Origin of the sequence: Rhodococcus indonesiensis (assembly GCF_047782815.1) — a bacterium.
GTDB lineage: Bacteria > Actinomycetota > Actinomycetes > Mycobacteriales > Mycobacteriaceae > Rhodococcus > Rhodococcus indonesiensis.
Window position 1 is genome coordinate 1,078,779 of record NZ_CP180630.1, and the last position, 222,493, is coordinate 1,301,271.

The 222,493-nt window shown below is 70.7% G+C and carries 219 protein-coding genes, 1 tRNA gene, 1 pseudogene and 1 riboswitch (2 of these 222 only partly in view); of the genes and pseudogenes, 111 read left to right on the forward strand and 110 right to left on the reverse strand.

Annotated features, from left to right (window positions below; all coding sequences use genetic code 11):
• Positions 1 to 34, forward strand: partial view of a prenyltransferase gene (locus ACM26Y_RS05065; protein ID WP_289378113.1) — the 3' portion only. 1,067 nt of this gene lie to the left of the window's left edge; only the last 34 of its 1,101 coding nucleotides appear in the window; the start codon falls outside the window, past its left edge; it ends in the stop codon at positions 32 to 34.
• A gap of 4 nt (positions 35 to 38) precedes the next feature.
• Here ACM26Y_RS05065 and ACM26Y_RS05070 read toward each other — a convergent pair whose 3' ends face one another.
• The 7 genes from ACM26Y_RS05070 to ACM26Y_RS05100 form a co-directional block, all read right to left on the reverse strand.
• A complete protein-coding gene (locus ACM26Y_RS05070; RefSeq protein ID WP_289378115.1) occupies positions 39 to 698 on the reverse strand; it encodes a class I SAM-dependent methyltransferase in 660 nt (219 codons plus the stop codon).
• Positions 699 to 811: 113 nt separating this feature from the next.
• Entirely contained in the window at positions 812 to 1,582 is a 771-nt protein-coding gene (locus ACM26Y_RS05075; RefSeq protein ID WP_416062816.1) for an SDR family NAD(P)-dependent oxidoreductase, read from the reverse strand.
• Positions 1,583 to 1,614: 32 nt separating this feature from the next.
• Complete coding sequence (locus ACM26Y_RS05080) at positions 1,615 to 1,980, reverse strand: carboxymuconolactone decarboxylase family protein (RefSeq protein WP_003936491.1); 366 nt, start codon at positions 1,978 to 1,980, stop codon at positions 1,615 to 1,617.
• Positions 1,977 to 2,843 (reverse strand): NAD(P)-dependent oxidoreductase, encoded by an 867-nt coding sequence (locus ACM26Y_RS05085; protein ID WP_416062817.1) that lies wholly within the window; start codon positions 2,841 to 2,843, stop codon positions 1,977 to 1,979. Before ACM26Y_RS05085 ends, ACM26Y_RS05080 begins: the two co-directional genes overlap by 4 nt.
• The gene (locus ACM26Y_RS05090) at positions 2,840 to 3,601 is read right to left on the reverse strand and encodes an SDR family oxidoreductase (RefSeq protein ID WP_416062818.1); all 762 of its coding nucleotides are present in this window, start codon (positions 3,599 to 3,601) and stop codon (positions 2,840 to 2,842) included. The genes ACM26Y_RS05085 and ACM26Y_RS05090 overlap by 4 nt, the downstream gene beginning before the upstream one ends.
• A 13-nt stretch (positions 3,602 to 3,614) precedes the next feature.
• Positions 3,615 to 5,087, reverse strand: coding sequence for an aldehyde dehydrogenase (locus ACM26Y_RS05095; RefSeq protein WP_416062819.1), 1,473 nt, complete (start codon positions 5,085 to 5,087; stop codon positions 3,615 to 3,617).
• A 225-nt stretch (positions 5,088 to 5,312) separates the two neighbouring features.
• Positions 5,313 to 5,906 (reverse strand): TetR/AcrR family transcriptional regulator, encoded by a 594-nt coding sequence (locus ACM26Y_RS05100; protein ID WP_371382918.1) that lies wholly within the window; start codon positions 5,904 to 5,906, stop codon positions 5,313 to 5,315.
• 86 nt (positions 5,907 to 5,992) lie between these two features.
• On the opposite strand from ACM26Y_RS05100, the gene ACM26Y_RS05105 reads away from it, so the two are divergent.
• From ACM26Y_RS05105 to ACM26Y_RS05140, 8 genes are all read left to right on the forward strand, one after another.
• Positions 5,993 to 7,216, forward strand: a complete 1,224-nt coding sequence (locus ACM26Y_RS05105) for a cytochrome P450 (protein ID WP_416062820.1) — start codon at positions 5,993 to 5,995, stop codon at positions 7,214 to 7,216.
• A gap of 66 nt (positions 7,217 to 7,282) precedes the next feature.
• Positions 7,283 to 7,843 (forward strand): TetR/AcrR family transcriptional regulator, encoded by a 561-nt coding sequence (locus ACM26Y_RS05110; RefSeq protein WP_289378157.1) that lies wholly within the window; start codon positions 7,283 to 7,285, stop codon positions 7,841 to 7,843.
• Between the two features lie 3 nt (positions 7,844 to 7,846).
• Positions 7,847 to 9,058 (forward strand): cytochrome P450, encoded by a 1,212-nt coding sequence (locus ACM26Y_RS05115; protein ID WP_289378122.1) that lies wholly within the window; start codon positions 7,847 to 7,849, stop codon positions 9,056 to 9,058.
• Positions 9,051 to 9,851 carry an SDR family oxidoreductase gene (locus tag ACM26Y_RS05120; RefSeq protein ID WP_416062821.1) on the forward strand — a complete coding sequence of 267 codons (801 nt, stop codon included), beginning with the start codon at positions 9,051 to 9,053 and terminating at the stop codon, positions 9,849 to 9,851. The genes ACM26Y_RS05115 and ACM26Y_RS05120 overlap by 8 nt, the downstream gene beginning before the upstream one ends.
• Positions 9,848 to 11,200, forward strand: a complete 1,353-nt coding sequence (locus ACM26Y_RS05125) for a cytochrome P450 (protein ID WP_416062822.1) — start codon at positions 9,848 to 9,850, stop codon at positions 11,198 to 11,200. The genes ACM26Y_RS05120 and ACM26Y_RS05125 overlap by 4 nt, the downstream gene beginning before the upstream one ends.
• Before the next feature lie 11 nt (positions 11,201 to 11,211).
• Positions 11,212 to 11,460, forward strand: a complete 249-nt coding sequence (locus tag ACM26Y_RS05130) for a ferredoxin (protein WP_416062823.1) — start codon at positions 11,212 to 11,214, stop codon at positions 11,458 to 11,460.
• On the forward strand, positions 11,424 to 11,975 hold the full coding sequence (locus tag ACM26Y_RS05135) for a nuclear transport factor 2 family protein (RefSeq protein ID WP_416062824.1): 552 nt from the start codon (positions 11,424 to 11,426) through the stop codon (positions 11,973 to 11,975). The genes ACM26Y_RS05130 and ACM26Y_RS05135 overlap by 37 nt, the downstream gene beginning before the upstream one ends.
• Positions 11,969 to 13,228, forward strand: a complete 1,260-nt coding sequence (locus tag ACM26Y_RS05140; RefSeq protein WP_416062825.1) for a hypothetical protein — start codon at positions 11,969 to 11,971, stop codon at positions 13,226 to 13,228. Before ACM26Y_RS05135 ends, ACM26Y_RS05140 begins: the two co-directional genes overlap by 7 nt.
• Positions 13,229 to 13,362: 134 nt before the next feature.
• Here the strand turns inward: ACM26Y_RS05140 and ACM26Y_RS05145 are convergent, their stop codons facing one another.
• Both ACM26Y_RS05145 and ACM26Y_RS05150 read right to left on the reverse strand, forming a co-directional pair.
• Positions 13,363 to 14,829 (reverse strand): FAD-dependent oxidoreductase, encoded by a 1,467-nt coding sequence (locus ACM26Y_RS05145; protein ID WP_416062826.1) that lies wholly within the window; start codon positions 14,827 to 14,829, stop codon positions 13,363 to 13,365.
• Between the two features lie 28 nt (positions 14,830 to 14,857).
• Entirely contained in the window at positions 14,858 to 15,709 is an 852-nt protein-coding gene (locus ACM26Y_RS05150) for an LLM class F420-dependent oxidoreductase (protein WP_416062827.1), read from the reverse strand.
• 161 nt (positions 15,710 to 15,870) lie between these two features.
• Between ACM26Y_RS05150 and ACM26Y_RS05155 the strand changes: the two genes are divergently transcribed.
• Positions 15,871 to 16,518, forward strand: coding sequence for a TetR family transcriptional regulator (locus ACM26Y_RS05155; protein WP_003936476.1), 648 nt, complete (start codon positions 15,871 to 15,873; stop codon positions 16,516 to 16,518).
• Positions 16,519 to 16,567: 49 nt separating this feature from the next.
• Here ACM26Y_RS05155 and ACM26Y_RS05160 read toward each other — a convergent pair whose 3' ends face one another.
• From ACM26Y_RS05160 to ACM26Y_RS05185, 6 genes are all read right to left on the reverse strand, one after another.
• Positions 16,568 to 17,392 (reverse strand): hypothetical protein, encoded by an 825-nt coding sequence (locus ACM26Y_RS05160; protein WP_416062828.1) that lies wholly within the window; start codon positions 17,390 to 17,392, stop codon positions 16,568 to 16,570.
• A 212-nt stretch (positions 17,393 to 17,604) separates the two neighbouring features.
• Entirely contained in the window at positions 17,605 to 17,742 is a 138-nt protein-coding gene (locus ACM26Y_RS05165; protein WP_416062829.1) for a methionine/alanine import family NSS transporter small subunit, read from the reverse strand.
• Positions 17,739 to 19,280, reverse strand: a complete 1,542-nt coding sequence (locus ACM26Y_RS05170) for a sodium-dependent transporter (protein ID WP_416062830.1) — start codon at positions 19,278 to 19,280, stop codon at positions 17,739 to 17,741. The genes ACM26Y_RS05165 and ACM26Y_RS05170 overlap by 4 nt, the downstream gene beginning before the upstream one ends.
• A gap of 98 nt (positions 19,281 to 19,378) precedes the next feature.
• Positions 19,379 to 20,518 carry a lysylphosphatidylglycerol synthase transmembrane domain-containing protein gene (locus tag ACM26Y_RS05175; protein WP_416063617.1) on the reverse strand — a complete coding sequence of 380 codons (1,140 nt, stop codon included), beginning with the start codon at positions 20,516 to 20,518 and terminating at the stop codon, positions 19,379 to 19,381.
• Complete coding sequence (locus ACM26Y_RS05180) at positions 20,515 to 21,942, reverse strand: HAD-IB family hydrolase (protein ID WP_416062831.1); 1,428 nt, start codon at positions 21,940 to 21,942, stop codon at positions 20,515 to 20,517. The genes ACM26Y_RS05175 and ACM26Y_RS05180 overlap by 4 nt, the downstream gene beginning before the upstream one ends.
• Positions 21,939 to 24,290 (reverse strand): glycerol-3-phosphate 1-O-acyltransferase, encoded by a 2,352-nt coding sequence (locus ACM26Y_RS05185; protein WP_191902358.1) that lies wholly within the window; start codon positions 24,288 to 24,290, stop codon positions 21,939 to 21,941. Before ACM26Y_RS05185 ends, ACM26Y_RS05180 begins: the two co-directional genes overlap by 4 nt.
• 186 nt (positions 24,291 to 24,476) lie before the next feature.
• Here ACM26Y_RS05185 and ACM26Y_RS05190 point away from each other — a divergent pair, with 186 nt between their 5' ends.
• Together ACM26Y_RS05190 and ACM26Y_RS05195 are read left to right on the forward strand one after the other, a co-directional pair.
• Positions 24,477 to 25,958: a bifunctional aminoglycoside phosphotransferase/ATP-binding protein gene (locus ACM26Y_RS05190; protein ID WP_191902359.1), complete on the forward strand. Its 1,482-nt coding sequence runs from the start codon at positions 24,477 to 24,479 to the stop codon at positions 25,956 to 25,958.
• Between the two features lie 52 nt (positions 25,959 to 26,010).
• The gene (locus ACM26Y_RS05195; RefSeq protein WP_191902360.1) at positions 26,011 to 26,736 is read left to right on the forward strand and encodes a VIT family protein; all 726 of its coding nucleotides are present in this window, start codon (positions 26,011 to 26,013) and stop codon (positions 26,734 to 26,736) included.
• Between the two features lie 38 nt (positions 26,737 to 26,774).
• Here the strand turns inward: ACM26Y_RS05195 and ACM26Y_RS05200 are convergent, their stop codons facing one another.
• From ACM26Y_RS05200 to ACM26Y_RS05210, 3 genes are all read right to left on the reverse strand, one after another.
• Entirely contained in the window at positions 26,775 to 27,668 is an 894-nt protein-coding gene (locus tag ACM26Y_RS05200; RefSeq protein ID WP_289378136.1) for a universal stress protein, read from the reverse strand.
• A 51-nt stretch (positions 27,669 to 27,719) separates the two neighbouring features.
• Positions 27,720 to 28,712, reverse strand: coding sequence for a zinc-binding alcohol dehydrogenase family protein (locus ACM26Y_RS05205; RefSeq protein ID WP_054371205.1), 993 nt, complete (start codon positions 28,710 to 28,712; stop codon positions 27,720 to 27,722).
• A gap of 99 nt (positions 28,713 to 28,811) precedes the next feature.
• Entirely contained in the window at positions 28,812 to 30,338 is a 1,527-nt protein-coding gene (locus tag ACM26Y_RS05210) for a CHAD domain-containing protein (RefSeq protein ID WP_416062832.1), read from the reverse strand.
• A 226-nt stretch (positions 30,339 to 30,564) separates the two neighbouring features.
• Between ACM26Y_RS05210 and ACM26Y_RS05215 the strand changes: the two genes are divergently transcribed.
• A complete protein-coding gene (locus ACM26Y_RS05215; RefSeq protein ID WP_225222241.1) occupies positions 30,565 to 31,098 on the forward strand; it encodes a flavodoxin domain-containing protein in 534 nt (177 codons plus the stop codon).
• Positions 31,088 to 32,095 (forward strand): Acg family FMN-binding oxidoreductase, encoded by a 1,008-nt coding sequence (locus ACM26Y_RS05220; RefSeq protein ID WP_191902363.1) that lies wholly within the window; start codon positions 31,088 to 31,090, stop codon positions 32,093 to 32,095. Before ACM26Y_RS05215 ends, ACM26Y_RS05220 begins: the two co-directional genes overlap by 11 nt.
• Positions 32,096 to 32,114: 19 nt before the next feature.
• Here the strand turns inward: ACM26Y_RS05220 and ACM26Y_RS05225 are convergent, their stop codons facing one another.
• Positions 32,115 to 32,621 carry an SRPBCC domain-containing protein gene (locus ACM26Y_RS05225; protein ID WP_003936463.1) on the reverse strand — a complete coding sequence of 169 codons (507 nt, stop codon included), beginning with the start codon at positions 32,619 to 32,621 and terminating at the stop codon, positions 32,115 to 32,117.
• A 29-nt stretch (positions 32,622 to 32,650) separates the two neighbouring features.
• Positions 32,651 to 33,571: a pseudouridine synthase gene (locus ACM26Y_RS05230; protein ID WP_191902364.1), complete on the reverse strand. Its 921-nt coding sequence runs from the start codon at positions 33,569 to 33,571 to the stop codon at positions 32,651 to 32,653.
• A gap of 100 nt (positions 33,572 to 33,671) precedes the next feature.
• Between ACM26Y_RS05230 and ACM26Y_RS05235 the strand changes: the two genes are divergently transcribed.
• Positions 33,672 to 34,532: a universal stress protein gene (locus tag ACM26Y_RS05235; RefSeq protein ID WP_416062833.1), complete on the forward strand. Its 861-nt coding sequence runs from the start codon at positions 33,672 to 33,674 to the stop codon at positions 34,530 to 34,532.
• A gap of 3 nt (positions 34,533 to 34,535) precedes the next feature.
• Here ACM26Y_RS05235 and ACM26Y_RS05240 read toward each other — a convergent pair whose 3' ends face one another.
• Together ACM26Y_RS05240 and ACM26Y_RS05245 are read right to left on the reverse strand one after the other, a co-directional pair.
• Entirely contained in the window at positions 34,536 to 35,744 is a 1,209-nt protein-coding gene (locus tag ACM26Y_RS05240) for a site-2 protease family protein (RefSeq protein ID WP_238586191.1), read from the reverse strand.
• Positions 35,711 to 36,610 (reverse strand): universal stress protein, encoded by a 900-nt coding sequence (locus ACM26Y_RS05245; protein ID WP_416062834.1) that lies wholly within the window; start codon positions 36,608 to 36,610, stop codon positions 35,711 to 35,713. Before ACM26Y_RS05245 ends, ACM26Y_RS05240 begins: the two co-directional genes overlap by 34 nt.
• A 129-nt stretch (positions 36,611 to 36,739) precedes the next feature.
• On the opposite strand from ACM26Y_RS05245, the gene ACM26Y_RS05250 reads away from it, so the two are divergent.
• The 3 genes from ACM26Y_RS05250 (at position 36,740) to ACM26Y_RS05260 (ending at position 39,560) form a co-directional block, all read left to right on the forward strand.
• On the forward strand, positions 36,740 to 37,741 hold the full coding sequence (locus tag ACM26Y_RS05250) for an alpha/beta hydrolase (RefSeq protein ID WP_289378143.1): 1,002 nt from the start codon (positions 36,740 to 36,742) through the stop codon (positions 37,739 to 37,741).
• Entirely contained in the window at positions 37,734 to 38,612 is an 879-nt protein-coding gene (locus ACM26Y_RS05255) for an oxidoreductase (RefSeq protein ID WP_416062835.1), read from the forward strand. The genes ACM26Y_RS05250 and ACM26Y_RS05255 overlap by 8 nt, the downstream gene beginning before the upstream one ends.
• A 78-nt stretch (positions 38,613 to 38,690) precedes the next feature.
• The gene (locus ACM26Y_RS05260; protein ID WP_416062836.1) at positions 38,691 to 39,560 is read left to right on the forward strand and encodes an oxidoreductase; all 870 of its coding nucleotides are present in this window, start codon (positions 38,691 to 38,693) and stop codon (positions 39,558 to 39,560) included.
• Positions 39,561 to 39,570: 10 nt separating this feature from the next.
• Here ACM26Y_RS05260 and ACM26Y_RS05265 read toward each other — a convergent pair whose 3' ends face one another.
• The 4 genes from ACM26Y_RS05265 to gvpJ all read right to left on the reverse strand — a co-directional run bounded on the left by ACM26Y_RS05265 (position 39,571) and on the right by gvpJ (position 43,288).
• On the reverse strand, positions 39,571 to 40,641 hold the full coding sequence (locus tag ACM26Y_RS05265; protein ID WP_289378146.1) for a potassium channel family protein: 1,071 nt from the start codon (positions 40,639 to 40,641) through the stop codon (positions 39,571 to 39,573).
• Between the two features lie 96 nt (positions 40,642 to 40,737).
• Positions 40,738 to 41,403 carry a potassium channel family protein gene (locus ACM26Y_RS05270; RefSeq protein ID WP_416062837.1) on the reverse strand — a complete coding sequence of 222 codons (666 nt, stop codon included), beginning with the start codon at positions 41,401 to 41,403 and terminating at the stop codon, positions 40,738 to 40,740.
• Complete coding sequence (locus ACM26Y_RS05275) at positions 41,396 to 42,775, reverse strand: TrkH family potassium uptake protein (RefSeq protein WP_416062838.1); 1,380 nt, start codon at positions 42,773 to 42,775, stop codon at positions 41,396 to 41,398. Before ACM26Y_RS05275 ends, ACM26Y_RS05270 begins: the two co-directional genes overlap by 8 nt.
• 102 nt (positions 42,776 to 42,877) lie before the next feature.
• Positions 42,878 to 43,288: a gas vesicle protein GvpJ gene (gene gvpJ / locus ACM26Y_RS05280; RefSeq protein WP_416062839.1), complete on the reverse strand. Its 411-nt coding sequence runs from the start codon at positions 43,286 to 43,288 to the stop codon at positions 42,878 to 42,880.
• A 356-nt stretch (positions 43,289 to 43,644) separates the two neighbouring features.
• Between gvpJ and ACM26Y_RS05285 the strand changes: the two genes are divergently transcribed.
• The gene (locus ACM26Y_RS05285; RefSeq protein WP_416062840.1) at positions 43,645 to 45,030 is read left to right on the forward strand and encodes a wax ester/triacylglycerol synthase family O-acyltransferase; all 1,386 of its coding nucleotides are present in this window, start codon (positions 43,645 to 43,647) and stop codon (positions 45,028 to 45,030) included.
• Here the strand turns inward: ACM26Y_RS05285 and ACM26Y_RS05290 are convergent.
• Genes ACM26Y_RS05290 through ACM26Y_RS05300 form a run of 3 tightly spaced genes read right to left on the reverse strand, consistent with a single transcriptional unit; the run spans position 44,990 to position 48,255 of the window.
• Positions 44,990 to 47,305 (reverse strand): DEAD/DEAH box helicase, encoded by a 2,316-nt coding sequence (locus ACM26Y_RS05290; protein ID WP_416062841.1) that lies wholly within the window; start codon positions 47,303 to 47,305, stop codon positions 44,990 to 44,992. The genes ACM26Y_RS05285 and ACM26Y_RS05290 overlap by 41 nt on opposite strands.
• Before the next feature lie 42 nt (positions 47,306 to 47,347).
• The gene (locus ACM26Y_RS05295; protein WP_003936449.1) at positions 47,348 to 47,770 is read right to left on the reverse strand and encodes an organic hydroperoxide resistance protein; all 423 of its coding nucleotides are present in this window, start codon (positions 47,768 to 47,770) and stop codon (positions 47,348 to 47,350) included.
• Positions 47,771 to 47,796: 26 nt separating this feature from the next.
• Positions 47,797 to 48,255, reverse strand: a complete 459-nt coding sequence (locus tag ACM26Y_RS05300; RefSeq protein ID WP_416062842.1) for a MarR family winged helix-turn-helix transcriptional regulator — start codon at positions 48,253 to 48,255, stop codon at positions 47,797 to 47,799.
• A gap of 149 nt (positions 48,256 to 48,404) precedes the next feature.
• Between ACM26Y_RS05300 and ACM26Y_RS05305 the strand changes: the two genes are divergently transcribed.
• Positions 48,405 to 50,831 (forward strand): ATP-dependent Clp protease ATP-binding subunit, encoded by a 2,427-nt coding sequence (locus ACM26Y_RS05305; RefSeq protein WP_416062843.1) that lies wholly within the window; start codon positions 48,405 to 48,407, stop codon positions 50,829 to 50,831.
• 66 nt (positions 50,832 to 50,897) lie between these two features.
• Here the strand turns inward: ACM26Y_RS05305 and ACM26Y_RS05310 are convergent, their stop codons facing one another.
• Together ACM26Y_RS05310 and treS are read right to left on the reverse strand one after the other, a co-directional pair.
• The gene (locus ACM26Y_RS05310) at positions 50,898 to 52,295 is read right to left on the reverse strand and encodes a maltokinase N-terminal cap-like domain-containing protein (protein WP_003936446.1); all 1,398 of its coding nucleotides are present in this window, start codon (positions 52,293 to 52,295) and stop codon (positions 50,898 to 50,900) included.
• Positions 52,292 to 54,013 (reverse strand): maltose alpha-D-glucosyltransferase, encoded by a 1,722-nt coding sequence (gene treS, locus ACM26Y_RS05315; protein WP_003936445.1) that lies wholly within the window; start codon positions 54,011 to 54,013, stop codon positions 52,292 to 52,294. The genes ACM26Y_RS05310 and treS overlap by 4 nt, the downstream gene beginning before the upstream one ends.
• Positions 54,014 to 54,672: 659 nt before the next feature.
• Between treS and ACM26Y_RS05320 the strand changes: the two genes are divergently transcribed.
• A complete protein-coding gene (locus ACM26Y_RS05320) occupies positions 54,673 to 55,755 on the forward strand; it encodes a 3-deoxy-7-phosphoheptulonate synthase (RefSeq protein WP_371382891.1) in 1,083 nt (360 codons plus the stop codon).
• A gap of 150 nt (positions 55,756 to 55,905) precedes the next feature.
• Positions 55,906 to 56,787, forward strand: a complete 882-nt coding sequence (locus tag ACM26Y_RS05325) for a glycosyltransferase (RefSeq protein WP_416062844.1) — start codon at positions 55,906 to 55,908, stop codon at positions 56,785 to 56,787.
• A gap of 57 nt (positions 56,788 to 56,844) precedes the next feature.
• On the opposite strand, the gene thpD is transcribed toward ACM26Y_RS05325, so the two are convergent.
• A complete protein-coding gene (thpD, locus tag ACM26Y_RS05330) occupies positions 56,845 to 57,732 on the reverse strand; it encodes an ectoine hydroxylase (protein WP_416062845.1) in 888 nt (295 codons plus the stop codon).
• 169 nt (positions 57,733 to 57,901) lie between these two features.
• Between thpD and ACM26Y_RS05335 the strand changes: the two genes are divergently transcribed.
• Both ACM26Y_RS05335 and ACM26Y_RS05340 read left to right on the forward strand, forming a co-directional pair.
• Positions 57,902 to 58,945: a zinc-binding dehydrogenase gene (locus tag ACM26Y_RS05335; protein ID WP_416062846.1), complete on the forward strand. Its 1,044-nt coding sequence runs from the start codon at positions 57,902 to 57,904 to the stop codon at positions 58,943 to 58,945.
• Positions 58,946 to 58,975: 30 nt separating this feature from the next.
• Positions 58,976 to 59,401, forward strand: coding sequence for a VOC family protein (locus tag ACM26Y_RS05340; RefSeq protein WP_003936440.1), 426 nt, complete (start codon positions 58,976 to 58,978; stop codon positions 59,399 to 59,401).
• 9 nt (positions 59,402 to 59,410) lie between these two features.
• On the opposite strand, the gene ACM26Y_RS05345 is transcribed toward ACM26Y_RS05340, so the two are convergent.
• Entirely contained in the window at positions 59,411 to 60,406 is a 996-nt protein-coding gene (locus ACM26Y_RS05345) for an AraC family transcriptional regulator (protein WP_416062847.1), read from the reverse strand.
• Positions 60,407 to 60,408: 2 nt separating this feature from the next.
• The gene (locus ACM26Y_RS05350; RefSeq protein WP_289380873.1) at positions 60,409 to 61,602 is read right to left on the reverse strand and encodes a pyridoxal phosphate-dependent aminotransferase; all 1,194 of its coding nucleotides are present in this window, start codon (positions 61,600 to 61,602) and stop codon (positions 60,409 to 60,411) included.
• Positions 61,603 to 61,721: 119 nt separating this feature from the next.
• Between ACM26Y_RS05350 and ACM26Y_RS05355 the strand changes: the two genes are divergently transcribed.
• Positions 61,722 to 62,333 carry a carboxymuconolactone decarboxylase family protein gene (locus ACM26Y_RS05355; RefSeq protein ID WP_289380874.1) on the forward strand — a complete coding sequence of 204 codons (612 nt, stop codon included), beginning with the start codon at positions 61,722 to 61,724 and terminating at the stop codon, positions 62,331 to 62,333.
• Here ACM26Y_RS05355 and ACM26Y_RS05360 read toward each other — a convergent pair.
• Positions 62,315 to 62,728 (reverse strand): VOC family protein, encoded by a 414-nt coding sequence (locus tag ACM26Y_RS05360; protein WP_416062848.1) that lies wholly within the window; start codon positions 62,726 to 62,728, stop codon positions 62,315 to 62,317. The genes ACM26Y_RS05355 and ACM26Y_RS05360 overlap by 19 nt on opposite strands.
• 10 nt (positions 62,729 to 62,738) lie before the next feature.
• Positions 62,739 to 63,650 carry a sigma-70 family RNA polymerase sigma factor gene (locus tag ACM26Y_RS05365; protein ID WP_416062849.1) on the reverse strand — a complete coding sequence of 304 codons (912 nt, stop codon included), beginning with the start codon at positions 63,648 to 63,650 and terminating at the stop codon, positions 62,739 to 62,741.
• A gap of 347 nt (positions 63,651 to 63,997) precedes the next feature.
• Here ACM26Y_RS05365 and ACM26Y_RS05370 point away from each other — a divergent pair, with 347 nt between their 5' ends.
• The 5 genes from ACM26Y_RS05370 (at position 63,998) to ACM26Y_RS05390 (ending at position 69,270) form a co-directional block, all read left to right on the forward strand.
• Complete coding sequence (locus tag ACM26Y_RS05370) at positions 63,998 to 65,086, forward strand: ABC transporter substrate-binding protein (RefSeq protein ID WP_416062850.1); 1,089 nt, start codon at positions 63,998 to 64,000, stop codon at positions 65,084 to 65,086.
• On the forward strand, positions 65,083 to 65,901 hold the full coding sequence (locus ACM26Y_RS05375; protein ID WP_416062851.1) for an ABC transporter ATP-binding protein: 819 nt from the start codon (positions 65,083 to 65,085) through the stop codon (positions 65,899 to 65,901). Before ACM26Y_RS05370 ends, ACM26Y_RS05375 begins: the two co-directional genes overlap by 4 nt.
• Positions 65,894 to 66,766, forward strand: coding sequence for an ABC transporter permease (locus ACM26Y_RS05380; protein WP_416062852.1), 873 nt, complete (start codon positions 65,894 to 65,896; stop codon positions 66,764 to 66,766). The genes ACM26Y_RS05375 and ACM26Y_RS05380 overlap by 8 nt, the downstream gene beginning before the upstream one ends.
• Before the next feature lie 33 nt (positions 66,767 to 66,799).
• The gene (locus ACM26Y_RS05385) at positions 66,800 to 68,149 is read left to right on the forward strand and encodes an LLM class flavin-dependent oxidoreductase (protein ID WP_416062853.1); all 1,350 of its coding nucleotides are present in this window, start codon (positions 66,800 to 66,802) and stop codon (positions 68,147 to 68,149) included.
• A 134-nt stretch (positions 68,150 to 68,283) separates the two neighbouring features.
• Positions 68,284 to 69,270 (forward strand): LLM class F420-dependent oxidoreductase, encoded by a 987-nt coding sequence (locus ACM26Y_RS05390; protein WP_416062854.1) that lies wholly within the window; start codon positions 68,284 to 68,286, stop codon positions 69,268 to 69,270.
• A 13-nt stretch (positions 69,271 to 69,283) separates the two neighbouring features.
• On the opposite strand, the gene ACM26Y_RS05395 is transcribed toward ACM26Y_RS05390, so the two are convergent.
• From ACM26Y_RS05395 to ACM26Y_RS05405, 3 genes are all read right to left on the reverse strand, one after another.
• Positions 69,284 to 69,847 carry a GNAT family N-acetyltransferase gene (locus ACM26Y_RS05395; RefSeq protein WP_416062855.1) on the reverse strand — a complete coding sequence of 188 codons (564 nt, stop codon included), beginning with the start codon at positions 69,845 to 69,847 and terminating at the stop codon, positions 69,284 to 69,286.
• 2 nt (positions 69,848 to 69,849) lie between these two features.
• The gene (locus ACM26Y_RS05400; protein WP_416062856.1) at positions 69,850 to 70,518 is read right to left on the reverse strand and encodes a DUF3239 domain-containing protein; all 669 of its coding nucleotides are present in this window, start codon (positions 70,516 to 70,518) and stop codon (positions 69,850 to 69,852) included.
• A 105-nt stretch (positions 70,519 to 70,623) separates the two neighbouring features.
• Positions 70,624 to 70,932, reverse strand: a complete 309-nt coding sequence (locus tag ACM26Y_RS05405) for a hypothetical protein (protein ID WP_416062857.1) — start codon at positions 70,930 to 70,932, stop codon at positions 70,624 to 70,626.
• A 334-nt stretch (positions 70,933 to 71,266) separates the two neighbouring features.
• Here ACM26Y_RS05405 and ACM26Y_RS05410 point away from each other — a divergent pair, with 334 nt between their 5' ends.
• The 4 genes from ACM26Y_RS05410 to ACM26Y_RS05425 all read left to right on the forward strand — a co-directional run bounded on the left by ACM26Y_RS05410 (position 71,267) and on the right by ACM26Y_RS05425 (position 75,573).
• Positions 71,267 to 71,677, forward strand: coding sequence for a hypothetical protein (locus ACM26Y_RS05410; RefSeq protein ID WP_416062858.1), 411 nt, complete (start codon positions 71,267 to 71,269; stop codon positions 71,675 to 71,677).
• Between the two features lie 97 nt (positions 71,678 to 71,774).
• Positions 71,775 to 73,181, forward strand: a complete 1,407-nt coding sequence (locus ACM26Y_RS05415) for a CitMHS family transporter (RefSeq protein ID WP_003936426.1) — start codon at positions 71,775 to 71,777, stop codon at positions 73,179 to 73,181.
• A 68-nt stretch (positions 73,182 to 73,249) separates the two neighbouring features.
• On the forward strand, positions 73,250 to 74,923 hold the full coding sequence (locus ACM26Y_RS05420; RefSeq protein ID WP_416062859.1) for an ATP-binding protein: 1,674 nt from the start codon (positions 73,250 to 73,252) through the stop codon (positions 74,921 to 74,923).
• Complete coding sequence (locus ACM26Y_RS05425; protein ID WP_003936424.1) at positions 74,905 to 75,573, forward strand: response regulator; 669 nt, start codon at positions 74,905 to 74,907, stop codon at positions 75,571 to 75,573. The genes ACM26Y_RS05420 and ACM26Y_RS05425 overlap by 19 nt, the downstream gene beginning before the upstream one ends.
• Before the next feature lie 5 nt (positions 75,574 to 75,578).
• On the opposite strand, the gene ACM26Y_RS05430 is transcribed toward ACM26Y_RS05425, so the two are convergent.
• Positions 75,579 to 77,237, reverse strand: a complete 1,659-nt coding sequence (locus tag ACM26Y_RS05430; RefSeq protein ID WP_003936423.1) for a DNA repair helicase XPB — start codon at positions 77,235 to 77,237, stop codon at positions 75,579 to 75,581.
• A 76-nt stretch (positions 77,238 to 77,313) separates the two neighbouring features.
• Positions 77,314 to 79,596 (reverse strand): helicase-associated domain-containing protein, encoded by a 2,283-nt coding sequence (locus ACM26Y_RS05435; RefSeq protein WP_416062860.1) that lies wholly within the window; start codon positions 79,594 to 79,596, stop codon positions 77,314 to 77,316.
• A gap of 60 nt (positions 79,597 to 79,656) precedes the next feature.
• On the opposite strand from ACM26Y_RS05435, the gene ACM26Y_RS05440 reads away from it, so the two are divergent.
• Complete coding sequence (locus ACM26Y_RS05440; protein WP_003936421.1) at positions 79,657 to 79,845, forward strand: hypothetical protein; 189 nt, start codon at positions 79,657 to 79,659, stop codon at positions 79,843 to 79,845.
• Between the two features lie 64 nt (positions 79,846 to 79,909).
• Here ACM26Y_RS05440 and ACM26Y_RS05445 read toward each other — a convergent pair whose 3' ends face one another.
• The 3 genes from ACM26Y_RS05445 to ACM26Y_RS05455 all read right to left on the reverse strand — a co-directional run bounded on the left by ACM26Y_RS05445 (position 79,910) and on the right by ACM26Y_RS05455 (position 81,572).
• Positions 79,910 to 80,494 (reverse strand): resuscitation-promoting factor Rpf1 domain-containing protein, encoded by a 585-nt coding sequence (locus ACM26Y_RS05445; RefSeq protein ID WP_003936420.1) that lies wholly within the window; start codon positions 80,492 to 80,494, stop codon positions 79,910 to 79,912.
• 9 nt (positions 80,495 to 80,503) lie between these two features.
• A riboswitch (cyclic di-AMP (ydaO/yuaA leader) is annotated at positions 80,504 to 80,729 on the reverse strand.
• A 211-nt stretch (positions 80,730 to 80,940) separates the two neighbouring features.
• Positions 80,941 to 81,333: a YccF domain-containing protein gene (locus ACM26Y_RS05450; protein ID WP_003936419.1), complete on the reverse strand. Its 393-nt coding sequence runs from the start codon at positions 81,331 to 81,333 to the stop codon at positions 80,941 to 80,943.
• Positions 81,330 to 81,572 carry a hypothetical protein gene (locus tag ACM26Y_RS05455; RefSeq protein ID WP_010593973.1) on the reverse strand — a complete coding sequence of 81 codons (243 nt, stop codon included), beginning with the start codon at positions 81,570 to 81,572 and terminating at the stop codon, positions 81,330 to 81,332. Before ACM26Y_RS05455 ends, ACM26Y_RS05450 begins: the two co-directional genes overlap by 4 nt.
• Before the next feature lie 167 nt (positions 81,573 to 81,739).
• Between ACM26Y_RS05455 and ACM26Y_RS05460 the strand changes: the two genes are divergently transcribed.
• Positions 81,740 to 82,150, forward strand: coding sequence for a cold-shock protein (locus ACM26Y_RS05460; protein ID WP_193788702.1), 411 nt, complete (start codon positions 81,740 to 81,742; stop codon positions 82,148 to 82,150).
• A gap of 108 nt (positions 82,151 to 82,258) precedes the next feature.
• Here the strand turns inward: ACM26Y_RS05460 and ACM26Y_RS05465 are convergent, their stop codons facing one another.
• The 3 genes from ACM26Y_RS05465 to ACM26Y_RS05475 all read right to left on the reverse strand — a co-directional run bounded on the left by ACM26Y_RS05465 (position 82,259) and on the right by ACM26Y_RS05475 (position 85,273).
• A complete protein-coding gene (locus tag ACM26Y_RS05465; protein WP_416062861.1) occupies positions 82,259 to 82,726 on the reverse strand; it encodes a DUF2771 family protein in 468 nt (155 codons plus the stop codon).
• Complete coding sequence (locus tag ACM26Y_RS05470) at positions 82,723 to 84,405, reverse strand: MFS transporter (RefSeq protein ID WP_054371190.1); 1,683 nt, start codon at positions 84,403 to 84,405, stop codon at positions 82,723 to 82,725. The genes ACM26Y_RS05465 and ACM26Y_RS05470 overlap by 4 nt, the downstream gene beginning before the upstream one ends.
• Before the next feature lie 61 nt (positions 84,406 to 84,466).
• Positions 84,467 to 85,273: a glutaminyl-peptide cyclotransferase gene (locus ACM26Y_RS05475; protein ID WP_416062862.1), complete on the reverse strand. Its 807-nt coding sequence runs from the start codon at positions 85,271 to 85,273 to the stop codon at positions 84,467 to 84,469.
• Positions 85,274 to 85,322: 49 nt separating this feature from the next.
• Between ACM26Y_RS05475 and ACM26Y_RS05480 the strand changes: the two genes are divergently transcribed.
• The 3 genes from ACM26Y_RS05480 to ACM26Y_RS05490 are packed head-to-tail and all read left to right on the forward strand — an operon-like array spanning position 85,323 to position 89,604.
• Positions 85,323 to 86,294, forward strand: coding sequence for a DUF3027 domain-containing protein (locus ACM26Y_RS05480; protein WP_416062863.1), 972 nt, complete (start codon positions 85,323 to 85,325; stop codon positions 86,292 to 86,294).
• 2 nt (positions 86,295 to 86,296) lie between these two features.
• The gene (locus ACM26Y_RS05485; protein WP_416062864.1) at positions 86,297 to 89,056 is read left to right on the forward strand and encodes a sacsin N-terminal ATP-binding-like domain-containing protein; all 2,760 of its coding nucleotides are present in this window, start codon (positions 86,297 to 86,299) and stop codon (positions 89,054 to 89,056) included.
• Positions 89,053 to 89,604, forward strand: coding sequence for a phosphatase PAP2 family protein (locus ACM26Y_RS05490; protein WP_040782219.1), 552 nt, complete (start codon positions 89,053 to 89,055; stop codon positions 89,602 to 89,604). Before ACM26Y_RS05485 ends, ACM26Y_RS05490 begins: the two co-directional genes overlap by 4 nt.
• 22 nt (positions 89,605 to 89,626) lie before the next feature.
• Here the strand turns inward: ACM26Y_RS05490 and ACM26Y_RS05495 are convergent, their stop codons facing one another.
• Positions 89,627 to 89,875 (reverse strand): DUF2530 domain-containing protein, encoded by a 249-nt coding sequence (locus tag ACM26Y_RS05495; protein ID WP_003936411.1) that lies wholly within the window; start codon positions 89,873 to 89,875, stop codon positions 89,627 to 89,629.
• A 74-nt stretch (positions 89,876 to 89,949) separates the two neighbouring features.
• Here ACM26Y_RS05495 and ACM26Y_RS05500 point away from each other — a divergent pair, with 74 nt between their 5' ends.
• From ACM26Y_RS05500 to ACM26Y_RS05515, 4 genes are all read left to right on the forward strand, one after another.
• Positions 89,950 to 91,434 (forward strand): NCS2 family permease, encoded by a 1,485-nt coding sequence (locus ACM26Y_RS05500; RefSeq protein ID WP_003936410.1) that lies wholly within the window; start codon positions 89,950 to 89,952, stop codon positions 91,432 to 91,434.
• Between the two features lie 43 nt (positions 91,435 to 91,477).
• Positions 91,478 to 91,909 (forward strand): MarR family winged helix-turn-helix transcriptional regulator, encoded by a 432-nt coding sequence (locus tag ACM26Y_RS05505; RefSeq protein ID WP_003936409.1) that lies wholly within the window; start codon positions 91,478 to 91,480, stop codon positions 91,907 to 91,909.
• An 81-nt stretch (positions 91,910 to 91,990) separates the two neighbouring features.
• Positions 91,991 to 92,797, forward strand: coding sequence for a TrmH family RNA methyltransferase (locus ACM26Y_RS05510; RefSeq protein ID WP_003936408.1), 807 nt, complete (start codon positions 91,991 to 91,993; stop codon positions 92,795 to 92,797).
• Positions 92,794 to 93,075, forward strand: a complete 282-nt coding sequence (locus tag ACM26Y_RS05515) for a DUF2537 domain-containing protein (protein ID WP_003936407.1) — start codon at positions 92,794 to 92,796, stop codon at positions 93,073 to 93,075. The genes ACM26Y_RS05510 and ACM26Y_RS05515 overlap by 4 nt, the downstream gene beginning before the upstream one ends.
• 40 nt (positions 93,076 to 93,115) lie before the next feature.
• Here ACM26Y_RS05515 and ACM26Y_RS05520 read toward each other — a convergent pair whose 3' ends face one another.
• From ACM26Y_RS05520 to ACM26Y_RS05535, 4 genes are all read right to left on the reverse strand, one after another.
• On the reverse strand, positions 93,116 to 93,865 hold the full coding sequence (locus ACM26Y_RS05520) for a DUF6928 family protein (protein ID WP_289377729.1): 750 nt from the start codon (positions 93,863 to 93,865) through the stop codon (positions 93,116 to 93,118).
• Positions 93,866 to 93,880: 15 nt separating this feature from the next.
• On the reverse strand, positions 93,881 to 94,768 hold the full coding sequence (gene sepH, locus ACM26Y_RS05525; protein ID WP_193788865.1) for a septation protein SepH: 888 nt from the start codon (positions 94,766 to 94,768) through the stop codon (positions 93,881 to 93,883).
• A 244-nt stretch (positions 94,769 to 95,012) separates the two neighbouring features.
• On the reverse strand, positions 95,013 to 96,134 hold the full coding sequence (serC, locus tag ACM26Y_RS05530) for a phosphoserine transaminase (protein ID WP_003936404.1): 1,122 nt from the start codon (positions 96,132 to 96,134) through the stop codon (positions 95,013 to 95,015).
• Positions 96,135 to 96,249: 115 nt separating this feature from the next.
• Positions 96,250 to 97,377 (reverse strand): citrate synthase 2, encoded by a 1,128-nt coding sequence (locus ACM26Y_RS05535; protein ID WP_003936403.1) that lies wholly within the window; start codon positions 97,375 to 97,377, stop codon positions 96,250 to 96,252.
• Between the two features lie 245 nt (positions 97,378 to 97,622).
• Here ACM26Y_RS05535 and pdxH point away from each other — a divergent pair, with 245 nt between their 5' ends.
• The 3 genes from pdxH to ACM26Y_RS05550 all read left to right on the forward strand — a co-directional run bounded on the left by pdxH (position 97,623) and on the right by ACM26Y_RS05550 (position 99,916).
• Positions 97,623 to 98,276 carry a pyridoxamine 5'-phosphate oxidase gene (gene pdxH, locus ACM26Y_RS05540; protein ID WP_416063618.1) on the forward strand — a complete coding sequence of 218 codons (654 nt, stop codon included), beginning with the start codon at positions 97,623 to 97,625 and terminating at the stop codon, positions 98,274 to 98,276.
• Positions 98,273 to 99,541, forward strand: a complete 1,269-nt coding sequence (locus ACM26Y_RS05545) for an MFS transporter (RefSeq protein WP_416062865.1) — start codon at positions 98,273 to 98,275, stop codon at positions 99,539 to 99,541. The genes pdxH and ACM26Y_RS05545 overlap by 4 nt, the downstream gene beginning before the upstream one ends.
• 87 nt (positions 99,542 to 99,628) lie before the next feature.
• Complete coding sequence (locus tag ACM26Y_RS05550) at positions 99,629 to 99,916, forward strand: hypothetical protein (protein WP_289377726.1); 288 nt, start codon at positions 99,629 to 99,631, stop codon at positions 99,914 to 99,916.
• 99 nt (positions 99,917 to 100,015) lie between these two features.
• On the opposite strand, the gene ACM26Y_RS05555 is transcribed toward ACM26Y_RS05550, so the two are convergent.
• Positions 100,016 to 100,933: an MBL fold metallo-hydrolase gene (locus ACM26Y_RS05555; protein ID WP_416062866.1), complete on the reverse strand. Its 918-nt coding sequence runs from the start codon at positions 100,931 to 100,933 to the stop codon at positions 100,016 to 100,018.
• A 130-nt stretch (positions 100,934 to 101,063) separates the two neighbouring features.
• Here ACM26Y_RS05555 and ACM26Y_RS05560 point away from each other — a divergent pair, with 130 nt between their 5' ends.
• From ACM26Y_RS05560 to ACM26Y_RS05575, 4 genes and pseudogenes are all read left to right on the forward strand, one after another.
• Positions 101,064 to 102,002 carry an aldose 1-epimerase family protein gene (locus ACM26Y_RS05560; protein ID WP_289377724.1) on the forward strand — a complete coding sequence of 313 codons (939 nt, stop codon included), beginning with the start codon at positions 101,064 to 101,066 and terminating at the stop codon, positions 102,000 to 102,002.
• A gap of 261 nt (positions 102,003 to 102,263) precedes the next feature.
• Positions 102,264 to 103,562 (forward strand): citrate synthase, encoded by a 1,299-nt coding sequence (locus tag ACM26Y_RS05565; RefSeq protein WP_289377723.1) that lies wholly within the window; start codon positions 102,264 to 102,266, stop codon positions 103,560 to 103,562.
• Positions 103,563 to 103,588: 26 nt separating this feature from the next.
• Positions 103,589 to 103,939 (forward strand): annotated as a pseudogene (locus tag ACM26Y_RS05570) (FKBP-type peptidyl-prolyl cis-trans isomerase); the annotation flags it as partial.
• A gap of 21 nt (positions 103,940 to 103,960) precedes the next feature.
• Positions 103,961 to 104,314 carry an FKBP-type peptidyl-prolyl cis-trans isomerase gene (locus ACM26Y_RS05575; protein ID WP_416063619.1) on the forward strand — a complete coding sequence of 118 codons (354 nt, stop codon included), beginning with the start codon at positions 103,961 to 103,963 and terminating at the stop codon, positions 104,312 to 104,314.
• 74 nt (positions 104,315 to 104,388) lie between these two features.
• On the opposite strand, the gene ACM26Y_RS05580 is transcribed toward ACM26Y_RS05575, so the two are convergent.
• The 4 genes from ACM26Y_RS05580 to ACM26Y_RS05595 form a co-directional block, all read right to left on the reverse strand.
• Positions 104,389 to 104,667, reverse strand: a complete 279-nt coding sequence (locus ACM26Y_RS05580; protein ID WP_416062867.1) for a hypothetical protein — start codon at positions 104,665 to 104,667, stop codon at positions 104,389 to 104,391.
• An 88-nt stretch (positions 104,668 to 104,755) separates the two neighbouring features.
• Positions 104,756 to 106,078 (reverse strand): sensor histidine kinase, encoded by a 1,323-nt coding sequence (locus tag ACM26Y_RS05585; protein WP_416062868.1) that lies wholly within the window; start codon positions 106,076 to 106,078, stop codon positions 104,756 to 104,758.
• A complete protein-coding gene (locus tag ACM26Y_RS05590) occupies positions 106,075 to 106,770 on the reverse strand; it encodes a response regulator transcription factor (RefSeq protein WP_416062869.1) in 696 nt (231 codons plus the stop codon). The genes ACM26Y_RS05585 and ACM26Y_RS05590 overlap by 4 nt, the downstream gene beginning before the upstream one ends.
• Positions 106,767 to 107,396 (reverse strand): TetR/AcrR family transcriptional regulator, encoded by a 630-nt coding sequence (locus ACM26Y_RS05595; RefSeq protein ID WP_416062870.1) that lies wholly within the window; start codon positions 107,394 to 107,396, stop codon positions 106,767 to 106,769. The genes ACM26Y_RS05590 and ACM26Y_RS05595 overlap by 4 nt, the downstream gene beginning before the upstream one ends.
• Positions 107,397 to 107,500: 104 nt before the next feature.
• Between ACM26Y_RS05595 and ACM26Y_RS05600 the strand changes: the two genes are divergently transcribed.
• The gene (locus tag ACM26Y_RS05600; RefSeq protein ID WP_416062871.1) at positions 107,501 to 109,300 is read left to right on the forward strand and encodes an acyl-CoA dehydrogenase; all 1,800 of its coding nucleotides are present in this window, start codon (positions 107,501 to 107,503) and stop codon (positions 109,298 to 109,300) included.
• Here the strand turns inward: ACM26Y_RS05600 and ACM26Y_RS05605 are convergent.
• Complete coding sequence (locus ACM26Y_RS05605) at positions 109,297 to 109,866, reverse strand: dihydrofolate reductase family protein (protein ID WP_003936390.1); 570 nt, start codon at positions 109,864 to 109,866, stop codon at positions 109,297 to 109,299. The genes ACM26Y_RS05600 and ACM26Y_RS05605 overlap by 4 nt on opposite strands.
• Positions 109,867 to 109,948: 82 nt before the next feature.
• Between ACM26Y_RS05605 and ACM26Y_RS05610 the strand changes: the two genes are divergently transcribed.
• The gene (locus ACM26Y_RS05610) at positions 109,949 to 110,563 is read left to right on the forward strand and encodes a TetR/AcrR family transcriptional regulator (protein WP_003936389.1); all 615 of its coding nucleotides are present in this window, start codon (positions 109,949 to 109,951) and stop codon (positions 110,561 to 110,563) included.
• Here the strand turns inward: ACM26Y_RS05610 and ACM26Y_RS05615 are convergent.
• On the reverse strand, positions 110,532 to 111,020 hold the full coding sequence (locus ACM26Y_RS05615) for a CinA family protein (RefSeq protein WP_003936388.1): 489 nt from the start codon (positions 111,018 to 111,020) through the stop codon (positions 110,532 to 110,534). The genes ACM26Y_RS05610 and ACM26Y_RS05615 overlap by 32 nt on opposite strands.
• A gap of 80 nt (positions 111,021 to 111,100) precedes the next feature.
• Between ACM26Y_RS05615 and ACM26Y_RS05620 the strand changes: the two genes are divergently transcribed.
• A complete protein-coding gene (locus ACM26Y_RS05620) occupies positions 111,101 to 112,153 on the forward strand; it encodes a carboxylate-amine ligase (protein WP_416062872.1) in 1,053 nt (350 codons plus the stop codon).
• On the opposite strand, the gene ACM26Y_RS05625 is transcribed toward ACM26Y_RS05620, so the two are convergent.
• Positions 112,128 to 112,880: a pyrimidine reductase family protein gene (locus ACM26Y_RS05625; RefSeq protein ID WP_416062873.1), complete on the reverse strand. Its 753-nt coding sequence runs from the start codon at positions 112,878 to 112,880 to the stop codon at positions 112,128 to 112,130. The two genes, ACM26Y_RS05620 and ACM26Y_RS05625, sit on opposite strands and share 26 nt — an antisense overlap.
• Before the next feature lie 116 nt (positions 112,881 to 112,996).
• On the opposite strand from ACM26Y_RS05625, the gene ACM26Y_RS05630 reads away from it, so the two are divergent.
• From ACM26Y_RS05630 to ACM26Y_RS05640, 3 genes are all read left to right on the forward strand, one after another.
• Positions 112,997 to 114,559, forward strand: coding sequence for a YhjD/YihY/BrkB family envelope integrity protein (locus ACM26Y_RS05630; RefSeq protein WP_416062874.1), 1,563 nt, complete (start codon positions 112,997 to 112,999; stop codon positions 114,557 to 114,559).
• Complete coding sequence (locus ACM26Y_RS05635; RefSeq protein WP_289377713.1) at positions 114,556 to 114,795, forward strand: DUF3618 domain-containing protein; 240 nt, start codon at positions 114,556 to 114,558, stop codon at positions 114,793 to 114,795. The genes ACM26Y_RS05630 and ACM26Y_RS05635 overlap by 4 nt, the downstream gene beginning before the upstream one ends.
• A gap of 157 nt (positions 114,796 to 114,952) precedes the next feature.
• Positions 114,953 to 115,864: a hypothetical protein gene (locus ACM26Y_RS05640; protein ID WP_416062875.1), complete on the forward strand. Its 912-nt coding sequence runs from the start codon at positions 114,953 to 114,955 to the stop codon at positions 115,862 to 115,864.
• 91 nt (positions 115,865 to 115,955) lie between these two features.
• On the opposite strand, the gene ACM26Y_RS05645 is transcribed toward ACM26Y_RS05640, so the two are convergent.
• From ACM26Y_RS05645 to ACM26Y_RS05680, 8 genes are all read right to left on the reverse strand, one after another.
• Complete coding sequence (locus tag ACM26Y_RS05645) at positions 115,956 to 117,848, reverse strand: propionyl-CoA synthetase (RefSeq protein ID WP_416062876.1); 1,893 nt, start codon at positions 117,846 to 117,848, stop codon at positions 115,956 to 115,958.
• Positions 117,849 to 117,968: 120 nt separating this feature from the next.
• On the reverse strand, positions 117,969 to 119,471 hold the full coding sequence (locus tag ACM26Y_RS05650; protein ID WP_416062877.1) for a carboxyl transferase domain-containing protein: 1,503 nt from the start codon (positions 119,469 to 119,471) through the stop codon (positions 117,969 to 117,971).
• A gap of 9 nt (positions 119,472 to 119,480) precedes the next feature.
• Complete coding sequence (locus ACM26Y_RS05655; RefSeq protein WP_416062878.1) at positions 119,481 to 120,677, reverse strand: ABC transporter permease; 1,197 nt, start codon at positions 120,675 to 120,677, stop codon at positions 119,481 to 119,483.
• The gene (locus tag ACM26Y_RS05660; RefSeq protein WP_003936380.1) at positions 120,674 to 121,564 is read right to left on the reverse strand and encodes an ABC transporter ATP-binding protein; all 891 of its coding nucleotides are present in this window, start codon (positions 121,562 to 121,564) and stop codon (positions 120,674 to 120,676) included. The genes ACM26Y_RS05655 and ACM26Y_RS05660 overlap by 4 nt, the downstream gene beginning before the upstream one ends.
• A 33-nt stretch (positions 121,565 to 121,597) precedes the next feature.
• Positions 121,598 to 122,143: a hypothetical protein gene (locus ACM26Y_RS05665; protein ID WP_003936379.1), complete on the reverse strand. Its 546-nt coding sequence runs from the start codon at positions 122,141 to 122,143 to the stop codon at positions 121,598 to 121,600.
• A complete protein-coding gene (locus ACM26Y_RS05670; RefSeq protein WP_003936378.1) occupies positions 122,140 to 122,430 on the reverse strand; it encodes a helix-turn-helix transcriptional regulator in 291 nt (96 codons plus the stop codon). Before ACM26Y_RS05670 ends, ACM26Y_RS05665 begins: the two co-directional genes overlap by 4 nt.
• A gap of 103 nt (positions 122,431 to 122,533) precedes the next feature.
• Complete coding sequence (locus ACM26Y_RS05675; protein ID WP_003936377.1) at positions 122,534 to 122,908, reverse strand: RNA-binding S4 domain-containing protein; 375 nt, start codon at positions 122,906 to 122,908, stop codon at positions 122,534 to 122,536.
• On the reverse strand, positions 122,905 to 124,542 hold the full coding sequence (locus ACM26Y_RS05680) for an ABC-F family ATP-binding cassette domain-containing protein (protein ID WP_416062879.1): 1,638 nt from the start codon (positions 124,540 to 124,542) through the stop codon (positions 122,905 to 122,907). The genes ACM26Y_RS05675 and ACM26Y_RS05680 overlap by 4 nt, the downstream gene beginning before the upstream one ends.
• Positions 124,543 to 124,628: 86 nt before the next feature.
• Between ACM26Y_RS05680 and ACM26Y_RS05685 the strand changes: the two genes are divergently transcribed.
• A complete protein-coding gene (locus tag ACM26Y_RS05685) occupies positions 124,629 to 125,453 on the forward strand; it encodes an aldo/keto reductase (RefSeq protein ID WP_416062880.1) in 825 nt (274 codons plus the stop codon).
• A 204-nt stretch (positions 125,454 to 125,657) separates the two neighbouring features.
• Positions 125,658 to 126,164 (forward strand): pyridoxamine 5'-phosphate oxidase family protein, encoded by a 507-nt coding sequence (locus ACM26Y_RS05690; protein ID WP_054372909.1) that lies wholly within the window; start codon positions 125,658 to 125,660, stop codon positions 126,162 to 126,164.
• 75 nt (positions 126,165 to 126,239) lie between these two features.
• On the opposite strand, the gene ACM26Y_RS05695 is transcribed toward ACM26Y_RS05690, so the two are convergent.
• A complete protein-coding gene (locus ACM26Y_RS05695; protein WP_416062881.1) occupies positions 126,240 to 127,304 on the reverse strand; it encodes a S1C family serine protease in 1,065 nt (354 codons plus the stop codon).
• A complete protein-coding gene (locus ACM26Y_RS05700) occupies positions 127,301 to 128,401 on the reverse strand; it encodes an NAD(P)-binding domain-containing protein (RefSeq protein WP_416062882.1) in 1,101 nt (366 codons plus the stop codon). The genes ACM26Y_RS05695 and ACM26Y_RS05700 overlap by 4 nt, the downstream gene beginning before the upstream one ends.
• Positions 128,402 to 128,551: 150 nt before the next feature.
• On the opposite strand from ACM26Y_RS05700, the gene ACM26Y_RS05705 reads away from it, so the two are divergent.
• The 5 genes from ACM26Y_RS05705 (at position 128,552) to ACM26Y_RS05725 (ending at position 132,507) form a co-directional block, all read left to right on the forward strand.
• Entirely contained in the window at positions 128,552 to 129,439 is an 888-nt protein-coding gene (locus ACM26Y_RS05705) for an SPFH domain-containing protein (RefSeq protein ID WP_416062883.1), read from the forward strand.
• Positions 129,440 to 129,454: 15 nt separating this feature from the next.
• Positions 129,455 to 129,655 carry a hypothetical protein gene (locus ACM26Y_RS05710; protein WP_003936370.1) on the forward strand — a complete coding sequence of 67 codons (201 nt, stop codon included), beginning with the start codon at positions 129,455 to 129,457 and terminating at the stop codon, positions 129,653 to 129,655.
• Between the two features lie 69 nt (positions 129,656 to 129,724).
• Complete coding sequence (locus tag ACM26Y_RS05715) at positions 129,725 to 130,456, forward strand: enoyl-CoA hydratase (protein ID WP_003936369.1); 732 nt, start codon at positions 129,725 to 129,727, stop codon at positions 130,454 to 130,456.
• 60 nt (positions 130,457 to 130,516) lie between these two features.
• Positions 130,517 to 131,632: an MBL fold metallo-hydrolase gene (locus tag ACM26Y_RS05720; RefSeq protein WP_416062884.1), complete on the forward strand. Its 1,116-nt coding sequence runs from the start codon at positions 130,517 to 130,519 to the stop codon at positions 131,630 to 131,632.
• A gap of 110 nt (positions 131,633 to 131,742) precedes the next feature.
• Entirely contained in the window at positions 131,743 to 132,507 is a 765-nt protein-coding gene (locus ACM26Y_RS05725) for a ZIP family metal transporter (protein WP_416062885.1), read from the forward strand.
• Positions 132,508 to 132,513: 6 nt separating this feature from the next.
• Here ACM26Y_RS05725 and ACM26Y_RS05730 read toward each other — a convergent pair whose 3' ends face one another.
• A complete protein-coding gene (locus tag ACM26Y_RS05730) occupies positions 132,514 to 132,858 on the reverse strand; it encodes a hypothetical protein (RefSeq protein WP_003936366.1) in 345 nt (114 codons plus the stop codon).
• A 51-nt stretch (positions 132,859 to 132,909) separates the two neighbouring features.
• Complete coding sequence (locus ACM26Y_RS05735) at positions 132,910 to 133,833, reverse strand: LysR family transcriptional regulator (RefSeq protein WP_416062886.1); 924 nt, start codon at positions 133,831 to 133,833, stop codon at positions 132,910 to 132,912.
• Positions 133,834 to 133,932: 99 nt separating this feature from the next.
• Here ACM26Y_RS05735 and ACM26Y_RS05740 point away from each other — a divergent pair, with 99 nt between their 5' ends.
• The 4 genes from ACM26Y_RS05740 (at position 133,933) to ACM26Y_RS05755 (ending at position 137,574) form a co-directional block, all read left to right on the forward strand.
• Entirely contained in the window at positions 133,933 to 134,298 is a 366-nt protein-coding gene (locus tag ACM26Y_RS05740; RefSeq protein WP_416062887.1) for a YybH family protein, read from the forward strand.
• Positions 134,299 to 134,362: 64 nt separating this feature from the next.
• On the forward strand, positions 134,363 to 136,840 hold the full coding sequence (locus tag ACM26Y_RS05745; RefSeq protein WP_416062888.1) for an HAD-IC family P-type ATPase: 2,478 nt from the start codon (positions 134,363 to 134,365) through the stop codon (positions 136,838 to 136,840).
• Between the two features lie 96 nt (positions 136,841 to 136,936).
• Positions 136,937 to 137,221 carry an antitoxin gene (locus ACM26Y_RS05750; RefSeq protein WP_054372901.1) on the forward strand — a complete coding sequence of 95 codons (285 nt, stop codon included), beginning with the start codon at positions 136,937 to 136,939 and terminating at the stop codon, positions 137,219 to 137,221.
• Positions 137,222 to 137,346: 125 nt separating this feature from the next.
• Positions 137,347 to 137,574: an antitoxin gene (locus tag ACM26Y_RS05755; protein WP_054372900.1), complete on the forward strand. Its 228-nt coding sequence runs from the start codon at positions 137,347 to 137,349 to the stop codon at positions 137,572 to 137,574.
• A 224-nt stretch (positions 137,575 to 137,798) separates the two neighbouring features.
• Here the strand turns inward: ACM26Y_RS05755 and ACM26Y_RS05760 are convergent, their stop codons facing one another.
• The 8 genes from ACM26Y_RS05760 to ACM26Y_RS05795 all read right to left on the reverse strand — a co-directional run bounded on the left by ACM26Y_RS05760 (position 137,799) and on the right by ACM26Y_RS05795 (position 145,633).
• The gene (locus ACM26Y_RS05760) at positions 137,799 to 138,461 is read right to left on the reverse strand and encodes a TetR/AcrR family transcriptional regulator (RefSeq protein ID WP_416062889.1); all 663 of its coding nucleotides are present in this window, start codon (positions 138,459 to 138,461) and stop codon (positions 137,799 to 137,801) included.
• Positions 138,462 to 138,571: 110 nt separating this feature from the next.
• Entirely contained in the window at positions 138,572 to 139,324 is a 753-nt protein-coding gene (locus tag ACM26Y_RS05765) for an enoyl-CoA hydratase/isomerase family protein (RefSeq protein WP_416062890.1), read from the reverse strand.
• Between the two features lie 2 nt (positions 139,325 to 139,326).
• A complete protein-coding gene (locus ACM26Y_RS05770; RefSeq protein WP_416062891.1) occupies positions 139,327 to 139,989 on the reverse strand; it encodes a TetR/AcrR family transcriptional regulator in 663 nt (220 codons plus the stop codon).
• Positions 139,990 to 140,020: 31 nt separating this feature from the next.
• Complete coding sequence (locus ACM26Y_RS05775; protein WP_003936356.1) at positions 140,021 to 141,169, reverse strand: acyl-CoA dehydrogenase family protein; 1,149 nt, start codon at positions 141,167 to 141,169, stop codon at positions 140,021 to 140,023.
• A gap of 13 nt (positions 141,170 to 141,182) precedes the next feature.
• A complete protein-coding gene (locus ACM26Y_RS05780; RefSeq protein ID WP_003936355.1) occupies positions 141,183 to 142,373 on the reverse strand; it encodes an acyl-CoA dehydrogenase family protein in 1,191 nt (396 codons plus the stop codon).
• Positions 142,370 to 144,040, reverse strand: a complete 1,671-nt coding sequence (locus ACM26Y_RS05785) for a class I adenylate-forming enzyme family protein (RefSeq protein ID WP_416062892.1) — start codon at positions 144,038 to 144,040, stop codon at positions 142,370 to 142,372. The genes ACM26Y_RS05780 and ACM26Y_RS05785 overlap by 4 nt, the downstream gene beginning before the upstream one ends.
• Positions 144,041 to 144,068: 28 nt before the next feature.
• Entirely contained in the window at positions 144,069 to 144,800 is a 732-nt protein-coding gene (locus tag ACM26Y_RS05790) for an SDR family NAD(P)-dependent oxidoreductase (protein WP_003936353.1), read from the reverse strand.
• Between the two features lie 38 nt (positions 144,801 to 144,838).
• On the reverse strand, positions 144,839 to 145,633 hold the full coding sequence (locus tag ACM26Y_RS05795; protein ID WP_407040660.1) for an enoyl-CoA hydratase-related protein: 795 nt from the start codon (positions 145,631 to 145,633) through the stop codon (positions 144,839 to 144,841).
• A gap of 313 nt (positions 145,634 to 145,946) precedes the next feature.
• Here ACM26Y_RS05795 and ACM26Y_RS05800 point away from each other — a divergent pair, with 313 nt between their 5' ends.
• Positions 145,947 to 146,399: a hypothetical protein gene (locus ACM26Y_RS05800; RefSeq protein WP_407040661.1), complete on the forward strand. Its 453-nt coding sequence runs from the start codon at positions 145,947 to 145,949 to the stop codon at positions 146,397 to 146,399.
• Positions 146,320 to 146,547: a hypothetical protein gene (locus ACM26Y_RS05805; RefSeq protein WP_407040662.1), complete on the forward strand. Its 228-nt coding sequence runs from the start codon at positions 146,320 to 146,322 to the stop codon at positions 146,545 to 146,547. Before ACM26Y_RS05800 ends, ACM26Y_RS05805 begins: the two co-directional genes overlap by 80 nt.
• Here ACM26Y_RS05805 and ACM26Y_RS05810 read toward each other — a convergent pair.
• Both ACM26Y_RS05810 and ACM26Y_RS05815 read right to left on the reverse strand, forming a co-directional pair.
• Positions 146,475 to 147,839: an MFS transporter gene (locus ACM26Y_RS05810; RefSeq protein WP_416062893.1), complete on the reverse strand. Its 1,365-nt coding sequence runs from the start codon at positions 147,837 to 147,839 to the stop codon at positions 146,475 to 146,477. The two genes, ACM26Y_RS05805 and ACM26Y_RS05810, sit on opposite strands and share 73 nt — an antisense overlap.
• Positions 147,840 to 148,197: 358 nt before the next feature.
• A complete protein-coding gene (locus tag ACM26Y_RS05815; RefSeq protein WP_416062894.1) occupies positions 148,198 to 149,349 on the reverse strand; it encodes an acyl-CoA dehydrogenase family protein in 1,152 nt (383 codons plus the stop codon).
• A 248-nt stretch (positions 149,350 to 149,597) separates the two neighbouring features.
• On the opposite strand from ACM26Y_RS05815, the gene ACM26Y_RS05820 reads away from it, so the two are divergent.
• Positions 149,598 to 151,235, forward strand: a complete 1,638-nt coding sequence (locus ACM26Y_RS05820; protein ID WP_416062895.1) for a Na+/H+ antiporter — start codon at positions 149,598 to 149,600, stop codon at positions 151,233 to 151,235.
• A gap of 26 nt (positions 151,236 to 151,261) precedes the next feature.
• Here the strand turns inward: ACM26Y_RS05820 and ACM26Y_RS05825 are convergent, their stop codons facing one another.
• Entirely contained in the window at positions 151,262 to 151,771 is a 510-nt protein-coding gene (locus ACM26Y_RS05825) for a DUF4385 domain-containing protein (protein WP_289377693.1), read from the reverse strand.
• 179 nt (positions 151,772 to 151,950) lie between these two features.
• On the opposite strand from ACM26Y_RS05825, the gene ACM26Y_RS05830 reads away from it, so the two are divergent.
• The 8 genes from ACM26Y_RS05830 (at position 151,951) to ACM26Y_RS05865 (ending at position 161,327) form a co-directional block, all read left to right on the forward strand.
• On the forward strand, positions 151,951 to 153,162 hold the full coding sequence (locus ACM26Y_RS05830) for a sensor histidine kinase (protein ID WP_054372889.1): 1,212 nt from the start codon (positions 151,951 to 151,953) through the stop codon (positions 153,160 to 153,162).
• 88 nt (positions 153,163 to 153,250) lie between these two features.
• Positions 153,251 to 154,036, forward strand: a complete 786-nt coding sequence (locus ACM26Y_RS05835; RefSeq protein ID WP_289377691.1) for a LytR/AlgR family response regulator transcription factor — start codon at positions 153,251 to 153,253, stop codon at positions 154,034 to 154,036.
• Between the two features lie 122 nt (positions 154,037 to 154,158).
• The gene (locus ACM26Y_RS05840) at positions 154,159 to 154,464 is read left to right on the forward strand and encodes a hypothetical protein (RefSeq protein WP_416063620.1); all 306 of its coding nucleotides are present in this window, start codon (positions 154,159 to 154,161) and stop codon (positions 154,462 to 154,464) included.
• A gap of 7 nt (positions 154,465 to 154,471) precedes the next feature.
• On the forward strand, positions 154,472 to 156,283 hold the full coding sequence (locus ACM26Y_RS05845; protein WP_003936341.1) for a cation acetate symporter: 1,812 nt from the start codon (positions 154,472 to 154,474) through the stop codon (positions 156,281 to 156,283).
• Between the two features lie 160 nt (positions 156,284 to 156,443).
• Entirely contained in the window at positions 156,444 to 156,806 is a 363-nt protein-coding gene (locus ACM26Y_RS05850) for a DUF485 domain-containing protein (protein ID WP_003936340.1), read from the forward strand.
• 20 nt (positions 156,807 to 156,826) lie between these two features.
• The gene (locus ACM26Y_RS05855) at positions 156,827 to 158,461 is read left to right on the forward strand and encodes a cation acetate symporter (protein WP_003936339.1); all 1,635 of its coding nucleotides are present in this window, start codon (positions 156,827 to 156,829) and stop codon (positions 158,459 to 158,461) included.
• A gap of 71 nt (positions 158,462 to 158,532) precedes the next feature.
• Positions 158,533 to 158,964, forward strand: a complete 432-nt coding sequence (locus tag ACM26Y_RS05860) for an SRPBCC family protein (protein WP_416062896.1) — start codon at positions 158,533 to 158,535, stop codon at positions 158,962 to 158,964.
• A 101-nt stretch (positions 158,965 to 159,065) separates the two neighbouring features.
• Positions 159,066 to 161,327: an ATP-dependent DNA ligase gene (locus ACM26Y_RS05865; RefSeq protein ID WP_416062897.1), complete on the forward strand. Its 2,262-nt coding sequence runs from the start codon at positions 159,066 to 159,068 to the stop codon at positions 161,325 to 161,327.
• Between the two features lie 31 nt (positions 161,328 to 161,358).
• Here ACM26Y_RS05865 and ACM26Y_RS05870 read toward each other — a convergent pair whose 3' ends face one another.
• A complete protein-coding gene (locus ACM26Y_RS05870) occupies positions 161,359 to 162,063 on the reverse strand; it encodes a MerR family transcriptional regulator (protein WP_040274313.1) in 705 nt (234 codons plus the stop codon).
• A gap of 113 nt (positions 162,064 to 162,176) precedes the next feature.
• Between ACM26Y_RS05870 and ACM26Y_RS05875 the strand changes: the two genes are divergently transcribed.
• The 3 genes from ACM26Y_RS05875 (at position 162,177) to ACM26Y_RS05885 (ending at position 164,863) form a co-directional block, all read left to right on the forward strand.
• Positions 162,177 to 163,394 carry an erythromycin esterase family protein gene (locus ACM26Y_RS05875; RefSeq protein WP_416062898.1) on the forward strand — a complete coding sequence of 406 codons (1,218 nt, stop codon included), beginning with the start codon at positions 162,177 to 162,179 and terminating at the stop codon, positions 163,392 to 163,394.
• Positions 163,395 to 163,696: 302 nt separating this feature from the next.
• Complete coding sequence (gene mddA, locus ACM26Y_RS05880) at positions 163,697 to 164,464, forward strand: methanethiol S-methyltransferase (RefSeq protein WP_289377686.1); 768 nt, start codon at positions 163,697 to 163,699, stop codon at positions 164,462 to 164,464.
• A 69-nt stretch (positions 164,465 to 164,533) separates the two neighbouring features.
• Entirely contained in the window at positions 164,534 to 164,863 is a 330-nt protein-coding gene (locus ACM26Y_RS05885; protein WP_040782206.1) for a YnfA family protein, read from the forward strand.
• 12 nt (positions 164,864 to 164,875) lie between these two features.
• Here ACM26Y_RS05885 and ACM26Y_RS05890 read toward each other — a convergent pair whose 3' ends face one another.
• The 3 genes from ACM26Y_RS05890 to ACM26Y_RS05900 all read right to left on the reverse strand — a co-directional run bounded on the left by ACM26Y_RS05890 (position 164,876) and on the right by ACM26Y_RS05900 (position 167,540).
• Entirely contained in the window at positions 164,876 to 165,334 is a 459-nt protein-coding gene (locus tag ACM26Y_RS05890) for a hypothetical protein (protein ID WP_003936332.1), read from the reverse strand.
• A gap of 149 nt (positions 165,335 to 165,483) precedes the next feature.
• The gene (locus tag ACM26Y_RS05895; RefSeq protein ID WP_003936331.1) at positions 165,484 to 166,248 is read right to left on the reverse strand and encodes an amidohydrolase family protein; all 765 of its coding nucleotides are present in this window, start codon (positions 166,246 to 166,248) and stop codon (positions 165,484 to 165,486) included.
• The gene (locus ACM26Y_RS05900) at positions 166,245 to 167,540 is read right to left on the reverse strand and encodes a lactate 2-monooxygenase (RefSeq protein WP_416062899.1); all 1,296 of its coding nucleotides are present in this window, start codon (positions 167,538 to 167,540) and stop codon (positions 166,245 to 166,247) included. The genes ACM26Y_RS05895 and ACM26Y_RS05900 overlap by 4 nt, the downstream gene beginning before the upstream one ends.
• Positions 167,541 to 167,741: 201 nt before the next feature.
• Between ACM26Y_RS05900 and ACM26Y_RS05905 the strand changes: the two genes are divergently transcribed.
• The 4 genes from ACM26Y_RS05905 to ACM26Y_RS05920 all read left to right on the forward strand — a co-directional run bounded on the left by ACM26Y_RS05905 (position 167,742) and on the right by ACM26Y_RS05920 (position 169,008).
• Entirely contained in the window at positions 167,742 to 168,056 is a 315-nt protein-coding gene (locus tag ACM26Y_RS05905; RefSeq protein ID WP_040782204.1) for a rhodanese-like domain-containing protein, read from the forward strand.
• Positions 168,053 to 168,184, forward strand: coding sequence for a hypothetical protein (locus ACM26Y_RS05910; protein ID WP_416062900.1), 132 nt, complete (start codon positions 168,053 to 168,055; stop codon positions 168,182 to 168,184). Before ACM26Y_RS05905 ends, ACM26Y_RS05910 begins: the two co-directional genes overlap by 4 nt.
• A 115-nt stretch (positions 168,185 to 168,299) precedes the next feature.
• Positions 168,300 to 168,584: a metal-sensitive transcriptional regulator gene (locus ACM26Y_RS05915; RefSeq protein ID WP_037201469.1), complete on the forward strand. Its 285-nt coding sequence runs from the start codon at positions 168,300 to 168,302 to the stop codon at positions 168,582 to 168,584.
• Positions 168,585 to 168,609: 25 nt separating this feature from the next.
• On the forward strand, positions 168,610 to 169,008 hold the full coding sequence (locus ACM26Y_RS05920) for a DUF302 domain-containing protein (RefSeq protein ID WP_003936326.1): 399 nt from the start codon (positions 168,610 to 168,612) through the stop codon (positions 169,006 to 169,008).
• A gap of 46 nt (positions 169,009 to 169,054) precedes the next feature.
• Here ACM26Y_RS05920 and rpe read toward each other — a convergent pair whose 3' ends face one another.
• Positions 169,055 to 169,780, reverse strand: coding sequence for a ribulose-phosphate 3-epimerase (gene rpe, locus ACM26Y_RS05925; protein WP_416062901.1), 726 nt, complete (start codon positions 169,778 to 169,780; stop codon positions 169,055 to 169,057).
• Positions 169,781 to 169,878: 98 nt separating this feature from the next.
• Here rpe and ACM26Y_RS05930 point away from each other — a divergent pair, with 98 nt between their 5' ends.
• Together ACM26Y_RS05930 and ACM26Y_RS05935 are read left to right on the forward strand one after the other, a co-directional pair.
• Positions 169,879 to 170,613, forward strand: coding sequence for a Clp protease N-terminal domain-containing protein (locus tag ACM26Y_RS05930; RefSeq protein ID WP_054373046.1), 735 nt, complete (start codon positions 169,879 to 169,881; stop codon positions 170,611 to 170,613).
• Between the two features lie 408 nt (positions 170,614 to 171,021).
• Complete coding sequence (locus tag ACM26Y_RS05935; RefSeq protein WP_416062902.1) at positions 171,022 to 171,528, forward strand: nitroreductase family deazaflavin-dependent oxidoreductase; 507 nt, start codon at positions 171,022 to 171,024, stop codon at positions 171,526 to 171,528.
• A gap of 38 nt (positions 171,529 to 171,566) precedes the next feature.
• Here ACM26Y_RS05935 and ACM26Y_RS05940 read toward each other — a convergent pair.
• Positions 171,567 to 171,639: transfer RNA gene (locus tag ACM26Y_RS05940), tRNA-Arg, on the reverse strand.
• A 361-nt stretch (positions 171,640 to 172,000) separates the two neighbouring features.
• On the opposite strand from ACM26Y_RS05940, the gene ACM26Y_RS05945 reads away from it, so the two are divergent.
• The 3 genes from ACM26Y_RS05945 to ACM26Y_RS05955 all read left to right on the forward strand — a co-directional run bounded on the left by ACM26Y_RS05945 (position 172,001) and on the right by ACM26Y_RS05955 (position 175,515).
• Positions 172,001 to 172,774 (forward strand): neutral zinc metallopeptidase, encoded by a 774-nt coding sequence (locus tag ACM26Y_RS05945; protein WP_416062903.1) that lies wholly within the window; start codon positions 172,001 to 172,003, stop codon positions 172,772 to 172,774.
• 316 nt (positions 172,775 to 173,090) lie between these two features.
• Positions 173,091 to 173,915, forward strand: a complete 825-nt coding sequence (locus tag ACM26Y_RS05950; RefSeq protein WP_003936320.1) for a M23 family metallopeptidase — start codon at positions 173,091 to 173,093, stop codon at positions 173,913 to 173,915.
• 76 nt (positions 173,916 to 173,991) lie between these two features.
• Positions 173,992 to 175,515 carry a glutamate-cysteine ligase family protein gene (locus ACM26Y_RS05955; RefSeq protein WP_416062904.1) on the forward strand — a complete coding sequence of 508 codons (1,524 nt, stop codon included), beginning with the start codon at positions 173,992 to 173,994 and terminating at the stop codon, positions 175,513 to 175,515.
• Here ACM26Y_RS05955 and ACM26Y_RS05960 read toward each other — a convergent pair whose 3' ends face one another.
• The 4 genes from ACM26Y_RS05960 to ACM26Y_RS05975 form a co-directional block, all read right to left on the reverse strand.
• Positions 175,516 to 177,801 carry a M28 family peptidase gene (locus tag ACM26Y_RS05960; RefSeq protein ID WP_416062905.1) on the reverse strand — a complete coding sequence of 762 codons (2,286 nt, stop codon included), beginning with the start codon at positions 177,799 to 177,801 and terminating at the stop codon, positions 175,516 to 175,518.
• A gap of 74 nt (positions 177,802 to 177,875) precedes the next feature.
• Complete coding sequence (locus ACM26Y_RS05965; protein WP_289377740.1) at positions 177,876 to 179,099, reverse strand: globin domain-containing protein; 1,224 nt, start codon at positions 179,097 to 179,099, stop codon at positions 177,876 to 177,878.
• 54 nt (positions 179,100 to 179,153) lie between these two features.
• On the reverse strand, positions 179,154 to 179,594 hold the full coding sequence (locus ACM26Y_RS05970; protein ID WP_054373054.1) for an RrF2 family transcriptional regulator: 441 nt from the start codon (positions 179,592 to 179,594) through the stop codon (positions 179,154 to 179,156).
• 66 nt (positions 179,595 to 179,660) lie between these two features.
• Entirely contained in the window at positions 179,661 to 180,113 is a 453-nt protein-coding gene (locus tag ACM26Y_RS05975) for an HPP family protein (RefSeq protein ID WP_003937727.1), read from the reverse strand.
• Between the two features lie 147 nt (positions 180,114 to 180,260).
• Here ACM26Y_RS05975 and ACM26Y_RS05980 point away from each other — a divergent pair, with 147 nt between their 5' ends.
• The 3 genes from ACM26Y_RS05980 to ACM26Y_RS05990 all read left to right on the forward strand — a co-directional run bounded on the left by ACM26Y_RS05980 (position 180,261) and on the right by ACM26Y_RS05990 (position 183,292).
• Positions 180,261 to 181,211, forward strand: a complete 951-nt coding sequence (locus tag ACM26Y_RS05980; protein WP_371382850.1) for a universal stress protein — start codon at positions 180,261 to 180,263, stop codon at positions 181,209 to 181,211.
• A 91-nt stretch (positions 181,212 to 181,302) separates the two neighbouring features.
• A complete protein-coding gene (locus tag ACM26Y_RS05985) occupies positions 181,303 to 182,343 on the forward strand; it encodes an LLM class F420-dependent oxidoreductase (RefSeq protein ID WP_054373078.1) in 1,041 nt (346 codons plus the stop codon).
• A 46-nt stretch (positions 182,344 to 182,389) separates the two neighbouring features.
• Positions 182,390 to 183,292 (forward strand): universal stress protein, encoded by a 903-nt coding sequence (locus tag ACM26Y_RS05990; RefSeq protein ID WP_054373055.1) that lies wholly within the window; start codon positions 182,390 to 182,392, stop codon positions 183,290 to 183,292.
• A gap of 173 nt (positions 183,293 to 183,465) precedes the next feature.
• On the opposite strand, the gene ACM26Y_RS05995 is transcribed toward ACM26Y_RS05990, so the two are convergent.
• The 3 genes from ACM26Y_RS05995 to ACM26Y_RS06005 form a co-directional block, all read right to left on the reverse strand.
• Positions 183,466 to 183,744 (reverse strand): hypothetical protein, encoded by a 279-nt coding sequence (locus ACM26Y_RS05995; protein ID WP_054373056.1) that lies wholly within the window; start codon positions 183,742 to 183,744, stop codon positions 183,466 to 183,468.
• Positions 183,741 to 184,694: an acyl-ACP desaturase gene (locus tag ACM26Y_RS06000; protein WP_416062906.1), complete on the reverse strand. Its 954-nt coding sequence runs from the start codon at positions 184,692 to 184,694 to the stop codon at positions 183,741 to 183,743. Before ACM26Y_RS06000 ends, ACM26Y_RS05995 begins: the two co-directional genes overlap by 4 nt.
• A gap of 61 nt (positions 184,695 to 184,755) precedes the next feature.
• A complete protein-coding gene (locus tag ACM26Y_RS06005) occupies positions 184,756 to 185,676 on the reverse strand; it encodes a hypothetical protein (protein ID WP_416062907.1) in 921 nt (306 codons plus the stop codon).
• 181 nt (positions 185,677 to 185,857) lie between these two features.
• Here ACM26Y_RS06005 and ACM26Y_RS06010 point away from each other — a divergent pair, with 181 nt between their 5' ends.
• Entirely contained in the window at positions 185,858 to 186,496 is a 639-nt protein-coding gene (locus ACM26Y_RS06010; RefSeq protein ID WP_003937734.1) for a response regulator, read from the forward strand.
• An 8-nt stretch (positions 186,497 to 186,504) separates the two neighbouring features.
• Here the strand turns inward: ACM26Y_RS06010 and ACM26Y_RS06015 are convergent, their stop codons facing one another.
• Positions 186,505 to 188,136 carry a GAF domain-containing protein gene (locus ACM26Y_RS06015; RefSeq protein WP_416063621.1) on the reverse strand — a complete coding sequence of 544 codons (1,632 nt, stop codon included), beginning with the start codon at positions 188,134 to 188,136 and terminating at the stop codon, positions 186,505 to 186,507.
• A 233-nt stretch (positions 188,137 to 188,369) separates the two neighbouring features.
• On the opposite strand from ACM26Y_RS06015, the gene ACM26Y_RS06020 reads away from it, so the two are divergent.
• Together ACM26Y_RS06020 and ACM26Y_RS06025 are read left to right on the forward strand one after the other, a co-directional pair.
• Positions 188,370 to 189,710 carry a nicotinate phosphoribosyltransferase gene (locus ACM26Y_RS06020; RefSeq protein ID WP_416062908.1) on the forward strand — a complete coding sequence of 447 codons (1,341 nt, stop codon included), beginning with the start codon at positions 188,370 to 188,372 and terminating at the stop codon, positions 189,708 to 189,710.
• Between the two features lie 172 nt (positions 189,711 to 189,882).
• Positions 189,883 to 190,647, forward strand: coding sequence for a 2OG-Fe dioxygenase family protein (locus ACM26Y_RS06025; protein ID WP_416062909.1), 765 nt, complete (start codon positions 189,883 to 189,885; stop codon positions 190,645 to 190,647).
• Here the strand turns inward: ACM26Y_RS06025 and ACM26Y_RS06030 are convergent.
• The 4 genes from ACM26Y_RS06030 to ACM26Y_RS06045 form a co-directional block, all read right to left on the reverse strand.
• Positions 190,610 to 192,136, reverse strand: a complete 1,527-nt coding sequence (locus tag ACM26Y_RS06030; protein WP_416063622.1) for an MFS transporter — start codon at positions 192,134 to 192,136, stop codon at positions 190,610 to 190,612. The genes ACM26Y_RS06025 and ACM26Y_RS06030 overlap by 38 nt on opposite strands.
• A gap of 202 nt (positions 192,137 to 192,338) precedes the next feature.
• Entirely contained in the window at positions 192,339 to 193,034 is a 696-nt protein-coding gene (locus ACM26Y_RS06035; RefSeq protein WP_416062910.1) for an alpha/beta family hydrolase, read from the reverse strand.
• Positions 192,989 to 194,044 (reverse strand): tellurite resistance/C4-dicarboxylate transporter family protein, encoded by a 1,056-nt coding sequence (locus ACM26Y_RS06040; protein WP_289380949.1) that lies wholly within the window; start codon positions 194,042 to 194,044, stop codon positions 192,989 to 192,991. The genes ACM26Y_RS06035 and ACM26Y_RS06040 overlap by 46 nt, the downstream gene beginning before the upstream one ends.
• Positions 194,045 to 194,102: 58 nt before the next feature.
• The gene (locus ACM26Y_RS06045) at positions 194,103 to 194,969 is read right to left on the reverse strand and encodes an Fpg/Nei family DNA glycosylase (RefSeq protein WP_371382847.1); all 867 of its coding nucleotides are present in this window, start codon (positions 194,967 to 194,969) and stop codon (positions 194,103 to 194,105) included.
• Between the two features lie 137 nt (positions 194,970 to 195,106).
• Here ACM26Y_RS06045 and ACM26Y_RS06050 point away from each other — a divergent pair, with 137 nt between their 5' ends.
• From ACM26Y_RS06050 to ACM26Y_RS06060, 3 genes are read left to right on the forward strand one after another with little or no spacing between them, the layout of a single operon-like run.
• Positions 195,107 to 195,901 carry a thymidylate synthase gene (locus tag ACM26Y_RS06050; RefSeq protein ID WP_040783202.1) on the forward strand — a complete coding sequence of 265 codons (795 nt, stop codon included), beginning with the start codon at positions 195,107 to 195,109 and terminating at the stop codon, positions 195,899 to 195,901.
• Positions 195,898 to 196,395 (forward strand): dihydrofolate reductase, encoded by a 498-nt coding sequence (locus ACM26Y_RS06055; protein WP_416062911.1) that lies wholly within the window; start codon positions 195,898 to 195,900, stop codon positions 196,393 to 196,395. Before ACM26Y_RS06050 ends, ACM26Y_RS06055 begins: the two co-directional genes overlap by 4 nt.
• Before the next feature lie 59 nt (positions 196,396 to 196,454).
• Positions 196,455 to 196,781 (forward strand): cupin domain-containing protein, encoded by a 327-nt coding sequence (locus tag ACM26Y_RS06060; protein WP_416062912.1) that lies wholly within the window; start codon positions 196,455 to 196,457, stop codon positions 196,779 to 196,781.
• 4 nt (positions 196,782 to 196,785) lie between these two features.
• On the opposite strand, the gene ACM26Y_RS06065 is transcribed toward ACM26Y_RS06060, so the two are convergent.
• Both ACM26Y_RS06065 and ACM26Y_RS06070 read right to left on the reverse strand, forming a co-directional pair.
• Positions 196,786 to 198,312: a carboxylesterase/lipase family protein gene (locus ACM26Y_RS06065; RefSeq protein ID WP_416062913.1), complete on the reverse strand. Its 1,527-nt coding sequence runs from the start codon at positions 198,310 to 198,312 to the stop codon at positions 196,786 to 196,788.
• A gap of 39 nt (positions 198,313 to 198,351) precedes the next feature.
• On the reverse strand, positions 198,352 to 199,587 hold the full coding sequence (locus ACM26Y_RS06070) for a hypothetical protein (protein WP_416062914.1): 1,236 nt from the start codon (positions 199,585 to 199,587) through the stop codon (positions 198,352 to 198,354).
• Between the two features lie 58 nt (positions 199,588 to 199,645).
• Between ACM26Y_RS06070 and ACM26Y_RS06075 the strand changes: the two genes are divergently transcribed.
• The 3 genes from ACM26Y_RS06075 (at position 199,646) to ACM26Y_RS06085 (ending at position 202,795) form a co-directional block, all read left to right on the forward strand.
• Positions 199,646 to 200,251 carry a TetR/AcrR family transcriptional regulator gene (locus tag ACM26Y_RS06075; protein WP_124259062.1) on the forward strand — a complete coding sequence of 202 codons (606 nt, stop codon included), beginning with the start codon at positions 199,646 to 199,648 and terminating at the stop codon, positions 200,249 to 200,251.
• Positions 200,248 to 201,882 (forward strand): acyl-CoA dehydrogenase family protein, encoded by a 1,635-nt coding sequence (locus ACM26Y_RS06080; protein ID WP_416062915.1) that lies wholly within the window; start codon positions 200,248 to 200,250, stop codon positions 201,880 to 201,882. Before ACM26Y_RS06075 ends, ACM26Y_RS06080 begins: the two co-directional genes overlap by 4 nt.
• Positions 201,883 to 201,976: 94 nt before the next feature.
• Positions 201,977 to 202,795 (forward strand): FAD:protein FMN transferase, encoded by an 819-nt coding sequence (locus ACM26Y_RS06085; RefSeq protein ID WP_416062916.1) that lies wholly within the window; start codon positions 201,977 to 201,979, stop codon positions 202,793 to 202,795.
• Positions 202,796 to 202,857: 62 nt separating this feature from the next.
• Here ACM26Y_RS06085 and pgi read toward each other — a convergent pair whose 3' ends face one another.
• On the reverse strand, positions 202,858 to 204,492 hold the full coding sequence (gene pgi / locus ACM26Y_RS06090) for a glucose-6-phosphate isomerase (protein WP_416062917.1): 1,635 nt from the start codon (positions 204,490 to 204,492) through the stop codon (positions 202,858 to 202,860).
• 79 nt (positions 204,493 to 204,571) lie between these two features.
• Here pgi and ACM26Y_RS06095 point away from each other — a divergent pair, with 79 nt between their 5' ends.
• Complete coding sequence (locus ACM26Y_RS06095; protein ID WP_416062918.1) at positions 204,572 to 206,023, forward strand: NAD-dependent succinate-semialdehyde dehydrogenase; 1,452 nt, start codon at positions 204,572 to 204,574, stop codon at positions 206,021 to 206,023.
• Between the two features lie 114 nt (positions 206,024 to 206,137).
• Here ACM26Y_RS06095 and ACM26Y_RS06100 read toward each other — a convergent pair whose 3' ends face one another.
• Positions 206,138 to 206,446 (reverse strand): chorismate mutase, encoded by a 309-nt coding sequence (locus tag ACM26Y_RS06100; RefSeq protein WP_003937752.1) that lies wholly within the window; start codon positions 206,444 to 206,446, stop codon positions 206,138 to 206,140.
• 289 nt (positions 206,447 to 206,735) lie between these two features.
• Here ACM26Y_RS06100 and pcrA point away from each other — a divergent pair, with 289 nt between their 5' ends.
• On the forward strand, positions 206,736 to 209,168 hold the full coding sequence (gene pcrA / locus ACM26Y_RS06105) for a DNA helicase PcrA (protein WP_416062919.1): 2,433 nt from the start codon (positions 206,736 to 206,738) through the stop codon (positions 209,166 to 209,168).
• A gap of 64 nt (positions 209,169 to 209,232) precedes the next feature.
• Here the strand turns inward: pcrA and ACM26Y_RS06110 are convergent, their stop codons facing one another.
• On the reverse strand, positions 209,233 to 210,276 hold the full coding sequence (locus tag ACM26Y_RS06110; protein WP_416062920.1) for a M23 family metallopeptidase: 1,044 nt from the start codon (positions 210,274 to 210,276) through the stop codon (positions 209,233 to 209,235).
• 226 nt (positions 210,277 to 210,502) lie between these two features.
• Here ACM26Y_RS06110 and ACM26Y_RS06115 point away from each other — a divergent pair, with 226 nt between their 5' ends.
• The 3 genes from ACM26Y_RS06115 to sucD all read left to right on the forward strand — a co-directional run bounded on the left by ACM26Y_RS06115 (position 210,503) and on the right by sucD (position 214,438).
• Positions 210,503 to 212,206 carry a hypothetical protein gene (locus ACM26Y_RS06115; protein WP_416062921.1) on the forward strand — a complete coding sequence of 568 codons (1,704 nt, stop codon included), beginning with the start codon at positions 210,503 to 210,505 and terminating at the stop codon, positions 212,204 to 212,206.
• A gap of 144 nt (positions 212,207 to 212,350) precedes the next feature.
• On the forward strand, positions 212,351 to 213,520 hold the full coding sequence (gene sucC / locus ACM26Y_RS06120; protein ID WP_003937756.1) for an ADP-forming succinate--CoA ligase subunit beta: 1,170 nt from the start codon (positions 212,351 to 212,353) through the stop codon (positions 213,518 to 213,520).
• Positions 213,521 to 213,535: 15 nt separating this feature from the next.
• Complete coding sequence (gene sucD, locus ACM26Y_RS06125) at positions 213,536 to 214,438, forward strand: succinate--CoA ligase subunit alpha (protein ID WP_003937757.1); 903 nt, start codon at positions 213,536 to 213,538, stop codon at positions 214,436 to 214,438.
• Between the two features lie 75 nt (positions 214,439 to 214,513).
• Here sucD and ACM26Y_RS06130 read toward each other — a convergent pair whose 3' ends face one another.
• Positions 214,514 to 215,137 (reverse strand): IMPACT family protein, encoded by a 624-nt coding sequence (locus ACM26Y_RS06130; RefSeq protein WP_416062922.1) that lies wholly within the window; start codon positions 215,135 to 215,137, stop codon positions 214,514 to 214,516.
• Positions 215,138 to 215,244: 107 nt separating this feature from the next.
• Between ACM26Y_RS06130 and ACM26Y_RS06135 the strand changes: the two genes are divergently transcribed.
• From ACM26Y_RS06135 to purH, 4 genes are all read left to right on the forward strand, one after another.
• Complete coding sequence (locus tag ACM26Y_RS06135; RefSeq protein WP_416062923.1) at positions 215,245 to 216,498, forward strand: DUF5336 domain-containing protein; 1,254 nt, start codon at positions 215,245 to 215,247, stop codon at positions 216,496 to 216,498.
• A gap of 66 nt (positions 216,499 to 216,564) precedes the next feature.
• A complete protein-coding gene (locus ACM26Y_RS06140) occupies positions 216,565 to 218,190 on the forward strand; it encodes a DUF6350 family protein (protein ID WP_416062924.1) in 1,626 nt (541 codons plus the stop codon).
• 87 nt (positions 218,191 to 218,277) lie between these two features.
• Positions 218,278 to 218,892 carry a phosphoribosylglycinamide formyltransferase gene (gene purN, locus ACM26Y_RS06145; protein WP_371382830.1) on the forward strand — a complete coding sequence of 205 codons (615 nt, stop codon included), beginning with the start codon at positions 218,278 to 218,280 and terminating at the stop codon, positions 218,890 to 218,892.
• Positions 218,879 to 220,444, forward strand: a complete 1,566-nt coding sequence (purH, locus tag ACM26Y_RS06150; protein WP_416062925.1) for a bifunctional phosphoribosylaminoimidazolecarboxamide formyltransferase/IMP cyclohydrolase — start codon at positions 218,879 to 218,881, stop codon at positions 220,442 to 220,444. Before purN ends, purH begins: the two co-directional genes overlap by 14 nt.
• Positions 220,445 to 220,501: 57 nt before the next feature.
• Here the strand turns inward: purH and ACM26Y_RS06155 are convergent, their stop codons facing one another.
• The 3 genes from ACM26Y_RS06155 to ACM26Y_RS06165 form a co-directional block, all read right to left on the reverse strand.
• Positions 220,502 to 220,738 carry a hypothetical protein gene (locus tag ACM26Y_RS06155; protein WP_003937763.1) on the reverse strand — a complete coding sequence of 79 codons (237 nt, stop codon included), beginning with the start codon at positions 220,736 to 220,738 and terminating at the stop codon, positions 220,502 to 220,504.
• 315 nt (positions 220,739 to 221,053) lie between these two features.
• Positions 221,054 to 222,013, reverse strand: a complete 960-nt coding sequence (locus ACM26Y_RS06160) for an alpha/beta hydrolase family protein (protein WP_003937764.1) — start codon at positions 222,011 to 222,013, stop codon at positions 221,054 to 221,056.
• 61 nt (positions 222,014 to 222,074) lie between these two features.
• Positions 222,075 to 222,493: the 3' portion of a DUF4126 domain-containing protein gene (locus ACM26Y_RS06165; RefSeq protein ID WP_289379360.1), read on the reverse strand. It continues 154 nt past the right edge of the window; the window shows 419 of its 573 coding nt (coding positions 155–573); the start codon falls outside the window, past its right edge; its stop codon occupies positions 222,075 to 222,077.

Below are 222,493 nucleotides of genomic sequence, written 5' to 3' on the forward strand. Positions count from 1 at the left end.
GAGCTGTCACGAGGACTGCCGGGTGACGGTCTGAGCCGTCAGCCCGGCAGCACTCCGGCGGTGCCGGACGTGCGTTCGAGCACGCGCAGCGAACCGGTCACCGACACCTCGGTGAACTCGCCGCTCCCGAGTGCGCGCAGGTAGACCTCGTACGGGGGGCGACCGCCGTCCTTCGGGTCGGGGAACACGTCGTGGATGATCAGGGCGCCACCGACACGCACCCACGGCGCCCAGCCCGCGTAGTCCGCCTGCGCCGCCTCGCTGCTGTGACCACCGTCGACGAACACGAACGACACGGGCGTCCGCCAGAACTCCGCGACCTGGCCGGATCGTCCCAGCACCGCCACGACGTGGGATTCGAGGTCCGCGTCGGCCAGGGTGTGGCGGAACCGTCCCACCGTGTCGAGACGCCCGGTGTGCGGGTCGACGAGGGCCGGATCGTGGTACTCCCACCCGGGCTGGTGCTCCTCGGACCCGTGATGATGGTCGATCGTGACGATGGTTCCCCCGGTGGCCTTCGCGGCGGCACCGAGATAGACGGTCGAGCGTCCGCAGTAGGTGCCGATCTCGACGCCGACCCCGTCACCGAGGTACCGCACTGCGGCGTCGTGCAGGGCCGTGCCCTCGTCGATCGGCATGAAACCCGGTGTCGCCTCGGCCAGCTCGATCGTCTCCCGGGGCAGGGTGGTGCGGGGCATGATGATCTGTCTCCGTTCGCTGCGGTCCACGGTGTGCTCGGAAGCGGTACGTATTGGAAACACAGTACCCACCACCGGTTCCGGCGCGACACCCGACGAGCCGCCGAGGCAGGTCAGGCGCCGTAACCGCCGTCGACGGCGAGCATCTGCCCGGACACGAAGTCCGCCCGGTCCGAGGCGAGGAAGGCGACGGCCTCGGCGACGTCGTGGGCGTCGCCGAAGCATCGCAGCGGAATGTTGTTCCGCGCGACCGACAGTGCGTGCTCGTCGAGGTCCCCGGACCCGATCAGCCGGGCGGCCGTGCCGTCGGTGAGCATGCCGGGTCCCACCGCGTTGACCCGCACCCCGAATCGGCCCTCCTCGACCGCCAGCGCCCGCACGAGGGCCTCGACCGCACCCTTCGGTCCGGCCGACAGGCCGTCCCGGACCGGGAACCTGCGGGTCGCCGCCGTCGTCACGGCGACGATGTTGCCCCGCGACTCCCGCAGCCGGGGCAGTGCCGCGTGGACGAGGTTGAAGAACGCGCCCGCGTCGCCCACGAGCTGGTCCCGGAACTGTGCGGGGGTCACCCGGCTCAGGTGCACCATCGGCACGTGCGGTCCCGCCGCGTGGACGAGAGTGTGCAGCGCACCGAAGGTTGCGACGGCCGCGTCCACGACCCCGGCGGCCGCGGCGCTGTCGCTCAACTTCACCTGCAGTGGCAGCACCGTCGCGCCGAGTGCACGCAGTTCCGTCTCCAGATCTGCAGCGGCCGCGTCGTTGCGGTGGAACGTGAAGGCGACGTCGCTGCCGCGCTCGGCCAGCATCCGGCACACCGCCCGGCCGATCCCGCCGGTGCCGCCTGCCACGAGGGCCGCGCCCGGCCGGTCCGCGAAGTCCTGCACTGCTCACTCCCTTGCGCCGCACCGGCGGCAGCTCATTTCGCCGCCTTGCGGCGCCGGGCGAGCACGCCGCCGATCATCGAGTCGAGCTTGGTGCCGAGTGGCCACCCGACGTAATGGCACAGGAAAAGGGCGATCTCCTGCAGTTGCCGTTCGTCGAGTTCCTCGTTGTGGAGTGCCGCCCCGACCTGGATCTCGGCCACGTCGATCAGCCCCTGCGCGGTGAGCGCGCCGAGCAGCAGCAGCCGCCGGTCGCGGATGCTGAGTCCGGGCCGGGACCAGATGTCGGCGAAGAGGTGGTCTGCGGTGACGGCGAAATGGTCGCCGGGTCCGTCCTGCATCTCCCAGCCGTACACCTGCGACATCATGTCCAGGCCACGGCGGCGGCGGTCGTCGGTCATGCGGGCTCCTTCCGTCCTGCGTCCTCGCCTCGACCCACCCCGAGACCCGGACCGAGGTCGCCCAGCGCGCGCGCCGCGAGGGGCAGGTCGACGCCGAGCCGGGCGCCGAGACCCAGGGCCAGCGACAGGTCCTTCTCACCGAGGGCGCGCACGTGGTCGAGAATCGGGAACCAGAAGTCGTCCGGCGGGATCGGTGCGGTGGTGTCCCGGAGCATGATCGCCCCGGCGCCCCCGCTGATCGCGTCGGTGTGGCGGACCACCTTCCCGAGCGCGGTGATGTCCAGTCCGGCCGCCTCGGCGAGGCGCTGTGCCTCCGCGGCCGCGGTGAACGACACGAAGTGCAGCAGGTTCCGGGCCAGCTTCATCCGGGTGCCCGCGCCGACCGGACCGGCGTGCACGACGAGGTCGGAGAACCACGAGAACGGCTCGCGCACCGTGTGGAACGCCGCGTCGGAGGCGCCGACCATCACCGCGAGCCGGCCCTGCTCGGCGCCCGGTGCCCCGCCGCTGACGGGAGCATCGACGAGTTCGATTCCGTGCTCGGCGCATTCGGCGGCGAGGTCCACGGCGGTGGTGTCGGCGACGGTCGAGTGGACCGCGACGACCGTGCCGGGCCGCGCGGCGCCGAGCAGCCCCGCCACGACTGTGCGGACCTGGGCGTCGTCGACGACGGTGATGCAGAAGATGTCGCATTCGCGCGCGAGGTCGGCGGGGTCGTCGGCGGCTCGCGCGCCGGCCGCGGTGAACGGCGCGACGGCCTCGGGTCGAGTGTCGAGAACGGTGAGCCCACCCGGCCGGTCCAGCAGTCGCTTCGCCATCGGCGCCCCCATGTTGCCGAGGCCGATGCAGCCGAGCCGGGTCACGAGCGGATCACCTGGCCGCCGTCGACATTGAAGATCTGTCCGGTGATCCAGTCCGCCTCGTCGGAGAGCAGGAACAGGCACATGCCCACCAGGTCCTCGGGCATGCCCATACGTTTCAGCGGCAGCCTGGAAACCATTTCCGTCACCATGCTTTTCGGAGTGACAGTGCGGGTGGCCTCGGTGTCGATCGGTCCCGGGGCGATCGCGTTGACACGGATGCTCGACCCGCCGAGTTCGGCGGCCAGTTGCTGGGTGAGGCCGTTGACGCCGACCTTGGCCAGGCCGTAGAAGCCCGAATACACCCAGGCGGCGGTCGACGACTGGTTGACGATCGAGCCGCCCCGCGCCGTCATGTGCGGCCACACCGCGCGGGTGACGTTCAGCGCGCCGTCCATGTTCACGCTCATGAACTTCTTGTAGTAGTCCCACGGAACCGTCAGCAGCAGATCGAGTTTCATGTCACCGTAGATGGCGGCATTGTTGACGACGTGGTCGATGCCGCCGAACGTCTCGACCGTGAACGCGGCGAGGTCGGCGGCCGAACCGGGATCGGACACGTCGACGCGCGAGAAGGCGGCGGTCCCGCCGTCGGCGACGATCTGCTCGGCCACGTGCTCTCCGCGCTCGGTGTCGATGTCCGCGACGACGACCGAAGCGCCTTCGGCGGCAAGGGCCTTGGCGTACGCCTCACCGATGCCCTGGGCCGATCCGGTGACGATCGCGGTACGGTCGACGAAACGTCCTGCGTTGCGGGTCATGTCGGTAGCCTCCCTACCGTGCCGCCGGTTCGGCGACGAGCTTGGTCTCCAGGTACTCCTCGAAGCCGGCCACACCCATCTCACGGCCGGTTCCGGACTGCTTGTAGCCGCCGAACGGGGCGTCGGCGGCGTACCAGATCCCGCCGTTTACGCTCAGGGTGCCGGTGCGGACCCGCTCGACGACTCTGCGGATCCGGTCCTTGTCGGTGCCCCAGACGGCTCCGGACAGGCCGTAGGGGGAGTCGTTCGCGATGCGGATCGCTTCGTCGTCGCCGTCGTAGGGGAGGATCACGAGGACCGGCCCGAAGATCTCCTCCCGGGCGACCCGTGCGTCGTTGCCCACCCCGGCGATCAGTGTCGGTTCGACGAAGAAGCCACGTTCGTGCTCGGCGGGGCGGCCGCCGCCGACGACGATCGTCCCGCCCTCCTCGACGGCGAGCCTCAGATAGCCCTCGACCCGTGCACGCTGACGCTCGGAGATCAGCGGACCGCACACCGTGCCGGGGTCGTCCGGGTCGCCGGGCCGGATGCCGCGCAGCGCGTCGGCGGTGACGCGGACCGCCTCCTCGTAGCGGTTCCGGGGAACGAGCAGGCGGGTCGTGATGGCACAGCCCTGTCCGGCATGGGTGCACACGGTGAAGGCGGCCATCGAGCATGCGGCGCCGAGATCGGCGTCGTCGAGCACGATGAACGCCGACTTGCCGCCGAGTTCGAGGAACACCCTCTTCACGGTGTCCGAGGCGGCGCGCATCACCGACCGGCCGGTGGCGGTGGATCCGGTGAACGACACGAGATCCACCCGCGGGTCGGTGGCGAGCAGGGCGCCGACGGCATGATCGCTCGAGGTCACGATGTTCACGACCCCCGGTGGAATGTCGGTGTCCTCGGCGAGGATCCGGCCCACCACCGCGGCGCACCACGGGGTGTCGGGCGCGGGTTTGAGCACCACGGTGTTGCCCGCGGCGAGCGCAGGCCCGAGCTTGGCGAAGTTGATCTGGTGCGGGAAGTTCCACGGGGTGATCGCCCCGACGACACCGGCCGCCTCACGGAGCATGTAGCGGTGGGTGGGGATTCCCATCGGCGCAGCGTTGCCGAGATCCTGGCGCCACGCGTAGTTCTCGGCCAGATCAGCGAAGTACCCGAGGTCGCCGACAGGTCCCTCGAGATGGGCCCCGGTGGTGAGGAACCGGGGGGCGCCGGCCTCGGCGATGGTGATCGCCCGCAGTTCCTCGAGGTGACCGCGCAGAGCATCGCGGAGCTGACGCAGGCAGCGGGCGCGGAAGGGGTGGTCGCGGGACCAGCCGGTGGTGTCGAAGGCGCGACGGGCTGCCTCGAGCGCGGCGTCCGTGTCGGCGGCGGTGCCGTCGGCGGCGGTGCCGAGCACCTCCTCCGTCGCCGGGTTCACGACGTCGAACGTGCCTCCCGAACCGGGAACGAGTTTGCCGTCGACGAGCAGGGCCGAGCTGCCGGTCGGAATCAGGGACATCGGTGCTTCCGTTCGTCGGGGCGGCGTGGCTGGGCGGTATCGGAACGGGTCCGGAGGAGCGCCGGGTGCCGGCGGCGGCACGATGTGATGCCCCTCATTTTCTGGACAGCTGTCTGGACTATAGTTCGGCCCGTGGGGTGGCGCAATGCCGCCGACCGGCGCGGCGGCGACGGCACGCGTGAACGGGCCCCGGGAAGGTCTGCGGATTCCCCGACGACGGCGGACTCAGGATCGCGCGGAGGCGGCGCGAGCGGCGGCCAGCGCGCCCGCGACCACGTTTTCGTAGATGCGGTCGAGGTCGAGTTCGTCGCCGAGGAAGCCGCTGCGCACGATCACGGCGAACCCGTGCATCGCGGTGAACAGGCTCACCGCGGCCTCGAGGGTGTCCTCTTCCGGCACCCCGCACGAGGCGAGCATCGAGCGGAGGGCCGAATTCGCGTCGAGAGCCGCCGCGAGCAGGGCGCTGCGGTTGCTCGGCTCCGCCGTCAGCGCCTGGTAACGGTGCGGATGCTCGGCGGCCCACGCCCGGTGCGCATCGATGAGGGCGCGCAGGCCCTCGGGTCCGCTGCGGCCCATTGCCACCTCGCGGAGCCGGGCACCGAGATCGGTCATCGTCCGCACCTGGATCTCACCGCGGACGTCGTCGAGTCCGCGGACGTGGTTGTAGAGCGAGGCGGTGACGATGCCGAGACGGCCGGCGAGCGTGCTCATAGTCAGCTGCTCCCAGCCGGACTCGTCCACCACCGCCAGAGCCGCGTCGATCACCTTTTCGCGGCTGAGATTTCGGCGGCGAACCGGCCTCTTCCCTTCGGTCCCCATGCGCACATCCTACGGGTCTTCCATTTCTGACGAATGTGTGTAGTTTCTGAACGACGGTCATTCGTAAACACGTGCGAGGTGGTCCCGTGACGGCATCACGTATCGACCTGAAGAACCCCGACCTCTACACCGAAGGCGTCCCGCACTCCTTCTTCGACGAGCTGCGGCGCAGCTGTCCGGTCTACCGGCAGGACGAGGAGGACGGACCCGGCTACTGGGCAGTGACGCGGCATGCGGACGTCATCGCGGTCTCGCGCGACAGTGCCACGTTCTCGTCGGCGCTCGGCACGACGCAGATCGACGAGTTCGACGAGGAGACCCGCCTCAAACAGGCGGCGATGCTCGTCAACCTCGATCCGCCCGAGCACACCCGATTGCGCCGGCTTGTCAGCCGCGGATTCACGCCCCGGATGGTCCGGACGCTCGAGGGGCACATCCGCGAGATCTGCAACCGCGTCGTCGACGATCTGATCGAGCGGGGCCGCGACGGTGCGGTCGTCGACTTCGTACCGGTGGCCGCCGCTCCGCTTCCGCTCGAGGTGATCGCCGCCCTGCTCGGTGCACCCCGGGAGGACGTCGGCAGGCTCTGCGACTGGTCCGACCGGATGATCGGGTTCGACGACCCGGAGTACGGCAACACCCGGGCCGACGGCGAACTCGCCGCGGCAGAGATCTTCCTGTACGCCGACGAGATCGCCGCGGCGCGCAGGATGGAGCCGCGCGACGACATCGTCACCAGGCTCGTCCAGCCGGACGAGAACGGCGACACGCTGTCCGCGATGGAGTTCGACATGTTCTTCGTGCTGCTGGTGGTGGCCGGGAACGAGACGACGCGCAACGCCACCGCCGGCGGCATGCAGGCGTTCGTCGACCATCCGGAGCAGTGGCGCCGCCTGCAGGCCGAACCGGAACTCGCCGCCGGCGCGGTCGAGGAGATTCTCCGCTGGGTCACTCCCGTGCTGGGATTCCGGCGCACCCCGACGTGCCCGGCGAGGATCGGTGACCAGCCCGTGGGAGCGGGGGACAAGGTGATCGTGTACTACCCGAGCGCGAACCGGGACGAGGACGTCTTCGACGACCCGCACGTCTTCGACATCGGGCGCAGCCACAATCCGCACGTGGCGTTCGGGGGCACCGGCGTGCACTTCTGCCTCGGTGCCCACCTGGCACGACTGGAGTTGCGCATCCTGTTCGAGACCCTGGCGCGCCGGATCGAGCGCGTCGAGCCCGCGGGGCCGGTCCGGCGGTTGCGCTCGAACTTCGTCAACGGCATCAAATCCATGCCCGTGCGGGTGTATCCGAGGGGTTGACCGGTATCCCGAGACCGTTGCCTCGGACAGGCGACCGTAGTAATGTCCAGACACGTGTCCAGAAATGTGAATCTCGAATCCACTCGCCGCCGTCTCACCGAGAAGCAGGCCGACACCGTGGATCGCCTGACGCGCGCTGCCGTCGAGGTCCTGCGGGAAGAGGGGTTCGCAGGACTGACCGTCCGCAACGTCGCCGCCCGGGCCGGTGTCGCACCCGCGACCGCATACACCTACTTCTCGTCCAAGGAACACCTTGTCGCAGAAGTGTTCTGGCGTCGGCTCGCCGCCTCGCCCGAACCCGAGGCGGCCACGACCGACCGTGTCGCCCGGGTGGTCGCGGTATTGCGCAACGTCGCGCTGATGATGGCCGACGAGCCCGAACTCGCCGGTGCGGTCACCAGCGCACTGCTCGGCCGCGATCCGGACGTCGAACACCTGCGCACCCGCATCGGCCTCGACATCCGGGCGCGGCTCGCGACGGCCCTCGGCCCCGACGCCGATCCCGACGAGATCGAGGCGCTGGAAATGCTCTACGCCGGCGCCCTCGTCCGCGCGGGAATGGGATACGAAACCTACGAGAAGATTGCCGATCGGCTGGAGACCTCCGCCGCACTGCTATTGGAGTAGCGCATGACTCAGGCTTCGCTCGAACCGCTCCTGTTCGATCCCTACGACTACGGCTTCCACGAGGACCCGTACCCGCTCTACCGGCGTCTGCGCGAGGAAGCGCCGCTCTACCGCAACGACGACCTCGGCTTCTGGGCCCTGTCCCGCCACTCCGACGTCGTCGCGGCCTTCCGCGACCACACCCGACTCTCCAGCGCCAACGGCGTCTCCCTCGATCCGTCGGCCTACGGACCTCACGCCCACAAGGTGATGTCGTTCCTCGCGATGGACGACCCGCGCCACATGCGAATGCGCCGGCTCGTCTCCGAGGGATTCACCCCCCGCCGGGTCGCCGAGCTGCGCGGCCGCATCCTCGAACTGACTCTCGGATACCTCGAAACATCGCTGGAGAAGGCCGAATTCGATTGGATCGCGGACCTCGCCGGCAAACTCCCGATGGATGTCGTCTCCGAACTGATGGGTGTGCCCGAGGCCGACCGCGCCGAACTGCGCCGGCTGGCGGACCTGGTGGTGCACCGGGAGCAGGGCGTGCTGGACGTGCCCGTCGCAGCGATGGAGGCCTCGCTCGAACTCGTCGGCTACTACGCGGATCTGCTGGCGCACCGCCGCACCCACCGAGCCGAGGATCTCACCTCGGCCCTCCTCGACGCCGAGATCGACGGAGACCGCCTCGCCGACGACGAGATCATCGGCTTCATGTTCCTGATGGTCGTCGCGGGCAACGAGACCACGACCAAACTCCTCGGCAACGCGCTGTACTGGGGAGCGAAGAACAAGAACGAGCTGGCCGGCGTCCTCGCCAATCCGGACACCGTCACCGGCTGGGTGGAGGAGACACTGCGCTACGACACCTCCAGCCAGATCGTCGCGCGAACCGCCACCACCGACATCGGACTCCACGGCGGCGCTATCCGTGCGGGCGACAAGGTGCTGCTGCTCATCGGTTCCGCCAATCGCGACGCCGAGGTGTTCGCCGATCCCGACACGTTCCGCATCGGCCGCGACAGCGCCTCCAAGATCGCCAGTTTCGGTCGCGGCGTGCACTTCTGCCTCGGTGCCCACCTCGCGCGTCTCGAGGCGAACATCGCGCTCGCACAGTTCGCCGCGCGCGTCGCCGACTACGACGTCGACTTCGACCGATGCGAGCGCGTCCACTCCACCAACGTCCGAGGCTTCGCGGCCCTTCCCGTAGAGGTGGCCCGACGACATGCCTAGATTCGAGCCCAATCCGCCGCGCCGGCCCTCGATCGTCAGCGGCGCCTCCTCCGGCATCGGCGCGGCCACCGCGTTCGCGCTGGCCGCCGTGGGTCACCCCGTCGCCCTCGGCGCCCGGCGCGTCGAACAGTGCGAGGCCCTCGCGGAGAAGATCCGCGGCGAAGGCGGCGAGGCCTTCGCACACGTCCTCGACGTGTCGTCCACCGACTCGGTCGACGAGTTCGTCATCGCCGCCGAGAACGCCCTGGGCCCCGCCGAGATCGTCCTGTCCGGCGCCGGCGACATGGACTTCCGGCTCGTGCACGAGATGAGTCCGGACCGGTTCGAGTTCCAGGTGAACGTCCATCTCGTGGGTACACAACGTCTCGTCCATCGCGTGCTGCCGGGAATGATCGAACGGCGCCGCGGCGACTTCGTGGTTATCGGGTCGGACTGCGCCGATGTCGCACGGCCCCGCATGGGCGCCTACGTCGCCGCCAAGACCGGTCTCGAGGCGCTCGTGCGCCAGATGCGGATGGAACTCGAGGGCACCGGGGTGCGCGCCTCGGTGGTGCGTCCGGGCCCGACGCAGACCGGGATGGGGCTCGACGCCCCCGCCGAGGTCATCGAACCGTTGCTCGCCGACTGGACCAGGTGGGGCTTCGCGCGGCACGCGTACTTCCTCCGCGCCTCCGAGATCGCGAACGCCGTCGTCGCCGTCGTCTCGGCCCCGCGCGGCACCCACCTGGTGCTCACCGAGGTGCAGCCGGAAGCGCCTCTGCGGGAGGACTCCCGGGGAAAGGACCCCGCATGACCACGATCATCACACCTACGCGCGTTTCGGGAGGCGAGCACGAACACGGCCACCTCGAGGAGCTGCGCACCGACCCCATCGGTCTGCTGAAGCGCGTCCGCGAGGAGTGCGGCGACGTCGGCGTCTTCCGGCTCGCTGATCGCAACGTCGTGCTGCTCTCCGGAGCGCGAGCCAACGAGTTCTTCTTCCGCTCCGCCGACGAGGACCTCGACCAGCAGGCCGCGTACCCGTTCATGAAGCCGGTCTTCGGCCAGGGTGTGGTCTTCGACGCCAGTCCCGAGCGCCGCAAGGAGATGCTGCACAACTCCGCACTGCGCGGCGAACAGATGAAGGGCCACGCGGCCACGATCGAGCGCGAGGTCCGGGACATCGTCGCGGGATGGGGCGACGAGGGGGAGATCGACCTGCTGGAGTTCTTCGCGGAGCTGACGATCTACACGTCCTCGGCCTGCCTGATCGGCAAGAAGTTCCGCGACCAGCTCGACAGCCGGTTCGCGCGCCTGTACCACGACCTGGAGAAGGGCACCGACGCGCTCGCCTTCGTCGACCCCTACGCGCCCATCGAGAGCTTCCGTCGCCGCGACGAGGCACGTCGCGGGCTGGTCGCCCTCGTCGAGGAGATCATGGTCGACCGCATCGCGAACCCGCCCAGGGGCAAGGAGGATCGCGACATGCTCGACGTCCTCGTCTCGATCGAGGACGAGGACGGTGTCAAGCGGTTCAGCGCGGACGAGATCACCGGCATCTTCATCTCGATGATGTTCGCCGGTCACCACACCACGTCGGGAACGGCGGCCTGGGCACTGATCGAGTTGCTGCGCAACCCGCAGTACCTGCGCGGGGTCACCGACGAACTCGACGTCCTCTATGCCGACGGTGAGGGCGTGAGTTTCCATGCCCTGCGGCAGATCCCGCTGCTCGAGGCGGTCCTGAAGGAGACGCTGCGGCTGCACCCGCCGCTGATCCTGCTGCTGCGCGTCGCGCGCGGCGACTTCGAGGTCGAGGGGTATCGGATCGGGGCGGGCGATCTCGTCGGCGCCACCCCGGCGATCTCCAACCGCATCCCGGAAGATTTTCCGGAGCCCGATTCGTTCGATCCGGGCCGCTACATCGATCCACGGCAGGAAGACATCGTCAACCGCTGGACCTGGATCCCGTTCGGGGCGGGCCGGCACCGATGCGTGGGAGCGGCGTTCGCCCTCATGCAGCTCAAGGCGATCTTCTCGGTCCTGCTGCGGGACTACGAATTCGAAATGTCCCAGCCGTCCGGAACCTACCGCAACGACCATTCCAAGATGGTGGTGCAGCTCGCGCAGCCGTGTGCGGTGCGCTACCGCCGCCGGATGTGAGGACACGCGCCGTGAAAGTGGAAGCAGACCTCGACCTGTGCCAGGGGCATGCGATGTGCTCGCTGGAAGCACCGGACGTCTTCGACGTTCCCAGGCACGGCACGGTCCGGATCCTGATGGACGGCATACCCGAAAACCGGCGCGGCGACGTCGAATCCGCCGTACGGTACTGCCCCACCCGAGCCCTCCGCATCGTCGAGGACCGATCCCGAGGAGACACGTCATGGCACCGTTCGACCGAGCAGAACTCGACGAGATGATCGAACGCTGGATCGGAGCCAACAAGAGGGCCGAGGCGGCCGGCGACTGGAAGCCCCTGGCCGAGATGTACACCGAGGACGCGACCTACGGTTGGAACTACGGTCCCGAGAACGACTTCATGGCCGTCGGGAGGGAGGAGATCCGCGAACTCGCCCTCGGCCAGGAGATGGCAGGCCTCGAGGGATGGCAGTACCCCTACCAGCGGTTCGTCGTGGACGAGCGGACCGGCGACGTCATCGGCTTCTGGAAGCAGGTCGCCGACGCTACCCGCGACGACGGGTCGCACTACGAGGTGTACGGCTTCGGCGGCAGCTGGTTCCGCTACGGCGGGGACTTCCGGTGGTCCTGGCAGCGGGATTTCTTCGACTTCGGCAACGTCTCCCACCTGTTCCTGGAGATGATCACCGCCGGCACCCTGTCGGACGGCATGAACGAGCGGATCGAACGGTCGACGTCGACGAAGCGCCTGCCCGGCTGGTATCCGGCCGGGCAGGCGCCGGTGCCGCTGTGGTGAGCCCGGTGAACGTCCGCGACTCGTTCGCCGCGCTCACCCGGTCGGACCTCGCCGTCCTCGTCCCCGAACTGCTGCTGTGCGGCCAGCTCGTCGACCGGTCCGGGATGGCGCATGTGATCTCGGCGTTCGGACGGCAGGGGATGGCCGAGGTGGCCGTCGAGGAGTGGCAGGCGTCGAGCCCGTGGTACACCCGGCGCATGCAGCGCGCCCTGCAGTACGAGGGCGACGGCGTCGAGACGATCTTCAAGGGGCTGCAACTCGACATCGGTGCGCCGCCGCAGTTCATGGACTTCCGGTTCCGCGTCGACGACCACGACCACGGCGAGTTCCGGCTCGACCACTGCGGCGCGCTCATGGACGTCGAACCCCTGGGCGAGGCGTACGTGACGGCCATGTGCCACGACATCGAGGACCCCACCTTCGACGCGACCGCTCTTGCCACCAATCCGCACGCGCAGGTGCGGCCGATCCACCGGCCCCCGCGCCGGCCGGCAGGCCGCCACCCGCACTGCGCGTGGACGGTGACAATCGACCCGTCGCACGTGCCGCCGGAGACCGCACCGCACACCGAGGCGATCGGCCGTACCGCAGCCGCTGCGGTGGAACTGAGCACGATCGACCCTGCGGACGAGGGACGCGGCGACTACTCCGGACCCCTGCTCTCCGACCTGCGGTTCGCGGACTTCTCGCACTCGGCGCTCGTGCGGATCGCGGAGGAGGTGTGCCTGCAGCAGCATCTGCTCACGCTGGGCTTCCTTCTCGGCGTGCGCAAACGCACCGACGAGGACACCGCGCTGTCCCTCGCCCGCAAACAGTTGACCGGCATCGCCGGACTGGCCGCCGAGCGGCTACGCGACGCCCTCGGCCTGCCGCGCGACTTCGAAGGACTGGCGACGGTGCTCTCGATCCATCCGGTGTTCGCGCCGAGGCAGTACGTCGAGCGCGACATCCGGTGGGAGCCCGGCAGGCTGCACCTGCGCCTCGCGCGGTCCGGGGGTGCCCGCGCGGACGGATCGTGGCCGACCCTGATCGACGGACACCACCTCGGGCCACTGCAGGCGCTGGTGCGTGGCGTCGACCCGCACTTCACCGCGCGCGTGGTGTCCGAGGACGCCCACGCGCTCATCGTCGAGGTGGTCCGCGACGCCGAACCCGCGAACGAGTGCGGCGAGGTCGCGATCACCCGTTTCAGCACCGGCGCGACCTTCGCGTTCGCCGACCGGGGAATCCCTCTGCCGCTCACCGTCGTCTGAACGTCTTGCCCGTCCCTTTCCGCCCCGCCCCGGCCCGCCCCGGCCCGCCCCGGCCCGCCCCGGCCGAATGTCACATCGGTTCGATCGAATCGAACCGATGTGACATTCGGCCACACAACCGGGTGTGGGGACGGTCAGTTCGCGGCGGCTGCGATGCCGGCGCGGCGGCCGAAGAAGCTGCTGTCCCCGAGCGACGTGCCGCTCGCGTAGCCCCCCGCGCAGACGCCGGAGGTGCAGCGGCCCGCGGCGTACAGGCCCGGGATCGGTTCGCCGGAGACGTGCAGGACCTCCGAGTTCACGGTGGTGTGCAGGCCGCCGAGGGTGAAGCCCGCGGTGCAGTTGCGCAGGTCCAGTGCTGCGACCGGGGTCCCGATCGGTCTGACCCACTCGGGCTTCTTCCCGAGGACGGGGTCGGTGCCGGCCGCGGCGTGCCGGTTGTACACCTCAACGGTGGCCTGCAGAGTGCCCTCCGGCAGGCCCATGTCGGATTCGAGTTCGGCGACCGTCTCCGCCGCCCATTTCGGCGGGAACCGGAAGTACGGGGTGGAACTCGTTGTGGCGCATCCTTCCTCGTAGGACGCCTCGTCGATGACGAGGTACGCCTGATTGTCGTTGCGCAGCAGGGTGAGCTGGCCGACGCGTCCCGGGTAGGTGTCCTCGGGGACGTACCGCTGGCCGTGGCCGTTGACGAGGATGCCGCGCGCCATCAGTTGCGGATCGGCGAAGAACGCCACCTCGGTTGCGCCCATGTGCGCGAGGTCGGCGCCGAGGGCCTGGGCCATGCGGATGGAGCAGCCGTCGTGCTCTTCGATCGCGGCGGCCGGCCGGCCGATGAGCTGCGGGGCGAACGAAGCGACCATGGCGTCGTTGTACGCGAAGCTGCCGGTGGTGAGTACGACGCCGCGACGGGCCCGCACGAAGACCTCGTCGCCGAACTTCTTCGCGGCGATCCCGACGACCCGATCCGCGTCGTCGACGATCAACCGCTGCACCCGGATGTCGAACACCGGTGTCACCCCGAGGGATTCGGCCACCTCCGCCAGCGGTTTCATCAGCATGTACCCGCCGCCCTGCTCACCGGTGCGCTTGTTGCTCATCTGCGGCACGTGGCCGCGCGGAGCGGGCGTGGCGATCTCGTTGAAGGGAGCGGAGTTCTCACCGCCCGAGTACATCAGGCCCTCGTCGCCGGGGATCTCCCAGCCGGGCTCGCCCCAGAACGCCGACTTGAACACCACTCCGTTGTCGGTGAGCCAGCGGTAGTGCTCGACGCTGCCGTCGCAGTAATCCGAGATCTTGGCCTCGTCGGCGCCGGGACCGAGGGCGGCGAGCATGAACGTCTTCATGTTCTCGGGGGTGTCCTCGAATCCGAGCTCGCGCTGGAGCGGTGTCCCGCCGCCCAGGTAGACGATGCCGCCGGACAGGGCCGCGGCACCGCCCCAGCCGCCGGTGCGTTCGAGGATCAGCACGTCGGCGCCGGCGCGGGCGGCCTCGATGGCGGCCGAGACCCCGGCGATGCCGTAGCCGGCAACGACGACGTCGGCCTCGTGGTCCCAGGCGGTGATCTCGGCGGCGCGCAGTGGGCGGAAGGCGGCAGTGGTCATGGAAGTGTTCCTTCTCTGTCGTGGACCGTCACCGGGTCGATTCCAGCGTGGCGGCGAGCTTGTCGAGGTAGGCGAGGATCTCGTCCTCGGAGCGGTCGGGCAGGCCGAACATCACTTCGGTCACGCCGAGGTCGCGCCACTGCTGGAGCCTGGCGGGGTCGGGCCGGCCGGCCAGCACGACGATCTCCGGGGCGCCGTCGCGGCCGGCTTCGGCCCAGGTGGTTCGCAACCGTTCGACGCTGTCGTCGATGTCGCGCTCGATCGGGGTCGTGATCCAGCCGTCGGCGGAGCGCGCGATCCACGCGAAGGTGCGGTCGGTGCCGCCCGCGCCGATCAGCACCGGTGGGCGGGGCTGCTGGATCGGCTTGGGCCAGGCCCAGCTCGGACCGAACGAGACGAACTGGCCGTCGTAGGCTGCTTCGTCCTCGTTCCACAGGGCCTGCATCGCCTCGAGGTACTCGCGCAGCGCGGTGCGCCGCTTCCCGGGCGGTACACCGTGGTCGGCGAGTTCCTCGGCGTTCCAGCCGAATCCGGCCCCGAGGACGACGCGTCCGCCGGACAGGTGATCGAGCGTCGCGACGGTCTTGGCCAGCGTGATGGGGTCGTGCTCGAGGGGCAGGGCGACCGAGGTGCCGAGCCGGATGGTCGAGGTGACGGCTGCGGCCAGCCCGAGCGCGACCCACGGGTCCAGGGTCCGGCGATACCGGTCGTCGGGCAGCGTCTCGTTGCCGGTGCCGGGATGCGCGGATTCGCGGCGCACGGGGATGTGGGTGTGCTCGGGGACGTAGAACGCGTCGAAGCCGCGTTCCTCGGCTGCTCGGGCGGCCCGCTCCGGCCGGATGCCGCGATCGCTCGTGAACAGGGTGATGCCGTGACGCACGGACGCTGCCTCCCTACTGGTCGAGTCCAGGCAACTGTAACGCGTTCTAGTGCATGGTGGAACTCGTTCCAGACAGCTGTCCAATCTTTCCGGACGGGTCCGGGCGCCACGTGAAGGGGAGCGCACTACGCTGGCGGACAGGCGTACGAAAGGTGAAGGCGATGGCGGAGGCGAGCGCAGGATCGCGGTCGAAGGTGCGGTCCGCGTCGTTTCTGGGCGCGGACCTGAAGCCGGCCCAGCGTGCCCGCTACCTGAGGATCATCGAGACGGCGAAGGAGCTGGCCTCGGAGGGCGGTTACGACGCGGTCCAGATGCGCGCTGTCGCAGAGCGGTCGGGCGTGGCCCTGGGCACTGTGTACCGCTACTTCCCGTCCAAGAACCACCTGCTGGTGGTGGCGATGGTGCTGCTGTTCGAGGACCTGAGCAACAGGTTCGGCGAGACCGAGATCCCCGGCGACTCGGCTCACGAGCGGATCATGTCCGTCCTGCACGGTTACATCGGCCGGCTCGAGAGCGACCACAACCTCTACGACGCGCTCGTGCGGGCGGCAATGTTCGCGGACGCGTCGTCCTCGGCCGAACTCGACCGGCTCGGAGCGATCATCACCGGGATGTACGCCCGCGCGGCGGGGGTCGAGGTGGTCAGCGAGCAGCTGCTCAACGCGGTGCACGTGATCGCCGACGTGTGGATGTCGAACCTGGTGAGCTGGGCGGCCGGGCGAGCCACCGCGGACCAGGTGATGGCACACATGGACAGCGTGGTCCGGCTCGTGTTCGACCGGCTGGAGAAGCTGCAGGCGATCGGCTGACGCGATCGCCCGCGTCCGGGGCGTGCACGCACGCCCCGGACGCGACGGATCAGGCCGGGACCTCCACGATGCCCACGGTCGGCAGGAAGAAGCACGACGTCTCGCCGTTCTGCACCGTGCCGAACACCGCGGCCAGGACGGTTCCGGAGCCGGTGGCGACCGGTGCCGCGCGGACCCCACCGAGCGGGATCGCGCCGGCGAAGAAGTTCTGCACCGCGGTGGCGACGAGGGGCTTGGCGAACTCGGGCACGCCGCCGGGGACGGCGAGCGCCGCGGCCTCCGCGATGGTGCCCATGGGCACGAACCCGCCCTGGAAGGTGTTGACGTTGAACCACGCGACCTGCATCCCGGTGGTGTTCTCGCCGTCCTTCTCCACGCCCATGGGCACGAAGGCGAACAGGGTCTCCCCGGGGTCGACGGCGTTGACAGGCCCGACCATCGGGATGTTCAGGTTCGGCCACGGGCCGGGAGCGGCCCCGGCGACGGCGGGGGCGATGCCGAGCGGCAGGCTGCCGCCCTCGGTGCAGAAGGGCGCGCCGGTGGGGTAGAGGAACGGTTCGATGCCCAGGCCGCGCAGGAACTCCACCGCGTCCTCGTAGGCGGAGAGCGGCGAGCCCTCGGCGACGTCGGTGGCGCCCCCGCGTGCGGAGCCGATGGCCTCGGCCGCGGCGACGGCGAGGGTATCGGCGCCCGGCTGGGCCCGGAGCGTCTCGAGGGCGCCGACGAGCGGATCGGGTGCCGGCGCAGCAGCGACGACGGGGTCCGCGGGGGGTTCGGCGGCCGCGACGGCGGGCAGCGCCAGGGCAGCGGCCACGGTGAGGGAGGCTGCGGCGGTGAGCCGGCGCAGCCCGCGCCGGGTGGTCCTGGTGGTCATGCTTCGCTCCTGTACGTGGTCGGAACCGGAACACCGTCCGCCCCGGAGTCGTGCGACGGCTCCGGGGCGGAGACCCGCGAGTCACGTGTTACGGGTGTGACTCATGGTGTTGGTGGGATCAAGCAGACCACAGGAAGAACAGACCGGCCAGTCCGGCGCGGCGTGGTGTTATGCAAACGAAACGAGTCGTGTCCGGTTCGAGACCGGACATTTCAGTCGTGTGGGCGTTCGGCCGCCGCCAGCCCCGAGGTCTCGTCCGGATTCCGGCGCAGATGCATCAGGCTGGCGGCGAGACCGCCCCACACCAACCCGAGTGCGACGACCATCATCGCGATCGCAGATCCACTCACAGTCTTTCTCCCGCTTCTGTCGATTCGGTGTGCGCCAGCTCGGCGTCCGTCAAGCCCCACGGGGCGAACGACAGCCCCACCGCGATCACGATCACGAGGATCTGCACACCCCACCCGAAGGTGGTGACGAGCGCGTCGGGCAGGTCGTTGTAGCCCTCGTCGATCCGGTCCACGATCTCGCTGATCAGCATGTACCCGAGCACGACCGGGGTGAGGACGCCGGCGAAGATCCGCCAGAGCAGGCCGACCTTGAACGACGACACCGAGTTCAGGTGATCCTGCAGCTCGGGCAGCCGGCGCAGGCCCCATGCGAGCACGACGAGCGTGGCGAGCGCGACGCCGACGATGCCGAACTGGTTGGCGAAGCGGTCGACGACGTCGAGGGTGTTCAGACCGGTGGTGGTCGGGAACAGCAGCAGCGACGTGATCGTCGCGACGCCACCGACGAGCAGGACCGCCGGCACGCGGGTGAGGCCGGTCTTGTCCTCGACCGCCGACACGCACACCTGGATGATGCTGATCAGCGACGTGAAGCCCGCGAAGACGAGCGAGCCGAAGAACAGCAGGCCGAACAACGAACCGCCGGGCATCTGCGAGACGATCGTGGGGAACGCGATGAAGGCCAGCCCGATCCCGCCGCTCACCACCTCGTCCACCGCCACACCCTGCGCCTGCGCCATGAAGCCCAGCGCCGAGAACACCCCGATGCCGGCGAGGATCTCGAAACTCGAGTTGGAGAAGCCGACGACGAGACCGGAGCCCGTGAGGTTGGTCCGGTGCTTGAGGTACGACGAGTAGGTGACCATGATGCCGAAGGCGACGGACAGCGAGAAGAAGATCTGCGCGTACGCGGCGATCCACACCCCGGTGTCCGTGAGCGCCGACCAGTCGGGCCGGAAGAATGCGTCGAGACCGGTGGCGGCGCCGTCGAGGGTCAGGGCCCGCACCACCATGCCGGCGAACAGCACCAGCAGCAGCGGTACGAAGAACCGGTTTGCCGCACCGATGCCGCGCTGCACCCCCAGCGCCAGGATGACGAGCACCACGAGCCAGATCCCGAGCAGCGGCCACGCCACGCCCGGGACGAAGTCGAGGCCGAACGTGGCGTCGGCGTCCATCTGCAGGAAGTCCTGCAGGAAGAAGGCCTCGGCGTCGTCACCCCACGCCCGGGTCGCCGAGAAGAACGTGTAGCGCAGCGCCCACGCGATGATCACCGCGTAGTAGACGCCGATGACGAAGCAGATGCCCACCTGCCACCAGCCCAGGCTCTCGGTCGCGCGCTTGAGGCGGTGGAACGCCAGCGGCGGCGACCCGCGGAACTTGTGCCCGATCGCGTAGTCGACGAACAGCAATGGAATACCTGCGGTCAGCAGGGCCACCAGATACGGCACGATGAATGCGCCGCCGCCGTTCTCGTACGCGATGTACGGAAAGCGCCAGATGTTGCCCAGTCCGACCGCCGAGCCGATGGCGGCGAGGATGAACACCGACCGGCCGGACCAGACCTCTCTCTTGCGCACCGCTGCGTCCTCAGTCACTGACGTACCTTTCCTCGGTTTCAGACTGTCGACGCTAGCGCCCGCGGGCCTGCTCCGTGGGTGATCCGGGCGGACGGCCGCGGCGTGTCGGAGCGGGCTCAGTCCTGCCACAGTTTGTCGAGTTCCGGGCCCGGTTCCTCGTCCGGCGGGGCGCCGCGGTAGCGCAGGGCGAAGATCACCCAGCCGATGGCGGCGATCATCAGGAAGCTCACGAGCCGGTACACGACGACCGCGGACAGGGCCTGCGCGCCGGTCATTCCGCTGGCCGTCAGCGCGGGCACGAGAACGGCGTCCATCACGCCGAGCCCGGCCGGCAGGAGTGGGATCGCGCGGCTCGCGGCGGTACCCGCGGCGTATGCGACGGCGATGCCGGCCAAGCTGGGCTTGCCGCCGATCGCGTATGCGGCGAAAGCGAGGCACGCGCCGTCGCACAGCCAGTTGAACAGCGACCAGCCGAACGCCCGGGCGGCGTGAGCGCGGTCGAGCTGCACCGCCCGCAACTGGGCCACGATTCGCTTCCACGCCCGGGTGCCGGCGTGGGCGGGTTTCTTGCGTAGGCGGTTCACCCCGCGCAGCGCGATGACGCCGATCGACTCGAACGCGTCGGGCCTGCTGGCCGCGTACTGCACGAGCACGACGAACGCCGCGAACCCCCCGAGGGAGAAGACGAGCGAGAACGGGTTGGTGGTGGCGCCCACGAGCAGCGCGCCCACGAGGCCGAGCAGTGCCAGGCCCGCCGCCTGCAACAGACCGGCCATCACGAGCTGCCAGGTGGAGACGACGGGGCTGGCGCCCCACTTGCGCACCTGCCGGTACGTGAAGGTGGTGGCCACCACCGGGCCGCCCGGCAGGGTCACGCTCATCGAGTTCGCGGCGTACGCCACCGACAGGGACTGGCGCTGCGTCACCGTCACCCCGGCCGCGGACAGCAGGGTGCGCTGCACCCGCGCGAAGCTCGACATCTCGGTCAGTGCCGCCAGGACGGCCGCACCGACCCACCACCAGTGCAGGTCCGAGAGGTTGCCGACGCTGGTCTTCAGCTCCGGCCAGACGAGGACGACCTCGACGGTGAGGACGACGACGAGCACGAATCCGAGCGGCCACTTGAGGTGCCGCCGCCGGGTCGGCGACATTCCGCCGTTGCCGTTGCCGTTGCCGTTGCCGTTGCCGTTGCCGTGGCCCGAGGTGCGGTCGTGCTCTCCCACGGACGCGTCCCCGTTCTCGCCCGCATCGGTCATACGGGCCAATTCGCCAGCGTCTTCCGGTACAGGTCCTCCACCTCCGCGACCCGCGCACCGAGCTCGTCGAGCGTCCAGTCGCTGACGTCGATGGGATCGAGAACCACCACGTCGACGGTTCCGGGCCGCAGCACCGTGGAGTGCTTCCACAGCACCTCCCCGGCGTTGCGGATCACCACCGGCACGATCGGTACGTCCGCCTGCATGGCGATGTGGAACGCGCCCTTCTTGAACCGGCCGATCTCCGGGGTCAGTGACCGGGTGCCCTCCGGCGCGATGATCACCGAGGTGCCCTCGCGCAGTGTGTCGACCACCGGACCGAGTGCCGCCTTCGCCTGCTCGGTGTTGGCCCGGTCCACGAACGCGGCCCCGACGAAGCGGAGCACCAGACCGAACAGCGGGTCGCTGGCCATCTCCTTCTTCGTGACGCCGGTGAAGCTGTGCCGCAGCACCCGCGCCATGATCACCGGATCGAGCTGGCTCTGGTGGTTGAAGATGAAGACCGCGGGACGCTGGGCCCAGGCGTTGGCCTCGTTCCGGATGTCCACGTCGATCCCGGCGAGGGCCAGCGGGACCTCACCGGCCAGGGTGGCGATCGAGTCCAGCGCCACCTTCTTGTTGCGGTTGAGCAGGCCGAGGCCGACACCGGTCCACACCGAGCCGAACAGTCCGCCGTACGCGGCGAGGGTGCGGACCACCTCCTTGGTACCCGGAGTTCCGCGCGGCTTGAATCGCAGGATCGGCCACCCCAGTTCGGTGGCGGTCCGCTCGAGATTCCGGTCCGGGTTGGTCGGCGTCGGATTGCCCATCGTGGCGAGGAAGTCGGCGTCCTCGCCCCCGTTGGAATACGTGTAGCTCTGCTCGCGATCGATGCTGTTCGCCTCCGCGAAGGCCAGGACGGCCTGCGCTTTGCCGCTGCGCCACAACGACTTCCCGTCCACGCGCCCTGTGAGTACCCCGTCGCGCACCTCGAGCGGACTGAACAGGACGTGCTCGACGCCGAGCGCATCCGCCGTCGCCTGGATCTGGTAGCGCGACGCCGAGGACGCGATCACCACGGTGTGCCCCGCCGCCTGGTGCGCCCGGATCAGCTGCCACGCCTCGGGGTAGATGTGGCCGGCGATCGTGGACGCGAACAACCGGCGCCCGATCTCGTACAGTTCCTCCTCGGTGTGCCCGCCCCACGCTTTGAATGCCACCGCGACGAACCGCTCGAAGTCCGCCTCGGTGTCGTGGCCGCGCAAACCGTTGAGCATGGTGGCGGCGAGTTCGGCGGCGCCGACCTTCCCGGCGAGCAACCGGTCGCGGAAGAAGTGCAGACCGGAGAAGCCGTGGACGATCGTGCCGTCGAAATCGAAGAATGCCGCGATCTCCGGGCCCTTCGGCCCGGTTCGCACCCGCTCGAGCGCTTCCTCGAGGATCACCGCTCCGCCTTTCTGTTGGATACGTCGAGAGACTCGGCGAGCCGGACCCGCTCACCGACCGCCAGCAGCTGCGCCGCGAACTCCTCCCGTCCCTGCCGGATCTCGTCGCCCCCACGTTCCAGCAGCCCGCGGTTTGCGGCAAGCTGCAGCGCCGTCGTGAACAGTTCGGACGAGACCGATTCGGGCCCGAACAGCCGGCCCTGCAGCAGCATCTGCCGGCCGACCGCGACGCACTCGTCCAGGAACGTCTTGCGGTCGACCTGCAGGGCCGGGTCGCGCCGGGCGAGCCGTTCGGCGACGACGAGCTGCGCGTCGAAGAAGGACCGCAGCGCGCGGTGCGCCATGAAGAACCCGGTTTCGAGCAGGGCGGCCAGCGCCAGCTCCACGTCCGGCAGGGCGTCGCGCCAGGAGGGCATCAGCAGGGCGAGCTCGTCGCGCATGTCGGCCTCGAACTTGTCCCGGTCGGGGAAGAAGAACTCGAACTTGAGCAGGTCGCGCACCGCCTTGGCCTCCTCCCACGCCGCCCGCACCGGGTCGAGGCCCGGATTGGCATGCGCGTGGAGGACGGCCAGCTCCATCAGGGCGCGGTTGACGAACCAGTGCACGCCGCTGTTGCGGTAGAACGCGGCGACCAGGTGTTGCCCGGGCTGGATCGAGTAGACCGGCTCGTCCCCACCGGCGTACGTGGTGACCACGCCGGCATCGCTCAGCGCGGACAGGACGCTCTCCAGGCCGCCCTCGATGTCGAGGACGCCGAGTTCGCCCTGCGGTATCCCGCGGGCGTCGATGTACCGGCGTACCGGCGCAATCACCGCGCGCACCTCGTCCAGGGTCAGCGCCCGGTCCCGGACGCCGAGCAGAGCGAGAGTGACCAGGCAGTTCACGGTGACCGGGGTGTGGCAGTTGATGCCCACGGCCACCTCGAACGCAACCTTCTGCAGCGCCTTGCGGCTGCGCTCGGTGTGTTCGGCCTCGTCTGCGGCGGGTTCCCCGGACAGGTCGGGGTCCCCGCTCGCGGTGAGCTGTGAGCGCATCGACAGGGGTTCCCCGAACCGCACGTACACGTTGCCCGCGCGGCGGCGCTGGTTGCGCGCGTACTTCGCCAGCCAGGTCAGGCCCTCGGGCTTCTTCTGGGCGCCGGTCTGTTCGGCGGCGACGGCCGCGACCTCGGCGAGCCCCTCGTAGGTGATGGACACCGGCACGAGCATCGCGTCCTCGACTCGGCCGCCCCGGATCGCGTTGGCGACGTAGTTGAGCAGGCCGTAGCGGGGCGAGCGGAGTTTGCCGGTGCGGGTGCGGCCCCCCTCGAAGTACCACTCCAGGTTGAACCGCTTCGTCAGCAGATACGCGAAGTACTCCTCCAGCGCCGCCTTGTAGACGGCGTCGTCACCGAAGCTGCGACGGATGAAGACGGTGCCGGTCCGCCGGGCGATCGGACCGATCGGCCAGAACGTCAGGTTGGCGCCACCCATCAGGTGGTTGCGCGGGAAGTCGTTCCGGGCCAGCACGTCGCCGAGCACGAAGGCGTCCGCGTAGGACCGGTGCGACGGCAGGAACACCAGCGGGTAGCGCCGGTTGAGTTCGCGCAGGCTGCGCAGCCCGGTCTCGTCGGCGCGCACCGTCCACGCGGCGGAGTGCAGGGGGCGCATCATTTCGGTGAACAGGTCCGTCACCAGCCGGGACTGGACCGCGACGAGTTCTCCGAGGGCGGAGGTCGCGCGGATACGGACCTCCTCGGGCGCGATGTTGTGCTCGGTGCTGATCGCGTCGAGCCGGCGCCGGAACGACGCCGAGTCCATGATCTGCTCGGCCACCAGCTTCGGCACCTTGTACCGGTCGCCGATGACGGCCCGCTCGGCGCGATCGAGACCGACCACCGCGCGGTGGGTCACGAACCGGGCGAACGACTCGGGTGCCGGATCGCCGTCCTCGGCGAGGTGCCGGGCCCGCAACTCGCTCAGCCGCGCCGGCTCGGCGAGGACGATCCGGAACCGATCGGGGGAACGCCCGACCAACCACTTCTGCAGGAACCGGTTCGGATTGCGCGGGTTGGTCAGCGCCACGATGTCGGAGAGCCGGACCCGTCGCTCGCCGTCGCGGGCCTCCGGCAACCACACCACTCCCACGGGCAGCACCAGGGGATCGTCGTCCCGGCCGACGAGATCCTGCGCGAGGCGACCCGGGTCGAGTTCCATCTCCTCGACCGGTCCGTCGGCTCGGTACTCCGCCGGCACCTCGGCCGACCGCAGCCAGTTCGAGATCAGCCTGCGCTCGATCGGCGTCGTCGTCTCGGCGACGACCACCGTCGATCGTCTCCCGGCTTCCGAGCCCCGCCCGTTCGTGCCCATGTCACCCCATCTCCGGATCGCCCGAGTGAAACGTACCGCGTATCCGCCGCGCGTTCCGGCGCAACCACAGGAGAGACCTCGGCACCGAGAGACCTTCGGCACTTCTGCCGGCGCGCGATCCGGTCCACCCTGAGGCAAGGTGGGCAACGTACCGAAGTTCGACAGGCTTCATCGGGGAGGAACTCCGTGACCGGCACCGACCGATCCGAACCGGCGTACGCGGCGATCCGGGAGACCCACACCTCCGTGGTGTTCTTCGTCGGGGGCCGCGTGCACAAGCTCAAGAAGCCGCTCGATCTCGGGTTCCTCGACAACCGGACCCGGCAGGCGCGGGAGCGGGCCTGCCACCGTGAGGTCGAACTCAACCGGCGTCTCGCCCCCGACGTCTACCTCGGCGTCGCCGACGTGCACGGGCCCGACGGACTGGTGTGCGAGCACCTCGTCGAGATGCGCCGGTTGCCCGACGACCGTCGCCTCGCCGCCCTGGTGCAGCGCGGCGAACCCGTCGCCGCGGTCGTCACCGCCGTCGCGCGGCAGGTCGCCGCCCTGCACGCCGCGTCGCCGCGCGATCCGGCGATCGACCGGTGTGCCACGGCGCAGTTCCTCGACGGACTGTGGCGGGAGAGCCTGGATCACCTCGACCTGCTGCCCGTCGGGGCGGAGGCCGAGGACCAGCTCACCGCGATCCGGGACATGGCCGGCCGCTATCTCGCCGGCCGCGAGCGGCTGCTCGACGAGCGGATCGCCGCCGGGCGCGCCGTCGACGGGCACGGGGATCTGCTCGCCGACGACATCTTCTGCCTCGACGACGGCCCCCGGATCATCGACTGTCTCGAGTTCGACGACCGGTTGCGCTACGGCGACGCTGCCCTCGACATCGCCTTCCTCGCGATGGATCTCGAACGGCTCGGCGGCGAGGCGGCGGCGCGGCAACTGCTGCCCGCCTACGCCGAGTTCTCCGCCGACGCGTTCCCGTCGTCGCTGATGCACCACTACATCGCGTACCGTGCCGTGGTCCGGGCGAAGGTCGCCGCGCTGCGGCACGAGCAGGGCGACGAGCACTCCCGCGGCAGCGCCCTCGCGCTGCTGGACCAGACCCGGCGCAACCTCGACCGGGGCCGCGTCCGGCTCGTCGTCGTCGGCGGTCTGTCCGCCACCGGCAAGACGACCGTGGCACACCTCGCGGGACAGCATCTGGGCGCGACCGTGCTGCGCAGCGATGTGATCCGCAAGGAACTGGCCGGCCTCGCCCCGACCGCCGACGCCACCGCCGCCGTCGGCGCCGGCCTCTACAGCGCCGCCCACACCGACGAGACCTACGACGAGCTGCTGCGCCGCGCCGCCGTCGCACTCGGTCACGGCGAGTCGGTCGTGCTGGACGCGACATGGCTCACCGAGGCCCGGCGGGAGGCGGCGCGGGCGGTCGCGGCCGCCACGACCGCCGACCTCGTCGAGATCGAGTGCCGAGCGGATCCCGCGGTGCTGGTCCGCCGCATCGTGGCCCGGCGGGAGCGGGGCGGCGACGCGTCGGATGCCACACCCGCGGTCCTGGACGACCAGCTCCACGTGCGCGACGAATGGCCCACGGCGCGCGTCGTGGACACGAGCGGGGACGTCCTCCCCGACCAGGCGTGGCTCGAACGGGAACTCGGCCCGGCGCCGTGGTGAGGACAGGCTCGCATTGCTACCGCGACGGGTGGAATCGCCCTAGCCTGAGGGCATGTCGACCGATCCCTCGCTCAGTCACGCCGACGTCGAACCGCATTCCGGCGGCATCTCGGCGAAACTGAACTGGTTGCGCGCCGGTGTGATGGGCGCGAACGACGGCATCGTCTCCACGGCCGGTCTCGTCGTCGGTGTGGCTGCCGCCACCACCGACGAATCGACCATTCTCACAGCGGGGTTGGCCGGGCTCGCGGCGGGTGCGGTGTCGATGGCCCTGGGGGAGTACGTGTCGGTCAGCGCGCAGCGGGACACCGAGCGGGCGCTGCTGCACAAGGAACGTCGCGAGCTCGAGGAGATGCCGGACGCCGAGCTCGAGGAGCTGACCGCACTGCTCGAAGGCAAGGGGATGTCGCGGCCGACGGCACGCACCGCGGCGAAGGAGATGACCGAGCGCGACGCGCTGTCCGCGCACGCCGAGGTCGAACTCGGCATCGACCCCGGGGCGCTGGCGAATCCGTGGGCCGCGGCGTTCTCGTCGGCGGTCGCGTTCACCGTCGGCGCACTCGTGCCGCTGCTCGTGATCGTGCTGCCGCCGGCGGATCTGCGGGTTCCGGTCACCTTCGTGTCGGTGCTCGTGGCGCTGGCCCTGACGGGTTCGGTCAGTGCGTGGCTCGGTGGGGCCCGGCGCGGGCGGGCGATGTCCCGCGTGGTGATCGGTGGTGCGCTCGCGATGATCGTGACGTACGCGGTGGGTCTGGCGTTCGGGACCGCGACGGCCTGACCCGGTGCCGCCCTGTGACGGGCGGCACCGGTCGGTCGTCACTTCTTGCGGCTGATCATGATCGGGCAGGGTGCGTTGTGCAGCAGATTCTGGCTCACCGACCCGAGCAGCGCCCCGGTGAACTGGCTGCGACCGTGGCTGCCCACCACGACGAGCTGCGCGTCCTCGAGCTGCCGCAGGATCACCTTGGCGACGGGACCCCGGTCCACGACGCGGCGGACCTCCACGTCGGGGAACTTCTCGTGCCAGCCGGCGAGAGTCTCGGCGAGGACCGCGGATTCGGACTCGCCCACCGCCTCCCAGTCCACCAGCGTCGCGACCGTACCGACGCCGAGTGCCGCGTCGCCGATCCACGAGTGCACCGCGACCAGCGGTACACCGAACAGGGCGGCGTACTCGAAGGCGTGCCCGACCGCCGCCGTCGACAGCTCACTGCCGTCGACGCCGACGACGATGGGGCGGGAGTCCGGCAGCGGACGTTCGTTGTCGCCGCGCCACACCACCACCGGGCACGGGGCGTGGTTGGCCACGCGCAGCACGGTCGAGCCGAGCAGGAAGTTCTCCACGGCGTTGGCGCCGGTGGCGCCCATCACCACGAGCCGGGCGTCCTCGGCGGCCTCGAGCAGGGAGTTGGCGGCGGGGCCCGGCCCCATGAAGCCCTTCACCTCGAGATCCGGATGGTCGGAGCGGATCACGTCGGTGACGTTCGACAGGATCGCCTCGCCGTCCTCGCGGAGCTGGTCGACCATCTGCGACTGGATGAGCACCGCGGCCTCGCTGTAGAAGATCCCTTCACTGGGCAGTGAGTGCACCAGGTGCAGGGGCGCTCGCAGACGCGCGGCGAGGGCGGCCGCCCACCGGGCCGCACTCGTGGCGACGGCGGAACCGTCCACACCCGCTACGACGGCATTCCGGTTGGCAATTGTGCTCATTCGTTCTCCTTCTCGGTGCGTTCTCCGCGCTCGGGGCGCGTGTCGAGTGTTTCACGGAACCAGGACCGCCGCGCCGCCGAAACGGCCCGCGGACAGGTCCTCGAGCGCGTGATCGGCCCGGTCGAGCCCGTACGCGGTGGTGGTGACGTGCAGGTGGTGTTCGTTCGCGAAGCCGAGGAACTCGTGAGCGTCGGAGCGGGTGTTGGCCGTGACGCTGCGCACCTGCCGTTCGCGGAACAGATGCTGCTGATAGTTCAGCGGCGGCACGTCGCTGAGGTGGATGCCGGCGACGGCGAGCGTGCCGCCGGCGTCCAGCGCGGCGAGCGCGGTGGGCACCAGTTCCCCGGCGGGGGCGAACAGGATCGCCGAATTCAGCGGCTCGGGCGGCGCGTCGTACGCGCCCTGTGCCGAGGCCGCGCCGAGGTCCAGAGCGAGCCGACGGGCGGTCTCGCCGCGGGTCATGACGTGCACGCGGGCGCCCCGGGCGAGGGCGACCTGCGCGGCGAGGTGGGCGCTGCCGCCGAAGCCGTACAGACCGAGCACGCCGCCGTCCGGGACCTCGGCACGCAGTAGTGCCCGATAACCGATGATGCCGGCGCACAGCAGCGGGGCGAGTTCCGCGTCCGAATAGCCGGACGGCAGGGGAAGTGCGAAAGCTGCAGGGACGGTGGCATATTCGGCATATCCGCCGTCCTCGTCCCAGCCCGTGTAGGTGGAGTGCGGGCACAGGTTCTCGTCCCCGCGCAGGCAGTACCGGCACCGGCCGCACGTACTGCGCAGCCACGGAATGCCCACCCGGTCACCGATCCGATGCGTGCCGACATCGCCGCCGACGACCTCGCCGACGACCTCGTGGCCGGGGACGACGTGCGGCCGGTGCACCGGCAGATCTCCCTCGCTCACGTGCAGATCGGTCCGGCACACCCCGCAGGCGAGGACACGCACCAGCAGTTCCCCGGACGCCGGTTCGGGTATCGGTTCCCGGACCGGCCGCAGCGGATGTTCCGCCGCGGGCCGCGGCCGGTCGACACGCCACGCTCGCATCTGTCCGGGGGTCACGGGTGTCTCCTTCCGTCGTCCGGGCTCAGCATGCCTCTTCCCGATGGTGGTCGGCCAGGGGAGAAGGACCCGGACGGGAGGGGGTCACTTCCACAGCGGCTTCGCTGCTCGGCGCGCCCGCTTCCACGCGCGTTCGAGCTGCGCGACCTGCTCTTCCCCGGATTCGAGCTCGCGCTGGTAGACGATCCCGAGGCCGAAGCTGGACTCGGCGGTGTGGTCCTGCTCGGACACCATGTCGAGCAGGTGCTCGCGCGCGACCACCGAGTCCTGGAACTCGCCGAGCAGGTCCTGGAAGTCGTCGAAGTGATCGAGGGCGCGTTCGGCGCGCTTGCGGTGCAGCGGCCGCAGCACCTCGATGGCGTAGCGCATCCGCTTGGCGCCCTTGCGGGCCCGGTGGACGAGTTCGTCCCGTTCGGCGTGCGTGGCTGCCTCCCCGGCATGGCGCACCCGGCGCGAGACCTTCTTCGCGAGCCGCGCCAGCGCACGGTCGAGGTCCTTAGGGCGGACCTGCCGTCGCTCTCGGCCGGGGCCGGACCCGACCGTCCCCGCCGCGAGGCCGTCGATCAGCGCGTCGAGCGCCTCCAGCAGGGCCGCGTAGCGGTCCGAGTCCAGGGCGGCGACGGCCTCGAGCCGGGCCGCGTCCGACCGGGCGGAGAAGTACTCGTCGACTCGGGCGCGGATGGCCTCACGCTGCGCCACCACCGGCACCTCCTCGATCCGGCCCACGATGCGTTCCCACTGCACCTCCAGGTCCCGTGAAGGACTGAGTTTCCTTCCCGTCCAACGCAGTTCTTCGACCAGGCCGTCGTCGATCGCGAACGTTCCTGCATACGTCTGCAGGGCGCTGCGGATCCGGCGCAGGGCCTTGCGCATGCTGTGGACGGCGTCCGGGGCGTCCCGTCGTACGCCGATCTCGGCGAGCTCGAGGGTGCGCAGCTCGCCGCGCAGGTAGTCGCGCAGGTGCCCGGCCGGACCGGGAACCTGCTCCTCGGCCGGCAGCAGATCGGCCAGCGCCCGATGCAACTTGGACGGACTGGGGGCCCGCCCGATTCCGGCTGCGGTCAGCCGCTCCTCGACGGCGTCGAGCAACTCGGTTCCGCCCGACGCGAGCTCGACCTCGATCTCGCGCCATCGCTGCGGTTCGCTGCCCTCCTCCCGCGTCGCGGTGACGTCGTCGACGACGATTTCCGCGAGGCCCCGGCCCTCCTCGTCGATCAGGCGGTGGCGCCACCGCTGCGTGTCCAGCACGGCCGCGAGTACGACGGGACGCGCACGGCGCACTCCGCGCAACAGGGCGAGCAATTCGGCCGGAGGCCGGTCGGTGTCGTCGCCCAGCGGGAAGCGCACCTCCGTCCTGGTGTCCGTGCCGGCGGGGAGTTTCGTGTGCCAGCCGGCGTCGTGCCCTCCCTCACGGCGGCGCAGGGTGATCCCGGCGCGCAGCAACCGCAGGTCGCCGGTGTCGTAGTACCGCGCGGACAGCTGCTGCAGTTCGGGTTCGGGGCGACCGCCGACGCCGGGCAGACCCGACAGGTCCGGCAGCTGCTGCCCGTCCCCGGCCGTGTACTTGCGTTCCGATTCCTGAACCGCGTCGATCCTGGGCGGCATGGTCATGCGTCCGACTCCTGTTCCGGCAGGTGCCCTGGGTGTACTCCGCGCGTCGGCGGCGTCCGTCAGACCACTCTGCCACCCGGTCGCCCACCTGCGCCTGCCGTCGAGGATTGCCGCCGCGCCCCCGCCGTCGTGCGCCGCTGCGGGACGTGTGCGCGGGTCCTTCGACTCTGGCCGACCGCGTGCCCGGCGGGCGATCATCGAATAACCTGGGCCGGGGAGGACGCAGATGAGGATTTTGGTCACGGCGGCGAGCAGGCACGGCTCGACCACGGAGATCGCCACGGCTCTCGCGGCCGCCCTGCGCGACAAGGGGGCGCGCGTCGACGTCGTCGCCCCCGAGCAGGTCGACGTCGTGGACGGCTACGACGCGGTGGTCCTCGGCAGTGCCGTCTACCTCGGGCACTGGCTGCACCCCGCGAAGTCTTTCGTCGACCGGCACGCCGACGCCCTCCGCGAGCGCGCGGTCTTCCTGTTCTCCTCGGGCCCGATCGGCGACCAGGACCGGCCCGTGAACAGGCCGTACGATGCCTCCCACGCGTCGGAACGCACCGGCGCGCGGGAGCACCGGATGTTCGCCGGGAAGCTGGATCCGGAGGTCCTCGGCGCCGGCGAACGCGTGGTCGCCCGCATGACCGGAGGGCGCACAGGGGACTTCCGGGACTGGGACGCGATCGGAACCTGGGCTGCGCAGATCGTCGAGTCCGTGGAGCGGCAGGCGGTCGAATCGAGCGGCTGGGGGAGAGACAGCGATGGTTACTGAGATCCGCCCGGACGCCGCGACGATCCGCGATGCGGTCGAGTCGGCGTGCCGGGCGCCGTCTCTGCACAACAGCCAGCCGTGGCGCTGGGAGTGGACGGGCGGACGACTCGAATTGTATGCCGTGGCCGAGCGGATGCTCGGCCACACCGATCCCAGTGGCCGGCAGCTGGTCCTCGGTTGCGGGGCGGCGCTGCACCACGCCCGCGTGGCGCTGTCCGCCGCGTCGTGGATCCCCACGGTGACCCGGCTTCCGGACCCGTCGCGGCCGGACCTGCTGGCCGTGCTCGACTTCGACCGGCCGCACACGGTCGACGCCCGTGACGCGGCCCTCGCCCTCGCGATCGAGGCCCGGCACACCGACCGGCGGCCGTTCGCGGCGCCCACGACCCTGCGCGAAAGTCTGGTGGACCTGGAGAACGCCGCCCGCCGGGAGGGCGCATCGCTGTCGATCCTCGACGCCGGGGCTCGTTCGGACCTCGCCCGGGCGTCGGAGCTGAGTGCGGCGATCCGCGAAGGCGACGACGCCTACCGGCAGGAGCTGGCCTGGTGGACCGGACGCGCGGATCCCGGCGACACCGGCGTTCCGGCATCCGCGCTGCTCGACGAGGAGGCCGCCGGGGACGTCGACGTTGCGCGCCGATTCCCCACGGGCGCAGGGAGTTTGGACACGGTGCAGCCGAAGGTGGACGCGTCGGCGCTGGCGGTGCTCAGCACCCGGAGCGACGAGCGGATCGACTGGCTGCGAGCCGGGGAGGCGATGTCTGCGGTGCTGCTCGAAGCCACCGCGGCACACCTGGCGACGTGCCCGCTCACCCACGTGACGGAAATCGAGGCCAGCCGGGGCATCGTGCGCACGGCGACGGCACGGACCGGGGAGGTCGCAGGATTCCCCCAGGTGGTGATCCGGCTGGGGGCGCGCAGCGCCCGCGGGCTGCCCACCACGTCGCGGCGTCCGGTCGACGAGGTCTTCGTCGACCGGAGCGGAGGGGACGGATAGTCCCGGCCGGACGGGTGGGTCAGTCGGACGGGTTGCGGTACATCTCGGCGAGTTCCCGGGCGCGATCTCCCGGCGACCAGTCCACGTCGCGACCTTCCAGCTGGGCTTCGAGGACCTCGAATCCGGCGTGCCAGTCGGCACCGTGTGCGTAGGCCGAGTCCTCGTCCTCGACGGTGTGCGTGAGCGTCAGCCAGCAGCCGCCGGAACCGTCCGGTACCAGCTCCCAGTGCAGCACCTCGGCGTCCCACATGTATTCGAGGATGCGTCCGGGGTGCACGGCGATGACGGTGCCCGTGGCGGTGTGGTCGGCGGGCAGCCCGAGGCGCTCGGCCTGCTGCTCGGTGGCATGGAAGACGAGTTGGGCACCGGGGGTCAGATCCAGCTCCACTCGGGCCGGGAACCAGGCGCGCAGGTACTCGGGGTCGGTGATGACCCGCCATACGCGGTCCGGGGGATGGGCGAAGGCATGCTGGAAGCGCAGGGCGACGCGGCCGTCGTAGGTGCGCGAAACGATGCCGTTATCCATGGGGTCCTCCAAGACGTGAGCCCGCGCGATCAGCGGGGTCCTGGTGTGCTGTGCCTCCATGCTGCCAGGTTTCGTGCGCTGACGAAGCGGGTCCGTCGACCTGTGTACGGATCGTCGAACTCCACCGCGCGGGCCAGCAGCTGCAGTGGACTCGAATAGTCTTGGGGCGCAACATCGTATGCGGTCGGATAGAGGTTGTCGCCGAGGATCGGCAGACCGAGGGAATTCATGTGGACGCGCAGCTGGTGCGTCTTGCCGGTGCGTGGCAGCAGGCGGTAACGGCCCAGCCCGGCGTCCGTTCCGAGCAGTTCGACCCGGCTGAGAGCATTGATCTCGCCCGGCACCTCGCGCGCCTGCAGCACACCCCGTTCCTTGACGATCCGGCTGCGCACCTCCCGCGGAAACCGCATACCGGGCGCATGCCGGGCCACGGCCTCGTACTCCTTGTCCACCCGCCGGGCGTCGAAGAGCGACTGGTAGGCCCGGCGGGCGCCGGCGTGGACGGTGAACACCAGCACGCCCGCCGTCAGCCTGTCGAGCCGGTGCGCCGGACTCAGTTCCGGCAGGTCGAGTTCGCGGCGCAACCGCACCAGTGCGGTCTCGGCCACCCACGACCCGCGCGGCGTCGTGGCCAGGAAGTGCGGCTTGTCCACCACCAGGAGGTGCTCGTCACGGTGCAGCACGTCGATCTCGAACGGCACTCGCTCCTCGACCGGCGGATCGCGGTACAGGTACACGAATCGGCCCGCTGCGTACGGGGTGTCTTCGGTGATCGTCGTGCCCGCGCCGTCGACGACCTCACCGGCTGCGACCTTCTCGCGCACGCGGGCGGCGTCCGCGGGGAACCGCGCCGACAGGAACTCCGCCACCGTCGCCCAGGAGCCGCCGTCGGGCAGGCGCAGGCGGGTCGGATTCAGGCCGTCGCGGACGGGTAGCGGAGCGCGGCGCACCCCCGCACGGTAACTGTTTCCGTCAACCGTCCGCGCAGCGGCCGGGGTATGGCGACACTGGTGTCGGAACAACCGGGTGGGACGAGACGAGGAGCGGGCAATGGACGATGCGCCGATCGTGGTCGGTATCGACGGATCGGCGCCCGCGCGCGCCGCGCTGCAGTGGGCGGCCGCCGAGGCCGCCGCCACGGACGTGCCGCTGCTGCTCGTCTCGAGCGCGAACGCCGGTGGGATCGGCGCCTCGTCGCCGTTCGTCGACGAACTGCGTTTCACGGCCCGACGTAACCTGGCCTCCGCCACCGAGTCCGTGCAGCGGGAGCACCCGGACCTGTCCGTCCGCACCGAACAGTCGAGCCTGGTGGCCGCGCAGGCGCTGCTCGGGCACTCCGGCCGGGCGCGGATGCTCGTCCTCGGCCGGCGTGGGCTCGGCGAATTCACCGGCGGTCTGGTCGGATCGGTGACCTCGGCGGTGGTCGCGCATGCGCGCTGCCCCGTGGCGGTGATCCCGGGCCCCGACGAGGCCGGACGCGGGGCGAACGGTCCCGTCGTGGTCGGCGTCGACGGTTCGCGGGCGAGCCTGCACGCCCTCGACGTCGCTTTCGAGGCCGCCGACCGCTACGGGGTGCCGCTGGTGGCGGTGCACGCCTGGTCGGATCGTGACCTCGTCGACGTCGTGGCCGGCACGCCGGGAGCGACGTGGGACGACGTCGGCCGGCAGGAGAGCGTCGTGCTCGCCGAGTCCCTCGCCGGGCGCGCGCAGGACTATCCGAACGTCGAGGTGGAACGGGTCGTGGTGCGGGACCGGCCCGTGCGCCACCTGCTCGAGCGGGCGGAGAACGCCCGATTGCTGGTCGTCGGCAGCCGCGGCCGCGGCGGCTTCGAGGGCATGCTGCTCGGCTCGACCAGCCGGGCACTGCTGCACACCACGCCGTGCCCGCTGCTCGTCGTCCGGCGCAGTTAGCGACTACTCCGGCCGGGTCTGCTCGTCCGGCGGGGGAGTGCGGCGGATGGGCAGGCCGAGGGCGCTGCGATCGCAGGCCCGCACCAGGTCGGTCGCCGTGACGATGCCGACGAGGCGGTCTCCCGACACGACGGCCACGAGGTCGAGCCCCGGCCGCAGCAGCACCCGGCTCGCGACCTCGGCGAGCGAGGCGTCGGCCGGTACACGCGCCGACGCGGGCAGCGGCCGGGCCCGGTCCGCGACGGTGACCACCGTGCGTTCGCCCTCGGGGACGGGCGTCAGGTCGGACAGCGACACCACGCCGGTCGGCCGGTTCGCGTCGTCGACCACGGGGAACACCCGGTGGTGCGTGCCGCGGGCCGCGACGGCGAGGAGCTGCGCCACGCTCGCACGCCCAGGCGCGGTCACCGGCGACGCCGTCATGACGTCACCGACCCGGGTGTCGCCGAGCTGGTGCCTCAGCGAGGCGTTCGCCAGCTCGGCGTTGGCTGCGGTCCGCAGGAACCAGCCGAGCAGCATCATCCACAGGCCGCCCGCGCTGCCGAGGGCGAGCGTCTCGGCGGCGCCGAGCAGGATCAGCGCCAGCCCCACCGCACGGCCGGAGCGTGCGGCGCCGCTCGCGGCGGCGAGCCGGTCGCCGGTGCGGCGCCACAACACCGCCCGCACGACGCGCCCACCGTCCAGCGGCGCACCGGGCAGCAGGTTGAACACGGCGAGCACCAGGTTGGTCGCGCCGAGCCAGCCGATCGTCGCGGTCACCAGCGCCGGGACGGGCGGACCGAGGAACGAGGCCGCCGCCAGCGCCACGACGCCGATCACGACGCTCGTGAGCGGTCCGGCCAGCGCGATCCGCAGATCGGCCTTCGGGTTCGGCGGTTCGTCGCGCAGTTCGGACACCCCGCCGAGCAGCCACAGGGTGATCCCGTCCACCCCGACTCCGTAGCGGCCGGCCACCACCGAGTGCGCGAGCTCGTGGGCGAGCAGCGATACCAGCAGGCCCAGGGCCGCGGCGACGCCCGCGATCCAGAACTGGGTGGCGCTCGGACCGCTGATCCGCGCGGGCAGGATCGTCGCGGCCAGCAGCCACGACAGCAGCCCGAGGGTCGCGAGCAGCGACCAGTGGGCCCGGATCTCTATCCCCGCGACCCGGCCGAGCCGGACCGATCCGCGCAGCATCGTCAGACCCCCGGTCGGCAGATCATGGTCGGGCACGGCGCGTGGTACAGCAGCGCCTGACTGGTCGAGCCCAGGAGCAGGCCGCCGAGCAGGCCCCGTCCGTGGCTGCCGACGACGCTCAGCTGAGCCTGCTCCGCCAGTCTCAGCAGCAGGTGCCGGGCGCCGATCTGCTCGACGATCTCGGTGACCGGCACGTCCGGGTACCGTTCGCGCTGCCCGGCGAGACATTCGGACAGCAACGCCGTCTCCTCGGCCTCGACGACCGCCCAGTCGATCAGTTCCAGCGCCGCGGTGCGGCCCGCGACCTCGCCGGCACCCCATGCGTGGGCGGCGAGGACGCCGACCCCGAGCGCCGCTGCCAGGTCGAACGCAGCGGTGACCAATGGGCCGGCGTCCGCGCTGCCGTCGATGCCGACCAGCACCGGCCGGCGGTCCGTGCCCGGTTCGGGTGCCGGATCGCCCCGCCAGAGGACTACCGGGCACGTGGACCGGTGGGCGACGCGCAGCGCGGTGGAACCGGTGAGCAGCGACCCGAGCGCACCCGTGCCGGTGGCGCCGAGCACCAGCATTCGGCTGCGGTCGCCGTGTTCGAGCAGCGCCAGATCGGGCGGGCCCAGATGGACGGTTGTGACCACCTCGAGATGCGGGCGCTGCCGGCGCAGCTCGGCCGCGGTGTCGTCGAGCAGTTCGCGGCCCGACTCGGCGAGGCGCTGGGTGTATTCGGCTCGCGCGCGCAGCGCGGCGTCACTGAAATAGTTCCGGGGGCCGGGCAGCGCGTGGACGAGCTGCAGGTCCGTGCCCAGCCGTTCGGCGACGGCCGCGGCCCAGGTGGCGGCGTGTTTCGCGGCGTCCGAGCCGTCGATTCCGACCGTGACGGGCGGCCTGCCGAGGTCGCTGCTCATTGCGCCTGCCTTTCGGTTCGGCTTTGCTCCATAACGATTATGTGCAAGCCTCGTACGGGCCGACGTGGACCTCTACCGTGTTGTTGCGTAACTGTCGGGGCCCCAGTTGTTGTTGATACAGATGTGCTGATGGAGCCTGGTGTGACTAATACTTCCAGAACCAAGGCCGGACCTCGGGGGGTTCGGACCCTCGTCCGATTCCTGATCGCGGCGCTGGTGCTACCGCTCGCCGTGGCCTTCGCCGGCGCAGGAACCGCGTCGGCGGACCCGTACTCCCGCCTGCGGGAGCACTGGGTGCCCGCGCCCGGCGGTGTCGGCCAGATCAAGGTCCGCATCTGGCTGGCGAACAACGGCAGCAACAAGGCCATGTACCTGCTCGACGGTCTGCGCGCCACCAACGACGTGAGCGGGTGGGAGCACGAGACGAACGCCGCGTGGCTGTCCGACCACGGCGTCAACGTCGTGATGCCGGTGGGCGGTCAGTCCAGCTTCTACACGGACTGGTATGCGCCGAGCAACCTCAACGGTCAGCGCTACACCTACAAGTGGGAGTCCTTCCTCACCGAGAACCTGCCGGACTTCCTTGCCGGCACGTACGGCATCGACCGGTCCAGCAACGCCGTGGTGGGTCTGTCGATGGGCGGCAACGCGGCGCTGATCCTCGCGGCCTATCACCGGGACCAGTTCCGGTTCGCCGGCTCCATGTCCGGCTACCTGAACCTGTCCGCGCCGGGCATGCGTGAGGCGATCCGCCTGGCGATGCTCGACTCCGGGGGTTACAACGCAGACTCGATGTGGGGCCCGCCGTGGAACTCGGCGTGGCTGCGCAACGATCCGTTCGTCGCCGCGCCCAGCATGCGGGGGCTGCCGATGTGGATCTCCGCGGGCAGCGGCCTACCCGGCCAGCACGATCGGCCGAACTCCGCGATCGGCGTGTTCAACACGGGCAACGCGATGGGACTCGAGGCGCTCGCCCTGGCACAGAACCGCGCGTTCCAGGTGCGGTTGGCGACGTTGGGCATCAACTCCGCCCACTTCGACTTCCCGGCCGCCGGTACCCACACGTGGGGCTACTGGCAGGACCAGCTGTGGGCGATGCTGCCCATGATGAAGTCCTCCATCGGTGCCTGAACGGTTCTCCCCGCCGGCACCGGGCGCCCTGCAGGGCCGCACCTTCGTGGTGACCGGGGCGAACAGTGGCCTCGGTGAGGCCACCGCCCGGGCGCTCGGCGCCGCCGGTGCCGACGTGGTGCTCGCGTGCCGGAACGTCGCCCGGGGTGAGGCGGTCGCGGCGGAGATCGGTCCCCGCGCGCAGGTGCGACGGCTCGATCTCGCCGACCTGGCGTCGGTGCGGGAGTTCGCGGGGGGCATCGAGACCGTCGACGTGCTCGTCAACAACGCGGGCGTGATGGCCGTGCCGCTGAGCCGCACGGCGGACGGTTTCGAGATGCAGATGGGCACCAACCACCTCGGGCACTTCGCGCTGACCGGACTGCTGCTCGATCGGCTCACCGATCGGGTGGTGACGGTCTCGAGCGTGAGTCACCGGTTCGGCCGCATCCACCTCGACGACCTGAACTGGGAGCGCCGGCGGCACTACAGCCGTTCCCTGGCGTACGCGGAGTCCAAGCTGGCGAACCTGATGTTCAGCCTCGAACTCGGCCGGCGGCTGGCGGCCGCCGGCTCGCCGCTGCGGGCCGTGGCCGCGCACCCGGGCTACGCGGCCACCGAGGTCGGCACGCACACCGGGACGTGGTTCGACCAGTTGTTCCGCCTCGGGAAGAAGGTGCTCGAACGCACCGCGGCCGAGGGCGCCGAATCCGTGGTGGTGGCCGCCACCGATCCGGACGTGACCGGCGGTTACATCGGCCCGGACCGCTTCTTCGAGTTGTACGGGCCACCGACCGTGGCCGCCTACAGCCGGCAAGCCGCGGATCCGGAGACGGCCCGACGGCTGTGGGAGCTGTCGGAGCAGCTCACGGGCGTGCGGTTCGACCTGTAGCGAACGGCGCCGGCCGGGGCACCGCTCCGGGGCGCGGTTTCTTCCCCCGCATGCTCCGCTCACCGTAGGGTGGCCGACATGACGGCTTGGACCACACGCGACATCCCGAAGCAGGACGGCCGCACCTTCGTGGTGACCGGGGCGAACAGCGGGCTGGGCGCGGTGGCCGCCCGCGCCCTCGGGGCGGCGGGAGCGCGGGTGGTGCTGGCGTGCCGGAACGTGGCAGCAGGCGAAGCCGTCGCCCGGGAGATCGGGCCCGCCGCGCAGGTCCGGCGCCTCGATCTGGCCGACCTGGCATCGGTGCGTGAATTCGCCGCGGGTGTCGACGAGGTCGATGTGCTGGTCAACAACGCCGGTGTGATGGCGGTGCCGCTGCGTCGTACTGCCGATGGATTCGAGATGCAGATCGGAACCAACCATCTCGGCCACTTCGCCCTCACCGACCTGCTCCTCGAACGCGTCACCGACCGGGTGGTGACGATGTCGAGCATCATGCACCGGATCGGTCGCATCGATCTCGAGGACCTGAACTGGGAGTACCGCCGCTACGACCGGTGGCTGGCGTACGGGCAGTCGAAACTGGCCAACCTGCTGTTCACCCAGGAGTTGCAGCGCAGGCTTACCGAGCGGCAGTCCCCGGTCGTGGCGGTGGCCGCCCACCCGGGGTACTCGTCGACGAACCTGCAGTCGCACACCGAGTCGATCCAGGACCTGTTCCTGGGCGTGGCGAACAGGCTGGTGGGGCAGTCTGCCCAGACCGGCGCGCTACCGCTGCTGTATGCCGCCACCGCGCCCGGCGTCGAGCCCGGCGGGTACTACGGGCCGGGCGGACTGTTCGAGATGCGGGGGAGTCCCGAGCGTGTCGAGTCCAATTCGCGCTCGCACGACGAGGCCGTCGCCCGCGGACTCTGGGAGTTGTCGGCGAAGCTGTGCGCGCCGGCCGGATAGCGGCAGCGAGTCAGTCCGAGACGCGCCGGATGTAGAGCAGCCGGTCGCCGGCTACGACCGTCTCCACCTCGGGGGACCCGACCCGCAGCAGGCGGCCGTTGCGTTCGACGCCCAGGACGATATCCGGCAGGTGCCGCGGTGAGCCGCCGACCTCGTCGGCTTCGACTTCACGTTCGGCGATTGCGAAGCCTTCCTCCGGAGTGAGCAGATCCTCGATCATCTCCACGACATTCGGGGTGAGCGTGGCGGCTCCGAGCAGCCGGCCCGCGGTTTCGGAGGAGATGACCACGGTGTCGGCGCCGGACTGACGGAGCAGGTGCGTGTTCTCCGACTCGCGGATGGCCACGACGATCTTGGCGGTGGGGGCGAGTTCGCGAGCGGTGAGGGTGACGAGCACCGCGGCGTCGTCGCGGTTGGCGGCGACGACGATCGAGTCGCAGTGCGGCACCCCGGCCAGGCGCAGCACATCGGACTTGGTCGCCGAGCCCTGCACAGTGACCAGGCCCCGGCCGTTGGCGGCGTCGAGCACCACCGGGTCGGTGTCCACGACGACGATGTCCGAGGGCGCGGCGCCGTCGCCGAGCATGGCATCGACTGCGGTGCGGCCCTTGGTGCCGTAGCCGACGACCACAGTGTGGCTGCGCACCCGGTGTCTCCAGCGTTGGATGCGGAAGGTCTGGCGAGAGCTTTCGGTCAGGGCGGAGAGGGTGGTGCCGACCAGGACGATCAGGAAGAAGATCCGCAGCGGGGTGATGACCAGGACGTTGACCAGGCGGGCCTGGGGTGTGAGGGGAGTGATGTCGCCGTAGCCGGTGGTCGAGAGCGACACCGTCGCGTAGTAGATGCAGTCCAGCAGCGACAGCTCGTTGTCCTGGGTGTCGGAGTAGCCGTCGCGGTCCAGGTAGACGACGAGCACCACCAGCGCCAGGGCGATCAGGGCGTATCCGATCCGGCGCACGATCGCGCGGCCCGGACTGGTCTGCAACTGCGGCACCCGCAGGATACCCACCAGTGCGAAATCGGGTCGCTCGGTCAAGTTGTCGGAACGGCTGAATCGCGCCCGGAGTGTGCTACCGGGCACGGCCGGCGCCGTTCGGTGCCACGGCCCGGCCGGAGTCCGGGATCGCCTGGTGCGCTGTCGGAGACATCGTCAGCAGCCTACGTCGTACCGATGCCGTCAGGTCAGTTCGCTGAAGCGCTCGGTGTTGCGGACCTGGCCGGAGACGATGATGGTGTCGTCCGGGGCCAGCACGGTGTCGGCGGTGGCGTAGGTGAAGCCTTCGCCGGGGCGCTTGATCGCCACGACGGTGACACCGAAGTCGGTGCGGACGGCGGTGTCGCCGAGGCGCCGGCCGATCGCGAATGCGGGCGGGGTGGTCTTGACCATCGCGAAGCCGTCGTCGAACTCGATGTAGTCGATCATCCGTCCGCGGACCAGGTGGGCGACCCGCTTGCCCATGTCGTGTTCGGGCCGGACGACGTGGTGCACCCCGATCTGGGTGAGGATCTTCGCGTGCGCGTTGCTGATGGCCTTGGCCCAGATGTTGTGCACGCCCAGGTTGATCAGGGCGGAGGCGGTGAGCAGGCTGGCCTCGAGATCGGAACCGATGCCCACGACGGCGCGGCCGTACTCGTGCACCGACAGTTGCCGCAGCGATTCCTCGTCCGTGGTGTCGGCGACCACGGCGTGGGTCAGGCGGTGGGCGACCTTCTGCACCACGGCGTCGCTGGCATCGATGCCGAGGACCTCGGTGCCCTGGCTCATCAGCTCGAGCGCGAGCGACTTGCCGAACCGCCCGAGCCCGAGCACGGCCACCACGTCGGAGGTAGGTTTCCTAGCCAATGAAGGGCCTTTCTTCCGGGAGTTCGTAGCGCCGGCCGCGTTCGCGGGCGGCGAGAGCGCTCACGAGGGTGATCGATCCGATGCGGCCCAGGTACATCAGGAGCACCAGGATCAGCTGACCCCAGACCGGCAGTTGCGCCGTGATCCCGGTCGACAGCCCGACCGTGGCGAACGCGGAGGTGACCTCGAACAGCAGGACGTCGAGGTCGAACGAGGTCCCCGCCAACAGGGCGATGGTCGGCACCATCACCAGGGCGACACCGATCAGGGCCACCGACAGCGCCTGACGCTGCACCCGGGTGTCGATGCGCCGGTCGAACACGGTCACCGACCGTTCACCGCGGACCTCGGCCGCGATGACGAACAACAGCAGCACGAAGGTGGTCACCTTGATGCCACCGGCGGTGCCGCCGCTGCCGCCTCCGATGAACATCAGCACGTCCGTCACCAGGAGGGTGGCGGGGTCCATCTGGCCGTAGTCGACGCTGTTGAACCCCGCGGTGCGGGGCATGACGCCCTGGAACGCGGCGACGAGCACCTTCTGGCCGAAGTCGTAGTGCTGCAGGGTGCGGGTCCATTCGAGCACCAGCACCAGCACGGGTCCCACCACCAGCAGGACCGCGGTGACGGTCAGGGTCAGCCGGGTGTGCAGGCTCCAGCGGTGGCTGCGGCCGCGCAGGTGCCGGGTCACTTCGAACAGGACCGGGAACCCGATGCCGCCCAGGACGACCGCGACCATGAGCGGCACACAGATCCAGGGATCGTCGGCGAAGCCGATGATGTTGTCGCTGTAGAGCGCGAAGCCGGCGTTGTTGAACGCCGAGACGGAGTGGAACACCCCCAGCCACACCGCACGCAGGGGTGGTTCCTCGTAGCCGAGCGCGAACCGCGCTGCCAGCGCCACCGCGGTGACCGCTTCGATGAGCACGCTCATCCGCACCACGCCGACAACGACCGAGCGGACGTCGCCGAGTCCGGACGCACGCACCTCGGCGGCGGTGTTCAGCCGGGCCTTGAGACCGATCCGGTTGGCGAGCAGCAGGCCCACGAGCGAGGCCATGGTCATGATCCCGAACCCGCCGGCCTGGATCAGGGCGAGGATGACGCCCTGGCCGAAACCGGACCAGTGGGTGGGTGTGTCGACGACGACCAGGCCCGTCAGGCACATCGCCGAGGTCGCGGTGAACAGGGCGTCGACGACGGAGGCCGCGGCGTCGGGCTGGCGCGCCGCGGGCGTGAGAAGCGCGGCCGTGCCGACGGCGATCGCTGCGGCGAAGCTCAGCGCCACGACCCGCACCGGGGTCAGCGTCGCCCGCGTCGCCAGCCGCCGCAGCAGCAGGGACGGCGCATATGCGCCGGCGGGTGTTCTCACCCGGAGGAGACTAGCCCCGCCTCGGGCCGCCGGGGAACCGGGTGGCGATGACCGGAATACGGGCTTCCGCCGTCTCCTCGTGCCACCGACCGGCGACGGACGTCACCGGTCCCGGGATCGGCGGGGCGCCGGTTCGCGTTCGTCCTGATCCCCGGCGAGCAGACCACGGACCCGTTCGCCCGCGGAGTCCAGGGCACCTCTCGTCTTGTGCGCGGCGGCCTTCTCCGTGAGTTTGCCGGCCGGGCCGCCGACGATGTCCGTCAGGCCTTTCGGCTCGGTGGTGGAGATCTCGAGCCTGTTGACCGCCTCGGCGAAACGCAGGTAGGTGTCCACGCTCGCCACCACCACCCGGGCGTCGATCGTGATGATCTCGATGCCCACGAGCGAGACGCGGACGAATGCGTCGATGACGAGGCCCTTGTCGAGGATGGTGTCGATGACGTCGGCGAGGCCGGACGAGTTCGGCCTCGCCATCGTGCCTCCGCCGCCTCCGCCTCCGGATTGGATGGTCATGATCCGCGCTCCTTGCCTGTTGCTCGACGGTTCGCGTGCCGCCGGCCGCGCGGGGATGGGGCGGTGCGCGTGCAAGGGCTATAGCCGCGCGCTCCCGAGTCGAAACCCACCCGGGAATATCGGACGGAGTTGCGCAAAGCAAATACCGTTCGACCGGTTTGTTGGTATGGTCGTCGCAGTCCGGGATCCGGCAGCGAGGAGTCCCGGGCCTCGAGGTCTCCGCGTCGTCCGGGATTGACGAGGGGTAGTCCGGGGCGACGCGGAGACGGCACGACATCCGGCGCGGTACGTGCATGTCCGCGCGGAGATGGCCGGGTTACCGCACGCGCGGGACGTTTCGGCGCCACGATGGGGGAATGCAGGTGATGAGCCTTCCCGAGGCGCTGTTCGTACTGCTCGAAACTTCGTCACGTCCGCTGCACCTCGGGGCTCTCGTATTGTTCGAACCCCCGCCGGACGCCGGGGACGATCATGCCCGCCGCATGTACGAGATCCTGCTCAGCCACGACGAGGTGGCGGAGCCGCTGCGGCGGCGCCCGGTCCGGACCCTGCGCGGAGCCGGCTACCCGATGTGGTCGCGCCCCGCGAAAGTCGACCTGGGATTCCACTTGCGCCACACCGCCGTTCCCGGCTCGGGTTCGATGACCGACCTGCTGGCCCTCGTCTCCCGGATCCACGGATCCCCGCTCGACCCGCTCCGCCCGATGTGGGAGGTGTACGTCATCGAGGGACTCCACGACGGGCGCACCGCGATGTACGCGAAGATCCACCTCTCCCTCGCCGACGGTCCGGCCGGCCTGCGCCTGCTGCACCGGAGCATGTCCACCGACCCCGAGGCCCGCGACTGTCCCGCGCCGTGGAGTCCAGAGGTGGTCGCGCCCCGGGCTCGGCTGTCGGCACTGCCCACGTCGTGGCTGCGCGCCGGACTGCGAGCGGGCGCGGAAGTGTTCGCGATGACCCCGCAGATCGGCAGGCTGGTCACGGACGGTGTGCGCCGGCACCAGGTGGCGCTGCCCTGGCAGACACCGCCCACGATCTTCAACGTCGCGGTGGGTCGGGGCCGGACCTTCGCAGCGCGTTCCTGGCCGATCGAGCGGCTCCACGCGGTCGCGACGGCGGCCGGCACCACGATCGACGCCGTCGCGCTCACGATGTGCGCCGGGGGCTTGCGCGCCTACCTGTCCGAGCGGTACGCGCTGCCGGAGTCACCGCTGACCGCGATGCTTCCGGTGCCGATGAACCTCGGTGGGGCCGCGGTCGGTCCCGGCGGTCGTGAACCCGGCGTCGGAGCGATGGTGATAGGCCTGGCCACCGACGAACCCGATCCCGCGGTGCGGCTCGCCCGGATCGCCGGCTCGCTCGTCCACACCGACCGCGTGGTCACCGCGCTCAGCGGCACCCAGTTCCTGATGCTCAGCGCGCTGTCGCTCAGCCCGCTCGCGCTCGAGCCGGTGCGACGGTTCGTCGACGAGATCCCGCCGCCGTTCAACGTGCTGATCTCCTACCTCCCCGGGCCTTCGCGCACCCGCTACTGGAACGGTGCACGGCTGACCGGCCTCTACCCCGTGCCTGCGGTGCTGAACGGACAGGCGCTGAGCATCACCCTCACGGGGAACGACGGCCGGCTCGATCTCGGGGTGGTCGGCGACCGTCATGCCGTGCCCGCCCTCGACCGGCTGGTCGAACTCCTCGAGGGCGCACTCAGCGAACTGGAGAGCGCTGTGGGTACCCGGCCGCGGTGAAGCCGGCCGGCTCGACTGGGTGCCCGCCCCTGCCGATCTGCCCGAGCAGGTCCAGGGTGCGCAGATAGCGGCGGACGAGATCGCCGGCCGACAGATCCGACTCCGCGGCCTCGCGCAGGGCCGCGGACACCCCGTCGCCCCGGGCCCACCGGTGGATCGCCCGCATCGCCACCGGGTCCGGTTCGGGACCCGCGGGCAGGCCGTGCCGGCACTCGGCGTCCGACACCTCCCGCCACAGCCGGACCGTCGCACGGTAGGCGGCGTCGACGCCGGCCGTGAGGGCGCCGCCGCCGGGAGCCGGACGGCGCGATTCGCCGAGCACGCTCGACACGACGGCGGCCAGCTCCGCCGGATCGAGGCCCGCCCACACGCCGGTCCGCAGGCACTCGGCAACGAGAAGGTCGCTGCCGCAATAGATCCGGCCCAGAACTCGGCCTTGGTCGGTGACCACCGCCTCGCCGGAATACGGATCGGACAGCAGGTATCCGCGTTCGTCGAGCAGTCCGAGGACCCGGTCGAACGTGCCCACCAGCCGCCCGGTGGCGGCGGCGACCTGTCCGCGCAGCACATCGGTGGCGGCGGCCAGTGCGCGCCGGCGCTCGGCGACGGCGATCAGGCGTTCCCGATCGGGGTACCGGTGACCGGGGTGCGAACGCACGGCCCGCGCAAGCGCGGTCACCGCGTCGGTGGTCCCGGTGGTGCGCGCGACGGCCAACCGCTCCCGCAACTGCTGGTACTCGGCGAAACCCTCGGCGTCCCCGAGTTCGTCGTCGAGCAGACGCAGCGTCGCGGCGTTCGTCGTCGCGGCGGAGGCGAGCGCGGCCACCGAATGCTCCGCCTGGAACTGGGCGAAGGACCGCCCGAGAAGGTCCCGGGCTCCGGCGACACCGAGCCTGTCGACGAGGTTGACGGCGGTGTTGTAGCCCACCCGCAGGGAGCTGTTCAGCGGATAGGTGCGGGTGGAGGCGAGTCCCGCGACGGTGGCCGGCTGCACCTCCGGGCTCCACAGCACGACCGCGTGTCCCTCCCGGTCGACGCCGCGACGGCCGGCCCGTCCCGTCAACTGGGTGTACTCGCCGGCGGTGAGCCGGACCGGTCCGGCGGCAGTGTGCTTGACGAGGCGTTCGAGCACGACGGTCCGGGCGGGCATGTTGACGCCCACGGCGAGGGTCTCCGTGGCGAAGACGATCCGGACGAGGCCGAGGCCGAACAGTTCCTCCACGGCGTGCCGGAAGACCGGCACCATGCCCGCGTGGTGGGCGGCGAAGCCGCGTTCGAGTCCGTCGAGCCAGTCGGCGAATCCGAGCGCATCGAGGTCGGCGGGGGAGACCCCGGCCGTGTGCCGGTCGACGATGCGGCGGATGCGGGTGACGTCGGCGGCCTCGGTGAGCCGCAGCGACGAACGCAGGCATTCGGCGACGGCCTCGTCGCAGCCGCTGCGGCTGAAGCGGAACCAGATCGCCGGCAGCAGCGATTCGGCTTCGAGCCGCGCCACGAGCTCGGGCCGGTCGACGCCGGCCGGTCCGGGCGTGGCCGAGCGGCGACGCCGCCGTCGGGACGACACCGCGGGGGCGGCGTCGACGAGCTGGCGATGCGCGACGTACCGCACGAGATTCTCGTCGACCGCCCCGGTGGTGGGGGAGAACAGGTCGAACAGCCGCCCGCCGGCGAGCACGTGCTGGTGCAGCGGTACCGGTCGGGTCTCCTCGACGACGACGGTGGTCGCCCCGCGGACGAGGCCCAGCCACGCGCCGAACTCCTCGGCGTTGCTGACCGTCGCCGACAGGCTCACCAGCCGCACGGGGGTGGGGAGGTAGAGGATGGCCTCCTCCCACACCGCCCCGCGTTCGCGGTCGGCGAGGTAGTGCACCTCGTCCATCACGACGTGGGTGAGCCCGTCGAGCAGGGGCGAGCGGCCGTGCAGCATGCTGCGCAGCACCTCGGTGGTCATGACCACGACGGGCGCGTGCGGGTCGATGGAGACGTCGCCCGTGAGCAGCCCCACCTGCTCGTCCCCGAGCCGCGCGACCAGATCGGCGTACTTCTGGTTGCTCAGGGCCTTGATCGGGGTGGTGTAGAAGCACTTGCCGCCCGCGGCGAGCGCGAGGTGGACGGCGAACTCGCCGACGACCGTCTTGCCGGCTCCGGTGGGGGCGCACACGAGCACGTCCCGATCCTCGTCGAGGGCGCGGCAGGCGCGGACCTGGAAGTCGTCGAGGGTGAATCCGAGTCCCGCGGTGAACTGCGCGAGCCGCGGCCCGTCCTGCCTGCACACGCACTCCACGCTACGCGCGCCCGCCGGCGGGCCGCGCTCGTGTCAGTCCTCGGTGACCTCGAGCTCGACCTCGACGTTGCCGCGGGTGGCGTTCGAGTACGGGCACACCTGATGGGCCTTCTCGGTCAGTTCGAGGGCCTGTGCGCGCGGCACGTGGGGGAGGGACACCTCGAGGGTGACCTTCAGGCCGAAGCCGCCGCCGTCGGTGCGGCCGATGCCCACGCGTGCTCCGACCGCCGAGTCGGCGACGTCGGCCTCGTCCTGCCGGGCAACGAGCTGCAGCGCCGAGTGGAAGCAGGCCGCGTACCCGGCGGCGAAGAGCTGCTCGGGGTTGGTGCCCTTGCCGTCGCCACCCATCTCGGTGGGGACCGACAGGTTCACGTCGACCTTGCCGTCGGAGGTGCGGGCGCGGCCGTTGCGGCCCTCCCCGGTGGCGAGGGCTTCGGCTGTGTAGAGCACGTGCATGTGTTTCTCCTGTCGGTGGGGCGGGTCTAGTTGTCCCGGTGGGGTGTGTCGTCGGTGATGCCGTGCAGGGCGGCGGTCAGGCGGTGGAGTGTGTCGCGCAGGCCGGCGAGTTCGCCGGGGTCGAGACCGATGGCGCAGGCCAGCTGCGCCGGAATGTCCTCCGCCTGTGAGCGCAGCGCGCTCCCGGCGTCGGTGAGATGGATGCGCACGCGGCGCTCGTCCGTGCTCTGCCGGCGGCGTTCGACGAGACCGGCGGCCTCGAGCCGCTTGAGGAGCGGCGAGAGGGTGCCGGTGTCGAGGTGGAGGGCGTCGCACAGCTCGCGCACCCCGCGACTGTCGCGTTCCCACAGCGCCAGCATGACGAGGTACTGCGGATAGGTGACCCCGAGCCGGTCGAGCATGCCGCGGTAGGCGGCCGTGGTGGCCCGGGAGGCGGAGTAGAGCGCGAAGCAGACCTGCCGGTCGAGCGCGAGATCATCGGACACGAGAAATAAAGTAGCGCACCGCTATGTTGTGCACAATTGAAATTGGCGGGACCCTGCCGTGACGCACATCACTTCCCGGTTGGAATTGACAGACGGCCCGCCACGTTAGTTGAGTGAGAAAGACTCAAGTCCGAGAGAAAGGCTTCGGAATGCCGGCATTCTTCGGGCCTGGTGGCCCTGGGCGTATCGACATCACCCGCTACCTGAGCCGTGGCACCCAGGAACTCATGGCCGCTGCGGCCCGATTCGCCGCCGAACGCGGTGACACGGACCTCGACGCCCTCCACGTCCTGCACGTGATGGCGGAGCAGGACCCGGTCCGGTCCGTCATGACCCGCGCCGGAGCCGACCCCACCGAGGTCCTGGCCGCGGTGGAACAGCGCCTCCCGCAGGAACAGAGCCGCAGCGCAGTCACTGCTCCCGCCCTCACCGGGGCGATCAAGACGGTGCTGCTCGAGGCGCACCAGCTCACCCGCGCCCTCGGCGCGACCTACATCGAACCGCAGCACCTGTTCGTGGCTCTCGCCGCCGACCAGGAGCACGGGGTCGGGGGCCTGCTCGTCTCGGCCGGGATCACGGCGCAGTCGCTCCAGGCCGCGCTGCAGCCCGGTGCGGCGACCGAGGCGGCGCAGGAGCAGTCCGCCACCCCCACGCTGGACAAGTTCGGTGTCGACCTGACCGAGCGGGCCCGTGGCGGTGGCATCGACCCCGTCATCGGCCGTGCCGACGAAATCGAGCAGACCGTGGAGATCCTCTCCCGCCGCACCAAGAACAACCCGGTTCTGGTCGGCGAGGCCGGGGTCGGCAAGACCGCGATCGTCGAGGGCCTGGCCCAGCGCGTCGTCGACGGCGACGTCCCGGACAGCCTGCGCGGCAAGCGGATCGTGCAGCTCGACCTGACCGGCATGGTCGCCGGAACCCGGTACCGCGGCGACTTCGAGGAGCGCCTGACCAAGGTGCTCGACGAGATCACCGCGCACTCGGACGAGCTGATCGTCTTCGTCGACGAGATCCACACCGTCGTCGGTGCCGGTGGCGGCAACGAAGGCGCGATGGACGCCGGAAACATCCTCAAGCCCAAGCTCGCCCGCGGGGAACTGCACATCGTCGGTGCCACCACGCTCGACGAGTACCGCAAGCACATCGAGAAGGATCCGGCGCTCGAGCGGCGCTTCCAGCCTGTCACCGTCGGTGAACCCGGCCACGACGACGCGGTCGCGATTCTGCGCGGTCTCCGGGACCGCTACGCCGAACACCACGGCGTGCGGTACACCGACGACGCGCTCGACGCCGCCGTCGACCTGTCGGTGCGGTACCTGCCGGACCGGCACCTGCCGGACAAGGCGATCGACCTGATCGACCAGGCCGGTGCCCGGCTGCGGCTGCGCAGCCCGCGCGTCGACGAGACGGCGCTGCGCGAGCAGCTGTCCCGGCTCGAGGCCGAGAAGGACCGTGCCGTCGCGGAGGAACGCTACGAGCAGGCCTCGCGACTACGCGACCAGATCACCGAAGTGCAGGCCCGTCTCGACGCCGGGGCGCCCGCCGATGCCGAGGCGCCCGAGGTGACCGCCGAACTGATCGCCGAGGTCGTCTCCCGCGCCACCGGCATCCCCGCGACGCGGATGACCCAGGCCGAGAAGGAGCGGCTGCGCGGCCTCGAGGACGAACTGCACCGGCGGGTCGTCGGGCAGGACGAGGCCGTCCGGGCCGTCGCCCGGGCCGTGCGGCGCAGCCGCGCCGGCATGAGCGACCCGCACCGGCCGGTCGGCAGCTTCCTGTTCCTCGGACCTACCGGCGTCGGGAAGACCGAACTGGCGAAGGCGCTGGCGGAGGTGCTGTTCGGCGACGAGCGCAAGATGCTGCGGGTGGACATGAGCGAGTTCGGCGAGCGGCACACCGTCAGCCGTCTCGTCGGAGCGCCCCCCGGCTACGTCGGCTACGGCGAGGCCGGCCAGCTCACCGAGCAGGTGCGGCGCAACCCGTACTCGGTGGTGCTGCTCGACGAGATCGAGAAGGCGCACCCGGATGTGTTCAACACCCTGCTGCAGGTGCTCGACGACGGCCGGCTCACCGACGGTCAGGGACGCACGGTCGACTTCACCAACACGGTGGTGATCATGACCAGCAACCTCGGCTCGGACATCATCTCGAGCCGAGGCGGGGCGCTGGGCTTCAGCACCGGGGATGCCGAGGCGGCCGAGAAGCCGCTGCGGGACCGGGTGATGGGCCGGCTGCGTGAGTCGATGCGGCCCGAGTTCCTCAACCGCATCGACGAGATCGTGATCTTCCGCAAGCTCGACACCGAGCAGCTGCACCGGATCACCGATCTGCTGCTGAACGACAGCCGTAAGCGTCTGCAGGCCAAGGGCATCGAGGTCGAGTTCACCGAGGCCGCCGTCGACTGGATCGCCGAGCACGGGCACCAGCCCGAGTTCGGAGCGCGGCCGCTGCGCCGGTCCATCCAGCGCGCGGTGGACGACCGCATCGCCGATCTGCTGCTCGACGACGTGCTCGTCGAGGGCGGTCAAGTCCGCGTCGATGTGGGCGACGACGAGCTCGAGCTCTCGGTGGGCTAGACACGGGCGCGCGACGTGCGGGCGGTGACCGGATTCCGGTCACCGCCCGCACGCTTCCGGGCCGCGTCAGTCGGCCTGGGTCATCCGGCGAATCGCGTTCAGGGGCAGACGGATCCACTGAGGACGATGACGAGCCTCGTACACGACCTCGTACACGGCCTTGTCCAGCTCGTACGCGCGCAGCAGCGCGGCGAACTCGCGCGGATCCACGCCGGACTCGCTCGCGTAACCGTCACAGAACGCCGCGGAGTTGCGCTGTGCCCACTCCTGCGCCCGGAACTCGCGTTGCGCGGCAGCGGCCTCGGACGCCGCATCGTGCAGGGAGTGGTGGGCCGCGTAGTCGAACGAGCGGAGCATCCCTGCGACATCGCGCAGGGCGCTGTCCGGTTCCCGGCGTTCGTCGAGAGACTTGGCGGGCTCGCCCTCGAAATCGATGAGCAGCCAGTGTTCCGGGGTGCGGAGCACCTGCCCGAGGTGCAGGTCGCCGTGGACCCGCTGGACCGTCGTCGTGCCGGTGGCCGCAGCCTCCGCGAACCGCGCCCGCACCGCCGGGGCGACCTCCGCCAGTTCGGGTACGACGGCGCCGGCGGCCTCCAGGCGGCGCAGCATCCCGTCGACGATGTCGCCCACGTCCCGCTGCGACGTCCCGAGGGACTGCGCCAGCAGCGCGTGCACCTCGGCCACCGCCGCGCCCATCCGCTGCGATTCACCGGCGAAATCCGTGCCCACCTCGTCCGCCCGCAGGTCCGCCTCGAGCAGCAGGTCCCGCACACTGCCCAGTGCCATCGACCAGCCGTCGGCGGAGTTGGCCGCGAAGTCCTGCACCATCGCCAGGGTCGTGCGCACCCCGCCGATCTCGGCGTCGATCCACGCCCGCACCGGGGCCACCGACCGGCAGCCTGCCTCCCCGAGGGCGAGATGCAGTTCCACATCGGGGTTGACCCCCGGAGTGATCCGGCGGAACAGCTTGAGCAGCAGCTGCTCGCCGAGCACGACGGAAGTGTTGGACTGCTCGGCGCTGAGCGCCCGTCCCCGCAGTCCCTCCTCGATGACCGTGCCGGGCACGGTGTGCAGCTCGACCGGGCCGTACACCTGTCCGGTGGCGATCGAGTGCGCGTACAGGTCGATGATCTCCTGGTCGCGCAGACCGTCGTAGGCGTGGGTGCGGTCGTCGCCGCTGCCGTCGGGCCGCGGCAGCGCCCAGTGCGCCAGCTCGTCGGGCAGGTGCGTGCGGTAGCCGAGCGGCACCTGGTAGAGCTGCTCGTCGCCGGATTCGAACTCGACGGTCACCAGCAGGTGGTCCGCCCCGAACGCGGGCGTGTCGGTGAGGTGTTCTCGCAGCATGATCCGGACCGCGGCGACGGTCCGGCCCTTGGCGGCGAACCAGCGCTGGTGGGGGAGCCACTCGGCCAGCAGGGTCTCGAGCTCCGCGTCGGAGTAGTGCTGCAGCTGTGGGTCCGTCATGGCTGAACCGCCGCCTCGGCCTCGCTGCTCACCGGATGTTCGCCGACGCCTTCCTTCGTCGGATCCGGCTGTAGCGCAAACCAGTAGAAGCCGTGACCGGGCAGGGTGACCATGTACCCCTCCTCCGTGATCGGTGGGAACGGGACGGAACCGGTGAGCTCCACCGGAATCCACCCCGCGAAGCGCGACAGGTCCAGGATGACGGCCTGCGGATACCGGGACAGATTGTTCACGCACAGGATGACGTCGCTGTAGTTGCGGTCCGGTCCGAGCGGCATCTCCCGCAGGTACGACAGGACGGCCGGGTTGGCGCTGCCGAGTTCGGTGAACGCGGCCTTGCCGAACGCCGGATGCTGCTTGCGGACCTGGATCATCCGCCGCGTCCAGTGCAGCAGGGTGTTCGTCGAGTTCATCTGCCGCTCGACGTTCACGGACTGGTAGCCGTAGGTCGGGTCCATGATCGTCGGCAGGTACAACCGGGCCGGATCCGCCCGCGAGAAGCCCGCGTTGCGGTCCGGGGTCCACTGCATCGGCGTGCGCACCGCGTCGCGGTCACCGAGCCAGATGTTGTCGCCCATCCCGATCTCGTCGCCGTAGTAGAGCACCGGTGAGCCGGGCAGGCTCAACAGCAGAGCCGTGAACAGTTCGAGCTGGTTGCGGTCGTTCTCGAGCAGTGGCGCCAGCCGGCGGCGGATGCCGATGTTCGCCCGCATCCGGGGGTCGGTCACGTACTCGGCGTACATGTAGTCACGCTCTTCGTCCGTGACCATCTCGAGGGTCAGCTCGTCGTGGTTGCGCAGGAAGATGCCCCACTGCGCACTGCTCGGAATCGGCGGTGTCTGGGCGAGGATCTCGGAGATCGGGAACCGGTTCTGGCGACGGACCGCCATGAAGATGCGCGGCATGAGCGGGAAGTGGAAAGCCATGTGGCACTCGTCGCCGACCTCCGGTTCGCCGAAGTACTCCACCACGTCGCTGGGCCACTGGTTCGCCTCGGCGAGCAGCACGCGGCCCGGGTACTCCGCGTCGATCACCGCACGGCACTTCTTCAGGAACGCGTGCGTCTCGGGCAGGTTCTCGCAGTTGGTGCCTTCGCGCTCGAACAGATAGGGCACCGCATCGAGCCGGAACCCGTCGATTCCCAGATCGAGCCAGAACCGCAGGACGTCGATCATCGCGTCCTGCACCTCAGGATTGTCGTAGTTCAGGTCCGGCTGATGCGAGAAGAAACGGTGCCAGTAGTACTGCTTGCGTACCGGATCCCACGTCCAGTTCGACGACTCGGTGTCGACGAAGATGATGCGCGCATCCTGGTAACGCTCGTCGGTGTCGGACCACACGTAGAAGTCGCCGTACGGGCCCTCCGGGTCCGTCCGCGACTCCTGGAACCACGCGTGCGTGTCCGACGTGTGGTTCATGACCAGATCGGTGATGACCCGGATGCCGCGCTTGTGCGCCTCGTCGAGGAACAGGACGAAGTCGTCGACCGTGCCGAACTCCGGCAGCACCGCCCGGAAGTCCCGGATATCGTACCCGCCGTCGCGCAGCGGGGAGTCGTAGAACGGGGGCAGCCAGATGCAGTCGGCGCCCAGCCACGCGATGTAGTCGAGCTTCTCGGTCAGCCCGCGCAGATCACCCGTCCCGTCGTGGTTCGAGTCGTTGAACGCGCGCACCAGGACCTCGTAGAACACCGCGGTCTTGAACCAGTCCGGATCCACCGCGAGATTTCTGGCGTGGGAGAAGTCCTCGGACTGGGCCTCGACCAGGTGGCCGTCGGCGGTGTGTTCCGGTCCTGTCCCCCGGGCGTGCTCGTCGGGTGAACTCGCTCTGGGCGGGTTGACGCCCAGGGATGGGGCGGCAGTTCCGCCGTCCAGGTCTGGCATGGCACCTCCGTGCTCGTCGCTTCGCGGGACAGACTCTCCAAGGGTGCCCCGGTTCGCGGGTTTCCACACCCCGAAGCGGCCCGACGGTCGAGCATTGTCGTGGTGCCGTCCCCCGTCCGGATTCCGGCCGCGTTCCGCGGTCGGCCGCCGGACCCGTTCGGCGTGCGCCGGAAATGCGGTGAAAGACGTTGTCGCACAGTAAGTCATGCGTGGAATCCGGGGCAGCCTGCGAACCCGACCCCATCGCCGTGCGCGTTTCTGGTAGGCCCCGCTACCGAAACCGCGCACGGGGGTGCCGTGGCGCGGGGGAGGGCGGCCTGTTACGGTGGTCCGCATGCAGCGCGCATATTTCTGGTTTAGCAGGCCGGCCCGGGGTGGGTCGGTCGGCGTAACCGCGCGCTGACCTCTTCCACCTACGAGCCGGACACGGACCGGCTCGCTGGAATCACCGAAGGTTCAGCCAGGGTCGGCCCGGGAACAGGAACCGAACCCCGATGACCATCAGCACCTCCATCTCCACCGCGAATCTCGACGAACAGCGGACCGTGCGGATCAGCCCGCTCGTCGCTCCGGCCGTCGTCCGCGGCGAGCACGCCCCCGACGAGGTCGCCGCCGCGACCGTGCGCTCGGGCCGCGCCGACACCGTGGCGATCCTCGACGGCACCGACGACCGGCTGCTCGTCGTGGTCGGGCCGTGCTCGGTGCACGACCCCGCCGCCGCGATGGACTACGCGCGACGTCTCGCCGCGAAGGCCGAAGAGCTGCGTGACGACCTGCACGTGGTGATGCGGGTGTACTTCGAGAAGCCGCGCACCACCCTCGGGTGGAAGGGCCTGCTCAACGACCCGCACCTCGACGGCACCTACGACATCAACACCGGACTGCGCATCGGCCGCAAGCTGCTGCTCGACGTCTCCGGCCTCGGTCTGCCCGTCGGGTGCGAGTTCCTCGATCCGATCCTGCCGCAGTACTACGCGGACCTGGTCACCTACGGCGCGATCGGTGCCCGCACCGCGGCCAGCCAGGTGCACCGGCAGCTGTGCAGCGCCCTGTCCATGCCGGTGGGCATCAAGAACTCCACCGAGGGCGACGTGCAGGTGGCCGTCGACGGTACCCGAGCCGCCGCCGCGAGCCACGTGTTCCCCGGCACCGACCTCGACGGGCAGGCCGCCCTCATCGAGACGGTCGGCAATCCGGACTGCCACGTCATCCTGCGTGGCGGCTCCGCGGGCCCGAACTACGATGCCGAGACCGTCGCGGACACGATGGCCCGCCTGCGCAAGGCCGGTCTGCCCGAGCGCGTCGTGATCGACGCCAGCCACGGCAACAGCAGCAAGAACCACGAGAAGCAGGTCGACGTCGTCACCGACATCGCCGAGCGCCTCGAGGCCGGCGAGCGGGGCATCGCCGGCGTCATGCTGGAGAGCTTCCTCGAGGCAGGCCGGCAGGACCTGACGCTCGGCCGGGCGGACGAGCTCGACTACGGCAAGTCCATCACCGATGCGTGCCTCGACTGGGCGACCACGTCTGCCCAGCTCGACCGGTTGGCCGACGCCGTGCGCCGCCGTCGCTCCTGAGGCCGGAGCGGGGAACCGTGCCGGGGTGTCCCGCCACGGTCCCTGCCTTCGGCGCTCCGAGTTCACGGTCCCTGCCTTCGGCGCTCCGAGACCACGGTCCCTGCCTTCGGCGCTCCGCGGCGCGCGGACGGTCGAGGTAGCGTCGGAGGCATGCATCAGTACACGCTGTCGGTGGTCGTGCCGGCGTACAACGAGGAGCAGTACATCGGTCCGTGCCTGGCGGCCCTGCTGGAGCAGGAGGCGGACATCCACGAAATCGTGGTGGTGGACAACAACTCGACGGACCGGACGGGCGAGATCGTCGACGCGATCGCCGAGCGGTCTCCGATCGTCCGCCGGATCTCCGAGTCCCGTCCCGGTGTCGCATTCGCTCGAAACGCCGGATTCGACTCGGCGACAGGAGATCTTCTCGGCAGGATCGACGCCGACACGCGGGTCCGCCCCGGATGGGCCCGCACGATCCTCGACTTCTTCCCGCGTGCAGACGTCGAGAGCGTCGGAGCCGTCAGTGGACTCAACAACTCCTACGACTCGCCGTACCGGGAACTCAAGCGCCGGTATATCGAGCAGCGCGTGCGCAAGGGCTTCTTCGGTGGTGAGCGCCGAATCGACAATCTGCACGGTGCCAACATGGCCGTGCGCCGGTCGGCGTGGCAGCGCGTCCGCGACGCGGTCAGCACGGATGCCGGGATCCACGAAGACCTCGACCTGGCCTTGTGCCTGCGTGAGGCCGACATCGAGATCGCCCAGCTCTCCGAATTGCTCGTCGACATCTCCCCACGGCGTGCGCTGACGCCGCCGCGGGAGTACACCAAGTACATCCGCTCCGGAACCGCCACGTTCGAACTGCACGGCCGGATGAATCCGGTGCTTCGCCGGATTCTGCGGGCGCACTGGGTGTTCCACGTGCTCGTGTATCTGGCCTACCGCCCGTACGATCCGGAGCAGGGCCGGTTCACGCTCACCCGGTTGCTGCGCACACCGCGTGCCCGCACGCTGCCGATCGACGTGGCCGACACCGTCCGCGTATGAGTCCCGCGATGCGGGGTGCGCCAGGCCTGTCCCGGGCGCACCCCGCATCCGTTCGGGTCAGCGCAGCGGGGTGAAGTCGCGGCTGCCGAGGTAGTCCGGTCGCGGCTTCGGCGCCGAGAACGCCTCGCCGAGCGTGTTCTCGACGCTGTTGAACACCACGAACAGGTTCGACCGGGGGAACGGGGTGATGTTGCCGTTCGAGCCGTGCATGCAGTTCGAGTCGAACACCGTCGCCGAACCGGCCGAACCGGTGAACGTGGCGATGCCGTGCTCGGCGGCCATCGAGGTCAGCGTGTCCTCGTCGGGCGAACCCGTGGGCGGGACGTGCGTGACCAGCGACTGCTGGTAGTAGTCGTCGGGCGTGGTGCCGGCGCACGAGACGAAGGTCCGGTGCGAACCGGGCATGATCATCAAACCGCCGTTGTAGCCGTAGTTCTCGGTCAGCGCGACCGAGATGCTCAGCGCCCGCGGACGCGGCATCCCGTCCTCGGCGTGCCAGGTCTCGAAGTCGGAGTGCCAGTAGAACGGACCGCCACGGAATCCCGGCTTGACGTTCAGCCTCGACTGGTGGATGTAGACCTCCGAGCCGAGGAGCTGGCGGGCGATACCGGCGATCTCCGGTCGCCGGATGATTTCGGCGACGGTGTCGGAGAGGCGGTGCACGTCGAACACGGAGCGCACGTCCCCGCTTCCCGCCTCCCGCACGACCCGCTCGTCGTCGGCCAGGTCCCGGCCCAGACGCGCTGTCTCGTCGAGCAGATTTCCGACGTCGTGCGCCGGCAGGAGCGCGTCCACGGTGTGGAACCCGCGCCGGTCGTACTCGGCGACGGCCGAGGCGTCCAACGGACCCGCGGCCGATCCCCACACCACCGGATCCGGCCGGGACACACTCACGCACTTCGTGCGGTTCCGGGTGGGGTAGTCGTCGATGACGGCCGTCTGCATTGGTGCGAATCACCCTCTCGAAGTCGATATCGGTTCGTCCTCGACGCTCTCACTCACTGTCGGAGGATGCAACCCGTCTCGGAGATCCGCGGCACGAACGTGCGCACTCGCGCATGCGGCGGGAGTAGGGTCGCCCCTGGTTGCCGCCGCACAACAGGATGAGGGGACCATGACCGGGACGATGCGCGCCGCGCGCTTTCACGCCGACACCGGAACCAATGTGCTGGAAGATGTTCCGATTCCGTCGCCGGGCCCCGGCGAGGTACTCGTCAAGGTGGCGTTCTGCGGGATCTGCCATTCGGATCTGAGCCTGCTGGACGGGACCTTCCCGGCCTTGCTGCCCGTGGTCACCCAGGGGCACGAGGCCGCCGGAATCATCGCCGCCCTCGGGGACGGGGTGACGGGTTGGGCGGTCGGGGACCGCGTCGTTCCCGCGGCGGGGCGACCGTGCCTGCAGTGCCGCTTCTGCCGGCGGGGCGACCTGACCAACTGCCCGAACATTCAGCTGATGGCGTTCGCGTACGACGGGGCGTGGGCCGAGTACACCGTCGCCCAGGCCGGCGGTCTCACCCGCGTGCCCGACAACGTCCCGCTCGAGCAGGCGGCGATTCTCGCCGACGCGGTGTCGACCCCGTTCGGTGCGGTCGTGCGCACCGGGCAGGTGGCGGTGGGCGAGGCCGTCGGCGTGTGGGGAGTCGGCGGGGTGGGCACCCACATCGTGCAGCTCGCCCGGCTGGTCGGTGCCGTGCCGATCCTCGCCTTCGACATCAACCCCGCGGTGCGGGAGCGAGCCCTCGAACTCGGCGCCGACCACGTGTTCGATTCCCGCGACCCGGACCTGGTCCGGAAGGTCGCCGAGGCGACGGGTGGGAAGATGCTCGACGTGGCCTTCGACTCTGCAGGTCTGAAGGTCACCTTCGACCAGGCCCTGCAGTGCGTCATGACGGGTGGCCGCGTGGTGGTGGTCGGGCTGAGCGGGCAGGAGGCATGCCTGGGCCCCACCGCCACGTTCGGCCTCTCGCGCAAGCACGTCATGGGACACCTCGGGTACCAGAACGTCGACATCGAGACGCTCGCGGCACTCGTCTCCCGCGGGCGCCTGGACATCTCCCGCTCCGTCAGCGAGGTCGTCCCGCTCGAGAACATCGCCGAGGGCATCGCGAAGCTGCGCGACCACGTCGGGAATCCGATCCGGATCCTCGTGCAGCCCTGACATGTCGGAGGGCCGACGTACCGTCACCGCATGGGTTACGGATTCCAGGTGACGGTCGATTCGAGCAGCCCGCACACGCTGGCGAAATGGTGGGCGGCGGCGCTGGGCTGGCGGGTCGAGCCGAGCAACGAGGACTTCATCCGCGGGCTGGTCGCGGCCGGGCACGCCCGGGAGGAGGACACCGAGATCTTCGAGGGTGTCCTCGTCTGGAAGGCGGGCGCCGCGATCTCCGATCCCGAGGTGCCCGCGCGTCCGCGCGTGCTGTTCCAACTGGTGCCCGAGGGCAAGACGGTGAAGAACCGGCTGCACTTCGACATCCGGGCGGGGGAGGACCGCGAGGCGCTGGCCGGACGGCTCGCCGAGGCGGGCGCGACCGTCCTGCACCGGGGCCGGCAGGGACCGAACGAGTGGATCACGATGACCGATCCGGAGGGCAACGAGTTCTGTGTCGCGTGAACCGGTGACCTACCGGTAGGCGCGGGGCGTCTTACCGGTCCATCGCTTGAAGGCGCGCCGGAACGCACTCGGCTCGGAGAAGCCGAGTCGGGCCGACAGGGCGTCCACCGCCTCGCCGCGGCGCAACCCGGCGATCGCCGTATCCCTCAGCACCTCCTCGCGCAACTGCCCGAGAGAGGTGCCCTCCTGCCTGAGCAGACGCCGCAGATGCGGGGCGCTCACCGACAGCATCTCCGCAACCTCCTCGGCGGTCGCCGTGCGACCCTCCATGCCCGACTCGAGGATCCGCCGCACCTGCGACGCGGCGGTGGAGTCGTAATCGCGTTCCGACATCATCAGGTTCGGTGATTCGCGCAGGTAGTCCTCGAGGGTCTCCTCGGTCTGGACGATGGGCGACCGCAGGGCCGCGTTGTCGATCTCGAGTATCGCGCCGGCGGCGTCGAAGGTGACCGGCACCCCGAAGATCGCGTCGTAGTTCTTCGCCAGCACCGGATCGGGCTCGCCGTAGGGGACCGAGACCGAGGCCAGCCGTACGCGTCCGCCGACGAGCCAGGCCGCGAAGCGGTGCAGCAGGATGAGCAGGAAGTCGATGATGACGCGGCTCTTGTCGTCGCACGACTCCAGCACCACCTCGAGCCGGGTCGTCTGCGGGCCCGGCGTGAGCCGTAGTCGTGGCAGCGTCGGCAGCACCTGGTTGACTTGGATCATCCGTTCGAGGGCCTGCGCGAGGTCCCGGCAGTGGATCAGCGTCAGGCACATCACCCGGAATGTGCCGCGGGGTACGGGTCCAGGCCCGAGTCCGAACAGTTCGTCACCGGTCAGTTCCCAGGTCTTCTGGGTGAACCGGGTGACCTGCTCGGGGGTCAGGCGCGCGTGCGGGTGGGCGAGCACCGCGCGACTGATCCGTGCCGCGTCCAGGGCCGGGGCCAGATCCACCCCGTTCGCCTCGGCCAGTACCACCGAGCGGCGCACGAAGTCGGAGGGAATGGTGGCGGGGGCGGTCATGGTCAGCCGTGCTCCCGCAGGCTGCGCAGCCGCCGGACACCCTCCAGCAGGACGTCGTCGCGTTTGCAGAAGGCGAACCGGACCAGGTGATTCCACTGCCGGGGGTCGTCGACGAAGGCGCTGACCGGGACCGCGGCCACGCCGATGCGCTCGGGCAGGGTTCGGCAGAAGGCGACACCGTCCGTCACGCCGACGGGGGTGACGTCCGCGCACACGAAATACGTTCCGGCCGAGTCCAACACACCGAATCCGGCGTCGGTGAGCGCTGCGGAGAGCAGGTCGCGCCTGCGCTGCAGATCGTCGCGCTGGGCGGCGACCCACGCTTGCTCGTGGGTCAGCGCGTACGCCACGGCGGGCTGGAACGGTGCTCCGGCGACGAACGACATGAACTGTTTCGCCGTGCGCACCCCGTCGATCAGCTCGCGGGGGCCGAGCGCCCACCCGATCTTCCAGCCGGTGACGTTGAACATCTTCGCGGCGCTGGACACGGTGACGGTGCGTTCGGCCATGCCGGGCAGCGACGCGATGGGCCGGTGCTGCCGGCCGTCGAACACCAGATGCTCGTACACCTCGTCGGACAGCACCAGCAGGTCGCGTTCGCACGCCAGTTCCGCGAGCGAGCGGAGCGCGTCGTCGTCGTAGACCGTCCCCGTCGGATTGTGCGGGGTGTTGACCACCAGCATCCGGGTGCGGTCGGTGACCGCGGCGCGCAGCGCGTCGACGTCCAGGACGAACCCCGAGCCGGCCCGAGTGAGCGGAACGGTGCGGCGGGTCGCCCCGGCGAGTGCGACGGACGCGGCGTAGGAGTCGTAGTAGGGCTCGGTGAGCAGTACCTCGTCACCGGGCTCGACGAGTCCGAGGATGGCGGCGCTGATCGCCTCGGTGGCGCCGACGGTGACGAGGACCTCGCCGTCGGGGTCGTGTTCGAGTCCGTACCGGCCGGCCCGGTCCGCTGCGATCGCCCGCCGCAGTTCGGGCATGCCCGGCCCGGGCGGGTACTGGTTGACACCGTCGGCGATGGCCTGGCGCGCGACGTCGAGCATCGCGCGGGGGCCGTCCGTGTCGGGAAAGCCCTGGCCGAGGTTCACCGCGTCGTGCGTCACAGCCAGGGCGGTCATCTCGGCGAAGATCGTGGACGCGAACGGACGCAGCCTTTCGACCGTGCGGACCCGGCGGGAGGGCGCGATTTCTGCCATTTCGGCAGCTTAGCCGCGTCCTGCGCGGCCCCCGGCAGCGGTCGTGTCACATCCGGCGGGGCTGTCTCGTCCGAAGAGATGAACGGTCCCGTCCGGGACCCGGGGAACGGAGTAGGAACATGGCGCGTATTCCTGCGGTGACACCGGCCGAGGCCGGTGTCACTACGAAGATCGCCTATCGGATGGCCCGGCGCCGCTTCGGGGAGGTGCCCGAGCCGTTCGCCGTCTACGCCCACCATCCGGCGCTGATGCGGGCGAGCGCCGTGCACGAGACGCTCGTCGAGCGCGCCTCGACGGTGCTGCCGCCGCATGTGCGCGAACTCGCGGTGTACCGGGTGGCCTGGAGCGTCGGGTGCTCCTGGTGCGTCGACTTCGGCACGATGCTGCAGCGGCTCGACGGCCTCGACGTGGACCGCCTCGAGCACATCGCCGACTACGCAACCTCCGACGCCTACAGCGACGACGAGCGTGCGGCCATCGCGTACGCCGACGCGATGACGGGAGCCGGCGGTGCCGGCGGCGCGGCCGTCACGGTGACGGACGAGCAGGTCGCCGACCTCGAGCGGCGCTTCGGGCGGGCCGGGCTTGTGGAACTGACCTACCAGATTGCGCTCGAGAACATGCGGGCCCGCATGAACTCGGCCCTGGGCATCCACGAGCAGGGGTTCAGCACCGACGCGTGTCGGGTGCCGTGGCTGCAGGACGACGCGGCTCAGGGCAGCACGAGCTGACCGATGGGACCCGGATTCCAGGCGATCTCCCACCGGAATCCGTCGGGGTCCGCGAAATACCCTGTGTAGCCGCCCCACTCGCGCTCGACCGCGTCGGAGACCGGATCGGCTCCGGCGCGGCGGGCGGTGTCCAGCACGCGGTCGACATCTGCTCGGTCGGCGACGTTGTGGGCGAGCGTCACGGGCGGGACGCCGCTGCGCTCGACGGGACCGACCTCGGCCGCGAAGTGCTGTTCGTCCCACAGGGACAGGACGAGGTGCGGTCCGACCTGGAACATCAGCACCTCGCCGGGCACGTCGACGACGGGCGTCCAGCCGAGCCCGTCGACGTAGAAGCGCCGGGTGCGCTCGAGGTCGGCGACGGCAAGGGTGACGAAGCTCAGCCTGGGCTCCATGACCGCGACTCTAACCGTCGAGACGGACGCCGCGGAGCTTGTCGGGATTGGCCATGTCGTAGGCCGCCCACACCCGCCCGTCACGTACGGTGCAGCCGATGACCCGTCCGGCGAAGGCGCGGTGGGTCCCGTCGCCGGGGGAACCGGCGCTGACGAACCCCAGTTCGCCGTTGACGAGCGCCGGCGTGCCGGCCAGGAACGCTTCGGCGCCGTAGCGCTGCATCAGGCCGAGGAAGAACCGGGCGAACCGCTCGGCGCCGACGACGACGTTGATCGCGGTGCGGGTGGTGCCGCCCGCGTCCCCGATGACCCGGGCCTCGGGGTCGAGCGCCGCGACCACCGCCGCGAGGTCCCCGGAGGCGAGGGCCGTCATCAGCCGCTGTACCGCCTCGACGTGCTCGGCGGCCGGCACGGGCGGCGGCGCGGCCGCGGCGGCCCGCCGGCCGCGGGAGGCGAGCTGGCGCGCGGACGCCGGCGTGACGTCGAGAACGGCGGCGATCTCGTCGAACGGCACCGCGAACCCGTCGTGCAGGACGAACGCGACGCGCTGGGCCGGGGTGAGCGTGTCCAGCACGACCATCGCTGCCATCCGGCTGTCCTCCTGCTGCACAACGGCTTCCAGAGGATCGGGGGGCGCCGGTCCGCCGAGGGGAGTGACGATCGGCTCGGGCAGCCACTGGCCGACGTAGCTCTCGCGACGTACCGCGGCCGACCGCAGCCGGTCCAGGCACAGACGTCCGACCACGGTGGTCAGCCACGCCCGCAGATCGTCGATGCCGTCCGCGTCCGCGCGGTCGAGACGCAGCCAGGCGTCCTGGACCGCGTCCTCGGCGTCGGCGACGCTGCCGGTCAGCCGGTAGGCGACGGAGAGCAGGTGCGGCCGATGCTGCTCGAAGGCGTCGGCGAGCACGGCGGTGCGCATGGGCCGATCGTACGGGCATCGGGAGCGCGGCCGTTACGGTAGCGGATCGGGCATGTCAAGGGATTCGCACACGGATGCGCCGAAGCGTTGACCCCTCGCGGCGGCCCGGGCCAGACTTCCGGAGTCCGATCGCCGCAGAAGGAGACCACCGTGTACGAGTGTCCGGACTGTTGTCGCTGACCCTCCCGGTGTAGCCCGCCCGTCCGGCCCGTCCGGATGCCGGCGCTCGATCTTCCGTTGCTGCACCGCGAATCCCGGTGTCGTGGACGCCTCGCCGTCGCCGCACCGCACTTCTCCGTGCCCGCTGTGCCGGGCCTCTTCGCCGAACGTAAGGGACAACTCTCGCGATGTCGTATTCCACGCTGCGCAGCCGGCTGGCCCGGTCGACTGCGGTCGCAGCCACCCTCGTCACCCTCGCCGCGGGGGTCGCGGCCTGCTCGTCGGGGTCGGGGGCCGCCACCACCGAGGACGGTCGCACCGTCCTGCGCTACCAGGGCTCGGCCGGTCAGGTCACCTACCCCGAACTCGCGGAGAGCCTGGGCTACTACGAGAGCGTCGCCCTGGACTGGGTGGGTGACACCACCAGCGGTCCGCAGGACATCCAGTCCGCCGCCACCGGACAGACCGAATTCGGCGGCGCGTTCAACGGTGCCGTCATCAAGCTCGCCGCCGCCGACTCGCCGATCACCTCGGTCATCAGCTACTACGGCTCGGACGAGCAGTCGTTCAACGGCTACTACGTGCTCGAGGACAGCCCGATCCGCACGGCCCGGGATCTGATCGGCAAGAAGGTGGGGATGAACACGCTCGGTGCGCACCACGAGTTCCTCGTCCGCGAATGGCTCGCCCGGCAGGGGCTGACGCCGGCCGAGATCGGGCAGGTCGAACTGATCGTCGTGCCGCCGGTGAACACCGAGCAGGCGCTGCGGGAGGGGCAGATCGACGTGGGCACCCTCGGCAGCGTGTTCCGCGAGACCGCGGTCGCGCGCGGCGGAATCCGCCCACTGTTCACCGACGAGTCCCTGTTCGGGGCGTTCAGCTACGGCACGTACGTCTTCCGCGACGACTTCATCGCCGAGAATCGCGATGCGGTGGCGGATTTCGTGCAGGGCACGGCGCGGGCCATTCGCTGGGCGCAGACCACCCCACGCGGCGAGGTCATCGCCGAGTACAAGGAAATCATCAACGGCCGCGGCCGCAACGAGAACACCGACCTCGTCGAGTTCTACAAGAGCCCCGGCGTCGCCGGCCCGGGTGGGACGATCACCGAACAGGAGATCCAGACCTGGCTCGACTGGCTCGCCCGGAACGGCGAACTGCCCGAGGGCACGTTCACCCCGGCCGACATCTACACCAACGAATTCAACCCCTACGCCAACGGCACCTACGAACCGACGAGCGGTCCGAACGGTGAACCCGTCGAGGAGGCGAAATGAGCACCACCCCGAAGCTCCGTCTCGAGCACGTGACCAAGCAGTTCCCGGTCCGCGGTACGAACACCGCGTTCACTGCCCTCGAGGACGTCAGCCTCGACGTCGCCGACGGTGAGCTCCTCGTCCTCGTCGGTCCCAGCGGGTGCGGAAAGTCCACGCTGCTCGACCTTCTCGGCGGGCTGAGCAGCCCGACGTCGGGACGGATCCTGCTCGACGGACAGCCGATCACCGGGCCGGGACTGGACCGGGGCATCGTCTTCCAGCAGTACGCACTCCTGCCGTGGCGCACCGCCCGGCACAACATCGAATTCGGTCTCGAAGCGAAGGGCCTGCCCCGGCGGCAGCGGCGCGAGCTCGCCGAGCACTACCTCGAGCTGGTGGGGCTGCGCGGGTTCGGCGATCGCTATCCGCACGAGCTGTCCGGCGGCATGAAACAGCGCGTCGCGATCGCCCGGAGCCTGGCGTTCGACCCCGAGGTGCTCCTCATGGACGAGCCGTTCGCCGCCCTCGACGCGCAGACCCGGGAGTCGTTGCAGGACGAGCTGTTGCGGATCCGGCACGAGACCGGCAAGACCATTCTGTTCATCACCCACGGCATCGACGAGGCGATCTACCTCGGACAGCGCGTCGCTGTGCTGACGTCCCGGCCCGGGCGGATCAAGACCGTCGTGGACATCGACATCGATCGCACCGTCGACGACGTCCGGTCCGGCGAGGCGTTCCGACACTACCGGCACCGGATCTGGTCGTTGCTGCACTCGGAGATCGAGCGCGCGCAGAACCACGGTGCCGCAATCCCGGAGGTGCAGCATGTCTAGTCCGAGCGCAACCCTGATCGCCCCGGCCGAGCTCGACGACGTCCTCGCCGAGGAGCGATCCACGCCGCCCGCGTCCGCACCGGGCGCCGGGGCCGGACGCCGGGTCGGTGCCTTCGTGTGGCGCAGGGTGAAACCGGCCGTCGCGATCCTGGCCTTCCTCGCGGTCTGGGAGACCGCGCCCCGGTTCGGGCTCGTCGACGAGGTGTTCCTGCCGCCCTTCACCGTGGTCGCCGAGGCATTCACCCAGCTGATCGGTAGTGGCCAGCTCGTCGAACACCTCGGCGCCAGCCTGTCCCGGGCCGTCACCGGATTCGTGATCGCAGTGCTCGTCGCGATCCCGCTCGGGGTGGCGATCGGCTGGTACCGGCCGGTGGCCGAGTTCCTCGATCCGATCCTGGAGCTGTTCCGCAACACTGCCGCGCTCGCACTGCTGCCCGTGTTCATCCTGATCCTGGGCATCGGCGAGACCTCGAAGGTGGCGCTGGTGATCTACGCGAGCACCTTCCCGATCCTGCTCAACACCATCTCCGGCGTGCGCACGGTGGATCCGCTGCTGGTCAAATCGGCCCGTTCCCTCGGTCTGCCTTCCTACCGCCTGTTCCAGAAGGTGATCCTGCCGGCTGCCGTGCCGACGATTTTCACCGGCATCCGGATGGCCGCGGCCTCGTCGATCCTCGTGCTCATTGCGGCCGAGATGGTCGGCGCCAAAGCAGGTCTCGGCTATCTCATCACCGCCTCGCAACTCAACTTCCAGATCCCGAACATGTATGCCGGCATCGTCGCCATCTCCCTCGTCGGCCTGACCTTCAACGGGATCCTCGTCGCGGTCGAGCGCCGGCTCTCCCGCTGGCGCGCGGACCGGTAGTCCCCTCGTTCCCACACACCCGGATAGGTTGTCATGTCCCAGTCCCCGAAGCAGTTCCACCTCAACGCGTTCCTGATGGGAGTCGGCCACCACGAGGCCGCCTGGCGGCACCCCCGCACCGACGAGCGCCGTGTCCTCGACGTCGCACACTTCCAAGAGCTCGCGCAGATCGCCGAACGCGGCAAGCTCGACTCGGTGTTCTTCGCCGACGGCCTCGCGACCGGTCCCCGCGTCGAACACAACATCCAGGCGGTCTTCGAGCCGATCACCCTGCTGTCCGCGATGGCCGTCGTCACCGAGCGGGTGGGCCTGATCGCCACCGCGTCGACCGGCTACAACGAACCCTTCACTCTCGCCCGCAAGTTCGCCTCGCTCGACCACATCAGCCACGGCCGTGCCGGCTGGAACATCGTGACCTCGGGTGGCGCCGACGAGGCAGCCAACTTCGGCTACGACGAGACCCCCGACCACGCCGGCCGTTACGACCGCGCCGCCGAATTCGTCGACGTCGCCGTCGACCTGTGGGACAGCTGGGACGACGACGCCGTCGAGCTGGACGTCGCCGGCGGCCGGTTCGCCGACCCGGCCAAGGTGCGCACCATCGACCACGACGGTGCCCGGTTCAAGGTGCGCGGCCCACTGAACTCCCCGCGCTCGCCCCAGGGCCGCCCCGTCCTGGTGCAGGCCGGATCTTCGGAGAGCGGTAAGGACTTCGCCGCCCGGTACGCCGAGGCGGTCTTCACCGCGCAGCGCACCCTGGCCGAGGGGCAGGCGTTCTACCGCGATCTGAAGGCGCGGGTGGCCGGGGCGGGGCGGGATCCGCACTCCCTGAAGGTACTCCCCGGGATCGTGCCGTTCATCGGCGACACCGAGGCCGAGGCGAAGGCGCTCGAGCAGGAGTTCACCGACCTGATTTCACCGGCGTACTCGTTGCGTCAGCTCTCGGGGATGGTGGGGGTGGACCTCACCGAACATGCTCTCGACGCACCGCTGCCCCCGTTGCCGCCGCTCGACCGGATCCAGGGCAACAAGAGCCGCTACGAGCTGGTGAAGAACCTCGCCGAGAACGAGCACCTGACCGTGCGCCAGCTCATCGGGAAGCTCGGGGGCGGCCGCGGGCACCGCACCGTCGCCGGCACCCCCGAACAGATCGCCGACGATCTGCAGCTGTGGTTCGACCGCGAAGCCGCCGACGGTTTCAACGTCATGCCGCCCTACCTGCCGGGTGGTCTCGAGGACTTCACCACCCGTGTGGTCCCCATCCTGCAGGAGCGCGGATTGTTCCGCACCGAGTACACGGCCACGACGCTGCGCGGCCACTACGGACTCGACCGCCCAGCCGCCCGCTTCGGGGCTGCGCGGGCTCGAGCGGCGACGGCCTGACTGCGCGGCCCCGCTCGCGCGAAGGCAACCCCGCGCGAGCGGGGCCGGTCCGCGATACTGGGGATCGGCCGGTGGGCGGCGTCGCCGTCACCCGGCCGGCATGCAGGCCCCGACCTCGAAGACAGGAATCCCCCATGCGATTCGGAATGTTCGTCCCCCAGGGCTGGCGGCTCGACCTCGTCGGCATCGAACCCGCCGAGCAGTGGCGGGTGATGCGTGATCTCGCCCGGCGCGCCGACAGCGGACCGTGGGAGTCGATCTGGGTGTACGACCACTTCCACACCGTGCCGCTGCCCACCGACGAGGCCACCCATGAGGCATGGACGCTGGTGTCGGCGTTCGCCGCGGTCACCGAGAAGGTGCGGATCGGGCAGATGTGCACCGCCATGGGCTACCGCAACCCCGCCTACCTGGCGAAGGTCGCCGCGACCGCGGACATCGTCTCCGGCGGCCGCATCGAGATGGGCATCGGCGGCGGATGGTACGAGCACGAATGGCGCGCCTACGGATACGGCTTCCCGTCCGCGCCGGAACGGTTGCGCCGCCTCGACGAGGGTGTGCAGATCTTCCGTCAGGCCTGGACCACCGGCACGGCCACCCTGCACGGCAGGCACTACCAGGTGGACGGTGCCGTCGTGCGGCCGCTGCCGCTGCAGGAGGGCGGCATCCCGTTGTGGATCGCCGGTGGCGGGGAGAAGGTGACGCTGAAGATCGCCGCGAAGTACGCGCAGTACACCAACTTCGACGGCACCCCGGACGGTTTCGCGCACAAGTCGGAGATCCTGCGGGGACACTGTGCCGACGTGGGCACCGATTTCGACGCCATCGTGCGCTCGGCGAACTACAACGTCGCCATCGGCCGCACCGAGGCCGAGGTGCAGGAGCGTCTCGACACGCTGCGGGCCCGGCTCGAACCGTACGTCGGGCCGGAGAAGGCCGACGGTGCGCTCGACGCCTTCCGGGGTCTGCCCGCCGTGGGAACGCCCGAGCAGATCGTCGAGAACTTCACGGCGCTGAAGAAGCAGGGCATGACGTACGCGATCCTCTACTTCCCCGAGGCCGCCTACGACACCTCGGGCATCGAGCTGTTCGAGAAGGAGGTCCTGCCCGAACTGCTCTGACCGGCCCCGCCGATCACATCGGCCATCCGTCGGCCGGTACGCGTGGGTCGTCGGGCAACAGGCCCGCGACCCACGCGTCGTGCCGTACCCCGCGCTGCAATATTCCCCGCCGCTGTACGCCTTCGAAGCGGAAGCCGACGCGGCGGGCCACCGCCGCCGACGCGCGGTGCCCGGCCAGCGCCCGCCACTCGATGCGGTCCAGTTTCAGTCCGTCCGATCGGAAAGCGAAGTCGCACAGCAGGTTCACCGATTCCGTCGCGAGTCCGCGGCCGCGAGCGGCCGGGGCGATCCAGTACCCGATCTCCGCTGCCGATGCGTCCCGCTCGATCAGCCCGATCGTGCCCAGCAGCGGACCGTCGGCGGACGTCCGCACCGCCCATACCGGGCTGTGCGCCGCCCAGCCCGCAGGCACCACGTCGCCGACGAACCGTTGCGCGTCCGCCCGCGTGTAGGGGTCCGGGACCGTCGTCCACCTCGCGATCGACCGGTCCCGGCAGGCGGCCGTGATCGCATCGACGTCGCCCGGCCGGGGCACCGTGAGAACGACGGTGCTTCCGGTGAGGACGACGGGGCGCATGGTCAGCGCAGGTCGGCGGGCAGGTCTTTCGGGTCCAGCACGAGCCGGCGCTCCTCGCTGGCCGCGACCTCGTCCGAGCGGGACAGCTTGCCCTCGAGCACCTTCCACTCGGTCTCGTCGATCGCGGCGGCGGCCTCGCGCAGCACCGACGCGTCCCGGGTGCCCCACGCAATCGGCATCGGGCTGACCATCTGCCATACGCCGCTCGTGTTGCGGGTGGTGCGGTCCGACAGCACCGCGACGGACGGCACGCGCTCGCCGACCCGCACGCGATGTCCCGGTACGGCCGTGACGTCCCGGGCGACCAGGGCGTAGCGGTGGCCGCCGGTCTCCGGCTTGGCAATGTCGACGAGCGCGAGCAGCGTCATCCCCCGCGGCCGGAGTTCGGAGACCACAGCCGGAACCAGCGGGCTGTCCCGGTACAGGTCCTGGATCGCGCCCACCTTGCGCGGAGCCCATACCGCGACCCACGCGGCGGTGAGCGCGGCGACGACAACGACGGCCGCGACGACGAAGGACCACGCCCGGCCGATCAGGATCAGCCATACGGCGGCTGCGGCGAACAGCACCGCCAGCACGATCGCCGACACCCGCAGTCGCCGCACCTCGGCGACGGTCTGGTTCACGGCCTTGGCGTGGGGCAGGTCCACGGGAAAGTCGAAACGACGCACGAGGTCAGCTTATGCGACCGGCCTGCCACGGTGGAGCCCTGTCGGGGCTGTCTGTGGCGTGGTGTCGAGGGGCGTGGTGTCGAGGGGCGTGGTGTCGAGGGACGCTCACCGGGTGGCGGCCCGTACCGCCGCGACCAGCCATGCGACGAGCAGGACCAGCAGGGCGACCACGAGCAGGACCGGAGCCAGCAGCGCGACGAGGACGACGAGGAGGGCCAGCAGGATCTTGGTCCTGGTGCTCAGACCGGAGATCAGACCCTTGACGGCGGCCCACACGGGGTTCTTGCCGGTCAGGGCGGCCTTCGCGCCTTTCAGGACGGCTCTTCTGCTCGCATTGCCCTCGGTGACGGAATCGATGAGCCGGTCCGTCGAGCCGGGGACATCGCGCATCACCGCGTCCAGGCGCTTCCGCACCGCTCGGGTGAGTCGGCGAACGTGGGTCTTCAGCCACTCGACGGCGGCCGCCAAGGGCCGCCGCTTGCGCCGCGGAGCGTGGTCGGCGTGTCCTGTCGATCCCCGGCGTTCCGATACCGCGACCGGCGGACGCTCGGAGGACCGGGGGCGGGAGCCGGTGGACGTATGCGGCTTTTCCCGAGTCCGCGAGCGGGCCTGCCCCTCGGCGGTCTGCGTCCGTGGACGGGTCCGGCGTGTGGCGGTGTCCTGCCTCCGGCCGCGCCGTGGGGCATCCGTACGGGTTCCGGCGGCGCGTCCAGCTCGCCGATCCGGATCCGTCCGCCGTGGCGCAGTCGTGCTCGATTTCGCGGTGCTCGATTTCGCGGTGGCCGATTTCGCGGTGTCCGTCCGCCGTGGCGCAGTCGTGCCCGACCGCGTGGTGGTCGATTTCGCGGTGCCTGTCCGTGCGGTGGTCGACTTCGCGGTGGTCGAGCTCGCGGTGGTCGACCTCGCCGTCGTCGATTTCGCTGTGGCCGGTGCCGCGGTCGTCGATTTCGTGGCGGCCGTCCGTCTGCGGGGCGGTCGTTCCCTGCTGCCGGTCGTTCGGCCGGCGTTGCTGCGGGTGGTCCGTCCCTCTGCTGTGCCCCGTGCACCCATGCATACGGCTACCCCGGGAACGGCCGGCGAAACCCGCCGCGAGAGGTCGAGTCGACTCGAGCAGAATGCGCACAACGGGGCTATCGCACGCAACGGTGACCACTCGTAGTGGGCGGCCTCACACTTCGGTGTAGCAGGGATCACACCGGGCAGCGACCCGGTTCTCGAACCTCCTCCGCACCGTCCCAGACGAAAGCGAGCAGATCATGCTTGTCTTCCTCGGCTTCCTCATGGTCGCCGTCTTCATGTACCTGATCCTGTCCAAGAGGGCCACGCCCGTCGTCGGTCTCATCCTGGTCCCGGTCGCCTTCGGGCTGTTCGCCGGCGCCGGACTCGATCTCGGCGACATGATCATCGACGGCGTCACCGACCTGGCCCCGACCGCGGCGCTGCTGTTCTTCGCAATCATCTTCTTCGGGATCATGATCGACGTCGGCCTGTTCGACCCGCTGGTGCGGCTGATCCTGCGACTCGTGCGCGACGACCCGGCGCGGCTCGTCGTCGGCACGGCGGTGCTGGCGATGATCGTCTCCCTCGACGGCGACGGCTCGACCACGTTCATCATCACGACGTCGGCGATGTTGCCGCTGTACCTGAAGCTGCGGGTGAGCCCCGTGATCCTGACGGTCGTCGCGGGCCTGTCGAACGCGACGATGAACATCATCCCGTGGGGCGGGCCGACGGTCCGTGCCGCCAGCGCCCTGGGCCTGTCCCCGTCGGACGTGTTCGTGCCGATGATCCCCTCGCTGCTCGTGGGCCTCGTCGTCGTGCTCGGCTTCGCGCTGCACCTCGGCGTCATGGAACGCCGGCGTCTCGGCAAGCTGGTGTGGACCGCGGAACCGGTCCTGGCGGGTGTCGGCCGCGGCGGATCGACCGGCTCCGGCGGATCGGGCGGATCCCGAGCGACCGGGACCGGTCCGGGCGCCGACGCCGACGGCGGCGACGACGAGACCGGGAGATTCGCCGCCGCCCTCGATCCGAACCGCGCGACGCTGCGACCGAAGCTGCTGCCGTTCAACGCCCTGCTCACCGTCGCCCTGCTCGTCGTCCTCGGCCTCGACGTCCTGCCCATCCCCGTGCTGTTCATGATCGCCGCCGGTCTGGCGCTGGCGGTGAACTTCCCGCGCGTGGCCGACCAGTCCGAGGCGATCGTCCGGCACTCGTCGAGCATCGTGTCGGTGGTCGCCATGGTGTTCGCCGCGGCCGTGCTGACCGGGGTGTTCCAGGGCACCGGCATGGTGGAGTCGATGGCGCTGTGGCTGACCGGAGTGATCCCGGACGCGCTCGGACCGTTCCTCGCGGTGATCACGGGTGTGCTCAGCATTCCGTTCACGTTCTTCATGACCAACGACGCCTTCTACTTCGGGGTGCTGCCGGTGCTCGCCGAGACCGCCGCCCAGTACGGGATCGAACCGGTCGAGATGGCCCGCGCCTCGATCACCGGCCAGCCCGTACACATGCAGAGCCCGCTCGTGCCCGCGATCCTGCTGCTCGTCACCCTCGCCGGCGTGCAGCTCGCCGACCACCACCGCAAGGTGCTGTGGCGTGCGACGATCGTCTCGCTCACGATGCTGGTCGTGGGCGTCGCACTGGGTCAGATCCCGCTCGGCTGAGCCCGGCGGCGACGTACCGTCGCGGGAAACGGATCGATCGTGTCGGACCCGGAACCACCGGAGGCGTCGTGAGGCTGCGGACCCAGGTGCTGCTGTTGCAGTCCGCCGTCGTCGCGGCGGCCCTCGGGCTGGGATTCGCGGCGTTCGTCACCACCACCGAGCACCGCGTCACCGACGAGCACGGACAACGGGCCCTCGCCGTCGCCCGGACCGTGGCAGTCGATGCCACGGTCCGGGCCGAGGTGGCCCGGCTCGCCGCCGCCGACGACGGGGTCGTCGCACCCGGCAACCCGGAACTCGCCTCCGGTACCGTCCAGCAGGCTGCCGAGGCGGTCCGTGGCGCCACGGGCGCGCTGTTCGTGGTGGTCACGGACGAGCAGGGGCTGCGCCTGGCCCATCCCGACCCCGACCTGCTCGGACTGCGCGTCAGCACCGACCCGGACGAGGTCCTGGCCGGCCGGGAAGTGGTACGTAGCGAGCGCGGCACCCTGGGCGACTCCGTCCGCGCCAAGGTGCCGGTCGTCGCCCCCGGCTCGGACCGGGTCGTGGGCGAGGTCAGCGTCGGCATCGCCACCGACCGCATCCGGTCGGAACTACGCGAGGACGTCGCGCAGGCGTCTCTCGTCGCAGCCGGGGCCCTGGCCTGCGGTGCCGCGGGTTCGGCCCTGCTGGCCCGGCGGTGGAAGCGGCTGACCCTCGGCCTCGAACCCGAGCAGCTGGCCGAGCTGGTCCGCGAGCAGGAGGTCGTGCTCCACGGCATCGGGGAAGGGGTGATCGGTGCCGACACCGAAGGGACGGTCACCGTCGTCAATGCAGAGGCCCGCCGGCTGCTCGACCTACGGGGCGGGGCGGGGGACCGGCTCGAGGACGTCGGCCTGACCCCGCGCCTGCTCGACGTCGCGCGCAGCCCCCGCGACGAGCCGGTGGCGGCGGCCGTGGGTGACCGGATCGTCCTCGCCGTGGCGCGTCGCGTCCGGCGCGACGGGCGCGACCTGGGCACCGTGATGTCGGTGCGCGACCGGACCGACGTCGAGAAGCTCACCCGTGAGCTGGACGCCGTGCAGTCGCTGACCACCGCGCTGCGGGCCCAGCGCCACGAGACCGCCAATCGTCTGCATCTGCTCTACGGCCTGCTGCAGCAGGGACGCAGCGTGCAGGCCACCGAGTACCTCGAGCAGCTCCTCGGCGCCGGACCGGCGGGCCGGCCCCTCGAGGGGCTCGACGCCGTCGCCGATCCGTACCTGCACGCCTTTCTCACCGCCAAGGCTGCCCACGCGCGGGAGAGCGGGGTGGCGCTCGTTCTCGGTGAGAACACCTGGGTGCGGGGCACCGTCCGATGCCCCGTGGACGTCACGACCGTGCTGGGCAATCTGCTCGACAACGCGATCGAGGCGGCTCGCGAACACGGGCACGACCCCGCCGAGGTGGAGGTCGAACTCGTCGAGGCCGGCCGCGACCTGCACGTGGCCGTCGCGGACACCGGCGCGGGGATCGCGGCCGGACGGAGCGGGGAGATCTTCGGTGAGGGCGTCACCACCCACGCCGACGGTGCCGTCCCGGGTGGTCGCGGCATGGGCCTGGCCCTGGCGCGGCAGGTGGCCCGGCAGCACGGCGGCGATGTGACCCTCGCCGATCCCGGCGGGCGGCGCACCCCGGACAATCCCACGGGTGGCGCGGTGTTCGTCGCCACCCTGACCGACGTACTCGACGAAGGAGACACCGGATGGGCGGATCCGATCTGACGGTGCTCGTCGTCGACGACGACTTCCGGGTCGCGGAGTTGCACGCGAGCGTGGTGGCCGCGGTCGCCGGGTTCCGGGTGGCGGCGGTCGCCGGCACCCTCGCGGCCGCCCGCGCCGCGGTCCGCGAGACTGCGATCGATCTCGCGCTCGTGGACGTGTACCTGCCGGACGGTTCCGGCATCGGGCTGATCCGAGAACTCGACTGCGACGCATTCGTACTCGGTGCGGCGTCCGAGGGCGCGACGGTGCGGGCCGCGCTGGCCGCCGGCGCCTCGGGCTATCTGGTCAAGCCGTTTCCCAATACCGAACTGGCCCGCCGGTTGTCGGCGTACGCGCAGTACCGGCGTCTGGTAGCCGGAGCCGAACTCACCCAGGCCGAGATCGACTCGGCGCTCGCCGCGCTGCGGCCCGCGCCGTCGGGCACCGCCGACCGGGCGCCCCGTTCGGTGACCAAAGAACTTGTCCTGCAAGCACTCTCGTCGTCGGCGACGCCCATGTCGGCGGGGGAGGTGGCGGTGACGATCGGGGTGTCCCGCGCGACGGCTCAGCGTTATCTCGCCGCGCTCGTCACCAAGGGGCAGCTGCGGATGCAGCTGCGGTACGGCAGCACGGGACGCCCGGAACAGGAGTACCGCCTCCCGGCCGGCTGAACCAGTCAGCCGATGGTGGGCCCGAGCAGATCGTCGGCGTCGGTGATCCGGTACGCATAGCCCTGCTCGGCGAGGAACCGCTGCCGGTGCGCGGCGTACTCGGCGTCGAGGGTGTCGCGCGCGACGACCGAGTAGAAGTGCGCCTGCCCGCCGTCGTGTTTGGGACGCAGCAACCGGCCGAGACGCTGCGCCTCCTCCTGCCGCGAACCGAACGTGCCGGACACCTGCACCGCCACGGAGGCCTCGGGCAGGTCGATCGAGAAGTTCGCGACCTTGGACACGACGAGCACCTTCAGCTCACCGGCGCGGAAGCGGTCGAACAGCTCCTCGCGCTCCTTGTTCCGGGTCGAGCCCTTGATCACCGGGGCGTCCAGCGCCTCGCCCAGCTCGTCGAGCTGATCGAGATACGCGCCGATGATCAGGGTGGGGGAGTCGCGGTGCCGGTCGAGGATCGACTTCACCACCGCGATCTTCGTGTGCGCGGTCGAGCACAACTTGTACCGTTCCTCGGGCTCGGCGACCGCGTATGCCATCCGTTCCGCGTCGGTCAGGGTCACCCGCACCTCGACGCACTCCGCGGGCGCGATCCAGCCCTGCGCCTCGATGTCCTTCCACGGCGCGTCGTAGCGCTTGGGGCCGATCAGCGAGAACACGTCGCCCTCGCGGCCGTCCTCGCGCACGAGCGTCGCAGTGAGGCCGAGCCGGCGCCGGGACTGCAGATCGGCGGTCATCCGGAACACCGGTGCGGGCAGCAGATGCACCTCGTCGTAGATCATCAGCCCCCAGTCGCGGGAGTCGAACAGCTCGAGGTTGCGGTACTCGCCCTTCGACTTGCGGGTGATCACCTGGTAGGTGGCGATGGTGACCGGGCGGATCTCCTTCTTCTCCCCGGAGTACTCGCCGATCTCCTCCTCGGTGAGAGACGTGCGCGCGATCAGTTCGCGCTTCCACTGCCGTCCCGCCACGGTGTTGGTCACCAGGATCAAGGTGGTGGCACCGGCCTTGGCCATCGCGGCCGCACCCACCATCGTCTTGCCCGCGCCGCAGGGCAGCACGACCACACCGGAGCCGCCGGCCCAGAACGAGTCCGCGGCCATCTCCTGGTAGTCCCGCAGATGCCAGGGGTGGGACTCGAAGTCGAGGCTGATCGCGTGCGCCTCCCCGTCGACGTAGCCGGCGAGGTCCTCGGCGGGCCAGCCGACCTTGAGCAGCACCTGCTTGAGCCGGCCGCGCTCGCTCGGATGCACGATCACGGTGTCGTCGTCGATGCGGGCGCCGAGCATCGGGGCGATCTTCTTGTTGCGCATCACCTCCTCGAGCACTGCCCGGTCGAGGCTGACCAGGGTCAGACCGTGCGCGGGGTTCTTCACCAGCTGCAGCCGTCCGTAGCGGGCCATGGTGTCGACGATGTCGACGAGCAGCGGCTGCGGGACGGCGAACCGGGAGTGGGTGACGAGCGCGTCGACGACCTGCTCGGCGTCGTGCCCCGCGGCCCGGGCGTTCCACAACGCCAGGGGGGTGACGCGGTAGGTGTGCACGTGCTCGGGGGCGCGTTCGAGTTCGGCGAACGGAGCGATCGCCTGTCGGGCCTCGTTGGCGAGCGCATGGTCGACTTCGAGGAGCAGGGTCTTGTCGGACTGGACGATCAACGGTCCGTCGGGCACGGACGCCTCCTAGCACGGGAACAGAGAACAACCTCTCCATTCTCCAGGCGGGACGGCCGGGCCGCCACCGCCGCCGTCAGTCGACGAGGGCGACCGTGGTGATGCGGTGCAGCACGAAACTGCGGACCGTGCCCGCGGCCGGGTCGAACGCCTCGAGCTGTCCGCCGCCGACGGCGACCGGATCGACGATGCGATGAGTGGCGACACCCTGCGCGTCGACGTAGCCGATCCGGACGCTGCGCTTGTCGCGCGCGGCGAGCTGCAGCAGTGCCATCGTCGCGGCACCGCCGGTGCGGGAGCCGTCACCACGGACCGTGGTCCCACGCGGGGCGGCCGCGGCCCGGTCCCCGGCGCGCAGCGTGCGGATCAGGTTGTCGAGCTGCTCCCCGGTCGGTGGGGTCGGGCCGGCGTAACGGGGCCGTGCCCGCGGCACCGACACCCGTGCGCCTCGCGGCCGCAGATCGAGCACCGCACCGGTTGCGTCCTCGCCCGCCGGCGCAAATCCCGCACCGCGCAGCTCGGCGAGCACCTCCGCCAGCGGCGCCTGCGAGATCGCGACCGTCGGCGCGACGGCACGCAGGGCGAGGTGGACGGCGACGGGGTGCCGGAGTACCTCGGCCAGCAGCGCGGGGTCGTCGGAGCGGACGAACGAGGCGGCGACCCCGGCGCGGAGCCGGCCGTGACGGCGGGCGACGTCGTCGATCAGGTAGGTCAGCGCCTGGGGGACCGGCGTTCGCGAATGCGTGGCGAACAGGGCGTGCAGGTCGGCGGCGCCGGTGCCGGCATCCAGGGCGCGGCGCACGCCGGCCTCGGTCACCCGGTACACGGTCGCGGCGCCCGCCGACTCGACGTCGGCGACCAGAGCGATGCGGTCCGCGAGTTCGGGTACCAGCGGACCGGGCGCGACCACCGTCAGGTCGGCCTGGACGAGCACGTAGTCGACCGGCTCGGGCAGGACCGCGGCCATCTCGGCGTCGGGGTCGCCGCCGTGCAGCAGCGCCTTACCGGGGGAGGCGAGAGCACCGTGCGCGACGACGGCCAATGCCGTCGCTTCGCGCAGCGTCTCGGCCACCGTGTCACCGCCGAGCCGGGCCGCCCACCGCGGCCGCCGCCAGGCCAGCACGGCTCGTGCCACCTCCGCGTCGGGCGCCGACCCGGGTACCTCGGCGAGCAGCTCGAGCAGCAGACGTCGCTCTCGGGGTGCGGCGGTGGACCGGACCTCGTCGGAGAGTGCGGCGATCGGCTTGTCCGTCGCGTCGCGGCGCCCGACGAGCCACATGCGGCGCGGCGCGTCGAGCCACGCGCCGGCGAGCACGGCCCAGCGCTGCGCGGGGGGTGCGTTCGACCAGCCGTCGGCGGCGGTGGTCGGCGCCCAGTAGTCGTCGACGTCCGTGGTCGGCGCCGGCTGCGGCATGCCCCGCGCGATCAGGCCGGCGGCGGCGAGCACCTCGACGAGCAGCGCGGCGAGCTGCTCGTCCACGTCGACCGTCTTGGCGAGGCGACGCAGTTCCCGCACCCCGAGACCCCCGGACTTGAGAGCGGGAGCGGGGAGGGCTCCGAGCGCGTCGATCAGGTTCTCGCAGTGCCGCAGCAGCTCGAGGGCGGCACCCGCCGCGGTGGCGTTGACGTCGGCGACGACGTGCGTCGCGGGCAGCGGCCGGGGCGGGGTGAGGGTGGCGGGGTCGAACGGCGCCTCCTCGCGCAGCGCCTGACCGACGCGGTGCGGCAGCTCGACGGTCTCGTCGTCGAGCCGGATCAGCAGCCCGGCCGCGATCAGGCGCTGCACGGGCCGGTCGGCGGGGGTGCCGGGGGCGGCGTCGCGGGTCCGCCCGACGGGGGAGGTGCGCGCCAGCGTGTCGAGCAGGCTGCGCCGGGCCGGGTCGAGGCCGGCGAGGACGGTACCGAGTTCGTCGGGCAGCTGGTCGGGGTCGGGGCCGCGGCCGAGGCGCCACGGCACCGTCGCGGCGGCGGCCTCGACGACCCGCAGCCCGTCGGCCGGGCCCCACACGAAGGAGAGCCGGCGCAGGGCCTCGAGGGAACGGTCGACGTTCTTGGCGGTGACACGACCGGAGAGGGAGTCGAGCAGAGCGCGTCGCGTGACGGGCTCCCGGTCGGCCCCCAGCCGGGTCAGGGCCTCGACCACCCCGAAGTCGAGGACGGAGAGCTCGTCGGCGGCGCGGAACACCGAAGCACGCTGCTGTGCGCGGCCGGCCAGGACGGTCATCGTGGCGGGTGGCGGGACCACCAGGTCGGGGCGGGCGCGCAGCAACTCGCCGAGGTCGGCGTCGCGGCGGTCGGCGAGCCAGCGGGCGAGTGACTCCGGGCCGGTCTCCGGCGCGGCGGGGTCGGTGGCGGTCATCGACACCAAGATTAGAGACCTGAAGTGGCTGTCCGTGAACCTGCCTGCCAAAATGAGCGCATGGCTGACAATTCGAAGAAGCAGTACGTCGATCCGGGGTGGCCCAAGGTGGCGGACGGGGACCATGCCGTCACCGAGTTGTCCTCGACTCGTTCCGGCCCGCTGTCCCCGTACGGTGAGGAGATGGAGTTCCCGCTGCCCGTCGACGCCCTCCCGTACACCCATCCCCGCACCGTCATCAACCGCTGATCCGGATTGCGAAAGAGCCCCGCACCTGCAGGTGCGGGGCTCTTTCGTGCGGCTGTGCCGGGTGTCAGCTCGGCAGGGCGGCGTTGACCGCGTCGACGAGGTTCTGGTCGACGGCGATGCCGGCCTGGCGCAGGGCGTCGAGACCCTGTTCGAAACCGGCCCGCAGGCCCTGGGCCTCGGCGGGCAGCGCAGGCACCTCGGGTGCCTCGGGGGCGGCCTCGACGACCGGGGTGTTCTGGACGGTGCCGGCGCTCGTGGACGGCGCGCTGCGCTGCGTCGGCGCACTGCTCAGGCCGAGGCTCGAGGAGCAGGACGGCCATGCGCCCCAGCCCTGGCCGGCCAGCACTCGCTCGGCGACGACGATCTGCTCTTCACGGCTGGCCTGGTTGGCGGTCGCGGCGTACTCGCCGCCGCCGTAGGCGTTCCACGTGCTGGGGGAGAACTGCAGGCCACCCTGGTAGCCGTTGCCGGTGTTGATGCCCCAGTTGCCGCCGGACTCGCACTGCGCGAGGCGATCCCAGTCGGAGTCGGGAGCGGCGTTGGCGGTGCCGCTGAAGGCGACGCCCGTGACGCCGAGAACGGCGCTGGTCAGCGCGAACTTGGCGACGGTGCGGCCGGTGTTGGTGGGTTTGCGATGGCGTCCGCTCATGTCGGCTCCGGTTCCTCTCCGTACGCGCCTGCGAGGTCAGCTGTCGGGTTCGGGCTGAAGAGGTAGCCCGGCCTCCTCGCCGGTGGGCGATTCGGCTTCACCCCGAGGACCGTCGCCGTGGCGACGATCCGGGTGCCTCCTGGGAATCGGTGTTCCCTGGGAGACCGTGTGGGTCCCCCGCTTCCTGCTCCCGTGGATCGTTCGTCGGGACACCGGGATTCCGCGGAGCAGGATTTGGCGCGACGGACCCGGGGTGGCCGAACCAACCGGCCGGACACGACGGTAACGGCTCGGGACGGTGATTGTCACCAATTGATAACGCCGGGCGTCGCACGCACGATGCAGAGGTGGCCGGTGTGGCGCGATGAAGTCGCAGGTAGGGCCGAAAGTCCATCGCCGGTTCCGGTCTGCGACCTCCCCGTTATTCCCGCGTTATGTGAGGAACGTCACACGTAACCCGGCCGGTTGTCCACCGGGACGATGTCCTTCCCGAGCGGCATCAGCGAGATCGGCACCATCTTCAGATTCGCGAGCGCCAGCGGGATGCCGATGATCGTGATCGCCATCGCGATCGCCGTCACGACGTGCCCCAGGGCGAGCCAGATGCCGGCGACGACCACCCAGATCACGTTGCCGATCAGCGAACCCGCCCCCGCTGTGGGCTTGTCCACCACCGTCTTGCCGAACGGCCACAGCGCGTACACGCCGATGCGGAACGCCGCGATGCCGAACGGGATGGTGATGATCAGCACGAAGCAGATCAGGCCCGCCACGAAGTACCCCAGCGCCAGCCACAGGCCGCCGAAGACCAGCCAGATGATGTTGAGCAGAATCCTCACGTGCGGTCCCTTCCGCGGGCGCGCCGGCCGGAGCGCAGCGCGAAGGTCAAGGCCAGCACGAAACCGAGCGGCCAGGCGAGAGTCAGCAGATACAGGACCAGGCCCGGCCGGCCGTCGGTGACGACGGGGGTCAGGAAGATCGCCACGACGGCGACGACCCCGACCGCGAAGCAGGCCAGCGCGGCCTTGAGCAGGCCGTTGCCCGGTACGGAAGAACTGGAGGTACCCACGCGTTCCACCGTAGTGCTTCCGCGGCCCGGCGCGCCTTCGCCGGACTTTCGGAAGCGGACTCCGCCACGGGTACACTGACGCATGTCTGCGCGTCCCGCACTCGAAGCGGGGCGCGTTGTTTTGCATATCCACTCGTGCCCTGCGGGGCACGGCTGTCGAGGAGCGGGTGAACGCAGTGCCTACCGGCAAGGTGAAGTGGTACGACGTGGAGAAGGGCTTCGGCTTCCTGTCCCAGGAGGAGGGCGAGGACGTCTACGTACGCGCGTCCGCGCTCCCGGCCGGGGTCGAGGGCCTCAAGCCGGGGCAGCGGGTCGAGTTCGGCATGGCCGCGGGCCGCCGCGGGCCGCAGGCCCTCAGTCTGAAACTGCTCGAGCCGTTGCCGTCGGTCCGTCAGGGTGGCCGGCGCGAGGCGGCCCCCCAGAAGCGGCACACCCCCGACGAACTGCACGGCATGGTCGAGGACATGATCAAGCTCCTCGAGGCCACCGTGCAGCCGGAGCTGCGCAGGGGCCGTCATCCCGAGCGCAAGACCGCCCAGCGGATCTCCGAGGTCATGCGCGCCGTCGCGCGCGAACTCGACGCCTGACGCCTGAGCGAGAGGGGCCTTCCGGTGCAGCACCGGAAGGCCCCTCTCGCGTGCGCTGTGGCTCGGAACGCGTGCGCGTTGTGGCTCGGAACGCGTGCGCGTTGTGGCTCAGAACGTCTGGATGGCCCAGACCGGCGCCTGCTCCCCGGTCGCGGGCAGCTGCAGCACCACGTTCAGCAACTGCGCTCCGGGATCGGACGGCACCGTCACGGCACGGGCCTGACCGGGCGTGTAGTCACGGAACCCCTCGAAGATCTCACCGGTGCGCGGATCGCCGTAGGTGACGTTGAGCCGCCAGTCGGACTCCGCGATCTCCGACGGCAGCGACAACTGCAGCGGCATGCCGGCCGGGACCTCGAGCATCACCGCCTCCAGGCCGGCGCACGTGCCGTCGGCGCTGCACAGGCCGGGATCGACCGTGACCGTACGGCCCTGCGCATACGCCGTCACCGTGGGCAGGCTCGGCGGTGCCGACCGGACGAGGGAGACCACGACCGCGGTGAGCCCGCCGATCGCGATCAGCGCCACGACCACCAGGATCGCGATCGTCTTCTTCGTCCGGGGGTGCAGTCTCATCGGGTTCCGTTTCTCGTCGTACGTCCGCCTGGCCGCGGGATGCGACCGGTGGTCTCCTGGGTGGCGTGTTCCGGGCGTTTGCCTCCGAAGCCCGGAACGACGGTGCCTCCACGGTAGGTGAGGATCGTCTGCGTCAGCCCGAGGGCCAGCACGACCGTGATCACGGTGAACCCGAGCCAGTACTCGGTGGGCAGCAGCACCCCCAGCGCCCCACCGAACACCCAGCTCAGTTGCAGCACCGTCTCCGAACGACCGAACCCGGACGCGATGGACTCCTCCGGGAGGTCCTGCTGCAGGGACGCATCCAGCGACACCTTCGCCAGGGCGCTCGCGCAGGCCCCCACCAGCGCCACCAGCGCCGCGGTGAACAGGCTGCCCGTCGCGGCGGCCAGCGCCGCGACCACCGTCACGGCCGCGGTGCAGCGCACCACGATCAAGGCCGGCCGGCCCAGGGTGAGTCGCGCGCCGGTCGCGTTGCCGGTGAAGTTGCCGACGGCGGCGGCGGCGCCGACCAGGCCCAGCATCGCGGCCTGGACCAAGGGCTCGTGCTCGGTCCTCGACTTGGCGACGAAGGCGATGAACAAGGTCAGGAAACCGGTGAGCACCCGGATCGTGCCGTTACCCCACAGTCCGGTGAGCACGGCCCGTCCCAGCGGCTGGCGACGGCCCTTCCCGCCGCCGGTGGCGCGCCCGGGTGCCGCGACCACTTCGGTGCGGGCCTCGGCACCGTGATACGACAGCGTGGCCGGCACCTCACCCTCGGTGACCTCCACCCACGAGGGGATCCGCATGCTCAGGTACGCGCCGAACGCGGTGATGGCGGCACACAGCCACAGGGCCCCGGACGAGCCGAACAACCAGGCCGCGGCGGCGGCGACCGCCCCGGCGCCCATCGTGCCGCCCACCAGGCCGAAGACCGTCAGCCGCGAGTTCACCCGGACGAGATCGATCTCGGGTGGCAGCACCCGCGGTGTCACCGCCGACTTGAGCACGGCGAACGATTTGGACAGCACCATCATCGCGAGGGCGGCGGGGTACAGGCCCCAGCTGTCGAAGTTGAACACCAGCACCACCGCGAGCACGGTGCGGGCTGCGAACGAGGTCGCCAGCGCCAGCCGACGACCGTGCTGCAACCGGTCGAGCAGCGGGCCGATCAGCGGGGCGATCACCGCGAAGGGGGCGATCGTGATGAGCAGATACAGGGCGACCTTGGTCTTGTCCTCACCCGTCGCCGCGGAGAAGAACAGGGTGTTCGCCAGGGCCACGGCGACCGCGGCGTCGCTGGCGAAGTTCGCCATCGTCGCGTAGGTCAGGGCCGTCAGGCCCGAGCGGTCCGCGCCGTCCGCCGTGGCGGCCCGGCGGAACGTCGCGATGCCCTTGCTCGTCAGCTCCCGGCTGCGTAGCGCCGCGACGCGCGTGACCGTGAGCTTGCGCGGCATCCGCGGGGCCCGTGGGGCGTCGGCCCGCTCGCCGCGGGACGTGTCGTCGCCCCGGTGCCGGCGGGCGTCCTCGACCGGGTGCAGCGGTGGCAGGGGAGTGCGCCGCGCGGACGTGCGCCGCGGCGGCGGATAGTTGCCGTTGCCGGGGTGCGGGGCCCGGGCCGACGGGCGGGGGCGACCGCCGACGTCGGCACGACGGTCCGCGTCGTCGTGCGCGCGTTCCTCGTCCGAATCGGTCACGGCACAATTCTGTCGCACCGGGCGGATCGGCGTTCGTCGACGTACCCCACCGGTGCCGCGGTCACGGCACGAACCGCACCTCGAACATCGACGGCCAGTACTTGCCGGTGACGAGGAAGCGATCGGTACCGGGCAGGTGGGCGATTCCGTTGAGCACGTCGATGCGCTCGCGCCGGCCTTCGGTCAGGTGTTCGCGCAGTGCTCCGGCGTCCACCACGGCGGTCACCCGGCCCTCGTCCGGGTCGATGCGCAGGATCTCGTCGGTCTTCCACACGTTCGCGTACACCGCACCGTCGTCGGTGCACTCGAGTTCGTTGAGCCGGGTGGCGGCGCTGCCCTCACGCAGTACCGTGACCCGGCCCGTCTCGGCGAAGGTCCCGGGGTGCCGGAACGTCAGTTCCGCCGTGCCGTCGCTCATCACCAGCCGGTCGTTCTGTGCACACAGTCCCCAGCCCTCCCCGTCGTAGCCGGCGCGGCCGCGTTCGGCCAGGGTGTCCCGGTCCCGAGCGATCGCGACCCCGTCCTGCCACGTCAGCTGCCACACGGTGGCGCCGGCGACCGTGATGCCTTCGCCGAACATGTCGTCCGGCACGGGGACCCGGACCCGTTCGGCGCCGGTGGCCAGCGACCGCGCCGCGATCCACGATCGGCCGGACAGGCCGGTGCCCTCGAGCAGTTCGTCGCCGGACACCTCGAGACCCTGAGTGAACGCGGCAGGATCGTGCGGGTACACGGCCACGACTTCGGTGCGCAGCCGCTCGACCGGCGGCCCGGGATCCGCCGGGGCGGAGCCGCACGCGGCGGCCGCCACACCGGCCACGACCGCGGCCGCGACCGCGGCTGCGACGGAGAGCGGACGTCGGCGCATGCCCACATGATGGCAGCCGAGGCTCGCGGCGACGGTTCCGTGCGGCAGAATGGGCTCCGTGAGTGGTGTGCCTTCCTCAGTTGCTTCCGGCTCCGCGTCCGCCTCTACCGAACAGCTCGTCCAGCCTCGGCTGGCCGACGCCGTCGACGTCGCGCGGGCCGCGCTGCTGGACGCCGGTGAGACCGGCGTCGGCGCGTACCTGGGCGTCGCCGCCGAGGACGACTGCGCCGCCACCCACCGGTTCGCCGCGGACCTGCCCGGGTACCGGGGCTGGCAGTGGGCGGTCGTCGTCGCCGCCGCGCCCGGCTCGGATCGGGTGACGGTGAGCGAACTGGCGTTGCTGCCCGGACCGGACGCCCTCGTCGCGCCCCGGTGGGTGCCGTGGAACGAGCGGATCCGGCCCGGTGACCTCGGCCCCGGCGATCTGCTCGCCCCGCCGGCCGGGGATCCGCGCCTCGTGCCGGGCTATGTCGCCACCGGCGATCCCGAGATCGACGAGACGGCCGGCGAGATCGGCCTCGGCCGCAAACAGGTCATGAGCCTCGAGGGACGTCTCGAGGCGGCCCAGCGCTGGCACGACGGCGACTACGGTCCGGAGTCGGAGATGGCCAAGGCGGCGCCCTCGACGTGCCGGCTGTGCGGGTTCTACCTTCCCCTCGCGGGTTCCCTGCGCGCGGCGTTCGGGGTGTGCGGCAACGAGTTCGCTGCCGACGGCCACGTGGTGCATTCGGGGTACGGGTGTGGAGCCCATTCGGACACCACCCTGCCGACCGGCGCCGGGTCCCCGGTCCACGAGCCCTACGACGACTCCGCTGTCGAGGTCGTCGCCCTGCCGCCCGCCGGCGAAGGTGCGCAGGCACAGGCCCGGCCCGGCGCGGACGACCGTGACGGCGTCCCCGTGGTGGTCGACCGCGAGGCCGCGGCGGAGAACGAGACTGCCGGCACCGGGACCGCGGAGAACACCGGGACCGCGGAGTCCACCGGGACCGCCGCGGTCGAGCCGCCGGAACAGACCGACTGACGATGCCGCGCCCCGACCCCTTCGGGACAGCGGCGCTGCGCGAGGGCATCCTGCTGGCCTGGGCGTCGTCCCCGACCCGGCTGCGGGAGGACGCCGCCACCGAGGCCGACCTCGTCCGGGCCGGCTACCGGAACCGGGTGCTGACCGAACTCGCGCAGAATGCGGCCGACGCCGCTGCGCGCGCGGGCGTGCCGGGGGCGCTGTGCCTGTGGCGGGACGGCGACGACCTGCACGTCGCGAACACCGGCGCGGTGCTCGACGAGACCGGCGTGCAGGCGTTGACGGCACTGCGCGCCTCGAGCAAGACGAGCGGGGTCGGCCGGTTCGGGGTCGGGTTCACCGCCGTCGCCGCGGTCAGCGCGGACATCGAGATCCGTTCGCGTTCCGGCTCGATCCACTTCTCCGCCGAACGCACCCGGGACGCGCTCGCCGACCGCGACCTGCCCGTCCCGGAGTCCGGCGTTCCGGTGCTGCGTCTCGCCTGGCCGGTGCCCTCGCCGCCCGCACCGGGCTGGGACACCGAGGTGGTGCTGCGGCTGCGTGCCGGCATCGACGCCGACGCGCTGCTCGGCGGGTTCGCCACGGAGGCCGTCGACCTGCTCCTCGAGCTGCCCGCCCTGACCACCGTCACGGTCGGCGATCGCGCGCTCACCCGCACCTGCACCGACACCGAGTCCGGACTGCGCGTCGTTGCCGTGGGGGAGCGGACCTGGTGGGAGTACGCGGGCCCGCACGCCCGCTGGATCGTTCCGGTCGTGGACGGGGTGCCGGTACCGGTGTCACAGGACGTGCTGCGTGCTCCCACCCGCTCGGACGAGGAACTCTCGCTGCCCGCGCTGGTGATCGCCGACGTGCCCATGCAACCCGACCGGCGCCGCCTGCTCCCCGGCGCCCCCGTGGCCGGACTCGCCCGCGGGTACGCCGACTTCGTCGCGGCCCTGCCCCCGCGGCAGCGGCCGTCGATGGTTCCGGTTCCCGGTTTCGCGCGCAGCGAGGTCGACGCGCTGCTGCGGGAGGCCGTGCTGCAGGAGCTGCGCGCGCATCCGTGGCTGCCCCCGGCCGACGGTGGCGACGATCTGCTCCCGGACCGCGCCGCTGCGCTGACCGGTCTGACCGACGAACTCGCCGGTGTTCTCGCCGACGTCGTGCCCGGCCTGATCCGGCCCGATCTGTGCGGACCGCGGCACGCGGCGGCGCTCGGTGCCGTCGACGTGCACCGGCTCGGGCCGGCGCGGATCGCCGAGCTGCTCGCCGGTGTCGAGCGTGAGCCCGCGTGGTGGCACCGGCTGTACGAGGCGCTCACCCCGTTGGTCGTCGACGCGGTGGTCGCCGAGGAACTCGCCGCGATCCCGGTTCCGCTGTCGGACGGGCGCACCGTGACCGGGCCGAGGACCGTCGTGCTGGGCACGGACGTCGGGCCGCTGCGGCTGCCGTGGATGCGTCTCGTGCATCCGGACGCTGCGCACCCGCTGCTCACCCGGCTCGGCGCCGGCACGGTCACGGCGGCGGATCTGCTCGCGGATCCGGCGCTGCTCGCGGCGGTCGAGGACGTCGACGCCGCAGACTCCGAGGCGACGGCGGAACTGGCGGAGGTAGTGCTCCGGCTGGCCGCGCAGGTACCGGCCGGGGCGGTGCCCCGGGAGCTCGGAGCGCTGCTGCTGCCCGACGTCGACGGTGAACTCGTGCCCGCGGACGAACTGTTGCTGCCGGAGGCGCCCCTCGCCGAGGTGCTGTTGGCGGACGCGCCGTTCGCCACCCTCGATCCGCAGGTGGCCGAACGGTACGACGTCGACGCGCTGCGGGCGGTCGGCGTGGGATGGGGCTTCACCGTGCTGCGCGCCGAACTGCCCACCGGTCCCGATCACGACCTGCCCGACGAGGAACAGTGGTGGGAAACCCTCGACGGGGACCCCGAACTGCTCGTGGCCGTGCGCGATCTCGACCTGGTCGACGATGCGTGCTGGGACCGGGCCCTGTCGCTCCTCGTCGCCGATCCCGGCACTGCCGCGGGCCTCGACGACCGTCGCGGCTACACCGCCTGGTGGCTGCGTACCTTCGCGACGCTGGACGGCCGGACCCTCGGGCATCTGCGTGCCCCCGACGACGACGCGTTCGCCGGGCTGCTCGACCCCTGCCCGCACCCGGAGGCGGACCGTCTGCGGTCGTGTCTGGCCGCGACGGACGTCGAGAGCACCGAGACCGCCGCGCTGCTCCTCGACCTCCTCGCCGATCCCCGCCGCACCCCCGCCCCGGCCGTCACCGCCCACGCCCACGCCGCCCTGACCGCGGCGAGCGCCACCGGCGTACTCGACCTCGACGACCTGCACCTGCCCGACGCCGTCCGCAGTCTCGCCGGGACGACCGTCGATGCCGCGCACGCACTGGTCCTGGACCGGCCGTGGCTTGCCGCCGTGATTCCCGCCGACCGGCTCGTGCTCGGGACCCTGCCCACCGCGCCGGTCCTCGCCGACCTCCTCGACGTGCCCCTCGCCTCGGCCGAGGTGTCCGGCCACGTCACGGGCCCGGGTCGCGCGACCGAATGGCGGAACGAGCCGGCCGCGGTGCTCGCGGCGGCCGCCGCGGGGCGGACGCTGCCGCGCGGACCGCTCGTCGTGCACGAGCGGCTGACCGTGCGCTGCTCGGGCGCGGTCACCGGCGAGCACGAGGTCGCGTGGTGGGTGGACGGCAGCGGCACGACGCACTGCACCGCGCCGGGACTGGCCGCCGCCGTCGCGGCGCTCTCGCCGGTGGAGGCGCGATGAGTATCGACACGACGACCCTCGAGGGTGTGGTGGAGCTGCGCGAGCCCACGCTGACCGCCCTCGTCACCGCCGTCACCCACTCGGGAGGCATGACCGCGATCGCCGTCGTCACGGCGGCGCTGACGGTGCTGATGCTGCGCGCAGGCCGCCGCGACGATGCGCTGCTGCTGTCCGCGACGATCCTGACGGGCTGGCCGTTGATGAGCCTGCTCAAACTGCAGTTCGGCCGCGAACGTCCCCCGCAGCCCGAACGCCTGATCGACCTGACCACCCACTCGTTCCCGTCCGGGCACGCCATGATGACCGCGATGCTGGCGACGGTGCTCGCCGCCGTGATCGCCCGCCGGTCGCCGCCCCGCAGCCATCGGGCGCTCGTGGCGTACTGCGCTCTCGGCGCCTACACGCTCGCGGTCGGACTCTCGCGGGTCTACCTCGCGGCGCACTGGCTGACCGACGTCGTCGCCGGGTGGGTGCTGGGGTCGCTGTGGGCGTTGCTGTGGGTGGGGTTGATCACGCGGGTGCGGGCCCGGCTGTCACCCCGGCCGTGACACCGGGCGGCACGGCCCCTCGTCAGTCGAGTCCGACCTGCGCGCCGCGCCGGCCCAGCCGCGCGGCCCGGCGCTGCACGAGGAACACGGTGAAACCCAAGAGTCCCACGACGATTCCCGCTACGCACACGGGCAGGGCGGCCGACCACCGGTCGCCCGCGACGAGCACGACGATCGTCGCGACCGTCCACAGCGCCGTGCCGATCGCCAGTGCGGGACGGGGGTCGGCGAGGCGCCGGGTCCGCTCGGCGACCGTGTGTGCGTCGTTCACGATTTCAGGCTAGTCCAGCCCGATTGCAATAATCTCCCGTTGCGACGCACCCCCACCCCAGAGCGGAAGTCGATATGGCCCAATCCTCAGAGCGGAAGTCCGGCACGGCGACCGGCACCTCCTTCCTCGACACCTACTTCAAGATCACCGAACGGGGATCGACGGTCTCGCGGGAGGTGCGCGGTGGTGTCGTCACGTTCGTCGCGATGGCCTACATCGTGGTACTCAATCCGCTGATCCTGGGCAGCTTCTCCCCGGACGACGCCACGGCCAAGGTCGACGTGCTCGGCAACATCCTGCCCGTCAACCAGGTCGCGGCCGTCACCGCGCTGGTGGCCGGACTGATGAGCATCGTCTTCGGCATCGTCGCCAACTATCCTTTCGCCATCGCGGCCGGCCTGGGCATCAACACCCTGCTGGCGGTCACCATCGCGCCCCAGGTCACCTGGCCCGAAGCGATGGGCCTCGTGGTGATCGACGGCATCATCATCGTGATTCTCGCTGTCACCGGTTTCCGCACCGCGGTGTTCAACGCGATCCCGCCCGAACTGAAGGCCGCCATCGCGGCCGGTATCGGCGCGTTCATCGCCCTGATCGGCATGGTCGACGCCGGATTCGTGCGCCGCCTGCCGGACGCGGCCGGCACCACCGTCCCCGTCGGGCTGGGCATCGACGGTTCGATCGCCTCGTGGCCGACCGCGGTGTTCGTGTTCGGTGTGCTGCTCATGGGGGTGCTCGTCGTGCGCCGGGTGCCCGGCGGTCTGCTCATCGGCATCGTCGCGACCACGGTGGTCGCGGCGATCGTCGAAGCGGTCGCCGGGGTCGGGCCGTCGCAGGGCACCGACCCGAAGGGCTGGAACCTGAGCACCCCGGAGGTGCCCGAGAAGGTCGCCGGCGTGCCGGATCTGAGCCTGGTGGGCAATGTCGACCTCTTCGGTGCGTTCACCCGGATCGGCGTGATCGCCGCGACCCTGCTCGTGTTCACCCTCGTCCTCGCCAACTTCTTCGACGCGATGGGCACGATGACCGGCCTGGGTAAGGAAGCCGGCCTCACCGACAAGGACGGCAACCTGCCCGGCATCGGCCGTGCCCTCGTCGTCGAGGGCACGGGGGCCATCGCCGGCGGTGTGGGCTCCGCGTCGTCGAACACGGTGTTCGTCGAGTCGGCCTCCGGCATCGCCGAGGGGGCGCGCACCGGTCTGGCAAACGTGGTGACCGGCGTGCTGTTCCTCGCCGCGATGTTCCTCACCCCGCTCTACGAGATGGTGCCCGTCGAGGCCGCCGCTCCGGCTCTCGTGGTGGTCGGCGCCCTCATGATCGGGCAGGTCCGCGACATCGACTTCACCCAGTTCGCCATCGCGTTGCCCGCGTTCCTCACGATCGTCGTCATGCCGTTCACGTACTCGATCGCCAACGGCATCGGCGTCGGCTTCATCACGTGGGTCGTCCTGCACGCCGCGGCCGGGAAGGCGCGGTCGGTGCACCCGTTGCTGTGGGTGGTGGCGGGCTTGTTCGTCGCCTACTTCGCGGTGGACCCGATCACCGAACTGCTCACCTGACATGCGGCGCGATGTGTCCGGTCGGTCCCGTATTGTGCACGCCATGACATCGGAACATCGCACGCTCGCCGGCGACCTCTCGTTGGCAGTCGTGCGCCTGACGCGCCATTTGCGGGGGCGGCGCTCCGATTCCCGGGTGTCCCTGACTCAGCTGTCGGCCATGAGCACGCTGAGGCAGGAGGGAGCGATGACCCCCGGTGTGCTGGCCGCACGCGAGAAGGTCCAGCCGCCGTCCATGACGCGGGTGATCGCCTCGCTCGACGAGCTCGGGCTCGTCGAGCGGACCCCGCATCCCACGGACGGCCGGCAGATCATCGTCTCGCTCTCGGATGCGGGCCGGGCACTGCTGATCGACGAACAGCAGGCCCGCGAGGCGTGGCTGACCGAACGCCTCGCCACCTTGGACGAGGCCAGCCTCGCCACGCTCGGGGACGCGGTGGAGATCATCAACAAGCTGGTCAGCGAAGCGGAATGAGCCGATCCCGGTCCTCGTGGCCGGGGTGTGTTCGGTGAACCCGTCGACGGGTCCGCGACGTGGCCTGGGAGAATCGACGGCGTGGTGCACATCGTCGACATCGAGGATCCCGCCGACCCCCGGCTGGGCGACTTCCGAGACCTCAACTCGTCGGATCGCCGGCCCGACCTGCCGGCCGGCAAGGGACTGGTGATCGCGGAGGGCGTGCTCGTCGTCCAGCGGATGCTCGACTCGCGGTTCACCCCCGGCAGCCTGCTCGGGGTGGATCGTCGTCTCGGTGAACTCGCCGACGACCTGCGCGACGTCGACGTGCCGTTCTACCGCACCTCGGCCGAGGTCATGGCTGAGGTCGTCGGCTTCCACCTCAACCGCGGGGTGCTCGCCGCGGCGCACCGGCCACCGGCGCTCGACCTCGACGACGTCCTGGAGAAAGCCACCACCGTGGCGGTGCTCGAGGGTGTCAACGACCACGAGAACCTCGGCTCGATGTTCCGCAACGCCGCCGGCCTCGGTGTCGATGCCGTCGTGTTCGGCAAGGGCTGCGCCGACCCGCTGTACCGACGGTCGGTGCGGGTCTCGATGGGCCATGTGCTGCGAGTGCCGTTCGCGCACGCCGAACGGTGGCCGCACGATCTGGACCGGCTGCGGGGGCGCGGCTTCCAGCTCATCTCGCTCACCCCGAATCCCGAGGCCGTGCCGCTGGCCGAGGCGATGACGGGGGAGAAGGTCGCGCTGCTCCTCGGTGCCGAGGGTCCGGGGCTGACCGAGCACGCGATGCGCGCGACGGACGTGCGGGCGCGCATTCCGATGGCTCCGGGCACCGACTCGCTCAACGTCGCCACGGCCGCGGCGATGGCGTTCTACGAGCGGGTACGGATCCCGCGGTGATCGCGCCCCCGCGCGCCCCGTCGACACCGTGGTCGACGGGGCTGACGCTGACGGGTTTCGCCCTCGTCGTCACGGTGGTGACGATCGTGGCGTTCGGGCTCGAACTCGGGCGCGTGCACCCACTGCTCGCGGTGATCGTCAACCTCGTCGTCGCCGCCGGGATCGCCCCCACCCTGTGGTGGTGGCGTCGGGTACCGCTGTGGCGGTGGATCGCCGCCGGTGTCGCCGCCGGTGTCCCGGTCGGCTGGATTGCACTGCTCGCCGCGGCGGCGTTCTGAGCCGATCCACAGCCGCGAACGAATCTGCCAGCCGCACCGGCTATTCCGCGCGCGTACGTCCGGACAGTGCGCGGCCGGGCGCGGAGATCCGGCGCGGCCACCACCGCCGTCGTGCGGGCCGGGCGCCCGGCGCGTCCCGGTCGGTGGGCGGCCGCTCGCCCTCGCGGTACAGCTCGAAGCCCCACACTTCGATCTCGTGGGGGTCGAGCTCGCCGTCGGCGCGGCCCGTGTAGCGGAACCCGAGCCACGCGGCGTTGGCGGCCTCGGCGAACCGGCGGGGGTGGAACGGCAGCGCCTCGGGGTGGGGCAGCACGTCCAGTGGCCAGCGGATGGGGAACTCCCCGCCCCAGAACGGCCGCTCCCACACGAACGGCAGCCCGTCGTCCTCGACGATGTCGACGGGCGTGGCGTCGAACGCTCGTCGCAGCGTGCCGCGCCGCCAGGCACCGACGGCGCCGCGTGCCCCGGCGGGATCCGACACGACGAGATAGGTGTTCTCGGACGCGACGGTGTGCCTCCAGCGTTCGGGCAGCTGTGACGGACGCGTGGCCGCAAGGTCCGGACTGCACACCACCGTCACACCCGGGAAGCTGCCCACGTAGACCCGGCCGGCGGCCCCGGTCGCGGCCTGCGCGAGCGGCACCCGGCCCAGCGGCTCGGACGACAGTCCCGGATGCAGCCGGCCGACGAGTGCGTGGGCCGTCGTGCAATCGGCCCGCGCATCACGCAGCACCTCGCCGGGGTCGGGGGCGTCGACGTACCAGATGGTCGACACCGTCGCGGCCGCCATCGGTGGGTCCGGCTCTCAGCCGCGCCCGTTGCTGCGCACGCCGAGCAGCACGTCGTCCCACGAGGGCAGGGCAGGCTTGCCGCGCTTGTCCTTACCCGGATTCTGCTGCGGCGCCAGCTTCGGCCGGTCCTCGTCCACGGCGGGGTCGGGCAGGCTCGCCGCCGCGGGACGGACCTCCTCGACCTCCGCGTCGATGACCGCGGGCGGCGGATCGAGAGTGAGCGTCTCGGCGACGACGTCCTCCCGGTCGGACCCGTCGTTGTCTCCGGTGTCGTCGACGTCGCGCGCCGTGTACACCGGCGTGAGGCAGCGCAGCGGCCGCCCGCAGTCCGGATCGATCAGCTCCGTGGCGGTGTCGTCGAGCGGGAGGATCGTGCCGCCGTGGGCGTCGGGCTGGTAGCGCCAGTGCGCGGCGTTGGTGGACCGGCCGGCGTCCCACTGCAATTGAGCCACCCAGTGACCCTCGTCGTCGCGCCACGCGTCCCAGGTGGCGGCGTCGATGCTGTGCCCGCGGGCCCGGAAGGCCTGGGCGACGATCTCGGCGAGGGTGTGCACGGCCGGGCCGTCCGGACGCACCGGATGACCCTGCTGAGCCATCTCGGCCGCGCGGGAGCGCTCGAGCAGCACCGGGTAGGCGAACCGCTCCACCTTCGCGAGCGGGATCCCGGCCTCCTCGGCGACCTGCTCGACGGAAGCGCCGGAGCGGATGCGGGCCTGGATCTCGCGGGGGCGTAGCTGACTGGTGGTCTCGATCTGGATCTGCCCGAGGCGGGCGAGGTCACCTCGGGAGGCGGCGCGGAGTGTGTCGTCGATCGGGATGCGGAATCTGTCGCCGTTTTCGGGATCGGCGAGCACGACGTGCGTTCCGTCGGGCTCGAGGCCGACCACTCGAAGCTCTCGCACCATGACCTCCTCGCGGGGAATCGCGATTGACCCGCCCGACTGTAACGGACTCGTGATCCCTGCGGAGCAGGACACGCCGACACGCCGGGGGCCCGGTGGCGCGAATCCGCCGACGTGGCGCTATTGTCCAAGGTTTCCCTGAAAGTCTCGACTCGTTGTCGAGAGTTCGGGAACGCTCCCGGACGGCGAACGGGGCCGGACCCGACCCGGATCCGACCCCGCCCCGAACGGTCGCGCGACCGTTCTACATCCGGTCGACCACCCAGTCGATGCACTTGGTCAGCGCAGTGATGTCGTCGGGGTCGATTGCCGGGAACATGCCGACGCGCAGCTGGTTGCGGCCCAGCTTGCGGTACGGCTCGGTGTCGACGATCCCGTTGGCGCGCAAGATCTTCGCTACCTGCGCGGCATCGACCGAGTCGGCGAAGTCGACGGTGCCGACCACCTGGGAGCGCAGCGCCGGATCGGCGACGAACGGGGTGGCGTACCGGGACGCCTCGGCCCACGCGTACAGCCGCGACGACGAGTCCGCGGTACGGGCCGTCGTCCAGGCCAGGCCGCCGTTGCCGTTCATCCACTCGATCTGGTCGGCCAGCAGCAGCAGCGTGCCCACCGCGGGGGTGTTGTACGTCTGATCCTTCGTGCTGTTGTCGACGGCGATCGGCAGCGACAGGAACTCGGGAGTGAAACGGCCCGAGGCCTTGATCTCCTCCACCCGCTCCAGCGCGGCCGGGCTCATCAGTGCGATCCACAGGCCACCGTCGGCGGCGAAGCACTTCTGCGGCGCGAAGTAGTAGACGTCGAAGTCCTCCGCGGCGACGGGCAGGCCGCCGGCGCCGGACGTCGCGTCGATGGCGATCAGGGCGTTCTCGGAGCCGGCCGGGCGGGTGACCGGCACCGCGACACCGGTCGAGGTCTCGTTGTGGGCCCAGCCGATGAGGTCGGCCGATCCGTCGGCGACGATCTCCGGTGCGGTACCCGGCGCGCTGTCCACCACGATCGGGTCACCGATCAGCGGGTTCTTCTTGGCGACCGTGGCGAACTTCGACGAGAACTCGCCGTAGGTGAAGTGCTGAGACTTCTCCCGGATCAGGCCGAACGCCGCAGCGTCCCAGAACGCGGTGGTGCCGCCGTTGCCGAGCACCACCTCGTAGCCGTCGGGGAGGGAGAACAGCTCGCGCAGACCCGAACGGATGCGGGCGACGACGTCCTTGACGGGCTTCTGCCGGTGGCTGGTACCGAACACCGAGGCACCGACCTCGACCAGGGACTGCAGCTGCTCGGGACGAACCTTGGAGGGACCGCAGCCGAAGCGGCCGTCGGCGGGCTTGAGATCGGCGGGAATGATCGGTGTAGCGTCAGCCATCGGTATGCGTGTCCTAAACGTCGAGGAACGAGTGCACCGGTAGTCTAGACGGCCCCCGCCGAACGGCCGGACGGACGGGCGCCCGGTGCGGGGCCCGTCCGTCCGGCTCGGTGGATCAGTTGTGGGTGATGGAATCCCAGCCCTCGACGCTCTCCGGGCTGCGGGCATCCGGGCCGGTGTAGATCGCGGCCGGGCGCACCAGCTTGCCCAGGCGCTTCTGCTCGAGGATGTGCGCGCACCAGCCGGCGGTGCGGCCGCAGGTGAACATCGCCGGCATCATCGCGGCCGGGACCTCGGCGAAGTCGAGGATCACCGCGGCCCAGAACTCGACATTGGTCTCGATGGCCCGGTCGGGGCGACGCTCGCGCAACTCGGCGAGGGCGGCCTGCTCCAGCGCGGCGGCGACCTCGTAGCGCGGCGCGTTCAGTCGCTTCGCGGTGTCGCGCAGCACCCGCGCGCGGGGATCCTCGGCGCGGTAGACGCGGTGCCCGAAGCCCATCAGCTTCTCCTTGCGGTCGAGGATGCCCTTGACCAGCGCGCGGGCGTCGCCGGTGCGCTCGGTCTCCTCGATCATCGGCAGCACCCGCGCCGGGGCCCCACCGTGCAGCGGGCCGGACATCGCCCCGACCGCGCCGGACAGTGCGGCGGCGACGTCGGCGCCGGTGGAGGCGATGACGCGGGCGGTGAAGGTGGAGGCGTTCATGCCGTGCTCGGCGGCCGAGACCCAGTACGCGTCGATCGCGGCGACGTGCGCCGGGTCGGGCTCACCCTTCCACCGCACCATGAACCGCTCGGTGACGGTCGCGGCCTCGTCGATGCGCTTCTGCGGCACGGCGGGCTGGTAGATACCGCGCGCGGACTGCGCGACGTACGACAGGGCCATCACCGCGGCGCGTGCGAGGTTCTCCCGCGCGGTGGCGTCGTCGATGTCGAGGAGCGGCTCGAAGCCCCAGATGGGGGCGAGCATCGCCAGGCCGGCCTGGACGTCGACGCGGACGTCGCCGGTGTGGATCGGCAGCGGGAACGGCTCGGCCGGGGGCAGGCCCTGGCCGAACTTGCCGTCGACCAGCAGGGCCCACACGTCTCCGAACGTGACCCCGCGCGTGACGAGGTCCTCGATGTCGACGCCGCGGTAGCGCAGCGAGCCGCCGTCCTTGTCGGGTTCGGCGATATCACTGGTGAAGGCGACGACGCCTTCGAGGCCGGCGACGAAATCCTCGGGTACAGACGCGCGCGATGCCATGACGGTTGGGCTCTCCTCGTTCGGTGCAACCCGGTCCGGGCAGCACTGCCGGTGAAGCGGGACTCGGCGGATGTGATCGGCGCCCCACTCCGTTCGTCGGTGCGACTGTAGTCCCCCGGGCGGGAGGATCGGCGCCCGGATACCCGGGAGTAGTGTCCAGCATCGTGTCCACCGATCCACGGCCCGGCGCCGAGAACACCGAGGGGCTGCCTGCGAGTGCGGCCGAGCACGCCGATCTGGCGTCGATGCGTGTCGACTACACCCCCGCCGGACCTCAGAGCGCGTCCGCCGTCGACAAGGACCTCGAACCCGAGTGGCTCACCGACGGGTGGTTGCCGGTGCTGCGCCGCTGGCTCCTCGACGCCGCCGCGGCAGGGCTGCCCGAACCGAACGCGATGGTGCTCGGCACCGTCGACGAGCACGGCCGGCCCGTCACCCGCACCGTGCTGTGCAAGGGGGTCGACGCGGACGGGGTCACCTTCTTCACCAACTACGACTCGGACAAGGGCCGGCAACTCGCCGCGACGCCCTACGCGTCGGCCACCTTCACCTGGGTCCCGATCTTCCGCCAGGTCACCGTCCGCGGGCCCGTCGAGCGGGTCGGTGCGGAGGAGACCGCCGAGTACTGGCATTCCCGGCCACGCGGCTCCCGCCTGGGCGCGTGGGCCTCGCAGCAGTCCCGGCCGATCGAGTCCCGGGCGGCGCTCGAGCATGCGCTCGTCGAGGTCGCCGAGCGCTACGGCATGGACGCCGAGATCCCGGTGCCGCCGCACTGGGGTGGGCTGCGGATCCGCCCCGAGTCGGTCGAGTTCTGGCAGGGCCGGCCCAACCGCCTGCACAACCGGGTGCGGACCCGGCTGGTGGACGGGCGGTGGATCACCGAGCGTCTGCAGCCGTGAGGCGGCTGCTCGCCGACACCACACCGCTCGAGAACCGCGACTACCGCCGGTTGTGGACCGCCGGCATCGTCACGGTCGTCGGCGCCCAGCTCAGCGTCGTCGCGGTGCCCCAACAAATCTACGAGATCACCCGCAGCTCGGCGTACGTCGGCCTGACCGGTGTGTTCGCCCTCGTCCCGCTCGTGGTGTTCGGACTGTGGGGCGGTGCGCTGGCCGACGTGATGGACCGGCGCCGGCTGCTCACCTTCACCACGCTGGGCATGGGTGTGACGTCGCTGCTGCTGTGGGCGCAGGCCGCCGCGGGCCTGGCGAACGTGTGGCTGGTGCTGGTGCTGTTGTCGCTGCAGCAGGCCTGCTTCGCGGTCAACCAGCCCACCCGTGCCGCCGTGATCCCGCGCCTCATCCCGAACGGCCAACTGGCGGCTGCCAATTCGCTCAACATGACGGTGATGCAATTCGGGGCGATCGCCGGGCCGCTGCTCGCGGGCGCCCTGATCCCCGTGCTCGGTCTGCCCACCCTGTATCTCATCCACACCGTCGCACTGCTCGCGACGCTGTGGGCAGTGCTCGCGCTGCCGCCGATCCCCCCGACCGGGCAGGCCCGGCGTGCCGGCCTGCGTGAGGTGCTCGACGGGTTCCGCTACCTGTCCACCCAGAAGATCCTGCTCGCCTCCTTCGTCGTCGACATCGTCGCGATGGTGTTCGGCATGCCGCGGGCACTGTTCCCGCAGATCGCGCACGACTCGTTCGGCGACCCCGCCGAGGGCGGGTTCGCGCTCGGGTTGCTGTTCGCCGCGATGTCGGTCGGTGCGGTGCTCGGTGGGGTGTTCTCCGGCTGGTTGCCGCGGGTGCGCCGGCAGGGGCTGGCGGTGATCGTGTGCATCGTCGCCTGGGGCCTGGCGATGGTCGGCTTCGGCGTCGCGGTCGGTCTCGCGGAACCGGGCGGCACCGCGGTGTGGCTGTGGGTCGCCCTGGCGTTCCTCGCGTTCGGCGGCGCGGTCGACATGGTCTCGGCGGCATTCCGTTCGACGATGCTGCAGTCCGTCGCCACCGACGAGATGCGGGGCCGGCTGCAGGGCGTGTTCATCGTCGTCGTCGCCGGCGGACCCCGCATCGGCGACGTCCTGCACGGCGGGGCGGCAGCGTTGGTGGGCACGGCGGTCGCCGCGGCGGGCGGCGGGGTCCTCGTCGTGGTCGGTGTGCTGGTGTGTGTGCTCGCCTTCCCCGCGTTCGTGCGGTACCGGGTGGACCGCACGATCCACTGACCCGTCCACCGACGGAGTTCGTGCGATATCCACCCGGGCAGGGCACGATGGACGGACGTGATCGCAAGCCCTGAAGCGGGAGCCGGTATGCCATCGAATCGTTCCGTCCGATCGCCGGACCGCAACGGAGTGGGGACCGCGGCCCTCGTTGCGGGCATCGTCGCCGCAGGGTGTGCCTTCCTCCCCTTTCTCGGTGAGCTGGTCACGATCCCCGCAGGGGTGGCTGCGGTGGTGTGCGGCTGGGTCGGCCTGGGCCGGGTGGACAAGGGCTCGGCGACGAACCACGGGGAGGCCCTGGCGGGTGCGGTCCTGGGGATTGCGGCACTGTTCGTGGTGTTCGTCGTCTTCGCGGCAACGCACACTGCGAGCGGATGATCACCCGCACATTCGCGGAACCCACCCCGGCCTCTCACCGATCGGCGCCGGGCCGTTCGTTTCCACGGGGCACCGGCATGCTCGGGGTATGGGAATCCGTCACCGCCACGGATCCTCGCGCCGCCACACCTGAGGCAGGTGCAGCTCCACCCCGTCGCGCTCGGCGAGCGCGCCGAGGACCCGCATGGTGACGTCGAGGTCGTCCCCGGCGTAGGGCAGCGCGCGCAGCGGCCGGTCGAGCGGGCGGAAGAAGTCGTCCCAGTGCACGAGCACCGCCCGGCGCGCGCCGACCGTGCCGACGGTCTCCGCCCAGTAGCTGCGGATGTACTCCTCGCTCTGCACCCCGAGCTGGCCGACGCCGAGATAGACGACCTCCGCGCGCCGGCCGGCCAGCGCCCCCGGCCGGAAACCGGCACTGCCCTGGATCAGCAGGGAACGGCCGTCGGCGTGCGCGACGAACGTCGACCACGCCTCACCGCACCGGTACGCCCCGGCCCGCGCGGGCGGGACGACGGGCGCGTCGATCGTGCCCGGGTAGCGGTCCGGCGGACAGTGCTCCGACGCGAAGAGCGTGACGGTGAACCCGCCGAACCGCAGCGGCTCGCCGGGCGTGGCGACGACGATCCGCTCCGGCGGGAGGCCGTGCCCCCGCCCGACGTTCGCCGTCGATTCACCGCCGACGAGCACCGCACCCGTCCGCTCGGCGACGACCGCAGAGTCGAGTACGTGGTCGAAGTGGCTGTGGACGGGTAGGACGGCCGCGAGTCGCGTCGCGCCGGCCCGGGTCAGGCACGCGTCGATCCGGGCCGGGTCGGGTGCGAGCCGGCCCAGCGCGACGGCACCGAGGCTCGGGCGGGTGAAGAAGCCGTCGGTCAGCAGCGCGTCGGTGCCGTCGTCGACGAGCAGGGTGGAGACCCCGAGGAACGTCACGGCCGGGCGGGACGCCGCCGTCGCGGCGGGGACGTCGAACCGGTCGGCGTAGGCGGCGAGGTCCGGGCGGCCGAGGCGCAGTCGCATCCGGTCATCGTAGGTGCGGAGGCACTCCGGCGGGCCGATCCGGCCCGACGACCCCACCGCGGTGGGCGAGGTCGCCGCCGCGATCGTCGATTCCCCGACCCGCCGCGCCCGTCCGCGGGACACTGGGCCCATGTCCGATCCGACGAACTACCGGATCCGAAGGGGTGGGTACCGCGCGGAGGTCTCCAGCTCGGGGGCGGCGCTGCGGGTACTCGAGCACGAAACGGCGGACGGGCCGTACCCGCTGACGGAGAGCTGGCCGGCGAACGAACGGCCCCCGCTGCGCTCCGGCACGGTGCTCGCCCCGTGGCCGAACCGCATCCGGGACGGGCACTTCTACTTCGACGGCATCGAGCACCAGCTCGCGCTCACCGAACCCGAACGCGGCAACGCGGTCCACGGATTCGTCTGGCATCGAGATTGGGTTCTGGTTTCCCACAACGACTTCCGAGTCGAGCAGGCGCTGGATGTGGGACTGCACAAGGGGTGGCCGTACCAGCTGCGGCTCACCGTGAGCCACGAGGTGGGCGACGACGGCCTCACCGTCACACACACCGCCACCAACGTCGGCGGCTACCACTCGCCGTTCGGGCTCGGCGTGCATCCGTACGTCCGGGCGGGCGACGCGCCGCTCGACGAGTGCACGCTGCGCCTGGCCGCCGGCACCCGGCTGCCGATCGATCCCGGCCGCGGACTGCCGAACGCGTACTCGCAGCCGGTCGAGGACACCGACTTCGACTTCACCTCGCCGCGATCGCTGCGCGGAGTCGAGCTCGACGCCCCGTACAGCGCACTCGACGTGGACGTGGACGGCCGGGCCCGGCACGACCTGCGTGGCCCCGACGGGCGGGGTGTGCGGTTGTGGGCCGGGCGCGAGTTCGGCTGGCTGCAGGTGTTCACCGCCGGCGCAGTGCCCGAGCTCGAGTATCCGGGACGGGGGCGTGCGCTGGCGCTCGAACCGATGACGTGCCCGCCGGACGCCTTCAACCTCGGCATCGATCTCGTCGTGCTGCAGCCCGGACAGACCTGGACGGGCCGGTGGGGCCTGACCGCGCTGGCGTCCGCATGACGGGATCCTGCACCGCGGGTGCGGGACACGGGCGGGTGCTCACCGCACCGGCGGCGGGAACGTGATATGCAATATCGACGCAGGTGAGCGCCGTGCCGGAGGGGGTTCTCGGACGGCCGGGCGCCCCGGTGGCGCGTCTGCGCACAGGTGCGATCGGGGACCTTCGACGGACCCTCCCTGGGCACATGGCCTGCGCAAGGGCTAGGTTCTACGTGAATGTTCGGCAGAATCGCTTTGATCTGAGCTTGAGAGGGATCCTTCGTGCCCGCTGAGAATGACACCCGACCCACCCTCAGCTACCCCGGTGGCGAGCACACAATGTCTATCGCCAAGGCGACGGAAGGCAACGACGGCATCGAGCTGGGCAAGCTCCTTGCGGAGACCGGGTACACCACCCTTGACCCCGGTTTCGTCAACACCGCCTCCACCACGTCGGCCATCACCTTCATCGACGGGGAGAAGGGCATCCTGCGCTACCGCGGGTACCCCATCGAGCAGCTGGCGGAGAAGTCCACCTTCATCGAGGTCAGCTACCTGCTGATCTACGGTGAGCTGCCCACCGCGGATCAGCTCGAGGTCTTCACCGACAAGATCCGCCGGCACACGCTGCTGCACGAGGATCTCAAGCGCTTCTTCGACGGCTTCCCGCGCAACGCGCACCCGATGCCCGTCGTCTCCAGCGCCGTCAACGCCCTCTCGGCGTACTACCAGGACGCGCTCGATCCCGACGATCCGGAGCAGGTGGAGCTGTCCACCATCCGGCTGATGGCCAAGCTGCCGACCATCGCGGCCTACGCCTACAAGAAGTCGGTCGGTCAGCCGTTCCTGTACCCGGACAACTCGCTGAGCCTGGTCGAGAACTTCCTGCGCATGACCTTCGGCTTCCCGGCCGAGCCGTACCAGATCGACCCGGAGGTCGCGCAGGCCCTCGACATGCTGCTGATCCTGCACGCCGACCACGAGCAGAACTGCTCGACGTCGACGGTGCGCCTCGTCGGTTCGTCCGACGCCAACCTGTTCACCTCGATCTCGGGTGGTATCAACGCCCTGTGGGGCCCGCTGCACGGCGGCGCCAACCAGGCCGTCCTCGAGATGCTCGACGAGATCAAGTCCTCCGGCGGAGACGTCAAGGAGTTCGTCCGCAAGGTCAAGAACAAGGAGGCCGGTGTCAAGCTCATGGGCTTCGGACACCGCGTCTACCGCAACTACGACCCGCGCGCCGCCATCGTCAAGAAGACGGCGGACTCGATCCTGAACAAGCTCGGTTCCGGCGACGAACTGCTCGAGATCGCGATGAAGCTCGAGGAGGCCGCGCTCACCGACGACTACTTCATCGAGCGCAAGCTGTACCCGAACGTCGACTTCTACACGGGCCTGATCTACCGGGCGATGGGCTTCCCGGATCGCATGTTCACCGTGCTGTTCGCGCTCGGCCGCCTGCCCGGCTGGATCGCGCACTGGCGCGAGATGCACTCCGACCCGACCCTGAAGATCGGCCGCCCGCGGCAGATCTACACCGGCTACACCGAGCGCAACTACAGCAGTATCGACGCGCGCTGACCCGTCCCCTACCGGAAGACCGACACATGAGCAGCAAGCCCGAGATCGAATTCCAGGAAGGCCCGGCTCCGACCGGTCTGGTCGTCAAGGACCTCACCGTCGGCGACGGCGCCGAGGCGACGCCCGGGGCCAAGGTCGAGGTCCACTACGTCGGCGTCGAGTTCGACTCCGGCGAGGAGTTCGACTCGTCGTGGAGCCGGGGCGAGTCCATCACCTTCCCGCTCAGCGGCCTGATCGCCGGCTGGCAGGAAGGCATCCCCGGTATGCGGGTCGGTGGCCGCCGTCAGCTGACGATCCCGCCGGAGATGGCGTACGGCCCGGCCGGTTCGGGGCACCGCCTCGCCGGCAAGACCCTGGTGTTCGTCATCGACCTGCTCGGGGTGGAGGCCAAGCCCGAGGTGCCGGAGATCGAACCGGCCACCGGGCCGGCACCCGCCGAACTCGTGATCGAGGACATCACCGTCGGTGACGGGGCCGAGGCGCAGCCCGGGTCGGTCGTCGACGTGCACTACCACGGCGTCGAGTACGACACGAACGACGTGTTCGACTCGTCGTTCGCCCGCGGCGAGTCCGTCAAGTTCCCGCTCGGCCGGCTCATTCCCGGCTGGCAGGAAGGCATCCCCGGCATGAAGGTCGGCGGTCGCCGCAAGCTGACGGTGCCCCCGCAGCTCGCCTACGGCCCGGCCGGGTCCGGGCACCCGCTCGGTGGCAAGACCCTGGTCTTCGTCATCGACCTCCTCGGCACCGAGTAGGTCCCGCGCACGGCCGGAGCCCCGCACCGCTTTTCGCGCTGCGGGGCTCCGTCGCACCCGGGGTGCCCCCGGGGTCAGTGCCGGACGAAGGGAGTGGGTGCGATGTCGCCGCTGTCGAGGAAGTGCCACTGATCGTCGCTGCGGCAGATCCGCCCGTCGAACCGGGAGCCGGGGTTGCGGAACTCGGTGCGCAGGAAGTTGCCGTTCCGGTCGAAATGCGTGATCGCGCAACCACGGTCGCGGCGATCGTGGTCGTCGTGGTGGTCCGAGGACGCGGCCGCCGTCCCGGCGCCGCCGAAGACGGGCAAGGCGATCAGCGCGGCGGTGACGATCAGCTTGCGGCTCTTCGACATTCGGATCTCCTGGGATCGGTGGAGGGGTTGCATACGATCCTGCGCCCGCCCCGTCCCGTGTCGTAGGGACCCGAGGGGTGGAATACGGTCACCCCGCGGCGAACCGCACCGTCAGCCGGGCCCCGCCGAGCGGGCTCTCCGCCAGCCGCGCGGTACCGCCGTGCAACGCCGCCTGCTGCGCCACCAGCGCCAGGCCCAGACCCGAACCGCCCCGGGCGGCGCCGCTGCCCCGGCGGAACCGTTCGAACACCACGCCGCGCTCGACGGCCGGCACCCCGCGGCCGTCGTCGTCGACGGTGAGCACCGTGTCGGTGCCCTCGACGGCGACCGTCAGCCGGATCCGGCGGGCACCGCCGTGCCGTACCGAGTTGGCCACGGCATTGTCGACGACGAGCCGCAGCCCGCTCGGCAGCGCCCGGATCTCACGCCCCGGCTCGCCGACCACCTCGATCTGCACGCCGGGATGCCGGCTCGTCGCGTCGGCGGCCGCGGCGTCGCAGATCTCCACCGGGTCGGTGGGCACGAAGTCCCGAGAGGTGGACAGATCGCCGCGGGCGAGCCGCTCGAGGTCGTCGAGCGTGGCTTCGACCCGGCTCTGTGTGCGGGTGAGGTCGTCGAGGATCTCGGTGCGTTCCTCGACGCTCAGGACGTCACCCGCCGGGTCCAGGGTGGAGAGGACCTCGAGGTCGGTGCGCATCGCGGTCAGCGGGGTCCGCAGCTCGTGAGCGGCGGCGGCTGCGAAGTCCCGCGCCGTGGCGAGAGCGGCGTCGGTGGCGGCCTGGGCGCGGGCGACGTCGTTGAGCATGTCGCCGGCTGCGGCAGCGAGTTCGTCGGCCTCGCGGATGCCGGAGCGCCGCGGCTCGAGGGTGGGTTCGCGGGCCACGATCCGGCGGGTGAGGTCGACCAGGGGTCGCACGGCGCGGCCCCCGAAGATCCAGCCGAGGGCCGTCGCGACCGCGACGGCGATCGCACCGGCGACGGCGAGCTGCCGGTGCTGCTCGGTCGTGATGTCCTGTGCCTCGGCATAGGGCACCGCGACGGACAGGAGCGAGGGCAGCCGGTCGGTCGGCGCGGTGTACGTCCGGTAGGCGGTGCCGCCGAGATCGACGGTATGGGCGCCGGGGGAGAGGACGGGCAGTTCGGTCGGGGTGCTGCTGAGCAGTCCGCCGGATTCGGTGCGGATGGTGACGGCGAAGGCTCCGGCGTCGCCCAGCGCGGGCAGGAACAGGCCGGCGGTGCCGGCATTGGCGACCAGTACCTGTGTGGCCGTCTCGAGGCGGCGGTCGAGCTGCGCGAGGTTGTTCCGGGTGATCGCCAGAGCGACGAGCACACCCAGGACCGCGACGACGAGCGTGGTGCCGAGCGCAGTGGCCGCGGCGACCCGCGCACGCAGCGAGAATCGTTGCGTCACGCCGCATCCCGCAGCACGAAGCCCACCCCCCGCACGGTGTGCAGCAGCCGCGGCCGCCCCCCGGCTTCGAGCTTGCGGCGCAGGTACCCGACGAACACGTCGACGACGTTGGTGTCCGCGTCGAAGTCGTAGCCCCACACGAGGGCCAGCAGCCGGTCGCGGCTCAGGACGATGCCCGCGTTGCGGACGAGCACCTCGAGCAGTTCGAACTCGCGCTTGGTCAGCTCCACCTCGGTGCCGTCGAGGCGCACCCGGCGACCCGCGGTGTCGAGCTCGAGCCCGCCGGCCCGGACGACGGAGCCGGCGCCGGGAGTGCCGGGCGCGCTGCGCCGCAGCATCGCCCGGATCCGTGCGACGAGCTCGGCGAGCACGAAAGGCTTCGTCAGGTAGTCGTCGGCGCCGGACTCGAGCCCCGCGATCCGGTCGCCGACGGTGCTGCGGGCGCTGAGCACGCAGATCGGGATGTCGTTGCCGTTCGAGCGCAGAGCGGTGACGACCCCGGTGCCGTCGAGGACCGGCATGTTCATGTCGAGCACCATCGCGTCCGGCCGCCGGCGCGCGACGACGTCGAGCGCCTGTGTCCCGGTCGCGGCGGTGAGCACGTCGAATCCGGACAGGCGCAGCCCGCGCTGCAACGAGGACAGGACGTCCTCGTCGTCGTCGACGACGAGGACGGTGGCTGGTTCGGTCACCCCTGCATTGTGCCCGCGCCGAGCATGCCGAGGACGAGCTCGACATAGTTCCCGGCCAGGGTGTCGACATCGATGCGGCCGGGCTGGTACCAGCGGGCGACGTCGATGCCGAGCGACAGGATCGCCAAGGCGGTGGTCGGCACGTCCCGGACGGAGAAGACCCCGGCCGCGATGCCGTGCTCGATCTCGGCGCGGATCACGGCATCGGTGTCGCGGCGGATCGCCGCGATCGTCCGGTAGTGCTCCGGGGTGAGGGCGTGCAGCTCGTACTGCGACACCCGGCAGACGGTGTGGTGCACCGCGTGGGTGCGGACGAAACCGTCCACGATCGCCCGCATCCGGCCGGCCGGGTCGGTGGTGGAGGCGGCGGCGACGACGACGGCGTCGAGGACGTGCTGATGCCCGATACGGCTGACCTCGAACAGCACCTCCTCCTTGGACTTGAAGTGCACGTACAGCGCGGCCGGGCTCAGGCCGGCACCGACGGAGATGTCACGGGTGGTGGTGGCGTGGTAGCCGCGCCGGGCGAAGGACTCCACGGCCGAGCCGATCAGACGACGCGCGACGTCGGATTCGACCTCGGTGAAGATGCCGGCGAGGTCGTCGGTGGTGGGCGTGTCGATCATGCTGGGTTCTCTCCGTCGCCGGGCTGGTCCGTTGACATCATGCACCGTCGTTGCTCTACTAAGTGAGCGCTTAGTGAACTCGCGGCCCTGTGAAAGGAACCTCCATGCCCGCTCCCGTCCTGTCCCGGCGTGACCTCGACTTCCTGCTCTACGAGTGGCTGGACGTCGAGTCGCTCACCGCACGCGGCCGGTTCGCCGAGCACTCGCGGGAGACGTTCGACGCCGTCCTCGACCTCAGTGCGGACATGGCCACCAAGCACTTCGCGCCGCACAACAAGAAGGCGGACGCCCAGGAGCCGCGGATCGGCGACGACGGCAGGGTCGAGATCATCCCCGAGGTCAAGGCGGCACTGGACCTGTTCGCCAAGGCCGGGCTCATCGGCTCCTCCTTCGACGAGGAACTCGGCGGCATGCAGTTGCCGGTCACCGTGCTGCGGGCGGCGATGGCCTGGTTCCAGGCCGCCAACGCCGGCACCTCGTCGTATCCGTTCCTCACCGTAGGCAACGCCAACCTCATCGCCACCCACGGCAGCGAGGATCAGATCGCCACGTACGTGCCGTCGCTGCTCGAGGGCCGGTTCTTCGGCACCATGTGCCTGTCCGAGCCGCAGGCCGGCTCGTCGCTGGCGGACATCACCACCAAGGCCGTGCCGCAGGACGACGGCAGCTACCGCCTCACCGGCACCAAGATGTGGATCTCCGGCGGCGACCACGAGCTGTCCGAGAACATCGTCCACCTCGTGCTCGCGAAGATCCCCGGCGGTCCGGCCGGGGTCAAGGGCATCTCGCTGTTCATCGTCCCGAAGATCCTCGTCGGCGCGGACGGGCAGCTCGGTGAGCGCAACGACGTCGCCCTCGTCGGCCTCAACCACAAGATGGGCAACCGCGGCACCACCAATACGCTGCTGAACTTCGGCGACGGCACCTTCACCCCCGCGGGCCGCGCCGGCGCCGTCGGCTACCTGCTCGGTGAGCCGCACAAGGGCCTGTCGTACATGTTCCACATGATGAACGAGGCCCGCATCGGCGTCGGGTTCCTCGCCACCTCGCTCGGCTACGCCGGCTACCTGCAGTCCCTCGAGTACGCCCGCACCCGCACCCAGGGCCGCCCGCTCGGCGACAAGGACCCGTCGTCCCCGCCGGTGCCGCTGATCGAGCACGCCGACGTGCGCCGGATGCTGCTCGCCCAGAAGGCCTACGTCGAGGGCGCACTGGCGCTGGGGCTGTACTGCTCGCAGCTCGTCGACGAGCAGCAGACCGCAGAGGACGAGGACGCGCGTGCCCGCGCCGGACTGCTGCTGGACATGCTCACGCCCGTCGCGAAGTCCTGGCCGTCGCAGTGGTGCCTCGAGGCGAACAGCCTGGCCATCCAGGTGCACGGAGGCTACGGATACACCCGCGAGTTCGACGTCGAGCAGTACTACCGGGACAACCGCCTCAACCCCATCCACGAGGGCACGCACGGCATTCAGGGGCTGGACCTGCTCGGCCGCAAGGTCGTCATGCAGGGCGGGGCGGGCCTGGCGCTGCTCGGCGAGACGATCGGGCGCACCATCGCGCGTGGTACGCAGGCCGGCGGCGACGCTGCCCGCTACGCCGAGCAGTTGCAGGCGGCGGTGACCCGGGTGGGTGCCACCACCGCCCGGCTGTGGGGGACCGGTGATCCCGAACTGGCACTGGCGAATTCGTCGGTGTACCTCGAGGCCGTCGGACACGTGGTCGTCGCGTGGATGTGGCTCGAGCAACTCCTCGCGGCCGGGACCCGGGAGGGCGACTTCTACGACGGTAAGCGCGCCGCCGCCCGGTACTTCTTCGCGTTCGAACTGCCGAAGACCGGTCCGCAGTTCGACCTGCTCGACAGCCTGGACCGGACCACGCTCGACGTACAGCCCACCTGGTTCTAGCGGGCGGCGAAGCGGCAGACCGTCACTCCGCTGTCGAAGGTCCTCGCCTCGAGTCGGTCGAAGCGGTGTGGCTCGAAACCGTGCCGGAACAACGGGATTCCGTCCCCGGCGACGATCGGATGGACCTTGAGCACCAGCTCGTCGATCGCCGGCAGCAGCGCGCCGGCGAGCGCACCTCCGCCGCAGAGCCAGATGCCCAGCCCGTCTTGCTGTTTGAGGTTGCGCACGTACTCGAGCGGGTCGGTCGCGACGAGGGTGACCGTCTCGTCCGGCGCCTGCGTCATCGTCGTGGTGAACACGTACTGCCGCAGGTGCCGGTAGGCGCTCGTCCAGCCGGCGTCCCGGGCCGGCTCCCACGTGCGCCGGCCCATCACGACGGTGTCGAAATGTTTCGGTGGCCCCTCGATGCCGAGCGGCCCGCGGGCGGGCGTCGGGATCGTCTCGGGGAACTCCTGCACCAGGTAGTGCGCGTGGTCCCCGTCGAGGGGGAAGAAGTCGAACCCCCCGGCGGGGTCGGCGATGAAGCCGTCGAGTGTGGTCGCCACGTAGTAGGTCAGTTTTCGCACGGAACGCTCCTCGGCCGGTCGACTACAACACCTGTGGTGGTCAAACTACAACAGGTGTTGTATTCGGTGCTACTGTTTTTCCGTGGCAGCGAATCCGGAGCGCCGAGCTCAGCTCGCGGACGCCGGTCTGCGCGTACTCGGCGCGGACGGTGCCCGCAAGCTGACCCACCGCGCCGTCGACCGGGAAGCGGGGGTGCCCCTGGGCACCTGCGCGAACTACTTTCCGACGCGGGATGGCCTCCTCGGCGCCCTCGGCGCGCGGATCTTCGAGCGGCTCGCCCCCGAGCCGGACCGGCTCGAGGCGCTCGCCGGCCGGACCCCGGACGTCGACCTCTACGTCGACTACATGCGATACCTCGTCGAGCGCACGACCGCCCAGCCGGATCTGACCGTCGCCCTGATGGAACTGCGCCTCGAATCCCGCCGAAGTCCCGGGCTGGCCGAGGTGCTCGGTGCGACGCTCTCCCGCAACTACCGGCTCGACGTCGAATTCAACGACGCCGCAGGGCTACCCGCCACCGCGCTCGACGTCGCCCTGCTGCACTTCGCGATCGACGGGCTGCTGCTGGACCTGCTCACCACCTCGATCGGCGCCGACGCCACCCCGGACGAACTCGTCACCGCACTCGTCACCCGGCTGCTCGCCCGGCCGGGCACCGGCCCTCTCAGCTCCCCACCCGGCCCGCCAGCAGAGTGAGCGCATGGAAGACCGTCTCGGCCAGCACCTCCTCGGGCTCACCCGGGAAGAACTTCTCCTCGGCGTGCGTCGGTCCGCGACCTGCCACCCCGAACCACACCGTGCCCGGCTCCTGCCCGTCCTGGCTGTCCGGGCCGCCCGCGCCCGTCACCGCCACCGCGACGTCGGCACCGAGGAGGTCGACCGTCGACTCGGCCATGGCCCGCGCCGCGGACTCGCACACCACCGGCCCCTCCGGCACCCGCAGCAGCGAGTGCTTCACCTCCCGCGAGTAGGCGACGACGCCGCCGCGGAACCACTCGGCGCTGCCCGGTGCCGCGCCGAGCCGTGCGGCCAGGGCGCCGGAGGTGAGCGATTCGGCGCACGCGACGGTCAGGCCGCGATCGGCGGCGAGCTCGCCGATCCGCTCCGCAGTGGCACTCGACCGTGCCGAGCCTTCGGGAACGTCGTCGGGCATGGGGAACTCCTTCCGCCGGATGCTGTCCGGACTGTACCGGCCGGCGTGTCGTCGCCGGCGGCAACGGGTAGCCCACAACCATGAACTCCGAAACCTCCCGCCCGGATCCGGGCGACGGCGTCACCATCGGTGTGGAGGAGGAGTTCCTGCTCGTGGACCCGGCGTCGGGTCGTCCCACCCCGGGGTTCGACGCGCTGTACGGACAGCTTCCGCAGGTGCCCGGGGTGACCTTCGTCGGCGAGTTGCACCCGACCCAGATCGAGGCGGTGGGCGGGGTGTGCCGGACCCTCGACGACCTGCGGGCCCAGCTGACCGCATCCCGATCGGCCCTCGACGGTGCCGCCCTCCGATGCGGGCTGCGTATCGCCGCCACCGGGGTGCCCGAGCGCGAAGCCGGCCCCGGCACCGTCGTCGCGACGGGACGCCGGGCCGCCATCGCCGAGCGGTACCGCGCGCTGGTCGACGACTACCACGCCTGCGGCTGCCACGTGCACGTCGGCGTCGCCGACCGGGACACCGCCGCCGCCGTGGTGAACCATCTGACCCCGTGGCTGCCCACCCTCGTCGCGCTCGGCGCGAACTCGAGGCGGCACGCCGGCCGCGACACGGGCTATGCGAGCTGGCGCATCGTGCAGCAGAGCCGGTTTCCCGGCTTCGGCCTGCCCCCGTACCTGCGTTCGGCGCAGCACGCCGCCGACCTGGTCGCGCGCCTGGTCGGCACCGGGGTGCTGCTCGATTCGCGGATGACCTTCTGGCTTGCGCGCCCGTCGGTGCACGTGCCGACGGTGGAGATCCGCGCGGCCGACACCGCGGCCACTGTCGACGGCACAGTCGTGCAGGCCGCCCTGGTCCGGGGCCTGGTCGGCGCGGCTCTCGACGACCTGCGCCGCGGCGACGAGGCACAGGCCGTCGAGCCGGATGTCGGTGCGGCGGCGGTGTGGAGTGCCGCCCGGTACGGTCTCGACGGTCCGGCGGTGGACGTGCGCACCGGCGCCCGGATCCCGGCTCGGGACCTGCTCGCCCGTCTGCTGGACCGCGTCGCGCCGGTGCTGCGGACCCACGGTGACCTCGACGTGGTGCGAAATCTGCCGGACCGGCCCCGACCGGTCACTCCCCGCGTACCCACCGCATGAGCACGGTGCCGTCGTCGTCGGCGAGGACGTGGGCGGGCCGCATCGACGTCGGCGCCGTCCGCGGGGCGGTGGCGATCCGGCCCGCCGGGCCGGCGGCGAGCAGCGGCGCCAACGTCAGACACAGGTCGTCGACCACACCGTCGGCGATCAGCTGACCGAACAGCCGCGGTCCGCCCTCGCACAGCGCACGACTCCAGCCTGCCGCCGACAGTGCGTTCCGCACCGCGTGCCCGTCGATCGAGTGCTCGGCGACCAGCCGCACGTCCGCACCGGCGTCGGCGAGGGCCCGGCGGCGTTCCTCCGGTGCCGTCTCGCACGTGAGGACGACCGGAGCGACGGTGGTGTCGGTGAACAACCGGCAGTCGGGATCCAGGTCGCACGTCGCGGTGACGACCGCGACCGGCGGAACCTCCGACAGCCCCGCCTCGGCGCGCCGCGCGCGCAGTGCCGCGCTCGTGCGGGCGCCGCCGTAGTTCTCGCTGCGTGCCGTGCCCGCGCCGACGACGATCACGTCGGCCAGCGCCCGCAACAGACCGAACAACTTCTTGTCCGACGGCGTGCCGAGCCCACCCGAGCGTCCCTCCACGGCGACGGCACCGTCGAGGGACGACACGAAGTTCACCCGGAGCCACGGGGAGGACAGGTCCGCCGGGTAGGCGTAGAGGGCCCGTAACTCGTCGTCGTCGAGTGGACGGGCCGGGCAGGTCGGATCGTCGAGGCGCCGCATCGCTCGATCACACCATGCTCCGCCGCGCCGGCGGGTTCCGGTGCACCGCACAGGCGCGGTCGTGGGTGCCCGGTCGCGGCGTTTGGTCCGCCGGTGCCACGGGTACCTCGGGAACCATGACCGCAGATCACCGGGTCCGCGACGGGTCGGAGGCCCGGGCCGAAGATTCGCGTAAACCCGACTCGCCGACCGACCTGACCAAACCGTCGTGGACGTACGTGCTGCGCAAGACTGCTCGCGAGTTCAGTCACGATCAGTGCACCGACCTCGCTGCCGGCCTGACCTACTATGCCGTCCTGTCGCTGTTTCCCGCTCTCCTCGTGGTCGTGTCGCTCCTCGGTGTGTTCGGCCAGGGGGCGACGACGGTGGGCACGGTGCTGCAGCTGGTCGAGGATCTCGGGCCCACCGATGCGGTGAACACGCTGCGCGGCCCCGTCGAACAGCTGGTGCAGGCACCGACCGCGGGCCTGGCTCTGATCCTCGGTATCGCCGGCGCCCTGTGGTCGGCGTCCGGTTACGTCGGCGCGTTCGGCCGCGCCATGAACCGCATCTACGAGATCGAGGAGGGGCGGCCGATCTGGAAGTTGCGGCCCTGGATGCTCCTCATCACCGCGCTCGCCCTGATCGCGATGGGCGCGACGGCGCTCATGCTCGTCGTCAGCGGTCCCATCGCCAGGGCTGTGGGAGACGTGATCGGGCTCGGTGAGACTTCGGTGACGATCTGGAGCATCGCGAAGTGGCCGGTCATCCTGCTGCTCGTCATCATGATCATCGCGGTCCTGTACTACGCGACGCCGAACGTGTCGCAGCCCAAGTTCCGCTGGATCAGCCTGGGCGCGACCATCGCGATCGTCACGTGGATCGTGGCGTCCCTCGCGTTCGCCTTCTACGTCTCCAACTTCGGCAGCTACAACAAGACCTACGGCTCCCTCGCCGGCGCGATCGTCTTCCTCCTGTGGTTGTGGATCACCAACCTCGCGCTGCTGTTCGGCGCGGAGTTCGACGCCGAGCTCGAGCGCGGACGGCAGCTGCAGGCCGGCATCGAGGCGGAGGAGACGCTGCAGCTGCCGCCGCGGGACACCCGCAACATCGAGAAGAACGAGGAGAAGCGGCAGGAAGACATCGAACGCGGCCGCGAACTCCGCCTCGCGCACACCGTCCCGGGCCGCGAGAGCGCCGACGATGCGGAGGGCGACAGACCGGCCCCAGAAGTCGCACGACCCCCAGAAGTCGCACGACACGGAAAGGACTCGACCATGACCGCGTCCCCCGGTGGCACGCCCAGCGCCACGGACCCGAGTGAACTGTCCACCGCGCAATTGACCGAGCGGCTCACCACCCAGGTGTCGATGCTCGTGCGCACCGAGGTCGGCCACGCCCTCGACGAGGTGAAAGCCAAGGGCACCCGGATCGGAGTGGGCGTCGGCATCTCCGGCGCCGGACTCATGCTGATCTACCTCGGCATCGGCGCCCTCATCGCAACAGCGATCCTGGGCCTCGCCACGGTGCTCTCCCCGTGGCTGGCCGCGTTGATCGTCTCGCTGGTCGTCCTGGCCATCGGCGGGACGCTGGCTGCCGTCGGTGCGTCGCGGGCGAAGAACTCGGCCCCGCCCGTCCCGACGGACACCGCCGAGAGCGTCCGGCGTGACATGAACACCGTGAAGGAGCACGTGCGATGACCACCCCCGAGCCCGTACCATCCGTCGAGCAGCAGCGCGCCGAACTCGCCGCAACCGTCGACGAACTCGCGCAGCGCGTGGACGTGCCCGCCCGCACCAAGGCCGCCGCCCACGAGAAGGTCGAAGCCGCCAAGCAGACCGCTGCCGAGAAGCCGCAGATCGTCGCTGCTGTCGTCGGCAGCGTGGTAGCTGCGCTCACGGTGCGGGCCGTGGTGCGGCGCCGTCGCCGACGCTGACATCCGCTCGTCGCCCAGTCATCCGCTGTGACAGTCGTCGCAGCGGATGACTGCGTACGAAGCGGGTGTTGTCCACAGGCCGACGTTCCATCCACAGATTCGGCCGTCCGGCTGTAAGAGCGGCCCGTTCCCGTCACTGTCGCGGCACGCTGAGGCGGTGACCGAACCCTTGTTGCGACGTTCCGCACTGGCCGCAGGACGCACCGACGCCGAGCTGCGGCGCGCGGTGCGACGCGGGGAACTCCAGCGTCTCACCCCCGGCGTGTATCTCGACGCCGACGGCGTGCAGCTCCTCGACGACGTCGGGCGACACCGACTGCTGGCGCGTACCGTCGGCGCCGGACTCGGTCCGGCCGCCGCGATCAGCCACGTCTCCGCGGCGGTCCTGCACGAATTCGACGTGTGGCACACCGATCTCACCCTCATCCACACCACCAACGGGCGCCCCGCCGGTGGACGCCGGGGACCTACCCGCTACGTGCACGCGGCTGTGCTCGGCGACGTCGTGCAGCTCGACGGCGTGCGGGTCACTTCACCGGCGCGCACCGTCGTCGACCTGGCGCGGACGCTGCCCGTGGAGGAGGCCGTCGTCGTCGGGGACAGCGCGCTGCGTCGATATCCGTTCCTCGACTTCGAAGCTCACTTCGTCGTGCCGCGCGCGGGGATCGCCGCGGCGCGGCGCGTCGTCGGGCTTCTCGATACCCGGAGCGAAAGCCCAGGTGAGTCCCTGAGCCGGCTACGCCTGCACGACGCGGGTCTCCCGGCTCCGGTCCTGCAGCGGGAGATCCACACCCCGGGTGGTGTGTTCGTCGCGCGCGTCGACTTCTTCTGGGAGCAGTGGGGCATCGTCGGCGAATTCGACGGGATGGTGAAGTACGGCACCGTCGACGACGTGCGCGCCGAGAAGCGCCGCGAGGACACGCTGCGTGACCTGGGATTGCAGGTGGTGCGGTGGACGTGGCCGGAGTTGTTCCGATTCGACGTCGTCGTGGAGCGACTTCGGCGAGCCGTCCACCGCAGCCGTCCGGCGCCCGGTCGTCCGCGGCCCCACCCGACGCCGTGGCTGTAGCTGCTCGGGGCACGGCCGCTCGACCATCGGTCATCCGCTGCGACCGTCGTCGCAGCGGATGACCGAGCGCGGAGCGGCTGCGCCGGATCGGCTATCCGCGCAGTTGCTGCTCGAGCGCCTCGAGCACCGACGGGTCCTCGATGGTGGACGGCACCGTGTACTGCTCGTGGTCGGCGATCTGCCGCATCGTCTTGCGGAGGATCTTGCCGGAGCGGGTCTTCGGCAGGGCCTGCACCACGGTGACGTCCCGGAACGTCGCCACCGCGCCGATCTGGTCGCGCACCATCGCCACGAGTTCCTGTCGCAGCGTCTCCGGGTCGATCTCGACACCGGACTTGAGCACTACGTACCCCGACGGCCGCTGACCCTTGAGCTCGTCGCGGATGCCGACGACCGCGCACTCGGCGACGGCCGGATGCGAGGCGACGACGGCCTCCATGCTTCCGGTCGACAGGCGATGGCCGGCGACGTTGATGACGTCGTCCGACCGGCCGAGGACGAAGACGTAGCCGTCCTCGTCGACGTAGCCGGAATCGCCGGTGAGGTAGTAGCCCGGGAACGTCTCCAGATACGACCGCCGGTAGCGGTCCTCGTCCTGCCACAGTCCGGTCAGTGTGCCCGGCGGCAGCGGCAGCGCGATCACGATGTTGCCCTCGGTGTTCGGTCCGACCGGCTTGCCCTCCGCATCGACGATGTCGAGGCGGTAGCCGGGTACCGGCACTGTCGGCGAGCCGGCCTTGATCGGCATGGACTCGAGTCCGCGCAGGTTCGCGGCGATCGCCCACCCGGTCTCGGTCTGCCACCAGTGATCGACGACGGGCCGGTCGAGCACCTTCGTCGCCCACTCGTAGGTGTCCGGGTCGAGCCGCTCGCCCGCCGCGAACAGCGTCCGGAGGGAGGAGATGTCGTAGTTCTCCAGTTCTTTCGCCTCGGGGTCCGCCTTGCGGACCGCGCGGATCGCGGTGGGGGCGGTGAACAGCGCGACGACGTCGTTCTCGTTGACGATGCGCCAGAACGCACCGGCGTCCGGCGTGCCCACCGGCTTGCCCTCGTACATCACGGTCGTCGCACCGATCAGCAGCGGGCCGTAGACGATGTACGAGTGGCCGACGACCCAGCCCACGTCGGAGGCCGTCCACCACACGTCGCCGGGGGAGATGTCGTAGATGTTGCGCATCGACCAGGTCAGGGCCACCGCGTGCCCGCCGTTGTCGCGCACCACACCCTTCGGCTTCCCCGTGGTTCCGGATGTGTAGAGGATGTACAGCGGGTCGGTGGCGGCGACGGTCACCGGCTCGGCGGGATCCGCGTCGGCGACGAGTTCGTCCCAGTCGAACCACGCGGCGGCGGACGCCTTGTAGTCGGCCGCCGTGCCCGGGATCATCTCCCGGTTCTTGACGATCACGGTGTGCGGCGGGGTCTGCGACAGCGACAGCGCCTGTTCGACCATCGGCAGGTACTCGACGGTGCGGCCCGGTTCGAGTCCGCCGGAGGCGGTGACGAGCAGAACGGGCCGGGCGTCGTCGATGCGGGTGGCGAGCTCCTTGGCGGCGAACCCGCCGAACACCACCGAGTGCACGGCACCGATGCGGGCGCACGCGAGCATCGCGATCGCCGCCTCCGGGATCATCGGCATGTAGATCACGACGCGGTCGCCGGCAACGACGCCCTGATCGCGCAGCACCCCGGCGAACGCCGCGACCTCGTCCAGCAGCTCGGCGTAGGTGTAGGTGTGCTTGGCGGGGACCATCGCCGAGTCCCAGATCAGGGCGGGCCGGTCGCCGTGCCCGGCCCGCACGTGCCGGTCGAGGGCGTTGAAGCTGGTGTTGAGCGTGGCGTCGGGGAACCAGCGGAACGACGGTGCCTGCGAGCCGTCGAGGGCCCGCGTCGGCGCGGCCACCCAGTCCACGGCGCGGGCCGCCTCGAGCCAGAATCCCTCCGGATCCTCCACGCTCTGCCGGTAGGCCTCCGCGTACGAGCTCATCGATTCGCATCCTCTCTGACCACAGCTTGTGACGCCGACCACCCTATTCGAGATTCCCCGGCGCGAGGCACTGCCCGTTCGGGCGGTGCGCCGGACGGCGCCTCGGCGTCGGTGAGCGGGTTACCGCGGCAGCCCCAGCTTCCGGTAGCGCTCGAGCCGCCGCCGGTACCGCAGCGTCGCGTCCTGACCGACGAGCACGCCGAGTTCGCGGGCGACGGCGGCCCCGACGCGCTTGGCGAACTCGGTGGGCTCCGCCGCGGCGTCGGGCAACTCGGGGATCACACCGTCGACGACACCGTCGCGCAGCAGATCCCGGGAGCGGATGCCCTGGGCCGCTGCCATCTGTGGGGCGTGCGTGGTGTCGCGGTGCACGATCGCGCTGGCGCCTTCGGGCGGCAGCGGGGCGAGCCAGCCGTTCTGGGCGCACAGCACCCGGTCGGCGGGCAGCAGCGCCAGGGCGCCGCCGCCGGTGCCCTGCCCGAGGAGCACCGACACCGTAGGGGTCGGCAGAGTCACCAGGTCGGCCAGGCAGCGGGCGATCTCCGGCGCGAGTCCACGCTCCTCGGCCTCCTTCGACAACGAGGCTCCGAGCGTGTCGATCACCAGCACGAGTGGAAGGCGGAGCTCGTCGGCCAGCCGCATCGCGCGACGCGCCTCACGCAGCGCGCCCGGACCCATCGTCCGGGCCGCGGACTGGCCGCTGCGGTCCTGACCGAACAGCACGCACGACGCGCCGCGGAACCGGGCGAGGGAGACCAGCACGGTGCGGTCGGACTCGCCCTGTCCGGTGCCCGACAGCGGAACCTGCGCGGATGCCGCATGCCGCAGCAACTGCCGGATGCCGGGACGTTCCGGCCGGCGGGAGAGCATCACCGACTGCCACGCCGGGACGTCGGGCACGTCGTCGGCGGAGGTCACTGCGGGACCCGCCGACGCGTCGACGATCGTCGGCTCGGTGAGCACACGCAGCATCCGGTGCACGAGCCGGCGGACCCCGGCGAGAGGCACCACCCCGTCGATCACACCCTTCTGGGACAGGTTCTCGGCGGTCTGCACGCCCTCCGGGAAGTCCTCGTGGTAGAGCGCCTGATAGACGCGGGGCCCCAGGAAGCCGACGAGCGCACCGGGTTCCGCGGCGGTGACGTGCCCGAGCGAGCCCCACGAGGCGAACACCCCGCCGGTGGTGGGGTTGCGCAGGTACACGAGATAGCCGAGGTGCGCGGCCTTGTGGGCGGTGACGGCCGCCGCGATCTTGACCATCTGCACGAACGCGAGCGTGCCCTCCTGCATCCGGGTGCCACCGGAGGTGGGGGAGGCGAGCAGAGGCAGCTTCTCGCGAGTCGCGCGTTCCACGGCGAGGACGATGCGCTCGGCCGCCGCGACCCCGATCGATCCGGCGAGAAAGGCGAACTCGCAGGCGATCACCGCGATGCGGCGGCCGTGCACGGTTCCGACGCCGGTGATCACGGACTCGTCCACGCCGGACTTCGCCGCCGCGGCCTCCAGTTCGGCGCGGTACTGCTCGTCGGGGTGCACGTCGACGGGGGCGGTGTCCCAGGAGTGGAAGGTGCCTGCGTCGAGCACGCTGTCGATGAACTCCTGCGCCGAGATCCTGGGGGCCATGGCACGACCCTAGCGGTGCGCGCCCATCGCTTCCTTCCACGTGACGACGCGGCCGATGCGCAGGATGGACCTGCGGTAGATCCGCGCCCCGAGCACGCTCAGGGCGGCGGTCACGAGCAGCATCAGCACGATGGTGCCGACGATCTGCAGCGGTGTCGCCACACCGGCGGCGATGCGCAGCGGCATGAGGATCGCCGAGAACGGCGGGATCCAGCTCAGCACGGTGCTCCACGTCGACTCGGGGTCGTCGACCGACGAGAAGGCCGCGAAGAACATCGCGACGATCAGCACCATCAGCGGCGACGCCGTGGCGTTCACGTCCTCCTGCCGTGACACCATCGACCCGGCAGCGGCGTAGAGGACCGCGAAGAACGCGAACCCGAGGACGAACCAGCCCAGGGTGCCGGCGAGCGTGCCCAGGGCCGCGCCGGTCACGGTGAGTGTCCCGGTGGCGAGACCGGCACCGACCCCGGCCACTCCGTACGCGGTGAGTTGCAGCAGCCCCACGGCGCCGATGCCGACGATCTTGCCCCACAGCAGCTGCAGCGGGCGCAGCGTCGACAGCAGCAGTTCCACCACGCGCGACGACTTCTCCTCGACCACGCCCATCGCCACGTACATGCCGAACATCATGATCTGCATGTACAGCAGCACGACCGCGGCGATCGCCAGGGTGGTGCGCTGTCCCTGCTCAGGGTCCGGGGGGTCGAGGGCTTCGACGGTCACGGTGGCGCGGGCGGTGTCCGCGGCCAGCGCCGACGGGTCGACGCCGCGCGCAGTGAGGGCGTCGACCTGGGCCTGCTGCGCGACGGCCGTGTCGATCGTCGCGCGCAGGGCCGGATCGATCTCCGATTCGGCGACGGCGGTGACCGAACCTCCCGGGCCCGGGAACAGCGCGACGTCGAGTTCGCCGTCGCGTACCCGGTCGCGGCCGCTTTCGGCGTCGGGAATCTCGGAGACGTCGACGGAGCTGCCGGTGGCGTCTCCGATCGCGGTGATCGTCGCGCCGAGCGCCGGGTCGCCGACGACGCCGACGGTGGCGGGTTCGTCGTCGCCCGAGAACAGCGACACAGCGACGATGCCGCCGACGATGGCGAGCAGGATGATCGCGTTGCTGATCAGAAAACTCTTCTTGCGGACCTGGGTGAGGAACTCGCGGCGGGCCACCAGGGCCACGGCGTGGACGGGGCTCAGCGGGGCGCTCACGCGGCTACCACCTCTCGGAACAGGTCGGTCAGGGTCGGGCGGTGGACGGAGAATTCGTGTACGGGACCGGTGGCGAGGGCGGCCCGGAGGATCTGCTGGTCGTCGGCGCCCTTCCCGAGCAGCAGAACGGTGCGGCCACCACCGTGGGCGACGGTGGTGACGCCGGGCAGATCGGCTGCCCAGCCCTCGGGGGCGTGCGGGGCGTGCACCTCGAGCCGGGCCGCGCCGTGGCCGCGCAGTTCGTCGACGGTGCCGACGGCGCGCATCGTTCCCTTGGAAATGATCCCGACCCGGTGGCAGAGCCGTTGCACGAGGTCGAGCTGGTGGCTCGAGAAGATCACCGGCACTCCGGTTTCGGCCTTCTCGATCAGCACGTCGCTCATCACGTCGACGGCCACGGGGTCCAGGCCCGAGAACGGCTCGTCGAGGACCAGCACCTTCGGGTCGTGCACCAGGGCGGCGGCGAGCTGGACCCGCTGCTGGTTACCGAGGGAGAGCGCGTCGACGGCATCGTCCACCCGCTCGGCGATGCCCAGCCTGCTCGTCCAGCGTGCGACGGCCGCATCGGCGTCGGATCGGGAAAGTCCGTGCAGGCGAGCAAGGTACGACAGCTGCGCCCCGACCTTCATCTTCGGGTACAGCCCTCGTTCCTCCGGCATGTACCCGATGGTGCGGCGCACGTCGAGGTCGACGGGCCGGCCGTCGAGCCGGACCGCACCGGAGTCGGCCGCGAGCACACCGAGGACGATCCGCATGGTGGTGGTCTTCCCGGCACCGTTGCTGCCGACGAAGCCGAACAACTCGCCGGGTCGCACATCGAAGGTGACGTCGTCGAGTGCGACGACGTCACCGTATCGTTTCGAGACACCGTCGATCGTGAGGGTCACGTTTCCTCCGTATTCCTCGGGTTGTCTTGCAAATCAGTCGATCTCGTCAGGATCAGGGGTGTTCCAGGCCAGGATCATGGCGGGCAGGCAGCCGCCGACGAGTGTCGCGGTCAACGTCATCAGCCCGCCGGCGTACGCCATCCGCGGATGCATGCCGTCGGTCTGCACGCTGCCCACGACGAGGTAGAGCACCGGAATCATGACCAGGGCCTGGGTGACGGTCAGGGCGATGGAGCGAGCGCTGTTGCGTTCCTGGATCTCTCGTTCGTCGAGCGCGGCGCGCGGGGCGTCACCCTGGCGGCCCGAGACGATCTGGAGCGAGATCCAGACGGGGAAGAACACGAGGCACGCCGGCAGCCACAGCAGCGGTGCCCGCTCGAAGAAGTGGCACAGCACGCTCACGGTGAACATGAGAACGAACGTCGCGGCGAGGGCTACCACGAGGACGCGACGTCGCCGGCGAGTACGCCAGCGCGGCAGCATGTTCCGGAACTTCTCCTCGTTCTTCAGGAAGCGCCGGGTGCGGAACGCCTCGTACCGCGCGAGGAGAGTGGTGTCGTGCACGGGCATCTCGGTCACTGTGCGTCACGTCCTTCGGTTGCGGTGCGAATTCGGTACACCTCGGTGGACAGTGGCCCGAATTCGTTGCGGGAGAACACGGCTTCGACCGGCAGGCCGAAGACGTCGCAGATCCGGAAGGCCAGGTCGAGGCTGGGGTAGTGGTCGCCGCGCTCGAGGGCGCCGACGGTCTGGGGATTGACGTCGACGAGTTCCGCGAGTTGCGCGCGGCTCATTCCGCGTTCCGCGCGCAGGACGCGGATGCGGTTGTGGATCGGCAGGGTTTCCCCCCGACGGACCGGGCTCATACAACGAATTGTTGTAAAAACACAACGGTTCGTCAAGTGGGATTCGCCGGATCGCATGCGAAACAACCATCGGTACGGTTGTCGATGTCCGAAACGGGTGCGGCTATTCGAGCAGCCCCCGCAGCCGGTCGAGTTCGCGACGGTCCCGCTTGGTGGGCCGGCCCGCACCGCGGTCCCGGCGCGGGAGGGAGGCCAGGATCTCCCGGGGCGGAGGTGGGGGACTGTGGTCCTCGTAGGCCTGTGCTGCGATCGGTGCACCCACCCGTTTGGTGAGCAGCTGCGTCACGCGCACGATCCGTTCCGCCCCGGCGACCCGCACCCGCACCTCGTCGCCGACCTTCACCGCCTGCGACGGTTTCGCGGGGGCGTCGTTGACCCGCACGTGCCCGCCCCGGCACGCGGCCGCGGCTGCGGACCGTGTCTTGAACAGGCGCACCGCCCAGGTCCAGCTGTCGACCCGCACACTGCCCGCCGTCACGCCGGGTCCTCCGTCAGCCGCCCGCCGTCGAGGTGCCATCGGCGGGTCGAACGGGTGGTGGCCAGCATCCGGCGGTCGTGGGTGACCAGCACCAGCGTGCCCTCGAAGCTGTCGACGGCCTGCTCGAGCTGCTCGATCGCGGGCAGGTCCAGGTGGTTCGTCGGTTCGTCGAGCACCAGCAGGTTCACCCCCCGGGCCTGCAGCAGGGCGAGTCCGGCCCGGGTGCGTTCCCCCGGTGACAGCGACGACGCGGACCGCAGCACGTGATGGCCCTTGAGCCCGAACTTCGCGAGCAGCGTCCGCACGTCCGCATCCGGCCAGTCCGGCACCTGCGCGGCGAACGCGTCCACGAGCGGCTCGTCGCCCTCGAACAGCGCGCGCGCCTGATCGATCTCGCCGACCTCCACCCCCGACCCGATGGTCGCGGTGCCCGTGTCGAGGCGGATCCGGCCCAGTAGTGCGCGCAGCAGCGTCGTCTTCCCCGCACCGTTCGGGCCGGTGAGGACGATCCGGTCCCCCCACTGCACCTGCGTGGTGACGGGCCCGAGCACGAAGTCGCCCCGGTCGACGCACGCGCCGTTCAGGGTGGCCACCACCGCGCCGCTGCGCGGCGCCGCGGCGATCGACATGCGCAGCTCCCACTCCTTGCGCGGCTCCTCGACGACGTCGAGCCGCTCGATGCGGCGCTGCGTCTGCCGTGCTTTCGCCGCCTGCTTCTCGGTGGCCTCGGCACGGAACTTCCTGCCGACCTTGTCGTTGTCCTTGGACTTGCGCCGGGCGTTGCGGACCCCGTGCTCGAGCCAGTTGCGTTGCATCCGGGCGCGATCCTCGAGCTCCTGCTTGGTGTCCGCGTACTCCTCGTACGTTTCGCGGGCGTGCTTCCGCGCCACCTCGCGTTCGACGAGGTACGCCTCGTAGCCGCCGTCGTACACCGCGATCTGCTGCTGCGCGGAATCCAGTTCGACGATTCCGGTGACCGTGCGGGCCAGGAACTCGCGGTCGTGGCTGATCACCATCAGCGCGGTGCGGGTTTCGGCGACGAAACGCTCGAGCTGGTCGAGCCCGGCCAGGTCGAGGTCGTTGGTGGGTTCGTCGAGCAGCAGCACGTCGTACCGCGACAGCAGCAGGGCCGCCAGCCCGGCCCGCGCCGCCTGTCCCCCCGACAGGCCCGTCATGGGCGCGTCCAGCCCGACGTCGAGGCCCAGGTCGGCGACGACCTTCTCGGCGCGTTCGGCGAGATCCGCGCCGCCGAGGGCGAGCCAGCGCTCCAGCGCGGGGGTGTAGTCGTCGACGTCGGTGGTCCCCAGCGCCTCGGCCGCGGCGTTCATCGCGTGCTCGGCGTCGGTGACGCCCGTTCGCCGGCCGAGAAAGCCGAGGATCGTCTCGCCCGGGACGCGCTCGGGTTCCTGCGCGAGATACCCCACGGTGGCGTCGGGCGGACTGAATGCGACCGTGCCGGTGACGTCGGCGGTGCCCACCCCGGCGAGCGTCGTGAGCAGGGTCGACTTGCCTGCGCCGTTCGCGCCGACCAGGCCGATCACGTCGCCGGGCGCGACGGTCAGATTCAGGTCGGTGAACAGGGTGCGTTCGCCCCGGGAGGCGGACAGGCCGCTGATGCGCAGTGTTGCAGTCACCACTCGATTATCCCCACGCGGGCTGGTGGGTTTCCGGATGGTGGGATAGGGGGAACATCGGGCGGCCGGAACCCGTTGGGCCGATCATGACCGTTCCCACGATCACCCTCAACGACGGCAACACCATTCCGCAGCTCGGCTTCGGTCTCTGGCAGGTCGAGGACGACCGGAGCTACGACGCGGTGACCGAGGCCCTGCGGGTGGGCTACCGCAGCATCGACACCGCGGCGATCTACGGCAACGAGGCCGGCACGGGCCGCGCGCTGCGCGACTCGGACGTCCCACGCGACGAGCTGTTCGTCACCACCAAGCTGTGGAACAGCGACCAGGGCTACGACTCGACGCTGCGCGCCTTCGACACGAGCCTCGATCGGCTCGGCCTCGACTATGTCGACCTGTACCTGATCCACTGGCCGGCACCGGGCCAGGACCGCTACATCGACACCTTCCGCGCCTTCCAGAAGATCAAGGCCGAGGGCCGGGCCCGTTCGATCGGTGTCTCCAACTTCCGGATCGAGGATCTCGACCGGCTGATCGACGCCGTCGGCGAGGTTCCGGCCGTCAACCAGATCGAACTGCATCCGCGGTTCGATCAGGCCGAGCTGCGGGCCTACCACACCGGTAAGGGCATCGCGACCGAGGCGTGGAGTCCCCTCGGCCAGGGCGCCGTGCTCGACGACCCCACGCTGACGGCCATCGCGCAGGCTCACGGCCGCAGCGTCGCGCAGGTGATCCTGCGCTGGCACATCCAGCTCGGCAACATCGTCATCCCGAAGTCCGTCACCCCCGAGCGCATCGCGAGCAATTTCGACGTCTTCGGCTTCGAGCTGACCCCGGACGACCTCGACCGGATCCGCGGGCTGCACGACGACAGCGGCCGCATCGGCGGGGACCCCGCCACGTTCTCCTGATCGTCGGCGTCGGCGTCGGCGGCGGCGGTGGTGGTGGCAGTGGTGGTGCTGGCGGCCGAATGTGACATGGGTTCGATCTGATCGACGCAATGTGACATTCGGTCACCACATTCGGTCCGCACATTCGGCCTGCGCGATGAGTTCTCCCGGTCCGGCCGGTCGGTACCGATACGGGCTCCGGCCGGAGCCGGGAGAGGAGTTGTCGTGAGTACACCGGTCACCACTACCGTCGATGCGCGTTTCGGGGACGACGGGGAGCCGCCCCTGCCGTGGCCCGACACCGAGGAGCTGCTCGAGTCCGCGCAGCTGTACTGGCTCAGCACGGTCCGGCGCGACGGCGTCCCGCACGTGACGCCGCTGATCGGACTGTGGCAGGCGGGCGGATTCGTCTTCTGTACGGGTCCGGGCGAGCAGAAGACCCACAACCTCCGGCACAACGATGCCGTCGCGGTCACGACGGGTGTCGCGACCTGGGCGGCCGGCACGGACGTCGTCGTCGAGGGGCGCGCCCGCCGGGTCACCGACGGTGACGAGCTGCGCGCCGTCGCCGAGGCGTACTTCGTCAAGTACGGCCAGCAGTGGCGTTTCGAGGTCCACGGTGACGCCGTCGGCCCGGTGGACGATCCGGGTTGGGTCTTCCGCGTCGTGCCGAGCAAGGTGCTCGTCTTCGCGAAGGGGCCGTTCGGTCAGACCACCCACCGGTTCGCCTGACCTGCCCGTGACCGAATGTCACATTCGGTCGATGTGACCGACTGAATGTGACATTCGGCCACCGGGGTTCGGGGGTCAGCGTGGCGGGCCGGCGTCCAGCACGACGCGGGCGGTGTGTTGCCGGCCGGCAGCGTCGAGCCAGCCGATCTCCACGCTGTCGCCCGGTCGGCGCGCCATCAGCATCTCCTCGAGGTCCACCGTGGTCGTGACGGGGCGCCCGTCGAACGCGACGATGACGTCGCCGATCTCGAGGCCGGTGCCGGCGGCAGGGGTGCCGTAGCCGACCCACAGCACTTCGGCGCCTGTTTCCTCGTTGCCGGTCCGGTCGGTGGTGACGCTCACTCCGAGCAGCGGCGTCGGGCCGACGTGCACCGTCCCGGCGCTCGTCCCGGTACGGACCTGGTCCACCACGTCGAGGGCGGTCCCGATGGGCACCGCGTACGCCTCGGGTGGGTCGGGGACGGCGGCCGGGTCCGGTTCGACCGCCCCGGCGGTGTTGACGCCCACGACGGTGCCGAACGCGTCGACGAGCGGACCGCCGGAGTCTCCGGGCCGGATCGCCGCGCTGACCTGCAGCATTCCGCGCAGCCGACGTAGGGATCCGTCCATCGAGTCGCGTACCGACACCGTCTTGTCGACGGCGACGATCGTGCCGGGCGCGGGCACGACGACGCCGCCGCCGTCCGCGTTGCCGAAGGCCGTCACGGGCGCGCCCGGTTGCGGGAGGGGAGTCTCGGTCACGGCCGCGACCGGCAGATCGGCGGCGGAGCCCAGTTGCAGTACGGCGATGTCGAGGGTGGAGTCGTAGCCGAGCACCGCGACGTCGTAGCTCGCGCCGGTGTGGGGGCTCACCGCGCTGATGTCGGTGGCCCCGGTGACGACGTGGTGGTTGGTGAGTACCGTGCCGTCGGCGGTGAGGACGATGCCGGTGCCCGAGATGCCGCGCCAGCCGCGGTTCGCGGTGAGGGTGACGACGGCCGGAGCGATCCGTGCCGAAACCTCCTCCGCCGTGGGCGGCACGATCGGCGGGGCGGGAGCCGGGGGCGGTGGCGGCGGCACGGCGATCTCGACCGTCGCCGGTGCGGTGAGCACCAGGCCGGCGGCCACCATCGCCAGAACGGCGCCGAGGCGGCGGATCACGGCCCCGGCGCGGTGGCCGCGAGGTGGTCGACGAGTTCGCGGGCGGCGGCGCGTCCGGCACGGTTCGCGCCGATGGTCGACGCCGAGGGCCCGTACCCGACGAGATGGATCCGCGGGTCCGCCGCGACCTGCGTCGCCAGCTTGCCCGTCATGGTGATGCCGCCGCCGGGATTACGCAGGCCGAGGGGAGCGAGATGGTCGAGGGAACTACGAAAACCGGTGCACCACAGGATGACGTCCACGGCGAGCGTGGTGCCGTCGGACCAGCGGACGCCGGTCTCGGTGATCTCCTCGAACATCGGGAGGCGGTCGAGGGCGCCGCGTTCACGCGCCGCGCGGATCGCCGGCGTGACCGGCAGACCGGTCACCGACACCACCGAGCCCGGCGGCAGCCCCTGTCGTACCCTGTCCTCGACGAGTGCGACGGCGGAACGCCCGAGTTCCGGCGTGAAATCCTCGTCACGCCAAGCGGGTTCGCGACGGGTGACCCACGTCGTTTCGGTGACGCGGGAGATCTCGTCGAGCAGCTGTACCGCCGAGATGCCGCCGCCGACGACGAGGACGTGACGACCGGCGAACTCGTCGGCGCTGCGGTAGTCCCGGGTGTGCAGCTGGCGCCCGCGGAAGCGCATGGCTCCCGGATACCACGGCACGAAGGGATGTTCCCACGTGCCGGTGGCGTTGACCAGGCCGCGGGCGGAATACACCCCGTGGTCGGTCTCCACCCGCAGGCGCTCGCCGCGGTCGCACACCACGCCGACCTGGACGGGGCGGTGCACCGGCAGGTGGAAGCGCGCCTCGTAGGCGCGGTAGTACTCGGGCACCGCGGCGGAGGCCGGGACCTCTCCGGCGGTGGTGTCGACCGCCTCGGAGAACGGCCACCCCGGCAGGTCGTGCACTCCGTTGACGGTGCTCAGCGTCAGTGACGGCCACCGCTGCTGCCACGCGCCGCCGGGGCCGAACGAGCGGTCCAGGACGACGAACCCGGACTGCGGTTCGACGCCGAACCGTTGCAGGAAGTAGGCGGCGGACAGCCCGGCCTGGCCCGCGCCGATCACGACGACGTCGACGGCGGTGGCCGGTGCGTCCGTCGTCATCGCCGCTCTCCCTTCCGTGGCACGTCTTCATGATGCACCGACGTGTCCGTCGCGTGATGCACCGACGTGTCCGCTGCCGCTGACCGGCCGACCGATAATGTGATATCACTTTAATATCTCATTGAACTTCTCCGGGAAGGGAGACCCGCCATGTCCGCCACCCCCTCCGTCGTCACGGAGCGACCCGGAAAGTCCGTCGACGGCTGGTCCGTCCTCGCGATCGCGCTCGCCGTGGATGCCGCGGCCGTGGCGCTCGTCGTGTTCGGCGCGCTGAACCGCAACGTCGCGCTCATCGTGGTCGGAGCGGTGCTGATCGTCCCTGCCACCGTGGCGCTCGCCGGCCTGGTCCTCGTCGAGCCCAACGAGGCGCGGGTGCTGCAGTTGCTCGGCAGCTCGTACTCGGGCACCCTCCGCAAGGACGGGCTGCGCTGGATGAATCCGCTCAACACCCGGCGCAAGGTCTCGACCCGGATCCGCAACCACGAGACCGGGATCGCCAAGGTCAACGACGCCGACGGCAACCCCATCGAGATCTCGGCGGTCATCGTGTGGCAGGTCGAGGACACCGCCCGGGCCGTGTTCGATGTCGACGACTTCGAGGAGTTCGTCGCCGTGCAGACCGAGGCCGCCGTCCGTCACATTGCCGGCAGCTACCCGTACGACGCGGGCCCGGAGACGTTGTCGCTGCGGCAGAACGCCGACGAGATCACCTCGAGGCTGTCCGCCGAAGTCGACGAGCGGGTCGGATCCGCCGGCGTGCGAGTCGTCGAATCCCGGATCAACCGGCTCGCGTACGCGCCCGAGATCGCGCAGGCCATGCTGCGCCGGCAGCAGGCGGGTGCGGTCATCGCCGCGCGTGAGCAGATCGTCAAGGGCGCGGTCGGCATGGTCGCAACCGCCCTCGAACAGCTCGAGAAGGAACACACCATCGAACTCGACGAGGAGCGCAGGGCCGCGATGGTGAGCAACCTGCTCGTGGTCCTGTGCGGCGACCAGAGCGCGCAACCGGTGCTCAACACCGGGTCGCTCTACGCCTGACGCGTCGTCGACACCATGGCCGAACGCAAGAAGCTGCTGCTCCGGCTCGATCCTGCGGTCCACGACGCGCTCGCACGGTGGGCCGCCGACGAGTTGCGCAGCACCAACGCACAGATCGAGTTCCTGCTCCGTCGTGCGCTGAGCGAGGCAGGACGCATGCCGCGCGAGGCCGGACGCATCCGCAAACCCGGCCGGCCGCGCGCGGACGAGGACTGACGGGAGCGCCCTCGCGCCTGCCCGCGGCGGGTGCGATGATGCGTGCCGTCGACGAAAGGTGAAGCACACATGATGGGGATCAGCCGTGACGGCGACGTGGTCACGCTCGAACTGCGGCGTGAGGAGCGCCGCAACGCGCTCAACACCGAGCTGTGCGTCCAGGTCCGGGAGGGACTCGAGGAGGCTCTCGACGGGGGTGCGCGCGCGGTCGTGATCACCGGGCGCGGCTCGAGCTTCTGTGCCGGCGCCGACCTGTCGGGCGACGTCTACGCGGAAGGATTCCTCGACAGCCTGGGGGAGATGCTCCGTGCGATCCAGGAGGCGCCCGTCCCGGTGATCGCCGCAATCAACGGCCCCGCGATCGGAGCAGGCACTCAGCTCGCCCTCGCGGCGGACCTGCGGGTCGTCGCACCGGGGGCTCGATTTGCGATTCCGGCGGCGCGTCTCGGTATCTCTGTGGACCGTTGGACGGTCCGGCGGCTCGTCGCCCTGCTCGGCGGCGGCCCCGCGCGGGCCGTGCTGCTCGCCGCCGAACCGGTCGACGCACACGAGGCGGTCGACCGCGGTCTGGCCAACCGGATCGGCGATCTCGTCGCCGCGCAGTCCTGGGCACGCGAGATCGCCGAACTCGCCCCGTTGTCGCTGCACGCGATGAAGCTGTTCCTCAACGACGACGGCACGCGCGACGAGCCGTCGCCCGAGCAGACGGCCGCGCTCGCCGAGGCGTGGCTCAGCGAGGACGCCCAGGAGGCGCGCCGGGCCCGCACGGAACGCCGGGCGCCGGTCTTCCGCGGTCGCTGAGGCGCGACCGCGCCCCGACGGCCGAGCGCGCCCGCGTCCCTGCGCCCCTACAGTGGTGGGGTGAGCGTCAAGCAGACAGCCTCGTCCGCCCTTGCCGGCGCCGGCTTGCTGTGGGTGGCGCGGGCCACCCGTGGCGTCCCGGGCTCGATCGGCGCGACCCCGGCGGACATCCGCCCGTACGCCGCCGGGTCCCCCCGGTATCGGAACGGGCGCTTCCACAACTCGGAGCCGAGTAGCACCGTGCTGCCCGAGGCCGGCGGCAGCCTCGTCAAGGACATGCTCACCCGGCGGTCCTCCGGGGTGCCGCGCGACGCGGTGCCGCTCGCGCCGCAGCTCGCCCCGGTGCAGGCCGCGGAGCTCGCGGTGACCTGGTACGGACACTCGAGTGCCCTCCTCGAGATCGACGGCCACCGGATCCTCGCCGACCCGGTGTGGAGCGAGCGGGTCTCGCCGTCGCCGGCCGTGGGCCCGGCCCGGTTGCACCCGTCGCCGGTGGAGCTGGCGGAACTGCCGCCGATCGACGCCGTCGTGATCTCCCACGACCACTACGACCATCTGGATCGCGGGACCGTCGAGGCCCTCGCGGCCACGCAGCCCGAGGCCCGGTTCCTGGTCCCGCTCGGCGTGGGGGCGCACCTGCGCCGGTGGCGGATCCCCGCCGACCGGATCGTCGAGCTGGACTGGGACCAGCACACCGAGGTGGGTGCGCTCACCGTCACCTGCACCGAGGCGCGGCACTTCTCCGGCCGCGGCCTGATCCGCAACATCACGTTGTGGTCGTCGTGGGTGATCGCCGGGCCGACGCGGCGGGTGTTCTTCGGCGGCGACAGCGGCTACACGCCCCGGTTCGCCGACCTGGGAGACCGCTACGGGCCGTTCGATCTGACGTTGCTGCCGGTGGGCGCGTACGACCCGCGCTGGCCCGACGTGCACATGAACCCGGAGGAGGCCGTGCGCACGCATACCGACCTCGGCGGCTGCGACTATCCCAGCCTGCTCGTCCCCGTGCACTGGGGCACCTTCAATCTGGCGTTCCACGCGTGGTCGGAGCCGATCGCGCGGCTCCTGCCGGCGGCGCGGGCGGAGGGGGTGCCCACGGCCGTGCCGATGCCGGGCCAGCGGGTCGACGCGCTGCGGCCGGGCTCGCAGGATCCGTGGTGGGTTCCACTCGGCTGACTTCGGTTCGGTTGACTTCGGTGCGCCGGTAGGGTTTCCGGCCCGTCGCCGCGGGTATCCGGTCGTCCGTCGGGGAGCGTCGGAGGGAGGGCCGGGTCATCGTCGAATCGTTGCTTTTCGGGGTCATCGCGTCGAGCGCGCTGGTGCTCGGCGCGTTGGTGGGCGGATGGGTGGAAATCCCCAAACGCGTTCTCGCGGCGATGCTGGCGTTCGCCGCCGGCGCGCTCATCACCGCCTTGTCGTTCGAGTTGTTCGAGGATTCGTACGAGAAGGGTGGCATCTGGCGTGCGGCGATCGGCCTCGTCGTCGGCGCCGTCGTGTTCACCGCGCTCAGCGCGTGGCTGGACCGGGTGGCCGAGGGTCGCCGCGAAAAGGACCACGGCAGTGAAAAACTCGACGTCGATGCGGCCGCCGAGGAAACCGCGCCGTCGTCGTCCTCGGTCAGCGGGGCCGCCGGGCTGGCGCTGCTGGCGGCGGTCACCCTCGACGGGGTGCCCGAGAACGTGGCGCTGGGTGTGTCCCTGGGGGAGGGCACCGGCGGTCTCGCTCTGCTGGTCGCGATCTTCGTGTCCAACTTCCCGGAGTCGCTCGTCGGCAGCGCCTCCATGCGCGCCCAGGGCCGGTCCCGGAAATACATCCTCGGAATGTGGGTGGCGTGCGCCGCGCTGCTGACCGTCGCCGTCGTCGTCGGAGCCGGGCCACTGGCGGTGACCCCGCCCGAGACGATCTCCCTGCCCTTGGCGTTCGCGGCGGGCGCGGTGCTGGCCTCGCTGGCCGACACCCTGATGCCGGAGGCCTACGAGAAGGGCGGTCCCACGGTGGCGCTGAGCACCGCGGCGGGATTCGTGCTCTCGTTCGTCCTCGCGACGCTGTGAGCGGCGTCAGCTCGTCGCGGCGGCCCGCTTGCGTTCGACGAGTGCCCGGGTGACGAAGAAGGCGATCGCCACACTCGCGACAGTGCGCACCAGCCGGTTGACGTCCACGGCCGGCTGCCACGACAGCTTGCCGCCGCTGATGACGTACGCGCCCACCGGGCGAGCACCCACCCCGAAGCCGCCGCCCTCGCCGTTCTCCCCGTCGGGTGAGTAGCCCCCACCGCCGCCGGCCCCGCCGGAGACCACGGCCGCGGTGATGACGGTCAGGCCGTCCTTCTCGACCGGTTCCGAGTACACGCGCTTGACGGTCACCGTGTCGCGCGCCTTGGCCATCAGTTCCTCGAGATTCACTTCCGCCCCCTGTCCGTCGTGGATTCGACTCCGGCCGGCCGGCCGCGCCCCTCATTCTCGGCCGCGCCCCGGCGCCGGGGAAGTGTCCAAGGTCCCTGCGCGCGCGAACGCGCGACGGCTGTGCCGGACGAATTCGCGCAGCGCCGGAGCGCCGGTATCCGACCAGACCAGCGACAGCACCGCGGGCGCGGTGGCGTCGTCCACAGTGAGGCCACACAACCGCCCCTCGAAATACTCGACCATCGAGCGGCTGAGGATCGCCACGCCCAGTCCGCGGACGGCGAGGTCGGCGACGGTGTCCGGCGAACTGGCCTGCAGGGCGATGTCGGGGCGCAGGCCGGCGGCGGCGCACGCCCGGTCGAACACGGTCCGGATGCCGGTGCCCGGGGGCATGGACACGACGGGGTGGGCGCACACGTCCGCGAGGGTGAGACGGGCGCGTTCGGTGAGCGGGTGACCGGGCGGCACGGCGGCGACGATCGGTTCGCTGACGAGGGTGAGCGCCTCGAGACCCGGGGGCGGGGCGGCGGCGGTGCCGACGAGGGCGAGGTCCACCGTGGCGGCACGTACCCGCTCGACGAGCCGGTCGGAGGCATCCTCGACGAGGGTGATCTCGACGCCGGGGTGCGCGTGGTGGAACGCGGCCAGTGCGTCGAACAGTCCGGTGACGGTGCAGGCGGTGACCATGCCGACCACCAGCCGTCCCCGGAGCAGGGCCGTCACCTCCTCGACTGCCTGCCGGGCGGCCGCGGCGGACGCCAGCGCCGCCCGGGCGTGCGGCAGTGCCGCCTTTCCGGCCGTGGTCAGGGTGGCGGCACGGGTGGAACGGTCGAACAGGACGGCGCCGAGGTCGTGCTCGAGCCGGCGGATCTGGGCGCTGATCCCGGACTGGCTGATGTGGACGCGGTGAGCGGCACGGGTGAAGTTCGCCTCCTCGGCCACCGCGACGAAGTACTCGAATTGCCGCAGTTCCATAACCCAGGATTCTAGATTCCATCGATATGATCTGTTGGACTTCTCGAGGCGCGCGGCGGACCCTGGAGGTGTCCACGTCCGTTCGCAGAGAGGATCGTCATGTCGAACGATGAGAAGGCTTGGCAGCCAGAGGATCTCACCCGCCTGTTCGTCGAGCGGTCCAACGCCGGCGACGCCGCGGGGGTGGCCGCCCTGTACGAGGAGGACGCCGTGATGGCCTACCCACCGGGCAGCCACACGGTGGGACGCGAGGCCATCCGCCGCCTGTGGGAACAGGTGCTCGAGCACGCGCCCCGATTCGAGCCCGAGCCGCCGCTGCCGACCCTGATCAGCGGTGACCTCGCGCTGACCGCCACACCGCCGAAGGACGGCGCCGGCGCCCGGGCCCAGGTGGCCCGCCGCCAGCCCGACGGCAGCTGGCTGCGGGTGCTCGGCCAGCCCGAGTTCGTCCGCCCGGACCGCTGAGCCGGGTCGCGAGCCGCGTCACGGTGTGGGGGCGGATCGCAACGGGTGGCTTAGCCTGTTTCCCATGGCAGCAGAGGAGCCCACCGCGGTCGCCGACCAGGCAGCTGTGCCCCCCACCGACGCGCGGCACGTCGAGCTGGGTCTGACCACCGAGCAGGTCGCCGAACGGGTGGCCCGGGGCGCCACCAACGACGTGCCGGACCGGGCGTCGCGGTCCGTCGGAGAGATCGTCCGCGCCAACGTCTTCACCCGCATCAACGCGATCCTCGGCGTCCTGCTGGCCATCGTCCTGGCCACCGGGTCGATCATCGACGGCATGTTCGGCCTGCTGATCATCCTCAACAGCGCCATCGGCATCGTGCAGGAGATCCGCGCCAAGTGGACCCTCGACCGGCTCGCGATCGTCAGCCAGGCCAAGCCCCTCGTCCGCCGCGACGGCGTCGTGGCCGAGCTGCCGCCGCACGACGTCGTGCTCGACGACATCATCGAACTCGGACCCGGCGACCAGGCGGTGGTCGACGGGGTCGTCGTCGAGACCGAGGGGCTCGAACTCGACGAATCTCTGCTCACCGGCGAGGCCGACCCCGTGCACAAGGAACTCGGTGCGCGAGTCCTCTCGGGCAGCTTCGTCGCGGCGGGCAGCGGCGCCTACCGCGCCACGAAGGTCGGCCGCGATGCGTATGCGGCCAGGCTCGCCGAGGAAGCCAGCAAGTTCACGCTCGTGCACTCGGAACTGCGCTCGGGAATCGACAAGATCCTGAAATTCATCACTTACCTGATGATTCCGGCCGGCCTGCTCATCATCTACAACCAGCTGTTCTCGAGCGGCCAGCCCCTCGGTCCCGCGCTCAGCGGCATGGTCGCGGCCCTCGTGCCGATGGTTCCCGAGGGGCTGGTGCTGATGACGTCGATCGCGTTCGCCGTGGGCGTGATCCGTCTCGGTCACCGGCAGTGCCTCGTGCAGGAACTGCCGGCCATCGAGGGGCTCGCCCGCGTCGACGTGGTGTGCGCCGACAAGACCGGCACGCTCACCGAGAACGGCATGCGCCTGGCAGACCTGGTGTGCGTCGACGGCAGCGACGAGACGGCCGTCCGTGCCGCCCTCGCGGCGATGGCGGCCGACGATCCTCGTCCCAACGCCAGCGTCCTCGCCGTACGCGAGGCCCTGCCCGACGACCCCGGCTGGGGCGATGCCACCGCCGCCGCCCCGTTCTCGTCGGCGAAGAAGTGGAGCGGTCAGTCCTACGGCACTCACGGCAACTGGGTGCTCGGCGCCCCCGACGTGCTCCTCGACCCGGCCTCGGCGACGGCCCGGCAGGCCGAGGAGCTCGGCGCGCAGGGATTGCGGGTGTTGCTCCTCGGGCGATGCGAGCGCGCCGTCGACGACCCGCAGGCCCCCGGCACCGTCACCGCGCAGGCCCTCGTGGTGCTCGAACAGCGGGTACGGCCCGACGCCAAGCCCACCCTCAAGTACTTCGCGAACCAGCACGTCGACGTCAAGGTCATCTCCGGCGACAATGCCGTCTCGGTCGGCGCCGTCGCGACGTCGCTCGGCCTGCCGCACGCCGAGCATCCCGTCGATGCGCGCGCCCTCCCGGAGGACCGCGACCGGCTCGCCGACACCCTCGACTCGGCCACCACGTTCGGACGTGTGCGCCCGGACCAGAAGCGCGCGATGGTCGGCGCGCTGCAGTCGCGCGGGCACACCGTCGCCATGACCGGCGACGGCGTCAACGACGTGCTGGCGCTCAAGGACGCCGACATCGGGGTCGCGATGGGGTCCGGCAGCCCGGCCACCCGCGCGGTCGCGCAGATCGTGTTGCTGGACAACAAGTTCGCGACCCTGCCCTACGTCGTGGCCGAGGGACGCCGGGTGATCGGCAACATCGAGCGGGTGTCGAACCTGTTCCTCACCAAGACCGTGTACTCCGTGCTGCTGGCCTTCCTCGTCGGGCTGTCGGGTGCGCTGTCCCAGGTGTTCGACTACGAGCCGCTGCCGTATCCGTTCCTGCCGCGGCACGTGACGATCGCGGCCTGGTTCACCATCGGAGTCCCCGCGTTCATCCTCTCGCTCGCGCCCAACAACGAACGGGCCCGTTCCGGATTCGTCTCGCGCGTGATGCGCCTGGCGATCCCGTCGGGGGTGATCATCGGCGTCAGCACCTTCGTCTGCTACCTGCTGGTGTACGCCGGGCCCGACCAGACCGAGGCGCAGAAGATGCAGGCCGGCACCGCGGCGTTGATCACCCTGATCATGATCGCGTTGTGGGTGCTCGCCGTGGTGGCCCGGCCGTACGTGTGGTGGAAACTGGTGCTGCTGGCCGGTTCGGTGCTCGGCTACGTCGTCCTGTTCGCCTTCCCGTTCGCCCGCGAGTTCTTCGCCCTCGACGTGTCGAACGTCGGTGCCATGGTCACGGCGTTCACCTGCGGGGCGATCGGCGTGGTCCTCGTGGAGGTCTCGTGGTGGGTGACCGGGCGGATCCACGGTGAGCACCGTCGGCTGTTCGCCGCCAGTGAGGACCTGCTGCCCGGCGAGCACTGACCGGGGACGAGGTCACTACGCCGACCGCGGCATGTTTGGGAACGGGCCTGCGGTGGCACGCTGAGGCATCGATCCCCGAGCGGAAGGAGCAGGCAGATGGGTTTGAAGGATTCCATCAAGGGCCTGGTCGACAAGGGCAAGGCCTACGCGGAGCAGAACCCGGACAAGGCCGGCCAGTTCGTCGACAAGGCGGGCGACGCCGCCGACGCCCGGACGGGCGGCAAGTACGCCCAGCACGTGGACAAGGTGCAGGATGCCGCGAAGAAGCACCTCGGCACCGCAGACAATCCCGTCCCCGGAACGACCCCGGCGCCCGGAGGGCAGCCCGGTCCGGAGGCGGACCCCGGACCGCAGGCGCAACCGGGTCCACGCACGCCGTAGTTGCGCACGTGCTCGGCGGGCGACCCCGGCCGGGGATCTCCCGCCGAGCTGGTGGCACGGTCGGCTCTGCCGGTGGCACGCTGGTGAGGACCCACGAATGCACACGGAGAAGGGGTGAGCCTGCGATGCGATTCATGGATTCGGTCAAGGGTCTGGTCGGCAAGGGCAAGGACTATGCCCGGAAGAACCCGGACACGGTGAATCGCGCCATCGACAAGGCCGGGGATCTCGCCCGGACCAAGGGACCGCGAAAGTACTCCCGGCACGTCGGCAAGGCGCAGGACGCGGTGAAGAAGACCCTGGGAACCGAACGTCGCGGGCCCGGCCCGGAACCCGGGCCCGACGTCCGATAGCGAGTCGGCGGCACGGCCCACGTCCGGTCGCAGCCTGCTGTGTGGCAGGCTGGGCCCGCTCGCTCTTTCGGACGAAAGGGATGCGACGTGGGCTTCATGGATTCGGTGAAGGGGATCGTCGACAAGGTGCAGGACGCGGCCCGGACGGCACTGCGCGCCGAATAGGCCGCGCCGACCGGCCCGCGCCCGGTCGCTCACGCTCGGGAGCGACCGGTGCCCGCGCGCTACCCGAGCAGGTGCGCGTAGTCGTCGCGGCGCTCGGCCGGGAGAAGAGTGTTCAGCACGAAGCGGGTCTGGAGCCGGATGTAATCGTCGAGCGAGTAGATCGCACCGAAATGCCAGTGCTTGAGCGCCCAGCCGTGTGCCAGCAACATGATGTCGAAGACCATCAGGTCGACGTCGACCGGACTCATCACGCCCGCCTCGATCCCCGCGTCGAGCGCGGCGCGCAGCGGCGCCGACGACTCGACCTCGAGCTCCTTGATCCGGGCCCGCCCGGCCGCGTCGAGGGTGCGGCTCTCGCGGTAGGTGAGCACCGTGGCGTCGAGGTTCTCGTCCACGATCTCGATGTAGCGGCGCATCCCGGCGACGAGCCGGTCGATCGGGTCGTCGCCGACGGCGTCCATGGCCGGTTCGAGCTGGTCGCGGAAGGCGTCGAGGATCGCGAGGATGGTGGCGAGGAGGACGTCCTCCTTGCCACCGAAGTACTTGTAGATCAGCCCGACGCTGACCCCGGCCTCGTCGGCCAGCGCCTGCATGGACATCTGGTGGAACCCGGTCCGTTGCATGACCGTCACGGCTGCGTCGAGCACCTGCTTGCGCCGGGAGCTGGTGCGGACGGCTCGCACGGCCTCGTCCACGGGTAGCGCGTCGTGGTCGGTGGTCATGGTGGTGCTCCTCGTCGCCGCTGGGTCGGATCCACAGTACCGAGTGATCCGGGCGGGTCGTCCGGCGCAGCCCCGGGCGACGGAGATCCCGCGACGGTCCGCACGTCGGGCTACCGGGCGCGCGCGACGAATCCTGCCAGCAATCCGGCGGTGTCCGGCGTCTCGATCAGCCGGCTGATCTCGTCGAGTTCGCGGGCGAACCCGTCATCGCCTCGAGCTGCGACGATGCAGCGCTTGGCGGCCGCGTAGGCGGCGGGCGGCAGCTGCGCGAGTCGATCGGCCAAGGCTCGTGCCTCGGTCTCGACGTCGACGTCGGTAGCCCACTGCACGATTCCGAGCTGCTCGGCCGTACGGCCGGTGACCAGTTCGGCGCCGAGAACGAGCCGGTGCGCCACCGACGGACCGGCCAGCCGGGTGAGCCGTTGCGTGCCCCCCGCCCCGGGCAGGAGCCCGATTCCCACCTCGGGAAGCCCGAGCTTCACCGAGGCGCCCGCGACGCGGAAGTCGCACGCGAGGGCCAGCTCGAGGCCGCCTCCCGTGGCGGCACCGGCGAGGGCGGCCACCGAGGGCTTCGGCAGCGCCTCGATGCGGGCGAACACGTCCTGGAGCCGTGCGGTGAAGCGGCGCAGGCGTGCTCCCCGATCGGGCTTCGTGCTCCAGGACTCCATCATCGCGATGTCCGCGCCTCCGCAGAAGATCCGCCGGGCACTGCGGATGAGGACGGCCCGTACCGCGGGGTCCTCGCCCAGCGTCGTGACGGCCTCGGCCAGGGCGTCCGCCTGCGCCTCGTCGAGGGCGTTGGCGGGGGGACGGTCGAGGGTGATGATCCCGACGCTTTCTTCACGTGTGGTGGCGACGCTCACGGTTACTCCAGCAGGTGTCGGTAGCGGGTTCGGTGTGTCTGTGGCAGAACGGTGTTGAGCACGAACCGGGTCTGCAGCCGGATGTAGTCGTCGAGGCTGTAGACCCGGCCGAAATGCCAGTGCTTGAGCGCCCAGCCGTGGGCGAGCAACACCAGGTCGAAGACCATCAGGTCGACGTCGACGGGGTTCATGATGCCGGCGTCGATGCCCTCGGTCAGCACCGCACGCAGCGGTGCGGAGGTGGCGATCTCGAGCCGCTTGAGCTTCTCCCTCCCGGCCGGGTCGAGCGTGCGGCTCTCGCGGTAGGTCAGGGCCACGGCGTCGAGGTTCTCGTCGACGATCTCGACGAATCGACGGATCCCCGCGGCCAGGCGCTCCACGGGGTCCGGGCCGGCCGCCGCCATCGCGGGTTCGAGCTGATCCCGGAACGCGTCCAGGATGGCGGTGATGGTGGCGAGGAGGATCTCCTCCTTGTTGCCGAAGTACTTGTAGAGCAGTCCCACGCTGACGTTCGCCTCGTCGGCCAGCGCCTGCATGGACATCTGATGGAACCCTGTGCGCTGCATCACCTTCGCGGCAGCGGTCAGGATCTGCCTGCGCCGGGAGTTCGCACGGACCGCGCGCACGGCCTCGTCGATCGGCAGCTCGCTGGGATCGGCCGACATGGACGTCCTCCTCGTCGCTCGGGACGGCCGCTCAGATCCCGAGATCCTTGGCGACGATCGTCTTCATGATTTCGGTGGTGCCGCCGTAGATGGTCTGGATGCGGGCATCGACGAACGCGCGTGCCACCGCGTATTCGCGCATGTACCCGTAGCCGCCGTGCAACTGCAGGCACCGGTCCGCGACCCGGACCTGCAGTTCGGTGGCCCACCACTTCAGTCGCGCCGCGCGGGCGGCGGTGAGCTCGCCGGCAACGTGCTCGGCGATGCAGTCGTCGAGGAAGGTGCGGGCCAGATCCAGCTCCGTGGCCAGTTCGGCCAGCACGAACTGGGTGTTCTGGAAGCTCGAGACCGGCTTGCCGAACGCCTTGCGCTCCCTGACGTAGGTGAGGGTCTCGGCGAACACGCCCTCCGCCGCGGCGACCGCGCCGATCGCGAGCGACAACCGTTCCTGCGGCAGGTTGTGCACGAGCTGGTAGAAGCCCTGTCCCTCCTCGCCGAGCCGGTTCGCGACCGGGACCCGCATGTCCGTGAAGGCCAGCTCGCTGGTGTCCTGTGCGTGCAGGCCGATCTTCTCCAGATTGCGCCCACGGGAGAAACCGGCGGTGCCGGCCTCGACGACGAGCAGGGTCAGGCCCTTGTGCGGGTCGTCGGAGGTGCGGGTCGCGACGACGAACAGGTCGCCGTTCTGCCCGTTGGAGATGAACGTCTTGGCGCCGTCGACCACGTAGTGGTCGCCGTCGCGCACCGCGGAGGTGCGGATGCCAGTCAGGTCGCTGCCGGTGCCGGGTTCGGTCATTGCGATGCCGAGGACGGTCTCGCCGCTGACCACGCCGGGCAGCCAGCGGGCCTTCTGCTCGTCGGTGGTCATGTCGGTCAGGTACGGCAGCACGACGTCGTTCTGCAGCGAGAACGCGATCCCGGCGGCGGCGTTGCCCGCCCGGTTGACCTCCTCGATCAGGATGGCGTTGTAGCGGAAGTCGTCGACGCCGGGGCCGCCGTACTCCTCCGGGACCGGGAAACCGAGCAGGCCCAGCTTGCCGGCCTCGGTGAACAGGGACCGGTCGAGACAGCTCGCCCGTTCCCAGTCCTCGTGCACCGGGGTGATCTTGTCTCGGACGAAGTTCCGGACGACCTCGCGGAACTGCAGGTGCTCGGACTCGTGGATCAATCGTGCGTTCATGGTGGGATTCCTGTCAGCGGAAGGCGTTTTCGCCGGTGAAGGCCTGACCGAGCACCAGCTGGTGCATCTCGGGGGTGCCCTCGTAGGTGAGCACGGACTCGAGGTTGACCATGTGCCGGATGACGGGGTACTCGAGGGAGATGCCGTTGCCGCCGAGGATGGTTCGCGCAGTGCGGCAGATCTCGATGGCCTCGCGGGTGTTGTTGAGCTTGCCGAAGCTCACCTGCTCGGGCCGCAGCCCGACGCTGTCCTTCAGCCGGCCGAGGTGCAGCGACAGCAACTGGCCTTTGTGCAGTTCGACGGCCATGTCGGCGAGCTTGGCCTGGGTGAGCTGGAATCCGCCGATGGGGCGGCCGAACTGGGTGCGCTGCATCGAGTAGTCGCGCGCGGCCTCCCACGCCGAGCGCGCCGCGCCCATCGCACCCCAGATGATGCCGTACCGCGCCTCGGACAGGCTCTGCAGCGGCGCCTTGACGCCCTTGCCCTCGGGCAGCAGCGCGTCGGCAGGTAGGCGCACGTTGTCCAGGACGAGTTCGCCGGTGACCGAGGCGCGCAGCGACAGCTTGTGCTTGATCGTGTTCGCGCTGAAACCGGGTGTGTCGGTCGGCACGACGAAGCCACGCACGCCCTCGTCGGTGTTCGCCCAGACCACGGCGACGTCGGCGATGGAGCCGTTGGTGATCCACATCTTGCGACCGTCGAGGACCCAGTCGGACCCGTCCCGGCGGGCGCGGGTCTTCATTGCGGCAGGGTCGGAGCCCACGTCCGGTTCGGTCAGGCCGAAGCAGCCGATGATCTCGCCCGCCGCCATCCCCGGCAGCCAGCGCTGCTTCTGCTCCTCGGAACCGTTGTTCCAGATCGAGAACATCGCGAGCGAGCCCTGCACCGAGACCAGCGAGCGGATGCCGGAATCGGCGGCCTCGAGTTCCAGGCAGGCGAGGCCGTAGTGCACGGCGGACGAACCGCCGCACCCGTAGCCCTCGAGGTGCATGCCGAGTACACCGAGCTTGCCGAATTCGCGGGTGAGTTCCCGGATCCCGGGCAGGTCCCCGGCCTCGAACCACTCCGCGATGTGCGGAGCGACATGCTCGGTGCAGAACCTGCGGACGGTGTCGCGGACGGCGAGCTCGTCGTCGGAGTAGAGCGAGTCGATGGTGAGCGGGTCGCGGGCATCGAACTCGGGGAGGGTGGTGGCGGTGCTCATCGGGTCATCCTCGAGTCGGAGGGAGTGGAGAAGAGGCCGGCGGCGAACTCGGCTGCGGCGGCTTCGGTGGCCTTGTAATGCAGCTTCTTGCCGGTGGGGGAGACGGGCAGCGTCTCGACGAACCGGTAGGCGCGCGGCCGCTTGAACGACGAGAGCATCGGGTGGGAGCGGCAGTGGGCGTCGAGGTGTTCGACCGTCAGCGCGGGATCCGCCGCGACGACGTAGGCGACGACGATGCGTCCCCACTTCTCGTCCGGAACTCCGACGACGAGCGAATCCTGTACCTGCGCATGGGCGTTGAGTGCCTCTTCCACCTGCACCGGGTGGACGTTCTCGCCGCCGGAGATGAGCATGTCGTCCTTGCGCCCGACGATGGTGACGAACTCGTCGGCGTCCCAGGTGGCGAGGTCGCCGATGTGCAGCCAGCCCTGATCGAACTTGGCCTTCTCCTGGTCAGGGGTGTCGAAGTAGGCGTTGGCACACTTGGGGGAGCGGACGATGACCTCACCGACGTCGTTGCCGTCACGCGCGACGACGTCGTCGGGCTCGGCGAGCCGATCCGGGTAGACGTGCACGACGCGTACGTCGTCGTCGGTGCAGGCGCGACCGGCGCTGCCGGCGCGGTCGGGCAGGTCGGCCGGCCGCAGGAAGGTGTTCCAGAACGCTTCGGTGGTGCCGTAGCCGTTGAAGATCCGGGGGTTGAGCACCTTCTGGTAGTGCAGCGCCGCCTCCTTCTCGAGCGGCGCGCCCATCGTGACGATGCCGCGCAGGCTGGACAGGTCGCGGGGGCGTGCCTCCTGGGCGGCGGCGAGCATGGCGAGATTGGTCGGTGCGCCGATGAGGAAGGTCAGTCCGTACTCGGCGACGAGGTCGAGGACCCGGTCGGCGTCGAACGACCGCAGCGGCACCACTTCACCGCCGACGTAGAACGTCGGGTTGGGCCCGCCCGCGTGCAGGCCGCCGCGGTGGAACCACGGGGTCATGTTGAGCGTCTTGTCGTCGGGGCCGAGCGGGAAGTGCATGATCACGTCGTGCGCGCTGAAGATCTCGATCATGCTGTTGAGCGGCACGCCTTTCGGCATGCCCGTAGTGCCGGAGGTGTAGAGACGGGTGGTCTCGTCCCACACCGTGCGATGCAGCGGCGGTAGTGCAATGCGGTCGGCGGCCAGGTGCCGGTACCGCATCACCGTGACGCCGGCGGCTTCGACCGTGGCGCCGTCGCCGACGGCCACGATCACCCTCGGGGTGTGCGCTGCGAGCCGCAACGCCTCCTGCACCATGTCGGTGAGTTCGGTGTCGTAGACGAACACCGCAGGGGTGCACTTGTCGAGGACGAACGCCGTCTCGCCGGCCGCCAGCCGGAAGTTCACCGGCGAGCCGACCGCCCCCACGGCCTGCGTCGCGAGGTAGAGCTCGGCGAATTCGACGCCGTTGAACAGCTGGTAGGCGACGACGTCCCCGGTCCGCACCCCTGCGTCCGCCAGGCCCGTCGCGATCCGGTCGACGCGCTCCCCGAACTGCGCGTAGGTCCACTGCCGCCCGGTGCCGGGGTCGCTCAGAGCGATCTGGTTCGCGTAACGCTTGGTGTTGCGCCGGAATCCGTTGAGGTACGTGAAGTCGTTCTCGAAGTACTCCCGGTAGGCCCGGGCGTTGTACGACGCGCTCATGGTGTCCGTCCTTCCTCGGTGGCCCGCGTCAGCCGGCCATCGTGAGGCCGCCGCTGACGCTGATCACCTGACCGGTGACGAACGACGCGGCCTCCGACGCGAAGAACAGCACGGGGGCGGCGACTTCGTCGGGCCGGGCGAGCCGGCGGAACGGGATGGCCTTGATCAGTGCGGCCTTGAGCTTCTCGTCCTGCGCCTGGAACAGCGGGGTGTCGGTGGGGCCGGGGCACACGCAGTTGACGTTGATGCCGTGCCGCGCCATCTCGCGGGCGAGGGACTTGGTGAGCGCGATGACGCCGCCCTTCGCTCCGGCGTAGATCGACTCGCCGGAGCTGCCGACACGGCCGGCGTCGGAGGCGAGGTTGATCACGCGGCCGCCCTTGCCGGCTTCGATGATGCCGGGCAGGAAGGCGCTGCACACGTGTACCGGGCCGAGGTAGTTGATCGCCACGACCTTCTGCGCGAATTCGGGTGTGGCGTTGAGGAACTGATCCGTGCGATCCCAGCCGGCGGCGTTGACGAGCACGTTCGGCACGCCGACCTCGGCATGGGTGCGCTCGCGCAGCTCGTCGACCTGGGCGCGATCGGCGATGTCCACCGGCAGGGCGGTGATCAGCTCGGGGTACTCCTTGGCGGTGGCCTCGGCGGCGGCGAGGTCGAGGTCGGCGGCGACCACGCGGTCGCCCTGTGCGGCGAAAGCCAGTGCGATGGCCTTGCCGATGCCGGATCCGGCGCCGGTGACCAGTGCGATGTTGCTCATGAGGGGTCCTCTCGGAAATCCGAAGTGGGGGATCGGGATCAGGCCTTGACGAACTTGGCGAAGTCGGCGGGCCGCTTCTCGGCGAAGGCCTGGGCGCCCTCGAGGCCCTCGTCGGACTTGCCGAACAGGTCGAGCGCAGACATCGCGAGGTTGCTCAGGCCGGCCTGGTGGTCGGTGTCCGCGTTGAACGACTGCTTGAGGAACTTGATGGCGGTGGGGCTCTTCTCGGCGATCTCGGCGGCGATCGCCTTGGCCTCGTCGAGCAGCTTGTCCTGCGGCACGACCCAGTTGACCAGGCCCCAGCGCTCGGCGGTGGCGGCGTCGTACTGGCGGCACAGGTACCAGATCTCGCGGGCGCGCTTCTCGCCGACCACGCGGGCGAGGAAGGCTGAGCCGAAACCGGCGTCGAACGATCCGACCTTCGGGCCGGCCTGGCCGAACTTGGCGTTCTCCGAGGCGATCGTGAGGTCGCACAGTACGTGCAGCACGTGCCCGCCGCCGACGGCGACACCATTGACCGCGGCGATGACCGGCTTCGGGATGTCGCGAATCAACTTGTGCAGGTAGCCGATCTCGAACATGCCGCTCTCGGTGGGGCCGTAGTCGCCGGTCTCGGCGCGCTGCTTGACGTCGCCGCCGGTGCAGAACGCTTTCTCTCCGGCGCCGGTGAGGATGATCGCCGAGACCCGGCTGTCGGCCCACGCGGCGCGGAACGCCTTGATGAGTTCCTCGACGGTCTTGCCGCGGAACGCGTTGTAGCGGTGCGGACGGTCGATCGTGATGATGGCCGCGGGGCCGTCGATCTCGTAGGTGATGTCCTCGAACACGGTCATGATGACTCCTCGTCAACGCGGGTCGGGTCAGGAATTGAAGTAACGTTCATGTCTGATGAATTGTTCTTCACTAAATATGAACGTACATTCACTGGGAGGGGGTGTCAAGGGTCACACGGACTCCGGTTCGGAACGGAGATCCACCATGATCGAAGTCCTGCCGCAGGCGAAAAGGTGGGCAGACAGAAAGCACCCGACCCGATTCTGGAGAAGAGGGCCAGCAGATGGCAGGACTTCCCGACCGTGTTGCCGTAGTCGGCGGAGGCCGCATGGCGTCGGCATCACCCAGGCCTTCGCCGCGCTCGGGGCGACCGTGACCGTGTCCGAGGCCGGCGACCTGGGTGACGCGCGAAAGTGTCTGACGGACAGTCTGTTCCGAGCGGGAGAGCGCGGCACGCTCGTCGATCCGCTCGATGTGGTGGCCGGCCGGGTCGCGTTCGTCGCGTCGGTGACCGAGCTGCCCGAAGGCACCCGTCTGCTCGTCGAGTCGGCGCCCGAGGATCCCGGTCCGAAGAGGCGCGTGCTCGCCGACGCCGAGCGCGTCGTATCCGACGACGCGGTGATGCGCTGGTACACGACGTCGCGACTGGGTGCGGCTGCTCGGCAAGATGCCCGTGGTGGCGCGCGATTCGCCGGGTTTCGCCACCAGCCGCCTCGGCGTGCTGCTCCGACCGGAAGCGATCCGGATGCTCGAGGAGGGCGTGGCCGACTCCGAGTCGATCGACCGGGCAATGGAATTGGCTGCGGCTTCTACGACTGGAGCTGAGCGAGCAGAGAATCCGACGTCGACGCACGAACGGGGCGGGTCCGAATCCACGGACCCGCCCCGTTCCGAGTGCGGTCAGTCGACGGTCACCATGGCGGAGGCGGCTGCCCGGCGCGTCCCGCTCGGGCTCGTCGCGAGGGCCTCGTGACGGTTGGGTACCAGCACGGTGAGGCCCGCGCCGAGCAGCGCAATGCCCGCGAAGATGTAGAAGGCGATACTGCTGCTCAGTCCGGCGCCGAGGATCAGCCCACCGACGAGCGGCCCGAAGATCCCACCGAGACGGCCGAATCCGGCGCACCACGCCACGCCGGCGGCGCGTGCCGTGGTCGAGTAGTAGTTGGCGACGAAGCCGTAGATGAGGATCTGGGTGCCGATCCCACCGATGCCGGCAGCCGCGACCGCGCCGAGCAGCACCGCCAGCGGCAGGTCGAGAGTGAGCACGACGAGCGACAGCACCGCGAGCAGGAACGTGGCGACGATGACCCGTTGCGGGCCGGTGCGGTCCGCCGTCCGCGAGGCGAGCACAACGCCGGCGATCGCGCCGCCGTTAAGCACTAGTAGGAACGCCAGCGAGTTCTTCGCGTCGAACCCGGCGTTCTCCATGATCTTCGGCAACCAGGTGTTGAGCCCGTACGTAAGCATGATGCCGCCGAAGCTCATCAGGCCGAGCAGTGCGGTGCCGAGCGCGTACCGGCGGGTCGCCAGCGCGGCGAATCCGACCTTCTGGGCGCCCGCCCGCTCGACGGTGAGTTCTTCGGCGGTCGGAGACGGGATGCCGGTGCGTGCGGTGATCGCGTGGGCCTCGTCGATCCGGCCACGGGCGACGAGCCAGCGGGGCGACTCGGGAAGCCTCAGCAGCACGAGCGGCAGCAGGATCACGAGGGGCAGCGCTCCGATCCAGAACAGGCCGCGCCAGCCGATGGCGTCCCGCAGCAGCAGGGCGAGCAGCGACGCCATGACACCGCCGAGGGGGACGCCGCAGTAGACGATCGCGTTGTACATGTTCTTCTTGCTGGGCGGCGCGAACTCGGCGACCACTGCACCGGCGGTGGCGATGAGTCCACCCACGCCGATCCCGGTGAGCAGTCGCATGGCGCCGAACATCGTGACGGAGTGGGTCATCGCCGCGGCGGCCATGCCCACGGAGAACCACGTGATGCTGATCAGCGTCAGCTTTCGGCGGCCGACGCGGTCGCCGAAGGCGCCGGCGAGCAAGGCGCCGATCAGGACCCCGATCAGGGCGTACGAGCCGAGCATCCCGGCCTGTTCGGCAGAGACGGCACCGAGCTGGGTCGGATCCTTCATGAGGATCGGGAGGATGGTTCCGTACACGACCAGGTCGTATCCGTCGAAGACGAGCGCTGCCGTCGCGAGGGCGACGATCCACGTCACCGAGCGTCGATGCTGCGTACTGGTCCAGTCGGCCGAGACAGGGGGCATGAGAACTCCGTGTGTGTCATGGGGCGAGTTTTCGCTGGGGCGGGTCGGCCCCGTCGGAGCGACAACGTCAATGAACACAAATTCGTAGTGGATGAATGTTCATTCATTGTGTTCGACCCGAACGGTAGTGTGGTGCACGTCACTCTGTCAAGGGTGCGCGTCGAGGCGGTGCCAGGGCTCGGCCCGGGTCTCCTGCCTGGCGCCTCCGCCTCGGACCTCCGAGGCCGGTCACGCACAGCGCTCGACCGAGAGACCCTGGCCGAGCGCTGTGCGTGATCTACCACCGTCCGACGGCCCGCCGATGTGGTGACGACCCCCGGCTCTGCCGTCGATACCCGGGTCCGCCGTCGTGGACGGTCTAGAGGAACGCGCTGATGCCGGTCTCGGCGCGGCCGATCAGCAGCTTCTGGATCTGGCTGGTGCCCTCGTACAAGGTCATCACGCGGGCGTCGCGCATGTACTTGGCGACGGGGTACTCGTCGACGTAGCCGTAACCGCCGAAGAGCTGGATCGCATTGTTGGCGGCTCGCACCGCGGCCTCGCTGCAGAAGTACTTCGCCTTGGATGCGGCGGTGCCGAACGGTTCTCCGCGCTCGATGAGATCGGCTGCCCGCCAGGTCAGCAGGCGGCCGGCGTCGGCGTCGACGGACATGTCCGCGATCATGTCCTGGATCAGCTGGTACGAGGCGATGGGCCGGTCGAACTGCTTGCGGTTCGTCGCGTAGTCGACGGCGGCCTCGAGGCAGCCCTGGATGATGCCGACGCAGCCGGCGCCGACCGAGACCCGGCCCTTGTCCAGCGAGTGCATGGCGATCGAGAAGCCTTGCCCCTCCTCGCCGAGCCGCGCGCTCGTGGGCACCTTCATGTCGGTGAAGTACAACTCGGCGGTGGCCTGGCCGCGCAGGCCGAGCTTGCCATGGATCTCCCGGGCTTCGAAACCCGGGGTGTCGGTGGGAACGAGGAAGGCGGACACGCCCTTCGGTCCCGGGCCGCCGGTGCGCGCGAAGACCAGGCACAGGTTCGCCCAGGTTCCGTTGGTGATGAATATCTTCGACCCGTTGACGATGTAGTGGTCGCCGTCGCGCACCGCGCGGGTCTTCAGATGTCCGGGGTCGGAGCCGTTGTCGGGTTCGGTGAGGCCGAAACACGCGAGCGCCTCACCCGAAGCGATGCGTGGCAGCCACTCGTGCTTCTGCTCCTCGGTGCCGTGGGACAGAATCACCTTGCCCACCAAGCCCATCGAGACGGACACGATGCCGCGCACGGCGGAGTCGGCACGGCCGAGTTCCTCCATGCCGAGGCAGTAGGTGATGTAGTCGCTGCCGAGGCCGCCGTACTCCTCGGGGATGGTCAGCCCGAAGAACCCGATCTCGGCGAGCTTGGGCACGATCGAGATGTCGACCGATTCGGCGTGGTCCCATGCGGCCCGGTGCGGGATCACCTCCTTGTCGAGGAACTCGCGTGCGAGTTGCCGGAAACTCTGCTGCTCCTCCGTCAACGCCAGATCCATGTCGACTCCTTGCTGGGGCACCGCTGGGCCTTCGGGGCGGGGTGCGTCGGATTTCGAGACGTACGCGAGTAAAATGAATACTCATTCACTCAAAGTGAATATAAGTTCGTTTCTCGGGACGTGTCAAGGGTGCGGTGCAGGATGACGAGTCCGATCCGGCCGAGGTACCCCGTCGCACTCCTGACGCGCCTGCCCGGCCACCGGCTCCTCCGACGGCGCCGGACCCCCGCCCACGTCACAATCGACGGGTGAACGGGACCTGGATTCTGCTCGTCGTCATCGCCGCCATCGCCGTCACCGGTCTCGCCAACCGGAGCAACCTGCAGGCCCCCCTCGTCCTCGTGACCATCGGCTCGCTCGCGTCCTTCATTCCGGGAATGCCGCGGCTCGAGCTCCACCCCCACGTCATCCTCGGAGTGGTGCTGCCCCCGCTGCTCTACTCCGCGGCGCTGCGCTTCTCCGTCGCGACGTTCCGCAGACACCTCACCCCGATCCTGCGGCTCGGCATCTTCACGGTTCTCGCGACGGCGTTCGCCGTCGCGCTCTCCGCGTCCTGGCTCGTCCCGGAGCTGACCCTCGGGGCGGCGCTGGTGCTCGGTGCGGTGGTCGCGCCGACCGACGCGGTCAGCGCCGTCGCCGTGGGCCGGAAGCTCGGCCTGCCCAAGCGGGTGATCGCGGTGCTCACCGGTGAGGGCCTGGTCAACGATGCGACCGCCCTGACACTGTTCGCGGTCGCGGTGTCGGCGGTCGCCGGCACCCGGGTGTTCGCCACGGATTCCCCGGTGGCGTTCTTCGGCTACGAGGTGATCGGCGGCGTGGCGATCGGCCTGCTGCTCGCCACGGTGGTGCACCTGATCCGCAGCCGGATGTACGACTCTCCGCTGGAAACCGTGCTCGGGCTGGTCCTTCCGTTCACCGCCTACCTCGCCGCCGAGGAGATCGGGGCCTCCGGCGTGCTCGCCGTCGTCGCGGCCGGGCTGTACATGGGGCACCGCGCCACCGACGCGTCGGTGGCCACCCGGATCCAGGAGCGGGCCGTCTGGGAAAGCCTCGACATTCTGCTCGAGATGTTCGTCTTCGCCTACATGGGTCTGCAACTGAAGTTCGTGATCGACGAGGTCCGCGACAACGGACTCGACGTCCACGTCGCCTTCCTCTACGGCTTCGCGATCCTCGGCGTGGTGATCGCCGTGCGTCCCCTGTGGGTGCTGCTGCACTGGGCGCGGCGACGCCTCACGCGGAGCATCGGCCTGGACCGGCTGGGCCGGGACCAGTTCAGCGGACGTGAATACCTGGTCATTTCCTGGGCCGGGATGCGCGGGGTCGTGACCCTCGCCGCTGCCGGCGGCATCCCGTTCGTCCTCGCGTCCGGCGAGCCGTTTCCCGGACGCGAGATCGTCCAGGTGATCGCATTCGTCGTCGCGGTGGGCACGCTGCTCATCCAGGGCGCGACGATGCCGGCACTCATCCGCGCGCTGAACGTCGCCGACCCCTACGAGCGGCTCTACACCGAGGAACAGCTGGAACTCGCGCGGACCATCTCGACCACGGCGGCACGACAGCATCTCGCCGAGCTCGGAGCGAATCCTCCGGCCGGCGTGGACGCCGACGACCTGCAGCGCATCCTCGACCGGGTGAACCGGTCGATGCAGGCCCGCGCCGAGGCGCAACAGGTGGAGGACGCGGGGGAACGCGACCCGTCCGTGCTGCAAGCGGCCGCACTGTTCGAAACGCTCCGGCGCTCGGTGCTGCGTGCCCAGCGGCAGGCTCTGATCGCCGCGCGCGACGACGGCGACCTCGACGACGAGACCTTGCGCACGGTGCTGGAGGGACTCGACATCGAGGAGGCGGCCGCGGAGGAGCGGATCAACCGGCGGCGCCGCTGACCGTTCGCCCGGAGGCCGGCAGACGATCAGCCGTACAGGTCCCGGTGCTTCCGCCGCTGTTCGACGTACCGGGGCTCCGCCGCGGCACGGTCCCACGCCTGCTTGAACACCTCTGCGGCCGCAGCCTTCTCCTCGTCCTCGGGACCCCGGGGGAGCTCCGCGCGGCCGTGGGCACCGCTGCGGCCCCGGCGGTCCCGCGGGACGGGTCCGTCGTACTTGCGGCCACCCGGACGAGCGGCATACCGCCGCGCCCGCGTGTACCCCATCTGGAGGAACTTGCGGGCCATGTCCGCGCCGACGAAATCCCCCTCGTCGAGATACGAGAAGAACATCGTCAGGATCGTCTCGGCACTTGCACGGGCCTGCTCGACCGTCGCGAATCGCCAGTGCGGCAGCAGCTCCGACTTGTACGGTTCGACCTTCAGCACGCCCTGCTCCCCACGGCCGACGCGGTAGAGGTGCGGCTGCCGGCGCAGGTCGAGATTCGCGTAGTCGAGCGAGTAGTCGAACGGGCGGGGCCCACGTCGAGCGGTCACCCCCGGAAGTCTCCCACGGCCGGTTCGTGGCCGCGCCGGCTTCGGTTTCCTGCCCCTTCCCGTGCTCTGCACACGCGGCAACTCGTAGCGTGGAGCCATGACCGACCCGCTCGACCGTGCACGCGCTCAGCCCTCGTCTCCGGCCGGATGCCCGAACACCGGCCGGAACCGGTGACGCGGTGAACGGGACGGTCGTCGCGCTGCTCGCCGTCGCGCTGCTCGTCGTCGCCGGCGTCGCCGCACTGTGGCTGCGCACCCGGCGCGGCCTGACCACCCCGGCCGAGCGCGCCGTGCACGCCACCCTGCACACCGCGTCGCTCGCCGCGCGGCCGCTGCGGCGGGGCCTCGACGCGACGTCCGCGCAGGAGGCCGCCCCGCACCTGCGCTCCCTCACCGGCACGCCCGCCGTCGCGCTCGTCGACGCAGACGGCACCTGCCTGGCGTGGAGCGGCCCCTTCGAGGGGCTGTCCGAGCAGTTGCTCGCCGCCGCACATCGCGCGATCGCCGAGGACCGGCGCGTCCTTGTCGGTCACGGCGACCTCCGGCGCGGCGCCGACGATCAGGCTGCCCGGGCCGTCGTCGTACAGCCACTCGTCATCGACGGCGTCGGGGTCGTCGGCGCGCTCGGCGTCGTCACGACCACCGAACCCGGGCCGGCCCTGCTCGGTGTGCTCACCGAGGTCGCCCGCTACGCCTGCAGCCAGATCGAACTCGCCGAACTCGACGCTTCCCGCGCCCGCCTCGACCGCGCCGAGGTGCGGGCCCTGCGCGCGCAGATCAGCCCGCACTTCATCTACAACGCCCTCGGCACCGTCGCGTCCTTCGTGCGCACCGACCCCGAACGCGCCCGCGAACTGCTCCTCGAATTCGCCGACTTCACCCGGTACTCGTTCCGGGCGGCCGGGGAGTACACGCTGCTCGCCGACGAACTGCGCAACATCGACCGCTACCTCACGCTCGAACGGGCCCGCTTCGGCAACGCCCTCGAGGTGCGATTGCAGGTCGCGCCGGAGGTCCTGAACGTGGTGCTGCCGTTCCTCGCCCTGCAACCCCTCGTCGAGAACGCCGTGCGGCACGGCATCGCCGGCAAGAGCACCCGCACCGGCACCATCAGCATCGTTGCCGCGGACGAGGGCACCGACTGCGTCATCAGCGTCGAGGACGACGGCGTCGGAATGGACCCCGAACTCCTGCGCTCGGGCGACCTCGACGCCGAGGGAGAAGGTCGCACCAGCGCGAAGGAGGCGGCGCATGTGGGACTCGCCAACGTCGACGACCGCCTGCGCGCGGCGTTCGGCAACGACTACGGCCTCGTCGTCGAGACGGCTCCCGGGGCCGGGACGAAGGTCAGCATGCGGGTACCGAAGTTCCGTCCCGGGATCCGGGCATGACGCGACCCTTCCGTCACCCGGTCACCCTGTGCGCGAGTCGCCCGGTCCGCTCCGCTCAGGCGGTCCGGCATGGCACGATGGACCGGCTGTGAACGACACCACCGACACCCTCACCGTGCTGGCCGTCGACGACGAACCGCCGGCCCTCGACGAGCTCGCGTACCTGCTACGGCGGCGCGAGGAGATCGGCCACGTCCACACCGCGGGCGAGGCGACGACCGCGCTGCGGCTGCTGCGCGACGGCGGAATCGACGCGGTGTTCCTCGACATCAACATGCCCGGCCTCGACGGCCTCGAGCTCGCCGGCATCCTGCGCAACTTCGCGAACCCGCCCGCCGTCGTGTTCGTGACCGCACACGACGACCGGGCCGTGGCGGCGTTCGACCTCGGGGCCGTCGACTACCTGCTCAAACCCCTGCGCGAGGAGCGGCTCGCCGAGGCGGTGCGCCGCATCGCCGAGCGCCGCACCCGCGGAACCGAATCCGCTGCCACGGGGGCAGCGACCTCGGACGAGGTGATCCCCGTCGAACTCGGCGGCGTGACCACCCTGGTGCCCCGGTCGTCGGTGCAGTGGGTCGAGGCCGACGGCGACTACGCGCGCCTGCACACCGGCACCGGCTCCCACCTCGTGCGCATCCCCATCTCCACGCTCGAGAGCCGCTGGGCCGACGCCGGGTTCCTGCGGGTGCACCGCTCCTACCTCGTGGCGCTGCCCCTGGTGACCGGCATCCGCAGCGTCGGTTCCGGCCTCGTGGTGTGCCTGCGCGCCGAGGAGGGCAAGCCGGCCGTCGAACTGCCGGTGAGCCGTCGTCACACCCGCGAACTCAAGGACCGCCTGATCCGCGGCCCGATGCAGACCTGGACGAGCAGATGAGTCCGTCCGGCGGCTCACCCTCGCGCAGCTCGGGCGGCAGTTCGGGCGGCCCGCCGCCGCGTGGTTCGGGCGGCCCGCCGCCGCGGGAACGGGTGGTGCTCGCCCAGCGCCGCGGCGCCCGCATGGTGCGCACCCGCGTGGAGGTCCAGGAACAGACCGAGGTCGGGGAGGCGATGGTGCGCGGCCTGGTCCGCGCCCAGCTCGGCCTCGCCGCGCGGCTCGCGCTCGTCGCGGTGTGCCTGCTGTGCGCCCTGCCCGTGCTGTTCCACTTCGTGCCGCACCTGACGGACGTGACCGTGCTCGGCATCCGGTTGCCGTGGCTGCTGCTCGGGTTCGTCGGATATCCGCTGCTGCTGAGCATCGGCCGGCTCTACGTCCGCCTGGCCGAACGCAACGAGCAGGACTTCACCGACCTGGTCGACGACTGAGCGGCTCATGGATACCGGTTCGATCCCCGTCGCCACCGTCGTCGGTCTCGTCGCCGCTGCCGCCGCCACCGTCGCGATCGGCATCTACGGAGTCCGGCTGGCCCGCACCACCTCCGACTTCCTCATCGCCTCCCGCAGCGTCGGACCCCGGTGGAACGCCGCCGCGATCTCCGGTGAATACCTTTCCGCCGCCTCGTTTCTCGGCGTGGCCGGACTCATCGCCAAGTACGGCGCCGACGCCCTGTGGTACCCGGTGGGCTTCACCGCGGGCTACCTGGGTCTGCTGCTGTTCGTCGCCGCCCCGCTGCGCCGGTCCGGCGCCTACACCGTGCCGGACTTCGCGGAGTTCCGGCTCGGTGCGCGGTGGCTGCGCACCCTCTCGATGGTGATCGTCGCCGTCGTCTGTGTGCTCTACCTCGTCCCCCAGTTCCAGGGCGCGGGACTGACGCTGAACATTCTGCTCGGGGTTCCCGACTGGGTCGGCGTCGTCGCGGTCGCCCTGATCGTCGTCGGCAACGTCGTCGGCGGCGGCATGCGCTCGATCACCTTCGTCCAGGCGTTCCAGTACTGGCTCAAGCTCACCGCCGTCGCGGTGCCCGCCCTCGTGCTCGCCGTCCACTTCTTCGACGACGACCGCGCGGTCGGACAGCCGGCGCCGCCGACGGTCACCGAGCGCACCACCGTCGACGTCACCACCGATGTCGTCGTCCAGGTCGGCGAGCCCCTCGCGGTCACAGCCACCGGCCGGGTCGACGGACGGACCGTGGACGGCACCGTGCTGCTCGCCCCCGGCGAGCATGAGGTGGCCGCTGGCACGGCGCTGGTGCTCGAACCCGGTGCGGCCGTGCCGGTAGTGGCCGGGGCGCCGGCCACCAACGACGACTGGGTCGCCCCCGGCGGAGGGATCGGGGGCGCCCACCCCATGTTCCAGGTGTATTCGCTGATCCTCGCCACCTTCCTCGGCACGATGGGATTGCCGCACGTGCTGGTGCGCTTCTACACCAACCCGGACGGGCGTGCGGCCCGCATGACGTCGCTCGCGGTGATCGCCCTGCTCGGGGTGTTCTACCTGTTCCCGACGCTGCTCGGGGTGTTCGCACGCCTGTACGTGCCGCAACTGCTCATCACGGGCCGCTCCGACGCGGCCGTGCTGCTGCTGCCGGGGTCGGTGCTCTCCGGGGTGGGCGGTCAGCTGCTCGCCGCGCTCGTCGCGGCAGGGGCGATCGCGGCGTTCCTGTCCACGTCCTCGGGATTGCTGGTCAGCGTCGCCGGCGTGCTCTCCACCGACGTGCTGCGGGGACGCGTGCGCGACTTCCGGATCGCGGCCGTCCTCGCCGGTCTGGTGCCCCTCGGGCTGTCGCTGGCGGTGACGTCGCTGGACCTGTCGCGGGCCGTGGGCCTGGTGTTCGCGGTGGCTGCCTCCACGCTGTGCCCGCTGCTGATGCTCGGTATCTGGTGGCGCGGGCTCACCGCCGCCGGCGCGGCCGCCGGCATGGTGACCGGCGCGGTGGTGGCCGGGGGCGCGGCGCTGGTCGTCGTGCTGGTACGGATCGATCCCGAGGCCGGTGGCGGGTGGGTCGCCGCCCTCGTCGGCTACCCGGCCGCGGTGAGTGTGCCGCTCGCGTTCGTCACCATGGTCGTCGTCAGCCTCGCCACCCGCACTCGCGTCCCGGCGGACGTCGGCCGGGTCTTCTCCCGCATGCACGTGCCCGAGCGGCTCGGGATGGGCAGGGACCGGGAACTCGGGGCGTTCGAGGACACCGGCGTTCCGGCGGAGCCTCTCGGACCGGGACGGCCGTCCCCGCGCGGGGAGCGCTGAGCCGCCACTCGTCGCGCCCGGCAGACCGTTCGCCGCACCGGGCGACAGCTCACCGTGTGACCGGTGCCACCTCCTTCCCGTGTGACTCGCGTCTCACTACGTTCTACTGGTAGTACGCCTCACAGGGGCGATCCCTGAAGCCACGACCAAGGAGTCGGCAGTGACCACAGCTCACCTCGGCAAGGGCGGGGCGATCGAACGCCGCACGCCCGATGCGCAGGACTTCGTCGACATGCAGGCGAGTCCGGAGTTCCAGGACTTGCGCCGCCGGCTCCGGCGGTTCGTCTTCCCGATGACGGCTCTCTTCCTCACCTGGTACTTCGTGTACGTCCTGCTGGCCACCTATGCCGCCGACTTCATGGCGACCAAGGTGATCGGCAACATCAACCTCGGCCTGATCCTCGGACTCGGCCAATTCGTATCGACATTCGTCATCACCGCGCTGTACGTGCGGTTCGCCAATCGTGACCTGGATCCGCGCTCCGCCGCGATCCGCGAAGAGCTGGAAGGACCGGCCCAGTGACAACGAATGCGCTCGCGCATGTGACAGTTCTGGCCCAGGGTGCCACGGACGTCGGCAACCCCCTGTTCAACATCGCGATCTTCGTCGCGTTCGTCGTCGTGACGATGAGCCTGGTGATCCGGGCCAGCCGCTCGACCAAGAAGGCCTCCGACTTCTACACCGGCGGCGGGCAGTTCTCCGGCCCGCAGAACGGCTTCGCGATCGCCGGTGACTACCTGTCGGCCGCGTCGTTCCTCGGCATCGCCGGCGCCATCGCGGTCTACGGGTACGACGGCTTCCTGTACTCCATCGGCTTCCTCGTCGCCTGGCTCGTCGCCCTGCTGCTCGTCGCCGAACTGCTGCGTAACACCGGCCGATTCACCATGGCCGACGTGCTGAGCTTCCGGCTCAAGCAGCGGCCCGTGCGTATGGCCGCCGCGCTGTCCACCCTCGCGGTGTCGCTGTTCTACCTGCTGGCCCAGATGGCCGGTGCCGGTGGCCTCGTCGCGCTGCTGCTCAACATCGACGGCAAGCTCGGCCAGGGCATCGTCGTCGCCGTGGTCGGTGTCCTGATGATCGTGTACGTGCTCGTCGGCGGCATGAAGGGCACCACCTATGTGCAGATGGTCAAGGCCGTGCTGCTCGTCGCCGGCGCCGGCATCATGTTCGTGCTCGTGCTGTTCGCGGTCCGCGGCAACTTCTCGCAGTTGCTGGCCGACGCGCAGGCGATGGTCAACAGCTCCACCAACGAGGCCGTCGCCGGCCGGGACGTGCTCGCTCCGGGCGCCAAGTACGGCATCAGCGACATGACCCGTCTCGACTTCGTCTCGCTCGGCATCGCCCTGGTGCTCGGCACCGCCGGCCTGCCGCACGTGCTGATGCGCTTCTACACCGTGCCCACCGCCAAGGAGGCACGTCGCTCGGTGACCTGGGCCATCGCCCTCATCGGCGGGTTCTACCTGTTCACCCTGGTGCTCGGCTACGGCGCCGCCAAGCTGGTCGGACCGGACGTCATCCTCGGCGCCCCCGGCAAGGAGAATTCGGCCGCCCCGCTGCTCGCCTTCGAACTCGGCGGCACCATCTTCCTCGGCATCATCTCGGCCGTCGCGTTCGCCACGATCCTCGCGGTCGTCGCCGGCCTCGCGATCACCGCGTCCGCGTCCTTCGCCCACGACATCTACGCCAGCGTGATCAAGCGCGGCAACGCCTCCGAGGAGGACCAGGTGCGGGTCTCCCGCATCACCGTCGTGGTCATCGGTGTGGTCTCGATCGTGCTGGGCATCCTGGCGATGGGGCAGAACATCGCCTTCCTGGTGGCTCTGGCCTTCGCGGTTGCCGCGTCCGCCAACCTGCCGACGCTGCTGTACTCGCTGTTCTGGAAGAAGTTCAACACCACCGGCGCCCTGTTCAGCATCTACGGCGGCCTGATCAGCTGCCTGCTGCTCATCGCCTTCTCCCCGGCGGTGTCCGGCAAGCCGTCCTCGATGTTCCCGAACGTGGACTTCGCACTCTTCCCGCTCTCCAACCCCGGCATCGTGTCGATCCCGCTGGCCTTCGCCCTCGGCGTCGTCGGCACCTTCATCGGCCGCCGCAAGCTGGAGGACCCGGCCAAGCAGGCCGAGATGGAGGTCCGTTCGCTCACCGGTGTCGGTGTCGAAAAGGCTGTCGCCCACTAGGCAACACCCACGAAGCGCGGGTTCGGGGTCGATCACCCCGGGCCCGCGCTTCGGCGTCTACGCTGCCGGGCATGGCCAAACTCGAGGTATCGACCGATCTCCCGCTCGAACCGCACGTGACCTGGGTGCGCGCATCGGATCTGCACGGGTTCGACGAATGGTTGACCATCCACGACGGGTGGCGCAGCGACCTGCCGAGCGAACTCGTCGTCGGCACCACCGCCGAGTCGGTCGTGTCGGTGAAGGGCATGCGCAACCGGGTCGCGTGGACCGTCCGCGAGATCGACTCGCCGCACCATCTCGTCCTGCACGGTTCCGGTAAGGGCGGCACCCGCTTCAAGTTGCGGATGACGGTCCGGGCGGCCGGGGTCGGTTCCGTGCTCAGCCTGAACATCGACCTGGGCGGGGCGCCGCTGTTCGGGCCGATCGGTTCCGGTGTCGCGCGGGCTCTGCACGGCGACATCGAAGCCTCGCTGCGCCGGTTCGCCGAGCTGTACTGCTGAGTCGCCCATGAGCTGCGCCGAGGAAGCACTTTTCGCGGGCGACACGCGGAGGCCGGCGCGAGAACTGCCCGCTCGCCGGCTCCGCTCGGCACAATGAGGCGATGACGACCCGCACGTTCGAAGGCCGTCGTCTGAACCTGACGAACCTCGACAAGGTGCTCTACCCGGACACGGGCACCACGAAGGCCGACGTGGTCGACTACTACGTGGCCGTGGCCCCGGTGATGCTGCCGCACGTCGCGGGCCGGCCCGGCACCCGCAAGCGGTGGCCCGAGGGTGTCGGCGGCGAGTCGTTCTTCGAGAAGAACGTCGCCTCCCACGCGCCGAAGTGGCTCACCCGCAAGACGGTTCACCACAAGCAGCGGTCGGTCACCTATCCGGTCTTCGACTCCGTCGCGGCCCTGGCCTGGCTCGGGCAGCAGGCGGCACTCGAATTGCATGTGCCGCAGTGGCGGTTCGCGGGTTCCGTTCCGGGCCCTGCGACGCGGATCGTGTTCGACCTCGACCCCGGGGCGGGGGTCACGCTGGTCCAGTGCGCCGAGGTGGCCCGGCTGGTGCGCGACATGGTCGGCGGGCTGGGCTGGCCGGCCTACCCGGTCACCAGCGGCAGCAAGGGGATACACCTGTATGTTCCGCTCGACCGCGAACTCGCGCCGGGTGGGGCGTCGGCCGTGGCCAAGCAGGTGGCGATCAACCTCGAGACGCTGCATCCGGACCTGGTCACCGCGACGATGGCCAAGGCCGCGCGTGGCGGCCGGGTGTTCCTCGACTGGAGCCAGAACAACCAGGCCAAGACGACCATCGCCCCGTATTCCCTGCGCGGTCGCGAGCAACCGTGGGTCGCCGCACCCCGCACCTGGGACGAACTCGACGATCCCGGACTGCGCCAGCTGCGGTTCGACGAGGTGCTCGCGCGACTCGACACCGGACCCGACCCGCTCGCCGACCTCGACCCGCCGCTGCCCGAGCCCGACGCCCTGACCGAGTACCGGGGCAAACGCGATCCGTCCCGCACGCCCGAACCCGTTCCCTCCGCAGTGGGTTCCGGGCCGGGTGACTCGTTCGTCATCCAGGAACACCACGCTCGCCGGCTGCACTACGACCTCAGGCTCGAACGCGACGGGGTGCTCGCGTCGTGGGCGGTACCGAAGAACCTGCCGGACGGCCCGGGCCGCAACAACCTCGCGGTGCGCACCGAGGACCATCCGCTCGAGTACCTCACCTTCCACGGCGTCATCCCCAAAGGGGAGTACGGCGCCGGCAGCATGACGATCTGGGACACCGGCACCTACGAGACCGAGAAGTGGCGCGACGACGAGGTGATCGTGCGCCTGCACGGCGGGCGGGTGCAGGGCAGGTATGCGCTGATCCGCACGGCCGGCAACCAGTGGCTCGCCCACCGCATGAAGGACCAGGGCGTGCAGGCGGGTCCGTCGACGGGATTGCCGCGCGACCTCGAGCCAATGCTCGCGACACCGGGTGAGGTGACCGGGCTCGACGCCGACGAATGGGCCTTCGAAGGAAAGTGGGACGGCTACCGCGCCGTCGCCGAGATCGAGAACGGGCAGCTGCGGCTGCATTCGCGGTCCGGTCGCGACATCACGGGCGACTACCCCGCCCTGGCCGACCTCACCCGCGTCCTGGACGGACACGACGTCGTCCTCGACGGGGAGGTGGTCGCGTGCGACTCCCACGGCGTCACGAGCTTTCCGTTGCTACGGACCGGTGGCACCCCGCAGTACTTCGTGTTCGATGTCCTCTACCTCGACGGGGTGACCCTCTACCGCAAGCCCTACGCCGACCGGCGACGCGTGCTCGATGCGCTCGCGGCCGCGGCCGACGGGCTGATCGTGCCGGACTTGCTGCGTGGCAACGGAACCGAGGCGCTCGAGGAGAGCACCCGGCGCGGCTGGGAAGGTGTGGTGGCCAAGCGGCGGAGCTCGGTGTACGTGCCGGGCCGACGCAGCCCCGACTGGGTGAAGTCGAAGAACTGGCTCACGCAGGACGTCGTCATCGGCGGCTGGCGCCTCGGGAAGGGGGCTCGTGCCGGCACTTTCGGATCGTTGCTGGTCGGCGTGCACGGAGAGGCCGGACTGGAGTACGTCGGCCGTGTCGGCACCGGCTTCGACGAACCGCAGCTCGCCGAACTGTCGGCCGCCCTGTCCGGTCTGCGGCGCCGCACCACCCCCTTCGTCGGCGACGTTCCGCGCGAGGACGCGCGGGATGCAGTGTGGGTGACCCCGAAACTGGTGGGGGAGGTGCGGTTCCGGGAATGGACCGACGCCGGCAAGCTCTGGCATCCGAGCTGGCGTGGGCTGCGTGACGACATCGACCCCCGGGACGTGCGGATGCCCGAGCAGTAGTTGCCGGACCCTGGCCGCGCCGGGTCGTCGGCTACGTCTGCCGTGCCCGCTCGAGCATCGTGAGGTAGGTGTCGAGCTGGGCCGCACCGGCGAGGAGGGCGCGGCTGCGCTCGGTCAGCCGATCCTGCCAGGAGTCGAGGAAAGCCGTCGACGCGTCGGTACCGCCTGCCGTGCGCAGCGAGTCGACGAATCGGGCGACCTGGGCCAGCGGACAGCCGCCCCGGCGCAGTTGCCGTGCGATCTCGGCATCGCGCACGCAATCCGGCCCGTATTCGCGGTAGCCCGTGGCCCGGTCGCGGTCGGGCCGCAGAATGCCCTGGGTTTCCCAGGTGCGCAACGTGGCCGGGTGCATGCCGAGTCGGCGTGCGAGCTCACCCACCGTCAGCGGTCGACCGCGCACGGGGGTCGACGTCGCGGTGGCCAGGGCGTCCAGAGCGGTCGCCACCTCGAGGCGGGTGTCGCGTTCGGCGAGCAGCGCGACGTGCGCGGCGTCGATGAGCCGGTAGGCGGATTCGGTGTCGCCGCGATTGGTCGCGTGCATGATCTCCGTCGCCTGCCGGTGCCCGTGGCCGCTGCGCAACGCGAGGAAGGTCCGCAGTGCCTGTGCATGGAAGGACGTGTAGCGCCGATAGCCGGACTCGCTGCGCTCGGCCGGTGGGAGGATTCCCGCAGCGTCGTAGTTGCGGATCGCCTGCGCAGACAACCCATGTTCCCGGGCCAGGTCGACAGGTCGCACCGTGCACCTCCGATTGAAGGTTCGACCTGCGGATCGCAGGTCGAGGTCGCAGAAGTTTCACTCGATTCTTCAACGATATCGTCGAGGGCAGTTCCTTCCGCGAGAGGAGTGTCATGTCATCTACCGCCTCACTACGCGAGATCGCCCGTCCGCTCGACGACCCGGGCGGCGTGGACCATGCCCTCGACGAGCTGCTCGCCGCGCGGAGCGAGCCGCCGGTCCTGCTGGCTCTCGGCGAGCCGACCCACGGGATCGAGGCGTTTCCGCTGCTGCGTAACGAACTCCTCGGTCACCTCGTCGGACGGGGGTTCCGGTCGATCGTCCTGGAGACCGACTTCTTCGCCGCGTCCGTGGTCGACGACTACGTGGCCGGGGCGCCAGGAGAGATCGACACGGTGCTCGCGACCGGGTTCAGCCACGGGTTCGGCGCCGTGCCGGGTAACCGGGAACTCGTCGACTGGCTCCGCACGCACAATGCCGGGTGTGCGCCGCAGGATCGGGTTCGCTTCCACGGGTTCGATGCGCCGGTGGAGTACTCCGGTGCACCGAGCCCGCGACACGCCCTGGTCCGGGCCGGGGACTACCTGCCCGCGGCGCTGCGACCCCGATCGGTCCACGATCTCGACGCACTCCTCGGCGAGGACGCGGACTGGACCGACCAGGCGGCCATGTTCGACCCGGCCGCGTCCATCGGAGACTCCGATCGTGCCCGGGCCCTGCGCATCGTCGCCGACGACGTCGCCGGCGCCCTGCGTCGCGCGGCACCGGCCCTGCGTCCCGCCGACCCGACCGGTTACGACCGGGCCGTCGCGCACGCGCGCACCGCGCAGGGCCTGCTGCGCTATCACGCGGCCATGACCCATCCCGGCCCCGATCGCATCGCCGACCTGCTCGGCGTGCGCGCCGAGATGATGGCCGAGAACCTGCTCGCGATCGTCGCGCAGGAGCAGCAACGCGGACCCGTCCTGGTGTTCGCGCACAACGTGCACCTGCAGCGCGCGCAGTCCCGCATGCAGGCCGGCGAGGACGAGGCACACTGGGGAAGCGCCGGCGCGCACGTCGGACTCGTCCTCGGCGAGCGGTACGTCTTCGTGGCAACCGACGCCGGCCCGCACAGCGACCCGGGCACCCTCCAGCGGGTGCTGGCCGAGGCGACGACCCGGCGCGCCCTGTTCCCGGCGCCGGCTCTGCGCGCCGCGCTCGACCCGTCGATCGTCCCGGGCGCACCGATCGTGCCCGGCCACATCCCGCTGGGCCCGGCCGACCTGGACGGTGCCGACGCGATCGTCTTCGTCGCCGACACCGACGGAGAGCGGCACCGATACTGGTAGCCGGCCGCGACGGTCGGACCTGCGGCACGCCGCCCGGACACGCTGCGCGGCAGAGCGTCTCGCGCGCAGGCTCCTGCACACCCGCACCGGGAAGAACTCGCTCGCATCTTCGGAATCCGCGCAGGCCACGGCGTGGGCAGATTCCGAAGATGCGAGCAAGTCCGGGTGGTGGACGACCGCCGGGGGTACGGAAACCTCACCCCGGGGTGCCTGTCGTCCTCCGCCGCACCGGCGCACCGTGGTCACACGGCACATCCGCCGACTGTGGCACGGGCGGCGCGCCCGGAGGAGGAATGTTCACGATGTTGCAGACGACCGACAGGGGCCGCCTCGGCCGTACCCTGATGACCGCGTACGGCGCGGTCGCCTACGCCGTGTTCTTCGCGGTGTTCCTGTACTCGATCGGGTGGGTCGAAGGTCTCGTGGTACCCCGCACCATCGACGAGGGGCCGCAGACGCCCGTCGTCGTGGCCGTGATGGTGAACCTTGCCCTGTTGTCCGTGTTCGCCGTTCAGCATTCGGTGATGGCCCGGCCGTGGTTCAAGCGCCGGTGGACCCGCATCGTCCCGCAACCGATCGAGCGCTCGACGTTCGTGCTGTTCGCCACCGCCGCCCTCGCACTGGTGATGTGGCAGTGGCGTCCGCTGCCGCAGGAGATCTGGGACGTGGACGCGACCCCGGTGCGCGTGGTCCTGTACGCGGTGTCGTTCGCCGGATGGGGTCTCGTGCTCGCATCGACCTTCGCGATCGACCACTTCGACCTGTTCGGCCTGCGCCAGGTGCTGCGGAACTTCGCCGGGAAGCCGCCCGCCGAAACCGAGTTCCGCACTCCGATGCTGTACCGGGTGGTGCGACATCCGCTGTATCTGGGCTTCCTGATCGCGTTCTGGGTGGCGCCGACGATGAGCGTGGGGCACCTGCTGTTCGCCGCGGTCACCACCGGATACATCCTCGTCGCACTGCGGTTCGAGGAACACGATCTGACCGAGACGTTCGGCGACCGGTACCGCGACTACAGTGCCCGCGTGCCCCGGCTGGTTCCGCGCCCGCGCGCGATGAGCCGAACCTGACCATGTTCCGGGCCGGCTCCGGTGCGGACGATCCGCACCGGAGCCGTGCAACGCCGTAGGGTGCTTCCCGTGAGTATCGCGAAGTCCCTAGCCCTGTTCGCCGTGGCAGCGCTGTTCGAGATCGGCGGCGCCTGGCTCGTGTGGCAGGGAATCCGGGAGCAGCGCGGCTGGATCTGGGTAGGCGCCGGGGTGATTGCCCTCGGCGCGTACGGGATGGTGGCAACGCTGCAGCCGGACGCGAACTTCGGCCGCATCCTGGCCGCCTACGGCGGAGTGTTCGTCGCCGGATCGCTCGGGTGGGGGATGATCGTCGACGGCTTCCGCCCCGACCGCTGGGATGTGGCCGGGGCGCTGGTGTGCCTGCTCGGTGTGGCGCTGATCATGTACAGCCCGCGCTGAATCCCGGCGCGGTCAGCCGACGGTCACCGTCCCCACGGCCGGTGTCGAGTTGCAGATGGGGCCGCTGCTCAGGTTCACCGAACCGAATACGGTGGTGAGCACGTTGCCCGGCCCGGTGTTCACCACCTTCGCCAGGTTCGGGTACGTCCCCTCGAGGTCGACGATCCCCGCCTGGCCGGTGCTCTGGTTGAGCCAGGCGACCGACACCTGCCCGGCGGCAGGAATGGGGCCCAGTCCCGGTGCGGTGGAGAACAGTACGTGACCGGGTGGGATCCCGGGACTCGCCTCCGGCCCGGCCTGCGCGGTGACCGCCGTGATCGAGGCCAGGCTGCCCTGGTTCAGGCATCCGAAGGTCAGTGCCGTGCCGAGGGATTGGGGCGGTGCGGCGCCGGCGCTGCCGGCGAACAGGACGGCCGCCGCGATCGGCGCGGCGGTGGCGAGGATTGCTCGGGTGGTTCGGGCGGCGCTCATGCTGATGCTCCTGGGATCGGAATGTCACGTCCGGGTGCCGACCGCCGCGCCCCGCCGGCGGCGCGCCCCGCGCACCGAATGACGCCCCCGAGTGTAGATCGCGAACGGCGGCGCATACGACGTTTCGCGGATCTTGGTTGCCGGGGATGTCAACGCACGCGGTAGAACTGCGCGGCGTTGTCGTGCAGTACCCGCGCGGCGAGTTCCGGGCCCAGGGCGTCGGTGACGATCTCGACGTCCGCGTCGAGGAACGGCCGCGGGGCCCGGGTGGACGGCAGATCGGTGCCGAACATCAAGGCATGCGGGTTCCGGTCGGCCACCGCGCGCAGCACGGGGGCGACGTCGAAGTCGACTCGGCCGAAACCGGTCGCCTTGACCCGGACCCCTCGGTCGACCAGGGTCGCCAGGTGCGGCAGTCCGGCGGCGGACAGGCCCAGGTGGTCGATGCTCACCGCCGGGAGGGCGGCGATCGTCCCGGTGAGTTCGGGCAGTGCACGCGCATCGACGTACAACTCGGTGTGCCAGCCGGCGACGTCGTGCACTCGGCGGGCGAGCGTGCCGAGGTGGTCGACGGATTCCGAACCGCCGCGGCGGATGTTGAACCGGATGCCTCGCACCCCGGCGTCGTTCAGCCGCGTGATCTCGTCGTCGGTCACGGTCGCCGGCAGCTGCGTGACCCCCACGAAGCCGGGTCCGAGCAGCGAGAGGGCGTCCAGCAGACAACTCTGGTCGAAGCCGTGGAAGGAGCCGGACACGACGGCGCCCCCGGTGACGCCGAGCCCGCGGACCCGCTCGCGATAGTCGGCGACCGTGAAAGCCGGGGGCACGTACCCCTGGTTCGGGGTCACCGGGAAGCGGGGATCGACGATGTGGAAGTGGGCGTCGAAGATCGGCATCCGGTGGGCACCGGTCACGTGCGGGTCACCGCGTCCGCGGTGATCTCCTTCACGGACGTCAGGCCGCTGAGCCCGAGCGTCAGATCGAACTCGGCAATGATGTTCGCGACGGCGTCGCGGGCTCCGTCCCGGCCGCCGACGGCCAGCCCGTACACGTGCGGGCGGCCGACGGTGACCGCGTCGGCGCCGAGTGCGAGCGCCTTGAACACGTCCGATCCGGTGCGGATTCCGCTGTCGAGCAGTACCGGCACCCGGCCTTCGACGACGGGTGCGATGCCGACCAGGGCATCGAGTGCGGCGATCGCGCCGTCGACCTGGCGGCCGCCGTGGTTGGAGACGATGATGCCGTCGACCCCGGCGTCGAGGGCGCGGCGGGCGTCGTCCGGGTGGAGGATGCCTTTGAGCAGCACGGGGAGATCGGTGCGCTCGCGCAGCGACTCGATCTCCGTCCACGTCAGGGAGGGTCGGGAGTAGATGTCGAGGAACGTCTCGACCGCGGCCCGGGGTTCGGGGGAGCGGAGGTTGTCGAGGAGGCGGCCGGGGTAGCGCCGGCTCATCGAGAGCAGTGACCTGATCGCGCCGAGGGTCACCTCCACCTCGGGACGGGCGCCGGTGGCGGCCGCGATGCGCTCGCGGACGATGCGCACGAACGTCGGGTCCGAGGTGTACTGGGCGATCCCCTCGCCGCGGGCGAACGGCAGGGAACCGAGGTTGAGATCCTGAGGCCGCCAGCCCAACAGGGTGGTGTCCAAGGTGACGACCACGGCGTCCGCGCCGATCGCCTTCGCGCGGGCGAGCAGGCTGTCGACGAGGTCGTCGTCGCTGCTCCAGTACAACTGGAACCAGCGCGGAGCTTCCCCCATCGCCGCCGCGGTGGCCTCCATCGGGGCGCAGCCCTGGTTGGAGAGGATGTAGGGCACACCGAGTTCGGCCGCCGCGCCGCCGATCGCGACGTCGGCGTCGGGGTGCGCGAGTTCGGCGGCGCCGACCGGCGCCAGCAGGACCGGGGCGGGCAGGGTGCGGCCGAACAGCTCGACGCTCAGGTCGCGGTGAGACACGTCGCGCAGGACGCGGGGGACGATCTTCCAGCGGTCGAACGCCTCCCGGTTGGCGCGCATCGTCGCGCCCTCACCGGCGCCCCCGGCGATGTAGGCCCAACCACGGCGGCTCGTCTTCCGTCGCGCCAGACGTTCCAGCCCCGCGAAGTCGGTCGGCACCGGGGGAGTGCGCCCGAGCACCCCGGCCCGGTAGATGACGTTCTGACGGGCACGGCCCGCGCCGGGCTGCGGCGTCACGGGTCCCTCGCTCATCGGCGATTCCTCACAGGTGCGTCGGGTCGGGGATCGTCTCGGACGCTACCGGAACGGCGGCCGCGCCGGACCTGAGCGACCGTCGCCCGAGCGGGACGGTGGACAGATCTCCGTATACCCCCTAGGGTATGTAGTACCCCGCGGGGTATGAACCTCGAACGACGGCACGATGCCCGCCTGATGTGGGCCGAGGAGTGGACAATGAGGGAAATCGACATCGCCGCATTCGCCGACGCGTGGAAGTCCGGCGCGACCGTGGTCGACGTGCGCGAGGACTACGAGTACGAGCAGGCACACGTGCCCGGCGCCCAGTGGATTCCGCTCGGCGAACTCGGGTCCCGCCTCGCCGAGATCCCGGGAACCGACCTCGTCTACGTCGTCTGCGCCTCCGGTAACCGCAGCCTGCGCGGCGCGGACATCGTGTCCGCGTCCGGACGGCCTGCGGTCTCGGTTGCCGGCGGCACCAAGGGCTGGTTGCAGGCCGGTCACCCGGTCGAGCAGGGCGGCACCCGATGAGCCTGCCCGAGACGGTCGACGTCCGTCGCGCACGCGAGCTGCTCGCCGCCGGGGCGGTCCTCGTCGACGTGCGGTCCGCCGCCGAGTGCCGGTCCGGGGAACGGATGGTCAGGAGCGGTCGCCGCTGACGGCGACGCCGGATCGAGCGGCCCGTGAGCCGGGAAGCGGCACCGAGTCGGACGATGGGCAGGGGAATACCCCGCGGGGTATGATGGGTTCATCTTCAGTATGAAGGGGCCGACCATGACAGTTAACACCGTGAATGCCGCAGAATCCACCACCCAGGTCCTCAACCGGCTGCGCCGTGCTCAGGGCCAGCTTGCCGGGGTCATCTCCATGATCGAGAACGGGCGCGAGTGCCGCGAGGTGGTCACCCAGCTCGCAGCCGTCTCGCGTGCCCTGGATCGGGCCGGCTTCAAGATCGTCGCCACCCGGTTGCGGCAGTGCGTCCTCGACGAGCAGGACGACACCTGCGTCGACAAGCTGACCGAGGAGGAACTCGAGAAGCTCTTCCTCGCACTCGCCTGACATCAGCGAATCACGAAGGAGCGTTATGACACTCGCCCTCGCCACCACGCTGCGCGCCCCGCTCGACGACGTCGTCGAGCGCACTCGTGAGGCGCTGAAGGAGCAGGGCTTCGGGGTGCTCACCGAGATCGACATGCAGGCCACCCTGAAGACCAAGATCGACGTCGACATGGAGCCGTACGTCATTCTCGGGGCGTGCAACCCGCCGCTCGCACACCAGGCCGTGTCCGCCAACCGGCAGATCGGGCTGCTGCTGCCGTGCAACGTCGTCGTCCGGCGTGATCCGGAGGACTCCGGCACGGTGCATGTCGAAGCCATGAATCCCCAGTTGATGGTGCAGGTGGCCGAGGATCCCGAGTTGCAGCCGGTCGCCGACGAGGCCGCGCGGCGGCTGCAGGCGGCGATCGACGCACTGGGCAGCTGAGCCACGTCGAGACGGGCGCCGAGATCTCTCTCGGCGCCCGCGTGTGTCACCCGCCTTCGTATGCCGCCCGGGCCTTCGCGCGCAGGAGGCGTACCGCGCGCGCCGGGTCGTTCGTGCCGTAGACGGCGGTGCCGGCCACGAAGCAGTCGGCACCGGCCGCCGCGGCAGCCCCGATGGTGCCGAGGTTCACTCCACCGTCGACCTCGATGAGCACGTCGAGTTCTCCTGCATCGACCAGGCGTCGCGCCACGCGCACCTTGTGGAGCATCTCGGGAATGAACCGCTGACCGTTGAAGCCCGGCGGCACGCTCATCACCAGGAGCGTGTCGAAGTGCGCGAGCGTGCCGAGGTGCGGTTCGAGCGGGATGTGTGGTGCGAACGCGAGACCGGCGCGGGCGCCGGCGGCTCGTATCCGGCCGGCGAGAGCGATCGGGTCGCCCGTCGCCTCGACGTGCACGGAGACGTTGTACGCGCCGGCCTCCGCGTAGTCGACTGCCCATCGGTCGGGATCCTCGATCATCAGGTGACAGTCGAGTGGCAGCGACGTGTGCCGGGCGAGGGATCGCACGACCGGCAGCCCGAAGGTGATGTTGGGGACGAAGTGTCCGTCCATCACGTCGACGTGCAGCCAGTCGGCTCCGCGGTCGGATCCACCGGTCACGATCCGTGCCTCGTCCGCGAGGCGCGCCAGATCGCCGGAGGCCAGGCTGGGCGCGATGAGGGGCTCGCGCCGCGGGCGGCGATCGGAGCCGGTGCGGACATCGGAGTCCATGCGACGACGGTACCCGGAGTCGGCGCGCGCACGAGCCACACTGGAATCATCGTCAACCGAACGTTGACGATACTTATGCGTCAACCTAAGGTTGACGCATGACGAATCCGATCCCCATGAGCAATCCCGTGCGGCTGGACGACCTCATCGATGCCATCAAGAAGGTCCACTCCGACGCCCTGGAACAACTGGCCGACGCGGTCCTCGCCGCCGAGCATCTCGGAGAGGTCGCCGACCACCTGATCGGCCACTTCGTCGACCAGGCCCGTCGCTCCGGCGCGTCCTGGACCGACATCGGCCGCAGTATGGGTGTTTCGAAGCAGGCAGCCCAGAAGCGTTTCGTAGCAAAGGGTTCCGCAGATCTCGATCCTGAGCAGGGCTTCAGCCGATTCACCGAAAGTGCCCGGAACGTCGTCATGGCGGCACAGAACGAGGCTCGGGCGGCCGGTAATGCCGAGATCGTCCCGGAGCACCTCGTACTCGGTCTGCTGAGCGAGCCCGGTGCCCTCGCGATGCGTGCGCTCCTCGCACAGCACGTGTCGCCGGATGCGGTCCGTCGTGCCGTGGGGGAGGCGCTGCCGCCGGCCGCCGGGGACGTGCCCGACCTGATCCCCTACGACGCGCGCGCCCGGAAAGTACTGGAACTGACCTTCCGGCAGGCGCTGCGGCTCGGGCACAACTACATCGGCACCGAGCACATCCTCCTCGCCCTGCTCGACCACGAGAACGGCGGCGGGGTTCTCGGCGGTCTCGAGGTGGACAGCGCCGCCGCCGAAGCGTACGTCGCCGAGGCCGTGGCAGCGGAACAGGCGGCATACGAGTCATCCGAATGAGCAGGCAGCGATCCGCTCTGCGGCAGGAAACCGCCTCCCCGGCCTGCTCTTCGATCTACCGTGGAGTCGAGTCGGCCGAGAGGGGGGAGCAATGACCTACCCGCTCGTGGAGAAGACCCGGGAACGATCGGAAACCGGGCGGCATCTCGCGATCGAGGACTACCCGAGGGCTCCGTCGCCGACCGCAAGCCTTCGCGGCGACGAATCCGTGACGGTACGGGCGTACCTGGACACTGTCGAGCAACTGGACCCCGCTCGGGACGGCGATCTCCTCGCGGAACTCCGTGCCGACCTCGCAGCGAGGTTCCTCCGGTGGGCGAACTCCGCGGACGGACCGGACACCGACCGCCGCTCGGCGCCACGCAGTGCGCCGGGCCGAGATTCCCCATGAACGACGAGGGCAGGGCTGTGACCGACCGGGCCGTGCTCCGGCGAGTGGCGGAACGGGTGTACGACGGCACGGTGCTCGTGGTCGACACGGTCTTCACCGTGGTACGTGTCGCAGTGTGGCGCTCGCGCTGGAAGCCTGCCCTGGATGCCGTGCGCCGGTACAACAAGTTCGTCCTCAACCCGGTGATCCTGAAGAGGGGAGGGGCGACGGTCACCGCGGTGCACCACGTGGGTCGCAGCTCCGGGAAGGCATACGTCACCCCGGTATGGGCGGAACGAGCCGGACAGTCGTTCTTCATCCATCTGCCCTACGGCACCGACGTCGACTGGTGCCGCAACGTCCTGGCCGGTGGAGGCTGCATCCTCGAGCAGGACGGCGAGCGCTACGACGTCGTCGCTCCGGTGATCGTGCCCGCGGCCGAAGCGGAACCGCATCTGTCACCGGCATCGAGAAGGATGCACCGCCTGTTCGGCGTCCGGTCGTACCTGCGGCTCGACGTCGCCTCCGAAGCGAAGGTCGACTGAGCGAGCGCCGACAGCAGAACTCGGCCGGTGTTCTCGTGTGCCCCCGGCAGGATTCGAACCTGCGACACCGGCTTTAGGAGAGCCGTGCTCTATCCCCTGAGCTACGAGGGCGGCGCGCGGTGAACCGGTTCGATTCGATGCGCGGTGTGAGTGTAGCCGGGATCGTGGTGCCGGTGTGCAACGGTCGCAGACCAGCGGCGCAGTGGTCGCATCCGGCCGCTCCGCCTGACCGAATGTCACATGCCGTCGATCCAATCGAACCCATGTGACATTCGGTCGGGCGCATCCGGCGGCGGTCGGGCGCATCCTGGCGGCAGCGGGGCGGCATCCCGGCGGAGGTGCGGCCAGTGCTCCAGGGGGTGGGAAACGTCCCCCTCGGGGTGACGGGTGCAGCCCGAAGAGTCCTGGAACGAGGCCCCCGCACGCCGGAGGGTGGATCCGCAAGCCGAATCCTCGTCACCCGGGAGTGCTCATGCCTCGTTCCGTTTCGCGCACGATCCGTCTCGCCGCCGTGGCCGTTGCCGCCGCGGTGCCCGCCCTCGGTGCCGTCGCTCCGGCCGCCGCCGAGGACGAGGCTGCACTGCAACAGCTTTCACCCACGGCGGAGTGCCCGTTCTCTGCCGAGAGCACCGGGCGGTACACGACCGAGATGATGGGACCGTATGTGCAGTGCTTCCTTCCCTCGATCGAGTCGTGGATCGATGCCACCTACACGGACATGCCGCATCCGACCGCCTACTACGCGGTGGCTGCGGGGACGTCGGGGGAGGCGGCGCCCGGCTGCGCCTACGACGAGAACTCGCTGATGTACTGCGCGGCCGACCGCAGCCTCTACATCGGCGAGAAGGCGGCGGCGGAACTGGTGAACGGCTACGGGGAGATCGCCGTCGCTGCGGTGCTGAGCCATGAGGTGACGCATCACTTCCAGACGATGCTGGCGCTGCCGCAGCCCGATCCGGCAGAACCCAACAGCGCCATCCCGTACGAGAACCAGGCCGACTGTGGCTCGGGCGCCTTCGTCGCGTACTCCGAGCGCGACCTCGGCGTCACGATCGAGCAGGCCGACCTGGCGTCCCTGGGACGGGCGTTCGCCGCGGTCGGTGAGGACAAGGGGCCGGAGCGCACCCACGGCACCGTCGAGCAGCGCATCCAGGCATTCGACACCGGCTATCTCAGCCCCTCGCCCACGCCGTTGCTCTCGTGCGTCGACTATGTCCCCGACGCGCCCCTCGCGTATGTCGGCTGACTCGACAGGCGCACCGCTGTGATCACAATCACATAACCGGACTCGTCCGCCGCCGTGGTCCGGGCGCGCGACGCCGCGTCCGGGTCCGGTCGGCGTGCGCGCCGTCCCGGGCGAACGGGAGGGCGGGTTTCCGCTGTTCGCGAGGCCGGAAACGCGCGACGGTCGCCGACGGTACCGCGGCGTCGACCGTCCTACCCAGGGCGACGGTGTCCGAAACGTAACGCTGGCGCTGCCCTATATCGTTTTGTTACTTTGAGTCGCCAGAAACGGCCGGGGCACACCCGGCGCGCAACGGACGACGGATGAGGTAGCAACTGTGGGACGGCACCAGCGGGCAGGCGACGAGGCGACCACCTTCGAGATGGACCTGCCCGGTGCGTCCTCCGGCCGCGGCCGGCACCGCGTCGAGCCCACCGGCCCGTCCGCACCCGTGAAGGCCGCCACCGTGGCCGCCGCCACCGGCGCCTTCTTCGCCGTCGGCGCGCAGCTCACCGCCGGCACGGCCAGTGCCGCACCCGCCCCCGCCCAGACCGGCACCCTGCCGTTCGAGGTGCCCCAGGGACTGCTGCCCGAGGGCTTCGAGCTTCCGCAGCTGCCCGGCGCGCCCGCCCCCGCCGACGAGCACGGCCACGAGCACGCCGCCGCTCCCGCCCTGCCGCCGGAGCTCGGCACCCTGGTCGACCAGTTCGCCGCAGGCCAGGGCTGGCTGAACAACCTCAACCCGGCCAAGCCCGCCACGGTGCAGCCCGTCTCGGGCACGCTCACCTCGGAGTTCGGTCCCCGCTGGGGCAGCCACCACGGCGGCATCGACATCGCCGCCCCGATCGGCACCCCCATCAAGTCCGCCGCCGACGGCACCGTCGTCGACGCCGGCGCCGCCTCCGGCTACGGCCAGTGGGTGCGCATCCTCAACGACGACGGCACCACCGCCGTCTACGGCCACGTGGACACCTACCAGGTCAGCGCCGGCCAGCGGGTCACCGCCGGCCAGCAGATCGCCACCGTCGGCAACCGGGGCTGGTCCACCGGCCCGCACCTGCACTTCGAGGTGTGGGATCAGGCCGGGGGCAAGACCGACCCCAACGCCTGGCTCAGCACCCGCGGCGTCGTCGCCGACTGGAGCAGCTACCGCGCCGTCTGACGCTCGCCCCCACCCGTGGTCGCTCGGCCGCTAGGCTGACGAATCATCACCTAGCGGGGGAGAGGGACACAGCTCCATGGGCACGCAGATCAAGGCTCGCTCCTTCACCCGCGCCGACCGGCGCGAGTTCCGCACCAAGGTGCAGGCCTGTCTGGCCGCCCTCGATCGGATGCTGCGCGAAGGCGCCTTCACCGATGCGCGCGAACGTCCGGAGCCGCTCCTGGGCATGGAGATCGAGTTCAACCTCGTCCAGGACGACATGGAACCGGCCATGTGCAACCTCGAGGTGCTGCAGGCGATCGACGATCACGCCGTGTTCCAGACCGAGCTCGGCCAGTTCAACGTCGAGATGAACGTCGACCCCGGGCCGTTCGCCGGTGACTCCGTCCTCGACATCGAGAACTCCCTGCGCGAGTCGCTGCGCCGCGCCGACACCCGGATGCACCGGCAGGACGCCCAGCTCGTCATGATCGGCATGCTGCCGACGCTCGAGCTCGCCCACCTCGACCGGGAGCGCATCACCGCCAATCCGCGTTACGAGGCCCTCAACGAGCAGATCTTCGCCGCGCGCGGGGAGGACATCGAACTCGATCTCGACGGCGTGCCTCTCCCAAGCCGTGACGGCGCCGCCGAACAGCTGCGGGCCGATGCCAACTCGGTCGTGCCGGAGGCGGCGTGCACGTCGCTGCAACTGCATCTGCGGGTGGCCCCGGAAGACTTCGCCGAGCACTGGAACGCCGCCCAGTGCCTGGCGGGGGTGCAGGTGGCGCTCGCCGCCAACTCACCGTTCCTCGCGGGCAAGGCGCTGTGGCACGAGAGCCGGATCCCGCTGTTCGCGCAGGCCACCGACACCCGCACCCAGGAGCTGAAGAACCAGGGGGTGCGTCCGCGGGTGTGGTTCGGCGAGCGCTGGATCGACTCGGTGACCGACCTGTTCGAGGAGAACTCGCGGTACTTTCCGGCACTGCTTCCCGAGGTCTCCGAGGTCGACCCGCTCACTGAGCTCGACGCCGGACGGACTCCGGCGCTGCGCGAACTGCAGATGCACAACGGCACCATCTACCGCTGGAACCGGCCCGTCTACGACGTCGCCGACGACCACCCGCACCTGCGGCTCGAGAACCGGGTGTTGCCGGCGGGCCCGACGGTGCTCGACATCATGGCCAACGCCGCGTTCTACTACGGGGCGCTGCGGGCCCTCGTCGACGCCGATGTGCCGCTGTGCCGGTTCATGAGCTTCGATGCCGCGCGCGAGAACCTCGGGATCGGGGCCAAGTACGGTCTCGACGCACGACTGTACTGGCCCGGACTGGGGTGGGTCGGGGCCGACGAACTCGTGCTGCGCCGGCTGTTGCCGATGGCGGACGCGGGGCTGACCGCCTTCGGTCTGTCGCAGCAGGCGCGGGACAGGTACCTGGGCATCATCGAGGGCCGCTGCCTGAACCGGCAGACCGGTGCGGCGTGGCAGCGCGCGCAGGTCGTCGAACGGGAGGACGCCGGCGCCGACCGGCGCACCGCCCTCCACGGAATGATGCGCGACTACATCCGGAACATGCTCAGTGGCAAGCCCGTTCACGAGTGGCCGCTCGGCGCGGTGTGATCACAAGCGGACCGTGCGGGTCACCGCGACTGCCGGGGTGACCACGGCCCGGTCGTCCGGCGCGTGGTATCCCGGGACCACGGTCAGCTCGTCGGTGACGTCGGCGACGTGCAGCACGGTCGCACCGGCGCGTGGAACGACGGTCAGCCGCACCTCGATGCCCTCGGCCGGGGTCCCGGAGAACAGGAACCCGAACGGCGCGGCCGGTGCGGCGTTCCGGCCGGCCACCGTGGCCTCCCGCACCTCCGCGGTCGTCTCGTCCACCCACAGCCCGACCGTCGACGCCCCGCGCGGTGACGTCAGCCGCAGCGTCAGCGTCCGCTCGTCGCCGTCGGTGACGTCCGCGACGACGTCGAGCCCGGGCGCGGGCAGCGGCGCGGCCGGTGCCGGGCCGTGCGCGAACCTGGTCTCGCTGCGCCACGGGAACGCGTCCGGCAGGGTGGCCGGCGCCTCGGTCAGCAGAGCGCGGCTCCAGTCCGACGCGGGGGCGCGCGGCGAGGCCCACACGGCGCCGCCGGTGTCGGCGTTCAGTGCGTAGAGCAGCTGTTCCTGCCGGGGCGGGGTGGCGCCGTCGCGGTTGACCCAGCCCCCGACCGGCGCGGCCACCACCACGAGCGCCGCGGCGGCGATCGCGGCGAACCGCAGCTGCGACGGGCCGCCGGCGGTGTCGACGAGCGGCAGCGCCAGCGCGAACAGCACCGCGACGAACACCCCCGCGAGCGGCGCTCCGGTGAGCAGGCCGGCGTCGAACGAGGCTACCGCGCCGGGCACGAGCACCACGACCGCCGGCACGGTCCCGGCCACCGTCACGGGCACCCACCACCCGCGCCGGTCGGCGGGCAGCCGGTCCACGACGAGCGCGGCGAGCGCGGCCGGTAGCGCCGGCAGGACCAGGACGGTCGCGACTCCCAGGAAGGGCAGTGCGGCCACGGCGGTGACCGTGACGGCGAGCAGCGCACCCGTCGCGAACGCGGCAGGGCCGACGCGGCGGCGCACCGCCGGGTACGCCGCGAGCAGGACGGCGACGGCCGCGGCCACCGCGGCGACCTGATACGGCACCGGCCGGTACGGTTCCCGCAGGACCGCCGAGGCCTGCCCTGGGGCGATCCGCAGCGCGAGCCACCACGGGACGAACGCCGCACCCGCCGCCGCGGCCGCCACGGCGATCGAGATCACGCCCGATGCCGCGAGACGGCCCGCCGAGGCGGTGCCGTCCCGGATCCGCCGGGCCACGAGAACCCCGGTGGCGGCGGCGAGCAGCGCGGTCAGCGCGATCTCGAGCCAGCAGGGGTAGTGCACCGGTCCCCAGGGCAGGGTGACGACGACGTCGTCGCCGCCGGAACCGAGTTCCGCCAGGTCGATGGACGAGAATCGCTGCGCCGCAGCGAGGGTCGTCTCGCCCATGTGTTGCAGCGACGCGGTGTCGAGCCGGTCCGCGGTGTCGAGGGGGCTGTGATAGTAGGCGCCGCCACCGGCGACCGCGGTGTCCGCGGCGTGCAGGCCGGCCTCGGTGAGGCGACGGAAGTCGGTGTCGTTGGGCAGCAACTCGAACGCCGTCTGGGTGAACGAGTCCGCGGTCGTGCCGGGCACGTCGGCCAGCACATCCACGAGACCCGCGTTGGGGGAGGAGATCCGGAAGGTGACGGGGACGCCGCCGTTCCCGCGGGCCTCGTGGTTGAGCACCACAGTCGGCCGCGCGCCGGCCGGTTGCCGCCTCGCGTACTCCTCGGCGCCGAGCAGGCCGCGTTCCTCGCCGTCGGTGACGAGCACCGTCACGTCGTTCCGGGGACGGGGGGCGGCGGACAGGGCCCGGGCCGCCTCGAGCACCGTGGCGATCCCTATTCCGTCGTCGCCCGCGCCTGGGGAACCTGCGACCGTGTCGTAGTGCGCGGCGAGCACGACGGAACCGGTGGGGTCGGTGCCCGGCAGGGTGGCGACCACGTTGGCGACCCGGCCGCCGCGCTGGGTGCCCTGCACGGCGGTCGCCGACCAGCCGACACCGTCGTCGACGCGGACGGACCAGCCGAGCCCGTCGAGGACACCGACCAGGTAGTCCCGCGCCGCGGCGTGGCCGGCCGAGCCGGGCGGGCGCGGCTGCGAGGACACCGCTTCGACGTGCGCCGTCGCGCGGGCGGCGCTGAACTCGGTGGGCGCGGTGTCGGCCGGTGCGGGCTCCACCGGGGTCCGCAGCGTGGCCGCGAGCGCGACGAGGAGCAGTACGAGCAGTCCGATCCGGGCGGGACCGCGGGGCGTGTCCGCACGGGCGGGGACCGCGACGTCGTCCATGCGAGCGAGCCTAGCGCCGGATCGTGGAGACGACCGTGCCCCGGCTGCGGGGCCGGGGCACGGTCGGACGGGACTCAGGCGGTGGGCGCCCAGCTGTCCGGGCCGAACACCTCGTAGTGGATGTTCTCGGCGGGCACGTTGCGCTCGATCAGGGCCTCGCGCAGCGAGAGCATGAACGGCAGCGGACCGCACAGGTACGCCTTGGTGTTCGGGTCGAGCGGCAGGTCGGACACGTCGGCCCGGCCCACGCGCACGGTCTCGAGCGGTTCGCGGGCGCCGAGATCCTCGTACCAGCGGTGCACCTCGGCGGACGGGATGCGCTCGACGAGGGTCGCGAGCTCCTGCCGGTGGGCGTGGTTGGCGACGGAGCGGTCAGCGTGCAGCACCGAAACCTTGCGTCCGTCACCGGTTTCCGCGAGATGCGCGAGCATGCCGATCATCGGGGTGCAGCCGATGCCGGCGGAGGCCAGCAGCAGCGGAGCGCCGTCGTCGGGCAGCACCAGGTCGCCGAACGGGGTGGTGACCTGCAGGTCGTCGCCCTCGAAGACGTTGTCGTACAGGAAGTTCGACACTTCACCGGCCGGCGCGACGGTGCCGTCGGGGGTGGTGGTCGCCAGGATCCGCTTGACGGTGATGCGCCAGTCCCCCTGCGACGGCGCATTGGTCAGGCTGTACTGGCGGATCTGGCGGGCACCGTCGGGGAGCTCGACGCCCACCGAGAGGTACTGGCCCGGGCGGAAAGTGGGCAGCGGGGCGCCGTCGAGCGAGGTCAGGACGAACGAGACGGTGTCGGCGGACTGGTGCCGGCGCTCGGCGACCCGGACGGTGCGCCACACGTCGCCCGGTGCGACGCCCGCGGCCTTGTACAGGTCGTCCTCGAGCTTGATGAGGGTGTTGGCCATCAGCCAGTACAGCTCGTCCCAGGCCGCGGCGACCTCGGGGGTGACGGCCTCGCCGAGCACCTCCACGATGGCTTCGAACAGGTGCTTGTGGACGATCCAGTACTCGTCGGGCTTGATGCCGAGGGAGGCGTGCTTGTGCGCGATGCGCGACAGGATGGCCTCGACCCGGGCGGGATCGGGGTCGAGCTGCAGGGTCGCGAACGCGGCGATGGAGCCGGCGAGGGCCTTCTGCTGTTCGCCCTGCTTCTGGTTGCCGCGGTTGAACAGGTTCCGCTCGAGTTCGGGGTGCGCGGCGAACATCTTCTTGTAGAACAGGGGGGTGATGTCGCCGATGGCGGCCCCCACGGCGGGGAGGGTGGCGCGGACGACTTCCTTGGACTCGGCTGAGAGCGGCATCGTGGACTCCGTTTCGATCGGGCTGGGCGGGTTCACGGGCTGTGAACCCGGCGGTCAGACGGCGGGGCGGGTGAGTTCGAGCAGGACGGTGCGGGTGGGCGGGCGGGCGAGGTCGGCGACGGTGACGCCGTCGAGGGTGGTGTAGAACGCCTCCTGGGCGCGCCGCAGTGCGCCCCGGAGGCTGCACCCGGCGCGCAGCGGACACGGCTTGTCGCCCTCGCAGGCGACGACCTCGTCGTCGCCTTCGAGTTGCCGGGCGAGCCATCCGACGGTTGCGGACCGGCCGAGCTCGGTGATGGCCAGTCCGCCGCCGCGGCCGCGGCGCGTCGTGACGACGCCGAGTTCGCTCAGTCGTGCGACCACCTTGGTGGTGTGGGCGTACGACAACTCCAGTTGCTCGGCAACGCGTCTGGTGCTGGGGGAGCTGTCTGGCGCGGTGGCCGCCAGGTACATGACAACTCTCAGTCCGAGATCGGTGAACTGGGTGAGTTGCATGACTCGAGACTAGATAATTGTCATCCCAGATGACAATTTAATGTGACGCAGATCGCTTCCCGGTCTTCAGCGCTCGAGCAGGGGAAGGATATTGCGCCAGCTGACGATTCCGATCGGCCGGCCGTCGCGCACCACCGGCACGGACCGCAGCCGCATCTGCAGCATCGCCCGCGCGATGTCGAACAACTCCGCGTCCGCGTCGAGGGCGACGGGCGGCAGCGCGACCGCCCGCACCGTCAGCGGCCGGCGGATCGCGCTCACGATCGGCTCGGGCAGATCGGCGTACACCGACAGCCGCGCCAGATGCGCTCCCGCCAGGGCCTCCTCGGTGATCAGACCGCACAGGCTGCCGTGCTCGTCCACCACCGGAAGCGTGGTGAAACCGTTGCGCGCCAGCACCTCCCCGGCCCGCTCCAGGGTGGCGTCCACCGTCACCGCCAGTACCGGCGTGCTCATCACGTCCGCCGCGCGGACCTTGCGGGCCGCGGCATCCGTCACACGGATCGGTCCACCGGACATGATGCGCCTCCTCTCCCCACGATTGTGGCCGCATCCACCCCGCCGGACCAGTGGCTCCGGACTTCCCGGAGAAGGACCAAAGACCATTCCTGCCTCAGGGGGAGCGGGCTAACCTCGACCCCGAGGACGATCCCTGCGACGAGAGCGGTGACCGACGTGAAGTTCCCCGGCAGCAAGACGCACCACGAGCCCGCGCACGACGAGTCGGTGCGGTCGAACACCGTGGTGGTCGGGATCGACGGCTCTCCGGCCTCCGACGACGCCGTCCGGTGGGCCGCTGCGACCGCCGCCGACCGCGGACTCCCGCTGCACATCGTGCACGCTCTGGACTTCGCCCCCAGCGGGTACAGCGGGGCGCCGTTCATCCAGACCGCACAGGTCTTCGAATGGATCGAGGACGAGGGCAAGACGCTGCTGCAACGGGCCGAGGAGGTCGCCCGCACCGTCGCCCCGGCACTCGAGATCACCACCCGTCTCGCCGCCACCGGCAGCGCCCGCTGGCTCATCGACCTGTCCGCCCACGCGCGCATGCTCGTGCTCGGCTCCTCCGGCACCGGCCGGGTGGGCGAGGCCCTGCTCGGCTCCACCCCGGTCGCCGTGGCCAGCCACGGTCGGTGCCCCGTCGTCGTCGTCCGCGGCGAGGCTCCGGAGTCCCTGCCCGACACCCGGCCCATCGTCGTCGGCGTCGACGGCAGCACGCTCAGCGAGAAGGCCGTCCGCGCGGCGTTCGAGGAGGCCGGTCTGCGGGGCGTCGACCTCGTCGCCGTCCACGTGTGGAGCGACATGCGGCGCGGCACGTTCGACGAGGCCGTGGAGGTCTCGATCGATCCCGACGCGTTCGCGGAATCCGAGCAGGCCCTGCTCGCCGAGCGCCTCGCCGGGTTCCACGATCGCTACCCCGACGTGAACGTGCGCCGCGAAGTGTACGTCGACGGGCCGCGCGCTCACCTGCTCGCCTGGTCCGAGAAGGCGCAACTGCTGGTGGTCGGCAGCCGCGGACGTGGCGGATTCACCGGCATGCTGCTCGGGTCCACCAGCAACTCGCTGATCCGGGACGCACACTGCCCCGTGATGGTCGTGCGCCCCGACGAGTCCTGAGGATCGGTGCCGCGCCCCGGCGGTAGGGTACCGGGAAAACGGTACGAGCGTGCCCGTCCGGGCACGCACCAACGGATCACGGGGTATGCCGATGCGCATCGGGATGGGACTGAACTACAGCGGCGGCTTCGCCGAGACTGCGGCGGAGGTGGCCGATCTGGAACGGGCCGGCCTCGACATCATCTTCGTGCCGGAGGCGTACTCGTTCGATGCGGTCAGTCAGCTCGGCTACCTTGCGGCCAAGACCGAACGACTCGAGCTGGCCTCGGGCATCTTCCAGATCTACACCCGCACGCCGAGTCTGACCGCGATGACCGCCGCGGGCCTGGACTACGTCTCCGACGGCCGCTTCGTCCTGGGGATCGGTGCCTCCGGCCCGCAGGTCATCGAGGGATTCCACGGCGTCAAGTACGACGCGCCCCTCGGCCGCACCCGGGAACTCGTCGACATCTGCCGTCAGGTCTGGCGCCGGGAGAAGGTCCAGTACCAGGGCAAGTACTACCAGATCCCGCTCCCGCCGGAGAAGGGCACCGGGCTCGGCAAGCCGCTCAAGCTCATCAACCACCCGGTGCGGGAACGCATCCCCGTCCTGATCGCCGCGATCGGCCCCAAGAACGTCGAGATGACCGCCGAGATCGCCGAGGGCTGGGAGCCGATCTTCTTCCATCCGGAGAAGGCCGCCGACGTCTGGGGCGAATCCCTCGCGCGGGGCAAGGCCAAGCGCGATCCCTCGCTGGGCGACCTGCAGGTCTACGTCGGCGCCGCGCTCGCCATCGGTGACAACGTCGACTTCCTCCTCGACTTCGTGCGCCCGCACCTGGCGTTGTACATCGGCGGCATGGGTGCGAAGGGGAAGAACTTCTACAACGATCTCGCCGTCCGCTACGGCTACGCGAAGGAAGCGGAGACCATCCAGGATCTGTACCTCGCCGGCCGCAAGGAGGAGGCGGCCGCGGCAGTGCCGGACGACCTCGTGCGGGCCGTCTCGCTGATCGGCCCCGAGAGCTACGTCCGGGAGCGGGTCGCCGCGTTCGCCGAAGCCGGCGTCACCACCCTCACCGTCACCCCGATCGCGGAGGACACCGCCGGCCGGGTCCGACTGATCGAACAGCTGCGGGAGATCTGCAACTGACGCCCGAGAGAACCGGGCCGCCGGCCCGCCGACAAAGGGGACACCTATGACCGATACCCAACCGATCGTCGTCGCGGTCGACGGATCCGACGCGGCCGCCACCGCGGTGATCTGGGCGACCCGCGCCGCCGCGGCCCGTGCGTTGCCGCTGCGCATCGTCACCGTCGTGCACATCCCCGCGTTCTACTACTCCGAGCCCTACCTCGCGGAGAGCTTCCACGAGGAGATGAAGGAGACGGCGCGGGCCCGGCTCGACAGCGCCGAGGTGCTCGCCAAGCGCATCGCCGACGAGCAGGGCCCGGTCGAGATCACCACCGAGCAGATCGAGGGCAAGATCGTCCCCACCCTCGTCGAGGTTTCACACCGTGCCGACACCATCGTGCTCGGCTCCCGCGGACTCGGCGAGGTCAAGGGGCTGCTCGTCGGCTCCGTCACCCTCGGTCTCGCCTCGCACGCCCACTGCCCGGTCGCGATCGTGCGCGGCCGCACCCTCGACGGGGCGCCGCCCTCCGACGGCCCGGTCGTGGTGGGTGTCGACGGTTCCGAGGCGTCGGTGCGCGCCGTCGAGGTGGCGTTCGCCGAGGCGTCCGCCCGCAAGGCCACGCTCGTCGCGGTGAACGTGTGGAGCGACGTGAGCGTGCAGCCCTCCCTGGGCGCGGTGCCCGAGGATCCGCAGTGGAGCCGGATCCAGACGGGCGAGGAGGTCGTGCTCGCCGAGAACCTCGCCGGGTTCCAGGAGCGCTACCCGGACGTCGTCGTCGAACGCGTCGTCGCGCGGGACCGGCCGGTGCGGGTGCTGAGCGAGTACGCCGAACGCGCCCAGCTGATCGTCGTCGGCTCCCGAGGTCGTGGTGGTTTCAAGGGCCTGCTGCTCGGGTCGACCAGCAACGCGCTGATGCAGACCGCCGACTGCCCCGTGCTGATCGTCCGGCCCGACGGCGAGAAGTAGCCTTCCCGTTCCGGCTGCGCCGCATGTGGTTGCGCGGCAGGGTGCTTCCCGCGCGCGTTCTCACGCGCGCGGGAAGCACCGCAGCGCGCGACCGCCGGGAACGTACCCGGACGTTCGATGCCCGGCACCCAGGTGCCGGGCATCGTCGCACGGTGGTCTCCTCGGTCCGCGAGTCAGCCGAAGTCGTCGAGGCCACGCTCACGCAGTTCGCGCCAGACGTCGGCCGGATGGATGCCGCGACGGACCGCGTCGTTCTCGATGAGGACCCCCAGCAGCACCGAGCTCAGGTAGGCGACGTCCTCCGGGCGGTGGGTGCTGCTCTTGGCTGTCAGCCAACCGGACACGTCGCCGCGTTTCGCGGCGCGCGCCATGTCCAGAACCGAGCCGAACAGCTTGCTGTCCGTGGTTCCGGCCAGGGGGTTTCCGGTCCCGGGCTCGCGCACGCTGGTCATGCGCTCGCCCCTGCGTGTTCGCTCCGCCGGGCCTGGCGCGCGAGCGCGCGGTCCCGGGCCTCCTCGAACCGCTCGGCCTTCGTCCGCAGATCGGCGAGGAAGACGTCGAGGTCCTCGCGCAGCTGCTCGCCGCGGCCGCCGAAGTCGGTGCGCTCGAACACCCGCCACTTGCGGAGCACCGGGAGCACCACGTCGTCGAGGTGCTGGCGCAGGTCGTAGATGCCGCCCTTGGCGATCAGGACGGCGTTGCGCCGGAAGTTGGCCATCGACGCACCGGGCATCCGGAACCGGGTCAGCACGCTCATGATCGCGGCCAGCGTCTGGTCGGGGGCGATGTCGAGGGCGCCGTCGACGATGTTGCGGTAGAACATCATGTGCAGGTTCTCGTCCGCGGCGACGCGGGCGAGCATGCGGTCCGCGATCGGGTCGCCGCACGCCTTGCCGGTGTTGCGATGCGAGACCCGGGTCGCCAGTTCCTGGAAGGTCACGTACGACACGGACTCGAGCATCGATGTCGAACCCGGGTCGAACCCGGTGGTCATGTGCGCCATGCGCGCGTTCTCGAGTGCGACGGGGTCCACCCCCCGGGTGACCACGAGGTAGTCCCGCATGACGACGGAGTGCTTGTTCTCCTCGGCCGTCCAGCGCCCCACCCACGTGCCCCACGCCCCGTCGAGGCTGAAGTGCTCGGCGATCTCGCGGTGGTAGGAGGGCAGGTTGTCCTCGGTGAGCAGGTTGGTGATCATCGCTGCCTGCGCGGTGTCGGACAACGCGGACTGGGTGGGATCCCAGTCGGTGCCGCCGAGGGCGGCGAAGTTGCGGCCCTCGTCCCACGGAACGTAGTCGTGCGGATGCCAGTCCTTCGCCGTCGCCAGGTGGCGGTGGACGTTGTCCTCGGCGATCGGCTCGAGCTCTCGGAGCAGCTGCAGGTCCGTGAGTTCCCTTGTCACAATGATGTTTTCCCTCTCTGATGGGTCGCGGCGCCCCCCTGCGGCGCCCGGTTCGGTCTGATCAGAACCCGATCCGCATGATCAGTTGCGGAAGGCCGCCGAGGTCCATCCGTTCGGCGAGCCGGGCCGCCGAGTCCTCCACGCGGAGTGGATAGGTGAGCACGGAGGCGGACAGCCGGGCATCGACCGCCGCCAGCCACGCCCGCTCGGATGCGATGCCCACCCGCACCAGGTCGATCGGATCGGCGGACTGCACCGAGAAGACCAGCACGGTCTCCCGGTCGATGGCCGCCGCGAGCTCGGCGGTGTCCGGCACGCCGGTGGTGATCAGTGCCCGCCCGGCCGCTCCGCCGGCGTCCAGATCGGCGCCCCAGTCGGTCACCACCTCGGCGTTGCCCTCCGGATGCCAGTGCGACGTCCACCGGAACATCTCGCGCTGGTAGTGCGGGTTGCGGCGCATCGCCTCGGCCGAATACGTGAGCATGTCGGCGAGGGCCGGCGCCTCGTCCGATGCCAGCAGGCGGACGCGGACACCAGGGATGTCTGCGGCGGTCATCACATCGGCGACGGTGGTGGCCGGCACCGGGATCCGGGCGAACGACTCGCGGTGGCTGCGCCGGTGCGAGATCGCGGCGAAGTACCCCAGATCGGTGCTCGACGGCGTGGCCGGTGCCGCCGCCTCGATCCGCGCGATCAGCTCGGGCCGCTGCGGCTCCGGTAGCAACCGGGTCCGGGCGCTCCAGCCGAGCGCGCGGATGCCGAGTTCGAGATTGGCGACGGCGGCCCCGCACGAGATGAGGCGGTCCGGACGCAGCGGGTCCGAACCGGGCGCTGCGAACTCGACCCGCTCCTCCAGTTCGGCGGTGCGCCCCGGGAGTCGCAGATTCCACGGCTGGGTGTCGTGAATCGAGGGGGCCGCGATCACGGCACGCGCGATGACCTCGGTGTCGCTCGTGGACCAGGTGTCGGGCACCGTGGACATCGCAGCCTCCTCGTCCTGGTCGGTCGTCCCGCACGGCTCATCGGGACGACGTTCCGAGCATCGCCCGCGGGCTGCGCCGGGCGCATGTGCCGAAGGTCCCGAAACTGCCGTCGAACGGCCCGGGGCAGGCGGTGTGCGAGCATGGTCACCGCAACACCGGTGCCAGGAAAGGTGAGGGACGATGCCTCGGGTATTTCTCGTCGACGACCACGAGATCGTGCGGCGCGGGTTGGTCGACCTGCTCGACAGTGTGCCCGACTTCACGGTCGTCGGGGAGGCCGCGTCGGTCGGCGAGGCGCTGGCCCGCATCCCGGGCAGCGGTGCCGAAGTCGCGGTCCTCGACGTGCGCCTGCCCGACGGCAACGGCGTGGAACTGTGCCGTGAGCTGCGGGCCCGCATGCCGGAGCTGCGCGCTCTCATGCTCACCTCCTACGCCGACGACGAGGCCCTGTTCGACGCGATCATGGCGGGCGCGTCCGGGTTCGTGCTCAAGCAGATCCTCGGTACCGACCTGGTGTCGGCGATCCGGACCGTCGCGGCCGGCGGCTCGCTGCTCGACAGCCGGGCGACGGCCGCGCTCATGGAACGCATCCGCGCGTCCCGCACGGCGGATCCCCTCGCCGAACTGTCCGACCAGGAACGGGCGGTGTTCGAGCTGATCGGCGAAGGCCTGACCAATCGTGAGATCGCCGAGCGGTTGTTCCTGGCGGAGAAGACGATCAAGAACTACGTCTCGCGGCTGCTGGCGAAGCTCGGGATGCAGCGCCGCACGCAGGCCGCGGTGCTCGCCACCGAGTTGCGCAAGCAGCGCGAGGTCTGACGCAGAGGTCAGAGCGGCACCTGCCACACCACGCGCGTGCCGCCCGTCGCGCCGGGGCCGATGTTGCAGCACCCGCCGCACTGCTGGGCACGCCGGTCGAGGTTGGCGAGGCCGCTGCGGCGCGGGGCGTCCGGCAGCCCGATTCCGTCGTCGACGATCTCGATCGTGAATTCGTCTCCCGCTGTGACGGATACGGAGATCTTCTCCGACTGCGAGTGGCGCAACGCGTTGCTGAGTCCTTCCCGCAGCACCGCTTCGGCGTGCGGATGGATGCGGGCGGGAACCAGAGTGTCTATCGGCCCGGAGAACTGGACGTTCGGCGCCACCGGCGACTGGGCGGTCAGGTCGCCGACCACGTCCAGCAGCCGCCGCCGCAGGCTCGTCGACGCCGCGGCGCCGGTGGTGTGCAGATCGAAGATGGTGGTGCGGATCTCGCGGACGGTGCGGTCGAGTTGCTCGACGGCGTGCTGGACGATATCCGTGACCCGGTCGGGGTCGGTGCCGGGCACCAGCGTGCTCTGCAGACTCATTCCAGTGGCGAACAACCGCTGGATCACGTTGTCGTGCAGATCCTGCGCGATACGGTCGCGGTCCGCGAGCACGTCCAGCAACCGCTTCTTGCGTTGCTGCGTGGCGAACTCCAGTGCGACGGTGACGAGGTCGGCCATGGATTCGAGCCGGACGACGTCCTCGTCGTCCCACGCGTCGGATCGGGCCGCGCGGGTCACGATCAGGGCGCCGCTCGCACCGGAGGTGGCGGACAAGGGCAGGATGACGGCGCGGACTTCGGCGCCCGACGCGCCCGGAACGCCCTCGAGACTGTCGGCGAGCAGGGTGCGGCGCGTCCGGATCGCCTCGAGCACAGGCGAATCGGTGAGGTCGAGACGGGCGCCGGCCGACGGCGGCCCGGGTGCGGCGCCGGCCCGGACCGTGCCCTGGGCGCCGTCGACGAGCACGACGTAGCTGCCTTCGGTGTGGGCGAGGTCGCGCACGCGGTCGACCAGCAGTTCCAGAGTCTCGTCGACCGAACCTCCCACCAGCAGCCGTGAGTTGATCGTCGCCATCGCCTCGAGCCAGCGTTCGCGGGTGACGGACCCCTCGAACAGGCGCGCGTTGTCGATCGCGACGCCCGCGGAGGTCGCGAGCACCTTCAGGATCACCTCGTCCTCTTCGGTGAACGCCGGGGAACCGACCTTCTCGGTGAGGTAGATGCTGCCGAACACTTTGCCGCGCACCATGATCGGAGTGCCAAGGAAACTCTTCATCGGTGGATGCCCCGGAGGGAATCCGATCGATGCGGGATGCCGGGACAGGTCCGCGATACGCACCGGCCTCGGGTCGTTGATGAGCAGACCGAGCAGGCCGCGGCCCTCCGGGAGATGGCCCATGCGACCGCGCGCCTCGGGGGTGATCCCCACGTAGACGAACTCCGAGAGTCCGCCGTCGGGAGCCCGCACGCCCAGCGCGCCGTAGCGGGCGTCGAGCAGCGTCACGGCCGCGGAGACGATGCGCTGGAGCATCGAGTCGAGTTCGAGGCCCGACCCGACGACGAGCACCGCCTCGAGCAGGCTCTGCAGGCTCGCTCGGGTGGTGACGGTGTCGGTCAGCCGGTCCCGGATCTCGGCGAGCAGTCCGTCGATGTCGGCGGTGCCGTCGTTGGAGTCACCGACGGAGGTGCCGTCGTTCGAGTCACCGACGGCGGTGCCGTCGCTCGTAGCGTCACCGGTAGTGCTCACACCGTCAGCATAGGTGCAGACGAAGACGGTCCCTTCCCGTGCACCGGGTGCAACCTGCCGCCGGCGCCTCGCCGGCGTGTGAGAATTTCGGGTATGGAGAACACACCCGCCCGTGCCGGGCTCGGGTGACGGCCGTCGTGCGATTCCCGGGCGCCGCACTGTTCACCGACCTGTACGAGGTCACGATGGCCCAGGCCTACGCGGTCCGGGGCATGTCGGAGACGGCCGTGTTCGAGACGTTCTTCCGCAAGCTGCCGGCCGGAAGGTCGTACGTGGTGGCCGCCGGCCTGCCCGATGTGCTCGACTTCCTGGAGGCGTTCCGGTTCGAGGAGGACGACCTGCGATACCTGCGCGGACTCGGATTGTTCTCCGACGAGTTCCTCGGACAGCTCGCCGCGGTGCGCTTCACCGGCGACGTGTGGGCGGTGCCGGAGGGCACGGTCGTCTTCCCGAACGAACCGATCGTGCAGGTCGTCGCACCGATCCTGGAGGCGCAGCTCGTCGAGACGTTCGTGCTGAACCGCATCCACCTGCAGAGCGTCCTCGCCAGCAAGGCCGCGCGCGTCGTCGAGGCCGCGCGGGGCCGCCTGGTGGTGGACTTCGGCGCACGCCGGGCGCACGGCACCGACGCCGCGCTGCACGTCGCCCGCACCGGATACCTCGCGGGAGCCGCCGGCACGTCGAATCTGCTCGCCGCCAGGGAGTACGGCATTCCGGCGTTCGGCACGATGGCGCACAGCTTCGTCCAGGCCTTCGACGACGAGTCCGAGGCCTTCGAGGCGTTCGCCCGGCTCTATCCGGGTACGACGCTGCTGGTCGACACCTACGACACCTTGCGCGGTGTGGACCTCGTCGTCGACCTGGCCGGGCGGCTGGGGGAGCGGTTCGACGTGCGCGCGATCCGGCTGGATTCCGGTGACCTGGGTGCCCTGTCGAAGGCCGCGCGCGCCCGGCTCGATGCGGCCGGGCTGCCCGACGTCCGGATCTTCGCCTCGTCGGGCCTCGACGAGTACAGCATCGCAGCACTGCTGGAGGCCGGTTGCCCCGTAGACGGCTTCGGTGTGGGCACCCAGCTGTCGATCGCCCAGGATGCGCCGACCCTCGACATGGCTTACAAGCTGGTCGAATACGCCGGCGTCGGACGTACGAAGCTGTCGAGCGGCAAAGTGCTCCATCCCGGGCGCAAGCAGGTGTACCGGCGGACCGACGGCGGCGTGTTCGCCGGCGACACCATCGGCCGGCCGGACGAGGACCTCCCGGGTGAGCCGTTGCTGGTGCCCGTGATGCGCAGCGGCCGGCGGCTGGCGCAGTACGACGCCGGACTCGACGAGGCGCGACGCCGTGCACGGCAGCAGATCGACGCTCTTCCGGCGGCACTTCGTTCCCTCGACGAGGCGGGGTCGCCGTATCCCGTGACGGTGAGCGCGCGGGTGCAGGACGATCTCGATCGGTTGCGCCGGGAGCGGCAGGCTCCCTGACCGGGATCCTGTCGGATGGGCGGAGGTCGCTTCGTGGGGTCACTCGCCGTGCCGACCGTGGCGTTCGCTCTTCGACCCCATGGATGTCGTTCGGTGCCTTTCCGGAGGGCGGCTGCGTCGTCTGTACCGGCGAAGGTTGCGCCAGGGGAGCGTCCTGGCCGACTCTGAGTAGGTGAGGGAGGACGTCGTGGGGGGTACGGAGGCCGGCGCGGACCCGGTCGACGCCGCACGGCGAGCGCTCGCTTCCGTGGGTACGTTCCTGATGCCGGCGGCAGACCTGTGGCGATCCATCGGTGCCGACGCCGAGACCTGGGTTCGGTTCTCCGCGCATTGGGAGGAGCTCGAGCCCGACCCGTACGCGGCAGAACAGGGCGTGCACCGGCTGCGGCGCTACGGTCGGTTCCGGTACCGGGCGGCCGACGGCGCACTGGAGCCGACGGCGCACCGGGAATTCGCACAGCCTGACGAGTCCAACGTTCTCTACCTCGGACGAGACCGCCAGTTCGAACCGCTGACGGCCGCGTTCCTCGAAGATCCGCTGTTCGAGCGCACGGTGAAGCTGGTGGGCCGGATCGCGCCGGTCCTCGACGACGCTTCCGTATGGACGGTCTGGGTGCATCCGTTCCGCGTGGTCGCATCGGCAGACAACGAGGGCCGGCCCACGCCCGAGGGCGTGCACCGCGACGGTGTCACGCTGGTCGGTTCCCTGTTGATCGGCGTCGACAATGCCGTCGGGGGCGAAAGCTCGGTGTTCGGCCCGGAGGGCGATCGACTCGTGACGACGACCCTGCGCGAACCCGGCACCTTCCTCCTGGGCGACGACCGTTGCACCTGGCACGGTGTGTCGCCGATCCGACCCGTCGACCGCGGTAAGCCGGCCCGTAGGGACGTGCTGGTAGTCACTTTCGCACCGTCGGCTTCCTGCGACGGGACATGAGCACGAAGGCCGCCACCGCCACAGCGACGGGCAGGACGCTGACAGTCAGCATGGTGAGTCGTACCGCGTCGGCCAAGTCCGCTCCGAGATCGAGGCCGCCCACCTGCCGCAGCAGGTTCGGGTCGTACCCGGCGCCACCGAGGCTCTGCGCCACCGCGCTGCGCGCGGCGTCCACGGCTTGCTCACCCTGGGTCGCCGTCAGCCCGCGTTCCTCGGCGTCGGCCAGCCATTCGCGCTGGAAGAACACGTCGAGGAGCAGCAGGTACACGGTGGGCCCGAACGCATAGCCGGTCATCCCGAAAGCCAACTGCACGGAAGCCACCGTTCCGGACTGCCCGCTCGGCGCCTGGGAGAGCACCGTCTCGGACACCGATGTGGAGGTCACCATCGAGCCGAGGTTGTACAGCCACACGGCCGAGACGAGCAACCACAATGCCATCGTCGGGCCGACTGTGCCCGCCATCAGCAGTCCGGCGGCTGCCATGAACAGGAGGCCGACGACCATCACCGGTCTCGGCGAGAACTTCCCCACCAGGTTCCCGGACAAGACCACGAAACCGGCGATCAGCAGCGTGCCGGGGAGGAACAACAGGCCGATGGTCTCCGGGGAGAGCGCGAGCACCACACTGCCGAACTGCCCCAGGACGATGCCGAGCCCGGCCATGAGGAAATTCAACGTGAATGCCGCCGCCAGAGCCACGCTGAAGGGTCGGCTTCCGAACAGAGCCAGGTCCAGTGCCGGTTCGGGGGTGCGGCGTTCGTGGCGAACGAAAAGCACGGCTGAGACCACGCTGACAGCCAGCGGCAGCCATGTCTCGGGCCGGAACATGCCGTTCTGCGCGGCGGCCAGTCCGATGACGAGTGCCAGGAGCGCCGTACCGACCAGGGCGACGCCTGCCACGTCCAGCCGAGCGCGATGCTGCACGGGTGTCTCCGGCACGTACCTCGCCGTCAGCAGAAACGAGATCACGGCGAGCAGCGGTGCGACCAGGAACACGACTCGCCAGCCGACGGCCGCCACCGCCCAGCCCGCCAACGCTGGGAGCACCCCACAGAGAACCATCTCGACGGCCACGAAAACGCCGATGGCCGTCGGCCGCTGCTTTTCCGTCACGGACGCCTTGAGCAGGGCCAGCGGCACGCCGAGCAGCGCCGTCATTCCCAATCCGTCCAAGACCCGCATCGCAAGCAGAAAGACGTAGTTGGGGGAGAGCATCGAGAGCAGGTTGGCGACCGTGACTACGACCAGTCCCGACATCAGCAAGCGTCGAAGCCCGAACGCGTCGCCGAGATTGCCCGCGGCGAGGACGGCTGCCGCCATCACCAGCGTCGCCATGCCGCCCAGCAATCCCACGAACTGCGGTGGCACCTCGAGGGCCCGGCTCACCTGCGGCAGATTCAGGCTCAGCACCAGCGGGTCGACGACCGTGATCGTGAAGGCGAGGGACAGGGCCAGGATAATGGGCAGGGTCCTCAGACCGGTCTGCAACCGAGACGTAGGCACCGCCCACCTCCCCTGCTCCCACGTCCGACGTGATCGACTCTAGCGCCCGGCTTCTGCATCCCGTTCGAGGTTCGGAGGACCGAACCGAAGGCCCGGCTGCAGCGGCTCGTGATGGATACGAGAGACCGCCGTCGTCGAGGATCCACCCGAGACCCGGCCGCCGACGCGTTGCGCGCGGCCGTGGGGGCTACGCCCGGGACGAGGTGTCCGAGAGGAGTCCGGACACGGCGTGCACGATCGACGGTGCCGGATCGGTCCGCGCCTTGCTGAGATCGTGGGCTGCGCCCGTCACCGGGACCAGCAGAACGGGCGCCGGTATCAGCGGCAGCGCGTCGCGCATCTCGTCCAGGGTGCCGAACGGGTCGCGGTCACCGTGGGTGAACACCGTCGGCACGGCGAGCGCGGGCAGGTGTTCGGTGCGCGCCTTCTCGGGCTTGCCCGGCGGGTGCAGCGGATAGGACAGCAGGACGAGCGCGTCCGCGACGCCGGGCTGCTCGGCCGCGAGCATCGACGTCTGCCGGCCGCCGTACGAGACGCCGCCGAGCACGAGTGGACCGCAGGTGCAGGCCCGCATCGCCGCGGCCGCCGCCGCGATCCCGGCCCGGTCCTCCGCGGCCCGCGACGGCTGCGGCGGGCCCTTCGGATGTCGGCGCCGGAACGGCAGGTCGAAGCGCAACGCGAGGAACCCCGCCTCGGCGAAGGCGCCGCACAGCTGCCGCAGGATCGCCGCGTCGCAATTTCCACCCGCCCCGTGGGTCAGGGCCACCGCACCGCGTGGAACGCTGCCGGGGCGATGCAGCACGCCGTGCACCGGATCGTCGTCGAAGTCCTCGGTGGTCACCGGCCCACGGTAGCCGGACGAGGACGCAGCACCGTGCGCCACAGGTGCACGAGCATCGCCGCGAACACCGCCGCCCACACCGTCACGGCCACCCACAGTTCCGTCCTGCCGACGACCCCGACCCACGGCAGCTCGTCGGCCTCGGCGAGGTAGACCCCGGCGACGCCGTACATCCCGAGCGGGAACACGATCGACCACAGGCCCGGCTCGTAGCGCAGCCGGATGCGGTGGGTGCGGTGCCGCCACCACCCGGCGGCGACGAGGGCGGGCAGCAGCCACGTCGCGAACGCCCAGAACACCACCACCAGCCCGGCGACGAGTCCGCGGGTGGCGTCGACCATCGGGGCCGACTCCATGGCCACGATGCGTGAGCCGGCCACCACGGTGATCGCCGCAGCGCCCATCGACACCCAGTACGACGGTGTGAGGTCCACCGGCCGGAGCGGATACTGCATCATCCGTGCCGCGACGAACACGCCCGCCGCGGCGTAGAGGAACAGGCCCACCGACCACGCGAACACGGCTACCAGCGACAGCGGCCGGCGGAGGTCGTCGTAGATCGGCTCGAGGGTTGCCGCGGCGAGTGCGACCGACTGGGCTGCGACCACCCACACGAACCAGCTGCCGTTGGCTTTGGCGATCACCGGGCGCCGGCGGGTGCCGAGCACTGCCGTCCACGGGATGACGTAGCCGAGCACGAGCCACGTCGCGGCCGCCCCGGCGAGCAGGACCGCGGCCGTCGAGTGCCACCCGTCCATGGTCAGGCGGATCCCCAGCACGTTGCTGCCCGCGACGAACGTGAAGAAACCGAATGCGCGGCTCGCGTCGGTGAGGTCGGTGCGGATCTCACCGCGGAACCGCACGAGCCGCCACCCGGTCAGCGCGAGCAGGACGACGTAGGCGACGACGGACACCAGTAGCAACGCCGCCGACACCGTCGTCAGGCCGTGCAGCTGCATGCCGATCGACACGATGCCGGTCGCCATCACGAGCGCGAAGTAGCCGGGGTCGAGCGTGCGGGTGCACCTGCGGAGACCGTCGAGAACCGTCACAGCCGCACGTTACCGCCGTGGTGTCCGTTCGGATCGGCACGGGTCCGCACGGCACCGTTCACTTGACCAGTCGCGACAGCCGCCGGTCCGCGAGGATCCTTCCGCCGGTCTGACACGTGGGGCAGTACTGGAAGGAGCGTTCGGCGTAGGCGACCTCGCGGACGGTGTCGCCGCACTCCGGGCAGGGCAGCCCGGTGCGGGCGTGGACCCGCATCCCCGACCGCTTCTCACCTTTGAGCCGTGCGGCGTCCTGCCCTACGGAACGGCTGACGGCGTCGAGCAGCACCGTGCGCATCGCGTCGTACAGCGCCTGTCGTTGCTCGTCGCCGAGCCGGCCTGCCGGCGCGAACGGCGACAGCCTTGCGACGTGCAGGATCTCGTCGGAGTAGGCGTTGCCGATCCCGGCGAGCACCTGCTGGTCGGTGAGGGCGGTCTTCAGGCGGGCGGTGCTGCCGGCCAGTCGCGCCGCCAGCTCGTCGGCGGTGACGGCCAGCGCGTCGGGACCGAGCCCGGCGAGGCCGGGCACCTGCTGCGGGCGGTCGACGAGCCACACGGCCAGACGTTTGCGGGTGCCGGCCTCGGTGAGATCGAAGGCGGGGGTGGCGGCCTCGGGGGTGAACAGATGTACCCGCAGCGCGAGCGGGCCGCGGCCCAGCTTCGGCGGGGCCGGCGACGGGTTGTCCTGCCAGCGCAGCCACCCGGCGCGCGACAGGTGCACGACGAGCCACAGTCCGGAGCAGTCGACCGCGAGGAACTTCCCGAAGCGGGAGACGCCGGTGACGTCGCGGCCCTGCAGCGCGGTGACCGGCGGGTCGGCGGTCTGCAGGACGCTGAGCGCCGCCACGTCGATCCGGCCGACGACGGCACCGACGGCGTGCTCGCGCAGGAACACGGCCAGGGCTTCCACCTCGGGTAGCTCGGGCATGGAGTCAGGCTATCGCGCTCGTGCGTGCTTCGGGCTGCCCCGACTGCCACAACCACGCACGGGCGATAGCCTGTCGTGGTGCCCCGGGCGATAGCCTGTCGTGGTGCCCCGGGCGATAGCCTGTCGTGGTGACTGCCGTGCCCACTCCGTACGAAGATCTTCTCCGCCTGGTGCTCGAGACCGGCACGCCGAAGGCGGACCGGACGGGCACCGGTACGCGCAGCCTGTTCGGGCACCAGATGCGTTTCGACCTCGCGCAGGGCTTTCCGCTGATCACCACGAAGAAGGTGCACCTGAAGTCGATCGTGTACGAGCTGCTGTGGTTCCTGCGCGGCGACTCGAACGTCAAGTGGCTGCAGGAGCACGGCGTGACCATCTGGGACGAGTGGGCCGACGCCGACGGGGAGCTCGGTCCCGTCTACGGGGTGCAGTGGCGGTCCTGGCCGGCCCCCGACGGCGGCCACATCGACCAGATCACCAAGGCGATCGACACCATCCGCACCGACCCCGACTCGCGGCGCATCGTGGTCTCCGCATGGAACGTCGGCGAGATCGACAAGATGGCGCTCGCGCCGTGCCATGCGTTCTTCCAGTTCCACGTCGCCGACGGCAAGCTCAGCTGCCAGCTGTACCAGCGCAGCGCCGACCTGTTCCTCGGCGTGCCGTTCAACATCGCCAGCTACGCGCTGCTCACCCACATGGTCGCTCAGCAGACCGACCTCGAGCCGGGTGAGTTCGTGTGGACGGGCGGGGACTGCCACATCTACGACAACCACGTCGAGCAGGTCGCCGAGCAGCTCGGCCGCGAGCCCTACCCGTACCCCACCCTGGAGCTGAACCGGCGCGGGTCGATCTTCGAGTACGAGTACGAGGACGTGCAGGTCACCGGTTACCGGCACCACCCGCCGATCAAGGCCCCGGTCGCGGTATGACGGCGACGGGGGACGTCGTCCTGATCTGGGCGCAGGACCGCGCCGGTGGCATCGGCCGCGACGGTGCGATCCCGTGGCACATCCCCGAGGACATGGCGCACTTCCGGGCCGCGACGCGGGGGAAGCCGGTGATCATGGGCCGGTTGACGTGGGAGTCGCTGCCGTCGCGCTTCCGGCCGCTGCCGGGCCGGCGCAACATCGTCGTCACCCGAGACCCGGCCTGGTCGGATGCGGGCGCCGAGGTGGCCCACGGCGTACCGGAGGCCCTGGCGCTCGCCGGTGACGGTGACGTCTGTGTCATGGGTGGTGGACAGATCTACGCGCAGGCGATGCCGCATGCGACGCAGCTGCTCGTCACGGAGGTGGACCTGGAGACCGGAGCGGACGCCTTCGCTCCACCGATCGGTTCCGAGTGGGCGGCCGTGGACGTCGGTGCGTGGCAGGAATCCGGCGACGGAATCGGGTTCCGCTTCGTCCGGTACACGCGAACCTGACCGGTGGCGCGTCCGGTGGGCCATACTGCGAGGGCGTACCCCGACCAGGAAGGGCAGCCATGGACAAGCTTTCCCTCACGGCTCTGGCGCGACAGCAACTGAAGCTGGCGGCGGCATCGAGCAGCGGCCGCAGCTCGCAGACCATCTTCGGCGGGCACGCCAGGCATCTGCGGCAGACGATGGTCGCACTGCTCGCCGGACACGAACTCGCCGAGCACGACGGCCCCGGCGAAGGGTCGCTGCAGGTGCTCAGCGGACGCCTGTCCCTGATCGCCGGGGACGATTCCTGGAAGGGCTCGACCGGCGACTACCTGGTGCTGCCCACCGCCCGGCACAGCGTCACCGCGCTCGAGGACGTGGTGTTCCTGCTGACCGTGGTCAAGTGAGCGCTCACCGCTGCGGCAGCGCCACTCCGCGGTAGCCGCGGTACCCGGCCCAGGCCAGTCGCCGCTCCCGCCACGGGTCGTACTCCACGTGCGTCGGGTCGTCGAAGACGACGGTGGCGCGGTCGCGTTCGTCGTAGCGCGGCCACGACGGCAGCGGTTCTCCCTCCTGTGCGAAGTGCAGCCACTGACGCTGCACCGAGTCGCTCACCGCGCGCAGCGCGCGCCGGCCACCGGCGGCCGTGACCACCCGGCCCAGGGCGGTGTCGGCCTGTCCGAACACGGCGAGCAGCTCGAAGGCGTGGGTGGCGTGGAAGCCGGTCCAGCGCAGCAGCGGCGGTGCGTAGTCGAACCGGTAGCTGTAGGTGGGGGCGTGACGGGCGTGGGCCTGGGCGATCTCGATCGAGGGATGCCAGAACGTGAGGTCGCCGCCGAGATCGACGGCCGCCCGGGCGTCCGGGTAGCCGGGATAGGCCGCGACGATGCGTTCCTGGGCCGTGGGGTCGGTGAGCCCGAACATCTGCTCGATGCGGAGTTGATTGGTCGGCAGCGCGTCGAGGACCCGCGGGAACAGTGTCCCCTCCCGGGCGTTGGTGCCGATGATGAGCGGAACCCGATGGGCGGCACCGCTTTCGTAGGCCTCGATGGGGCTGGTGGGGAGGTAGTCGCCGTCGACGACGGGGCCGAACGCGTGCAGGCCCGGAGTCTCGTGCAGGATGCGCCCGCTGAGCCGCCGGGCGGCGCGGCCGAACTCGACCGGCGTGGCGGATCCGAGCGCCTCGGCCGCGGAATCCCGGTCCGCGCCGAGCAGTTCGACGAAACGTCGCGCCCACTCGGCCGCATGATCGGCATCGACGACGAGGTTCGGTGCCGAACTCTGGGCGACAGCCCGGGTGAACAGTCCCTCGGCTGCGGGGGTGGCGAGCAACGTGGTCACGGCATTGCCGCCGGCGGACTCGCCGAAGATCGTGATGTTGTCGGGGTCGCCGCCGAAGGCGGCGATGTTGCGGCGCACCCACGCCAGCGCGGCAACCTGGTCGCGTAGCCCCGGATTGGAGTCGAACGGTCTGTCGGCCGTGGAGAACTCGGTGAAGTCGAGATAGCCGAGGCTGCCGAGCCGGTAGTTGATCGACACGTAGATCAGGTCACCGCGGCGTACCAGCGATTCCCCGCTGTAGAGCGGCAGCGCCGTGGTGCCCAGCGTGTAGGCGCCGCCGTGGATGAACACCATCACCGGCCGGGGCGCCGCGGCGGGCGTCGCGGGTGCCAGCACGTTGAGCGTCAGGCAGTCCTCGCTCGCGGGCTGCTGCTTCCGGAAGCCGATGGTCAGGCCCCGTGGGTGCTGGCTCGCCGCGGCACCGAAATGCGTGGCGTCGCGTTCGCCGGTCCAGGGTTGCACCGGCTGCGGGGCGCGCAGTCGCAGCGGGCCGACCGGAGGAGCCGCGTAGGGGACTCCGCGCCAGGCGAGGAGGTCGCCGATGCGGGTGCCCCGCAGGGCGCCGTCGGAAACTGTGACAAGGGTCTCGGCCGCCATGCTCGAACTGTACGTGACGGCCGGTCATAGGTGCCGCGGTTACCAGTGCCGGCCGTGCAGGCCGTGGGCGGCGAGCTCGGCGTCGGTGTGGGCACGCAGGGCGGCCCGGGTGGGGAAGCACTCGTCGTCGAGTGCGACGAGGGCCAGGGTGTAGCGCTCGCCCTGACGGCACAGGTATGCGGCGAGCCGGGTGGACGTCGCGGCCCGGGCGGTCGCGAGACCCGGATGGACGGCGCGGGTCGCGACGCCGGTGGTGCGGTGCGGCCCGAAGCCGTCGAGCACCGCGGGCAGCGGTCCGATGTTGGAGCACAGCAGGTCCCGCTCACCGGCCCCGGCGGCGAGACGCGCGGCGAGCCGGTCGGGCAGCAGTTGCAGCGCCTCGTCCGGCAGGCCGTGCGGCGCCCCCTCCCGACTTCGGGTGTACGCCTCCCGGGCGTGGTGGCGGATCGACGCCGGGGTGTCGGATGCGTCGACCACCACCTCCGTCATCGTCACCCCGTTGCCGGCGCCGGGGAGCCCGGGTGCGGCGGTGCGGCCGTCGACGGGTACCGCGATCCGCACTGGCCAGTCGAGTCCGGCGCGGTGCGCGATGCCCGCGGCGACGGCGAGGAAGAGCGAGTTGGGGGTGCCGCCGGACGTGTCGGCGGCGGTGTCCCAGGCGCTCGCGTCCACGTCGAGCAGCGACGTGCGCGCGGGCGAGCGGATCGGACGGGGTTGCGGGGGCTTGTCGGTGCCGCGGGCCCAGCGGGCCCGGCGCAGGCCGCGGGCGACGCGCCGGACCAGCCGCGCCGCGTCGCGGATGTCGGAGACGCGCTCGGGGTCGGACGGACGGATCCGCTCGGCCAGTGCGTCGGCGACGGCGTCGATCAGACCGCGCGCGTCGGCGAGCACGTGCGAGCACACCAGCGAGACGACGGTTCCGCCGCCCTCGACGCGGGTGGCGGTCAGCGCCCAGCCCGGGCCGAGTTCGGGGTCGACGTCCACCTCCGCCTGCTGGTCCGCCCAGGTGAGGACGTCGGCGGCGGGGATCGGTTCGGGTGGGTAGCGCAGCGGGTAGCTGCGCAGGCCCGGCTCGAGCCGGGGGCGGGCGCCCGGGACGTGCGGGCGAACCACGCGACGGCCGAGGGGCCCGCAGCCGAGCGCGTCGTGCAGCGAGATCAACAGGGGAGCCCCGACGGTGTCGCCGGTGCGCCACAGCCCCTGCAGTGCGATGGGCAGGCCGAGGCCGCGATGTCGGTACAGGAAGATCTCGTCCACCACGCTGAGCCGGTTCACCGTCCCGACGGTAGCCGCCATCCTTGACCCAAGCTATGAATCGAGGTTCAATTCTTTCGTGGCCTACCGCCGGACCCCCGCCGTGCAGCAACGGCTCGACGCGCAACGCGAGGCGATCGCCGACGCCGCCGTCGGCCTGCTGGCCGAGCGCGGCTACCAGGGACTGTCCATCGCGGCGGTCGCCGAGCGCGCCGGCGTCGCCACCGGCAGCGTCTACCGGCACTACGCCGACAAGTCCGAACTGATGGTGCGCATTTTCCGCAGCCTGTGCGGGCGGGAGGTCGACGCCGTCGTCGCGGCCGCCGACGCGGCCCGGCCGCACGGTGCGGCCGCACAGGTAGCCGCCGTCGTCGAGACCTTCGCCCGCCGCGCCCTGCGCAACCCCACCCTCGCCTACGCCCTGCTCGCCGAACCCGTCGACGCGGCCGTCGACGCCGAACGCCTGGTGCTGCGCCGCGCCTTCGCGGCGGCGTTCGAGGACGCCGTGCGCCGCGGTGTCGACTCGGGCGATCTCACCTCTCGCAACCCGGCGCTGTCCGCTGCCGCCCTCGTCGGCGCCGTCGGCGAGGTCCTCACCGGCCCGCTGCAGTCCGGTGTGGCCGCCACCGACACCGTCCCCGAACTCGTCGCATTCGCCCTACGCGCACTAGGAGCCCGGCCATGACCGAATCACCCACGTATCCCGGCACCCACGAGGTGTTCAACCAGGTGCCCGACCTCGTGCCGTACCAGGCGGCCGACGACGCGGCACTGCTCGAGGGTCTGCGCCGCGAAGGAGCCGCCTGGTCCGAGGACGAGGTCCGGGAGATCGGCGCGCTCGCCGGAGGGACGCGCGCGCAGGAATGGGGCAGGCTCGTCAACGAGTACCCGCCCGTGCTGCACACCCACGATCGCTACGGGCACCGCATCGACGAGGTGGAGTTCCATCCGCACTGGCACGACCTCATGACGGTGGCCGTCGAGCACGGCATGCACGCGGCACCGTGGCGCGACCCCCGGGCCGGGGCGCACGTCGCCCGGGCCGCCAAGTTCTACGTGTGGGGCCAGGCCGAAGCGGGACACATGTGTCCGATCTCCATGACGTACGCGGTGATACCGGCGCTGCGGCACAACCCCGAACTCGCTGCGACGTACGAGCCGCTGCTCACCGCCCCGCACTACGACTTCGGGCTCCGGGAACCGTCCACCAAACGCGGCCTGATAGCCGGCATGTCCATGACCGAGAAGCAGGGCGGATCGGACGTGCGGGCCAACACGACGACCGCGACACCTCAGGCGGACGGCAGTTACCGCATCGTCGGACACAAGTGGTTCACCTCCGCACCGATGTCGGACATGTTCCTCACGCTGGCGCAGACCGCCGGCGGCGTCTCGTGCTTCCTGTTGCCGCGGGTGCTTCCCGACGGCAGCCGCAACCCCATCCGCATCCAGCGACTCAAGGACAAGCTCGGGAACAAGTCCAATGCGTCCTCCGAGATCGAGTACGAGGGCGCAACCGGCTGGCTCGTCGGCGCGGAGGGCCGCGGCGTCAACACCATCATCGAAATGGTGAACATGACGCGCCTGGACTGCGTGATCGGCTCGGCGACCGGAATGCGCGCGGCGACGCTGCGTGCCGTCCACCACGCCCGCCACCGGAAGGCGTTCGGTGCCCTGCTCGTCGACCAGCCGCTCATGCGGAACGTGCTCGCCGACCTGATCGTCGAGTCGGAAGCCGCGACGACCATGATGATGCGGCTGGCCGGCGCGACCGACCGCGCATCGACGGATCCGCAGGAGGCGGCGCTGCGCCGCATCGCTCTCGCGGTCACCAAGTACTGGGTGTGCAAGCGCGCCCCCGCCCACGCCGCGGAAGCCCTCGAATGCCTCGGCGGCAACGGCTATGCGGAGGAATCCGGAATGCCGCGGCTGTACCGCGAGGCACCGCTCATGTCGATCTGGGAGGGCTCGGGCAATGTCGCCGCCCTCGACGCGCTGCGGGCGATGGGCAAGCAGCCCGAGACGGTAGACGCATTCTTCGCCGAGGTGCGCCTGGCCGAGGGGGCCGACTCCCGCCTCGACGATGCCCTGGCGCGCGTCGGCAAGGAACTCGCCGACCTCGAGAACGTCGAGTACCGGGCCCGCCGGATCGTGGAACTGATGGCGCTGGTCCTGCAGGGTGCGCAGCTTGTGCGCCACGGGCATCCCGCCGTCGCGGACGCATTCTGTGCCACGCGGCTGGGCGACGACTGGGGCATCGCCCTGGGGACCATGCCCCCCGGCGTGGACACCGCGGCGATCCTCGCGCGCGTCTGATCGGCGGCGATCCTCACGCCACCCCGACCGGCGACGATCCGCAGGGCATACTGGAGGTAACGACAACGATCGTCGAGCGAGCCCGGAGCCCCTCATGATCAGAAGCAGCGAATGGCGGGAGTGGGGGGTCCCGGTCGCGGTGGCCGTCACCGAGTACGCCGCCCTGGTGGAGGCCGAAACGCGGGTGCGTGCCGCGATCGCGGAATCCGAGGCGGCCTGCAACCCGCAGCGCGGCGATGCGGAGATCCACGAGGTCAATCTCGCCCAAGGCATTCCCGTGCAGGTCAGCCCGAGGTTGTCGGCGTTGCTGCGTTCGGCGCTCTGGGCCGCCCGGATGACCGACGGGACGGTGAGTCCCTTGGCGGCCGACGACGCCGGGATCGACGAGGACGCCACCCCGCCCATCCATCCGCTTCCCGACTACAGCGACATCCACCTCGACGGCGAGACCGTGCTGGCCCCGTTCGGCGTCAACCTCGACATCACCGAGACGGCCAGGGCCGACACCGCCGACCGGGCCGCCGCGACCGTGGCACGCAGCCTCGAATGCGGTGTCCTGGTGCGTATGGGCGACGTGACGGCCACCGCCGGTCACAGTCCCGCCGGCGGGTGGCAGGTGTCCGTCCCCGGCGCCGGCACCGTCGAACTCCCGGCGGGAAGCGCCATGGCGACGCGCATGCGCGACGAATCCGACGAAGAGCAGAACAGCGAGAACGACGTCTCGGGACGGTGGGTGCAGGTCACCGTCATCGCCGAGGACGCGTTGTGGGCCGACGCCGCGGCCGCGGCAGCTCTGCGCCGCGGAGCGCCCGCGGTGCGGTGGCTCGAGCAGTACGACCTGGCCGCCCGCCTCGTCGACGGCGGCGGCCGGGTGCACATGACCCGCCGTTGGTCCCGTCCGCACGCCGCCTGAACGCCCGAGCCCGCGCCCCAACCGGTGGGTCTGCCGGAAGGTCCGGCATCGGCCCGCCGGTGCTACTTGCGGCGCCACCGCCGGATGGTGCGGACGAGAGTGTCGGTGGAACTGTCGCCGGTGTCGGGGTCCGCCTCGCCGGTCAGCGCGGGTGCCAGCTCCAGGGCCTGGGTCTTGCCGAGCTCGACGCCCCACTGGTCGAACGAGTCGATACCCCAGATCACGCCCTGGACGAACACCTGATGCTCGTACAGGGCGATCAGCTGGCCCAGCGTCGAGGGCGTCAACGCCGGGGCGAGCAGGGTGGTCGAGGGCCGGTTGCCGGGCATCACCTTGTGCGCCACCAGCGCCGGATCGGTGCCGTCGGCGGCGACCTCGGCCGCGGTCTTCCCGAACGCGAGGACCTTGGCCTGGGCGAGCATGTTCGCCAGCAGCACCTGCTGCATGCTCCCGGTGCCGTCCCGGGTGGGCAGATCCTCGAGCGCGGTGGCGAACCCGACGAAATCGGCCGGGATCAGCCGGGTGCCCTGGTGCAGCAGCTGGAAGAACGCATGCTGACCGTTGGTGCCCGGCTCACCCCAGAAGATCTCTCCGGTGTCGTGGTCGACGGGACTGCCGTCGCGCCGCACGGACTTGCCGTTCGACTCCATGGTCAGCTGCTGCAGATACGCCGGCAGCCGCGCCAGGTCCTGGCTGTAGGGCAGCACCGCCCGTGTCTGCGCCCCCAGCACCGACGCGTACCACACCCCCAGCAGCCCGAGCAGCACCGGCGCGTTCGCCTCGAGCGGGGCGGTGGCGAAGTGCTCGTCGACGGTGTGCATCCCGGCCAGGAACTCGGCGAAGCGGGCCGGACCGATCGCGCACATCACCGACAGGCCGATCGCCGAGCCCACCGAGTACCGTCCGCCCACCCAGTCCCAGAACCCGAACATGTTCGCCGGGTCGATACCGAACTCGGCGACCTTGGTGGCATTGGTGGACACGGCCACGAAGTGCGCCGCGACGGCGTCCTCACCGAGCGCGGCGACCAGCCAGCGCCGCGCGGCGGTGGCGTTGGTGAGCGTTTCGATGGTGGTGAACGTCTTCGACGCCACCACGAACAGCGTCCTGGCCGGATCCAGGCCGGACAGTTGCGCGGTCAGGTCCGCCGGATCGATGTTGGCGACGAACCGGGCGTCGGGGCCGTCGGCGTAGTGCCGCAACGCCCGCGCCACCATGGCCGGGCCCAGGTCCGAACCGCCGATCCCGATGTTGATCACCGTCGTGATCGTCTGTCCGGTGGCGCCGCGCCAGGTGCCGGAGCGGACCTTCTCGGCGAAGCCGGCCATTGCGTCGAGCACGGTGTGGACCTCGGGGACCACGTCGGCGCCGTCCACGGGCAGCGTCGCCGACCGCGGCAGGCGCAGTGCGGTGTGCAGCACCGCGCGATCCTCGGTGGTGTTGATGTGCTCCCCGGCGAGCATCGCGTCCCGGTGGGATTCGACGCCGGCGGCGCGGGCCAGATCCAGCAGCAACCCCACCGTGGTGTCGGTGATGCGGTGCTTGCTGTAGTCGATGTACCAGTCCCCGGCGGTGACCGACAACCGCTGGGCCCGACCCGGATCCGCCGCGAACAATCCCCGCAGATCCACCGCCTCGAGTTCCGAACGGTGCCGGTCCAACTGCTGCCACGGTGCGGTTCGAGTCACGTCGCTCATGAATTCAGAGCCTAGTGCGGGCCCGTAGTTACCGGCGGGTTCGGAACCGGCCGGGGTCCCGGAGCGCATGATGTGGGACATGGACACCGAAGAACTGATCCGGACCGTACCGACAGAACTGTTCCTCGGCGGGGACTGGGTGGCCGCCGAGAACGGCGCCACCTTCCCCGTCCACGATCCCGCCACCGGCGACACCCTCACCGAGGTCGCCGACGCGAGCCCCGCCGACGCCGTCCGCGCCCTCGACGCCGCGGTGGCCGCGCAGCACGAGTGGGCGGCGACCGCGCCGCGTGAGCGGGGCGAACTGCTGCGTTCGGTGTTCGCGAGGATCACCGAACGTGCCGAGGACTTCGCGCTCCTGATGACACTCGAAATGGGCAAGGCTCTGCCGGAGAGCCGGGCCGAGACCAAGTACGGGGCCGAGTTCTTCCGCTGGTTCGCCGAGGAGGCGGTGCGGATTTCGGGGCGCTACACGTACGCACCCGCAGGCAACGGACGGATCCTGGTGACCAAGCAGCCGGTGGGACCGTGCCTGGCGATCACGCCGTGGAACTTCCCGCTCGCGATGGGTACCCGCAAGATCGGTCCCGCCCTCGCCGCGGGCTGCACGATCCTGATGAAGCCGGCGTCGGAAACCCCCTTGACGATGCTGCTGCTCGCCCAGCTGTTCGCCGAGGCCGGGCTTCCGAAGGGCGTGCTGTCGGTGCTGCCGACCTCGCGTGCCGGCGCGGTCACCGGCCCGCTGATCGACGATCCCCGCCTGCGCAAGCTGACCTTCACCGGTTCCACCGAGGTGGGCCGGACCCTGTCGGAGCGGGCGGGGAAGGCGATGCTGCGCACGTCGATGGAACTGGGTGGCAACGCGCCGTTCCTGGTGTTCGACGACGCCGACCTCGACGCCGCGGTGGAGGGAGCGCTGGCTGCCAAGCTGCGCAACGGGGGCGAGGCGTGCACGGCCGCGAACCGCTTCCACGTCGCCAATCCGGTGCGAGAGGAGTTCGTGAAGAAGCTCACCGAGCGGATGGGGCGGTACCGGCTCGGGCCGGGCACCGACCCCGGAACCACGCTCGGCCCGCTGATCAACGCCGGCCAGCGGGAGACCGTGGGCACGCTGGTGCAGGATGCGGTCGCAGCCGGCGCGAGCGTGCGACTCGGCGGGGACGTCCCCGACGGCCGGGGATGGTTCTACCCCGCGACCGTCCTCGACGGGGTGACGGCCGACGCCCGGATCCTGCGCGAGGAGGTGTTCGGTCCCGTCGCCGCCGTGACCGGGTTCGACACCGAGCAGGAGGCGATCGACGCGGCCAACGCCACCGAATACGGCCTGGCCGCGTACATCTACACGCAGAGCCTGGACCGGGCGCTGCGGGTGTCCGAGGCCCTCGAGTCCGGCATGGTGGGCGTCAACCGGGGTGTGATCTCCGACGTGGCGGCACCGTTCGGCGGCGTCAAAGCCTCCGGCCTGGGCCGCGAGGGCGGCAGCGAAGGCATCGAGGAGTACCTCGAGACGAAGTACATCGCGCTGCAGTGACCTGCGCGACGGCTACGCCCCCGAGCGTCGCGTGCTCGGGGGCGTACCGGAGCCCGGGGGACTCGGTGACCCAGTCGGCCGTGGCCTCTCAGTGCCCCAGTCGGCCGCAGTTCCTCAGTGGCCCAGTCGGCCGCGGCCGAGCCGCAGCAGCAGCATGGCCAGCGTGTGACCCTCCTGGCCCAGCTCGCTGAATCGCTCGAGGACCTTCATCTCCCGGCTGTGCACCAGGCGGGTGCCGCCGGACGCCATGCGGGTCTGGCCGATGATGCGCGAGACCTCGGTGCGGCGCTTGACCGCTGCGAGGATCTCGGCGTCGAGCCGATCGATCTCCTTGCGGAGCTCGTCGATCTCCGCCTCGGTGGTGGGCAGGGCAGCATCGGATGCGCTGGCTCCGGAACCGGTGGCCTCGGTGTTGGTGCTCATGTCGTCTCCTCGCGTCAGCTCTGGGATCGCTTCGGATTCTGCGGGCGTTACCGGTCCGGCCGTCGGCTCGGGCTTCGGTGGTGCGGCAGCCGAAGCCTCGGGGTGCGGTCAGGCCTCGGTCATCGGCTCTCGTACCGATGGCAGTGTCGCCGGTAGCGGCGACGTGGAGCACATGACATGACGTTCAGTTTGCCATCCGTCCCCGAACCGGCCAAGTAAGGCATACCTGTCGAATCGGTCCCGCCCGGGCGGCACGGCTGTCGGCGATCGCCGGTAGTTTGGTACCACGATGAACACTCCCGTTGCCTCCGGCCGTCCCGTCCCCGCCCCGAATCCGGGGGTGCGAGCGACGACCTCCGATGCTCTGCTCGAGGGTCTCAACCCACAGCAGCGGGAGGCGGTGACCCACACGGGTTCTCCGCTGCTCATCGTCGCGGGGGCCGGCTCGGGCAAGACGGCGGTGCTGACCCGGCGAATCGCGTACCTGCTGGGGGAGCGGGGGGTGACGCCGGGCCAGATCCTGGCCATCACGTTCACCAACAAGGCGGCCGCCGAGATGCGCGAACGCGTCGCCCACCTCGTCGGTCCGCGGGCGAACAGCATGTGGGTGTCGACGTTCCACTCGAGCTGCGTGCGGATCCTGCGGGCGCAGTCGGCGCTGCTGTCCGGGATGAACTCGAACTTCACCATCTACGACGCCGACGACTCCCGGCGTCTGCTCACCATGATCGCCAAGGACCTCGACCTCGACGTCAAGCGGTACTCCGCGCGGCTGCTGGCCACGCACATCTCCAATCTCAAGAACGAGTTGATCGGTCCGGAGGAGGCCGCGGCCGACGCGGACCGCGAGGCGTCGGAACTGCCACGGATCGTCGCGACGGTCTACGCCCACTACCAGCAGCGATTGCGCGCGGCCAACGCCTTCGACTTCGACGATCTGATCGGGGAGACGGTGGCGCTGTTGCAGGCGCATCCGCAGGTGGCCGAGTACTACCGCCGACGGTTCCGCCACGTTCTCGTCGACGAGTACCAGGACACGAACCACGCGCAGTACGTGCTCGTCCGCACGCTCGTCGGCGGGGCGGACGACACCGTGTCGGACGACGCGGTCGCGCCGGCGGAACTGTGTGTCGTCGGCGATGCCGACCAGTCCATCTATGCGTTCCGTGGCGCGACGATCCGCAACATCGAGGAGTTCGAACGCGACTATCCCGAGGCTCGCACGATCCTGCTCGAGCAGAACTACCGTTCCACCCAGACCATCCTCTCGGCGGCGAACGCGGTGATCGCCCGCAACACCGGGCGGCGGGAGAAGCGGCTGTGGACGGACTCCGGTGCGGGGGAGCCGATCACCGGGTACGTCGCCGACAACGAGCACGACGAGGCACAGTTCGTCGCCGCGGAGATCGACCGGCTCGTCGACGCCGGTGAAGCGAAGTTTGCCGACATCGCGGTCTTCTACCGCACCAACAATTCCTCGCGCGCCCTCGAGGACGTGTTCATCCGGCACGGCGTGCCCTACCGGGTGGTCGGCGGCGTGCGCTTCTACGAGCGCAAGGAGGTTCGTGACCTCGTCGCGTACCTGCGGGTGCTCGCCAACCCGGACGACACGGTCAGCCTGCGCCGGATTCTCAACACGCCCCGTCGCGGCATCGGTGACCGCGCGGAGGCGTGCGTGGCGGTGCACGCCGAACGCACGGGCGTCGGGTTCGGCCGAGCGCTGCGCGACGCCGCCGAGGGGACCGTGCCGCTCCTGAACTCCCGTTCGCAGAAGGCCGTCGCCGCGTTCGTCGACCTCATGGACGAACTGCGGGCGATGCTCACCGAGACCGACGCCGACGGCAACGACCTCGTCGACGTCGGCGACGTCGTCGAAGCAGTGCTCGATCGCACCGGATACCGCGCCGAGCTCGAGGCCAGCGACGACCCCCAGGACGGCACGAGGCTCGACAACCTCAACGAATTAGTCAGCGTGGCAAGAGAATTCAGTTCGGATGCGCGCAACGCCGCGGGCCTCGAGGATGAACGTGAGGTGCCGGAAGGGGAGCCCGAGCCCGGTTCGCTGGCGGCATTCCTCGAGCGGGTGTCCCTGGTAGCCGACGCCGATCAGATCCCCGAGGAGGGCGACGGGGTCGTCACTTTGATGACGCTGCACACCGCCAAGGGTCTCGAATTTCCGGTGGTATTCGTCACCGGGTGGGAGGACGGGCAGTTCCCGCACATGCGCGCCCTCGGCGACCCGGCCGAGCTCTCGGAGGAACGGCGCCTGGCCTACGTCGGACTCACCCGCGCGCGGCAGCGCCTGTATCTGAGCCGCGCGGTGCTGCGCTCGGCCTGGGGGCAGCCGGTGACCAATCCGGAATCACGCTTCCTCCAGGAGATCCCGCAGGAACTCGTGGAATGGCGCCGGGAGGATCCGGGAGTGACCGGGGGGCACGCCATCGGGGCCGGCCGCGGGCGGGGCGGCTACGGCGGGATCGGTTCCGGTTTCGGGGGTGGAACTTCCCGGTTCGGCGGCGACCGGCAGCCGAGCTCCGGGCGTTCGCGCAACAACCATCTCGTGCTCGCCGTCGGCGATCGGGTCAGTCACGACAAGTACGGCCTCGGCACGGTTCTCGAAACCCGCGGCTCCGGGCCGACCGCGACGGTGGTCGTCGACTTCGGCAGCGCCGGGAAGGTGCGGTTGATGCTCGTCGGCGGCGTGCCGATGGTCAAGCTCTGAGCCGGACGCGGCAAGGGCCCCGCACCGGCTGGTGCGGGGCCCTTGCCGCGAATGCGGTCGGCGGTCAGTCGTTCCGGATGCCGAGGGAGATGCCGCGAGTCGCGAGCCAGGGCAGCGGATCGATCTTGTCGATGCCGTTGAGGTGGACCTCGAAGTGCAGGTGCGGGCCGGTGGACTGGCCCCGGTTACCCATGGTGGCGATCTGGTCACCCGCCATGACCTGCTGACCGACCGTCACCATGGACTGATCGATGTGGCCGTAGACGGTGACGGTGCCGTCGGCGTGGCGCAGACGCACCCACATGCCGAACCCGGACGCCGGACCGGAGTCGATGACGGTGCCGTCGGCGACTGCGAGGATCGGGGTCCCGATGGGGCCGGCGATGTCCACACCGGCGTGCAGGGTTCCCCAGCGGGCACCGTAGCTGGAGGTGAAGACGCCGGCTGCCGGCAGGACGAACAGCGGGCGACGGGCGGCGGCTTCGCGGGCGGCGCGCTCCTCGCTGAATCGCTGGCCCTTGGCGAGCAGATTGGAGAACTGCGACAGGTCGTTCGGGTCCGCGATGTTGAGGACCTGCGGGGCCTGGGAGGGGGCCGCGCTCTCGGACTCGGTCTCCGCGGCGAACTGGGCGGCCTGCGGCACCGCGGTGGCGGTGATGACGTTCGAGCCGGTGGTGTCGGCGGCGAGGGCGACCTCGGAATGCCCGGAATCCTGAGCGGGACCGCTGGTGGCCGCCTGGCCCGCGGCGACGACAGCGCCGGCGGCGACCGCGAGAACCGCGGCACGGCCCTTGAGGGCGGCGGGGGGAGTGGGAACGCGGTGGGCGCCGCCGCGACGAGGCGGGGCGGCCGGATCACCGTCGGATACCGTGGGGGCGGTGAGCGGCCGGGCCGGCTCGTCGCCGTAGAATTCGTACTCTTCGGTGGTGCTGGTGTTACGGAAATTCACAATGCTCGAGACGTCCGGATCGTCCGCAGTGCCCTCGTCGAAGTAGTGCTCCTGCGGCTGCCAGTGGCCCGGGTAGAGGCGGTCGGTCGCCCCTACGAAGTCGACATCGTCGAACTCGTAGTCGGGACGGCTGTCGGCGCGTGGAGTGCAAGTGTGCATCGACTGCCGTCCTCCGTTCGTGACCTGACCGTTACTCGGACCGAAGCGACGGTAACGAAACGATCGCAAGCGTGGCAACCTAAACGGGCAGGAAAACGGACCTTGTGACTGGCATCACAGTTTGAGCTGGGCGAATCGGGAAACATTTTCCTGGTTACGGCGCGATACCGAAGACTTACGGTGTGTCACGCCGGGATGTACCGGAACGCCGTCGTAGCGTCGGGTCGTGCCGAGTCGTCCGCCCGTACTTGTCGCCGCGCTCGTCCTGGCCGCGCTCGGAGCCACGGCGGTGGCGGTCGCCCCCATCCTTCCGGTGGTCGGCGCCGACGAGGGACCGATCGGTGCCGCTTCGGGCGCCGCAGCCCTCGTTTCCGCCGTCGCCGCGCTGGCGGTTCCCGTCGGTGCGGTGAGTCTCGCCCGCCGGCGCGGCGCCCTCGCCGCCGTCCGGGCCGCCGCGCTTCTCTCGGGCGCAGGGTTCGTCGCACTCGGCGCAGTCCTGCTCGACGTCGCGCTGTTCACCGATGCCCTGGACGCGGACCGCCTCGAGTTGTTCCGGCCCGTCACCGCCGCGGGACTCGCGGCGGGCCCCGGCGCCGGCGTCGTCCTCGCCGGTCACCTCGCCTCGGTCGTCGCCGGAGTCCTCGGGGCCGTCGCGGTCCGGCAACTCGAAGCCGCCCGCCTCCCGGTCGAGGAACGGCCCGTCGGTGCCCGTGCCGCGACGCCGGTCGCAGCCGGCGTCGCGGTAGCTGCGCTGGTCACGGCCGGCGCGCTGCTCGCCCCGCCCTTCGTGTCGAACGATCCGGTACTGCTCGGTTCCGGCGTCCTCGATGCGACGCCGGCTGCCGCGCTCGGTGCCCTGCTGGCGGCGGTCGCGGTGGTGCTGGCAGCAACGTGGGCGCTGGTGACGCCGTCGTCGGCCGCCGCGACGGGCGTGCTCGCAGGTGCGGGACTCGGTGCGCTGGCCATCCTGGGGCCGCGGCTGGCGGCAGGGCTGACCGGTGCGCGGCTGGCGCCGTCGCCCGGGGTCGCCGTCGGCGTGCTCGCCGCCGTCCTGCTCGTCGCGTCCGCGGTCGCGCTGCCTCGTCTCGTCGCGCGGTCGGACCGTGCCGCACCGCGGGTGCGCAGGGCGGTCCCGCCCGCTCCGGCGAAGCGGCATCGGCAAGCGGGTGTCGCGGGGATCGTCACCGGCGTCGTCGCGACGGTGGGGTCGCTGCTGCCGGTGCTGTCGGTGCCCGCCGGTGCGACGGCGCCCGAACTGTCTGCTGCGCGCATGCTGTTCGCGGCGGGCCTGCTCGTGCTGGCGCTGAGCTTCTGGTTGCTGCTGTCCGAGTTCGCCGCTCCGCTGCGACCCGCCGTCGCGGTGCCGGCCGCCGGGATGGTCGCCGCCGCCGGGGCGGTGCTGCAGTCCTGGGTGCTCGCCGCGGGCCTGCCCGGTGTCGGCGCCGGGCCGGGCACCTGGCTGGCCGGGGCCGCGATCCCGGGGGCGGCGGTGACGGGCGTGCTCGTCGTCCTCGCGGGAGGTGCGGAACGCGACGGCATCGACACCTCCGTCGAACGCACCGCCGGGCCCGTAAGGCGCGCGGTGGGCGCGGCTGCGGCTCTCACTGCCGGTGTCGGGGTGCTGCTGCCGTTGCAGCCCGGCGCCGGCTCGGTGCTGAGCTACCCCTGGGGTTACGACGTGTGGGGGCGGGCGGTGCTGGCCGTCGCAGTGGTAGCGGCGGTGCTGGTCGCAGGGCGTGCGCGGCCGGCCCGAGGCACTGCGCTGTTGCTCGGCGCGGCGGCCTCGGTGGCCCTGTACGCGGCCTCGTGGGCGCTCGTACGGACCTCGGAGCAGGAGCCGGTGAACGGAGTCCTCACGCTGCCTGCAATCCTGGGGGTGGTGCTCCTCCTGGCTGCGGCGTGGCTCACAATCCGGGAGGAAAATCCGTGAGGTACCCCCGGGGGTCCTCACTCCGGTGACATGCGACACATACCAGGAGTGCGGGCGTTTGGTGGGACTTCCGACTAGTTACAGTCCGAACGGACCCGCTCATACCCCTCGAGCGGGCGTCAACGCAGACGAGACGGTGAGCAGATGGATCTCTTCGAATACCAGGCGAAGGAACTCTTCGCCAAGCATGGTGTGCCGACGTCGCTGGGTCGTGTGACCGACACGGCCGACGATGCCAAGGCTATCGCCGAGGAAATCGGTAAGCCTGTGATGGTCAAGGCCCAGGTCAAGACCGGTGGTCGTGGCAAGGCCGGCGGCGTGAAGTACGCCGCCACCCCCGAGGATGCGAAGACCCACGCCGAGAACATCCTCGGCCTCGACATCAAGGGTCACATCGTCAAGAAGCTGCTGGTCGCCGAGGCCAGCGACATCGCGGAGGAGTACTACATCTCCTTCCTGCTCGACCGTGCCAACCGCACCTACCTGGCCATGTGCTCGGTCGAGGGCGGCATGGAGATCGAAGAGGTCGCGGCAACCAAGCCGGAGCGTCTCGCCAAGGTGTCCGTGGACGCCGTCAAGGGTGTCGACCTCGCGTTCGCGCGCAGCATCGCCGAGCAGGGTCACCTGCCCGCCGAGGTGCTCGACGCCGCGGCCGTGACCATCCAGAAGCTGTGGGAGGTCTTCGTCGCCGAGGACGCCACCCTGGTCGAGGTCAACCCCCTCGTGCGTACCCCCGACGATCAGATCCTCGCCCTGGACGGCAAGGTCACCATCGACGAGAACGCGGGCTTCCGTCACCCCGAGCACGCCGAGCTCGAGGACAAGGACTCCACCGATCCGCTCGAGGCCAAGGCCAAGGAGCACGACCTGAACTACGTCAAGCTCGACGGCCAGGTCGGCATCATCGGTAACGGCGCGGGCCTGGTCATGTCGACCCTCGACGTCGTGGCGTACGCCGGTGAGAAGCACGGCGGCGTCAAGCCCGCCAACTTCCTCGACATCGGCGGTGGCGCCTCGGCCGAGATCATGGCCGCCGGCCTGGACGTGATCCTGAACGACTCCCAGGTCCAGAGCGTGTTCGTCAACGTCTTCGGTGGCATCACGGCGTGCGACGCCGTCGCCAACGGCATCGTCAAGGCGCTCGAGATCCTCGGCGACGAGGCCAACAAGCCGCTGGTCGTCCGTCTGGACGGCAACAATGTCGAGGCCGGCCGCAAGATCCTGGCCGACGCCAACCACCCGCTGGTCACGCTGGTCGGAACCATGGACGAGGCCGCTGACAAGGCCGCCGAGCTGGCGTACGCCGCGAAGTAAGGACACACGGAGAACATGTCTATCTTCCTCAACAAGGACTCGAAGGTCATCGTCCAGGGCATCACCGGCGGCGAGGGCACCAAGCACACCGCCCTGATGCTCAAGGCTGGGACCCAGGTCGTCGGCGGCGTCAACGCCCGCAAGGCCGGCACCACGGTGTCCCACACCGCGGCCGACGGTTCCGCCGTCGAGCTACCCGTCTTCGGCACCGTCGCGGAGGCGATGAAGGAGACCGGCGCGGACGTCTCGATCGCGTTCGTTCCCCCGAAGTTCGCCAAGGACGCCATCATCGAGGCCATCGACGCGGAGATCCCGCTGCTCGTGGTCATCACCGAGGGCATCCCGGTGCAGGACACCGCGTACGCGTGGGCCTACAACGTCGAGAAGGGCAACAAGACCCGGATCATCGGCCCCAACTGCCCCGGCATCATCACCCCCGGCGAGTCGCTCGTCGGCATCACCCCGGCCAACATCTCCGGCAAGGGCCCGGTCGGCCTGGTGTCGAAGTCCGGCACGCTGACCTACCAGATGATGTTCGAGCTGCGTGACTTCGGCTTCTCGACCGCCATCGGCATCGGCGGCGACCCGGTCATCGGCACCACCCACATCGACGCCATCGAGGCGTTCGAGAAGGACCCCGAGACCAAGCTCATCGTCATGATCGGCGAGATCGGCGGCGACGCCGAGGAGCGCGCGGCCGACTACATCAAGGCCAACGTGACCAAGCCGGTCGTCGGCTACGTCGCCGGGTTCACCGCTCCCGAGGGCAAGACCATGGGCCACGCCGGCGCCATCGTCTCCGGTTCCTCGGGCACCGCGCAGGCCAAGAAGGACGCCCTCGAGGCGGCCGGCGTGAAGGTCGGCAAGACGCCGTCCGAGACCGCCGCGCTCGCACGCGAGATCCTGCAGTCGCTCTGAGCGAAGCGGCTTCGCCGCCGGTGTGTCCTTTGGGTGGTCCAGGCAGCCCAAAGGACACACCGGCAGCTCCGCTGCCTACCCGTCGACCCATTCGGTGCCGACGGGCACGAGTTCTCCCGCACCGGCCGTCACCGAGGCGACCAGGTTCTGCAGTTCGGTCGCATCCCGCGCCGCGACGGTGAAGACGACACGCTCCGTGTAGGACACGTCGAGCACGCTCACTCCGCGGCCCCGCAGTTCCGACTCCACGCGTCCGGCATCACCGTGCCCCACCGCCAGCGTGAACACCTCCCGCCGCTCCCGGGGCACCAGCGTCGCCGCATCGACCGCGACCGCCACCGCACCCGAATACGCCCGGACCAGTCCGCCCGCGCCGAGCTTGATGCCACCGAACCAGCGGGTGACCACCACCGCGACGTTCACCAGATCGCGGTGGTGCAGCACCTGCAGCATCGGCACCCCGGCCGTGCCCCCCGGTTCTCCGTCGTCGCTCGAGCGTTCTGCCCGGTGCGCCGGCTCGTCGCCCACCACGAAGGCCCAGCAATGATGCCGCGCATCGGGATACAGCCGCCGCTGTTCCTCGACGAAGGCGAGCGCGGCGGTGTCCGAGTCGACGCGGCGCAGCACGGCGAGGAACCGGGAGTGCTTGATCTCCGTCTCGGCGACGACGTCCGGTCCGGGCTCGAGGGTGCTGGGCATGGGCACATTCTCGCCGGTGGGGATTCGCCGGATTCGCGGGACTCCTGCCGCCCACCGTGATCGTGCCTAGGCTGGTCGCAGAGCAGCCGACGACTTCAGGAGGAGCGATGACCTACCCAGCAGGCTCGGGAACGGGCCGGTCCGACAACCCGGCAGGCCCCTCGGGGTCGTCGACCGGGGCAGGATCCGGACCCGCCACCCGAGGCGCCTCCGACAAGGTGGTGCCGCTGCTCCTGCCGATTGCCGTGGCGGTGCTGGCGGTGCTGAACTTCCTGCTCGGCCTGGCGCCGTACGTGCGCATCTCCTTCGGCACCCAGGTCGCGCTGTCGTCGTTCGACTTCGGGTTCGCGGTCGTCCCGCTGGCCTTCCTGCTCTTCGGCGGCGCGGCCGCTGCGCTGTCGCTGCTGCCGGGCCAGGATCTGCGCTCCGTCGCAGTGGCGGCCTCCGCGGTCGGCTTCGTGGTGTCGCTGTTCCAGCTCTTCCACCTCCCGGACGACACCGGCATCTCCTGGGGCGGGGTGTCCATCCTCGTCCTCGGCTTCCTGCAGACCGCGCTCGCGCTCATGGCGTTGCTCTTCGGGATCGGGATCCTGGTGCCCGGCCAGCGTCGTTCGCCCGCCCAGTCGTTCGGCGGCCAGGGCGGCGGCCAGGGTTACGGCGGGCAGGCTTACGGAGCTCAGGGCTACGGAGCACAGGGTGCCGGTGCGGGGCAGGGTTACGCTCCCGGCGCGACAGCGAGCGGATACGGAACGCCGGGCTCCGGCTACCCGTCCGGGTCCTCGGCCTACCCGTCCGGGTCCTCGGCCTACCCGTCCGGGTCCTCGGCCTACCCGTCCGGGTCCTCGGCGCAGTACCCCGGCTACCAGCAGCCGCAGTATCCGTCGGGTCAGTACCCGTCGGGCCAGTACCCGTCCGGCCAGTACCCGTCCGGCCAGTACCCGTCCGGCCAGTACCCCTCGGGCCAGTACCCCTCGGGCCAGTACCCCTCCGGCCAGTACCCCGGCACCCAGTACTCGGGGGCGCAGCCGCGTGAGCACTACCCGAGCCCGGACGCCGGCGCCCAGACCGAACACCTGAGCCAGCCGCTGCGCGTCGACCGGCCCCATGCCGAGGGCCAGCACCCCGGACAGCAGGCCTACACCCCGACGGGCGCCCAGGCGTCGTACGGTGCCGGGACTCCGGGTCCGGCCGGTCGGACGGGCGAGCCCGCCGGTGGCGACGTCGACGAGCCGACGGTGCTCGCCCCCCGGGCCGCAGACACCCAGCGGGAGGACACCGACCGTCCCTCGGAGGGCGAGACCGAGCGCACGTCGGACCCGGCGCCGACGCAGGCGTTCCGTCCCGGCGACGAGCCGCGGTGACGGCTCCCGCACATCCTGCGGCGCGCCTGACCGTCCCGATCGTCGCCGGGTGACACTCTCGACACGATGACCTCGACGCTAGGCCGGTCCGACCGGCACACCACCCCGGAAGACACCTCGGTCGAACCGGAGCAGTTGCGAATCCTGCTCGGCACGGCGGCCAAGGTGCCGGCAGTGACCCTCGCGTTGATCGCCACGCTGGTGGTGACCACGATGGTGGCCGCGAGCAGCGACCTGACCGGCATCTACGCGGCCATCGCGGGAAGCTGGCTGGCCCTGCACCAGGTGACCCTGACGATCGACGGGGTATCGCTCGGGGTGCTGCCGCTGCTGCCGACGGCGGTGCTGGTGTGGCTGACCGCTCGAGCCGCACGGTCGGCCACCGACGGTGTCGTCGCGCTCGGTGGCCGTCCGCTCGACCGCCGGAACGCCTCCCGCATCGCGGTGGCCGTTCTCGCCGGTCCGACGGTGATCACGGTGGCGGCACTGATCGTGATCCAGGATGCGGCGAGTGTCCTACCCGTCGTCACCCCCAATCCGGCGTCCGCGCTGGCGTGGGTGACCGCGCTGTACCTGCTCGGGGCGGGGCTCGGCATCGGTTCCCGGACCTGGCGGCCGCTGGCGTCCCGCTACGGCGTGCCGAGTTGGCTGGTCGCCGCCGTGCGCCCCGCGGCCCGGACGGTGCTGGGAATGTTCGCCGCAGGCGGGGCGGTGACCGTGCTCGCGCTGCTGTGGTCGTGGACCGTGGTCGGTGAGCTGATCGGCCGCGGCGGGGGAGCGGTCGGGGCGCTCGGGCTGACGGTGCTGTCGGTGCTGTACCTGCCCAACGTGCTGATCGGGGCCGCCGCCGTGGTGACCGGCAGCACGGTGCAGTTCGGCGACGTGCACCTGAGCCTGTTCGAGGCGACCGGCGGTGACCTGCCTGCCCTGCCTGTGCTTGCCGTCATCCCACCGGGACCGGCCGCGCCGTTCTGGCCCGTGCTGCTGGCCGTCCCCGCGACGGTGGGCGCCCTCCTCGGTCGGTACGTCGCCCAGTGCCACCTCGAGGCGCGGGCCCGAGGAGAACGCGTGTCGTCCACCGACGCCGCGCTCACGGTGGTCGCTGCAGCGGCACTCGCGGGTGCGACGACCGCGCTGGCCACGTGGGCTGCCGGCGGCCCGCTGGGGGTCTTCGGCGTGGTCGGCGGAAACTGGTGGCTGGCCGGGGTGCTGGTATTCGCGTGGACGGGGCTGCTCGGCCTCGTCACCTCGCAGCTGCTGCTGTGGCGCGAGCGCCGTCTGGCCGCGGCGGACGCCGCCCGGGAGTCGGCCGCCGAGGAAAGGCTCGCCGACGAAAAGCCCGCCGACGAGGATCCCGACGACGAGCCGGCCGAGGTCGAGTCTGCCGAGGAGACTGTCGCCCCGCTCGACGGCGACATCCGGGAGCTCGAGGCGGCACCGGCCACCGACGTGCTCGACGCCGAGATCCTCGAGGACGACCCCGAGCACGCCCCCACGGACGTCGACGACGCGCCCGTCGTCGACGGCCCGGACAACGAGGACCTCGCAGCCGAACGTCCGGATGTCGTCGACGCGGCGATCGAGGACGCGGCCGACGAGCCGGCCCGCCCCGTCGAGAAGGACCGGGATGCCGGCGCGCCGCCGGAGCCCAACGGCGACCTGCCGGAGGGTGCCGCACCCCCCAAGGGCTAGGCTCTACCCGGCCGAGCCTCCGGCCGACCCCTCTCGAGTTCCAGGAGTAGAGCGCTGACTGCCTCGCGTGACCAGCTGCCGCCCACTGTGCCGGCACGGGTCGTCGTCCTCGCTTCGGGCACCGGAAGCCTGCTGCGGTCGCTGATCGACGCCACGCACACGGACGGATATCCCGCCCGGATCGTCGCCGTCGGAGTGGACCGCGAGTGTGCGGCCGAGGGGCATGCTGAGGCCGCCGGCATTCCCCACGTCCGCGTCCCGCTGCGCGAGCACCCGGACCGGGCCGCCTGGGACCGCGCCCTGACCGACGCCGTCGCCGCGCACGAGCCGGACCTGGTGGTCTCGGCCGGTTTCATGAAGATCCTGGGACCGGTCTTCCTGGACCGGTTCGGCGGTCGCATCGTCAACACCCATCCGGCGCTGCTGCCGGCGTTCCCGGGCGCACATGCCGTGCCGGACGCCCTCGCCTACGGGGTGAAGGTCACCGGGTCGACCGTGCACCTGGTCGACGCGGGTATCGACACCGGCCCCATCCTGGCGCAGGAACCCGTGCCGGTCCTCGACGACGACGACGAGGCCACCCTGCACGAACGCATCAAGGTTGTGGAGCGACGACTGCTGGCCGACGTGGTCGCCGCCGTCGCCACCCGTGGAGTTGTATCCGATGGACGAAAGGCCGTGATCCCCAGTGACCGAACGTAAGGCTGTGCGACGTGCACTCGTCAGCGTCTACGACAAGACCGGTTTGGTCGAACTGGCGGCGGGCCTGCACGAGGCGGGTGTCGCGCTGGTATCCACCGGCTCCACTGCGGCCACCATCGCCGGCGCCGGAATCCCCGTCACCAAGGTGGAGGACCTCACCGGCTTCCCCGAGTGTCTCGAGGGGCGGGTCAAGACGCTGCACCCGCGGGTGCACGCCGGCATCCTCGCCGACACGCGCAAGCAGGACCACCTCGATCAGCTCGCCGAACTCGGCGTCGAGGCGTTCGAACTGGTCGTGGTGAACCTGTACCCGTTCACGCAGACCGTCGCCTCCGGTGCCACCCCCGACGAGTGCGTCGAGCAGATCGACATCGGCGGCCCGTCCATGGTGCGTGCCGCCGCGAAGAACCACCCGTCGGTCGCGGTGGTCGTCGACCCCGCCCGGTACGACGACGTGCTCGACGCCGTCAAGGGCGGCGGGTTCACCCTGCCGCAGCGTAAAGCCCTTGCCGCCCAGGCATTCCAGCACACCGCCGCCTACGACGTGGCGGTCGCGAGCTGGATGAACGCCGGCTACGCCGCCGGGGAGGCCGACGCCGCCGAGCAGTTCCCGGCGTGGGCCGGTGCGACGTGGGAACGCGCGGCCGTGCTGCGTTACGGCGAGAACCCGCACCAGGCGGCGGCGCTGTACGTGAACGAGGCCGGCGAACCGGGCCTGGCGCGGGCCGAGCAGTTCCACGGCAAGGAGATGTCGTACAACAACTATCAGGACGCCGACGCGGCCTGGCGTGCCGCGCACGATCACGACCGGCCGTGCGTTGCGATCATCAAGCACGCCAACCCGTGTGGGATCGCGGTCGCGGAGACCGTTGCCGAGGCGCACCGCAAGGCGCACGAGTGCGATCCGGTGAGCGCGTTCGGCGGGGTGATCGCCGTCAACCGTGAAGTGAGCGTGGCGATGGCCGAGCAGGTCGCCGAGATCTTCACCGAGGTGATCATCGCCCCCGGGTACGCGGACGGCGCTGTCGAGGTGCTCAGCCGCAAGAAGAACATTCGCATCCTGCGGGCCGACTCGCCGCAGGCGGCGCAGATCGAGCTGCGGCAGATCTCCGGCGGAATGCTGCTGCAGGAGCGCGACACCCTCGCCGCGCCGGGCGATTCGGCCGCGAACTGGGAGCTGGCCTGCGGCGAGGCCGCCGACGCCGAAACCCTCGCGGATCTCGAGTTCGCGTGGCGTGCCTGCCGGGCCGTGAAGTCCAACGCGATCCTGCTCGCCGCAGGCGGCGCCACCGTCGGTGTCGGCATGGGTCAGGTCAATCGGGTGGACTCCGCCCGGCTCGCCGTCTCCCGCGCCGGGGACCGGGTCGTCGGATCCGTCGCCGCATCCGACGCGTTCTTCCCGTTCGCGGACGGCCTGCAGGTGCTCACCGAGGCCGGTGTGCGGGCCATCGTGCAGCCGGGCGGTTCGGTGCGCGACAACGAGGTCATCGAGGCCGCTCGCGAGGCCGGCGTGACCCTGTACCTCACCGGCGCACGCCACTTCGCGCACTGAGCGACGCCGGTCGCCCGCACGCACTGAGCAGCGACGCCGGTCGCCCGCACGCGCCCGTCAGGCCGCGTGCGGGTGCCCGGTCGCCGGGCGGGTGACCATCCGCGGCGTGGCGTCGCGGGCGTCGGAGATGACCAGTCGGGCGGCGCCGCGGTCGAGCAGTTCGCGGATGAGGTCCGCTGCGGCCGCAGCCTGTTCGGTGCCGACGTGGCTCAGGTCGATCGTGATGGCGTGACCGGTGAGATCGTCGGGCAGGTCCTTGGGGACGGCGCCGGTGGCGCCGAGTCGCAGTTTCATCGTGTTCTCCTCTTACTGGACAAGATCGGTATATGGGGAAAAGAAAGGGCACCCGAGGCGATGTGCCCGGGTGCCCGAGAAGGAGTCGGTCGAGTCGTCGACTCATTCCCGGGGTCGCCACTTGGCGAAGTGGAAGTGCGCGTAGGTGTGTCGGCACCAGCTGGGTACGGCAATGCGCATCGACTTCGCCGCGATGACCTTGTCGTCTCGCATCGGACCGTACCTTTCTCGTGTGTTCCTACGGGTTAACCGGACACCATACCCGAGTTACGCGAATCTGACATCTCTTGTTTTCGGCCCATCTCGGGCGGCGGGTCAGAGCTTGGCGAGCCATGCCTCGAAGCCGCGGGTGAACTCGTCCGAGAAGGGCAGGTCGGCGATGTAGTCGGCGCCGGTGGACTGCTGGTCGCCGATGTCCTTGAGTACGTGGTTGGCCCGGTGCAGGCGCAGCGACGTCAGGTTCGTGTGCACGAGCGCCGAGTCGAGGGCGTCGACGTCCTCGACCCGCACCTGGATGTCCTTCGCCGAGACGCTGGTCAGTACCGGAAGCCCGCCCTCGAGCTGGGCCGCGAGCATCCGCGGATCGAGCGAGTCCTCCTCGGCGAGGGCCTTGGCATTGGCCGAGACCAGACCGGCGTTGCGCAGCGGCTCGGGCAGGGTGTCGCTGAGGGTGCCGTCGGCGCGCAGCGATTCCACGGCCTCGGCGAGGGCCAGGCGCAGTTCGTCGGCGATCTGGATCGGGAGCTGACCGGCATCGACGACCGCGTCGAGCTGGGCGTCGATCTGGGCGGTGAGCAGGTCCAGCAGCCGCACGGCCAAGGGCTCGAGCAGCGCGATGCCTGCGACGGGCGCACCGGCGTCGGCGAGGGTGAGGGCGATGAGTGCGCCCTCGCTGTGCCCGACCACGTAGAGCCGTTCGGCGTCGATGCCCGGCTGCGCGGCGAGGAACCGGAGGCCGTCCGTGGCGGCGTCGATGAACGTGGAGAAACCGAGGTCGGCGACGTCGGCGACGTCGTACGGGCCGAGGCCGGTGGCGCCGCTGCCGAGCTTGTCGTAGCGCAGGCTCGCGAAGCCGTTGCGCTCGAGCACGTCGGCGAGGTGCCGCAGGGTGCCGATCGGGCCGGGCAGCAGCGCACTGTCGCCGTTGCGATCGGTGGGACCGCTGCCGGCGAGAAGCAGCACGGCGGGAACGTTCCCGTCGCTCGCGGCGGGCACGCGCAGGCTGCCGTGCAGGGTCACGTCGCCGCTGGAGAAGGAGATGTCGGTGTCCGCCATGCCGTTGTGTCTATCAGAACCGGTTGTGTCCATCGGAACCGGTTGTGTCCATCGGAACCGGTCAGCCCGTCCGCAGGCGGCTCAGCCGTCGATACCCGCGGTGGACGGCCCACGCGAAGCCCGCGAGGAGGGGCACGACGAGCAGCGGGACGACGAGCGCGATCAGCGACGTGACGAACGACAGTAGATCGTCGAGCAGGGACAGCGCCGGGTTGCCGAGTCCCGCGGTGGTGACCGTGCTCGCCGCACGGGTGCCGGTCTGCACCGTGCTCACCGCCATCGCGGTCGGGGCGCCGACGACGATGCCGGCGAGAGCGGCCATCGCCGGGTCGAGATCGGCGAACGCCGCCCAGGCGGCCAGCGCGCCCGCGACGGGCCGTACGACGGTGGCGACGGCCGAGAGGACGTTGTCGACGAGGGGGACGAGATCGGCGCCGATCTCGACGACGGTGGCGATCGCCAGGGCGACGAGCGCGCCCG

Bases quoted from the DNA above. Each gene is read 5' to 3' on its own strand.
- ACM26Y_RS05070 (WP_289378115.1), bottom strand. From the start codon at position 698: ATGCCCCGCACCACCCTGCCCCGGGAGACGATCGAGCTGGCCGAGGCG.
- ACM26Y_RS05080 (WP_003936491.1), bottom strand. From the start codon at position 1,980: ATGACCGACGACCGCCGCCGCCGTGGCCTGGACATGATGTCGCAGGTG.
- ACM26Y_RS05090 (WP_416062818.1), bottom strand. From the start codon at position 3,601: ATGACCCGCAACGCAGGACGTTTCGTCGACCGTACCGCGATCGTCACC.
- ACM26Y_RS05095 (WP_416062819.1), bottom strand. From the start codon at position 5,087: ATGTCCCTGATTCCGACCGGCAGCTCGGCCCTGCTCGTCGACGGCAAA.
- ACM26Y_RS05100 (WP_371382918.1), bottom strand. From the start codon at position 5,906: ATGGGGACCGAAGGGAAGAGGCCGGTTCGCCGCCGAAATCTCAGCCGC.
- ACM26Y_RS05115 (WP_289378122.1), top strand. From the start codon at position 7,847: ATGACTCAGGCTTCGCTCGAACCGCTCCTGTTCGATCCCTACGACTAC.
- ACM26Y_RS05120 (WP_416062821.1), top strand. From the start codon at position 9,051: ATGCCTAGATTCGAGCCCAATCCGCCGCGCCGGCCCTCGATCGTCAGC.
- ACM26Y_RS05125 (WP_416062822.1), top strand. From the start codon at position 9,848: ATGACCACGATCATCACACCTACGCGCGTTTCGGGAGGCGAGCACGAA.
- ACM26Y_RS05135 (WP_416062824.1), top strand. From the start codon at position 11,424: ATGGCACCGTTCGACCGAGCAGAACTCGACGAGATGATCGAACGCTGG.
- ACM26Y_RS05145 (WP_416062826.1), bottom strand. From the start codon at position 14,829: ATGACCACTGCCGCCTTCCGCCCACTGCGCGCCGCCGAGATCACCGCC.
- ACM26Y_RS05155 (WP_003936476.1), top strand. From the start codon at position 15,871: ATGGCGGAGGCGAGCGCAGGATCGCGGTCGAAGGTGCGGTCCGCGTCG.
- ACM26Y_RS05160 (WP_416062828.1), bottom strand. From the start codon at position 17,392: ATGACCACCAGGACCACCCGGCGCGGGCTGCGCCGGCTCACCGCCGCA.
- ACM26Y_RS05175 (WP_416063617.1), bottom strand. From the start codon at position 20,518: ATGACCGATGCGGGCGAGAACGGGGACGCGTCCGTGGGAGAGCACGAC.
- ACM26Y_RS05185 (WP_191902358.1), bottom strand. From the start codon at position 24,290: ATGGGCACGAACGGGCGGGGCTCGGAAGCCGGGAGACGATCGACGGTG.
- ACM26Y_RS05195 (WP_191902360.1), top strand. From the start codon at position 26,011: ATGTCGACCGATCCCTCGCTCAGTCACGCCGACGTCGAACCGCATTCC.
- ACM26Y_RS05200 (WP_289378136.1), bottom strand. From the start codon at position 27,668: ATGAGCACAATTGCCAACCGGAATGCCGTCGTAGCGGGTGTGGACGGT.
- ACM26Y_RS05205 (WP_054371205.1), bottom strand. From the start codon at position 28,712: ATGCGAGCGTGGCGTGTCGACCGGCCGCGGCCCGCGGCGGAACATCCG.
- ACM26Y_RS05210 (WP_416062832.1), bottom strand. From the start codon at position 30,338: ATGACCATGCCGCCCAGGATCGACGCGGTTCAGGAATCGGAACGCAAG.
- ACM26Y_RS05215 (WP_225222241.1), top strand. From the start codon at position 30,565: ATGAGGATTTTGGTCACGGCGGCGAGCAGGCACGGCTCGACCACGGAG.
- ACM26Y_RS05220 (WP_191902363.1), top strand. From the start codon at position 31,088: ATGGTTACTGAGATCCGCCCGGACGCCGCGACGATCCGCGATGCGGTC.
- ACM26Y_RS05225 (WP_003936463.1), bottom strand. From the start codon at position 32,621: ATGGATAACGGCATCGTTTCGCGCACCTACGACGGCCGCGTCGCCCTG.
- ACM26Y_RS05235 (WP_416062833.1), top strand. From the start codon at position 33,672: ATGGACGATGCGCCGATCGTGGTCGGTATCGACGGATCGGCGCCCGCG.
- ACM26Y_RS05245 (WP_416062834.1), bottom strand. From the start codon at position 36,610: ATGAGCAGCGACCTCGGCAGGCCGCCCGTCACGGTCGGAATCGACGGC.
- ACM26Y_RS05250 (WP_289378143.1), top strand. From the start codon at position 36,740: ATGGAGCCTGGTGTGACTAATACTTCCAGAACCAAGGCCGGACCTCGG.
- ACM26Y_RS05260 (WP_416062836.1), top strand. From the start codon at position 38,691: ATGACGGCTTGGACCACACGCGACATCCCGAAGCAGGACGGCCGCACC.
- gvpJ (WP_416062839.1), bottom strand. From the start codon at position 43,288: ATGACCATCCAATCCGGAGGCGGAGGCGGCGGAGGCACGATGGCGAGG.
- ACM26Y_RS05285 (WP_416062840.1), top strand. From the start codon at position 43,645: ATGCAGGTGATGAGCCTTCCCGAGGCGCTGTTCGTACTGCTCGAAACT.
- ACM26Y_RS05295 (WP_003936449.1), bottom strand. From the start codon at position 47,770: ATGCACGTGCTCTACACAGCCGAAGCCCTCGCCACCGGGGAGGGCCGC.
- ACM26Y_RS05305 (WP_416062843.1), top strand. From the start codon at position 48,405: ATGCCGGCATTCTTCGGGCCTGGTGGCCCTGGGCGTATCGACATCACC.
- ACM26Y_RS05310 (WP_003936446.1), bottom strand. From the start codon at position 52,295: ATGACGGACCCACAGCTGCAGCACTACTCCGACGCGGAGCTCGAGACC.
- ACM26Y_RS05320 (WP_371382891.1), top strand. From the start codon at position 54,673: ATGACCATCAGCACCTCCATCTCCACCGCGAATCTCGACGAACAGCGG.
- ACM26Y_RS05325 (WP_416062844.1), top strand. From the start codon at position 55,906: ATGCATCAGTACACGCTGTCGGTGGTCGTGCCGGCGTACAACGAGGAG.
- thpD (WP_416062845.1), bottom strand. From the start codon at position 57,732: ATGCAGACGGCCGTCATCGACGACTACCCCACCCGGAACCGCACGAAG.
- ACM26Y_RS05335 (WP_416062846.1), top strand. From the start codon at position 57,902: ATGACCGGGACGATGCGCGCCGCGCGCTTTCACGCCGACACCGGAACC.
- ACM26Y_RS05340 (WP_003936440.1), top strand. From the start codon at position 58,976: ATGGGTTACGGATTCCAGGTGACGGTCGATTCGAGCAGCCCGCACACG.
- ACM26Y_RS05345 (WP_416062847.1), bottom strand. From the start codon at position 60,406: ATGACCGCCCCCGCCACCATTCCCTCCGACTTCGTGCGCCGCTCGGTG.
- ACM26Y_RS05350 (WP_289380873.1), bottom strand. From the start codon at position 61,602: ATGGCAGAAATCGCGCCCTCCCGCCGGGTCCGCACGGTCGAAAGGCTG.
- ACM26Y_RS05355 (WP_289380874.1), top strand. From the start codon at position 61,722: ATGGCGCGTATTCCTGCGGTGACACCGGCCGAGGCCGGTGTCACTACG.
- ACM26Y_RS05360 (WP_416062848.1), bottom strand. From the start codon at position 62,728: ATGGAGCCCAGGCTGAGCTTCGTCACCCTTGCCGTCGCCGACCTCGAG.
- ACM26Y_RS05365 (WP_416062849.1), bottom strand. From the start codon at position 63,650: ATGCGCACCGCCGTGCTCGCCGACGCCTTCGAGCAGCATCGGCCGCAC.
- ACM26Y_RS05370 (WP_416062850.1), top strand. From the start codon at position 63,998: ATGTCGTATTCCACGCTGCGCAGCCGGCTGGCCCGGTCGACTGCGGTC.
- ACM26Y_RS05375 (WP_416062851.1), top strand. From the start codon at position 65,083: ATGAGCACCACCCCGAAGCTCCGTCTCGAGCACGTGACCAAGCAGTTC.
- ACM26Y_RS05380 (WP_416062852.1), top strand. From the start codon at position 65,894: ATGTCTAGTCCGAGCGCAACCCTGATCGCCCCGGCCGAGCTCGACGAC.
- ACM26Y_RS05385 (WP_416062853.1), top strand. From the start codon at position 66,800: ATGTCCCAGTCCCCGAAGCAGTTCCACCTCAACGCGTTCCTGATGGGA.
- ACM26Y_RS05390 (WP_416062854.1), top strand. From the start codon at position 68,284: ATGCGATTCGGAATGTTCGTCCCCCAGGGCTGGCGGCTCGACCTCGTC.
- ACM26Y_RS05395 (WP_416062855.1), bottom strand. From the start codon at position 69,847: ATGCGCCCCGTCGTCCTCACCGGAAGCACCGTCGTTCTCACGGTGCCC.
- ACM26Y_RS05415 (WP_003936426.1), top strand. From the start codon at position 71,775: ATGCTTGTCTTCCTCGGCTTCCTCATGGTCGCCGTCTTCATGTACCTG.
- ACM26Y_RS05425 (WP_003936424.1), top strand. From the start codon at position 74,905: ATGGGCGGATCCGATCTGACGGTGCTCGTCGTCGACGACGACTTCCGG.
- ACM26Y_RS05435 (WP_416062860.1), bottom strand. From the start codon at position 79,596: ATGACCGCCACCGACCCCGCCGCGCCGGAGACCGGCCCGGAGTCACTC.
- ACM26Y_RS05440 (WP_003936421.1), top strand. From the start codon at position 79,657: ATGGCTGACAATTCGAAGAAGCAGTACGTCGATCCGGGGTGGCCCAAG.
- ACM26Y_RS05445 (WP_003936420.1), bottom strand. From the start codon at position 80,494: ATGAGCGGACGCCATCGCAAACCCACCAACACCGGCCGCACCGTCGCC.
- ACM26Y_RS05465 (WP_416062861.1), bottom strand. From the start codon at position 82,726: ATGAGACTGCACCCCCGGACGAAGAAGACGATCGCGATCCTGGTGGTC.
- ACM26Y_RS05475 (WP_416062862.1), bottom strand. From the start codon at position 85,273: ATGCGCCGACGTCCGCTCTCCGTCGCAGCCGCGGTCGCGGCCGCGGTC.
- ACM26Y_RS05480 (WP_416062863.1), top strand. From the start codon at position 85,323: ATGGGCTCCGTGAGTGGTGTGCCTTCCTCAGTTGCTTCCGGCTCCGCG.
- ACM26Y_RS05485 (WP_416062864.1), top strand. From the start codon at position 86,297: ATGCCGCGCCCCGACCCCTTCGGGACAGCGGCGCTGCGCGAGGGCATC.
- ACM26Y_RS05490 (WP_040782219.1), top strand. From the start codon at position 89,053: ATGAGTATCGACACGACGACCCTCGAGGGTGTGGTGGAGCTGCGCGAG.
- ACM26Y_RS05500 (WP_003936410.1), top strand. From the start codon at position 89,950: ATGGCCCAATCCTCAGAGCGGAAGTCCGGCACGGCGACCGGCACCTCC.
- ACM26Y_RS05505 (WP_003936409.1), top strand. From the start codon at position 91,478: ATGACATCGGAACATCGCACGCTCGCCGGCGACCTCTCGTTGGCAGTC.
- ACM26Y_RS05520 (WP_289377729.1), bottom strand. From the start codon at position 93,865: ATGGCGGCCGCGACGGTGTCGACCATCTGGTACGTCGACGCCCCCGAC.
- serC (WP_003936404.1), bottom strand. From the start codon at position 96,134: ATGGCTGACGCTACACCGATCATTCCCGCCGATCTCAAGCCCGCCGAC.
- ACM26Y_RS05535 (WP_003936403.1), bottom strand. From the start codon at position 97,377: ATGGCATCGCGCGCGTCTGTACCCGAGGATTTCGTCGCCGGCCTCGAA.
- pdxH (WP_416063618.1), top strand. From the start codon at position 97,623: ATGCGTGTCGACTACACCCCCGCCGGACCTCAGAGCGCGTCCGCCGTC.
- ACM26Y_RS05550 (WP_289377726.1), top strand. From the start codon at position 99,629: ATGCCATCGAATCGTTCCGTCCGATCGCCGGACCGCAACGGAGTGGGG.
- ACM26Y_RS05555 (WP_416062866.1), bottom strand. From the start codon at position 100,933: ATGCGACTGCGCCTCGGCCGCCCGGACCTCGCCGCCTACGCCGACCGG.
- ACM26Y_RS05560 (WP_289377724.1), top strand. From the start codon at position 101,064: ATGTCCGATCCGACGAACTACCGGATCCGAAGGGGTGGGTACCGCGCG.
- ACM26Y_RS05580 (WP_416062867.1), bottom strand. From the start codon at position 104,667: ATGTCGAAGAGCCGCAAGCTGATCGTCACCGCCGCGCTGATCGCCTTG.
- ACM26Y_RS05595 (WP_416062870.1), bottom strand. From the start codon at position 107,396: ATGATCGACACGCCCACCACCGACGACCTCGCCGGCATCTTCACCGAG.
- ACM26Y_RS05600 (WP_416062871.1), top strand. From the start codon at position 107,501: ATGCCCGCTCCCGTCCTGTCCCGGCGTGACCTCGACTTCCTGCTCTAC.
- ACM26Y_RS05615 (WP_003936388.1), bottom strand. From the start codon at position 111,020: ATGCCCGACGACGTTCCCGAAGGCTCGGCACGGTCGAGTGCCACTGCG.
- ACM26Y_RS05620 (WP_416062872.1), top strand. From the start codon at position 111,101: ATGAACTCCGAAACCTCCCGCCCGGATCCGGGCGACGGCGTCACCATC.
- ACM26Y_RS05625 (WP_416062873.1), bottom strand. From the start codon at position 112,880: ATGCGGCGCCTCGACGATCCGACCTGCCCGGCCCGTCCACTCGACGAC.
- ACM26Y_RS05630 (WP_416062874.1), top strand. From the start codon at position 112,997: ATGACCGCAGATCACCGGGTCCGCGACGGGTCGGAGGCCCGGGCCGAA.
- ACM26Y_RS05635 (WP_289377713.1), top strand. From the start codon at position 114,556: ATGACCACCCCCGAGCCCGTACCATCCGTCGAGCAGCAGCGCGCCGAA.
- ACM26Y_RS05645 (WP_416062876.1), bottom strand. From the start codon at position 117,848: ATGAGCTCGTACGCGGAGGCCTACCGGCAGAGCGTGGAGGATCCGGAG.
- ACM26Y_RS05650 (WP_416062877.1), bottom strand. From the start codon at position 119,471: ATGGCCCCCAGGATCTCGGCGCAGGAGTTCATCGACAGCGTGCTCGAC.
- ACM26Y_RS05670 (WP_003936378.1), bottom strand. From the start codon at position 122,430: ATGAGCCCGGTCCGTCGGGGGGAAACCCTGCCGATCCACAACCGCATC.
- ACM26Y_RS05685 (WP_416062880.1), top strand. From the start codon at position 124,629: ATGACCGTTCCCACGATCACCCTCAACGACGGCAACACCATTCCGCAG.
- ACM26Y_RS05700 (WP_416062882.1), bottom strand. From the start codon at position 128,401: ATGACGACGGACGCACCGGCCACCGCCGTCGACGTCGTCGTGATCGGC.
- ACM26Y_RS05705 (WP_416062883.1), top strand. From the start codon at position 128,552: ATGTCCGCCACCCCCTCCGTCGTCACGGAGCGACCCGGAAAGTCCGTC.
- ACM26Y_RS05710 (WP_003936370.1), top strand. From the start codon at position 129,455: ATGGCCGAACGCAAGAAGCTGCTGCTCCGGCTCGATCCTGCGGTCCAC.
- ACM26Y_RS05715 (WP_003936369.1), top strand. From the start codon at position 129,725: ATGATGGGGATCAGCCGTGACGGCGACGTGGTCACGCTCGAACTGCGG.
- ACM26Y_RS05735 (WP_416062886.1), bottom strand. From the start codon at position 133,833: ATGGAACTGCGGCAATTCGAGTACTTCGTCGCGGTGGCCGAGGAGGCG.
- ACM26Y_RS05740 (WP_416062887.1), top strand. From the start codon at position 133,933: ATGTCGAACGATGAGAAGGCTTGGCAGCCAGAGGATCTCACCCGCCTG.
- ACM26Y_RS05745 (WP_416062888.1), top strand. From the start codon at position 134,363: ATGGCAGCAGAGGAGCCCACCGCGGTCGCCGACCAGGCAGCTGTGCCC.
- ACM26Y_RS05750 (WP_054372901.1), top strand. From the start codon at position 136,937: ATGGGTTTGAAGGATTCCATCAAGGGCCTGGTCGACAAGGGCAAGGCC.
- ACM26Y_RS05755 (WP_054372900.1), top strand. From the start codon at position 137,347: ATGCGATTCATGGATTCGGTCAAGGGTCTGGTCGGCAAGGGCAAGGAC.
- ACM26Y_RS05760 (WP_416062889.1), bottom strand. From the start codon at position 138,461: ATGACCACCGACCACGACGCGCTACCCGTGGACGAGGCCGTGCGAGCC.
- ACM26Y_RS05770 (WP_416062891.1), bottom strand. From the start codon at position 139,989: ATGTCGGCCGATCCCAGCGAGCTGCCGATCGACGAGGCCGTGCGCGCG.
- ACM26Y_RS05775 (WP_003936356.1), bottom strand. From the start codon at position 141,169: ATGAACGCACGATTGATCCACGAGTCCGAGCACCTGCAGTTCCGCGAG.
- ACM26Y_RS05780 (WP_003936355.1), bottom strand. From the start codon at position 142,373: ATGAGCACCGCCACCACCCTCCCCGAGTTCGATGCCCGCGACCCGCTC.
- ACM26Y_RS05785 (WP_416062892.1), bottom strand. From the start codon at position 144,040: ATGAGCGCGTCGTACAACGCCCGGGCCTACCGGGAGTACTTCGAGAAC.
- ACM26Y_RS05790 (WP_003936353.1), bottom strand. From the start codon at position 144,800: ATGAGCAACATCGCACTGGTCACCGGCGCCGGATCCGGCATCGGCAAG.
- ACM26Y_RS05795 (WP_407040660.1), bottom strand. From the start codon at position 145,633: ATGACCGTGTTCGAGGACATCACCTACGAGATCGACGGCCCCGCGGCC.
- ACM26Y_RS05805 (WP_407040662.1), top strand. From the start codon at position 146,320: ATGCTCGAGGAGGGCGTGGCCGACTCCGAGTCGATCGACCGGGCAATG.
- ACM26Y_RS05810 (WP_416062893.1), bottom strand. From the start codon at position 147,839: ATGCCCCCTGTCTCGGCCGACTGGACCAGTACGCAGCATCGACGCTCG.
- ACM26Y_RS05815 (WP_416062894.1), bottom strand. From the start codon at position 149,349: ATGGATCTGGCGTTGACGGAGGAGCAGCAGAGTTTCCGGCAACTCGCA.
- ACM26Y_RS05840 (WP_416063620.1), top strand. From the start codon at position 154,159: ATGGTGCGCACCCGCGTGGAGGTCCAGGAACAGACCGAGGTCGGGGAG.
- ACM26Y_RS05845 (WP_003936341.1), top strand. From the start codon at position 154,472: ATGGATACCGGTTCGATCCCCGTCGCCACCGTCGTCGGTCTCGTCGCC.
- ACM26Y_RS05860 (WP_416062896.1), top strand. From the start codon at position 158,533: ATGGCCAAACTCGAGGTATCGACCGATCTCCCGCTCGAACCGCACGTG.
- ACM26Y_RS05865 (WP_416062897.1), top strand. From the start codon at position 159,066: ATGACGACCCGCACGTTCGAAGGCCGTCGTCTGAACCTGACGAACCTC.
- ACM26Y_RS05875 (WP_416062898.1), top strand. From the start codon at position 162,177: ATGTCATCTACCGCCTCACTACGCGAGATCGCCCGTCCGCTCGACGAC.
- mddA (WP_289377686.1), top strand. From the start codon at position 163,697: ATGTTGCAGACGACCGACAGGGGCCGCCTCGGCCGTACCCTGATGACC.
- ACM26Y_RS05890 (WP_003936332.1), bottom strand. From the start codon at position 165,334: ATGAGCGCCGCCCGAACCACCCGAGCAATCCTCGCCACCGCCGCGCCG.
- ACM26Y_RS05900 (WP_416062899.1), bottom strand. From the start codon at position 167,540: ATGAGCGAGGGACCCGTGACGCCGCAGCCCGGCGCGGGCCGTGCCCGT.
- ACM26Y_RS05905 (WP_040782204.1), top strand. From the start codon at position 167,742: ATGAGGGAAATCGACATCGCCGCATTCGCCGACGCGTGGAAGTCCGGC.
- ACM26Y_RS05910 (WP_416062900.1), top strand. From the start codon at position 168,053: ATGAGCCTGCCCGAGACGGTCGACGTCCGTCGCGCACGCGAGCTGCTC.
- ACM26Y_RS05915 (WP_037201469.1), top strand. From the start codon at position 168,300: ATGACAGTTAACACCGTGAATGCCGCAGAATCCACCACCCAGGTCCTC.
- ACM26Y_RS05920 (WP_003936326.1), top strand. From the start codon at position 168,610: ATGACACTCGCCCTCGCCACCACGCTGCGCGCCCCGCTCGACGACGTC.
- rpe (WP_416062901.1), bottom strand. From the start codon at position 169,780: ATGGACTCCGATGTCCGCACCGGCTCCGATCGCCGCCCGCGGCGCGAG.
- ACM26Y_RS05930 (WP_054373046.1), top strand. From the start codon at position 169,879: ATGACGAATCCGATCCCCATGAGCAATCCCGTGCGGCTGGACGACCTC.
- ACM26Y_RS05945 (WP_416062903.1), top strand. From the start codon at position 172,001: ATGCCTCGTTCCGTTTCGCGCACGATCCGTCTCGCCGCCGTGGCCGTT.
- ACM26Y_RS05955 (WP_416062904.1), top strand. From the start codon at position 173,992: ATGGGCACGCAGATCAAGGCTCGCTCCTTCACCCGCGCCGACCGGCGC.
- ACM26Y_RS05960 (WP_416062905.1), bottom strand. From the start codon at position 177,801: ATGGACGACGTCGCGGTCCCCGCCCGTGCGGACACGCCCCGCGGTCCC.
- ACM26Y_RS05965 (WP_289377740.1), bottom strand. From the start codon at position 179,099: ATGCCGCTCTCAGCCGAGTCCAAGGAAGTCGTCCGCGCCACCCTCCCC.
- ACM26Y_RS05970 (WP_054373054.1), bottom strand. From the start codon at position 179,594: ATGCAACTCACCCAGTTCACCGATCTCGGACTGAGAGTTGTCATGTAC.
- ACM26Y_RS05975 (WP_003937727.1), bottom strand. From the start codon at position 180,113: ATGTCCGGTGGACCGATCCGTGTGACGGATGCCGCGGCCCGCAAGGTC.
- ACM26Y_RS05985 (WP_054373078.1), top strand. From the start codon at position 181,303: ATGCGCATCGGGATGGGACTGAACTACAGCGGCGGCTTCGCCGAGACT.
- ACM26Y_RS05990 (WP_054373055.1), top strand. From the start codon at position 182,390: ATGACCGATACCCAACCGATCGTCGTCGCGGTCGACGGATCCGACGCG.
- ACM26Y_RS05995 (WP_054373056.1), bottom strand. From the start codon at position 183,744: ATGACCAGCGTGCGCGAGCCCGGGACCGGAAACCCCCTGGCCGGAACC.
- ACM26Y_RS06005 (WP_416062907.1), bottom strand. From the start codon at position 185,676: ATGTCCACGGTGCCCGACACCTGGTCCACGAGCGACACCGAGGTCATC.
- ACM26Y_RS06010 (WP_003937734.1), top strand. From the start codon at position 185,858: ATGCCTCGGGTATTTCTCGTCGACGACCACGAGATCGTGCGGCGCGGG.
- ACM26Y_RS06045 (WP_371382847.1), bottom strand. From the start codon at position 194,969: ATGCCCGAGCTACCCGAGGTGGAAGCCCTGGCCGTGTTCCTGCGCGAG.
- ACM26Y_RS06055 (WP_416062911.1), top strand. From the start codon at position 195,898: ATGACGGCGACGGGGGACGTCGTCCTGATCTGGGCGCAGGACCGCGCC.
- ACM26Y_RS06060 (WP_416062912.1), top strand. From the start codon at position 196,455: ATGGACAAGCTTTCCCTCACGGCTCTGGCGCGACAGCAACTGAAGCTG.
- ACM26Y_RS06065 (WP_416062913.1), bottom strand. From the start codon at position 198,312: ATGGCGGCCGAGACCCTTGTCACAGTTTCCGACGGCGCCCTGCGGGGC.
- ACM26Y_RS06080 (WP_416062915.1), top strand. From the start codon at position 200,248: ATGACCGAATCACCCACGTATCCCGGCACCCACGAGGTGTTCAACCAG.
- ACM26Y_RS06085 (WP_416062916.1), top strand. From the start codon at position 201,977: ATGATCAGAAGCAGCGAATGGCGGGAGTGGGGGGTCCCGGTCGCGGTG.
- pgi (WP_416062917.1), bottom strand. From the start codon at position 204,492: ATGAGCGACGTGACTCGAACCGCACCGTGGCAGCAGTTGGACCGGCAC.
- ACM26Y_RS06095 (WP_416062918.1), top strand. From the start codon at position 204,572: ATGGACACCGAAGAACTGATCCGGACCGTACCGACAGAACTGTTCCTC.
- ACM26Y_RS06100 (WP_003937752.1), bottom strand. From the start codon at position 206,446: ATGAGCACCAACACCGAGGCCACCGGTTCCGGAGCCAGCGCATCCGAT.
- pcrA (WP_416062919.1), top strand. From the start codon at position 206,736: ATGAACACTCCCGTTGCCTCCGGCCGTCCCGTCCCCGCCCCGAATCCG.
- ACM26Y_RS06110 (WP_416062920.1), bottom strand. From the start codon at position 210,276: ATGCACACTTGCACTCCACGCGCCGACAGCCGTCCCGACTACGAGTTC.
- sucC (WP_003937756.1), top strand. From the start codon at position 212,351: ATGGATCTCTTCGAATACCAGGCGAAGGAACTCTTCGCCAAGCATGGT.
- sucD (WP_003937757.1), top strand. From the start codon at position 213,536: ATGTCTATCTTCCTCAACAAGGACTCGAAGGTCATCGTCCAGGGCATC.
- ACM26Y_RS06130 (WP_416062922.1), bottom strand. From the start codon at position 215,137: ATGCCCAGCACCCTCGAGCCCGGACCGGACGTCGTCGCCGAGACGGAG.
- ACM26Y_RS06135 (WP_416062923.1), top strand. From the start codon at position 215,245: ATGACCTACCCAGCAGGCTCGGGAACGGGCCGGTCCGACAACCCGGCA.
- ACM26Y_RS06140 (WP_416062924.1), top strand. From the start codon at position 216,565: ATGACCTCGACGCTAGGCCGGTCCGACCGGCACACCACCCCGGAAGAC.
- ACM26Y_RS06155 (WP_003937763.1), bottom strand. From the start codon at position 220,738: ATGAAACTGCGACTCGGCGCCACCGGCGCCGTCCCCAAGGACCTGCCC.
- ACM26Y_RS06160 (WP_003937764.1), bottom strand. From the start codon at position 222,013: ATGGCGGACACCGACATCTCCTTCTCCAGCGGCGACGTGACCCTGCAC.